The sequence below is a fragment of the Streptomyces endophytica genome (genome assembly GCF_026153355.1).
In the GTDB taxonomy this organism is placed as follows: Bacteria; Actinomycetota; Actinomycetes; order Streptomycetales; family Streptomycetaceae; genus Streptomyces; species Streptomyces endophytica.
The window spans coordinates 6492650-6723335 of sequence record NZ_CP110636.1 but is presented as its reverse complement, the minus strand read 5'-3'; the positions used below and the strand labels follow the sequence as shown (position 1 = coordinate 6723335).

The following is a 230686-nucleotide window of genomic DNA, read 5'->3' as shown; positions in this document are numbered from 1 at the left end:
GACCGGCTCGGCGGCAAGCTGCGGGCCGGTGAGATCGCGGGTGTCCCGGTCGACCTCGGTGCCGAATCGATGCTGGCCCGGCGGCCGGAGGCGGTGGAGCTCGCGCGCGCCGTCGGGATCGGCGACCGGCTCCAGCCGCCCACGACCGCCACCGCCTCGCTCTGGACCCGCGGTGCGCTGCGCCCGATGCCCAAGGGCCATGTCATGGGCGTCCCCGGGGACCTCGCCCCGCTCGCCGCCTCCGGTGTCGTCTCCCCGGAGGGCCTCGCCCGCATCGAGGAGGACGCCGAGCTGCCCCGGACCGAGATCGGCGCGGACGTCGCGGTCGGTGCGTACGTCGCCCGGCGCCTGGGCCGTGAGGTGGTCGACCGCCTGGTGGAGCCGCTGCTGGGCGGGGTCTATGCCGGCGATGCGTACCAGATCTCCATGCGGGCCGCCGTGCCGCAGCTGTTCGAGGCCGCGCGGGCCCACCGCTCGCTGCTGGAGGGCGTCCGCGGCATCCAGGCCCGGGCCGCCGCCACGATGCACCAGATCGGCCCGGCGGCCGCCGGCGGTGGCCAGGGCGCCCCGGTGTTCATGGGGATCGCGGGCGGGATCGGGACGCTGCCCGGCGCGGTCGCCGAGGCCGTGCGCGCGAAGGGCGGCGAGATCCGGACGGGCACCCCGGTCGGCGGGGTCCGGCGGTCCGCCGACGGCTGGCGGATCGAGCTCGACGGCGCGGCGCTCACCGCGGACGCGGTCGTCCTCGCCACCCCCGCACCGGACACCGCCCGGCTGCTCGCCCGGGACTGCGCGCCCGCCGCCCGCGAACTGGCCACCGTCGAATACGCCTCGATGGCCCTGGTCACCATGGCCTTCCGCCGCTCCGAGCTGGAGCGGCAGCCCACCGGCAGCGGCTTCCTCGTACCGCCCGTGGACGGCCGAAAGATCAAGGCCGCCACCTTCGCCGGCAACAAGTGGGGCTGGATCGACCGCGCCGCCCCGGACCTCTTCGTGCTGCGCACCTCCCTCGGCCGCTACGGCGACGAGGCGGACCTGGCGCGCGAGGACACCGAGCTGGCCGCCCTGGCCCGCGCCGACCTGCGCGAGGCGATCGGGCTGACCGCCGCGCCGGTCGCCGCCCGGATCACCCGCTGGGAGGACGGCCTGCCGCAGTACCCGGTCGGCCATCTGGAGCGGGTGGCCCGCATCCGGGAGGCCGTCGGGCAGCTGCCGGGCCTGCGGGTGTGCGGTGCGCTCTACGACGGCGTCGGCATCCCGGCCTGTATCGCGTCGGCCCGCAAGGCCGCCGAGGACATCCTCGGCACCCTGCGGCCGGCCGGCCTCCCCGGCGAGTGAGAATGGACGACATGACAGACGCTTCCACCCCCGCTTCCGCACCGCAGAACCCTGCGGAGCCCGACAAGGCACCGAACGCCGGCAAGAAGGCCAAGGACCTGAACGAGGTCATCCGCTACACCCTCTGGTCGGTGTTCAAGCTGCGCGACGTCCTCCCCGAGGACCGCACCGGCTACGCCGACGAGGTCGAGGAGCTGTTCGCGCAGCTCGCCGCCAAGGACGTGGTGGTCCGCGGCACCTACGACGTCTCCGGCCTGCGCGCCGACGCCGACGTCATGATCTGGTGGCACTCGGAGAGCTCGGACGCCCTCCAGGACGCCTACAACCTCTTCCGCCGCACCCGGCTCGGCCGCGCGCTCGACCCGGTGTGGTCCAACATGGCGCTGCACCGCCCCGCCGAGTTCAACAAGTCGCACATCCCGGCCTTCCTGGCCGACGAGCGGCCGCGGGCCTATGTGAGCGTCTACCCCTTCGTGCGCTCCTACGAGTGGTACCTCCTCCCCGACGAGGACCGCCGCCGGATGCTCGCCGACCACGGCAAGATGGCCCGCGGTTTCCCGGACGTCCGCGCCAACACCGTGCCGTCGTTCTCGCTCGGTGACTACGAGTGGGTGCTCGCCTTCGAGGCCGACGAGCTCTACCGCATCGTCGACCTGATGCGCCATCTGCGTGGCTCCGAGGCGCGGATGCACGTCCGCGAGGAGGTCCCGTTCTACACCGGCCGTCGCAAGGCGGTCGCCGAGCTGGTCGCCGGGCTGGCCTGACCTCCCGGCACGGACGAGCGGGCCGCCCCTGCCCCGGGGCGGCCCGCTCGTCGGTCGTGCGCGGCTACTTCCCCGGGCGCGCGTGCTGGGCCCGGGTCGTCAGCTGGCCGGGCACCGGCTCCGCGCGCGGCGCGCAGTACACCTTGTGCGCCGGGATCTTCCCGCGCAGCAGATACGCCTCGGCGTAGCGGTTCACGCAGTCGTTCTCGCCGAAGCCGATGCCGTGCGTGCCCGCGCCGTTCTCGGTGACCAGCGACGAGCCGGGCAGCCGGCGCTGCAGTTCCAGCGCGCCCCGGTACGGCGTGGCCGCGTCCCGCTCGGCCGCCAGCAGCAGCACCGGGGCAGCGCACCGGGCTCCGTGTGGACGTCGAGCGGGAGGCGCCGGCCGTGCAGCGCACCGTCCAGCTCGGTGGCGGCGGCATGGCCGGCGGCGTCCGCCAGGCCATGGCCCGACCCCTGCCCCACCCGGCGGGCCGCCGCCTCGACCCCGGCCGCCGCGGACTGCGTCCGGTCCGGCCAGAACGCGCACGGCAGGTTCATCCAGGCGTTGTCCCAGGTCTCGAACGGTGCGATCTCGGCGACGTCGGTGTTGTCCCGGTCCCAGGTCCGCCAGGACCGCGGCCACGGCGCGTCGTTGCACTCCACGGCCGTGTAGACCGCGTTGGCGTTCTCCGCGTCCTTGGCGCCGGTCTGCTGGGGCAGGGCCTGGGCGATCAGCGGCTTGGGGTCACCGTGCAGATAGCTCGCGAGCGCCTCGGCGCGCAGCGGCCAGAAGCCGTCGTTGTAGCCGGTCTTGAGGAAGGCGGACTGCAGCTCGCCGGCGCCGATCTTGCCGTCGACCGGGTGGCGGCGCAGCTTCCCGGCGACCGTGTCGTACGCCTGCTGCACGGCCTTCTTGGTCGTGCCGAGGTGGTAGTGGTCGTCGTGCCTGGCGACCCAGCCCAGCCAGTCGCCCCAGCGGCGCTCGAAGGCGACGTCCTGGTCGAGGTTGTTGCGGTACCAGATCTGCCGCGGCTCCGGGTTGACCACGCTGTCGAAGATCATCCGCCGTACGTGGCCGGGGTAGAGCGTCGCGTAGACCGCGCCGAAGTACGTCCCGTACGAGGCGCCGATGAAGGTCAGCTTCTTCTCGCCGAGAGCGGCCCGCAGCATGTCCAGGTCCCGGGCATTGTTGACCGAGTTGTAGAACGGCAGGTCCGCGCCGGCCCGCCGGGCGCAGCCGCGCGCGTACGCCATGGCCTGCGCCCGCTTCTTCCGCTTGAACGCCGCGTCGGGGTACATCCGGCTGTCGGTGGGCGCCTTGGCGAACTCCTTGGGGTCCTGGCACGACAGCGGCGCCGAACGGCCCACCCCGCGCGGCGCGTAGCCGACGAAGTCGTAGGCCCGGGCCAGCTTGCTCCATTTGGGCAGCGCGCCGTAGAGCGGGAATTCCAGGCTGGAGGCGCCGGGGCCGCCCGGGTTGAACACCAGCGAGCCCTGCCGCTCGCGGTGCGCGGTGGCGCGCGCCCGGCTGACCGTGAGCTGGATCTTCTTGCCGTCGGGGCGCGCGTAGTCCAGGGGGACGGTGAGCTTGCCGCACTCGACGGACGACGGCAGGTGTTCCACCGGCGCGCACCGGCCGAAGTCGATGCGGTGCGCGACGGGCGCGGGCGGTGCCCCGGCCGCCTGCGTGGTGCCGCCCGCCGGGGCAGTGGCGAGGGCGGTCACGATCAGCGACCCGATGGTGCCGTACAACGCAAGTGCTCTCACTGGCCGTCCCTTCGTGTGTGCATACAAAAGGGATAGTTGGGGCGGTGATTGGCGATGTAAAGCACCGGGCACCGGTGTCGGACGCTATGCCCCGGAAGAGTGGAGCGCGGCGCGAAGGGCGGGATCGGTGAGGGCGCTGGGCCGTGTAGAGCGAGGGAGATGAGGGAGGTGAGGGGTGCCAGAGGGGTGGAGGGGAGCCGTGAGCCGGGCGGGTCGGCCCTCCCCGGAAGGCGCTGTTCGCCCTCGTCGGTGGCCCAGTCCCGGTACGGGTGGAGCTCGAAGCGCGCCACGGCCAGGGTCCCGAGGCAGAGCACCAGCGGCAGCGAGAACCACCCCAGGAGCAGGGCGGTGTCCGTGCCGGGCGGCGCCATCCAGTAGGCCGCGGCGGCGGTCAGTACGACCAGGAGGGCGGCGGCCCACACCTGGCGGATCCCGCTGCGGATGCCGGGGCGGGCCGCGGCCGGCAGCGCCAGCCCGTCGGCCACCAGCTTGTCGGCCACCGCCCGCACCGCCTCGTCGGCCACCAGGGCCTCCCGCACCGCCGGTATCGGGCGCTGTCCGTCCGGGCCTATCGCGCTGAGCGTCGCCCGCTCGACCGGATCCTGTGCGACCGGCTCGACGACCGTGGCCCAGCCGGTGTGGGCGAGCAGCAGCCGCCGCTTCTGGGCCATCAGCACCAGCACCACGTCGGCGAGCCGCTGCGGCCCGCCGGACAGATAGGCCATCTCGTAGAGGGTCAGTCCGGCCGCGTGCCCGTCGTCACCGGCCGGGTCCGGGGCCGGCGCGGAGACCGGCGGCCGGGCCGGCCGTCCGGTCCGGGCCGCCGCGACCGCGGCCCGGCACACCCGCGCACAGGAGAACACCGCCGCCACCGCGGCGACGAGGAGGAAGAGGAGCCACATGGACCATTTTCTACGGGAAGGTCCATGACAATGGCCACTAATTTTCCCCTTATGTGGATCACGTCACGTACTCCCTTCCCTGATCAGGACGGGTACGGCCCGCAAACCGGACACCTTCCGGCGCAGAAGCCTTCCCGGGCGTAGCAGCCTGCCGGTCGCAGGGCCTGCCGGCCGTGGTCGGCGTGCGGAGCCGGTCCGGTCGGGGAGACGCCCGCTGCGGCGCCGTCGCTCAGCTGCTGCCGCAGCCGGAACCCCCGCCGCAGGACGAGCCGCCGCCGCACGAGGACCCGCCCCCGCAACTCGAACCGCCGCCGCAGGACGAACCGGAGCCGCAGGACGAGCCGCCGCAGGACGAACCGGAGCCGCCGTCGGACGCGCCGCACCAGAAGGAGCTGTCGCCGCCCGCGTCGCCCCCGGAGTCGTAGCCGGACGCCGTGCTGCCGGACGACGAGCCGCCGGCGGTGGCCAGTGCGGTGGTCCGCTGGGCCTCCTCGAACTGCTGGCGCAGCAGCTCGTCCGCTATCAGCGCCGTACCGCCGAGCGCCACCACCAGGCCGGCGGCCTGCCATGCGCCGCCCACGCCGGCCGCGCCGCCCTGGGCGTGGGTGGCCTGCGCGGAGCGCAGCGCGAGGGCGCCGGCCTTGGTGACGCGGTTCCGGAAGACCGTCCGGCACAGCGAGGCCACGATCAGACCGCCGATCAGCGCGGGCAGGATCGTGATCACCACCGGTGGGCCGAACCCCTCGTCGACCCCGTCGTCAGGGCCGGCGTCCGCGATCGAGAGCAGTACCCCGAGGACGAACAGCGCCACGCACACGGCCTGCTGGGCGCTCGCGAACCGGCGCCAGCCCCGGCCCCGCCGCGGATGGCGCATCAGTCCGCGGGCCGCCAGCCGGTCGCCGACGCCCTGGACCGCGGGCTGCGCATCGCCTCGGCGCGCACCGCGGCCAGCGCCCCGCCGGGCGTCCGGGCGACCGCGTCCAGGACCGCGGACTCGACCGCGTGCTGTGCGGTGGCCTGGCGGACGGTCACCACGCCCGGGCCGCCCACCGCCAGCCGGCCGTCCTCGCACATCCCGGCGAGCGCGGCGTCCACCACCCGCCCGGGACCGCCGGCGAGGAACGCCATCTCCCACACGTTGCGGGCCTGCGCCTCGCCCCGGCGGACGGACGGGGTGCCGCGCCGCACCAGGATCGTGCCGACCAGCAGCACCAGCGAGGAGGCGCCGAGGCCGACGTACACCGCTTGCGTGAAGGACATCACCGACATCACCGCCACCTTCCCTGCAGTGCCTGGCGGACGGCGTGGACGGCGCGGGCGAGCCGGGCCGCGGGTCCGGCGGACGGCGGGGTGGGGCCCGCGCGGTCCCGCCACCAGCGGGTCAGCCGCTGCCGGGCGGCGGGGTCCGCGGGGCGGCCCTGGGCCAGCAGGTGCGCCGCGAAGTCCAGTGCGTCCTGGCGGTAGCCGCCGCGCATCGGCCGGTTGCGGGCATAGCCGGCGAACGCCGGGCGGTAGTCGTCGCCGAGGATCTCGGGCAACTCGGGCGCGACCTTGGCGACCACCGCGGACCGCTTGGCGGTCAGCGCCCGGCTCTGCACGCCCAGCCGGGTGCGGTCGAAGCCCTCGGGCGCCGGGGTGCCGGCGACCAGCGCGGAGAGCAGCGCGGTCTGCGCCAGCGCCAGCCGCTGCCGCGCCGCGTCGGTGCCGGTGACGGGGACGGCGGGGGCCGAGGCGGTGGGGGCCACGGCGGAGCGGAAGCCGGCGCGCGGCTCCCGTACGGGCTCAAGCCGCCTGGACATGGCGGGCCTCCTTCAGGACGGTGCGGATCACGTCGAGCTCCCCGGCCAGCTCGCCGGCCTCGGGGAAGTCGTCATCGCGCTCCAGCAGCACACCGGGCGGGGTGATCCGGGCACACAGCTCGGCGAGCACGTCCAGCACCGGCCTGGTCACCGGATGGGCGTGGCTGTCGTGCCAGACCCCGTCGCGCTCCACGCCGCCCGCCACATGGACGTAGGCGATCGCCTCGACCGGCAGTTCGTCCAGCGCCACGGCCGGGTCCTCACCGCGGTTGACGTGGTTGGTGTGCAGGTTGGCGACGTCGATGAGCAGCCGCACCCCCGTCCGCTCGACCAGCTCGGCCAGGAACTGCCCCTCGGTGAGCTCCTCGTCCGGCCAGTTGACCAGGGCCGCGATGTTCTCCAGGGCCAGCGGCACCGGCAGGGCGTCCTGGGCGATGCGGACGTTCTCGCAGAGCACGTCCAGCGCGTCGCGGGTGCGGGGGACCGGCAGCAGATGCCCGGCCTCCATCAGCGGCGAGGCGGTCAGCGGCCCGCCGGCCCGGACGAACGCGATGTGCTCGGTGACCAGCGGGGCGCCCAGCACCTCGGCGCGCTCGGCGAGGGCGGCCAGCCGGCCGGCGTCCGGACGGTCGGCGCCGCCGAGACCGAGCGAGACTCCGTGCGGGACGACGGTCGTCCCGCGCTCGCGCAACTCCCGCAGGGCATCCGGGAGATGGCCGGGGCAGAGGTTCTCCGCCACCACCTCGACCCAGTCCACACCGGGTAGCCCGGCGATCTCCGCGGCGATTTCCGGCCGCCAGCCGATGCCCGTCCCCAGGCGCTCGATGTCCGTTCCCGGACGCTCCATGGATCCCCCTCTCGCTCCGTGGTCGGGGTACTCATGGCCACGTCATGCCGGGCCGAACCCTGCACCTGCCGAGTTCAGAGCTTCATTTGAGCTTCCCGCCGGGGCCCCCGCCGCCCCACGGGAATCCGCCGGCCGCCCCCACCGGTCAGCGGGCGGTCTCGAACCCCACCGCGGCCCCCAGCGCCAGCAGCACCCCACCGGTGGCCTGATCCAGCCGCCGCCGTATGTGCGGCCGCTGGAAGACGGCCCGCGCGCGGTGCACCGCGACGGCGATACCGCCGAGCCACAGCACGCCCAGCGCGGCATGCACGGCGACCAGCAGCAGCGTTGTCGCGAGCACCGGTGCGCCGTGCGGGATGAACTGCGGCAGCAGCGACATGTAGACCACCCCGACCTTGGGGTTGAGGACATTGGTCAACAGGCCCGTCCGCAACGCCCGCAGCGGGGTCACCGGCCGCGCCCCCCGGCCGTCACGGGACCGTCCCCGGGCCGCGGCGGGCGCCGCCCCGGCCTCCTGAGCACCGTCGGTCCGTAGGCGCCGGGCGCTGCGCAGCGCCTGTATCCCGAGCCACATCAGATACAGCGCGCCGGCCACCCGCAGGACGTCGTACGCCGTCTTCGACGCGGCGAGCATCGCGGTCAGCCCGACCGCACCGGCCAGCCCCCACACGAAGCATCCGGCGGCTATGCCCAGCGCGCTGCACAGCGCGGCGCGCCGCCCCGAGCCGAGCGCGGTCCGCAGGACCACCGCGAAGTCGGGGCCGGGCGACACGGTCAGCACCGCGGCCACCAGGGTGAAGCCGAGCAGGGACGTCAGCACGCCGGACTCACCGCCCCCGGGTCACCCACGCGGCGCGCAGCGCCGGATGGTCCGCGACGACCGTGCAGGAGCCCGGCGCGATCTCCGTGAACCCGGCATCGCGGACCACGGGCAGCCCGCTGCGGGTCAGCTCCTCCCAGCGGACGGGATCCGCGGAGCGGACGGCCAGCGGGAAGCCGGCCGTGCGCCAGGCCGCCCGCTCCTCCTCGGACAGCTCCCACCACGCCAACTGGGCGCCGTGGCCGGCCTGCGCCATCTCCTTGCCCGCCGACATCTCCAGCGCCGGGTTCAGCCACAGCACCGGCACGCCCTCGGCCGGCGGCCCGGGTGGCTCGGGGTCGTCCAGCTCCGTGCCGGAGACCTGGAGCTTCACCAGGTCCTTGGGCCAGCCGTCCAGTGGCACCGGGGGATAGACCCGCACCTCGGCCCGGCGCCCGGTGACCGTGATCCCGGGCAGCGCCTCGGCCCGCCGCCACTCCGCGCCGCGGGCCCGCCGCACCACCTTCCGGATCCGGGCGTCCTGCCAGTCCCGCACCGCCGCCGCCCACTCGCCGTCCCCGGCCGACCGCTCGTCCGACAGCAGCACCAGCACCGCCCGGGCCGCCGTTTCCAGCGCGTCCGTACGCGCCGGGGATCGGCCCGCTCCAGCCGCACGACGAGCGGCAGCACGAACTGCAGGGCCGCGTCCCGGTCGCTCTCGTCGGGCCGGAACGGGCTGGTGGAATCGTTGCCGGGCTGTCCGGCGGTCTCGGTCCTGGTCACCCGATCAGTCTGCCAGCCGCCACTGACAACGCCCCCGGCCCGGCCCGCGCAGGCCCCCTCGCCCGCGCACCCCTGACTCGCCGCCGCAGGCCCGCCCATGCCGACCCCCTCGCCCGTGCGGGCCCGCCCACGCGGACCCCGTCCGTCCGCCCGCCCCGCGTCGCCCGCCGCGTCGCCGAGCGGGCACCCCGCGGCCGGTCCCGCTACCGTCGGGGACGGCGGGCGGACCGACGCGGTGCGGCAGCGGACCGACGTGGTGCGGCAGCGACCGATGCCGTACGGCGGTGGACCGACGCCGTACGCCAACGGGCGTGCCGGCACGGGCGATCGGGGTGCTCGGGCCGGGCAGCGCGGGGACACGGGGAGGCAGCGGATGCCGGAGCGGATGCGGCTGGACGGGGTGGGGCGGCGCTACGGGGTCCGCGGCCCCTGGGTGCTGCGCGAGGTCCATCTCACGGTGCCCGAAGGCGCGTTGCTGCGCATCGAGGGGACCAACGGCACCGGGAAGTCCACCCTCCTGCGGCTGCTCGCCGGGATCGACCGGCCCAGCACCGGACGGATCACCGGCCGGCCGCGCCGCGCCTACGTCCCCGAACGCTTCCCGGCGGCCATGCCCTTCACGGCCGCCGGCTACCTCGCCCACCTCGGCCGCGTCCACGGCCTGACCGGCGCGGCGGCGGCCCGGCGGGCCGCCGAGTGGCTGGAACGCTTCGGCGCGGCCGGGCACGCCAGTACCCGGCTGGCCGAGCTGTCCAAGGGGACCAGCCAGAAGGTCGCGGTCGCGCAGGCGCTGCTCGCCGAGCCCGAACTCCTCGTCCTGGACGAGGCGTGGACCGGCCTGGACCGCGGCGCCCGTGAGGTGCTCGACCGGGCGGTCGCCGAACGGGTGGCGGACGGCGGCACGGTGGTGTTCGTCGACCACGACCCGCAGCGTTTGGCCGGCGCGGCCGACGCCCGCTACCGGGTCACCGACGGGCGGCTGCTGGCCCAGGAGGAGCGGCCCGGTAGCCCCACGGATCCGGGCGCCGCGACCGGCCCCCGGGTGACCATCGAGGCCGAGGGCCCACCGGGCGCCGCCCCGCCGGCCGGGCCGCCGGGGACGCCTCCCGGAGCCCCGCGGCTACCGGGCGGCCCGGAGATCACTCCCGGCCCGGACGGCGCGTTCCGGCTCACGGTCCCCGCCGTCCACTCCGACGCGCTGCTGCGCGCCCTGCTCACCGCCCGTCCGCCGTGGCACATCCGCGCCGTCACCACCGCCCCCGGCCCGGCCGTACCGCAGGCCCCGGCAAACCCGCCCGCCCCCGACCCCGACGAGGCCCCCTCCCGTGACCGCTCTCCTCCGCTATCAGGCGGCGCTGCTCGTCGGCTCGCACCGCTGGCTGCCGCCGGTCATCCTCTACGCGGCGTTCCTGGCCATCGGCATCCAGAGCGGCGGCCCGATCCTCGACGCGTTCGGCTACGCCGCGGTCGGTGTGCTGCCGGTCACCGTCTGGCTGACCCGGATCTGCGTCACCAACGAGCCGCCCGCCGCCCGCAGTTGCACGGCGGCCGCCGCCGGGCCCGGCCGTGCGCACCTCGCCTCCGTGCTGACCGCGGCCGGTGCCGCGTTGCTGCTCGGGCTGCTCGGTACGGCCCTGGTGGTGCTGCTGTCCGATCCGCACTCGGCCAAAGGCCGGGTGGCGGTACCCGTCCTGCCCGCGACCGGCGCCGGCCTGTTCGCCGTGCTGACCTGCCTGCTGACGGGCCTGGCGATCGGCGCGCTGTGCACCTGGCCGGTGCTGCGCGTCCCCGGCTGGGGCGTCCCGGCCGGGCTCCTCGGCTCACTGCTGCTGCTCGTCCTGGGCGGCTCGCCCGCCAACGCCGCCATGACGGGCCTGGTCACCGGCTCCCTGCACGGCACGATCAATGTCCCCTGGCTCCCGGCCGCCGTGGCCGCCCTGCTCGCGGCCGCCGCCACCGCTGCCGCCTGCGCCCTGGCGTCCCGTCGCGGCTGAACCACGGGGGAGGGCGGGCCGCCCCGGGACCGGCGGGCGTACCCTCGGCCCCATGCCGCACCCGCCCGCCGCTCCCGGTCCCGCCACCCCGGCCCCCGACGCCCCCGTAGCCGACTGCCTGCACTGCGGCCGGCCCACCGAGTACCCGGTCGACCGGCCGGGGCTCGTGCTCTGCCCGGTGTGCGAGTGGCAGGAGGCACAGCGGACCGCGTGCTCCGGCTGATCCGTGGGGCAGCCCGGCCGCGGCGGCGTCAGTGGTGCCAGGGCCCGGTCACCGCGAACGTCGTGCCGGGCGTGTAGCAGTTGACGTACATCGTGCGGTGGTCGGGCGCGAAGGTCACGCCCGCGAACTCGCCCCACTCCGGCTTCTCCGGGGTGCCGATGTTCTGCCGCCCACGGGCCATCGGGTAGACCTCGCCGCCCCGGGTGAGCCCGAAGACGTGCTGGGCACCGTCGCCGTCCTCGCAGACCATCAGGCCCCCGCTGGGCGCCAGGCAGATGTTGTCGGGGGACTCGCCGGGCAGGTACCACGCACCCGGCCGCCCGGGAACCAGGCCGACCGACGGCCCCGCCGGACCCCCCTGACGGACCTCGCCTAGCGGGCCTCGTCGGTCACCAGGGACTTCGCGTCGCGCGCCAGGGCCGTCAGCCGGGAGATCGCCCGGAAGTACTTCTTGCGGTAGCCGCCGCGCAGCATCTCGTCGCTGAACAGCTCGTCGAAGGGCTTTCCGGAGGCCAGCACCGGCACCTCGCGGTCGTAGAGCCGGTCCGCGAGGACCACCAGGCGCAGCGCGGTGGACTGGTCGGGCACCGCCTGGACGTCGGTCAGGCAGACCGCCTCGATGCCGTCGCACATCGCGCCGTACCGGCTGGGGTGCACCTTCGACAGGTGGTCCAGGAGGGAGGGGAAGTCGTCGAGCGAGGCCCCGGGCGTGCGGTACGCGGTGCGGGTGACGGTCTCGTCGTCGAACGGGGCGGGCGCCTCGGGCAGACCGCGGTGGCGGTAGTCCTCGCCGTCGATCCGCAGCGGGCGGAAGTGGGCGCTCAGGCCCTGGATCTCGCGCAGGAAGTCGACGGCGGCGAACCGGCCCTCGCCGAGCTTGCCGGGCAGCGTGTTGGAGGTGGCGGCCAGCGCCACACCGGCCTCCACCAGCTTGCCGAGCAGCGTGGAGACCAGCACCGTGTCGCCGGGGTCGTCCAGCTCGAACTCGTCGATGCACAGCAGCTTGTGCTCGCCGAGCGTGCGGACGGTCTGCTGGAAGCCGAGCGCGCCCACCAGGTTCGTCAGCTCGACGAAGGTGCCGAACGCCTTCTGTTCGGCGGGCGCCGGGGCGGCGTGCCACAGGGAGGCGAGCAGATGGGTCTTGCCGACGCCGTAGCCGCCGTCCAGATAGACGCCGCGCGGGCCCTTGGGGGCAGCCTTCTTGGGACTCCTGGCGAACCAGCGGCGCTTACCGCCGCCGGTGTCCGCCCCGCCGGCGATGGAGTCCGCGAAGTCGCTCAGGACCTGGACCGCCTCGGCCTGGCTGGGCTGATTCGGGTCCGGGATGTACGTGTCGAACCGGGCGTCCTGGAAGCGCGGCGGCGGCACCATCTCGGCGACCAGGTGGTCGGCCGGGACGTGCGGGGCGCGGGCGGTGAGCGCGGCGGGGGCCGCATCGGCCGGGTCGGCCGCGTCGGCCGGCGGTCCGGCTATCGGGTCGGGCTGCGGCGCGGAGGGCTGGGAAGGTGACACAGCCGTCCAGCCTATCTCGTTCACCCGAGGTGCCGGACCGTGTGGCGAGGCATGTCACACTGCCGCCATGCGACGCCTGTTCCCCCTCCCCGCCCCGCCCGTACCCGCTGCCGACGGGACGGCCGCCGCGCCCGCGGTGACCGGTGCCGGCGACCGTGAGTGGACGCTGGACGAGCTGGCCGACGCCTACGCCTACCCGGCGGCGGACGACCCGGCGCGCGCGGGGCGCCCCGGCTGGCTGCGCGCCAACATGGTGTCCTCCCTGGACGGCGCGGCCCACCACGAGGGGCGCTCGCAGCCGCTCTCCAGCGACGCCGACATGCGGATCTTCGGGGTGCTGCGGGCCGTCGCCGACGTCGTGGTGGTGGGGGCGGAGACGGTGCGCCAGGAGGGCTACCGGCCGGCCCGCGTCCGGGAGGCGTTCGCCGCCCGCCGGGCCGCCGCCGGGCAGACCCCGGCGCCCGCGATCGCGGTGGTCACCGCCGGGCTCGGGCTGGACTTCGGGCTGCCCCTGTTCACCGAGGCGCCGGCGCCGACCGTCGTCCTGACCGGCGCGGGCGCCCCCGCCGATCGGGTGGCCAAGGCCCGGGCGGCCGGTGTGGAGGTGCTGTTCGCCGGCGAGGGCCTGGGCGTCGACCCGGCGCGGGTGGCCGGTGTCCTGGCCGAACGCGGTCACTCCCGGCTGCTCACCGAGGGCGGGCCGATGCTGCTGGGGCAGTTCGGCGCGGCCGGTGCGCTGGACGAGATGTGTCTGACGGTCGCTCCTGTGGTAGCCGTCGGAGATGCGCCGAGGATCATGAAGGGGCCGGCCGTCGAGGTTCCCGAGCGGTTCACCCTGGCATCCGTATTGGAGGAGGCCGGGTTCCTGTTCACTCGCTACCGTCGGTCCTGACAAACAGCGGAATTATCTGTTCCGCTTAGCTTCCTTTGGGCACACTAAAAGCCAACAGGTCCCGCGTGGCGACGGGGCAGGATGGTGTCTGTCGGGCTCCGCGCAATGCGGCGCTGAAGAGAAGAAGGGCGTCCGTCGTGTTCACGAGCGTATTGATGATCGAGAAACCACTGACGCCCGCCGACGTGGAGTTCGTGACCACCCTGCACGGCGACGACCGGGTCTCCTTCGTCGTGCTCATGCAGCCCCGCGGCAAGCAGGACGTCCTGCTGCGGGCCATCGACGACGTCGCCCTCGGGGAGTTCGACGACGCCGTGCGCGAGGGGGCCGAACCGGGCGGGGCGCAGGCCGGGGCCCCTGCCGAGGTCGGGCTGTCGCAGACCCTCCAGGCACTGCGCGGGGCCGGTGCCCAGGCCGTCGGACAGGTCGTCGAGGACCATCCGCTGGACCTGCTGCGCTCCGTCGTGGACGAGACCGGGGCGGACGAGGTGATCGTGCTGACCACCCCGCACTTCGTCGAGGAGTTCTTCCACCGCGACTGGGCCTCCCGCGCCCGCCACAAGGTCGGCGTCCCGGTTCTCAAGCTCTTCTCGCACGCCGCCGACGACCAGCCCCAGGGGACGCCCGGGGGCTGACCGCGCCCCCGGGCCGGCCCCCGGCACCTCACAGCCGGGCGGCCGGGCGGGAGCGCAGCCGCCCGTCGTGCACCTCCGCGATCTCGTCCGCCACGTCCAGATGGCTGTGGTCGTGGGTGACCAGCACCGTCGCCGTCGCCCGCTGGTGGGTCAGGTCCAGCAGCAGCTCCAGCACCGCGGCGCCCCGCTCGTGGTCCAGCGCGCTGGTCGGCTCGTCCACCAGCAGTACCGCGGGGTCGTTCATCAGCGCCCGGGCGATGTTGATCCGCTGCCGCTGACCGCCCGACAGCTGGTGCGGCCGCCGGCCGGCCAGCCCCTCCAGACCGACCGCCGCCAGCAGCTCCCGCGCCCTGGCCCGGGCCTTGCGCGGCGAGCGGCCGTCCAGATGGGCCATCACCTCCAGCTGCTCGGCGGCGGTCAGGGACGGCAGCAGGTTCGGCTGCTGGAAGACCATGCCGAGGGCCGTCCGGCGCAGCGCGGTCAGCTCGGCGCGGCCGAGGCCCGTGGTGTCCGTGCCGTCGATCACCACCCGCCCGCGGTCCGGGCGGATCAGCGTCGCGGCGACCGCCAGCAGGCTGGACTTGCCCGACCCGGACGGCCCGATCACCGCGGTCAGACAGCCGGCGGGGACGGTCAGCGAGACCGCGTCCAGCGCGGTCAGCCGGTCCTCACCGTCGGGGTAGGTCAGGGTCACATCGGTCAGTTCCAGGCTCATCGGGCACTCCCCAGGGCGGTCAGCGGGTCGACGGACGTAATGCGGCGGATGGACAGCGCGGCCCCGGCGGCGCCGAGCGCGATCATGACCAGGGCCGGGACCAGCACCGTCGGCGGATCGAGCACGAACGGCACCGCGCCGCCGATCCCCGCGCCCACCCCCGCCGCCACGGCGGTGCCCAGGCCCGTTCCGATCACCAGCAGGACGACGGCCTGCCCGAGCGCGTCCCGCAGCAGATAGCGGGTCGAGGCGCCGAGCGCCTTCAGCACCGCGACGTCGCCGCTGCGCTGGATCGTCCACACCGTGAAGAACGCGCCGATCACCAGCGCGGAGATGGCGAACAGGAAGCCACGCATCAGCTGCAGCGAGCCGTTCTCGGCGGTGTACGAGCCGATGGCCTGCAGGGCGTCGTCGAGGGGCACCGTCTTCGTGTCCAGCCGCCGGTCGGCGGCGGCGAGGCCCGGCGTCCCCGCGGTGGACAGCGCCAGCACCGTAGCGCCCGGGGAGCCGCCGTTCCCGTTGCCGCCCGTCAGGCCCCGCCAGTCGGCGAGCGACGTCCAGACCACCGGGGTGTGGCTGTACATGGCTGCGCCCGACACCGCCGCCACCCGGAACGTGCGCCCGCCCAGCGACACCGAGCCGCCGGCCCGCGCCCCGAGCGAGGCCGCGGCCTTCTCCGAGAGCACCACCGTGCCGTCACCGGTCCGCCCCGGCGCCGGGGCCAGCGGCGATCCGGGGCGCACCCCGAACGCGGACACCGCGGCGGTCCGGTCGCCCGCCTCCGCCTTCGTCGTGGCGATCGCCAGCGGCTCGGCCCGCCGTACGCCGGGCACCCGCGCCCACTCCCGTACGGTCCGTTCGGTCAGCCGGGAGTCGGTGAAGGCGACCGCACGGCCCTCCAGGGGCGCCGAGAACACCAGGTGGTCGGCGGGCAGGCCGGTGATCGCCGAGGTGTTCTCCCGGCCCAGGCCCGCCGTCAGGCCCGACAGCAGACCCACCAGCACGGTGATCAGCACCACGACGGTCCCCATCAGGGCGAACCGCCCCTTGGCGAATCTCAGATCTCTCCAGGCGACGAACACGGGCTCGGCCATCCTCGGGGTCGGACGCCGGACCCACTGCCCGGCGACTGGACTCCACCGTCGCCCGCCGGAGGGGGCCGCGGCATCGCGCCGCGGAGTGGTCCGCGGAGATCGAAAGGTGCGCCCCGGCATCAACCCTTCGGTTGATGCCCACGGCCGTACCCGCCCGTAGCCTGAAGAGGCCGTGACCGAAGAAGCCGTGACCGCCCACTCCCTCACCCCCGTCCTGCGGGTCCTGCGCAGCTGCCTCCATCTGATGGTGGCCGCGCTGCTCGGGCTCGCCGCCGTCCGCGCGCTCGCCGAGCACCGTCCGCACGCGCCCGCGGTCCTCGCCACCGCCGTCGTGCTGTTCGCGCTCTACGTCGCGGGCCCCCGGCTGCCCCGGCTGCGCAGTTCCACCGGCGCCGCCGCCCTCTGGCTCACCGCCGTCGGGCTGGTCTGGCTGGTGCTGCTGGCCCTCACCCCGGACGGCGTCTGGCTGGCCTTTCCGCTGTTCTTCGTCCAGCTGCACCTCCTCCCGCTGCGCTGGGCGCTGCCCGTCGTCGCGGCCACCACCCTCGCCGCCGTCGCCGGTTTCGGGTGGCACACCCACACCCTCAGCGTCGGCACGGTCCTCGGCCCGGCCCTCGGGGCGGCGGTCGCGGTCGCCGTCGTCCTCGGCTACCAAGCCCTCTACCGCGAGAGCGAACAGCGCCGCCGCCTCATCGAGGAGCTGACCGCGGCCCGCAGCGAGCTGGCCGCCGCGGAGCACGCCGCCGGCGTGCTCGCCGAGCGGGAGCGGCTGGCCCGGGAGATCCACGACACCCTCGCCCAGGGCCTGTCCAGCATCCAGCTGCTGCTGCGCGCCGCCGAGCGCGCCCTCCCCGAGCGGCCCGGGGCGGCGCTCGGGCACGTCCGGCAGGCCCGTACGGCCGCGGTCGACAACCTCGCCGAGGCCCGCCGCTTCGTCCGCGCGCTCAGCCCGCCCGACCTGGAGACCGGATCGCTGCCCGCCGCCCTGGAGCGGCTGTGCGCCACCACGGCGCGCACCTCCGGACTGGCCGTGCACTGCCAGGTCTCCGGCGCGCCCACCCCGCTGCCCACCCCGCACGAGGTCGCCCTGCTGCGCATCGCCCAGTCCGCGCTCGCCAACACCGTCCAGCACGCCGCGGCCGGCCGGGTCGAGCTGACCCTCAGCTACATGGACACCGAGGTCGCCCTCGACGTCGTCGACGACGGCACCGGATTCGTCCCGGCCGAGGTGCCCGCACCGGGCTCCGCCGCGGCCTCCGGCACCGGATTCGGGCTCGCCGCGATGCGCGCCCGGGCCCGCGCCCTCCAGGGCACCCTCGCCGTCGAGTCCGCCCCGGGAGAGGGCACCGCCATCGCCGTCACCCTGCCCTGCCCGGCAGCGCCCGTCACCCCGGAGGCCGCCCCGTGACCAGCCCCGCGCCCCCCATCCGGCTGCTGCTCGCCGACGACCACCCCGTCGTACGGGCCGGGCTGCGCGCCGTCCTGGAGACCGAACCGGGCTTCGAGGTCGTCGCGGACGTGCCCACCGCCGAGGAGGCCGTCGAGCTCGCCGGCCGGTGCGCGGTGGACGTGGTCCTCATGGACCTCCAGTTCGGCGGGCGGATGCTGGGCTCGCAGGCCACCGCCGCGATCACTGCCCGGGCCGGCGCCCCGCGCGTCCTGGTCCTCACCACGTACGACACCGACGCCGACATCCTCGCCGCCATCGAGGCCGGCGCCACCGGCTACCTCCTCAAGGACGCCCCGCCCGAGGAGCTGGCCGCCGCGGTGCGCACCGCCGCGGCCGGGAAGTCCGCGCTCGCGCCCACCATCGCGCTGCGCCTGATGGACCGGATGCGGACGCCCGCCACCGCGCTCTCCCGCCGCGAGACCGAGGTCCTCCAGCTCGTCGCGGACGGCCTGTCGAACGCCGCGATCAGCAAACGGCTCTTCCTCAGCCAGGCGACCGTCAAATCCCACCTTGTCCATATCTACTCCAAGCTGGGGGTGGACTCGCGTACGTCCGCGGTCGCCGCGGCCACCGCGAAGGGCCTGATCCGCCGCTGACCCGCTTGCCCGCTGCCCCTGACCACCGGCTCGGGGCCCGGTGCGGCCCGGTCCGTGGTCGTCCGGGGTCCGAGCACCGCCGCTGTCGGTGCCGGGTGCGACAATCTTCGGCAGTGGGACAGCCGCGCCGGCCGCACGAGGGCCGGTACCGGCCGGCCCGCCGGCAGAACCGCACGACCGCACCACCGCTCGCGATGATCGACGATCAGGGAGACCCGCCCATGGCACCCGCCATCCCAGCCTCGATGGACCGACCGCACTTCATCGGTATCGGCGGAGCCGGCATGTCGGGCATCGCCAAGATCCTCGCCCAGCGCGGCGCCCGGGTGGCCGGCAGCGACGCCAAGGACTCCCCGACCGCCGAGGCCCTGCGCGCCCTCGGCGTCACCGTCCACCTCGGCCACGCCGCCGAGCACCTCGCCGCCGACGCGACCAGCGTCGTGGTCTCCTCCGCGATCCGCCCCGACAACCCCGAGCTGGCCGCCGCCCATGAGCGCGGCATCCCCGTCGTGCATCGCTCCGACGCCCTCGCCGCCCTCATGGACGGCCTGCGCCCGATCGCCGTGGCCGGCACGCACGGCAAGACCACGACCACCTCCATGCTCGCCGTCTCCCTCGGCGCCCTCGGCCTCAAGCCGTCCTACGCCATCGGCGGCGACCTCGACGCCCCCGGCTCCAACGCCGAGCACGGCGCCGGCGAGATCTTCGTCGCCGAGGCCGACGAGAGCGACCGCAGCTTCCACAAGTACGCCCCCGAGGTCGCCATCGTCCTCAACGTCGAGCTGGACCACCACGCCAACTACGCCTCGATGGACGAGATCTACGAGTCCTTCGAGACCTTCGTCGGCCGCATCCGCCCCGGCGGCACCCTGGTCATCGCCGCCGACCACCCGGGCGCCCGCGAGCTGACCGCCCGGGTCTCCGGCCGCGAGGACATCGAGATCGTCACCTACGGCGAGTCCAAGGACGCCGACGTCCGCATCCTCCAGGTCACCCCGCACGGCCTGACCAGCGACGTCACCGTCAGCCTCACCAGCGGCAAGATCCTCACCTTCACCGTCTCCGTCCCCGGCCGGCACTACGCCCACAACGCCGTCGCCGCCCTCGCCGCCGGGGTCGCCCTCGACCTGCCGCCGCACAACCTCTCCACCGCCCTCGGCAAGTACACCGGCGTCAAGCGCCGCCTCCAGCTCAAGGGCGAGGCGGCCGGCGTCCAGGTCATCGACTCCTACGCCCACCACCCGACGGAGATGACCGCCGACCTCGAAGCGATCCGCGGCGCCGCCGAGGACGCCCGCGTCCTGGTCGTCTTCCAGCCGCACCTCTTCTCCCGCACCCAGGAGCTCGGCACGGAAATGGGCCAGGCGCTCGCCCTCGCCGACGCCTCCGTCGTGCTGGACATCTACCCGGCCCGCGAGGACCCGATCCCGGGCGTCACCAGCGACCTGATCATCGACGCCGCGCGCGCCGCCGGCGCCGAGGTCACCGCCGAGAGCGACAAGGCCGCCGTCCCGGACGTCATCGCCGGAATGACCCGGCCCGGTGACCTTGTTCTCACCATGGGCGCGGGCGATGTGACCGACCTCGGCCCCGCCATCCTGACCCGCCTGGGCAGCTGAGCCGGAGGAGGCCCCCAGATGCCGTACGAGATCGACAAGCCCGATGAGCAGTGGCGCGCCGAGCTGACCCCCGCCGAGTACCAGGTACTCCGCCAGGCCGGCACCGAGCCCGCCTTCGTCGGCGAATACACCGACACCAAGACGTCGGGCAGCTACTCCTGCCGCGCCTGCGGCGCCGAACTCTTCCGCTCCGACACCAAGTTCGAGAGCCACTGCGGCTGGCCGTCCTTCTACGACCCCAAGGACTCCGACGCCGTGGAGCTCCTGGTGGACCGCTCGCACGGCATGGTCCGCACCGAAGTGCGCTGCGCCCGCTGCGGCTCCCACCTCGGCCACGTCTTCGAGGGCGAGGGGTACCCGACGCCTACGGATCAGCGGTACTGCATCAACAGCATCTCGCTGCGTCTGACGCCCGACGAGAGCTGACGCCGCCCGGCCGCAAGCGCGATGCCCACGAGAGCCGCGGCTCCCGTGGGCATCACGCATTCCGGACCGGAAGGGCTGTGGCTCTCACGCCGGCAGGGTGATGGCCGTGACGACCAGGCCCTCCTCGACGAGCCAGCGGCCGGTGAACTCGGTGAGTTCGGTGCCCTTGACGAGCGGGCCGGGGACGAGGAGGCGGGCGGTGAAGGTGGCGTCGGTGGGGTCGAGGGTGAGCAGGGCGTCCTCGAAGCCGAGCCAGCGGTGGGCCAGCGGGTACCACGCCTTGTAGACGCTCTCCTTGGCGCTGAAGATCAGGCGGTCCCAGGCGACCTCCGGTTCGAGGTCGGCCAGATGGCGGAGCTGGGCGCGTTCCTCGGGGAGGGTGACGAGGTCCATGACGCCCGGGTCGGAGACCGGCAGGTTGGGCTCGGCGTCCAGGCCGACGGTGAGCATGTCCCGTTGGCGGGCCACCACCACGGCGCGGTAACCGGTGCAGTGCGTCATCGCCCCGACGATGCCGTCCGGCCACTCCGGCGCCCGGTCCCGGCCGGGCAGCAGCGGCGCCGGGGCGATGCCCAGCCGGGACAGTGCGGCGCGGGCACAGACGCGCACCGTGCCGAACTCCCGTTGGCGCTTGGGCACGGCGCCCGCCACCAGCGCCCATTCCTCGGGGAACATCTCGGACAGCGGGGCGTCCTCGAAGGACTCGGCGGTCACGAGCGGCGCCGGGAGCAGCTTGTCGATCATGCCCGGGCTCCCGTGGTGCCGGAGCCGACCGCGGCCGGGGCCGGCAGGATCTGCACCGGACGGCCCGGTGTGCCGGAGCGGCGCCGCCACTCCCGGGGATAGCCGAGCGAGACCTCCTGGTGCGGTACGCCGTCGCAGATCAGCAGCCGGGGGATGTGCAGATGGCCGTAGACGACGGTGGCGGCACGGAACCGGCGCGGCCAGTCGGCGGTCGCCTCCGTACCGCACCACAGCGCGAAGTCCGGGTACCACAGCGGGTCGGTGGGCTCCCGGACCACCGGCCAGTGGTTGATCAGGATGGTCGGCAGGTCCGCCGGCAGGGCCGCGAGCCGGGCCTCGGTGGCGGCCACCCGCGCCCGGCACCAGTCCTCGCGGGTGGGATACGGGTCCGGGTGCAGATGGAACTCGTCCGTGCACACCACCCCGGCCTGCTCGGCCTGGGCGAGCGCCTCCTCCTTGGACGTCACGCCCGGCCGCCGGAAGGTGTAGTCGTAGAGCAGGAACAGCGGGGCGAGCACGACCGGGCCGCCGGCCCCCTCCCAGACCGGGTACGGGTCCTCGGGCGTCAGGACGCCCAACTCCCGGCAGATCTCCACCAGATGCTCGTACCGCGCCACGCCGCGCAGCTGCACCGGATCGTCGGCGGGGGTCCACAGCTCGTGGTTGCCCGGCACCCACACCACCTTGGCGAAGCGTTCGCTGAGCAGGCCGAGCGCCCAGCGGATGTCGGCGACGTACTCGCCCACGTCGCCGGCGACCAGCAGCCAGTCGTCGGCGGACTCCGGTCTTAACCCCTCGACGATCTCGCGGTTCTCGGCGTAGCGGACGTGCAGATCGCTGACCGCGACCAGGGTGCCGGGTCCGTGGGCCGGTGCGGGGTGCGGGGACGGGGCGGGGGCCGGGGCGGCGCTGCGGGGCTGTCGGCGCCGGGGGCCGGGGTGCGGATCTCGTAGGTCACCCTCGCAGTAAAGACGGTGCGCCAGGGAGAGTGAAGGGCGGGCCGGGGGACGGGCGGTGTGTCACCGGTCCGGGCGTGCCGGCGGCGGCGTGGCGGCGGTCCGGCCGGCGGCTCCGGGGAGGGCGTGCCGCCGCGGCGGATACGGGTGGCCAGCCACAGGTCGAAGCGGTCGTCCGGGTCGTCCAGCCGACGCCCCGTCAGATCCATGGCCTTGTCGAGGCGGTTGCGCACGGTGTGCCGGTGCACGCCGAGCCGGCGGCTGGTGGCGTCCCAGACGCCGCCGGTCTCCAGCCAGGCCGCCAGGGTGGCGATCAACTCCTCACCGTTGTCCGCGAGATCGAGCGGGCCGAGCACGGTGTCGGCGTAGCCCTGCAGCGTGCGGCGGTCCCCGAGGTCGAGGAGCAGCCGGCTGGCCTGGCTCTGCCGGGCCTCGGCCGGCTCGCCCGACGCCCGGCTGACGGCCAGCAGGCCGGCCGCCTGCCGCAGCGAGACCCGCACCGCCTCCGGAGCGGTGACCGGCCCGATACCGGCCGGCCGGTGCGGAGCGAAGCGGGCCAGTACATCCCGGATGTCCAGGTCCTCGCCGACCACCGCCTCGACGAGCCGGCCGGACGGCCCGCCCGGCGCGCGGCCCGGTGCGCGGTCCGGAGCACCGGCCGGGGTGCCGTCGGTGGCGCCGCCCACCACCCGGACCAGCCCGCCCGGCACCGCCAGGGCGAGATCGGCGGCCATCTCCTGCGCGGCGGACCCGTCGGCGGACCCGTCGGCGGTCCCGGGGGCCGCCGCACCGGAACCGGCCCCCGCCGCCCGCTTGCGCGCGTCGCCCCCGCTGCCCGCCTCCACCACCACACCGCGCACCCGCTCGGTCGTCAGCCCCACCGAGTGCAGCATGTCCCGGGCCCGGCCGGGTGCCGGATGCTCCTCGGCCAGCAGCTCCGACAGCAGCGCCGACCGGCGCCGGCGCTCCGGCTCGTCGCGCAGGTGGCGGCGCTCCAGTTCCAGCGAGAGCAGCGAGACCAGACCGGGGACCACCGACCGGGCGGCATCGTCCGGACGGCCGGTGAGCAGCAGCAGGCCGCGCAGCCGCCGCGCGCCCAGCGGCTGCACCTCCAGCTGCTGCCCGCCGGCCGTACTGGACGCGCTGCCGCGCAGCCCGCGTGCGGCGACCCGGTCGAGCAGATCGCGGGCCTGGGCCAGCGGAGGGCCCGGCTCCCGCTCGCCGGCCGCCAGCAGCCGCCCGAGCGGATCGAGCACCGCGGCGCCCACACCGGTGGCGGCCGTCCATTCCTCCAGCATCGGCCGCAGCCCGTCGCCGGCCGCGGCCGCGGTCAGTCGCCGCTGGGTGGCGAACGCCCGGTGCAGCGCGTCGCGCTGCTCGGTGGCCCGGGCGTCGAAGACCGCCTTGGTGACCGCGATGAACGGCACCTCGTCCGGCACCGTCAGCAGCGGCAGCCCGGCCTCCTCGGCCGCGGTCACCAGCGGCTCCGGCGCCTCCTGGTACGGCAGGCCCTGGCCCAGCCCGAGCGCCAGGCAGGCCGCCCCGCCCTCGGCGACATCCCGGACGTACGCCCGGCAGGCGGCCGGCTCCATGGGCAGCAGCAGGCCGATGGTCATCAGCAGTTCGCCGCCCTGCAGCCACTTGCCGGGCGACAGCAGGTCCGAGACGGTCGCGGCCTCGATCGGGCGGGCCAGCAGGTGCGGCGGCACGTCGTAGGTGACCGAGAGACGCAGGTCGGGCCGGGTCAGCAGGTCCGAGAGAGACAGCGGCATAGACATAGTGTCCACCACATATCCATCGGATGGACGATCGGGCGATCGAGCCCCGGCGGCGGGGCGCCTGGGTTCGCACCACCGCGGCATCCGCCGACCAGCAGGCCGGGGACGAAGGACAGGTCGGCGCCGCCGAGGGCCTCGGTGGCCGGCACGGACGCGCCGGCGGCCGCCGGCAGCCCCGCCTGAGCCGGCTCACGGGCCCAGGACCACCACCGACTCCGGGGGCAGGCGCAGGATGCCGTCCGCCCCGGCAGCCGGGCCGCCGGCCAGCCCGCCAGGGCCTCCAGCGCCGGCCGCCGGCCGCCGTCCCCCGCCGGCAGCGGCACCGCGGCCGTCGCCTCGGTCGAGAGGTTGACCGCCACCCGCAGCGGGCCGCGGCACAGCAGCAGCCAGCGCGCCTCCTCGTCGAAGCGGACCGAGGTGTGCCGGGGGTCCGGATCGGTCAGCGCGGGCAGTTCGCGGCGGAGCGTCAGCAGCGTGCGGTACCAGGCCAGCAGCCCGGTGTGCGGGGCCACGGCCGGCTCGGACCAGTCCAGCACGCAGCGGTCGCGGGTGACCGGATCCTGCGGGTCCGGCCACTCGGCGCTGTCGCCCGCCCAGGCGTGCTCGGCGAACTCCCGCCGCCGGCCGGCCCGTACCGCCTCCGCCAGCTCGGGATCGGTGTGGTCGGTGAAGTACTGCCAGGGCGTGCGGGCCCCCCACTCCTCGCCCATGAACAGCATCGGGGTGAACGGCGCGCACAGCACCAGCGCACCGGCGCAGGCCAGCAGGCCGGGGGAGAGGGCGGCGGCGAGCCGGTCACCGAGCGCCCGGTTGCCGATCTGGTCGTGCGTCTGGGCGTAGGCCAGCAGCCGGTACGCCGGGGTCTCCCGCAGGTCCAGCGGTGCGCCGTGCGGCCGGCCGCGGAAGCTGGAGTACGTACCGTCGTGGAAGAAACCGCCGGTCAGGGTCTTGGCGAGGGCGGCGAGCGGGGCCCGCGCGAAGTCCGCGTAATAGCCCTGGGACTCACCGGTGAGCGCGGTGTGCAGGGCGTGGTGGAAGTCGTCGTTCCACTGGGCGTGCAGGCCCTGGCCGCCGCTGTCGCGCGGCGCGGTCGTCCGCGGATCGTTCAGATCCGACTCGGCGATCAGGAACAGCGGGCGGTGCAGCCGGCCGGCCAGCGCGTCCACGGCGGCGGAGAGCTGGGCCAGGAAGTGCGGGGTCCGGTCGTCGTGCAGTGCGTGCACGGCGTCCAGCCGCAGCCCGTCGAGCCGGTAGTCGCGCAGCCAGGACAGCGCGCTCCCCAGGAAGTAGGCGCGCACCTCGTCGGAACCGGGCGCGTCGAGGTTCACCGCCGCGCCCCACGGCGTGTGGTGGGTGTCGGTGAAGTACGGGCCGAATTCCGGGAGATGGTTGCCGGACGGGCCGAGGTGGTTGTGCACCACGTCGAGCACCACGCCCAGGCCGTGACCGTGCGCCGCGTCCACGAACCGCTTCAGCCCCTCGGGCCCGCCGTACGGCTCGTGCACCGCCCAGGGCGCGATCCCGTCGTAACCCCACCCGTGGGTGCCGGGGAAGGGGCAGACCGGCATCAGCTCGATATGGGTGATGCCCAGGTCGGCCAGGTGCCGCAGGCGCGCGGCGGCGGCGTCGAAGGTGCCCTCCGGGGTGTACGTCCCGATGTGCAGCTCGTACAGGACCGCGCCGGGCAGCGGGCGGCCGGACCACGGGTGGTGCCAGCCGAACCGGTCGTGCTCGACGACCGCGGCCGGGCCGCCGGGGCCCTCCGGCAGCCGGGCGGCCCGCGGATCGGGCAGCGGCGGCCCGTCGTCGAGCCGGAACGCGTAGCGGTCGCCGTCGCGGGCCGGCGCGTCGGTGCGCCACCAGCCCGCGCGGGCGTCGTCCGGCTCCATCGGAATCTCCGGTTCCGTAGCCCGGTCGCCCGCCCACCGGAGAGCCACCCGGCCGGCGCGCGGCGCCCACACCTCGAACAGCACGGCCGTCCTCCTTCGTTCGCACCCGGTCCGGACGACCCAAGCACGCCGGCGCGCCGCCCGACAGCCCGACGTGGCGGCACGGGCCGACATCGCGCCAATGCGCGCGTCCGTTCCGGCGAGATGACGGGCCGTCGGGCACCGCCCGGAGCCGCCCGGAGCCGCGCACCGGCCTCGCCTGGACAGCGGCTCGCGGGAGCCCGACAATCACGGCATGACTTCGCTGGAGTTCCCCGCGCGTCCGGCGCGGCCGTCGGACGCCGACCGGGAACGCGCCCTTGACCTGCTGCGGGACGGCGCGGCGCAGGGGCGGCTGTCCCAGGACACCTTCCTGCGGCGGCTGGAACTCGTGCTCACCGCCCAGGAGAACTCCGAACTCGACCTGCTCACCGCCGACTTGGCGAGCCGGGGCAAGGTCCAGGGCACCCTGCTGCGGGTGGTCGGCCGGGTCTCGGCGTTCCACCTCCGGGTGCGCCGCGCCTGGCGGATGGAGCGGCTGCCCAAGCTGCTGCTGCCCGAGCCGAGCCCCCTCCCGCTGGTCATAGGGCGGGCACCGGGCGTCGGCCTGCGCCTCAACCACGAGACCGTCTCCCGCGCCCACGCCGAGCTGCGCAGCGCCGGCAAGGGCTGGCTGCTGCGCGACCTCGGCTCCACCAACGGCACCTGCGTCAACGGCCGCCGGGTGGTCGGCGAGGTCCCGGTCGGCCCCGGCGACCACATCACCTTCGGCCACGTGGACTACGTCCTGACGGAGCGCTGACCCCCCGCCTCCGGGACGTCGGAGCGCACCGGACGGTCCCCCGACGGGCTGGACGTCCACACCCCCTCGCCGTGCGTCAGCCCCGGCAACTCCCGCTGGACCGCCGGTACATGACGCGCCGCGAGAGCCCCGCTGATCAGCCAGGACCGCCGGCCGCCGGTGGTCCCCTCCAGCTCCGCGCCGAACGCCGCGAGCCGGGCGGTCACCGGCGCCAGCGCGTCCACCGGAACCTCCGCCTCGAAGGCGTGGTACGGCTCGTAGACCCGGGTACCGGCCCGTTCGAGCGCCCGCAGCAGGACGCCCGGGGTGACCGCCCGGAAGTCCCCGGCCGTGCTCAGCGGACCGATGAACCCGGACCGGGTCAGCACGACCCGGCAGTCCGTCACCGCCAGCCCGCGCGGACCGCTGCGCAGGGTGGCCAGCACGGTCTCCTCGACGGCCTGGTGGAAGCCGTGCGGCAGGGCGCCCAGTTCGGTCTCGTAGGTGAAGACCGGGCCGGAGCCGCGGGCGCCCGGCTCGACCCGCAGCCCGACCGTGGCCCAGGGCCCGGTGTGCCCGCGCCGGGCGATCTCCGCCAGCGCCTCGCCGACCCCGCGGGGACGTTCCACGCACACGATCCGGCTCGGCGCGAAGTCCACCTCGATGCCGTACTCCTGACGCAGCGTCGCCGTCAGGACCTCCTTCTGCACCTCGCCGTGCAGCAGCACCGACGTCGCGCCGTCCGGCGCCGGGCGGACCGCCAGCAGCGGGTCCTGGTCGGCCAGCGCCAGCAGCGCGGTACGCAGGGCCGCGGCACGCTCCGGGTCACGGGCGTGCACCACGGATTCCAGGGTGGGGGAGGGGAAGTGGCGGGGCCGTCCGGGGTGTCGCCGGGCGGGCCCAGCCGGTCGCCGGTCCGGACGCCGGGCAGTCCGCGGACCACCGCGATGTTGCCGGCGGTCAGCGGCCCGTCGTCCCCGGGCGGCCGCCCGACGACGTCGAGCGCGGTGATCCGCCCGGTGAGCGGCCCGCCACCGGCGCGGTGCAGCTCGATCCGCTGCCGGGCCCGCAGCTCGCCCGCGAACAACCGGAGGTACGCGGTCTGCTCGCCCTGGGGCGGCTGGTGCACCGCGAAGACCGTGCCGCGCGGCGGACCGCCCGGCGCCACCGGAGCCGGCGGGATCAGCCGGACCACGCCGTCGACCAGCGCCCGGACGCCCTGCCCGCCGAGCGCCGAACCGAAGAACAGCGGATGCAGCGAACCGTCGGCCGTCCGGGCGGACAGCGCCGCCCGCAGCTGCTCCGCGTCCGGCGGCGTCCCGTCGACGAGCCGGGCCAGCACCGACTCGTCCACCTCCGCGACGGATTCCGCGATCCGCTCGCGCACCTCGGGATCCGTCAGCGCGTACGGCACCGCGCGGGCCCGCGGGGTGCCGAGCCCGGTCACGGACGTCAGGGGCACCACGGCCGGGTCAGCAGCCGGCGGATGTCGGCCACCAGCTCCTCCCCGCGGGCGCCCCGCCGGTCGATCTTGTTGACGAAGAGCAGGGTGGGCAGGCGCAGCCGCCGCAGCGTCCGCATCAGCACCCGGGTCCTGGCCTGGACGCCCTCCACCGCGGACAGCAGCAGCACGGCGCCGTCGAGCACGCCGAGGGCCCGCTCGACCTCGGCGATGAAGTCCGAGTGGCCGGGCGTGTCGATCAGATTGACCTGGACGTCGCCGACGGTGAAGGAGGCGACCGCCGAGCGGATCGTGATGCCGCGCTGCCGCTCCAGCTCGCCGGTGTCGGTCCGGGTGTCACCGGCGTCCACGCTGCCGAGCCGGTCGATGACGCCGGTGTCGAACAGCAGCCGCTCGGTGAGGCTCGTCTTACCCGCGTCGACGTGGGCGAGAATCCCGATGTTCAGGGTGTGCGAAAGATGCATGGAAGGAGGCGTCCTCGAAGACGGTCGTCCGGATGGGGCGATGAGTCGTTCCGAGGAATCCGCGCATTCCGTTGCTCCTGTTCAGTCATCCCTGTGTACCGGGCCATGCTGACAGCCGTACGCCGGACCGCAACCGAATTACACGGTGCGGCCCGGCGCACGGCACCTGCGCTCAGTGCTGGTACAGCCCGCGCCCCGCCAGCGTCAGGAACGTCTCGCCGACCGCTTCCGACAGCGTCGGATGGGCGTGCACGAGCTGCGCCACATCGGACGGTTCGGCGTCCCAGGCCACGATCAGCTGGCTCTCCGCGATCATCTCCGAGACGTGCGGACCCACCAGATGCACGCCCAGCACCGCCCCGGTGGCCGCACCCGCCGCCCCCTCGGCCGCCGCGATCACCTTCACCAGGCCGCCCTTGCCGTGCACCATGCCCTTCGCGGTGGCGGTCAGCGGCAGGGTGTTGACCTGGACCGCCAGCCCCCGGGCGCGCGCCTCCTCCTCCGTGAGGCCGACCGAGGCGGTCTGCGGCGAGGAGTACGTCACCCGCGGCACCGTCGCGTAGTCCACCGGCCGCGACGGCACCCCGCCAGCGTCTCGGCCACCAACAGCCCCTCGGCGAACGAGGCGTGGGCCAGCCCCAGGGACGGCGGCGGCAGCAGGTCCCCCACCACATGGATGCCCGGGACCGCGGTCTCCAGCCGCGACCAGTCCGCCGGCACCACGAACCCCCGCTCGTCGGTGGCGAGTCCGGCCGCCGCCAGCCCCAGCCCGTCCGTCACCGGCGCCCGCCCCACCGCCACCAGCAGCCGCTCCGCCCCGACCACCACCTCCTCCCCCTTGGCGGTCCGTACGGTCGCCCGGACCCCGTCCGCGCGCACCTCCGTGCCGACGACCATGGAGCCCGTCCGGACCGCGATGCCGCGCTTCTTCAGCCCGCGCGCCAGATGGCGGCCCACATCGGCGTCCTCCAACGGCAACAGCCGCTCGGCCGCCTCGACGAGCGTGACCTCGGCCCCCATGGACCGGTGGAACGACGCGTACTCGACACCGATCGCGCCCCCGCCCAGCACCAGCACGGAGCCCGGAAGCTCCGCGGCGAACAACGCGTCATCGCTGGTCACGACGGTCCGCCCGTCCGCCGCCAGCCCCGGCAGCAGCCGCGGCCGGGACCCGGTGGCCAGCACGATGCCGCGCCCGGCCGTGAACTCCCCGGCGCCCTCCACCCGTACGGTCCGCGGCCCGGTCAGCCGGGCGCTCCCCCGCAGCACCCGCACCCCCGCGGTCCGCAGATGCCCCTCCACACCCTGGTGGTTGCGCGACACGATGCCGTCCCTGGTGGCGACCAGCGCCGGCCAGTCCAGCGCGTCGACACTGGCCTTGACGCCCCACCGCTCCCGGGCCTCCGCGATCCCGTCCACCAGCTCCGCGGCGTGCAGCATCGCCTTGCTGGGGATGCAACCGCGGTGCAGACAGGTGCCGCCGATCAGATCCCGCTCGGCCAGCACCACCCGCAGCCCCAGAGAAGCGGCCCGCAGCGCCGTGCTGTACCCGCCGGTGCCCCCGCCGATCACGATGACGTCGGTGAATCGATCCCTCTCAGTCATGCGCCCAGCCTCCGCCCACCTGCACTCATGAGTCCAAGGCAATGTTTTTATGGACCTGATGAGCAACCGTCATACCGACCGGGGCGCCGAGGCACCGAACCGCCACGGCGGGAGCGCCGGGGACGTACGGGCCGGAACAGTGCAGCGGAAGGCACAGCCATGAGCCTGCGGCAGATGGAATACCTGGTGGCCGTCGTCGAAGAGGAATCCTTCACCCGCGCCGCCGAGGCCCTGCACGTCACCCAGTCCGCCCTCTCCCACCAGATCAAGGCGCTGGAACGGGAGGTCGGCGGCCCGCTGCTGGAGCGGATGCCGCGCGGCGTACGGCTGACCGCGATGGGCCGGGCCTACTTCCCGCACGCCGAACTCGCCGTGCGCAGCGCCCGGCAGGCCCGCCGCGCCGCACTGGCCGCGGGCGGCGCGCGGACCGGGGAACTCCACATCGCGACGGTGCATGCGCACGCCCTCGGAGTGCTGCCGGAGGTCTGCGCCCGCTGGGCCCGGTCCCGCCCCGGCGTCCGCCTGGTGCTGCACGAATACGCCACCACCGATGAGCTGGAGGAGCAGATGGCGCGCGGGGTGGCCGACATGGCGCTGGGGCCCCGCCCCAAGGACTGGCCGGGCCGGTCACCGTCGTCGGGCGCGAGCGCATGGTGCTCGTGGTCCCGCGCGGCGATCCGCTCGCCGCCCGGCCCTCGGTGCGGCTGGCGGACCTGGCGGACCGCCCCTGGGTGCGCTGCAGCCTGGAGCCGGTGGTCGACGGCCGGCGCTGGCTGGACCTGGAGTGCGAACGGGTCGGCTTCACCCCGCGCACCGCGGTCCGCACCCAGCACACCTCGACCGCCGTCCGGATGGCCTCGGCGGGCGTCGGGGTGCTGCTCACCGCGGCCCATGAACTGACCGGCCTGGACTGCGCGTCGGTGCCCACCGACCCACCCTGGCGCCGCGACATCACGGTCTTCTCCCGGGTCCAACTGACCGGCGCGGCGGCCGAGTTCACCGAACTCCTGCGCACGGCCGGCCCCGCGACCACCGACCCGGCGGACGCTCCCTGAACCGCACCACACCGGACCTGACCGCACCGGACCAAACCGCACCGCACCGGACCTGACCGCACCGGGCCCGCCCCGACAAGGCCCCGGAAGACGACGCTCCGGCCGGCCCTCACTCCCGTACGAACAACCCCACCGGCGACCGGGACAGCAGCTCGCTCAGGCCCACCAACTCGCCGCCCGGAAGCTCCCGCCCGGTGCGCCCGGCCAGCGCATCGCGCCAGGGGCCGCCCGGCGGCATCCGCAGCCCGGTGTCCCACCAGCCGCCGGTCTCCACCAGCCGCAGCGACAGCCGGGTCACCACCGTCAGCACCCGCCCGCTACGGCAGAAGGCGACACAGTGCTCGGCCGCCGGGCCCTCCGCGTACACCGGGGTGTACGAGCCGGCCGCGCCGAACCACTCCGGACGCGCCCGCCGCAGCCGCAGTGCCGCGACGGTCAGCCGCAGCTTCTCACCGGCCAGATCGAGCGGCGCGCGCCCACCGTCCGCCCCGCCGTCCGGCTGCCCGTCCACACCGGCGTCCGCCCCGCCGTCCAGCCCGCCGTCCAGCGCGGCGAGCAGCTCCGGCCGGAAGGCGGCGGGCCGCCGGTTGTCCGGGTCGACCAGCGCGGCGTAGGTGAGTTCGGTCCCCTGGTAGAGGTCCGGTACGCCCGGCATCGTCAGATGCAGCAGGGCCGCGCCCAGGACGTTGGCGCGGATGTGCGGTGCGAGCTGCGCCGCCAGCGCGGCCAGCGGCGCGGCCGCGGGACCGCACGGCCCGGTCCGGACGAACTCCGTCACCGCCTCCTCGTACTCCGCGTTCGGCTCCGTCCACGAAGTGCGCAGCCCGGCCTCCCGCACCGCCTTGAGGACCGCCGGTGCCACCCTCCCCCAGCCGTCGCTCGGTGCTGCGCCCACCGTCGCGGGGCCGTCGGCGGGTGCGCCCAGGCCGAACGCGGTCTGCCAGGCCAGCCAGGAGACCATCGGATCGGCCGGCCCGGCACCGGGCAGCAGAGCCGCACCGGCGCCGCACACCGCGTCCTCGCCCATCCCGGCCAGCACGTCCCGCCACCGGTCCGGGCACTCCGACAGCACCGCGATCCGCGCCCGGACGTCGGCGCTGCGCTTGGTGTCGTGCGTGGAGAGCACCGTGCCGGTCGCCGGCCAGTCCCGCTGGATCCGGGCGCCGTACGCATGGAACGCCTCCGGGCCGAGCGCGGGCTCGCCGGGGTCGCCGCCCACCTCACAGGCCGACAGCAGCACCGGATAGCGGTAGAAGGCGGTGTCCTCCACGGACTTGGCGTGCAGCGCGGACGCGGTCTGGGCGAAACGGGCGGCGAAGTCGGCCCGGTCGAGACCGTCGGCCCGGTCGCCACCGTCGGCAGGGCCCGCGGCCTCGCCGGGCGCCGCGGCACCGTCCGCGCCGAGCCCCAGCGCCAGATCGTGGACCAGGTCCACGGCCCGGGCCTCCTCGGGCACCCGGAACGCGGTGCGCGCCCCGGCCGCCGCCCGGCCCAGCATCGCCGCGTCCTGCACCGCCCGCGAGGCGTCACCGGCGTACGGCCGGTAGACCGGCAGCCGGACCAGCACCTCCCGGAGCGCCTGCCGCAGCGCCCACGGCGCGTGGTCGCCGGGCCGCGGATCGCGCGCACTGATCCGGGCCGCGGTGCGCACCAGCCGCTCCACCTCGGCGGCCAGGTCATGGCTGACCACCTCGTAGGCGGCCCGGCGCACGGTCTCCTCCCAGTCGCCGCCCTCGTCGGCCAGCGGCGTGACGAAGTCCCGGTAGTGGGAGAAGAGCCTCCCGGCGCCCTGCGGGCAGACGAACAGCCCGTCGATGTGGCGCAGCGCGTCATACCCGGTGGTGCCCGCGCACGCCCAGCTGCCGGGCAGCCGCTCCTCGCCCGTGAGGATCTTCTCGACGACCGTCCAGCGCCCGCCGGTGGCCTCGCCCAGCCGCGCCAGATAGCCGGCGGGATCGGCCAGCCCGTCCGGGTGGTCGACGCGCAGCCCGTCGATGACGCCCTCGCGGATCAGCCGCAGCACCGTGCCGTGCGTCGCCTCGAAGACCTCCGGCTCCTCGACGCGCACCCCGATGAGGTCCGAAATGGTGAAGAAACGGCGGTAGTTCAGTTCGGTGCGGGCCAGCCGCCACCAGGCGAGGCGGTACCACTGCGCCTCCAGCAGGGCCTGCAGCGGCAGTTCCGCGGTACCGGGGCGCAGCGGGAAGACGTTGTCGTGATAGCGCAGCACCCCGTCCTCCGGATCGACGCGGAGGTGCCGTGCCTCGTCGCCGATCCGCCCGCCCAGCACCGGCAGCAGCAGCCGGCCGTCGTGCCCGCCGTCCCAGTCGACGTCGAACCAGCGGGCGTACGGGGACGCCGGGCCGTCCCGCAGCACCTCCCACAGCGGCGTGTTCAACGACACCGGCCCCGGCACCGCCATGTGGTTCGGCACGATGTCGACGACCAGACCGAGGCCGTGCGCCCGGGCCGTCGCCGCCAGCGCCCGCAGGCCCGGCTCGCCGCCCAGTTCGGCCCGTACCTCCGTGTGGTCGACGACGTCGTACCCGTGCGTGGACCCCGGCACGGCCTCCAGCACCGGTGACAGGTGCAGGTGGGAGACGCCCAGCGCGGCCAGATGGGGGACCACCCGCTCGGCGGCGGAGAACGGGAAGTCCGGCTGGAGCTGCAGCCGGTAGGTGGCGGTCGGCGACACACTCGAGGGCTCCGTCATGGGAACACCCGTACCCCGCCGACGGCCCGTTCTGTCATCGCTGCGCGGCATTGGCGCCGTCGTTTCCTCCAACCCGGTGCGCCGGCGCGGCAGGCGGCTTCGTACGTCCGGTGCGTACGGCCCGCGGCCCCGGGGTGGATAGCGTCGGGCGATGACCGCCGTCACCGCCTACCGCCGGGTGATCGCCCTGAGCGGGCCGCTGCTGCCCGTCGTGTCCTTCCTCGGCCGGCTCCCGACCGCCATGTGCCAGCTCGGCAGCCTGCTGCTGGCGGCCGGCACCAGCGGCTCGCTGACCACCGCGGGCCTCGTCGGCGGGGCCCTGGCGGCGGGTCAGACGGTCGGCGGCCCGCTGCTCGGCCGGCTCGCCGACCGGTACGGCCAGCGGCCGGTGGTGCTGGCCGCCTGCTGGTGCGACGCGGTCGCCGTCGCCGCCCTGGTGGCCGCCGCCCTCGCCCGGGCCGGGACCCTGCCGCTGGTGCTGCTCGCGCTGCTGGCCGGGGCCGCCGTGCCGCAGATCGGCCCGCTCGCCCGCACCCGGCTCGTGGCGCTGGCCCGCCGGGCCCGCGCCGACGACCGCACGGTCGCCACCGCGCTGTCCTTCGAGGGCACCCTGGACGAGGTGTCGTTCGTGCTCGGCCCGGCCCTGGTGGGGCTGTCCGCCACGTTCGCCCGGCCGGCCGTCGCGCTCGGCCTGGCCGCGGTGCTGCTGGCCGTCTGCGGTTCGGCGTTCGCGCTGCACCCGACGGCGGCCGCGGTCCGGCCCGCCGCACGCCAACCGGCCGCCGGCGCGCCGGCCCGCGTCCGGATGCCCCGGGCGGTCCACGGGATGCGCGTCTCGATGGCGCTGCAGGGCGTCCTCTTCGGCGCCTGCCAGGCCGGCATCACCGCCCTCACCGCCCGTCTGCACCAGCCCGGCCAGGCCGGCCTGGTCTATGCCGCGATGGGCGTGATGAGCGCCGCCGCCGGGCTCTCGCTGGCGCTGCTGCCGTCCCGGATCGGCCTGCCGGCGCGCTGGCGGGCGGCCGCCGCGGCGCTCATCGTGCTGTCCGTGCCGCTGTTGTGGGTACGGACGCTGGGGGCGCTCTATCTGGTCGTCGTGGTGCTCGGGGCGGCCATCGCCCCGCATCTGATCACCGTCTTCGGGCTGACCGAACGGCTGGTGCCGGCCACCCGGCTGGCCGAATCGATGGCCTTCCTCACCAGCGCGGTGGTCGGCGGCCAGGCGCTCTCCCTGGCCGCCTCCGGCCGGCTCGCCGAGGCGTACGGCCCGTCCGGCGCCTTCGCGGTGGCCGTCTGCGCCGCCGTACTGATCCTCGGCATCGCCCTCGCCACCCGGGGCCCGGCCCCGGCGCCCGCGGCCGCTACGCCGGCCGCCGCAGCACCAGCATGCTCCGGTCGGTGAGCGTCAGCCGGTCGCCCGCCTTGACCTTCGCCCCGCCGCCGTCCGCGACCGCCCGCGGCCGGTCGGTGTCCACCACGACCTGCCACTGCCGGCCGAGGTGCTCCGGAACCGTGAACTCCTTCTCCTGGTCGTGGGCGTTGAACATCAGCAGGAACGAGTCGTCGGTGACCGGTTCGCCGCGCGGCCCCGGCTCCGAGATCGAGCTGCCGTTGAGGAAGACCGTCAGCGACTTGGCGTGCGCCGACTGCCAGTCCCGCGGCCCCATCTCCCGGCCGCCCGCGGTGCACCAGGCGATGTCCGACAGCTCGTCGTGGGTGCCCTCGATCGGGTGACCCTGGAAGAACCGCCGGCGCCGGAAGACCGGGTGGTCGCGCCGCAGCCACACCATCTGCCGGACGAACTCCAGCAGCTCCAGCTGCTCCTTGTCGCCCCACTCCGCGGCCGCCGCCTCGTCCGCCTCCTCCTCGCCCGCCTCGTCCGCCTCGTCCGTCGCGTGGCTGTCTTCCTCCGGGCCCGAAGGCTCCGGCCAGTGCACCCACGACAGCTCGTTGTCCTGGCAGTAGGCGTTGTTGTTGCCGCCCTGGCTGCGGCCGAACTCGTCGCCGTGGCTGAGCATCGGAACGCCCTGCGACAACATCAGCGTGGCGAGGAAGTTCCGCATCTGCCGGGCCCGCAGCCGCCGCACCCCGGGGTCGTCGGCCGGCCCCTCGGCACCGCAGTTCCAGGACCGGTTGTAGCGCTCACCGTCGCGGTTGTCCTCGCCGTTGGCCTGGTTGTGCTTGTCGTTGTACGAGACCAGATCGCGCAGCGTGAAGCCGTCGTGGCAGGTCACGAAGTTGACCGAGGCCAGCGGGCGGCGCCCGTCCTCCTGGTAGAGGTCCGACGAGCCCGTCAGCCGGGACCCGAACTCCGCGAGGGTGCGGGGTTCGCCCCGCCACAGGTCCCGCACGGTGTCGCGGTACTTCCCGTTCCACTCGGTCCACAGCGGCGGGAAGTTCCCCACCTGATAGCCGCCCTCGCCGACGTCCCACGGCTCGGCGATCAGCTTCACCTGGCTGACGACCGGGTCCTGGTGCACCAGGTCGAAGAACGACGACAGCCGGTCCACCTCGTGGAACTGGCGGGCCAGCGTCGCCGCCAGATCGAAGCGGAAGCCGTCCACCCGCATCTCCTGCACCCAGTAGCGCAGCGAGTCCATCACCAGCTGGAGCACGTGCGGACTGCGCATCAGCAGGGAGTTCCCGGTGCCGGTGGTGTCCATGTAGTACTGCCGGTCGTCGCAGAGCCGGTAGTACGAGGCGTTGTCCAGCCCCCGGAACGACAGCGTCGGCCCCAGATGGCTGCCCTCGGCCGTGTGGTTGTAGACCACGTCGAGGATCACCTCGATACCGGCCTGGTGCAGCGCCCGCACCGCCGTCTTGAACTCCAGCACCTGCTGACCGCGGTCGCCCCAGGAGGCGTAGGCGTTGTGCGGGGCGAAGAAACCGATGGTGTTGTAGCCCCAGTAGTTCGTCAGCCCGGCGTCCACCAGCCGGTGGTCCTGGACGAACTGGTGCACCGGCATCAGCTCCAGGGCGGTCACCCCGAGCTTCGTCAGGTGCTCGATGATCGCCGGATGCGCCAGCGCGGCATAGGTGCCGCGCAGCTCGTCGGGGAGCTCCGGATGGCACATCGTCAGGCCCTTCACATGGGCCTCGTAGAGCACGGTCTCGTGGTACGCGGTGCGCGGCGGACGGTCGTCGCCCCAGTCGAAGTACGGATTGACCACCACGGAGGCCATGGTGTGCGGCGCCGAGTCCAGGTCGTTGCGGACCTCGGGCCGTCCGAAGTGGTAGCCGTAGACCGCCTCGTCCCAGTCGATCACCCCGCTCATGGCCCGGGCGTACGGGTCGAGCAGCAGTTTCGCGGAGTTGCAGCGGTTTCCCCGCTCCGGCTCGTAGGGACCGTGCGCCCGGAATCCGTAGCGCTGTCCCGGCATCACCCCCGGAAGATAGGCGTGCCGCACAAAGGCGTCACTCTCGCGCAGCTCGACGGCGGTCTCCGAGCCGTCGTCGTGCAGCAGACACAGTTCGATGCGGTTCGCGGCTTCGGAGAACACCGCGAAGTTGGTGCCCGCCCCGTCATAGGTGGCACCCAGCGGATACATCTGTCCCGGCCAGACCTGCATGCGTAGACTCTTCCACTTTCTCGTCGGGCGCTGCGGCGACTCCACGACACACGTCCGCGGACCGAGGGGAATTCCTTCCCCAACTTGTCGCAACTTGTCCCTCACAGAGGGATTTTCGCGAGATTCCCGCTGAATGGTGGCAACCCGTCGGGATGTCGGATCGTCCTAATGGTCGTCCTACTGGAGGACCGACGGGGGACCGCTACCGCATGTCACGGACGTGACAGCAGGGGGGAACCGTGCACCGACTCCTGCACCGCCACCTCGGGAAGGCCGTCGCCGGCGCCGCCCTGGCGCTCACCGGTACCGCCGCCATGGCCGCCGTCACCCTGCCGGCCGGCGCCGGGGCCACCGGCACGACGGCCACCCCGCCGGCCGCGGCCGGCGCCCCGGCCCCGGGACGCGATCCGGGCGCGCCGCCGCCGGGCGTCGTCGAGCCGGCCGGCACCCAGGGCGCACGCGGCCACGGGCGCGATCCGCTCACCGACGACGAGCTCCGGCGCGCCCGGGACCTGGCGCAGCCGCGCGCCCTGCGCAACGCCGCCAGGAACGTCACCGGCCGCCCGGGCCCGAACCGCTCCTCACCGATCTGGCCGAACGCCGGCCCGCGGAAGCCGGGCTGGCCGACCCGCCGCGCCGCGCCCTGGTCTCGTTCTACGACTACGCGACCGACGGCTACGTCACCACGACGGTCAACCTGACCACCTCCAGGGTGGAGGCCACCGACACCCAGCGTGGCGTCCAGCCGCCGCCCAGCGAGGCCGAGGCGGTCGAGGCGGCCCGGCTGCTGATCGCCGACCCGCTCGGCGCCGGACTGCGGCAGGACTACCGCCACGCCACCGGCCACGACCTCACCGGACCCGACCCGCTCGCGGTCACCGGCTTCGTCTACCGCGGCCGCGCCGAGGGCGACGCCCCGGGCGCCCTGGCCGCCTGCGGCCCGCACCGCTGCGTCCGCCTCTTCACCAAGGTCAAGAACGGCCCGTGGATCGACACCCGGCGCCTCGTCATCGATCTCAGCGCCCGCACCGTCGCCCGCCTCGGCTGACCGCGCCCGCCACCGCCACCCCTCTCCCGGAGCCGCCACCATGCCCGGAAGCCGCACCGCCGGCGCCCGCATCCGCCGGCGCACCACCGCGCTCGCCGCCCCGTTACTGCTCGCCGCGACCGCCCTGCTGACCGCCCCGGCCGTCCAGGCCGCCCCGAAGCCCCCGCCGCCCGCGCCGCCCCGCCCTGCTCCGCCGCGTTCCGTATCACCCGGACGCTGGACGGCGGCACCACCTGGCGGATGTGCTGGCACTACGAGGGAAACGCCGGTCTGGTCCTGGATGACGTCTCGTACCAGCCCAAGGGCGAACCCGCTCCACTCAAGGTGCTCACCAGCGCCCGCCTCGGCCAGATCCACGTCCCCTACGACGACGGCAAGAACGAGTACGACGACCTCACCGGGCAGGGCTTCGCCCAGGGACTGCAGAAACTCACTCCCGCCGAGTGCCCCGGCGGCACCGTCAAGACCGTCCGGGTGCCCGGCGCCTACGACCCCGCCCACCCCGACGTCAGCGGCCTGTGCACCACCACCCGCGCCCGCGGCCACGCCTACCGCATGGGCCCCTACCCCGGCGAGAACGCCCCGACCTACCAGCTCCAGGGCCAGGACCTGCTGGTCTACACCGTCAACAAGGTCGGCTGGTACGAGTACCTCACCGAATGGCGGTTCGCCGGCGACGGCACCATGACGTTCCAGGTCGGCGCCACCGGCACCCTCTCACCCGGCGACTACGACGCCGGCGACGGCCGCGGCATGCCGCTCGGCAAGGGCGCCAAGGACTACGCCACCAGCCACAGCCACAACGTCTTCTGGCGCCTCGACTTCGGCCTGGGCGGCTCCTCCGGCAACAAGGTCGAGCAGTTCGATTCGGCCACCACTAATCGCCCCAGGGGTAACACACCCACCATCCGCACCACCCGTACCCCCGTCACCCGGGAACTCGCCGGCGACGCCGGACCGATGCGCTGGTGGCGGGTGGTCAGCCCGAACGGCCGCAACAAGGACGGCCATCCGCGCTCGTACGAGATCGTGCCGGGCCACACCAGCAAGTACACCGGCCGCGGTTACACCCGGCACGACGTCTATTTCACGGACTACAACACCTGCGAGCGGTTCGCCAGCAACAACCTGGCCAACTGCGGCCCCCGCACCGGCCGGAGCGTGGACACCTGGGTCAACGGGCAGCCGCTGAAACACCCCATCGCGTGGGTCAACATCGGGTTCCACCACATCGCCAGGGACGAGGACCAGGAGCCGATGCCCGTGCACTGGCAGGGCTTCCAGCTGGTCCCGCGCGATGTCACGGCTATGAATCCGCTCACTCCGCCCGCCCTCGCCGGTCACAACGGGCACTATGGATAAGGGGAGTTGGTAGACGACTCGACCCATCCGGCTGCACCGCCTCCCGCACCGCAGTAGTCTGCCTTGATCGTTGGCACGGGGGTTCGGAAGGCGGTGGCAGGTGAGCGGCGGGCTGGAGTTGCCCCCTGGTGACGAGAGTCATGAGGGGCATGAAGGCGGCTCCGTCGACGCACCACCCGGCGCGGTGTCCCTGGCACGACCGCTGGAGATCGGGGCGGAACTGGACTGGGGCGCCGAGGCGTGGAGCGAGGTGCGCACCCGTGCCCGCCGGGCCGGCCGCGCCTACATCTGGCTGAATCTCGTCGAGCAGCGGCTGCGGGCCGTGGTGGCGGCCGTGCTGCGGCCCATCTACGAGCCGGTGCACGGCGACGAATGGGTGATCGCCGCGGCCGGGCCCGCCGGTCAGGAATGGGTGCAACGGGCCGTCGCGGTCCGCGAGGTCAGCCGCCGCAAGGGCTACCTCCTCGACCCCGCGGACGACAACATCGTCAGCTTCTTGACGCTGCCGCAACTCCGCGAACTGATGGTCCAGCACTGGCCCTGCTTCGAGCCGTACTTCGACGACCGCCGGGAGGTCGAACTGGCCCTCGACGAGCTGGAGGTCGCCCGCAACATCGTCTCCCGCAACCGCGCGCTCTCCGAGACCGTCCTCGCCCAGGCCGAGCGCGCCTCCGCCCGGCTGCTGGACATACTCGGCTCCGGTGCCGGCACCCGTATTTCCGGGCGACTGCCCATCGACGCCGTCGAGGACCTCGTCGGGGACCGCTACGCCGACGTCGTCGGCGTCCACCCCGACCGGGTCCGTCTCCAGCGGCAGTTGCCCGCCGAGGACCTCTTCGGCGGCGCCCGTCGCCTCGACGCCGTCGGCATAGGGCTCAACCTCCTCGTCCAGAACTACTCCGGCCGCCGTCTGGTCCGGCTCGCCGAATCCGGCTGCCGGGTCCGGCTGCTCTTCCTCAACCCGGCGAGCAGCGCGGTCCGCCGCCGGGAGCGGGAAATCGGCCTGAAGAAGGGCGAGATGAGCCGCTCCATCGAGATGAACATCCTGCACATGCGGCGGGTGCGGGCCCGGCTGCGCGACCCCGGCGCCTTCGAGATCCAGGTCTTCGACGAGACCCCGCGGTTCACCGCCTACCTCGTCGACGGCGACGGCCCGGACGGCCTGGCCGTCATCCAGCCGTACCTCCGCAAGAGCCGCGGCATGGAATCCCCGGTCTTCGTCCTGCGCGGCGGCTCCCGGGACATCGTCCGCCAGGACGCCCGGGACGGACGCGACGGCGATCACGGGCTGTTCGAGACCTACCGGGAGGAGTTCGAGGGCATCTGGGCGGACTCCCGGCCGGTTTCCTGACCCACCTCGTACGGTTGTGCGTATGCAGTTCCGCGTACTGGCCCCGCTGGACGTGCGGTCCGCCGACGGCCGCCCCGCCCCGTCCCGGAGAAGAAGGTACGGGCCCTGCTCGCCGCCCTCCTGGCGCACCACGGCCGCCCGGTCTCCGCCGGCCGGCTCATCGAGCACCTCTGGGGCCCGCGGCCGCCCGCCCACCCCACCGCGTCCCTGCAGAGCAAGGTCTCCCAGCTCCGCCGCGCCCTGGACACCGCCGAACCCGGCGCCCGCAAGCTGGTGGTCACCGCCCCGCCCGGCTACCGGCTGGACATCACCGCCGACGCCCTCGACGCCGGCCGCTTCACCGCGCTCACCACCCGGGCACGGACCGCCCGTTCCGCCGCGGAACGGGCCGGGCTGCTCACCGAGGCGCTGGACCTGTGGCAGGGCCCCGCGTTCGCCGGCTTCGCGGACGACGACCTGGTCCGCCCGGTGGCCGAGGCCCTGGAGGAGCAGCGGCTGACCGCCCTGGAGGAGCACGCCGCGGCCCGCCTGGAACTGGGCGAGCACGCCGCACTCACCGGCGAACTGGCCGCCCTCGTGGCCCGGCACCCGCTCCGGGAACGGCTGCGCGCGCTCCAGCTGACCGCCCTGTACCGGTCCGGCCGGCAGAGCGAGGCGCTGGCCGCGTACGGCGAGATCCGCACCCGGCTGGCCGAGGAACTCGGCGTCGACCCCGGCGCCGAACTGACCGCGGCCCACCAGGCGATCCTGCGCCAGGAACCCTGGCAACCCCGGCCCGCGGCCACCACGGCACCGGCGCACACCCCCGGCGCGCGGCCGGACCCCCACCCCCGGCCCCGCACCAACCTCCCCACCCCGCTCACCGAACTCCTCGGCCGCGAGGACGCGGTACGCCAGGTCGGCCAGACCCTGGCCGACCACCGCCTGGTGACGCTCACCGGCCCCGGCGGGGTGGGCAAGACCCGCCTCGCCCTGGAGACCGCCGGCCGGCTGGCCGATGATTTCCCCGACGGCATCTGGCTGGTGGAGCTGGCCGCCCTCGGCCGCCCGGACGCCCCGGACCGCGGCCGCCGCGTCAAGTGCACCGCCGCGGAGGTCGCCGAGGCGGTACTGGCCGTGCTCGGCGTCCAGGAGGGCGCGGCGGCCGGGCCGGTGGCCGAACGCCTGGTCGCGGCCGTCCGCGGCAAACGCCTGCTGCTGGTCCTGGACAACTGCGAGCACCTCGTCGACGCGGCCGCCGAGGTCACCGCCGAACTCCTCGCCGCCGCCCCGCAGTTGCGCGTCCTGGTGACCGGTCAGGAACCGCTGGGCCTGGCCGGCGAGCGGATCCGGCCGGTACCGCCGCTGGCCCCGGACGGCGCGATCGCCCTGTTCGCGGCCCGCGCGGGCGCCGCCGACCCCGGCTTCGTGCTGGACGCCGGCAGCGCCCCCGCGGTCGCCGAGATCTGCCGCCGGCTGGACGGCATCCCGCTCGCCCTGGAACTCGCGGCCACCCGCGTCCGCGCCCTGGAGGTACGGGAGTTGAGCGCCCGGCTCGACGACCGGTTCCGGCTGCCGGCCGCCGCCCGGCGCGGCGCCCCACCCCGCCAGCAGACCCTGCGCGCCATGATCGACTGGAGCTGGGAGCTGCTGCCCGGCCCCGAACGCACCGTGCTGCGCCGGCTGGCCGTGCACGCCGACGGCTGCACCCTGGAGGCCGCCGAAACGGTCTGCGCCGGCGACGGCACCGCCCGTGAGGACGTGCTGGAGCTGCTGGCCCGGCTCGTGGACCGCTCGCTGGTGACGGTCGCCCGGACGCCGTACGGGACCCGCTACCGACTCCTGGAGACCGTCGCCGCGTACTGCCTGGAACGCCTCCGGGAGGCCGGTGAGCTGTCCGCGGTACGCCGGCGCCACCAGCTCCACTACACCGAACTCGCCGAGCACGCCGCCCCGTTGCTGTACGGGGCGGCCCAGCGGGAGTGGCTGGAGCGGCTCGACCAGGAGACCGCGAACCTGCGCGCCGCCCTGGACGGCGCGGTCACGGACGGCGCCGCGGACCGTGCGCTCCGGCTGGTGAACGCCCTGGCCTGGTACTGGTTCCTGCGCGGTCGGCTCGCGGAGGCGGGCCGCTCGCTGGACGCGGCGCTGACCGCGTGCGAAGGGGACCATCGGGACGTCCCGGAGGGCCGGCGGCTGCGGGCGGCCGCCTGGCAGGTCGGCATGGCCTCACTGGCCGGTGGCGACGCCGACCCGGTGACCCGGGCGGCCGCCGTTCTCCGCCGCTACGAAGCCCACGACGACCCCGGCGAACGCGCCTGGGCCCAGTGGTTCCTCGGCTACGCCCAAGTGGGCCTCGGCGACCCGGGCAGGGCGGCGGACCGGATGGTGCGGGCGCTGACGGTGTTCCGGGCGCTCGGCGACCGCTGGGGCATCGCGGCGGCGCTGAGCAGCCGCGCCCAGGGCACCGGCGGTGAGGACCTGCCCGCCCGCCGCCGCGCCGCCGAGGAGAGCGCCGCGCTCTTCACCGAACTGGGTGACCGCTGGGGCCAGTTGCAGGCCACCGACGCCCTGGCCGCGATCGCCGAGATCACCGGCGACTACGGCCGCGCGGCCCGGCTCCACCAGGAGGGACTGCGCGGCGCCGAGGAGCTGGGCCTGCGGATCCAGGTCTCGTACAAGCTCTCCGGGCTCGGCCGGATCGCGCTGCTGACCGGCGACCTGGCGGCCGCCCGGGACCACCACGAGCGGGCGCTGCGGCTGGCCGCCGAACAGTCCCACCTGCGCGGCGAGATGTTCGCCGAGTGCGGACTCGCCCTCGGCGCCAGGAGGGAGGGCCGCCTCGACGAGGCGGAGGCGCATCTGCTGCCCTGGCTGGAGTGGTGCCGGGGCCGGGAGGGTGACCCGGGAACCGCGTTCGTCCTGGCCGAACTGGGCTTCCTCGCCGAACTCCGGGGCGACGCCGTCACCGCCCACCGGCACCACCTCGACGGGTTCGCCGCGGCCCGCGCCACCGGCGACCCCCGCGCCGTCGCCATGGCCCTGGAGGGCCTGGCCGGCGCCCGGACGCTGACCGGCCACCTCGCCTCCGCGGCCCGACTGCTCGGTGCGGCGGACGCCCTGCGCGCCGCCGCCGGCGCACCCCAGCCGGCCGCGGAACGCGCGGACGTGACGCGCAGCACGACCGCCGCGCGCGCCGGGCTGGGCACGACGGCCTTCGACGCGGCGTACGCGCACGGGGCGCAGAGGACCCCGGAGGAACTGGTGGCGGAGGAGCTCTACGGAGTCCCCGTGATCCCGCCGTCCACCCGCAGCTCGATCCCGTTGACGTAATCGGCGCGCGGGCTCGCCAGATAGGCGACCGCGGAGGCGATGTCCTCCGGGCGCCCCAGCCGCCCGGTCGGGTTCGCGGCGTACGCGGCGACGATGTCCGCCTCGTCGACGGGGCCCTCCGTCTCCGTTGCCGCCGTGGCGGCGTTCCCCTCATCCGCCGAGTCCGCCGCCCGTTCCTCGAACATCCGGTACATCGACGGGCTGACGATCACCCCGGGGCTCACGCAGTTCGCGGTGACCCCCGTCCCGGCGAGGTGCCGGGCCAGGCTCGTGGTCATGTTCACCACGGCGGCCTTGGCGGCGGAGTAGGTCACCATGTTGGGCAGCGGCGTCCGCACGGCCCGGCTGCCGATGGTGATGACCCGGCCCCAGCCGTGCGCGCGCAGGGACGGCAGCAGCGTCTGGCTGACCCGCACCGTGGGCAGCACGTTCCCCTCGAAGGCGGCCCGCCAGTCGGACGCCCGGGAGCTCTCCCAGTCGTGCTCGGCGAACGGCCCGGCGTTGTTGACGAGGATCTGGACGCCGAAGTCCCGCGCGGTCAGCGCGATCTGCTCCGCCACGCCCGGTTCCGTCAGATCCCCGAGCACCACTTCCGTCCGCACGCCGCGCGCCGCGACCCGCTCGGCGATGGCCGCCGCGGCCCCCGCGTTGCGGCCGTGGACGAGGACCTCGCACCCCTCGTCCGCCAGCGTCTCGGCGATCGTCGCCCCGATCCCCGAACTGCTGCCCGTCACCAGCGCCCCGCGCCCTGCCAGCCGTAGGTCCATGCGGCCAGCCTAGGGGGACGCCGCCCCGATCGTGCCCGGCTCGCGGTTCTCTCCGCGGGCCGCTCCGCCGGGTGGGGACGGGCGGCCGGTCGATTGTCAGTGGTGCGTGGGAGAGTGGCGGAGCAACGGGGGAAGTACCACCGAAGGAGGCCGCATGAGCGAGCGTGGCGAGCTCGGCACGGTAAGGGACGCGCGGGGCGCGTGCCGGGCAGGGCGAAGTGAGGTACCGGCATGAGCTGGCATCAGGAACTGCTGGTCGGCTTCGACCTGGAGACCACGGGCACGGACGTCGAGCAGGACCGCATCGTCACCGCCGCCCTGATCCGGCTGGAGGGGGACGGCCGGGTGGCCGGGAAGCAGACCTGGCTGCTCGACCCGGGAGTGCCGATACCCGAGGAAGCGGCGGCAATTCACGGCATTTCAACCGCATATGTCCAGATGCACGGCCGCCCGCCCGCGACCGCGATAGAGGAGATCACCGAGGCACTGGCCGAGGCCCTGCGCGCGGAGACCCCCTGGTGGTGATGAACGCCCGCTACGACCTCTCCCTCCTGGACCGCGAGTGCCGGCGCCACGGCGTACGGACCCTGACCGAGCGGCTCGGGCGCGCCCCCGCGCCGGTCATCGACCCGCTGGTGCTCGACAAGCATGTGGACCGGTTCCGCAAGGGACGCCGCGCATTGCAGGCGCTCTGCGGTCACTACGGCGTCCGGCTGGAGGGCGCACACGAGGCGGGCGCCGACGCGGCGGCCGCGGCCGGGGTGGCCCGGCGGATCGGCGAGCGGTATCCGGCCGTCGCCCTTCCGTCGCCGCGTGCGCTGCACGCCCTCCAGGAAGAGGCGGCCGCCGAGCAGGCCGCCTCCTTCCAGGCGTATCTGCGGCGCACCGACCCGGAGGCGACAGTCGAGCCGGCCTGGCCGCTGATCCCGTATCAGGCGACGAGGGTCTGATCCGGCGGTCGCCGGGCCGGGGACGGCCGGTCGTCGCGGAGCCGGGCCGGCGCGGGGCACCGCCGGTCCCCGCGACACCGGGTCAGAAGGGGTACCACCGCACCGTCGCGTCCTTCTCGCGCAGGGAGGCGATCCGGCGCCGGAATTCCTTCAGCGCCGCCGGGTTGCCGGGCGCGTGCTGGGACACCCAGGCGCAGCTCGCGGTCTCCCGCGACCCGCGCAGCACGGCACAGCCCTCCCAGTCCCGTACGTCCCAGCCGTAGACGGACACGAAGGTGTCGTAGGCGTCCGGGGCCAGGCCGTAGCGGTCCCGGCTCAGCGCCATCACGACCAGGTCGTGCTCCCGCAGGTCGAAGGAGAAGGTCTCCAGGTCGACGAGCACCGGCCCGTCGGGCCCGACATGCACGTTGCGGGTCAGCGCGTCGCCGTGGATCGGCCCGCGCGGCAGATGCGGCTCCAGCGCCGTGGCGGCTGCCGCGAACGCATCCCGGCGCCCGCGCAAGTACTCCGCGTCCGGCGCCGATACGGCGTCACCCGCCAGCCGCAGCCAGCGCTCGACACCGTCGAGCAGCTCGCGGCGGGGAAGCGCGAAGGGCGGCTCCGGCAGTGCGTGGACGCGCTTGAGCAGCGCGGCGAGATCCTCGGGACCGGCCGGCCGGACGACCTCCGGCAGCCGCTGCCAGTACGTCACGGGATGACCGTCGACGAGCGTGGCCACCGGCTCCGCGGCCCGCACGGCCGGCACGCCCTCGGCCGCCAGCCACTCGGCCACGGCCAGTTCCCGCTCGGCGCGTGCCAGGAGGTCGGCGCTGCGGCCCACCCGTACGACCGGACCGCGCTCGCCGAGGGCGAAGACGGCGTTCTCGCCGAGCGCGAGCAGCCGGGCGTCCGCCGCCGCCTCCGGGCGCCCGGCCGCGGCGAGTACGTCCCGGGCGCGCGCCTCCGTGAAGGCGGCCGGGCTCGGTTCGGTCATGGTGCTGCCTCCTGCGATGCGTACCGGCCCTCAGTGTCGCAGGTGCCCCCGGTGTCCCAGGTGGGGAGACCCTGCACGGAATCCGGCCGGGACCTTGACGGCGGCAGCCGGCCTCACGACGATGACGGCGGCCGGACAGGGGCGCGGCCACCGGGGGAGAGGCACGGGGACGGGGGACCGGACGATGGCAGCAGCGCCGACCGCGGTGACGCGGCGGTCCACCACGGCGGGCCCCGGCCGCGCCGGCCGGCCCCGGCGCGACCACGGCGTCTGGTTCCTCGTACTGCCCGCACTGCTCCCGATCCTGGTCCTGAGCGTCGGACCGCTGCTGTACGGCATCGGCCTGGCGTTCACCGACGCCCAGTCGGGCCGGACCCGGTCCACCGGATTCGTCGGACTGCTCAACTTCTCCGACCTGCTCCACGACTCCCTGTTCTGGGACTCCTTCCGGATCGGGCTGATCTGGGCGTTCGGCGTCACCGTCCCGCAGTTCCTGCTCGCCCTCGGCCTGGCCCTGCTGCTCAACCTGAACCTCCGGCTGCGCTGGCTGGCCCGGGCGCTGGCGATCATCCCGTGGGCGATGCCCGAGGTCGTCGTCGGCATCATGTGGCGGCTGATCTACCACCCCGACGCCGGTGTGCTGAACGAGACCCTGCACGGCCTCGGCCTGTCCGGAGCCGAGGGACGGGACTGGCTCAGCGGCCTGGCCACCGCGCTGCCCGCGGTCCTCGTCGTCGGCGTCTGGGCCGGGATGCCGCAGACCACGGTCACGCTGCTGGCCGGCCTGCAGAACGTGCCGCCCGAACTGCACGAGGCCGCGGCCCTCGACGGCGCGGGCGCCTGGCGCCGGTTCCGCACCGTCACCTGGCCCGCCCTCCGGCCGGTCGCCCTCGCCATCACCGCCCTGAACTTTATTTGGAACTTCAACTCCTTCGCCCTGGTCTTCGTGCTGACCGACGGCGGCCCCGGTGGCCGTACGCGACTGCCGATGCTCTTCGCGTACGAAGAGGCGTTCCGCTACGGGCAGTTCGGGTACGCCGCCGCGATGGGCCTGGCGATGGTCGCGGTGATCTCCGTCCTGCTGGCCCTCTGTCTGGCCGGCCGGCTGAAGGGGCACGAGGACCGATGACCGCACTCCGCCGCACCGCCACCCGCACCGGCCAGTACGCCGCGCTCCTCGGCTATCTCGCCTTCCTCGCCCTCCCCTTCCTCTGGCTGGTCTCCACCGCCTTCAAACCGCCGCGCGAGCTGGCCGCCGCCCACCCCACCTGGATCCCCGAGGCGCCCACCCTGGAGAACTTCCGGCAGGCCTTCGACCAGCAGCCGCTGCTGGCCGCCGCGGGCAACAGCCTGCTGGCCGCGGCGGTCTCCGCGCTGCTCGCCGTCGTGCTGGCGACCCCGATGGCGTACGTCCTCGCCCGTCACCGCACCCGCCTCGGCCGGGCGGCCACCGGCTGGGTCGTCGTCAGCCAGGCGTTCCCCCTGGTGCTGGTGATCATCCCGTTGTTCCTGATCCTCAAGGGACTTCACCTGGTCGACTCCCGGATCGGGCTGATCCTGGTCTACGTGGTCTGGGCGCTGCCGTTCGCCCTGTGGATGCTCACCGGTTACGTCCGGGCCGTCCCCCGCGAACTGGAGGAGGCGGCGGCCGTCGACGGCGCCGGCCGGCTCCGTACGCTGCGGTCCGTCACCGGCCCGCTGCTCGCCCCGGGCATCGTCGCCACCGCGCTGTTCGCCTTCCTCACCGCCTGGAACGAGTTCTTCTTCGCCCTGGTCCTGCTCAAGTCGCCCGAAAAGCAGACGCTCCCGGTGGTGCTGACCCACTTCCTCGGGGCGGAGGGCGTCGCCGATCTCGGGCCGCTGGCCGCCGCCGCACTGCTCGCCACCCTCCCCGGCCTGCTGCTGTTCGCCGTCATCCAGCGCCGGATCACCGGCGGCATGCTCGCCGGGGCGGTGAAGAGCTGATGCCCGCCGCCCGTATGCCGAGGCCCCCCGCCCGATGGAGCCGCCGGGGACTGCTGGCGGCCGCCGCCGCGCTGCCGGCCGCGGCCCTGCTCCCGGGCTGCTCCGCCGACCGCCCGCGGCGCGGCTCCGGTGGCCGGATCACCCTGCGCTTCCAGTCGCTGGCCTGGCAGCAGGACTCCGTCAAGGCCAATGAACAACTGGTCGCCGAGTGGAACAGCCGGCACCCCGCCGTCCAGGTGCGGTACGTCCAGGGGGCCTGGCCGACCGTCCACGACCAGCTGCTGACCTCCTTCGAGGGCGGCGAGGCGCCGGACATCATCCATGACGCCTCCGACGACCTCGCGGACTTCGCCTACGGTGGCGACCTGGCCGACCTCACCTCCCTCCTGCCGGCCCGCCTCAAGGCGGACATCCCCGGCCACAGCTGGGAGACCGCCACCTTCGACGGCCGTATATACGGCGTCCCGTTCCTCCAGGAGCCACGGGTACTGGTGGCCAACCGCACGAAACTCCACCGCTCCGGCGTCCGCCTCCCCACCCCCGAAGCGCCCTGGACCTGGGAGGAGTTCGCGGAGGCGGCCCAGCGGCTGACCCGCGGCACCGACCACGGTGTGGCCTGGCCGCTGAAGGAACCGGTCTCGGCCACCCTCAACCTCTCGCTGTCCACCGGCGGCCGGGTCTTCCACCGCCTCCCCGACGGCAGGGTGCAGGTCCGCTTCGACGCCGTCGACCAGGTGGTGCCGCGGGTCATCCACGACCAGGTGAACGTCGACCGCACCGCCGCCCGCACGACGCTGGGCATGGGCGGCTCCGACACCCTCCCCGGCTTCTTCGCCGGGCGCTACGCGATGGTGCCGCTCGGCTTCTCGTACCGCCAGCAGATCGCCCAGCAGGCCCCCAAGGGCTTCGACTGGACGGTGCTGCCGGCCCCCGAGGGAACGGCGCAGGACCAGGGAGTGAGCCCGCAGACCCTGTCGATCGCCGCGGACTGCCCGTACAAGGAGGAGGCGATGGCGTTCATCGACTTCTTCCTCCGGCCGCCGAACATGGTCCGACTGGCCCTGGGCGACTGGATGTTGCCGACGGGCCAGGAGGCACTACGGAACTCCGCGCTCCGGGTGCGGCGGTACGACTGGGCGACCGGCACCGCGCTCGCCGCAACCCTGCGCTCCGCCCCGGCCCAGTCCGTCCGCGGCTACCCGGAGTGGAAGGACAAGATCGCCACCCCGGGTCTGCAGGAGTACTACAGCGGCGCGATCGACCTCGACACCCTCCGCAAACGGCTTATCAGGGACGGCAATCTGGTCCTGGCGCGGTACCAGCGCTGAGGGGCTGGGGCCTTTTGTCGAATGGCCCCGAAATCGCCGCGGATTCAACGAAGTTGTGGCAGCGGCGGAGGGTGAGAGCGACTTCCGGCAAGAGGTCGTCTGTTTCCCTCCATTACACGAAAGTAAACGGAGTTGAGTCGCCTTGCTTCAAGTTGGCCGCTTGCTTTGACCAGTTCTGGGCCCCTTTGCAGTTTTACCGGGTTGTTGCCTATCTCACACGACGGGGTCTCCCTTGAAATTGGATCCACCAATCAGACAGGGTTTCGAGTCAGCCCGACGCAGATTTTCCTGTGTACAAGGGCTGTTGGCGCAACGCTTTCCCCCCACACCACGAACGAGGAGAACCCTCGCAATGGCTCACAAGCGTTCCAGCAAGAAGCGGCTCGTCACGGCGATAGCCGCCGCGGTTGCCGCGACTGGTATCGCCACCGTCACCGCGGTGACCGCGGGCGCGTCGCCCGCCCCCGCCGAAGGCAAGATCTACGGCGCCCAGGCCAAGGGCGCCGTCAACGGCAGCTACATCGTCATGCTGAAGAAGTCGGTCCGTACGGCCGAGAGCGGCGATCTCGCTTCCAAGTACGGCGGCAAGGTGAAGCGCACCTTCTCCTCCGCCATCGACGGCTTCTCGGCCAACGGCCTGAGCGCCGAGGAGGCCAAGCGCCTCGCCGCCGACCCGGCCGTCGACAAGGTCGTCCAGAACAAGAAGTTCCACATCGACGCCACCCAGGACAACCCCCCGTCGTGGGGCCTGGACCGCATCGACCAGAAGGACACCCAGGGCGACAAGAAGTACAACTACCCCGACAGCGCGGGTGACGGCGTCACCGCGTACGTCATCGACACCGGCGTCCACATCAGCCACAAGGACTTCGGTGGCCGCGCGTCGTACGGCTTCAACGCCATCGACGGCAGCAACAAGGCCGAGGACGACAACGGCCACGGCACCCACGTCTCCGGCACCATCGCCGGTGAGGCGCACGGCGTCGCCAAGAAGGCCAAGATCGTGGCCGTCAAGGTCCTGGACGGCCAGGGCTCCGGCACCACCGAGCAGGTCGTCGCCGGCATCGACTGGGTCACCAAGAACCACAAGGGCCCCTCGGTCGCCAACATGTCCCTGGGTGGCGGCGTGGACGAGGCGCTCGACACGGCCGTGAAGAAGGCCATCGACTCCGGTGTCACCTTCGGTGTCGCGGCGGGCAACGAGTCCAGCGACGCGAGCCAGAGCTCCCCGGCGCGCGTGAAGGAGGCCATCACGGTGGCCTCCAGCACCAACAAGGACGAGCAGTCCGACTTCTCCAACTTCGGTAGCGCGGTGGACATTTACGCCCCGGTTCCGACATCACGTCGGACTGGAACAGCAGCGATGACGCCACCAAGACCATCTCGGGCACGTCGATGGCGACCCCGCACGTGGTCGGCGCCGCCGCGGTCTACCTGGCGGGCCACAAGGACGCCAAGCCGGCCGACGTCGAGAAGGCGCTGACCGACGGCGCCACCGCCGACAAGATCACCAACCCGGGTCAGGGAACGCCCAACAAGCTGCTGAAGGTCGTCGAGTAAGTCCTCGACTTCCCGTTCTCCACGCCGGCCGTCGCGCTCGCCCCCACGGGGCGCGGCGGCCGGCGTCGTTGTGTCCGCCGTTCGCCCGACGCGTGTAGACACTGTCTACCAACACCTGGTAGACAGTGTCTATGCCTGCCCCTGTGAACTCCGCGAACGAGGAACCCGCCCCGGACGAGGGCCTGCGTGCCCGCCTGGTCGAGGCCGGTGTCGAGCTGGTGGCCGGCGAGGGCGTGCAAGCGCTGTCACTGCGGGAGATCGCCCGCCGGGCAGGGGTTTCGCACGGCGCCCCGCGCCGCTACTTCCCGACGCACCTCGACCTGCTCTCCGCGATCGCCCGTCGGGGCTTCGCCGACCTGGCCGCCCGGACCGCCGAGGTGCTCGACGGCAACGATGCGTCGCCCCGCGCCCGACTCACCTCGCTCGCCCGGACCTACCTCGACTTCGCGCTGTCCGAGCGCGGCATGTACGAGCTGATGTTCCGTCACGACCTGTTGGAGAGCAACCGGCTCGGCCTGCGGGACACCAGCCTCCCGCTCTTCCAAGTACTCGTGGACCTGATCGCCCGGATACGGCCGTCCGCGGACACGCCGCCCCCGGTGGTCGCGGGCGCCCTGTGGGGGAACCTGCACGGCATCGCCCAGCTGTGGGGATGGGGCAGCCTCCCGCTCGCCACCGGCTCCGACGACATCGAACCGCTGCTGCGCGCCACCCTGGACGCGCACCTCGGACGGGAGTCCCGATGACCGCCCCTCTGCGCTCCTCGACAGGGCACGGCGACAGTGGTCGCTCCTCAAGGGGCCACGGTGCTGCTGACGCCGGAAGCCATCCGCCCGCCGACCCGCGCGGCGACCACGGGCCCCGCCACCTCGCCTCCGGCCGTCACCGCCGTCTCATCCTCGCCGGGAGCATCACCGGCGCGGTGATCGTCGCCCTGGACGGCACCGTACTGACCATCGCCCAGCCGGCCCTCCAACGGGACCTGCATGCCTCGTTCGTACAGGTCCAGTGGACCAGCACCGGCTATCTCATCGCCGTGGCCGTCCTGCTCGTCCTCGCCGGCCGGCTCGGCGACCGCTACGGCCACCAACGGATCTTCGCCCTCGGCATCCTGGGCTTCGGCGCCGCATCCGCGGGGATCGGAGTGGCGCCCGGCATCGGCTGGGTGATCGCGCTGCGCATCGCGCAAGGCGTCTTCGGCGCGCTGCTGCAACCGGCCACCCTGGGCATGCTGCGCGCCACCTATCCACCGGACCGGCTCGCCATGCCCCTGGCCCTCCGCACCAGCGCCATCGGCCTCGCGGCCGCGGCCGGCCCGGTCCTCGGCGGGGCACTCTCCGCCCAGTTCGGCTGGCGGGCCGTCTTCTTCCTCAACGTGCCGCCCGCGCTGATCGTCGGCGCACTGGCCCTCGCCGCCCGCGTGCCCGCGCCACCACACCCTCACGACGCCTCGGGCGCCGCCGCCCCACCCCCGACGCCCACCTCCCCCCGGCCCGCACGCTCCCCCCTCGACCTCCCCGGAGCCGCCCTCCTCTCCCTCGCCCTCCTGTGCCTGGTCCACACCCTCGTCGCGCTTCCGCAATCCGGCTGGACCGTGGCCACCCTGCTCACCACCGTCGTGGGAACGGCCGCCTGCGGCGCCTTCGTCCGCCACGAACGCCGCACCGCGAGTCCCCTCGTCCCGCCGGCGGTCCTCACCTCGCGAGCCGTGGTCTCCGCGCTCTCCGTCCTGCTGTGCGCTTCCGCCGCCCTGTTCGGCGCGCTCTTCGTCGGCTCGTACTTCCTGCAGGACGTCCTTGGGCTGGACCCGTTCCAGAGCGGTCTGCGGGTACTGCCTCTGGCCGTCATGATGGTGCTCAGCGCGCCCGCCTCAGCCGTAATCCAGCGCCGCCACGGCCCCCGCCGGACCACCCTCACGGCCATGTCCCTCCTCGCCGCCGGCATCCTCCTCCTCTCCCAACTGACCCCCGTTTCCCCGGTGTTGATGATCGGCGGGGGTTTCGCCCTGCTCGGTGCGGGATTCGGCACGGTGATGGTCACCGCGACGGCGGTCATCGTGCGCCATGTCCCCGTGGCGCACGCGGGAGTGGCCGGCGGACTCCAGCAGACCGCGATGAACATCGGCCCGACGCTGGGGGTCGCCCTCGCGACCATGCTGACCACCCTCACCTCCGCGATGAGCGCCACGCTCCTCGCCCTGTCCGCCGTCGCCGCCATCGGCGTCCTGGCGGCATGGGGCCTCCCCCTCCGCAACGCCACGAAGGAACCCGAGAAGCAACCCGATCAGACCGGGCGTCCCCAACCCGCCCCAGCTGACTGAGAGTTATCCACAGGAGGAACCCTCCGGAATCGCGATCCGCTCCCTCCGACTACCGTCGGTGACATGCACGGAGGACTGCCGTTCATCGGCATCAGCACCATCGTCTACGGCGTCATCGGTCTGACCGGTGTCGTCATCACCGCGATCCGCACCAAGGGGGGAGCCCGTCATGCGCACCATCACCGCCATCGTTCCTGCTCATAATGAGGAGGAGGGCCTGCCGGCCACACTCGAGTCACTCGCCCGGCAAACGGTCCCGCCCGACCGCGTCCTGGTCGTGGACGACGCCTCCACGGACCGCACGGGCGAGGTGGCGGCGTCACACGGCGTCACGGTCTTACGTCCGCCCCGCAACCTCGGCAGCAAGGCCAAAGCCCAGAACTACGCCCTTCCGTACTGCACCACCGACCTCGTCCTGGCCGTCGACGCGGACACCGTCCTCGCTCCGGACTACCTCGAAACCGTCGCGCCCGTCTTCGACGACCCCACCGTCTCGGTCGCGGCCGGTACGGTCCGCACCCGCCACACCCGCACGGTCTGGGAACGCGGCCGGTCCACGGAGTACCTCTTCGGCTTCCACTGGCACCGCCCCATCCAGGCCCGCGCCAACAGCCCCATGGTCTGCTCCGGTTGCTGCTCGGTCTTCCGCCGCGACGACCTGATGTCCTTCGGCGGCTTCCCCGAACGCACCATCGTCGAGGACATGGATTACACCTGGTCCCAGCAGATCGCCGGCAGACGCGCGGTCTACGTCTCCGACGCCGTCGCCCTCGCCGCCGACCCGGAGGACCTCACCTATCTCCGTAAACAGGTCTGGCGCTGGATGGCGGGCTTCTGTCAGAACGTCCGCCTCCACCTGGGGAGTCTGATCCGCCACAAACCCCTGCTGGCCCTCTGGGTGCTCCTCGCACTCCTGGAGATCGTCACCGCACCCCTGTGGTGGGCCACCCCGTTCGTGACCGCCGCGACCACCGGGCAGCCGCTCGCCGTCACCTTCGCCTGGTGGGCCGGAGCCGAGCTGCTCCTGACCGCCCCACCCCTGATCTACGCCGCCCACCGCCGCAAACTCCCGCTCACCGGCGTCCTGTTGAACCTCCCCTGCGTCTACGCCACCAAGGCCGTCAACCTCGTCTACGCCTGGAAGGCCCTCCTCATCGAGCTCGTCCTGGTCCCCTCCACCTGGCCCGCGGCCTCACGGTGTACGAAAAGGGCCGAGCCGACACACCGAGGGGGCGGACGACGGTACGAACGGCTCCGGCCGGCGCCGGATAGCGGCGGAAGCCGGAGGCGTCGGGCATCTGCACCTGGCGGGACGCGTCCCGGCCCGCTTCACGCCCTCACCCGTCGCCGGCGGACGCGCCCCCGTGCGCTTGGTGCGCTAACGCTCCGCCGGTGGTGGTGCCGTGGTGCGGCGGGGGACGAGTTCGGTGGGGAGGATGATGTGGCGTTGGGGGTCGCCGTCGGTGTCGTCGAGGACCGAGCGGGTCAGGCGGACCGCGGTGCGGCCCAGTTCGGCGGCGGGTTGGGCGAGGGTGGTCAGGCCCATGAGGCCGGACATGACGTGGTCGTCGAAGCCCATGACGGAAACCCGGCCGGGGACCGGGATGTTGGCCTCGCGGAGGGCGGCCAGGAGGCGGAAAGCCAGGTCGTCGGTTTCGGTGAAGAGTGCGGTCGGCGGGGCCTGCAGGCTCAGCAGGCGGCCCACCGCGGCGGCCATACCGCTGCCCTTCCAGCCGGGCACGCTCATGACGAGGTCGTCGTCGTGCTCGACGCCCGCCTCGGTGAGGGCGCGCAGATGGCCGGCGAGCCGGTTCTTGCTGCTCCAGGCGAAGCCCGTCTCGTCGGCGGTCTGGAGGAAGGCGATCCGCCGGTGCCCGAGGTTGAGCAGATGGCGGGTGCCGCGCAGGGCGGCCTCCTCGTCGTCCACGTAGACGCTGGGCCGGCCGGGGGCGTGCTGGCTGACGAAGACCAGCGGCATGCCCAGGTCGTCGAGGCGGGTGCGTTCGGCGGGGGAGAGCGCGAAGCTCACCACCAGGAGGGCGTCGGCGTTGCGGCGGGCGGGCAACCGGTCGAAGAAATCGGCGCGTTCCTGGACGTCGGTCACGCTGTAGACCAGCAGTTCGAGGCCGGCGTCGCGCAGGGCCGGGGCCATTCCGGACAGGGTCGCGCTCAGGAACCACGACTCCAGGTGAGGCATCAGGACGGCCACCCGGCCGGTGCGGCCGGTGACCAGACTGGAGGCGCTGCGGGTGATGGCGAAGGAGAGCTCGCGGGCCGCCGCCTCCACCCGGGCCCGGGTGGTCTCCGACACGGTCGACAGGCCGCGCAGGGTGCGCGAGACGGTCGACACCGAAACCCCCGCCCGATGGGCCACATCGGCCATCGTGGCCTCGCTGCGAGCTGAGGACATGGCGGGACGCTAGCACAGACGGGCGATGACAGCGCTGGCAGGGAGATCATTTGGGGAATCTCCGGTGCATCGGCCGTTGACCTGACAACGAGCCCACTTCTAGCCTGCAAGCGCTGTCATGAAGACAGTCAAGACGTGAGGAGCACTCATGGCCTTGAGCCGCGGAACCCTGCTCGCGGCGGCCTCGCCGCGGGAGTCGGGCTCACCAGCGGTTGCGCAGGCAAGCCCTTGGGCAGCTTGCTGCCCCGGGCCGCCCACCCCCCCCGCGTACCCCGGCCACGCTCACCTGTCCCGCAATCTCGGACCCGCCGCCCGATCGTCTCGGGCATGACCGAAGGGGCGGTCGGGCGACGCACCGTCCCGGCCGTCGACCACCCGGTGAAACCCCGTACCGAAAGGCAGCCACGTGACCGCACAGCACCTCGGCCCGGACCCCGGAACGGCCGGCCGCAGCAGCCGCGACTGGTGGCGGCAGGCCGTCGTCTACCAGGTGTACCCGCGCAGCTTCGCCGACTCCGACGGCGACGGCATCGGCGACCTCCCCGGTGTGACCTCCCGGCTCGGCCACCTCGCCGACCTGGGGGTGGACGCCGTCTGGCTGAGCCCCTTCTACCCCTCCGAACTGGCCGACGGCGGCTACGACGTCGCCGACTACCGCGACGTCGACCCGCGGCTCGGTACCCTCGACGACTTCGACGCGATGGTCACCGAGGCGCACCGCCTCGGCCTCAGGGTGATGGTCGACATCGTGCCCAACCACTCCTCCGACCAGCACGTCTGGTTCCAGGAGGCGCTGCGGGCCGGCCCCGGATCCGCCGCGCGGGAGCGCTACGTCTTCCGGGAGGGCAAGGGCGCACACGGCGAGCAGCCGCCCACCGACTGGGTCTCCTGCTTCGGCGGCCCGGCCTGGACCCGGCTGCCCGACGGCTGGTGGTACCTCCACCTCTTCGCCCCGCAGCAGCCCGACTTCAACTGGGACAACCCCGAGGTCCGGGCGGAGTTCCGGACGACCCTGCGCTTCTGGTCCGACCGCGGCGTGGACGGCTTCCGGGTCGACGTGGCGCACGGCCTCGCCAAGGACCTGGCGGCGCCGCTCCGCGACATCGGCACCGTCGAGAGCTACCAACCGGACGACCTGCCCGAGGACGGCAGCCACCCCTTCTGGGACCGCGACGAGGTGCACGAGATCTTCCGCGACTGGCGCAAGGTCTTCAACGAGTACGACCCGCCGCGGGTCGCGGTCGCCGAGGCCTGGGTGCGCAACTCCCGGCGCACCGCCTACGCCACCCCGCAGGAGCTCGGCCAGGCGTTCAACTTCGACTTCCTCAGGGCATCGCTGCACGCCGGGGAGCTCCGGTCGTCCATCGACACCGCACTCGCCGACGCCCGGGCGGCCGGCGCGACCGCGACCTGGGTGCTCTCCAACCACGACGTGATCCGGCACGCCTCCCGGCACGGCCTCCCGGACGGCTGCGACGAGGAGTCCTGGCTGCTCGCCGACGGCCAGCGGCCGGTCGTGGACCGGGAGTTCGGCCTGCGCCGGGCGCTCGCCGCCACCCTTCTGATGCTGGCGCTGCCCGGCGCCGGCTACGTCTACCAGGGCGAGGAACTCGGCCTGCCCGAGGTCGCCGACCTGCCCCGCGAGGCCCTGCGGGACCCGGTGTGGACCCGCAGCCGCGGCCGTTCCAAGGGCAGGGACGGCTGCCGGGTGCCGCTGCCCTGGCGGCGCGGGGGAAGCTCGTACGGCTTCGGTGCCGGCGGGTCCTGGCTGCCGCAGCCGCCGGGCTGGGGCGAGCTGTCCGTCGAGGCCCAACAGGGCGATCCGGCCGCGCCCCTGGAGCTCTACCGCGCCGCGTTGCGCATCCGCCGCGGGCTGCTCGCCGACGAGGAGCTGGAGTGGATCGGCGGCCCCGAAGCGGTGGCCGGCGGGTTGCTGCACTTCCGCCGTTCCGGCGGCTGGGAGTGCCTGACCAACCTCTCGGACGCCGCCCGGCCGTTGCCCGACGGTGAACTGCTGCTGTCCTCCGCGCCGTTGCACGGCGACCGGCTGCCGCCGTGGACGACGGCCTGGGTACGGACGGCCGGCTGAGCCCGGGTGCCCGGACCGGTGGCCCACCGGGGGCCTGGGTACCCGTAGGGGAGGGGCGAACGGATCCCGTAGGGGATGCGGACGCCCCTTGCAGACCTCAACTCGACGGACGAGGGGGTATTCCCGGCACCCCCACCCCACCCCACCCCGCGACGCGAGGCCCTCAGGCGATCAGGGACGACAGATCGCCGCGGGTCCCGGCCACCACCGACTGGTCGTAGCGGCGCAGCAGCAGCCGGGCCAGCTCGGGGGCGTCGCCCAGGACCGGCGCGAGGACGTCCGCCCGGGCCTCCCGGGCGCCGGCCGCGATCCGGTCCGGCAGAAAGCCGGGGGCGATGACGTAGGGGGCGACGGCCACCCGCGCCACGCCCTCGGCCCGCAGGGCCCGCACGGCATCGGCCGTGCGGGGCAGGGATGCGGAGGCGAACGCAGGTCGCACGGCACACCAACCAGCGGTGCGCCGCCACTCCCGCGCGATTTCAGCGATCACTGCGATCGCCTCCGGGTCTGAGGAGCCCGCCGAGGCCAGTACGACCCCGGTCGAGCGACGGTCTCCGGGCCGCAGCCCGGCCTCCGCCAGCCGGCGCTCCAGCGCGGCGGTCAGAAGGGTGGACGGGCCGAGCACCTCGGCCTGACGGATGTTCAGCAGGGGCAGCCGGGCGGCCGCCTCACGCAGCACCGCCGGGATGTCGGACTTCGCGTGGAACGCCCGGGTCAGCAGCAGCGGCAGCGCCACCACTTCCTGCTCTCCCTCGGCCGCCAGCCGCTCCAGCACCCGCGGGACCCGGGGCGCGTTGAAGTCGAGGTGGCCGACCTCGACGCGCAGCCCGGGCCGCAGCGACCGGACGCGCGCGCAGAGCGCGGCGACGGTCGCCGCGTGCCGCGGGTCGCGGCTGCCGTGGGCGATGACGAGGAGAGTGGGACGTGCGCTCATGGGATCAGTTCTTGACGAGGAGACCGCGGCTGCGCAGCACCCGCCGCTCGATCGGCGCGAAGATCAGCAGCTCGATGCCGATGCCGACGACGAGGATGAGGAAGATCGCCGCGAGCACCCAGGACATGTCCTGCAGCTCCCGGCCCTGCTCCAGCAGCTGGCCCAGACCGGTGCCCAGATCGGGCGCGTTGACGATCAGCTCGGCGGCCATCAGCGAACGCCAGGAGAACGCCCAGCCCTGCTTCAGGCCCGCCAGGTAGCCCGGCAGCGCGGCCGGCAGCAGCACGTGCCGCACCCCGGCCAGCCCCGTCGCGCCGATGGTGCGGCCGGCGCGCAGGTAGAGCGGCGAGATCTGGTCGACGCCGGCCACCAGGCCGTTGGCGATGGAGGGGACGGCGCCGAGCAGCACCACCGCGTAGATCGTGGCGTCGCTCAGCCCGAACCAGATGATCGCGGCCGGCACCCAGGCCACCGACGGCAGCGACTGCAGACCGCTCAGGATCGGCCCGATCGCGGCCCGGACGGCCTTGACCTGGGCGACGATCAGCCCGAGCACCGTACCGATGGCGACCGAGGCCACGAAGCCCAGCGCACCGCGCGAGATGCTGGTCCACACGAAGCCCAGCAGCGTGCCCTCCAGCCACTTCTGCTGGAGCGAGCGCCCGACGTCGACGGGACTGGGCAGCAGGTAGTGCGGCTTGAGCTGGAAGTGGTAGGCGAGCTGCCACAGCGCCAGCACGATGGCGATCGCGACGACCGGCGGGACCGCCTTCGACACGACCGTCCGCAGCCAGGGCTGCCGGTGCACGACACTGGATTCCAGGGCGTCGAGCCCGGCCTCCAGACCTGCGAGGTCCGCGGCGTCACCGCCCTTCGCAGCGGTGCCGGAGGCGGCCGGGTCGTTGCCGGTCCGGGGGGTCGTGGACTCGGCCTGGGTCTCAGTGCTGGCCATGGCGGCGGATCTCCCCACGGAGCTGTTCGGTGATCTCGATGGACAGGTCGGCGACCGCGGCGTCCTCGATGCGCCGCGGCTGCGGGATGTCCACCTGCCATTCGCGGGCGACCCGGCCCGGACGGGAGGACAGCAGCACCACCCGCTCCGCCAGCCGCACCGCCTCGCGGACGTTGTGCGTGACGAACAGGACCGACAGCTGCGTCTCCTGCCAGACGCGGGTCAGCTCGTCGTGCAGCACGTCCCGGGTGATGGCGTCCAGCGCGGCGAACGGCTCGTCCATCAGCAGCAGTTGGCTGTCCTGGGCGAGCGCCCGGGCCATCGCCACCCGCTGGCGCATGCCGCCGGACAGCTCGTGCACCCGCTTGCCGTAGGCGCCCTTGAGGCGGACGAGTTCGAGCAGCCGCTCGGCCTCGTCGCGGCGCTCGGCCCGCGGCACCCCGCGCAGCCGCAGCGCCAGTTCGATGTTGCGGCCCGCGGTCAGCCACGGGAACAGCGCGTGTTCCTGGAACATCAGGGCCGGTCGGCCGCCCGGCGTCTCGATGCGGCCCGCGGACGGCGCGTCCAGACCGGCCACGAGGTTCAGCAGGGTGGACTTGCCGCAGCCGGACGCCCCCAGGAGGCAGACGAACTCGCCGGGTGCCACCTCGATGTCGATGTCGTCCAGCACGTGCTGCTGGGCGCCGGGCGGCCGAACGACTTCGAAACGTGATCGATGCGAGCCGCGTACGGCACGGTGGTGCCCGGGTCCGCCGTGGCGGGCTGCTGCTTGGTGAGCGTGGGTGTCGTCATCGGTGTCACCTCCTGGGGGAATGCGGTGCTACGGGCTTACTTGGTGCCGAGACCGGCGTCGTCGACCGGCTGCTTGCCCTCGGACTTGAGGACCTTGTTCAGCAGCGTGAGGTCGTAGATGCCCTTGAGGTCCGGCTTCTTCAGCAGGCCCGCCTTGACGGCGTGGTCGGCCTCCTCCTGGAGGGTGGCGGCCAGCGGGTCGTCGGTGATGTCGACGTTCTTGAAGGCCGGGTCGAGGACGTTGGCCGGCAGCGCCTTACCGGCCACGTCCGGCTCGGCGAGCTTGGCGTTGAGCGCCTTCTTCGCCTCGTCCGGGTGCGACCGGATCCAGGAGTTGGTCTTCACCGAGGCGCGCAGCACCGCCTCCACGGCCTTCGGGTGCTCCTTGAGGAACTTCTGCGAGACGATCATGTTCGTGATGACGAACTTGCCGTCCTTCCACAGCGTCTTCTCGTCCAGGATGGCCTTGCCGCCCGCCGCGACGAGCTTGGAGGCGGTCGGCTCGGGCACCCAGGCACCGTCGATCGAACCCTGCTCGAAGGCGGTCGGGGTCACCTTGTTGTCGGTGCGCTGGACGGTGACGTCACCCTTGCCGGTGGTGGCGTCGACCTTGTAGCCCTTGTCCGAGAGGAAGTTGAGCAGCGCCACGTCCTGGGTGTTGCCCAGCTGCGGGGTAGCGATCGTCTTGCCCTTGAGGTCGCCGAGGCCCTTGACCTTCTTGGGGTTGACGACGAGCGAGACACCGCCGGACGCCGAACCGGAGATGATCTTCAGGCTCTTGCCGTGCGACTTGGCGTAGCCGTTGATGGCGGGGGAGGGGCCGATCCAGCCGATGTCGATCGCGCCCGAGTTGAGCGCCTCGATCTCGGCGGGGCCCGCGTTGAAGAGGGAGGTCTTCACCTCGGTGCCGCCCAGTTCCTTCTGGAACCGGCCGTTCTGGAGGCCGATCAGGGGGGTGGCGTGAGTGGTGTTGCCGAAGAAGCCGAGCTTGATCTGATCGAGCCCGTCGGTCTTGGGCCCCTTGGGGGCGACCTGGGCGGAGGTGTCCTTCTTGGCCTCGGAACCGTAACCGCAGGCGCCCAGCGCGCCGATCAGCACGGGGACGGAGACGGCGGCCGCCAGCAGGCGGTGTCGAACGGCAGACACGGAGGTGGTTCCTCTCGGAGGGCCGGGGACTACGCGCCCTCTAGGGCGCGCCCGGCGGTGCGGTGGATCTTCGGAAAGGAGGCGTGGGGGGTACGGAGTCGAGCATCGTCAGCACACACATCGGCCGACTCCGCCCTGTCCGCTCCCCAGGGCGCCGCTGCCGATGCGGCCGCCCTCCTTGGCGAAGGTCGAGAACACGTCGTTCAGCATGTTCAGAAGTCCCATCCGTCGTCGTCCGTCGCCGCGGCCGGCGCAGCCTCGGCGGCCGCCTCCGCGAACGCGGTGCCCGCCATCCCCGCGGTCAGCGTCGTGCCGTCCGCCGGGTCGATCAGCAGGAACGAACCGGTGCGCCGGGAGTCCGCGTACGCGTCCAGGGCCAGCGCCTCGGCCGTCCGGACCACCACCCGGCCGATGTCGTTGGCGGCCAGCTCACCGGGCGCCGGGTGCTGCGAGAGGTCGTCCAGCGTCAGCCGCGACGGGATGTCCTTGACGATCGCCTTGACGGTGCGGGTGGTGTGCTTGAGCAGCACCCGCTGTCCGACGGTCAGCGGACGGTCCGCCACGTGGCACACGGTCGCCTCGATGTCCTGCGTGACGGCCGGCGCGGTCGCGGACGGGGCGATCAGATCACCGCGCGAGACGTCGATGTCGTCGGCGAGCCGCACGGTCACCGACTGCGGCGCCCAGGCGACGTCCACGGCCTCTCCGAGCGCGTCGATCCCCTCGATCGTGCTCGTACGGCCCGAGGGCAGCACGGTCACCGCATCGCCGACGCGCAGCACACCGGCGGCGATCTGGCCCGCGTAGCCGCGGTAGTCGGGGTGCTCGGCGGTCTGCGGCCGGATCACGTACTGCACCGGGAAGCGCGCCGGGTCGTCCGACGGATCGGCGACCACCGGCACGGTCTCCAGGTGCTCCAGCACCGTCGGGCCGCCGTACCAGTCCATGTTGGCCGACGGGGTCACGACGTTGTCACCGGCCAGCGCGGAGATCGGGATCGCGGTGATCTCCGGGACGCCCAGCGAGCCCGCGTAGGTCGTGAACTCCTCGGCGATCGCGGCGAAGACGGACTCCTCGTAGCCGACCAGGTCCATCTTGTTGACGGCCAGGACGACGTGCGGGACGCGCAGCAGGGCGGCGACCGCGGCGTGCCGGCGGGTCTGCTCGACCACGCCGTTGCGGGCGTCGACCAGCACCACGGCCAGCTCGGCGGTGGAGGCGCCGGTGACCATGTTGCGGGTGTACTGCACGTGCCCCGGGGTGTCCGCCAGGATGAACCGGCGGCGCGGCGTGGCGAAGTAGCGGTAGGCGACGTCGATGGTGATGCCCTGCTCGCGCTCGGCGCGCAGCCCGTCGGTCAGCAGCGCCAGGTCCGGCGTCTCCTGCCCGCGGCCCAGCGACGCGCGCTCGACGGCCTCCAGCTGGTCGGCCAGCACCGACTTGGAGTCGTGCAGCAGCCGGCCCACCAGCGTGGACTTGCCGTCGTCGACGGAACCGGCGGTGGCGAAGCGCAGCAGCGAGGTGGCGCCGGCGTCCACGACGCCGTCAACAGCATTGGTGGTGCTCATGGTTAGAAGTACCCCTCGCGCTTGCGGTCCTCCATGGCGGCCTCGGACATCTTGTCGTCGGCCCTCGTCGCGCCCCGCTCGGTCAGCCGGGACGCGGCGATCTCCGCGATCACGGCCTCGATGGTGGCGGCGTCGGAATCGACCGCACCGGTGCAGGACATGTCGCCGACGGTGCGGTAGCGCACCAGACGGGTCTCGACCGTCTCGCCGTCCTTCGGGCCGCCCCATTCGCCCGGCGCCAGCCACATGCCGCTGCGGGCGAAGACCTCGCGCTCGTGGGCGTAGTAGATGGCGGGCAGTTCGATCTTCTCGCGGGCGATGTACTGCCAGACGTCCAGCTCGGTCCAGTTGGACAGCGGGAAGACCCGGACGTGCTCACCGGGCGAGTGCCGGCCGTTGTACAGCTGCCACAGCTCCGGGCGCTGCCGGCGCGGGTCCCAGCCGCCGAACTCGTCGCGCAGCGAGAACACCCGCTCCTTGGCGCGCGCCTTCTCCTCGTCCCGGCGGCCGCCGCCGAAGACCGCGTCGAAGCGGTTCTTCTCGATGGCGTCCAGCAGCGGCACGGTCTGCAGCGGGTTGCGCGTGCCGTCGGGGCGTTCGCGCAGCTCACCGCGGTCGATGAAGTCCTGTACCGAGGCCACGTGCAGCCGCAGCCCGTGCCGCTCGACGGTGCGGTCGCGGTAGTCGAGGACCTCGGGGAAGTTGTGCCCGGTGTCGACGTGCAGCAGCGAGAAGGGCACCGCGGCCGGCGCGAACGCCTTCAGCGCCAGGTGCAGCATGACGATGGAGTCCTTGCCGCCGGAGAACAGGATCACCGGCCGCTCGAACTCGCCCGCCACCTCGCGGAAGATGTGCACCGCCTCGGACTCCAGCGCGTCCAGGTGCGACAGCGCGTACGGCGAGTCGCCCTCGTGCCCCGGGCCGGTCTCGGTGATGGAAGCAGCCGTGGTCACGCCAGTCCCCTTTCGGTGAGCAGCTCGTACAGCGCCGCGGCGGACTCCTGCACGGTCTGGGTGTGCGACTCGATGCGCAGATCGGGCGACTCGGGAGCCTCGTACGGGTCGTCGACGCCGGTCAGCCCGGAGATCTCGCCCGCCGCCTGCTTGGCGTACAGGCCCTTCACATCGCGCTCGGAGCACACCTCGACCGGGGTCGCCACGTGCACCTCCAGGTACGCGGTGCCCTCCTTCTGGTGGCGCCCGCGCACCGCCTCGCGGCTGTCCGCGTACGGCGCGATCACCGGCACCAGCGCCTTGACGCCGTTGCTGGCCAGCAGTTCGGCGACGAAGCCGATCCGCTGGACGTTGGTGTGCCGGTCCTCGCGGGTGAAGCCCAGGCCCGCGGAGAGGAACTCGCGGATCTCGTCACCGTCGAGCACCTCGACGCGGTGGCCCTCGCCGCGCAGCTTCCCGGCCAGCTCGTGCGCGAGGGTCGTCTTGCCCGCGCTCGGCAGACCGGTCAGCCAGATCGTGGCGCCCGTCATGGATATCTCCTGATGCGTCGTCATCCGTGCAGCCCGCACTCGGTCTTGTTGCTCCCGGCCCAGCGGCCGGCCCTGGCGTCCTCGCCCTCCAGCACCCGCCGGGTGCAGGGCGCGCAGCCGACGGAGGCGTAGCCGTCCATCAGCAGCGGTTGGTGAGCACACCGTGCTCGGCCACGTACGCGTCCACGTCGGCCTGCGTCCAGCGGGCGATCGGTGAGACCTTCACCTTCCGCCGCTTGGGGTCCCAGCCGACGACCGGGGTGTTCGCCCGGGTCGGCGACTCGTCCCGGCGCAGCCCGGTCGCCCAGGCGTCGTACCCGGTCAGACCCGCTTCGAGCGGCTTGACCTTGCGCAGCGCGCAGCACAGGTCCGGGTCGCGGTCGTGCAGCTTCGGCCCGTACTCGGCGTCCTGCTCGGCCACCGTCTGACGCGGCGTCAGGGTGATGACGTTGACGTCCATCACCTCGGCGACCGCGTCGCGGGTCCCGATCGTCTCGGGGAAGTGGTAGCCGGTGTCCAGGAAGACCACGTCCACGCCCGGGAAGGCCCGCGAGGCCAGGTGCGCGACGACCGCGTCCTCCATCGAGGAGGTGACGCAGAAGCGCGGACCGAAGGTCTCGGCGGCCCAGGTGAGGATCTCCAGGGCGGAGGCGTCCTCCAGGTCGCGGCCCGCCTGTTCGGCGAGCTGCTGAAGATCGGTAGCGGTGGTCACGATGTACCTCCGTCAGTGGCAGGGGAGTTGGCGGACGTCCCGGGGGCCAGCAGGCCCCGGAACGTCAGCCGGAACGCGCGGCTGCAGGACCGGCATTCCCACGACCCGTGGCCCTCCTCGGAGGGCCGCAGGTCCTCGTCCCCGCAGTACGGGCAGAAGAACGGCGCCGCTCGCTCGCTCACTGTGCCTCCCGCTCGGCCGTGTGGCGTCCGCTCACTTCAGCGCACCCTCTTCCGCCCGGGCGGCCCAGGTGGCGAAGCGCTCGCCGTCCTCGCGCTGCTCCTGGAAGTTGCGCAGCACCCGCTCGACGTAGTCGGGGAGCTCGTCGGCGGTGACCTTCAGGCCGCGGACCTTGCGGCCGAAGCCGGCCTCCAGGCCCAGGGCGCCGCCCAGGTGCACCTGGTAGCCCTCGACCTGGTTGCCGTCGTCGTCCAGGACCAGCTGGCCCTTGAGGCCGATGTCCGCGACCTGGATGCGGGCGCAGGCGTTGGGGCAGCCGTTGAGGTTGATGGTCAGCGGCTCGTCGAAGTCCGGGAGACGGCGCTCCAGTTCGTCGATCAGGGACGCGCCGCGGCCCTTGGTCTCCACGATCGCCAGCTTGCAGAACTCGATGCCGGTGCAGGCCATCGTGCCGCGGCGGAACGGCGAGGGGTTGACCTGGAAGTCCAGCGCCTCCAGGCCCGCGACCAGCGCGTCGACCTGGTCCTGCTCGACGTCGAGGATGATCATCTTCTGCTCGACGGTGGTGCGCAGGCGGTCCGAGCCGTGCGCGGCGGCGAGTTCGGCGATCTTGGTGAGGGTGGTGCCGTCGACCCGGCCGACGCGCGGCGCGAAGCCCACATAGAAGCGGCCGTCCTGCTGCCGGTGCACGCCGACGTGGTCGCGCCACTTGTGGACGGGCTCCTCGGGCGCCGGGCCGTCGATCAGCTTCCGGTTCAGGTACTCGTCCTCCAGCACCTGGCGGAACTTCTCGATTCCCCAGTCGGCCACCAGGAACTTCAGCCGGGCGCGGTTGCGCAGCCGGCGGTAGCCGTAGTCGCGGAAGATGCCGACGACGCCGGCCCAGACGTCCGCGACCTCGTCCAGCGGGACCCAGGTGCCCAGTCGCTGGGCGAGCTTGGGGTTGGTGGAGAGCCCGCCGCCGACCCACAGGTCGAAGCCCGGACCGTGCTCGGGGTGGACGACGCCGACGAACGCCACGTCGTTGATCTCGTGGACCACGTCCTGGACCGGGGAGCCGGAGATCGCGGTCTTGAACTTGCGCGGCAGGTTGGAGAACTCCTTGCTGCCGATGTAGCGCTCGTGGATCTCCTCCACGGCCGGGGTGCCGTCGATGATCTCGTCCTCGGCGATACCGGCCACCGGGGAGCCGATGATCACGCGCGGGCAGTCGCCGCAGGCCTCGGTCGTGGACAGCCCGACGCCCTCCAGCTTCTCCCAGATGGCGGGGACGTCCTCGATCCGGATCCAGTGCAGCTGGATGTTCTGCCGGTCGGTGATGTCCGCGGTGCCGCGGGCGTACTGCTCGGAGACCTCGCCGATGGCCCGGAGCTGGGCCACCGTCAGCCGGCCGCCGTCGACCCGGACCCGCAGCATGAAGTACCTGTCGTCCAGCTCCTCCGGCTCCAGGATCGCGGTCTTGCCGCCGTCGATCCCGGGCTTGCGCTGGGTGTACAGGCCCCACCAACGCATGCGCCCGCGCAGGTCGTTGGGGTCGATCGAGTCGAAACCGGCCTTGGAGTAGATCGTCTCAATGCGTGTCCGCACATTGAGACCGTCGTCGTCCTTCTTGAACTGCTCGTTTCCGTTGAGCGGCGTGAAATGACCTACGGCCCACTGGCCCTCGCCGCGGTGGCGTCCGGCCTTGCGGCGGGTCGAAGCGGCTGCGGGTCGGTCGGGGGAGGCGGCCATGGGTGTACGTCCTTCTGGGCGGGCGGGGGGATCGGGACCGGCGCCGGACGCCCAGGCTGACCTGCGCAGACACACCGAAGCGCGGCGCGTGGGCAACGCGTCGGCGACAGCTGCGGGTCAAGGGGGGGTTCCGGCGCGTCCGCGACGATGGGGACGGCGGGTGATCGGTGGTGCCGGGTGCTGTCCAGGGCCGTGGGCCCCGGCTGAAAACAGCCTCAGCCCGCCCGACAAATGGCGCTGGACATGCGGCCGAGGTCGACGTGCCGCCGACTCACCAAGGCAATTCCAGCTCTGGACATGACGGAAGCGTGGCACGCCGCTCTCCGGCCAGTCCACCGCTATCCAGGATTCGGACATCCCTGTCCCGCTTAATGAGACAGAGTGAGGTCGGTCACTTTCCGGCGGTCGGCTGCGGCAGGGGCGCGAGCGGCCCGGCGCCCGGCCAGGGGCCCGGCGCCGGCGCATCGGGCTCCTCGGTCACCGTGGTCTCGTAGACCCGGAAGCCGCGGCGCTCGTAGTTGGCCATCGCGTGCTCACCGTCCAGGCTGCAGGTGTGCACCCAGACCCGCCGCGTCGACGGGCACTCCGGCCACCGTTCGGCCAGGTCCCAGGCCCGCTCGATGCCGTACGTCAGCAGATGGCCACCGATCCGGCGGCCCCGGAAGGCCGGTATCAGGCCGAAGTAGACGATCTCGACGGAGCCGTCCGGTCCCGCGGCGAGCTCGATGAATCCCGCGGGCGTCCCGCGCTCGTACGCCACCCAGGTCTCGACCCCCGGCCGCCCGAGGTGCTCCGCCCACCGCGCGTGCGACCACGGCAGCCGGTCGGTCCAGGTGACGTCCCCGCCCACCGCCGTATAGAGGAAGCGGCTGAATTCCGGCGAAGGCACCTCGGCCCGGGCGATCCGGACGCCCTGCCCGGCCGGCGGTTCCTGCCCGGGGACAGGTCGGCGCGTGAGGTCTGTTCGAGATACCAGGTGGTGACCGAGATGCTCATGCGGCCAATACATCACACCGGGGTGGGCGCGAGGCGGGGCCGAGCAGGAGGGGTGTCCCGTGTCCCGGATCGTGAGACGGAGGTTCGCATCGTGGGGCATTCCCGGCCCGTCCGACCTTCGCGGTCGCCCACCGGGCCGCGCGTCCCCTGCGTCCTCACGCGCTCCCGGTCAGCCTGGCGAAAACCACCACATTGCCCGTGTACCCGGACCCCGCCGCGTACGGACCGCCGCAGGTCAGCACGCGCAGCTCGGGGCGTCCGGTGCTGCCGTAGACCTTACGGGCGGGGAAGTCGCGCTGGTCGAAGACCTGGACGCCGTAGACCTCGAAGACCGCGGTCCGCCCGTCCGCACGGATCACGCGGATCGTGCTGCCCTTCGCGAGGCGGCCCAGCCCGTAGAAGACCGCGGGACCGCTGTGGCTGTCGACGTGCCCGACGAGGACGGCGGTGCCCCGCTCACCCGGGGAGGGCGCGTCCGCGTACCAGCCCGCCAGATTGGGGTTCCCGTCCGGCGGGGCCTCGATCCAGCCGTCCTTGTCCAGGCCCAGCGGCAGCACCGGCGCGGACACCGCGAGCGACGGGATGTCGACCTCGGCCGGGGCCGACCGGGGCAGAGGCGCGGCCGCGGGGCCGCCCGCGCCACCGGGCACCACGGAGGTGGCGGTCCCCGGCTGCGGCGGCCCGTCCGGATCGTCCGACAGCCCCTGCCGCAGCATCCCGAACCCCACCAGACCGGCCAGCGCGAGCGCCCCCCACCGCGGCCGGCGCACGACCGCGGCGGCTTCCCCCGGGCCGCCTCCGGCGGATCCGTCGGGCTCATCGCTCACCTCCCGCACGCCGCGGCCACCACCTTCATGGCCCGGTCGGCACGCTAGGCGGTGCCCACCCCGGCGGCGACACCGGACGGCCGAACGGGTGCCGGCCCCGGCCCGGTCGCGACGGGTCCCGGCCCCGCGCCGGCCGCGCCGGTTCCCGGGCCGGCCGCGGTCACGCCGGGCCGAACACCGCGTCGGCCAGGCGCTCGACCTGGTCCGCGACCAGGACGCCTCCACGTTCCGGAACAGACCGTCCATGTGCTGCGGGGGCAGCGCGGCCCCTCCATCACGGCCGGCACGAACCCGTCGAAGAGCACCTCGGGCCCGCCGGGCCGGGCCGGCGCGGGCCCGACCGGGCCGACGTCCGCGGAGAGCGGCTCCCCGGCCCAGAGCCGCCGCAGGGTCGCCAGCTGCCCGTCGAGCCGCCGGCCGCGGCTGCGGAGGTCGACACCGGCGGCCTGGTAGTCGTCGTCCCGGCCGCCCAGACCGATACCGAGCGTGAAGCGGGACCCGGAGAGCAGATCGAGCGTGGCGGCCTGCTTGGCGAGCAGCGCCGTGCGGTGCAGCGGGGCGAGTAGCACCTCGGTCTGCAGTATTCCGGCGCGGGTTCGCGCTGCCGCTACGGCGAACCCGCCCTTCCGCATTCCGACCGGCGGCTGCCTCCCCCGTCCGGGGCGCCGTGCCGCGCGACCGGCTTCCCCCCGTCCGGGGCGCTGTGCTGCGCGACCGGCTTCCCCCCGTCCGGGGCGCTGTGCTGCGTCACCGGCTTCCCCCCGTCCGGGGCGCTGTGCTGCGTCACCGGCTTCCCCCCGTCCGGAGCGCCGTGCCGTGCCACCGGCTCAGGACATGTGCCGTCCCCGCCGGGCCGCCGCCACCGCCGGCGCCAGCGAGTGCGGCAGCAGCCGCCCGGGCCGCGCCGGGAGCCGCAGCTCCACCTCCACCCCGTCGGCGAAGCGGTACGGCCGGTGCGCCAGCACGCTCCCCAGGTGGCGGCGCAGCCGGGACAGCTCGGCGCGCACCGTCACCGTCCGGCCGGCGTCCCCGAAGAGGTCCTGGGCGAGTTCGGCCGCGGTACGCCCCTGCGGTTGCGCGGCCAGCACGAAGAGCAACTCGGCGTGGCGCGGGGACAGCTCGTGCGACCAGCTGCCGGCCGGCCCGCTGACCGTGACCGTCGAGCCGTCCCGCCGGCTGACGTCCAGGACCACCCGGCTAGGCATCGTCTCCCGCTCCGCCCGCCCGACCCGGATCAGCCAGCCGCCCGGCAACGGCTCCAGGGCGCACATGCCGTAGCGCGGTAACCACAGCGGCCCGGCCTCGGGCGCCTTCGGCAGCGCCACCCGGTCCGGCGGCGTCAGCCCCGTCACGCCCACCACCCAGCCGTTCGGATCGACCACCAGCGCCTGCCCGCCGAGCCGCGCCAGCACCGGCGCCGCGCTCGACCGCAGCCGTTCCAGGGACCGGTGGTGACGGCTGCGCAGCTCGCCCTCGGCTAGCCGGGCGACCGCGGACACCAGCGAGAGCGTGGTGGGGTGGAAGGACTGCGCCGGTCCGCTGACGTCCACGGTGCCCAGCAGCCGTCCGTCCCGCGGGTCGTGCAGCGGCGCCGCGGCACAGGTCCACTGGTGGTGGCTGCGTATGAAGTGCTCGGCGGAGTGCACCAGTACGGGGCGGCGGGCCACCAGCGCGGTGCCGATGGCGTTGGTGCCGACGACCTGCTCCGTCCAGTCGGCGCCCTTGTCGAAGCCGAGCCGGTCGGCCATCCGCCGTACCGGCGCGCTGCCCTCCCGCCACAGGACCCGGCCCTCGGCGTCGGTGACGACCATGATCTGCTGTGCGGCGTCCGCGGTCGCCAGCAGCCCCTCGTTCAGCACCGGCAGCACCGCCGCCAGCTGCGACTTCTGCCGCCGGTGCTCCAACTCCGCCACGGACAGCGGCTGTTGGGGCGGCTCGGCGTCCGGGTCGACACCGGAGTCCAGCGCCCGGCGCCACGATGCGCCGATCACCGCACGGGGGCGTCGGCCGGGCCGCCGGGCGCCCCGCCGGCGAGCGCGGCCTCGCGGACGGTGGCGAGCCGGCGGGCGGTGGCGCGGATTTCCTGGGCCGACCAGATGGCACTGTCGATCGTGCTGTCGCTCACGCTGCTCTCCGTTGTGCACTGTCCCCTGGGGGGTGTCCCCCCGATCATGCCGGGCTCACGGGTTCACGGTCGGCCCGACCGGGAGGCCCCCCGTCCCGTGCGTCCATCGTGCCGTCAACGGCCCTTTCCGGAGGCGCCATTGCCCACATCGGCGCCGGGGAGTGCAACGCACTGCAACCGTTGTGGCGTATGACGGGTAAACGGGACTCTGTCCCGAGCGGCCGATGGCATCTCGCCACCGCGGATTCGCCGGTCACCCGTCGGAGAACCCGCCGGTTGTCGCCGGGAAGTCCATCGGCCGCGCGACGTCGGTACGGTGCGGGGGAGGGGGCTCCATGGTGGCCGCTGCTCCGCGCGTCGTGGTGATCGGAGCGGGTGAGGGGGTACGCAGGGCCCGGGCCGCCCGGCTGGCCGGCCACTACACGATCCCCCTGCTGCGCGCGGTCGACGTCCTGATAAAGCGTCAGCCGCTGCCCACCGACGGCTATGTGATCGACAGCCCGCCGCAACTGCTCGACCGGGTGGCCGGTACGGGCGGTCCGCTGCCCGTACTGGCCTTCGCCGACCTCGTGGTGCTGCTGCCCGAGCCGGCAGGGTGCACCACGGAGGAGATCTCCCGCGTGCTGCGCTACTACGACGCGCGCGGGGCGCTGCTGACCGTAGGGGCGGACCTCCCCGACGACGAGATCATCCTGGTCATCGACGCGGCGCTGCGCGGGCGCGGCGACCCGGAAGGCCCGCCCCGGCCGCCCTGGCGGCCCTGAGACCGGGGAGCGGTGCCGAGTCGGCGCGGCACCGCTCCCCGACCGGCGCGGCGGCGGTTTTCCCCCTGTCCCGTCCCTTCGCGAGGCCACGGCCCGAAGCGACGGGGAACCGCCGCCGCGTCGAGCCTTCGCCGGCGGGCCCGGCACGGCGTCAGCGGCCCGCGGGCCCGGTGAGCCTCAACCGTGTGGGGAGGCCTCCCCGGGGGGAGCTGCCCTTAGGGGGCGGGCGAACGGATCCCGTAGGGGACGCGAAGGCCCCCTGCGGGGCCACAACGAGGTGGCAGGGAGGGGTATTCCCGGATGCTCGGGCAGCCCGTGGGCTTCGGGCAGCCCGTGGAACTTCGGGCAGCCGGGGGCATCGAGCAGCCGGGGGCGGGCGGCCCGTGGGGCTTCGAGCAGCCGGGGGCGGGCAGCCCGGGGCTTCGGGCAGCCGTGGGGCTTTTGGTTCAGCGTCGCCGGCCGGCCTCCTCAGGGGTCCAGCACCGGCCGGGACCGGTTCACCAGCGCTGCCAGGTCCAGGGTGTGCGGCAGCGTGCCGAAGGCCGCGCCGGCGTCGCCGCCCAGGCGGGAGGCGCAGAACGCGTCCGCGACCGCGGGCGGTGCGTGGCGTACCAGCAGCGAGCCCTGGAGCACCAGCGCCATCCGCTCCACCAGACGCCGGGCCCGGGCCTCGATGCCCTCCAGATCGGCGAGTTCGGTGAGCATCCCCTTGATCGCCCGGTCCAGCCGGTGGTCCGCGCCGCGCGCCGCACCGATCTCGGTCAAGTAGGCGTCCAGCGCCCCGGGTTCGCGGCGCAGGGCGCGCAGGACGTCCAGCGCCTGGACGTTCCCGGACCCCTCCCAGATCGAGTTCAGCGGGGCCTCGCGCAGCAGCCGCGGCAGCCCCGACTCCTCGACGTAGCCGTTGCCGCCCAGGCACTCCAGCGCCTCGGCCACCACCGGCGTGCAGCGCTTGGTCACCCAGTACTTCGCCGCCGGGACCGCCAGCCGCAGCAGCTGCCGGTCCTGTTCGGTGCCGCCGTCGTACGCGGCCGCCAGCCGCAGCGCGAGGGTGGTCGCCGCCTCCGACTCCAGCGCCAGATCGGCCAGCACGTTGCGCATCAGCGGCTGGTCGGTCAGCCGGCGGCCGAACGCCTCGCGGTACGCGGTGTGGTGCAGCGCCTGGGCCACCGCCTGCCGCATCACCGCCGCCGACGCGCTGACGCAGTCCAGCCGGGTCGCCGCGACCATCTCGATGATCGTCGCCACCCCGCGCCCCTCCTCGCCGACCCGGCGCGCCCACGTCCGCCCGTCGAACTCGACCTCCGCCGAGGCGTTCGACCGGTTGCCGAGCTTGTCCTTGAGCCGCTGGATGCGGAAGGAGTTGCGGGAGCCGTCCGGCAGCACCCGCGGCAGCAGGAAGCAGGTCAGTCCTCCCGGCGCCTGGGCCAGCACCAGGAACGCGTCGGACATCGGCGCCGAGCAGAACCACTTGTGCCCGGTCAGCGCGTACTCGCCGGGCGCCGACAGCGGCTCGGCGCGTGTGGTGTTGGCCCGTACGTCGCTGCCGCCCTGCTTCTCCGTCATGGCCATGCCCGCCAGCGCACCGGCCTTCTCGGCGGCCGGCCCCAGCTCCTGCTCGTAGATCCACGAGGTCAGCAGCGGCTCCCATTCGGCGGCCAGCTCCGGCTCGTGGCGCAGCGCGGGCACCGCCGCATGGGTCATCGACAGCGGGCAGCCGTGGCCCGCCTCGGCCTGGGTCCACACGATGAAGCCCGCGGTGCGCCGCAGATGGCCGTCCGGCCGGGACCAGGCGTCGTTCAGCCCGGCGGAGATGGCGTGGCCCAGCAGCCGGTGCCAGGCCGGGTGGAACTCCACCTCGTCGATCCGGTGGCCGTAGCGGTCGTGGGTGTGCAGCACCGGGGGATGGGCGTTGGCCTGCTCGCCCCACTGCTGGGCGTGCGCGGAGCCGGCGGCTTCGCCCAGCCGGCCCAGTTCCTGACGGACCTCGTCCAGCCGGTCGGCGGCGATGTGCCGGGTGATGCCCTCGGTGAGGGCCGGGTCGCTCGCGAACACGTCGTATCCGACCAGCGGCGGGGGCTGGTTCGTGACCGTGTGAGTGGTGGCTGCCATGCAGCTACGGTAAGGAGGTGCAGCCGGAGAACGAACCAACCGAGCGGCACGCGGGCCGTCTGACCAGGGCCCGTGTGCTCTACCGCAACGTCTCCACGCGCCGGCTGGCCTGGCTGCTGCTCAAGGACATCGTCCACTCCTGCATGACGTACCGCGTCACCGGACTGGCCGCCGAGGCGGCGTTCTGGTGCCTGCTGTCGCTGCCGCCGCTGATCCTCGGTCTCCTCGGTGTGCTCGGCTACACCCAGGCCTGGATCGGGCACGACACCCTCGACAACGTCCGGCAGCACATCCTCGGCGTGGCCGGCACGGTGCTCTCCGACAAGGGCGTGGACGAGATCGCCCGGCCGCTGCTCAACGACGTCTTCACCGGCCGCCGGCCCGACGTCATCTCGCTCGGCTTCGCCATCGCCCTGTGGTCCGGCTCCCGCGCCCTGAACGTCTTCGTCGACACCATCACGATCATGTACGGGCTCGACGGCCGCCGCGGCATCGTCAGGACGCGGCTGCTGTCGTTCGCGCTGTACCTCGCCGGGCTGTTGGTCGGCGCGGTCGCGCTGCCGCTGATGGTGGCCGGGCCGGACGCGGTGGTGAGCCTGCTGCCGGCCAGTGAGCACATCGTGCGGGCGCTGTACTGGCCGGTCGTCCTGTTGCTGTCGGTCGCCTTCCTCACCACCCTCTACCACCTCTCCGTGCCGGTCCGGTCGCCCTGGCCGGAGGACATTCCCGGGGCGGTGGTGGCGCTCGGCATCTGGGTGCTGGGCAGTTTCCTGCTGCGGCTGTACCTGGTCTCGACGGTCGAGGGGCCCACGATCTACGGCTCGTTGGCGGCGCCGGTCGCGGTGTTGCTGTGGATCGGCGTCTCGGCCTTCGCGGTGCTGGTCGGCGCCGCGATGAATGCCTCGCTGGACCGCGTCTGGCCGTCGGCGGCCACCGCCGAGGCGCGCGAGGAGATCGCCCGGCGAGTGGCGGAGAAGCGGGCCGCCGAGTCGAGGAAGCGGGACGAGGAGGGTCCGGAGGGCCAGGAGGGCCAGGAGGGCTCGGCAGGACCAGAGGGCTCGGAAGGACCGCAGGGGCCGAAGGGGCCGAAGGGGCCGGCGAACGGGTGACGAGTAACGGCCTTGCCCGTCCGAACCATTGACACCTCCCCGGACGGGCGCAGATGATCCTGCCCCACGAGCGAACGAAAGTTCACCAGGCGAACGGGGCCTCTTCCCGGAGGGATCGGTAGTCCGGCCGTTCCGGCAGTAGTCCGGTACTCCGGCACTCCGGCGGTCCGGCAGTCCGCTCGCCGCATCCCAAGACGAGGTGCCCATGCCACCCACCGCTCCGCGCCACACCTTCCGCTCCGTCGCGCCCGTCCTGGCGCTGTGCTGGCTCGCCGTCTTCTTCGAGGGGATGGACGTCAACGTCTACGGCGCCGTCATGCCGCGGATGCTCGATGACCCCGGGCTCGGCCTCGGCCCCGCCACGGCCGGCACCATCGGCAGCTGGACCACGCTCGGCATGCTGGTCGCCGCCCTCGTCATCGGCCCGGTCACCGACCGCCTCGGCCGCCGCCCGGTCCTCGCCGTCAGCGTCGCCCTCTTCTCCATCGGCTCGGCGGTCTGCGCGCTCTCCGGCACCCCCGCGCCCTTCGGCGCCGGACGGTTCCTGGCCGGCCTCGGCTTCGGCTCCCTGCTGCCCATCTGCCTGTCGATGGTGCTGGAGTTCGCTCCGCCGCGCCGGGCCGCGCTGGCCACCGGCCTGCTGATGACCTCGTACCACGTGGGCGGCATGTTCGCGACGGGGCTCGGGCTGACGCTCGCCCCCGCGTTCGGCTGGCGCTCGGTCTTCTGGGCCGGGGTACTGCCCGCGCTGATCGCCATTCCGCTGCTGCTGCGCCTGCTGCCGGAATCCCCCGGTGTGCTGCTCGCCAAGGGCCGTACCGCCGAGGCCGACGCGGTCGCCGACCGCTACGGCATGGCCCGCCCCGCCCCCGCCGACGCCCCGGCGCACGGGACCGGCGGCCGGCCGTCCGCCCTCCTGGCGCTCTTCCGCCCCGGCGCCCGCTGGGCCACGCCGCTCCTCTGGCTCGCCTCGTTCTGCGGACTGCTCCTGGTCTACGGCGTCGGCACCTGGCTGCCCCAGATGATGCGCGCCTCCGGGTACGGCCTCAGCTCCTCGGTCAGCTTCCTGCTCGTCATCAACGTCGGTGCCGTCGTGGGCATGTTCATCGCCGGCCGCACCGCCGACCGCTGCGGCCCGGTGCGGGTCTCCGCCCTCTGGTTCCTGCTCACCGCCGCGGGCGCCCTGCTCCTGAGGGCGCATCTGCCGCTCGCCCTCACCTACGCCGTGGTCGCGGTCACCGGCATCTGGCTCTTCAGCGCCCAGGTGATGGTCTACGCGGCCGCCGACCGCGTCTACCCGCCCGCCGACCGCGCCACCGGCCTGGGCTGGGTCACCGGCATCGGCCGCACCGGCGCCGTGGTCGGCCCCTGGCTGGGCGGCGTCCTCGCCGCCGGCGGCAACGCCCAACTGGGCTTCATCACCTTCGCGTTGGCGGGCCTGGTGGGTGCCGTCGCGATCGGCCTGGTGCCGGTGGCCCGCCGGCTCGGCGGCGGAGCGCCGGCTCCGGCTCCGGTGGGGGCGCAGGCGGAGGCGCAGGCGGGGGCGGAGTAGCGGGAGGTGCCCCGCACGGCGCGCTGCCGGTCGCCGGGTGCCGTTGGCCGTCGCATCGCCGGTAGCCGGGTCAGCCGGGCCGCTCCTCGATGTGCGTGAGGCCGGTCGCCGGGTTGCCGAGGAAGCTCAGGGCGCGGCGGTCGAGGCCGCATGCGGTCAGCAGCAGCTCCAGGGCGGCGTCCTCCCCGGGTGTCGCGTGGGCGAGCCACACCAGGACGACCTCCTGTCCGTCGTGCCGGGTGAACGCGAAGTCGGTGGTCCGGACGCGGAACACGGCGACCGCCATCTCGCCCAGGTCGTCCCAGCTGGATTCGAGGGTCAGGCGGAGCCGGGCGGCGAGCGCCTCCAGGGGGACCCGCAGCCCGGCCACCAGCCGGAAGTTCGCGGCCGCGTACTCCCAGGCGCTCGTCTGGAAGGCCGGGTTGTGCTTTCCGCCCTGGTAGACGGGGGCCGCCTCCCAGTCCGGTTCCGGTGGCGGGACGGAAAGCGCCGTCACAGGACCGGGATCCGTACGTACCGGCCGGCCACCGCGAGATCCGCCTCGATGGCGGTGGCCGTCTCGCGCAGGGCCGGGAGGATCGCGTCGCGGGTTCCGGCGGGGGTGGCGCGGCCCGCGTGGGTGGAGACGTTGACGGCGGCGACGACCTCGCCGGCGCGGTCGCGCACCGGCACCGCGAGCGAGCGCAGGCCCTCCTCCAGTTCCTCGTCGACCAGGGCGTATCCGTCGGCACGGACCTGTTGGACGAGGTCCAGGAGTGCTTCCTCGTCGGTGACGGTGTGCCGGGTGAACGGGCGGAGGTCGGTGAGGACAGCCGGGCGGACACCTCGGCCGGCGCCAGACCGGCCAGCAGGGCCCGGCCCATGGACGTCGCGTACGCGGGGAAACGGGTGCCCAGGGTGATGTTGACGCTCATGATGCGCACGGTGGGGACCCGGGCGACGTACTGGATGTCGTCGCCGGCGAGGATCGCCATCGAGGCGGAGTCGTGCACCCGCTCGACCAGCGCGGCCAGATGGGGCTGGGCGATGGCCGGCAGGGTCAGGCCCGAGAGGTGCGCGAAGCCCAGCTCCAGCACCTTCGGCGTGAGCCGGAAGAGCTTGCCGTCGGAGGTGAGGTAGCCGAGGTGCTCCAGGGTGATCAGGGCCCGCCGGGCGGTGGCCCGGGCCAGGCCGGTGGCCTCCGCGACGGCGGTGAGCGGGAGTGCCGCGCGGTCGGCGCCGAAGGCGGTGAGGGTGATCAGGCCGCGGGCCATCGACTCGACGAACTCGGGGCCCAGTTCCTGCTTGGAGGCCCGCATCCAGGAGGCGTGGGACCCTCCCGTGGGGGGCGCGGCGCCCGTCGGGGCCTCCGGTGGGGCGGTCAGGGCGAGTTCCATGGCCGTCACCGTGTCGCGCAGCCGGGGGAGCACCGCACCGGGCAGCTCGGCGGCGGACAGCCGGCTGGTGTGGCTGACGACGCTGACCGCGCAGACGACGCGGCCGGAGGGGTCCCGTACGGGCATCGCGACGGCGACCAGGCCCGGTTCGATGAGCTGGTCGTCCAGGGACCAGCCGGCCGCGCGAGCGGCAGCAACGCGCCGCTCGAATACGGCAGTTGAGGACTCGTCCGGATCCACCTCGTCGCCGGTGCGCGGGGGGACGGCCGGGAAGCCCGCGTCCGTCGGGTCGGCCGCGCGGCGGCGGCGCCAGCGTTCCCGGTCCGCCGCGTCCCACGCGTCCGCGAACAGCGCCCCGGGCGCGCCGCGTTCGGCGGGCAGCAGGTCGCCGATGCGGAAGGCGAGGGACATCGCGCGGCGGCGGGTGGCCTGGTGGACGAAGCGCACGCCGTCGCCGTCCGGGACGGCGAGCGAGACCGACTCGTCGAGCTCGTCGGCCAGCCGGTCGGCGAGCGGGCCCAGCCGGTCCGGGAGTCCGGACGCGGCGAGATAGGCGTTGCCCAGCTCCAGCAACCGCGGTGCGAGCACCGCGTCGCGGCCGTCGACGCGTACGTAGCCGAGCCGGGCGAGGGTGCTCAGCACCCGGTCGACGGTGGAGCGGGCCAGGCCGGTGACCCGTACCAGATCGCCCACCGCCTGACGGCCGCCGCCGGCCGACAGCTCCCGCAGCACGGTCAGGCAGCGGATCAGCGGACCCACCGCTTCCGGCGGGGCGGCCGGGGAGGACGGTGCGGCGGGGGCGGGGTGGGTCATGGCCTCTCCCTCGTGCGGTGATCTCGTGCGAACCGTACCCGGCGGACCGTTGACAGGGCCGGGGCGGGGTCCAGACTCAGAGCGTCCATTATGAACTTAAGTTCACTGGGCGAACAACCGGCGTGTTCATCCTTCGCATCCCTAGCGCCCGGATCTTCGACAGAGGCTGGAGGACAGGGCCGATATGGCCGACATCCGTTCGTTGCACGAGGCCGTCGCGGAGCTGATCCACGACGGGGACACCGTGGCGCTGGAGGGGTTCACCCACCTCATCCCGTTCGCCGCGGCGCACGAGATCATCCGCCAGGGCCGCACCGGCCTCACCCTCGCCCGGATGACCCCCGACGTGGTCTACGACCAGCTGATCGGCGCGGGCGTGGCCGCCAAGCTGGTCTTCTCCTGGGGCGGCAACCCGGGCGTCGGCTCACTGCACCGCTTCCGGGACGCGGTCGAGAACGGCTGGCCCGGCCCGCTGGAGACCGACGAGCACAGCCACGCCGGCATGGCCAACCGTTACGCCGCGGGTGCGGCCGGGCTCCCGTTCGCCGTGCTGCGCGGCTACCGCGGCAGCGACATCCCCTCCCGCACGCCCACGGTCGCCACCGTCACCTGCCCGTTCACCGGCGAGGAACTCGCCGCCGTCGCCGCCCTCAACCCGGACGTCACGGTCATCCACGCCCAGCAGGCCGACCGGGCCGGCAACGTCCAGCTGTGGGGCCTGACCGGCGTGCAGAAGGAGGCGGCGCTGGCCGCCCGGCGCGTCCTGGTGACCGTCGAGGAACTCGTCGACACCCTGGAGCCGCGCCCGGGCGGTGTCGTCCTGCCCACCTGGGTCGTCGATGCCGTCGCGGTCGTCCCCGGCGGCGCCCACCCCTCGTACGCGGCCGGGTACTCGGTCCGCGACAACGCCTTCTACCGCCGCTGGGACGGGACTTCGCGGGACCGGGCGGCGTTCGGGCGGTGGCTGGAGGGATCAGGGGCGGCGCCGGCAGCTCTCCTGCGGCGACCCTCCCCACCACCGTGCCGGACGCCCCACCCGCGCCCGAGGGGCCACCTGCGCTCGACGCCCGACCCGCGCCCGAGGCGCCACCTGCGCTCGACGCCCCACCCGCGCCCGAGGCGCCACCCGCGTCCGACGCCGCACCCCCGCCCGCCCACGCCTCGGCGCCCGCGCCGTCCCCCACCTCCACCCCGCGCCCGCCCCGACCCCGCCCTGCACCCCCGACGAGCTCATGGAGGTCAACGCGGCCCGGGCGCTGGCCGGTGCGCGGACCTGTTTCGTCGGGATCGGGCTGCCCAGTACGGCCGCCAACCTCGCCCGCCGCACCGTCAATCCGGACCTGGTGCTGGTCTACGAGTCCGGCACCATCGGCTCCAAACCGACCCGGCTGCCGCTGTCCATCGGGGACGGCGAACTGGCCGACACCGCCGACGCGGTGGTGTCCGTACCCGAGATGTTCAACTACTGGCTGCAGGGCGGCCGGATCGACGTCGGCTTCCTCGGCGCCGCGCAGGTCGACCGGTTCGCCAACATCAACACCACCGTCGTCGACCGCGGCCCCGGCAAACCGGAGGGCCGGCTGCCGGGCGCCGGCGGCGCCCCCGAGATCGCCGCCAACTGCGGGCAGGTACTGATGGTCCTGCGGCACAGCCGCCGCAACTTCGTCGGCGCGCTGGACTTCGTGACCACCCTCGGCCACGGCAGCGGCCCCCGGGACCGCGCCGCGCTCGGGCTGCCCGGCGCCGGCCCGACCGCCGTCATCACCGACCTCGGCGTGCTCCGCCCCGACCCCGGCACCGCCGAGCTCGTCCTGACCGAGCTGCACCCGGGAGTGACGGTCAAACAGGTACGGGCGGCCACCGGCTGGGACCTCAAGGAGGCCGACCGGATCGGTGTCACCGACCCGCCCACCGCCGCCGAACTCACCGCCCTGCGCGCCCTGAAGGCCGCCACGCCCCCGGTCACCCCCGCATCCGGTACGCCCGAGGCGGCCGGCGCACGGAAGGACACCGCCACCCGATGATCACCGACCGGCCCCGGGACGTGTACGTCGTCGACGCCGTCCGCACCCCCTTCGGCAAATACGGCGGCGCGCTGTCCGGCGCCCGCCCCGACGACCTCGCCGCGCATGTCGTCAAGGCCCTGGTGGACCGCGCGCCGGGACTCGATCCGGCCACGGTCGACGACGTCTGGTTCGGCAACGCCAACGGCGCGGGCGAGGAGAACCGCGATGTGGCCCGGATGGCGGTGCTGCTCGCCGGGCTGCCGGTGTCCGTACCCGGCGTCACCGTCAACCGCCTCTGCGGCTCCGGTATGGAGGCCGTCGTCCAGGCCGCCCGGGCCGTCGCGCTGGGCGACGCCTCGGTCGCCGTCGCCGGCGGCGTGGAGTCGATGAGCCGGGCGCCCTGGGTCCTGCCCAAGCCGGAGCGCGCCTTCCCGGCGGGCCCGCAGACCCTGCACTCCACCACCCTGGGCTGGCGGCTGACCAACCCCGGGATGCCCGGCGAGTGGACCGTCGCCCTGGGCGAGGGCGCCGAGCTGATCGCCGATCGCGACCGGATCACCCGCGACCGGCAGGACGCCTTCGCGCTGGCCAGTCACGAGAAGGCGGCCCGGGCCCGGAAGGACGGCGCCTTCGCCGCGGAGATCGTGCCGTACGGGGAGGTGGCCGAGGACGAAGGCATCCGTGAGGACACCTCGTTGGCGGCGCTGGGCAGGTTGCGGCCGGCCTTCCGTACGGGGAACGAAGCGGTGCGCGGGGCCACCGGGCCGTCGGCCGGCGCGGGCACCGTCACGGCCGGCAACTCCTCACCGCTCAGCGACGGTGCGGCCGCGCTGCTGCTGATGGACGAGCGGGGGCTCGGCACCTCCGGCTGCACCCCGCTCGCCCGGATCCGCAGCAGCGCGGTCACCGGCATCGAGCCGCAGTACTTCGGGCTCGGCCCGGTGGAGGCCGCCACCCGGGCACTGGAGAAGGCCGGACGCGGCTTCGACGCCCTGCACACCGTCGAGCTCAACGAGGCGTTCGCCGCCCAGGCGCTCGGCTGTCTGGCCCGCTGGCCCGAGCTCGACCCCGGCATCGTCAATCCGCGCGGCGGTGCGATCGCTCTCGGCCACCCGCTCGGCGCCTCCGGGGCCCGGCTCGTCGGCGCGGTCGCCCACCAACTGGCGGCCGCCGGCTCCGGAACGGGCCTCGCGACGCTGTGCATCGGCGTCGGGCAGGGCCTGGCGATGGTGCTCGAAAGGTAGTTACCCGCCCGGCGCCGGGAGCCGCATCCTGCAGGGGCGCCGCTCCACGGACGTGCCGTCGGGCGGCCCGTGGCCCGGTGACCGAACCACCTGAAGCCTCCGCACCGCCCCGACCACCGCACCGCCCCGACCACCCGCACGGAGAAAGCACCATGACCCTGACGCCGTTCACCCCCGCACCGCAGGCGTTCGTACCCGGCGCACCGCTTCCCGGTCCCCGGCCGCTCGTCGCGCCCGCACCGCCCCTGCCCACCCAGGCCGACATCAGCCGTGAGATCGCCGCACGGTCCGCCGCCGCCGAACGGGACCGTGCCGCCGGCGCCCCCGTCCCCGCGCACCCCGCGCGGGACTACACCCCGTACCGCAGCAGCACCCCCGCCACCCCCGGCGGCCGCCGGTCGAGATCGACCACCTGGCCGACCCGGAGGCCGTCGAGCTGACCGGCCCCGCGTTCGGCGTCACGGACGTCACCGACCTGGACGCCGACCTCACCCGGCAGCATCCGGGCGAGCCGCTCGGCGAGCGGATCACCGTCACCGGACGCGTCCTCGACCGCACCGGCCGCCCGGTGCGCGGTCAGCTCGTCGAGATCTGGCAGGCCAACGCCTCCGGCCGGTACGCCCACCAGCGCGACCAGCACCCCGCCCCGCTCGACCCGAACTTCACCGGCGTGGGCCGCTGTCTGACCGACGACCAGGGCCGCTACACCTTCACCACCATCAGGCCCGGCGCCTACCCCTGGCGCAATCACGACAACGCCTGGCGCCCGGCCCACATCCACTTCTCGCTCTTCGGTACGGCCTTCACCCAGCGGCTGATCACCCAGATGTACTTCCCCGGCGACCCGCTCTTCCCCTACGACCCGATCCTCCAGTCGGTCACCGACCCGGCAGCCCGCGCCCGCCTGGTCGCCACCTACGACCACGAACTCTCCCGCCCCGAAAGGACGTTGGGCTACCGCTGGGACATCGTCCTGGACGGCCCGTCCGCCACCTGGACCGAGGAGGGCCACTGATGCCCCGCGCCACCACAGACCCGGCCGGCACCGACCGCCCGACCGCGGCCCCCGGGCCCGACCCGGCCGCCGCCCCCGACCCGGCCGGCACCCCCGCCGCGCCGCTGCCCCCCACGCCCGCACAGACCATCGGGCCGTTCTACGGCTACGCCCTCCCGTTCCGCGGCGGCGAGCAGATCGCACCGGCCGGCCGGCCCGGCACGATCGTCCTCCACGGCCGGGTACGGGACGGGGACGGCGCCCCGGTGCCGGACGCCCTGCTGGAGTTCTGGCAGGCGGGCCCGGACGGCAGCCTCACCGGGGCGCCCGGCTCGCTGCGCCGCGACCCGGTCACCGGCGCCGTCATCGGCCGCCACGGCCTGGACTTCACGGGGTTCGGCCGGGTCCCGACCGACGCCGACGGCCGCTACGTCCTGCACACCCTGCCCGCCACCGCGCCGGCCGGCCACCCCGGCGCCGCGCCCTACCTCGCCGTCTGCGTCTTCGCCCGCGGGCTGCTGCACCACCTCTTCACCCGCGTCTACTTCCCCGAGCACGCCGAGGCCCACGCCGCCGACCCGCTGCTGTCCCGGCTCCCCGACGACCGGGCCCGCACCCTGCTCGCCCACCCGGACGGCCCGGACCGCTACCGCTTCGACGTCCAGCTACAGCAGACCGCCGACGGCACCCACGAGGAGACGGTCTTCCTTGCGTTCCGATGACCGCTTCCGCTCCGATGACCGCCCCCGCACCGACGGCCGGGGTCGCGACCACCGCCGTTCCGACCCCGCCCCGCCCCGACCCCGGCGCCGCACCGCCCCACCCCCGTACGGCGACGCCGATGTGGGACTGCTCGCGCCGTCCCGGGCCGGTTCCGCCGTGGCCGACGCGACCGGGGACGGCGCCTATCTGCGCGCCCTGCTCGACGCCGAGGCCGCGCTGACCCGTGCCCAGGCCGCCGCCGGACTCGCCCCGGAGGAGGCGGCCGCCGTGGTCACCGCCGTGGCCGCCGAGCCCGGCCGCCACGACCCCGGCACGCTCGCCCGGCGGGCCCGGGCCGCGGGCAACCCCGTCGTCCCGCTTGTCGCCGATCTGACCGCCGCGGTCGCCGCCCGTGCCCCCGCGGCCGCCGGGTACGTCCACCGCGGCGCCACCAGCCAGGACATCCTCGACACCGCCACCATGCTGGTCTGCACCCGGGCGCTGGAGCCCGTACTGGCGGACCTGGCCCGGACCGCCGAGGCGCTGCGCCGGACCGCCGCCGCGCACCGGGACACCCCGATGGCCGGCCGGACCCTCACCCAGCACGCGGTGCCGACCACCTTCGGCCTCAAGGCGGCGGGCTGGCGCAGCCTGGTGCTCGACGCCCACGCCCGGCTCACGGCCGTCCGCGCCGCGCTGCCCGTCCAACTGGGCGGCGCGGCCGGCACCTTGGCCGCCTTCCACGCGTACGCCGAGACGGAGACCGCGACCGAGACCCCAACTGAGACCGCGCCCGCAACCGCGCCCGCGCCCGCAACCGCGCCCGCGACCGTGCCCGCAACCGTGCCCGCGACCGGGGCCGCACCGGCCGCCGCGGGCCCCGACCCCGGCACCCGGCTGCTCGCCGTCTACGCCGCCGAGACCGGGCTCGCCGAACCCGCCCTGCCCTGGCACACCCTGCGCACCCCGGTCGCCGATCTCGCCGGGGCGCTCGCCTTCACCGTGGGCGCCCTCGGCAAGCTCGCCGCCGATGTCCTGACCCTCTCCCGCACCGAGATCGGCGAACTGTCGGAGGGCAGCGGCGGCGGCTCGTCCGCCATGCCGCACAAGGCCAATCCGGTGCGCGCCACGCTGATCGCGGCCGCTGCCCGCCAGGTCCCGGCGCTCGCCGCGGTGCTGTACGGCGCGCTGGCCGCGGAGGACGAGCGTCCGGCCGGCGCCTGGCACGCCGAATGGCAGCCGCTGCGGGACGCCCTGCGGCTGGTGGGCGGCGCCGCCCGGGACGCCGCGGAACTGGCCGGTGACCTCCGGGTCCATCCGGACCGCATGCGGCGCAACCTCGACGCCACCGGCGGTCTGGTCGTCACCGAACGCCTGGTCGCGGCCCTCACCGCCCGGACCGGCCGGGCCGAGGCCCGCCGCCTCCTGGACACCGCGGCCCGCCGCACCGCCGAGCAGGGCGTCCCGCTGGCCACGGCGCTGCGCGACACCCTGGGCGAAGGGCGGCTTCCGGAAGACCTCGCCCCACTGCTCGACCCGTCCGCCTACGTGGGCTCCGCCGGTGCCCTCGTGGACCGGGCGCTGGAACGTACCGTGCACACCCCGCAGGAGCCCGCATGACCCGCCCGCCCGCCGGCCCGCCGCCGCACCACACCCTCGACGGTCCGGACGGCGCCCCACCGCTCGTCCTGGGCCCCTCCCTCGGCACCGAACTCTCCGTCTGGGATCCTCAACTCGCCGCGCTGAAACGGGAGTTCCGCGTGGTGCGCTGGGACCTTCCGGGCCACGGCGGCAGCCCCTCCGTCGCCACCACCACCGTCCCGGCCCTCGCCCGCGGGGTCCTCGCGCTCGCCGACGGCCTCGGCATCGGCCGGTTCTCGTACGCCGGGATCTCGCTCGGCGGCGCGGTCGGCGCCTGGCTCGCCGCCCACCACCCCGAGCGGATCGCCTCGCTCGTGCTGATCTGCTCCTCCGCCCGGTTCGGCGCCCCGGAGGCATGGCACGAACGGGCCGCCCTGGTACGGGAGTCGGGGCTCGGTCCGGTCGCCGACACCGCCGCCGGCCGCTGGTTCACGCCGGGCTTCGCCGCCTCCCCGGAGGCCACCGCACTGCTCGGCACCCTGCGGCGGCGCATCGCCCCGGCCGGCTACGCAGCCTGCTGCGACGCCCTCGCCGGCTACGACCTGCGCGGTGACCTCGCCCGCATCACCGCCCCCACCCTCGTCGTCGCCGGCCGCACCGATCCGGTCACCCCGCCCCCGCACGCCCGTGAGCTCGTCGACGGCATCCCCGGCGCCGGCCTCCTCGAACTGCCCGGTGCCGCGCACCTCGCCAACGTCGAACGCCCGGCCGCCGTCCAGGCCGCCCTCCTCGGCCACCTCGCCGCACCGCCGGACGCCCCGGAGGCCCTCCGCGTCCCCGCCCCGCACCCCTCGGAAGGAACCGCGCCGTGACACCACCGCCCGTCCGCCGCACCACCGTCGGCATCATCGGCGGCGGCCCCGCCGGACTGCTGCTGGCCCGTCTGCTGCACCGGTCCGGCATCGACTGCGCCGTCCTGGAGAGCCGCGACCGCGGTTACGTGGAGCGGCGGCAGCGCGCCGGCATCCTCGAACAGGGCACCGTCGACGTGCTGCGCGGCTGCGGAGCCGGGGCCCGGCTGGACCGCGAGGGCCTGGTCCACGACGGCATCGAGCTGCGCTTCGCCGGGCGGTCCCACCGCGTCGACTTCCCGGCGCTGACCGACGGCCGCCGGGTGACGGTCTACGCCCAGACGGAGGTCGTCAAGGACCTCATCTCCCTGCAACTCGCCGACGGCGCACCGCTGTTGTTCGGCGCGGAGGCGCTTTCCGTCGAGGGCGCGGACGGGGACCGCCCCGCCGTCCACTACCGGTACCAAGGCCGCGTACACACCCTCGACTGCGACTACGTCGTGGGCTGCGACGGCTTCCACGGCGTGGTGCGCCGGGCGGTACCGGAGGGCGAACGCCGCACCTACGAGCGCGGCTACCCGTACTCCTGGCTCGGCGTGCTCGCCGACGTCCCGCCCTCCGCGGACGAGCTGATCTACGCCCACTCCCCGCGCGGCTTCGCCCTGTTCAGCATGCGCAGCCCGACCGTCAGCCGGCTCTACCTCCAGGTGCCCAACGGCACCGACCCGGCGGACTGGCCCGACGACCGGATCTGGGACGAACTGGAGACCCGCGCGGCCGTCGACCCGGCCACCGGCGCCGCCCCCTGGAAACTGGCGCGCGGGCCGATCACCGCCAAGTCGGTGCTGCCGATGCGCAGTTCCGTCACCGAACCGATGCGGTACGGCCGGGTGCTGCTGGCGGGCGACGCGGCGCACATCGTGCCGCCCACCGGAGCCAAGGGCCTCAACCTCGCCGCGGCCGACGTCACCGTCCTCGCGCGGGCCCTGACACATCTGCACACGACCGGCTCGACGGACCTGCTGGACGCCTACTCGGCCACCTGCCTGCGCCGGGTCTGGCGCGCCGAGCACTTCTCGGCCTTCATGACGACGACCCTGCACACCGCACCGGACCAGTCGCCGTTCGACACCCGGCTGCAGCTCGCCCAGCTCGACCGGATCGCCACCGGCCCGCACGCCGCGGCCGAACTCGCCGAGAACTACACCGGACTGCCGCTCCCCGCGGTCCCGGCGGAGTGCTCCTCGCGGTAGCGGACCAGCAGCATCGCCGCGTCGTCGTGCAGCGGGCCCTCGGCGTGGTCGACCAGGTCCTCGCGCACCGCGCGCAGGGCGGCCTCCGGATCGGCGTCCTTGAGCAGCGCCGCCCGGTCGTCGAGCGGGTAGAACCAGCCGGCCGCGTCCCGCGCCTCGCTGACCCCGTCGGTGTAGAAGAGCAGTTGGTCGCCGGGGGTGAACGGCACCTCGTAGGGCAGCGGGGTGTCGGCGACGTGCCAGGTCAGGCCGAGCGGCAGGGAGCGTTCCGGCGGGGCGGCGAACCCGACCGTGCCGGCGGGGCGGACGACCAGCGGCGCCGGATGGCCGTAGTTGAGCAGGGTGGCGTGCGGACCGTCACCGATCTCGGCGAGCACGGCCGTGACGAAGCGTTCGCCGGACAGATGGCGGTTCAGGGCCCGTTCGACCCGCTCGCCGACGGCCGGCAGATCGGGCTCGTCGTACGCCGCCTCGCGGAACGCGCCGAGCACCACCGCCGCGCTCTCCACGGCCTCCAGCCCCTTGCCCTGCACGTCCCCGACGATGATCCGGACACCGGCCGGCGAGGTCACCACCTCGTACAGGTCCCCGCCGATCCGGGCCTCGGCCACCGCCGACGTGTAGGAGACCGCGATCCGCAGCGGTCCGGCGCTGCGCGGCACCGGGCGGAGGAGCACCCGCTGGGCCACCTCGGCGATCGAGCGGACGCTGGCCAGTTCGGCCTCCCGGCGTTGCCGCATCAGGGCGGCGACCACCCCGGCCGCGGTCACCCCGGCCACCGACAGCAGCGCGGTCAGCCCCCGCCGGCTCTCGAACAGTCCGTTGTAGACGCCCAGCCCGAGGCAGAGGACGGCCGCGGTCAGTCCGGCCAGCGCGGTCCGCCGCCAGCCGCCGACCAGCCCGGCGAACGCGGGCCCCAGGGACACCAGCGGCAGGAAGCCCACACCGGGCCCCGCGGTCAGGTCGACGGCGGAGACCACGGCCATGACCGTGTAGGGGAGCACGGACAACACACGGGAGCCGGTGCAGCGCTCCCCGTTCTCCACGGCCAAGGCGTTCTCCGACGGTGTGGTGTGAGGTGATCGGGTGACGGGGGCCTCGGCCGTCGGACTGTCCGAAAACGGCCCCCAGACCCCCGACCTGAGCATATGCAACATATGCCGTATCGAAATACCTCGCCGACGCCCGTTACCGAATCGCAGTGGCGGGGGCATCCGCCGGTCACGAACGTCCGGATCTTACGGACCCATGACACGGCCGCCGCGGCGCGGGCCGTCCCGCCCCGCCGCGCTTAGCGTGATCGGCATGCGCGTACTGGTCACCGGCGGCGCCGGATTCATCGGATCGCAGGTCGTCGACGCCCTCCTGGCCGGCGGCCACGAGCCCGTCGTCCTCGACGCCCTGCTGCCCACCGCACACCGCGAGCCGCCACCGGCGCGGCCCGGCACGCACCGGATCGTCGCCGACGTCCGGGACCGGCCGGCCGTCGAGGCCGCCCTGCGCGGTATCGACGCGGTCTGCCACCAGGCCGCCATGGTCGGCCTGGGCAAGGACTTCGCCGACGCCCCCGACTACGTCGGCTGTAACGACCTGGGGACCGCCGTGTTGCTGGCGGCGATGGCCACGGCCGGGGTCCGGCGGCTGGTGCTCGCCGGGTCCATGGTGGTCTACGGCGAGGGCCGCTGCACCTGTCCCGCGCACGGGACGGTGCGCCCCGGCCCGCGCGCGGTGGCGGACCTGGACGCCGGCCGGTTCGAGCCGCGCTGCCCGCACTGCGGCTCCGAGCTGCGGCCGGGCCTGGTCGACGAGGACGCGCCGGCCGATCCCCGCAACGTCTACGCGGCCACCAAGCGCGCCCAGGAACACCTCGCCGCGTCCTGGATCGAGGAGCGCCCGGTGCCCTACCGGCCGCGCACCGGCCGTTCGAAGGTCACCGGCACCTGGCGCGGCACCTGGCAGGCGGTCCGCGACATGCGGGCCGTGCTCGGCCAGCCCCCGTCCGCCGCCCCGGCGCGGGAGACGGCCCGATGACCGGCCCCGCGGACCGTACCCCGCCCCCGAACGGCCCGACCGCGCTCCTGGTCATCGCCAAGGAACCGGTGCCCGGCCGGGTCAAGACCCGGCTGACCCCGCCCTACACCCCCGACGAAGCCGCCCAGTTGGCCGCCGCGGCCCTGTACGACACCCTCCTCGCGGTCCGTGCGATGCCCGCCCGGCGGCGGACCGTGGTGCTCGACGGACGCCCCGGGGACTGGCTGCCGGACGGCTTCGAGGTCCGGCCGCAGTGCGCCGGCGGACTCGACGAACGGCTCGCCGCGGCCTTCGCCGCCAGCCGGGGGCCCACCCTGCTCATCGGCATGGACACCCCCCAGGTGACCGCCGAACTCCTGGCTCACGCCCTGGAGTTGACCGCCTGGGAAGACCGTGACGCCTGGTTCGGCCCGGCCGAGGACGGCGGCTTCTGGGCGCTCGGCCTGGCCGCCCCCGACCCCCGGCTGCTGCGCGGCGTCCCGATGTCCACCCCGGGCACCGGCGCCGCCCAGCGCGCCCGCCTGGCCGCGGCCGGCCTCCGGATCGGTGACCTGCCGGCGCTCCGCGACGTCGACACCGCCGCCGACGCCCACCTGGTCGCCGCCCAGGCCCCCACCGGCCGCTTCGCCATCACCCTCGCCCGGCTCACCCCGGTGACCGGCCGATGAGCGCCACCGCCCCGGCCGCCCCGCCGCACCCGCCGGCCTGGGGCGCGGACGCCTACGCCGAGGCGCTGCGCCGCGGCCGCGGGCCGCTCTACCTGCGCCGTACCGACGGCTGGTTGCTGCCGCTGGACGTCGCACGCTGGTGCGCCCCGGCGGACGCCGCCGACCTCGCGGCACTGCGCCGCTGCGAGGGCAGCGTCCTGGACATCGGCTGCGGCCCCGGCCGGCTGGTCGCCGCGCTCACCGCACCGGGCAGGCGGGTACTCGGCATCGACGTCAGCCCGGCCGCGGTCGCCCGTACCGCCGCGGCCGGGGGCGCCGCACTGCGCCGCTCGGTCTTCGACCCCCTGCCGGGGGAGGGGAGTTGGGGCACCGCGCTGCTCCTCGACGGCAACATCGGCATCGGCGGCGATCCCGCGCCCTGCTCGTCCGCACCGCCGCGCTGGTGCACCGGACCGGGCTGCTCCTCGTGGAGACCGCCCCCGAGGACGTCGACGAACGGGCCCGGGTCGGCGTCGCCGGCGACCCGTACGCGGACCACCACACCGCCGTCACGTTCCCCTGGGCCCGGGTCGGGACGCCCGCACTGCTGCGGTACGCCGACGCCGCGGGCTGGACACCCGTCGAGCGGTGGACCGCCACCGGGACCGGTCAGTCACCGTCCGCCGCACGCCGCTTCGTCGCCCTGCGGCGGTGCCGCAGCCTGCCCACCGCCCGCCGGGGCTGAACCGTACGGCACAGCAACCACAGGGCGGAGACCGCGAACAGCACCGCGCTGATCAGCAGCCAGCGGCCCAGGAACACCCCGGCCGGCAGCCCGGTCGCGAGCTCGTAGTGCGCCGCCGGGGCACCGCCCGCCGCATAGGAGATCAGCGGGAACCACACCAGCAACAGCAGCCCCGACAGCGCGGCGGGGACCCGGACGAAGGCCGTCCAGGACCGACGCCGACCGGCCCCCGCCGTGCACCGGACCACCCCACGGTCGGCGAGCGCGTACAGCGGCAGCAGCACCAGATCGTGCAGCAGCGCCGCCCCCACGAACCACACCACCACCAGCGGCCACCGCCCGCCGGCCAGCAGCCGCACCCCCGCATAACCGGTGAGGGCGAACGACCCGAGCATCAGCACCAGATGCAACGGCCCCTCGCCGTACCAGCGGTGCCGGCGCAGCCGCCGCCACCCACGGACCGCGGCCGCCCGACCCGGCATCCGTACCCGTCGCACGCCGCTCACCCCTCCCCGAACGACAGCCGGGCCACCCACTTGGTGTTGAGCACCCCCGGCGCCGCCGGCACGATGATCCGCGCCGGGTAGCCGTGGTCCCGCGACAGCTCCGCGCCGCCCACCCGCAGCGCGAGCAGCGACCGCGGATCGCGCACCTGACTGCCGCTCAGCGCGGCCCGGCGGAACGCGCCGTGCAGCTGGAGCGACTCCACCAGCACGCCCGGCGGCCGGTCGCCGAGGCCCACCAGCGCGGCGAGCTCCCGCAACCGCACCCCGCTCCACAGCTGGTCGTCCGTCGACCAGCCCTCCACACAGGCGATCGGCAACGCCGCCTCGTGCTGCGGCAGCCGCAGCAGTTCGGCGCGGGTCAGCCGCACCCGGCGCCCGCCGCCCGCCACCGTCAGCCGCCAGTCGTCGCCGGTGTCCCGCGCCCGGATCCCGACCGCCGCCGCGGTCTTGTTGATCTGGAACCCGTTCGGCCCGCCGCCCGGATCCGCGCCGCCGTGCGGCGCCAGCAGCGCGGTACGCCGCCACCGGCCGCCCAGGCTCTGCCCCGCCGTCGTCACCAGCAACAGCAGCGACCCGGCGCCGACCAGTCCCAGCGCACCCCGCCGGCTCACCGTCGGCCGGTCCGGACGGACCGCCACCAGCCCGGTCTCGTCGTCCTCCGCCGCCGGATCGGTCCGCTCCCGCAGCGCCCGTACGGTCCGCGGCATCCGCAGCACCACATGGGCCACGAACGCGCCGATGAACACCCACGCGCCGTAGAAGTGCAGCCGGTAGAACGACCCGGGGAAGAGGTACGCCAGCTGGATGTTGAGCAGCCCGGTGACGAACTCGAACAGCGCCCCGCCGACCAGCAACAGCAGCGACAGCCGCTCCAGCGCATCGCCCGCCGACCGTGCCGGCGGCATCCGGAACAGCTTCGGGATCACCGACCACAGCTTCGCCAGCAGCACGGGCACCAGGACCACGCCGAGGGTGACGTGCACCCCCTGGGTCAGGCGGTAGAGCCAGCGCGGGCCGGTGGGCCAGCTGAAGAGGTAGAACCCCAGCAGGCCCTTCCCGGGCGTCTGGTCGTTGACGCCACCGGCCAGGCCGGGGTTGTACGCGGCGTACGACAGCAGCCCGGTGACGAACAGCAGGGTGATCCCGGCCAGCAGGACCACACCGAGCAGCGCGGTCAGCCGCGGGCCGCGCAGCGGACTGCGCCAGAACGACGGGGAGGTGGGCGAAACCGGACGGGATGCGGCCATGCGCCGACGGTATGCCGGGGCCGGCGCCCCGAGCGGCCCGCAACGCATGACGAAAGTCTGACGTCGGCGGAACGGCGCTGCCCCGGCACTCCCGCGGCGGCCTAGCGTGCCGGTGTGACCCACCGTGAGATCCGGCCCGGCCGGGCGACCGTCCGCCCGGAACCCGACGAGCGCGCCGAGCGCCGTGCCGATCTGCTGGCCGCCGCGGCCGGCGCCCTCCTCGTCGCGCTCGCCGCCGCCATCGGCACCGTCATCGAGCACGCCAACGGCAGCCTGCACGTGAACTGGCCGCCGCTGTACGCCTCGTGGTTTCCGCACCTGGGCCCCGGCACCCCCGCCGCGGTCACCGTCGCCGTCCTCGTGATCGCCTACGGGCCGCCGCTCGCCGCCCGGCTGCCCTGGCGGGCCCTGCTCCTCACCGGCTGGGCCGCCGCCCTCGCCTGGACGACCGCACTGGCCCTGATCGACGGCTGGCACACCGGTGTCGCCGGCCGGCTCACCACCGCCTACGAGTACCTGACCGTCATCCACCGCTTCGACGACCTCGGCCGGCACTGCACGGCTTCACCGGCCACATCCTCAACAACGCCCCGGACCACTGGCCCGCCCACGTCGCCGGGCACCCGCCGGCCGCGATCCTCACCTTCGTCGGGCTGGACCGCCTCGGCCTGGGCGGCGGCGCCTGGGCCGGCGTCTGGTGCCTGGTCACCGGCACGTCCACCGTGGCCGCGGTGCTCATCGCCCTGCGCGCGCTCACCGGCGAGCCCACCGCACGCCGGGCCGCCCCCTACCTCGTGCTGGCCCCGGCCGCCGTATGGGTGGGCACCTCCGCCGACGGCTACTTCGCCGCGGTCGCCGCCTGGTCCCTCGCCCTGCTCGCGCTCGCCGCCACCCGGCGCACCCGCCCCGCGGCCGCCGCCCTCGGCTCGGGGCTCCTCCTCGGCCTGACCTGCTACCTCTCCTACGGACTCACCCTGATCGTGCTGATCGCCGCCGCGGTCCTGCTGCTCGCCCGGAGCGCCCGCCCGCTGCCGCTCGTGGCGGCCGGGGCGGCGGCCGTCGCGGTGGCCTTCACGCTCTCCGGCTTCGACTGGTGGGAGGGGTACCGGCTGCTGGTCCAGCGCTACTACCAGGGCGCCGCGGCGGTCCGCCCGTACGCGTACTGGGTGTGGGGCAACCTGGCCTGCGCCGTGCTGATCACCGGTCTCGCCACCGCCGCCGCGCTGCGGCGCACCCTCGCGGCCGCCCCGGCCGCCGTGCGGCGCCTCCGCCCGCACCCCGCCGCGCGCACCGGCCCGCCGCCCACCCCGGCCGACCGCCTGACCGTGCTCGTGCTGGCCGCGCTGCTCGCCCTCCTGGTGGCCGATCTCTCCGGGATGAGCAAGGCGGAGACCGAGCGCATCTGGCTCCCCTTCGCGCCCTGGCTGCTGGCCGCCTGCGCGCTGCTGCCCACGTCCCACCGGCGCCGGTGGCTGACGGCCCAGGCCATGCTCCCGCTCCTGGTCAACCACCTGCTGTACACCGGCTGGTGACGACGCGGGCCGGCCCGCCGGAAGGCCCCGCGCCGCCGTCCGGCCGGCCGCGTTCCGGCCGCCGTCAGGCCAGATACGTCCGGGCGGAGTTCACCCGGCCGGGGCGCAGGATGCGGATCGGGCCGAGGTTGCAGGAGGGGCAGTCACTGCGGGTCAGCGGGGACGGAACCCGGACGCCGCGCGCGAAGTAGTCGGCCCGTCGGTGGCCCGCCAGATCCGTGGTGTGCCGGATCTCGTACTCCTCCTCCCAGCCGTGTCCGCAGTGCAGACAGACGAACGCATACGCCTCGTGAACCGTCTCGGTGTCCCGTTCCATGATCACCACGCCCTCTCCCCGGCCCCCGCCGCACGGGTGGCGGCGCCGGATGCATGCCGGACCCGGTCATGCCGTACCTCCCATTATTGCGCCGTGCAAGGAGGAGCGCGGGGCCGGATTTCCGGGCCGTCCCGGGCCGCGGCAGGGCCCGGTCCGCACCTGGCGGTACCGCCCGCGACCAGGCACGATGCCGGGGCGGGTATAAATGCGCCATGGGGAACGAGGCAGATCGCGCACGGCGGCCGGGCGGGCCGGACACGCCCGGGGACGCCCGCGCGCAGGACGGCGGCGAGGACCTCGACCAGGACGTCGAGGAGGTCATCGCCGCCGTGCTGACCGCCTCCCGGCTGCTGGTCGCGATCTCGGCCCGGGCGCTGGCCCGGATCGAGCCCTCGCTCACCCTGCCCCAGCTGCGCACCCTGGTCGTGCTCGACAGCCAGGGCCCGAGCAAGCTCGCCACCCTGGCCGCCGCGCTGGGGGTCAATCCGTCCACCGCGATGCGGATGGTCGACCGGCTCGCGGCGGCCGGCAGCGTCACCCGCAAGGCCAACCCCGGCAACCGCCGTGAGGTCGTACTGGAACTGACCGACGGGGGCCGGGAACTCGTCGCGCAGGTACTCGCCGACCGGCATTCCGAGATCGCCGCGATCGTGGCCCGGCTGCCGGCCGGCCAGCGCGCCGGCCTGGTCCACTCGCTGCGCGCCCTCGCCGACGCCGCGGACGCACCGCCGGTGCCGCCCCGGCCCGCGCCACCACCCGAACCGGCCGCTCCGTAGCGGGCCGCGGGCCTTCGGACACCGACCGCCGGACGCGGGCCGAGGCGGGCCGCCGGCCGCCGGCCGCTGTGGCGAGGGGTGTCCGCCGCGCCCGCCCCGCCCGTGCTCAGCCGCTCCGTCCCTCCAGCGCCTGGTACACCGCCTTGACCAGACCGCCGTTGCGCGGGTCGTCGCCCGCCGTCCCGCCGCCGTACTTGTTCATGGTGTACGCGTACGACAGCCGGTTCTCCGGGTCCAGGAAGGCGTACGAACCGCCGGCCCCGCCGTGCCCGAACGCCCGCGGGTTGGGCCCAGCCGGCACTGGTGGTTGAGCATGTAGCCGAGGCCCCAGCGCAGCTCGAAGCCCGGCGGGGCGAGCGCTCCTATGGCCAGATCGGGTTCCCCGGGCCGGCTCTGCGACCGGCGCATCTCCTCCAGGGTCCCGGCGCCGACCAGCCGGCCGCCCACCAGCGCCCCGTACACCGTCGCGAGCCCGTGCGCGGAGGCGTGCGCATTGCCGCCCGGGATCTCCGCCGAGCGGTAGGCCGCGCTGTTGACGTCACCGGTCGGGATGGACACCAGGGAGAGCATGATGACGGCCATCGGATGGTCGTCCAGGGACCGGAACGGCGGCCTCGGCGCACCGGGAAGCCGCTCGGCGAGCAGCGACTCGTCCAGTTGCCCGACCATGTCCGCGCAGGCGGCGTGCTCCTCGGCCGGGGTGCCGATGAACACCCTGGCCCCCAGCGGCTCCGCGATCTCGCTGCGCAGGAACGACCCCAGGGACTGCCCGGTGATCCGCCGGACGACCTCGCCGACGAGAAAGCCGAAGGTCACCGCGTGATAGCCCTGGGCCGTCCCCGGCTCCCACCAGGGCTCGGTCGCCGCCAGCACCGCGCAGACCTCGTCCCAGTCGTAGGCGCGACCGGGCGGCAGCGGCGTGCGCGGCGCGATCAGGCCGGAGCGGTGGCTGAGCAGCCAGCGGACGGGTAAGTCCGCCTTGCCGGCCTGCGCGAACTCCGGCCAGTAGCGGGCGACCGGCGCATCGAGGTCCAACTCCCCGCGGTCCACGAGCAGATGGGCGCAGAGCGCCGTCATCCCCTTGGACGTCGAGTAGACGTTGACCAGGGTGTCGCGCTCCCAGTCCCGCGTCCGTTCCGCGTCCTTGTGGCCGCCCCACAGGTCGACCACCGGCTCCCCGTCCAGGGTCACCGTGACCGCGGCCCCGACCTCTCCGTGCCGCCGGAAATTCCGCTCGAATGCCTCCTGCACGCCCGCGAACTCCGGTGCGCAGTGGCCGTTGACGTTGACGGTGGCTGGTCCCACGACTGCCTCTTCTCGCGTCGCCCGGTGCGCTCATCCCGTACGCAGGGGTGTGCGTACGTACGCCTGTACCTGCGAAACGGCGTCCCTACGGGATGATCCGCCCAGTTCGATGCCCATGGCAACCATATGGACCCGGACGGCCGAGAACCGCGTGTCAGGGGGCGGGGGAAGTGCGGGCTGGGAGGTGGGGGGCGGAGCAGCCGGGAAGGCGGGGGAGGCCGAGGCCGAGGCCGGGAGGCGGGGGCGGAGGGGCCAGGAGCCGGGTGGTGGCCGGATCAGGTCCCTGCCGGCACGGATGGGCGCGCCCCACCCGCACCATGGTCATCATGACCACCACCACCGACGAGGCCGACGCGGCGGACGCGCTCGACGCGGCAGACGAGGTCGACGAGGTCGACGAGGTCGACGAGGCTTATGCGGGCGCCAGCACCATGGGCGATGTCGATGCCCATGCCCATGCCGACGCGGACGCTGATGCGGACGCGGACGCGGGCGCGGGCGCGGGCGCGAGAGCCTTGGGCGACGCCGACGCCGACGCCGTGGCGGACGGCGGGGGCGGGGACGGGGGCGCCGGCGCGCCGGTCCGTCCCGTCGACGCGCTGATCCTCGTCGACATCCAATCGGCCTTCGTCGTGGGCGAGGACGCCGTGCCGGACGCGGCGCGGGTGCTCGACCGGAGCCGGGACCTGCTGGCCCGGGCCCGCGCCGCCGGGGCCCTCGTCGTCCACCTCCAGAACGACGGCGAGCCCGGCACCGTCGACGCACCGCACACCCCCGGCTGGGAACTCCACCTGCCCGTCGAGCCGGGGCCGCGCGAGACCGTGGTCCGCAAGACGCAGGACGACGGCTTCGACGGCACGGTGCTGGGCGACCTGCTGGAGGCGGCGGACGCCCGGGAGCTGGTGATCTGCGGGGTGCTCTCCGAGATGTGCGTCAGCGCGACCGCCCGCACGGCCCTGGCCCGCGACTACCGCGTGGTCCTGCCGCACGACGCGCACGGCACCTACGACATCCCCGCGGCCCCGGGCATCAGTGGCGTCGTCCCGGCCGCGATGAACGCCCGTGCCGCCGAATGGGCGCTGGGCGACGAGGTCGAGATCGTCGCCCGGGCCGCCGACGTCACCTTCACGGCGCCGGCCCCTGCCCGCCGGGAGCGCTGACCCGGCGGGCGGGCTGACCGGGTAGGAGCGCTGACCTGACGGGAGCCGCGGCACCCCCGGTCAGCCTCCGCGCCGCGGCACCCCGGGTCAGTTCTGGTTCTTCTCCAGTGCGGTGATGTACGCCCCCATGAAGTGGTCCCGGACGCCGTCCGACGTGGGCGCGAGCAGGTCGGCGGTGTATCCCTTGGCGTGGTCGAAGAGGCCGGTGATCACCGGCATGGTGGAGTGGATCTTTCCCGTGGAGTCGATGTAGCGCAGCGTGGAGACGTGGTGGAAGGCGGGCTCCGGGGGGAGCTGGGGCACGACGTCGTTGTTGTTGACGAAGCGGTACATGCGGTCGGTGAAGGCCGCGTCGAACTCCCGCGTCAGCAGCCGGTCGCAGGTCCGCGGCTGGCCGAAGGTGTAGACGCCGGTGGCCGTCAGATACGGCTCCTCGAAGTGCAGCCGGGCCCCGGCCAGCATCGCCAGCGCACCGCCCAGGCTGTGGCCGGTGAACCACACGGTCTGGCCGTTGTCCCGGAACTCGTGGACGGCGTTGTGGACCTGCGGCCAGACGGACTCCAGCGCCTCGGCGAAGCCGTAGTGGATGTACCCCTTGCCGCCGGGGCCCGGCCACGGCGGGGTCGTCGTGTCGGACAGCCAGTCGCGCATGTTCGCCGGCTCGGTCCCCCGGAAGGCGGTGATGATCATGTCGCGGCCGCCGAGGGTGTAGGCCTGGGTGTCCTCCAGCGGGAACGGCGGCCGGAACGTGGTGTGGTGGTGGCGCACCCGGTCGAAGCCCCATTCCCGGGCGGCTTTGTCGATGGCCGGCTCGTCCTTGTACGCGAGCTCGGCGACGCGCGCCATGCAGAGCGCATGGCGGACGCTGTAACCGGTGACCTTCTGATCGATGACGGTGCTGGTCAACGTGGGCTCCTGGAGATCGAAACGAGGGGTTCGGCGGCCGACCTGCTCGCGGACCGCTCGTGGACGTACTGCGGTGGGTTGCCGGCGGTGCGACGGGAGCAAGAGGCAGCGGGAACAAAGGGTGCGCGGCACCGGCGGCCGTGGGCGATTACAGAATGCGCGCTGTGATTACTGAGCGTAACTCTCCTGGGGTGCGCCGCGCCGTTGCGCCCGTTTAAACCACTCGTTCGAGCCTCGGGTCGCACAGAGCGGGCCGGGGGGCGAGCCTGGAAGCGTTCGGCTCCCAGCGGAAGGCCCACAGAGGAAGGCCCCACAGTGAACAGCGCGGAACAGGCGTCACACGCGGAACACGTATCGGCCGAGGTGGTGGTGGAACTGGAGAGCTGTGCGACGCAGGACGCGCATGCCGTCTTCAGCGCCCTGCGGACCGCCTTCGCCTCCGACCGGGCCGCCGACGACGTGCCCGAGGAAATGGCGGGGGCCGGGCCGACGGTGTGGACCTCGACCATCGACGTGAGCGAGCACAAGGCCGAGGCCGAGCCCCGGCGGCTGACGGCGCCGGTGCTGGTCAGCCTCCAGGGCGGCTACTGGGCGGTCGACCAGCTGTGCAAGGGCCTGGAGCCGGCGTTCACGGTGCACATCCTCGGGATGGCCGCCGGCGACCAGGAGAAGGAGGTCGAACTCCGCCTGGAATCCCGCTAGCCGGCCACCGGCCCAGGGCGGCGCCGAAAAGCCCGGGACCAGGGCGGGCGCCCGGAAGTCCGGGGGGAGACTGGCCCCAGCGACGGGGTGACAGGCCTCTTCGGTGGGGTGACCGGCCTCGACGGGGCGACCGGCCCCTTCGGCGGGGCGGACGGCTCTCCTGACCCGCCCACCCCCCGAAGGGGGGTGGGCGGCGGGGAAAAACAAATAACGCCACGGCACAACGCGGCGAGGGCGCACGCCACAGGCGTACGCCACCGAAGTACCGCAAGGTACGCCACCGGAGTACCGCAAGGTATGTCGCCGGGGTACCGCAAGGTATGCCACCGGAGTACCGCAAGGTGCGCCACCGGGGAATCCCAGGGGGAACCGGAGCGAGGAAAGGCAGAAGCGAGTGCAGCCCACCAATCAACCGGCGGACGCCGGAGGGGCGCGGGCGGCCGGCGCCGCGCGTTCCGGGACCGGTGCCGGAACGCGCGCCGGGACGGCCACCGCCGGCCCCGCCCGCTCCGCCCGGCCCGCCGAGGCGGCGGCCGAGCAGAGTTCCGCGCTGGTTCTGCACGTCAACGGAACCGCGTACGAGCTGACCCTGGATCACCGCACCACGGTCCTCGACGTGCTCCGTGAGCACCTCGGCCTCACCGGGGCCAAGAAGGGCTGCGACCACGGGCAGTGCGGCGCCTGCACGGTGCTGGTCGACGGCCGGCGCGCCAACAGCTGTCTGCTGCTGGCCGTGGCCCAGGACGGACGGCACATCACCACCATCGAGGGGCTGGCGCACGGGGAGCGGCTGCATCCGCTCCAGGAAGCGTTCGTGGAGCGGGACGCGCTGCAGTGCGGCTACTGCACCCCGGGCCAGATCTGCTCGGCCGTGGGAGTGCTCCAGGAGGCGGCTGACGGCTTCCCGTCCCACGTGACACCGGCCGACGCGCCCCAGGGCGGGCCGGTGCAGCTGACCGTCGAGGAGATCCGCGAGCGGATGAGCGGCAACCTGTGCCGCTGTGGGGCGTACCCCCGGATCGTCGAGGCGGTCCATGACGTGTCCACCGACCAGGGGATGGCGTCATGAAGCCGTTCGGATACCTGCGGGCGACGAGCGTCGAGGAGGCCGTACGGGCCGCCGAGGGACAGCCGGGAGCCCGGTTCCTCGGCGGGGGCACCAACCTCGTCGACCTGATGAAACTGGGCGTGGAGCGGCCCGGCCTGCTCATCGACGTCACCCGGCTGCCGCTGGACCACATCGAGGAGCTGCCGGACGGCGGGCTCCGCATCGGGGCGATGGTCAGCAACAGCGCCCTGGCCGCGGCGGCCCCCGTGCGCGAGCGCTACCCGGTGCTGTCGCAGGCGGTGCTGTCCGGCGCCTCGGGCCAGCTGCGCAATACGGCGACCACCGGGGGCAATCTGCTGCAGCGCACCCGCTGCCTGTATTTCCAGGACGTCTCCAAGCCCTGCAACAAGCGTGAGCCGGGGTCCGGCTGTCCGGCCCGTGAGGGCATCCACCGCGACCTCGCCGTACTGGGCCACTCCCCGCACTGCGTGGCCACCCAGCCCTCCGACATGGCGGTGGCGCTGGCCGCCCTCGACGCGACCGTCCACCTGCACGGCCCGGACGGCGACCGGAGCGTGCCGGTGACCGAGTTCCACCGGCTGCCCGGCGACCACCCCGAGCAGGACACCGTCATCCGGCCCGGCGAACTGATCACCGCCGTGCAGCTGCCGCCAGCGGACCGCGGGGCGCGGTCCCGCTACCGCAAGGCCCGCGACCGCGCGTCGTTCGCCTTCGCGCTCGCCTCCGTCGCCGCCGTGCTGGACGTCCGGGACGGTGTCGTACGGCGCGCCGCGCTGGCGTTCGGGGGGCTCGCGCACCGGCCGTGGCGGGCCCGCGCGGCCGAAGAGGTGCTGCGGGACGCCCCCGCCACCGAGGACACCTTCGCCCGCGCCGCCGAGGCCGAACTCGCCGCCGCCGAGCCGCTGCGCGACAACGGGTTCAAGGTCCCGCTGGCCCGCAACCTCGCCGTCGCCGTCCTGACCGAACTGGCGGCCCCACCCGCCCGCGGCTGACCTCCACCCACCCCAGGACCCACCAGGGTCTCCAGGAGCACCCAAGGACCCGCTCATGAGCCCCCACACCTTCCCGCTCGGCCCACCCCCGTACCCCCTGGGCGAACCGCTCGTCCGGCGGGAGGGCCGGGAGAAAGTCACCGGAGCCGCCCGTTACGCGGCCGAACACACCCCGCCCGGCTGCGCCTACGGCTGGCCGGTCGCCGCGGGCGTCCCGCGCGGCCGGGTCGCCGCCGTGGACACCGCGGAGGCGCTCGCGCTGCCCGGTGTGATCACGGTGCTCACGCACGAGAACGCGCCCCGGCTGGCCGCCGCCGAGGACCCGACCCTGTCGGTGCTCCAGGAGGACCGGGTGCCGCACCGCGGCTGGTACGTGGCGCTCGCCGTCGCCGACACCCTCGAAACGGCGCGGGCGGCCGCCGAGGCCGTCCGGGTGACGTACGAGACCGACGACGGCGCCGACGTCCTGCTGCGGGCCGACCACCCGCGGCTGTACGAGCCGGAGGAGGTCAACGGCGGTTATCCGGGGACGCGGGAACGCGGCGACTTCGAGGGGGCGTTCGCCGCCGCGCCGGTCACCGTGGACGCGACCTACCACGTGCCCCCGCTGCACAACCACCCGATGGAACCGCACGCCTCGACCGCGCACTGGAGCGAGGGGCATCTGACGGTCCACGACTCGAACCAGGGGGCCACCAAGACGTGTGAGGAACTGGCCGCCCTCTTCAAGCTCGACAAGAGCGAGATCACCGTCGTCTCGGAACACGTCGGCGGCGGCTTCGGCTCCAAGGGGACGCCGCGGCCGCAGGTCGTCCTGGCCGTGATGGCCGCGCGCCACACCGGGCGGCCGGTCAAGGTCTCCGTGCCGCGCCGGGAGATGCCCGACGTCGTCGGCCACCGCGCCCCGACGATCCAGCGGGTGCGGCTGGGCGCCGGCAGCGACGGCGTGATCACCGCGCTGTCCCACGAGAGCGCCACCCACACCTCCACCGTCACCGAGTTCGTCGAGCAGGCCGCGGTGCCGGCCCGCGTCATGTACGCCGCGCCGAACAGCCGCACCGTGCACCGCGTCGTCCCGCTCGACGTACCGACCCCCTCGTGGATGCGCGCCCCGGGCGAGTGCCCCGGCATGTACGCCCTGGAGTCCGCCATGGACGAACTCGCCGTCCGGCTGGGCATCGACCCGATCGAACTGCGGATGCGCAACGAACCGGACACCGAGCCGGACAGTGACCGGGCCTTCAGCAGCCGGCACCTCGTGGGCTGTCTGCGCGACGGTGCCGAGCGGTTCGGCTGGTCGTCGCGCGACCCGCGCCCCGGCGTGCGCCGCGAGGGCGATCTGCTGCTCGGCACCGGTGTGGCCGCGTCCACCTACCCCGTCCTGATCGTCGGTTCCGACGCCGAGGCGCACGCCGACCGCGACGGCACCTTCCGGATCCGGGTGAACGCCACCGACATCGGCACCGGCGCCCGTACCGTCCTCGCGCAGATCGCCGCCGGCGCGCTGATGGCCCCGGAGGACCGGGTCCGGGTCGAGATCGGCAACAGCGATCTGCCGCCCGCGATGCTGGCCGGCGGCTCGGCCGGCACCGGCTCGTGGGGCTGGGTGGTCCACAAGGCGTGCACGGCGCTGCGGGCCCGGCTGCGGGACCACGTCGGGCCGCTCCCGGCCGACGGCTTCACGGTCGCCGCCGACACCCGCCAGGAGACCTCCGAACGGTCCCCGTACGCCCGGCACTCGTTCGGTGCCACGTTCGCCGAGGTGCAGGTCGACACGGTCACCGGCGAGATCCGGGTGCGCCGCCTGACGGGCGTGTTCGCGACCGGCCGCATCCTGAACCCCCGTACCGCGCGCTCCCAGTTCATCGGCGGGATGACCATGGGGCTGGGCATGGCGCTCACCGAGGGCAGCGAGGTGGACCCGGAGTTCGGCGGCTTCGCCGGGTGCGATCTGGCCGGCTACCACGTGCCGGCCTGCGCCGACGCGCCGCGGATCGAGGCGTACTGGGTCGAGGAGGAGGATCCGCACCTCAACCCCATGGGCAGCAAGGGCATCGGCGAGATCGGCATCGTGGGCACCGCGGCGGCCGTCACCAACGCCGTGTGGCACGCGACTGGAGTAAGGCTGCGCGACATTCCGCTCACCCCGGACAAGGTGCTGCCCCACTTGTGAGCGGGTCGTATCAGGTGAGCGCCGAGGAGCCCGGTGGCCGCTGAGCTGTTGCGGGCCCCCGGTGGGCGGGCCAGCATGACAATGACCCATACGTACCAGATGCTCACTCTTCGTGTTCGGGGTTCGTTGGTCCAACGAGGTGAAGGACGTGAGCCTCTCGCGGTGAGGAGCCACGACATGAGACTTCCCAGCGACCGGCACTACACGGTCGAACTGCATGCTTCGGCGGAGCGCGTGCCGCAGATCCAGCGGATTCTTGCCGCGCACCTGAGGTATTGGGACCTCGAGCTCCATATCCCGCCCGTATGCCGGGGAGTCGCGGAACTCCTGACCAACGTCCATCGCCACATCGGCCCGGAGGCCCGCTGCGTCGTCGAACTCCGCTGGTCCGGCCGCAATCTGACGGCCTCCGTCGCCGACGAGGGCCCGCGGCTGCCGAAGCTGCGGAGCGCCGCCGGCGGCGGGCTCTCCCGGGTCGCCGCGCTCAGCGACAGCTGGGGCACCTGCGGCACCCCCGACGGCAAGGTCATCTGGTTCACCCGGCGCGTCGAGGCGACCCGCAAGACGCGGCTGGCCGGCCGTGTCCCGCTGCGCAGCGTGCCCGACGAGAAGGGCCGGCCGGCGGTCCCCCGGTCCTACCGGCCGAGCCGCTCGCCGAGCCCGCCCGCCTCGCCTGATACGTCCGCGACAGGACGGGGTCACGGTCACCGAACCCGGCGAGGCGTCCGCCACGGCGTGACCCGGCACGCCTCGCCCACCGGCCGATATCCGCCCCCGCGACGGCAGTTGAGCCGGACGCCGGCCGTCCGCTGCGGTTACGATCGCGGCATGGCAACGGCCCGGAGCCTCAACGGCGCGCGACGGCACCGCCCTTCGGCGGTCCCGTTCCCGCTGCTGTGGCTGGCCGCGCTGCTGCTCGGCGTGCTCGTCGCCCACGGTGCGCGGGCGGAGAGCCCCGAGGGCCATCCGGTGAGCGCCGTTCCGGTCGCGGCCTCCGCGGCCGCCGGCCCCGGCGCCTGGCTCGCCCCCGAGGACGCCGGGCCCGCGGAGCACCGGCACGACCCCGGCGGCCACCACTCCGACGAGCTCTGCCTCGCCGGCCAGCCCCAGCAGGGCGGCCCGGTGGCGCCCCCGTGTGCCCGCCCGCTGACCGGCCCGGCCCGGCCCGCGCCGGTACCGGTCCGCTGCGGCCGTCTTCCCGGCACCCCGTCCGCCCTATCGCCGCCGAGCGGCACCCCCGTCTCCGTGGTGCAGCAGGTCTAGATTCCGGCCACTTCCGGACCCAGCCCTGCCGTTCCCGCCTGCCCGCGGCCCTGAGCGCCCGCTCCGGCCGCGTCGCGGCGGCAGCCCTACGGAGGCCCCGTGCCCTGCCGCGCCCTCGTCCCGTTCCGCCTGCCGACCTCCCGCACGCGGTCCCGCACACCGTCCCCCGCACCGCCCCGCGTTCCGCTCCGGCTGACACCACTGGTGCTGCTGTGCGTCGGCCTGCTGTCGGTGCTTTTCCCCTGTGCCACCGGTGTGGGCGGGCACCACCATGCGGCCGGTCCCCGGGCGGTCGCCGCCGCGCCGGGACCGTCCGTGCCCCTGGTGGCCCGGCCGCCGGCGGAAGCGGGGGAGGGCGGCGGGCACGCGGCCGACACGTGCCTGCCGGGGCCGTCCGGTCAGGTCCCCCAGGGACGTACCGCCGCGGGCGCGCCGACGGCCGCCGCGCTGCCCGGTGTCCTCGGGAGAGCGCTGTGCGCGGCGGGCGCCCAACCGGCCACCGCGGAACGGGCGGACGCCCGGCCCGGGACGGAGCGGGGCGGCCGGGCGACCCTGCACGCCCTGTGCCGGTGCCGGAGATAGGAGCCCGTGGCCGCGCCGGCCTCCCGTGCCGGCGCGGGACGAGCGTCCCTGTCCTCCGCACACCGAACGCGAGTGAGTCATGCACCCTCTTCCCACGACCACCGGCCACGGACTCCACGGCCACCCCGAACCCGGACCCGCGGCCCGGGTCCCGATCCCCGCCCCGGCCCGCGCGTGGAGCCCGGCCGCCCCCGCCGCCGGCATCCCCGGCCTGGTGGGCAACACCCCCGTGCTGTACGTCTCCGAGCCGCTCACCCCGCCCGGCCGCGGCTTCTGGGCCAAGCTCGAAGGCCGCAACCCGGGCGGCATCAAGGACCGGCCGGGCCTGCACATGGTCGAACGCGCCCGGGCCCGCGGCGAGTTGCGGCCCGGCGCCCGGATCATCGAATCCACCAGCGGCACCCTCGGCCTCGGCCTGGCGCTCGCCGGAATGGTCCACGGCCACCCGGTCAGCCTGGTCACCGACCCCGGTCTGGAACCCTCGATGACCCGGCTGCTGACCGCCTACGGCGCACACGTCGAGCTGGTCGCCGAACCGCATCCCACCGGCGGCTGGCAGCAGGCCCGCCGCGACCGGGTCGCCCAACTGCTCGCCACCCACCCCGGCTCCTGGTGCCCCGACCAGTACCACAACCCCGACAACACCACCGCCTACCTGCCGCTCGCCCTCGAACTCGCCGGCCAGCTGGGCCACATCGACGTCCTGGTGTGCAGCGTGGGCACCGGCGGGCACTCCGCCGGCGTCTCCCGGGTCCTGCGCCAGCTCTACCCGGACCTGCGGCTGGTCGGCGTCGACACCATCGGCTCGACCATCTTCGGCCAGCCCGCCCGGCCCCGGCTGATGCGCGGGCTGGGCTCCAGCATCCACCCGCGCAACGTCGCCTACGACCAGTTCAGCGAGGTGCACTGGGTCGCACCGGGCGAGGCGGTGTGGACCTGCCGCAAGCTGGCCTCCTCGCACTACGCCACCGGCGGCTGGAGCGTCGGCGCGGTGGCGCTGGTCGCCGGCTGGCTCGCCCGGACCGAGCCGCCCGGCACCCGTATCGCGGCCGTCTTCCCGGACGGACCGCAGCGCTATCTGAGCACGGTCTACGACGACGAGTACTGCGCGGCCCACGGGCTGCTCGACGCCCCGCCGGCGGACGGGCCCCAGACGCTGCACCGGCCGGGGGAACGGGAGGTGACGGCCTGGAGCCGGTGCACCGCGGTCGTCGATCCGCTCGGCGGGCTGCCCGGGGCGCCGGAGGTGGTCCGGTGAAGGGCACGCTCGCCCAGCTGCGTTCCTACGAGCGCAGCGCCCAGCTGCTGATGGTCAATCAGTTCACCATCAACCTGGGCTTCTACATGCTGATGCCCTATCTGGCCGCGCATCTGTCCGGGACGCTCGGACTGGCCGGCTGGCTGGTCGGACTGGTGCTGGGGGTACGCAACTTCAGCCAGCAGGGGATGTTCCTGGTCGGCGGCACACTGGCCGACCGGTTCGGCTACAAGCCGCTGATCGTGGCCGGCTGCGTGCTGCGCACGCTGGGCTTCGCGACCCTCGGACTGGTGGACTCGCTGCCCGCGCTGCTCGCGGCCTCCGCGGCGACCGGGCTGGCCGGGGCGCTGTTCAACCCGGCGGTCCGGGCGTACCTGGCGGCGGCGACGGGGGACCGCAGGCTGGAGGCGTTCGCCCTCTTCAACGTCTTCTACCAGGCGGGGATCCTGCTCGGCCCGCTGGTCGGCATGGTGCTGACCGGAGCCGGCTTCCGGGTCACCTGCCTGGTGGCGGCGGGGGTCTTCGCGCTGCTGAGCGTCGTGCAGATCCGTGCGCTGCCGGCCCGCGGCGGCCGGGCGGAACGGGAGCGCGCCGCCGGCCGGCACACCGGTGTGCTCGCGCAGTGGCGGGGCGTCCTGGCCAACCGGCCGTTCCTGCTCTTCTCCGCCGCCATGACCGGCTCGTACGTGCTGTCCTTCCAGGTCTACCTGGCGCTGCCGCTGGAGGTGAAACGGCTGGGCGGCGAGGGCCCGTTCGGCACCGCGGCGGTGGCCGCGCTGTTCGCCGTCTCGGGGCTGAGCACGATCCTCGGGCAGACCCGGGTGACCCGCTGGTGCAGGGCCCGGATGCCGGCCGGCCGGGCGCTCGCGTGGGGCCTGCTCACCATGGCGCTGGCGTTCCTGCCCCTGCTGGCCGCCACCGCGCTGCCGGTCCCGGACGCCGGCCCCGGGCGCTGGGCGCTCGCGGCCGTCCCGCCGGCGCTGTCCGCGCTGCTGCTCGCGGTCGGCACGATGATCACCTACCCGTTCGAGATGGACACCATCGTCCGGCTGTCCGGTGACCGCCTCGTCGCCACCCATTACGGGCTCTACAACACCTTCTGCGGGATCGGGATAACCCTGGGCAACCTGCTGACCGGTGCCGCCCTGGACGCCTCCCGGTCGGCCGGACTGCCCGCACTGCCCTGGCTCGTCCTGCCCGCGCTGGGTCTGGCGTGCGGCGCGGCCCTCCTCGGTCTGCACCGCACCGGGCGGCTGACCCGCCACGGTGGCCCGGCGGTGGTGCCGGGCTGACCCACCCGGTGGCCGCCCGGATCCCGGTACGCGCCGGGCGGCCACCGGCCCAGGTCACCGAGCGGGCCCCGCGCCCCTCCCTCCCGACCGCTCCGACCAGGGAGTTCGCTGTTCGTACGGCGATCCGTCACACATGGGACACCCCCCCTTCCCTGACGCTCGTTCCTCTTGGAACACTCTGCTGACGCTGTCACCGCACAGCACCTCACACAACCGAACAGCACCGCCCCCATTCCCCAGCCCCCCCATATCGCGAGGTCCTCAGACTCATGGCTGAACTCAATCGGCGGCGATTCCTCCAGATCGCCGGTGCCACCGCGGGCGTTTCGGCGCTGTCCAGCAGCATCGCCCGGGCCGCCGCCATCCCCGCCACCCGCAGCTCCGGCTCCATCAAGGACATCGAGCACGTCGTGGTGCTCATGCAGGAGAACCGATCCTTCGACCACTACTTCGGCTCCCTGAAGGGCGTCCGGGGCTTCGGCGATCCGCGCCCGGTCATCCTGGAGAGCGGCAAGTCCGTGTGGCACCAGCCGGACGGCGACAAGGACGTCCTGCCGTACCAGCCCGACGCCGACAACCTCGGCATGCAGTTCATCGAGGGCCTCAACCACGACTGGGCCGGCGGCCACAAGGCCTGGAACAACGGCAAGTACGACAGCTGGATCCCCGCCAAGGGCACCGGCACGATGGCCTATCTGACCCGCAAGGACATCCCGTTCCACTACGCGCTGGCCGACGCGTTCACCATCTGCGACGCGTACCACTGCTCGATCATCGGGGCCACCGACCCCAACCGTTACTACATGTTCTCCGGCCACGTCGGCAACGACGGCTCCGGTGGCGGCCCGGTCCTGGGCAACGAAGAGCTCGGCTACAGCTGGACGACGTACCCGGAGCGGCTGGAGAAGGCCGGGATTTCCTGGAAGGTCTACCAGGACATCGGCGACGGCCTGGACGCCAACGGCAAGTGGGGCTGGATCGACGACGCCTACCGCGGCAACTACGGCGACAACTCGCTGCTCTTCTTCAACCAGTACCGCGACGCCAAGCCCGGCGACCCGCTCTACGACAAGGCCCGCACCGGCACCAACGCCAAGCAGGGCGACGGCTACTTCGACCGGCTCAAGGCCGACGTCAAGGCCGGCAAGCTGCCCCAGGTCTCCTGGATCGCCGCCCCCGAGGCGTTCTCCGAGCACCCCAACTGGCCCGCCAACTACGGCGCCTGGTACGTCTCCCAGGTCCTGGACGCGCTCACCTCCAACCCCGAGGTGTGGAGCAAGACCGCCCTGTTCATCACGTACGACGAGAACGACGGGTACTTCGACCACGTCGTCCCGCCCTACCCGCCGGCCTCCGCCGCACAGGGCCTGTCCACCGTGGACACCACGCTCGACTCCTTCTCCGGCAACGCCACCTACTCGGCCGGCCCCTACGGCCTCGGCCAGCGCGTGCCGATGCTCGTCGTCTCGCCCTGGAGCACCGGTGGTTACGTCTGCTCCGAGACGTTCGACCACACCTCCATCATCCGGTTCCTGGAGCGCCGCTTCGGGGTGCACGAGCCCAACATCTCGCCCTGGCGGCGGGCCATCTGCGGCGACCTGACCTCGGCCTTCGACTTCTCCCTGGAGAACACCAAGCCGGCCGCGCTGCCGGACACCGACGGCTACCAGCCGCCGGACCGGGACCGGCACGACAGCTACGTCCCCAAGCCGCCCGCCAACCCCGTGCTGCCCAAGCAGGAGCCCGGCTCCCGGCCGTCCCGCCCGCTGCGGTACGCGCCGCTGGTCGACGGCGCCGGCACCGCGTCCACCGGGCGCTTCACGCTCACCTTCAGCGCCGGCGCCCGGGCCGGCGCCTGCTTCACCGTCACCGCGGGCAACCGCACCGACGGCCCCTGGACGTACACCACGGAGGCCGGCAAGAAGATCTCCGACACCTGGAACACCGCCTACTCCAAGGGCGTCTACGACCTGTCCGTCTTCGGGCCGAACGGCTTCCTGCGCACCTTCAAGGGCGACGGCAAGAAGAAGGGCCCCGAGGTGACCGCCCGTCATGACGCGGCCACCGGGCGCCTGGTCCTCACGCTGACCAATCCCGGCAGCACGACCGCCCACCTCACCGTCACCAACGCCTACGGCGGTGCCGCGCAGACCTACCCGGTCCGCGCCGGCGCCACCGTCAAGCAGGAGATCGACCTGCGGGCGAGCAAGCGCTGGTACGACCTGTCGGTCACCTCCGACACCGACAAGGCCTTCCTGCGCCGGTTCGCCGGCCACGTCGAGAACGGCCAGGTCGGCGTCAGCGACCCGGCGATCATCACCGGCTGACGTAACACCCGACGGGGCGTCCGCGGCACACGCGGGCGCCCCGGCACGGCACCGCCCACCGGGGCGGCGTCCGGTGACGCGCGCGCCCGTACGCGCCGTGACTTGCCCTGAAGTGCGCTCCAGCTCCTAGCGTGACGTGCGGACCACAACCGGCCAGAGCGGACCGAAGGGAACCACGTGCGCTACACACTGTTCGGCAGGACCGGCCTGCGGGTGAGCGAGCTGAGCCTGGGAACGATGACGTTCGGCGAGGAATGGGGCTGGGGCACCCCCAAGGAGACCAGCGCCCGGATCCTGGACGCCTACGCCGACGCGGGCGGCAACTTCCTCGACACCGCCAACAACTACACCGAAGGCTCCTCCGAGCGGATGCTGGGGGAACTCCTGGCGGGCCGCCGGGACGCCTTCGTCCTGGCGAGCAAGTACACCTGCGTCACACGCAAGGGCGACGCGAACGCGGCGGGCAACCACCGCAAGAACCTGATCCGCTCGGTCGAGGCCAGCCTCGCGCGGCTGCGGACCGACCACCTCGACGTGCTGTGGGTGCACGCCCGGGACAACTTCACGCCGGTCGAGGAGGTCATGCGGGCGCTCGACGACGTGGTGCGGGCCGGCAAGGTGCTCTACGTCGGTGTCTCGGACTGGCCGGCCTGGGAGATCGCCCAGGCCAACACCCTCGCCGAACTGCGCGGCTGGACCGCCTTCGCGGGCTCGCAGCTGCGCTACAACCTGCTGGAGCGGACCCCGGAGCGGGAACTGCTGCCGCAGGCCCGCGCCTTCGACCTGGCCGTACTGGCCTGGGCGCCGCTGGCGGCCGGCAAGCTCACCGGCAAGTACCGCCGCGGTGAACAGGGCCGGCTCACCACGGTCGATGCCGAGGTCGTCCGTGACCACAACGTGGACGAGACCGTCGACGCGGTGCTGGAGATCGCCGAACAGGGCGGCTGGAGCCCGGCGCAGGTGGCGCTGGCCTGGCTGCGCGGCCGGCCCGGCAACATCATCCCGATCATCGGCGCCACCAAGGAGAGCCAGCTCGCCGACAACCTCGCCAGCGTCGGCGTCGAGCTGGACGCGGACGCCCGGGCCCGGCTCGACCGGGTGAGCGCGGTGCCGCTGGGCTTCCCGCACGACTTCCTCCGGGAGCCGGGCATCCTGGACACCGTCTACGGCGACCGCTGGCCGGACATCGAGGACCGGCGCTCGACCTACCGCCGTACGGCCGACGGGATCCGCTGACCGGGGTGCCTTCCGGCCCGGCCGGTGCCTGGGCCGGAAGGCGCGGTGTCGCTCGGGGCTACTTCAGGGCGCTCCGCTGCTGCCACTGCTGCCAGCTCTCCTGCCAGACCTCCAGGCCGTTGCCCACGTCGGTCTTGTTGGGGTTGGAGGTGCCCTTCACCTCGACCGTGGAGCCGATGCTCAGGAAGTCGTAGACCTTCTTGGCGTCCGAGGTGGTCATGCCGAAGCAGCCGTGGCTGTTGTTGACCACGCCGAGGGACTTGTTCCACGGGGCGGAGTGCAGGAAGGTCCCGGACGCGGTGAGGTGGGTGACCCACTGCGAGTCCAGCATCCACTCGCTGCCGTGGCCGATGGTGGCGGAGTCCATGGTCTCGGCGGCGTTCTTGCTGCGGACGGTGTGCACGCCGCCGCGGGTCGGGTCATCCGGGGAGCCGGCGGAGCCGGTGATGGTGCCGACGTTCTTGCCGTTCTCGTACATCGTCAGGCGGTGCGCCGGTACGTCGATGACGGCCTTGTGGTCGGCGCCGATGCTGAAGCCGAAGTTGTAGTCGCGGGCGAACCAGCCGCCGGCGTCGCCCGAGTTGATGCCGGACAGCGCGCCCTTCACCGAGACCTTGGTGCCGGTCGGCCAGTAGTCCTTGGGGCGCCAGTCGATCCGGTCCTTGCCGGAGTAGTCCTTGACCCAGCCCCAGGCGCCGGTGACCTTCGGCTGGGTGCTGACCTTCAGCGCCTTCTCGATCTCGGCGCGCCGGTCCTGGGATATCGGGTGGTCGAAGAGTATCGATATCGGCATGCCGGTGCCGACGGTCTGGCCGCCGCCCGGGGTGTTGGTGAGCTTGTTGATCTTGTCGGCCTTCTCGGTGCTGAAGGTCGAGCTGGCCGCGGCCTTGCGGCCCTGGTCGGAGGTGGTCCGGGTCCGTACGGTGTAGGTCGTCGCCGGCTTGACCTTGCCGTTGGAGGTCCATGACGTACCGTCACCGGACAGCCGGCCGTCGACCGTGCCGCCCTTGTCGTCCTTGACGTCGACCGAGGTCAGCTTGCCGCCGGTGGCGCGTACGGATATCGCCGAGCCGAGCTTGGCTTCCTTGCTGCCCGCGGCCGGTGTGACGGTCACCTTGGCCGGCGGTTCGTCGGCCTTCGTCGAGCCGGCGCCGCCGCCGCACGCGGTCAGCAGACCCGCCGCGGCGAGAACGGGTATCAACCGGGCGGGGTGGCGGCGGAGTGCGGCGTGCACGAGGTCCCTCCAAAGCAGAACGCTGACAGTGGCGGGGCCCGGCCCTGGAAAGGGGGGAACCGTCAAGGCTGCCCATGCACCCGCCGCCTATGCAGAGGGTGTGTCCGCTGTGGAGGTTGTCCGCCGTGCCGGAATTTCAGGACACGGTTCGATATCGAGCGGTGTGCGGCCGCGTCAGGTGGCCGGGGCCGGCGTCGCCCCGCCGCCGCTCGGATGGGACTCGTTGCCCGACGATCCGCCACCGGGGGTCGATCCGCCCGGTGTGGAGCCACCCGGTGTGGACCCGCCGGGCGTTTGGCCGCCCGTGGACGACTCGCCGCCGGTCGTGCCCTCACTGGGGACGCTCGGTGTCTCGGGCGGCGTCCCGCCCTCGGAGCTGGAGCCGCTGCCGGTACTGCTCCCCGGCGGTGACGAACCACCGGAGGGCGGCGTGCCGGGTTCCGTCGTCGGGGAGCCCGGTACGGTCTCGCCCGGTGAGGGCGGCCCGGACGGGCGCATCGAGGACGGCGGGCCGCTGGGCGTCTCCTTCGGCGGGGCCGACGGGTGGTCCCCGGTCACGCCGGACTCGCCCTTGGGCCGCTTGAACCACTGGCCGGTCTTCGGGTTGCGCAGGGTGAATTCCTGGATCTCGGAATTGGCGGGCGTGACGACGACCGAGTTGGTGGGCTGGTAGCCGGGCCAGGTCTGGCCGGTCGTCTTGGCGCCCTGCGCCAGCGGCTCCGGCTCGGTCAGCGGGTTGCCGCACTTGCAGCGCACCCGCGGCACCCCGTAGCTGTCCACCAGGACGGCGGTGCCGGCCTGCAGGACCGACTGGAAGCCGTAGGCCTTGCCGTCCTTGTAGCCGTGGTTGGTGACCCGGGTGTCGTAACCCAGTTGTACGGGCGTCATCGACCGCAGGTACGACGGGACGTCACCGGGCGCCTTGTCCAGCGCCCCGGCGAACGCCTGCCGCTTCGCCGGCTGGCTCTCCAGATACTTGATCTGCTTCTCGACGTCGCAGCTCGAGGTGTGCTCGGTGCCGCCGTAGAGGCCCGGCATCGAGCCGGGGATCTGGCTGTTGGTGCCCTGGGAGGGCTTCATGGGGCGGATCGAGGGAGCAGGGCTGGACTCGTTCGCCGTGGATGCGGTGACCGGGTTCTGGCCGGTCGAGCCGGCCGGTTCGGCGAACAGCTCGGCCGAGGCGGAGCCGCCGCCCGGCCGGGTGAGGACGATGGTCAGGATCACCGCCGCCACGACGGCCGCGGCCACGATGGCGACCCGGGGCGCGGAGCGCCACCAGGGACCGCCGCCCCCGGTTCCGCCGCCCCAGCCACCGCCCCGCCGCCGCCCCGGCCGCCCGGCGGCCGCGGCCCTTCCGGCCTGCTGGGTTGCGGCTGGGGGCGCCCGGGGCCGGAGCCCACCCGCGTCGGCTCGTGCGGGGGGACGGACGGCCGGCCCGAGAGCGGGCCGGTGGGCGGCCCGGTGGGGTGGCTGTCGGGCGGCGGTGGAGATGTCACGGGTCCCTCTTCCGGCACAGGGCCATCCGGCCACGCGGATGTGGTGCTTTTATTCCCCCTATAGGCAATTGTCTGCCTCAGGTCGGCGCGGTCCGCAAGCGGGACGACGAGGGTGCGCGCGTGCGGAAAGGGGCGTGCCTACGGTGGCGGGCACGTTCGACGGATGAGGTAATTGCGGCAGTTGTGGCAATTGCTGAACGCCGGGGAGGGTGAGGAGGCAGCGCGTGAGCCAGATCCGAGGCCCCGCCCCGGCCGGTCCCGGTCCGGTCCGCCCCGGCGGCGTACCGGCCGTCCTCCGGGGCTGGGCGCAGGCCCTCGGGGCGGCCGCCGCCGGTCTCGTGACCATGATCGTGGTCGCCGCGCTCGGCCTGTGGGCGGCCGGCGCCACGGACCTGCCGGGCGGGGCGTTCCCCTCCGTCGTCGCGGCCACCGTCGTGGTCGCCGCCGGCGGCTCGATCGGCCTGACCGGCGACGCCGGGATCATCGTCCAGGCGGACGCCGCGCTCGACGTCGTACCGCTCTCGGTCACGCTGGCCGGTGCGCTGGTCACCGCCGCCGTCTTCCTGCTGCCGCTGCGCCACCGGGCGGTGGCCGGCACCGCGGAACTGCTCGCCCGGGTCGCCCGGACGGCCGTGTGCTGGCTGGTCCTCCTGCTGCTGATCGCGCTCGCCGCCCGGCACAGCTTCCGGATCTCGGTGGGCAACGACCTCGCCGACGAGATCGGCGCCGAACTGGGCACCACCCCCACCGTCGGCTTCCGCCCCGACCTGGGCGCGACGCTGGGCTTCGGGCTGCTGTGGGTGCTGGCGGTGCTCGCGCTGGCCTTCCTGGTCTCCCGCCGTGCCCCGCTCTCCTCCCGGCTGCTGCACTACCAGGACTCGCTGCGGCCGCCCGCCTTCGCCATGGTGCTGACCCTGCTGGTCTACGTGGCGATCGCGCTGGTCATCGCCGTCATCCAGCTGATCACCGGCGACCACCCCACGGACACCCTCGCGGTGGTCTTCCTAGGGCTGCCCAACCTCGCCTGGATGGCGCTCGGCATCGGGACCGGCGGCGGCTGGACCGGACATGTCGACAAAGCCATCGGGCTGCCGCTGCCGCAGGTCGTGGACCGGGTGCTGCGCACCCACGAGCAGGGCACCCTCGACCTGGGCTCGCTCGCCGAACAGGACGGCCGCGCCTGGTGGCTGCCGGTGATCGCGGCGGTGGTCCTGCTGACCGCCGCGTTCCTGTCCGCGGTCCGCTCCCCGGCCCGGCGGCCGGCCTGGCGGCACGCCGTGGAGCTGGCGGTGGCCCTCGCGCTGACCCTGTTCGTCGTCGGCATGCTCACCCGGATCTACGCCCACTACGGGCTCTCCCTGATCGGCATCGGCGACCTCGGCGGCAACCTGGGCGGCCGGGTCACCCTGCAGCCCCAGCTCCTCCGGCTGGTGGGCGTGGGCGTCGCCTGGGGACTGGTCACCGGCTTCCTCGGCAGCCTCCTGGCCCGGGGCGTACGGCACCGCGGCGAGGTGGTGGACGACGGCCCGGGCCACCGCCCTCCGCGCCGCTAGTGCGTCCGGCCCCGGAACACCGGGGCCGCCCAGGGCGGCGGGGGCGGCGGTGCCGGGCTGCGCAGGCCGGACGGCTCCGGCTGAACGCCGGCCGCGGCACCCGTGGTGTCCACCCGGGTCGGCGGATGACTTTGCGGAACTGCCGGTTCCGCGGGGGGCGTGACGGTCCGCCCAGCCGCGCGCAGCGCCGCCACGAAGCCCCGGCAGGTCTCGTACCGGTCGTCCGGCGTCTTCGCCAGCGAGCGGGTGAAGACCGGGTCGACGGCCGGCGGCAGATCCGGCCGCAGCGTGGTGAGGACCGGCGGCGCGGCGTTCATGTGGGCCCACAGCAGCGCCATGTCGTCCTCCCGCCGGAACGGCGGCGCCCCGGTCAGCATCTCGAAGACCACACAGGCCAGGCTGTAGACGTCGCACCGGCCGTCCACCGGCCGGCCCGAGATCTGCTCGGGCGCCACGTAGTCCAGTGTGCCGACGAACTGCCCGACCCTGGTGAGCCCGGTCAGCGACAGCGACTTCTTCGTCAGCCCGAAGTCGGTCAGATAGGCGTGCTCGGGGCGGTCGCTGTCGGTCCCCTCGGCGATCAGGATGTTGCCCGGCTTGACGTCCCGGTGCACCAGGTCGTGCGCATGCGCCGCGTCCAGCGCGGAGGCCACCTGCAGCGCGATCCGGCACGTGGTCTCCAACGAGAGCGGTCCCTCCCGGGCCAGCAGCGCCGCCAGGTCCTTGCCCTGGACGTACCGCATCGCGATGTAGAGCATGCCCTCGGTCTCGCCGGCCTCGAAGACCGGCACGATGTGCGGATGGTCGATCGCCGCGGCCACCCGCGACTCGCGCGCGAACCGCTGCCGGAAGCTGTCGTTGCGGGCGAGCTCGGGCGCCAGCAGCTTCACCGCCACGGTCCGGCCGAGCCGCAGGTCCTCCGCCCGGTAGACCACCGCCATCCCGCCCCGGCCGATCTCGTCCTGCAGCAGGTACTCGGCGATCCGGCGCCCGCGCAGCCCGGACGAGTCGGGCGCGGTGGTGCGCGACCGGTCCTGCTCGTCCGGTGGGCCGTTCACCGGTACTCACCCGGCGGGGGAGTGGCCGACTGGGAGGTGGCCGGCGTCTCGTCCTCGCCGCTGCGCGACGACGGCCGGGACCCCACCGCGTACGTCTGCAACGACACCCCGTCGCAGTAGCACCACCGCTCGTGCCGGGCGTCGTACAGCCAGATCGCGTCGCCGTCCACGACCACCCCGATCCGGTTGCCCCGGGTCCGCTCGGCGAACGACTCCCCGTCCAGCTGACCGGCCGCCAGCTCCTCGACCAGCCGCCGGTAGCGGACCAGCGCACCCTCCGCCGCGCCCAGCAGCGGCCGCGGGTCCGCGGTCCGGGCGGCGGGCTGCGCGGCGGACGGCGGATCGCGCGGGATCGACAGCAGCAGCCGCCCGTCCACCCAGGCCGACCAGCCGTTGGAACACAGTGCCAGGGCCCAGTCGCCGCGCCGTTCCAGGACCTGGACCGGCAGCAGCGGATCGAGCGGCGCGCTCGGCAGGGTCGCGTCCGGGGCCGACCACGTCGCCATACCCTCCGGCGGGACGACATGGCTGGGGAGGAACACGGGGGCGGTCACAGGCGGCTCCTCGCTGCTACTCGCGCATGATCTCGGGTTCGTGCCGCCGCAGCAGCCGGGTGACCACGAAGCCCGCGACCAGCGAGAGCACCACCATCATGCCCATGTCGAGCAGCCAGACCCCGGCGGTGTGCCGGAACAGCGGGTCCGCGGTGCTGGGACCCGGCAGCAGCCGGTGCAGGTCGATGGTGCCCGCCATGGCGCCCAGCGCCCATCGCGAGGGCACCAGCCACGCCAGCTGCTCCAGTCCCGGTACGCCGTTCAGCCGGAGCAGCGCACCGCAGAACACGACCTGGACGATCGCGAGGAGGACCAGCAGCGGCATGGTGACCTCCTCCTTGCGCACCAGCGCGGACACCACCAGGCCAAGCATCATGGCGGTGAACGCCAACAGGGCGACGGCGAGGATGATTTCGATCAGGGCGGGCAGCAACACCCCCTTGCCGCCGGGCGCGTTCAGCTTCACCCCGGTCAGGGCAACCAGCGTCAGCACCACCGCCTGGACGACCGTGATCAGCCCGAGCACCAGCACCTTGGACATCAGGTACGCCGAGCGGGACAGGCCGACGGCTCTCTCCCGTTGGTAGATCGTCCGTTCCTTGACCAGTTCGCGCACCGCGTTGGCGGCGCCGGTCAGCACCGCCCCGACGCACAGGATCAGCAGGGCGTTGAGCGCGGTCTCCGGTGTGAGCGAGGACCCCGCCAGGGCGTGCGCCATCGCGCCCATCACGAACGGCAGCGCGACCATGATGATCAGGAAGGTCCGGTCCGCGGTCAGCGCCGCCGCGTACCGGCGCACCAGCGTGTGCAGCTGGCCGCCCCAGCTCTGCGGCTTGTGCGCGGCCACCGACCCGGCCGGTGCCTCCGGGGCGCGCGGCGGCTGGTGGGTGTCCATCGCGATGTAGCGCCGGTGCTGCGGCGAGGCCCGGTACGTGCCCGCCCAGTCCCGGCCCTGTTCGTTCTCGAAGGCCTCGAACGCCTCCGGCCACTGGGTGAACCCGAAGTACGGCAGCGCCTCGTCCGGCGGCCCGTAGTACGCGATGGTGCCGCCCGGCGCCAGGACCAGCAGCCGGTCGCAGACGTCCAGGCTGAGCACGCTGTGGGTGACGACGATGACCGTACGGCCGTCGTCCGCCAGGCCGCGCAGCATGTGCATCACCGACCGGTCCATCCCCGGGTCCAGCCCGGAGGTCGGCTCGTCGAGGAAGAGCAGCGACGGCTTGGTGAGCAGCTCCAGGGCCACGCTGACCCGCTTGCGCTGCCCGCCCGACAGGCTGTGGATCGGCTGGTTCACCCGGGCGTCCAGGCCGAGTTCGTGGATCACCTCGTCCACCCGGGCCTCCCGTTCGGCCTTCGCGGTGTCCTCGGGGAAGCGCAGCTGCGCCGCGTAGTTGAGCGCCCGGCGCACGGTCAGCTGCAGGTGCAGGATGTCGTCCTGCGGCACCAGCCCGATGCGCTGGCGCAGCTCGGCGTAGTCGCGGTAGAGGTCGCGGCCGTCGTAGAGCACCGTGCCGTCGTCCGCGGGGCGCAGCCCGGTCAGCGCGTTGAGCAGCGTCGACTTGCCCGCGCCGCTCGGGCCGACCACGGCGAGCAGCGTCTTCTCACCGACCGGGAAGGACACCCCGTCCAGCAGCGTCTTCTCCGGCCGCCGGCCGCCGTCGACCCGGACGCTCAGGTCCTGGACGTCCAGCGAGACCTCGCCGGTGTCGATGAACTCCTGCAGTTCGTCGCCGACCAGCGCGAACGCGGAGTGGCCGACGCCGACGATGTCGCCGGGGACCAGCGGGGCCCGGTCGACCGGCTGGCCGTTGAGGTAGGTGCCGTTGTGGCTGCCCAGGTCGACGATCTCGAAGCCTTCCGGGCCGGCCCGCAGCTCGGCGTGCCGGCGGGAGACCGACAGGTCGTCGACGACCAGGTCGTTGTCGGGCGCGCGGCCGATCCGGGTGGTCCGGGCGGCCGGGATCGGCCGTACGGAACTGGGGGCGCGGAAGGTGCGGGTGCCGGCGGGGTGCGAAACGGAGGACGGGCGCCCGACCGGCTCCGGGCGGGGCACCGGGGAGAGCACCGCGCACGGCCCGTCGGCGGGGTTCCCGAACCGGATCACACTGCCCGGTCCGACCCCGGATTCCTCGACCCGCCGCCCGTCCGCGAAGGTGCCGTTCGTACTGCCCTCGTCCCGCACCGTCCAGTGGCCCGCCTCGGCCTGCAGCACCGCGTGGTGCCAGGAGACCCGGGCGTCGCTCAGCACGACCTCGCTCTGCGGGTCCCGCCCCACGTGGTAGACCCGGCCGGGATTCATGACCTGGGTGCCGCCGTCGGACTCGACGACGAGCTCGGGCGCGGTGGGCGTCTCCGGCCGCTCAGCCATACCTGGATTTTACGGCGGAGGCCCGGGCCCCGCCCGTCCGCAGCCGTCCTCCCCATCGCCGCCCGCACCGACAAAGGCCCGGTAAGGCCGCCGCACAAAAGGGAAATTCATGCGGTGATCCCGCTTTATAAATGCCAAGGCAGGCTTTATGGGCGCTTTATGCGAGCGAACGCCGCCGGTTACTCGCGGGGAAGGCGGAAGGTCAACTAAGGTGAGCGATCCGATTGGCCGCCACCCGCAAATTCCATGGAAATGCCGGACATTGCCGCGCTGATCGAAGGAAGTCCTGCCGAACCAGGACGCAAGTGCAGCGCAGGGCTACGTGGTGTCGGCAACACCGGTCAACGTCGGCTTTGTAAGACCCAGCCGGCCCGTCCGTCCACCGGGACGTGACGGCGCCGGTCCTTCTTATTCACCTACCTCGTGAAGGCAAGGCAGAGATGGCACGAGTCTCCCGACAGCAATCCCCGCAGTTCCCGAGCCAGCAAACGCATCCGGTCGACGAGGTGCTCCCCGTCGGCAAACTCGCCCTCTACGGTTTCCAGCACGTCCTCGCCTTCTACGCGGCCGCGGTCATCGTCCCGATCCTGCTCGGGAACGCCCTGGAACTCTCCCACGAACAGCTCGTCTACCTGATCAACGCGGACCTGTTCACCTGCGGCATCGCCTCGGTCATCCAGGCTCTCGGCGTCTGGAAGATCGGCGCCAAGATGCCGCTGGTCCAGGGCGTCACCTTCACCGCCGTCTCCCCGATGATCGCCATCGGCCAGGGGGCGGGCGGCGGCACCGCGGGACTGCTCGTCGTCTACGGCGCGGTGATCACCGCCGGCATAGCGACCTTCCTCTTCGCGCCGTTCTTCAGCAAGTTGGTGAAGTACTTCCCGCCGGTCGTCATCGGCACGATCCTCACCATCATCGGCATGACGCTGATACCGCAGGCCCTGCAGGACGCGGCCGGCGGTGCGCAGTTGATCGGGAAGCCGGAGTACGGCGACCTGAAGAACCTCGGATACGCCCTGGGAACCCTGCTGTTCATCCTCGCCGTGGTCCGGATCGGCAAGCCGTACCTCAGCAGCCTGGCCGTGCTGCTCGGCCTGGTCGGCGGGACCGCGGTCGCCTGGGCCTTCGGCGATGTCGATTTCAGCGCGGTGCAGCACGCCGACTGGTTCGGGGTCAGCACGCCCTTCCACTACGGAATGCCGAAGTTCGAGCCGTTCCCCATCATCGCGATGGTCGTCGTCATGCTGATCACGATGGTGGAAACCACCGGTGACGTCTACGCCATCGGGGAGATCACGCGGAAGCGGGTGGACAACGACACGGTCGCCCGGGCGCTGCGCGCGGACGGCGTCGCGACGCTCCTCGGCGGTCTTTTCAATTCCTTCCCCTACGTGGCATTCGCCGAGAACATCGGTCTGGTGCGGATGTCCAGGGTCATGAGCCGGTTCGTCGTGGTCGCGGCCGGCGCCTTCATGATCGCCCTCGGTCTGCTGCCGAAGGTCGGCAGCCTGGTCGCCGCGATCCCGCACCCGGTGCTCGGCGGTGCGGCGATCTCCATGTTCGGCATGGTCGCCACCGTCGGCATCCAGATCCTCGGCAAGGTGGACCTGCGCGAGGAGCGCAATGCGCTGATCCTGGCGGTCAGCCTCGGCGCCGCGATGCTGCCGACCGCCGTGGCCCCGTTCTTCGAGCGGATGCCGGAGGGCGTCCGGGCCGTCCTCAACAGCGGGATCACGCTGGGCGGTCTGACCGCGATCCTGCTGAACCTGCTCTTCAACGTCTTCACCCGCCGCAACTCGGTGGAGATCGACTGGGACGAGATGGAGGACGACGGGGAGCCGGCGGACGACGCGGGGTACCCCTCGCCGGCCGACCAGGACCCGCTGGGCGCCGCCGACCCGCTGGGCTTCCCCGGCCCGGCCGCCGCCCCGTACGACCCGCAGGGCCCGGTCGCGCACTTCCCGCCCGACCCGGACCGGCACTTCCCGCCCGGCCCCCATCGCCCCCAGGGCCCGCAGCGCCCGCAGGGCCCCCAGGGCCCGCATTGGGGCACGCCGACGCATTGAGCGTGGCCGCGGACGCGCGGCGGGCGGGGAAGGGCCCATACCCCTCCCCGCCCGCCGCGCTCCCGGAGCCGTCTAGTGGGTGGTCACGGTGTTGAACGGCGGCGCCTCGCCGGCCTCGCCGATCAGCTCCCAGAAGTGGTCGGCCAGCCGGCGCAGGTACGCCGACCGTTCGGCCGCGACCTCCTTGAGGCGGGAGTCGTCGTTGCGCGCCACCAGGTGTCCCATGTAGCGCTCGGAGAACTCCGCGAACTCCGCGTGCATGGTGCGCAGCGCGTCGCTCACCCGGGTCTTGTTCAGCGTGGTGATCTCGATGACCGGACCGACGTGTGCCTTCCAGCGGCCCTCGATGGCCGACCGCAGGTGCCCGGCGAGTTCCTCGTCCCGTCCCATCACGCCGATCAGCTTCCGCAGCGACAGCCCGAGCGCCTCCACCAGGGCCTTGGTCTGGCGGTAGTCACCGTTCCACCCGTTCGCGGCCTCCGCCGCCCGGTAGGCCGCCGGGTCCATGCCGATCAGCTGGGCCAGCCGGTCCACCCCGATCTGACGGGCCATCCGGTGCTCGGCCAGGGTCCGCGGCTCGACGCCCATCAGCACGGTCGGCGGGCACCACAGGACGTCCGCGAGGACGAACAGCTGGGCCTCGGTGGGCGCCTGGGAGCCGTACTCCCAGGCCTCGATGAGCTCGGGCCGGACCGGTGCGCCGCAGGCCGTCATGGACTGGGCGACCTGAGCCGTGGTCAGGCCCACGCGGGCCCGCGCGGATCTGGCCTCTGCGGGCGAAAACGGAGTGCTGTACACGTACGGGACACCTCGCTGCACCCGGCGCTCGGGGGTGCTTTGGGGGGAGAGGAGATGGAGGAACATCCAGGAGCGGGCAGATTAACAGATCGTCCATAGGTACGAACCTCCATTTCCCCTTCGACTCGAAGGCGCCGGGACGGTGTGAGGGGTCGGTGCGTCAGAAGTGCACGATCTGTCCCATTTCCCTCATCAACTCGCTTACTGGGTATAGCCGATAGCCCGGTGCTTACCGGGCGGTAGCGCGCATCGAGATCGCTCGGACGGCGGGCCGTAATGAGAGCGTTACGCAGATGAGGGTGGGGCGTCACAGTGAACCCCGAGGCTGGCGTTGCCGACCGGAACGCATCGCGGACCGGCCGGCTGCACACCTGACATCCGGTCCTCCCCCACAATCCGATCAGGATGGGACCCTTCATATGCGAGCAATGCAGGAACGCCGCGATGCGTTCCGAGGCTTGGAGGCCGCGTTAGCGGCCGTGCGTCCGCGCGTCGTCGTCCGTCCCGCGGAGAGACGGACATCCAGAACGACCGCGGCGATGCGCATGTCATGCATCTGACAGCCGACTGAACCGGCTGACGGTCCGGGACCGCCGCACATACGGCGCCCGGGCCCGCTTTCGCATGTCTCCTTGCACGAAAGGACATTCCCAGGTGCTCACTTCGCACCACGACAACCACCAGGGCTCACCCACGGCCCTGCTCGACGACGCACTCGACCCGACGACGCACGTACTCGTCGTCGGCGCCCCAGGACCGCGCCTGGAGCGCCTCACCCGGACCCTGCGCGCCACCGGCCACGACGTCACCCACGCCCCGCCCGGCGAGGTCGACCGGCGGATGGGCCAGGCACACCCGGACGCCATCGTCGCCCTCGACGCCCCCGACGGGTACGCCGGTCCCGGCGGCGTCACGGACCACGACACCGGCCTGGAGGTGATCCGCGAGGTCCGCACCGCCCCCGCCGGGCGGGCGCTGCCGCTGCTCATGGTCACCGCCACCCCGGAGCCCGCCGACGTCGTCGACATGCTCCGGCAGGGCGCCGACGACTGCATACCCGAGGCCTCCGACCCGGTCGAACTCTCCGCCCGGATCGAGGCCAAGCTCCGCCGCGTCCCGGTCCCCGTCGAGAGCCTGCTGCGCGACCCGCGCACCGGCCTCTACTCCCAGCCGCACTTCCTGGACGAGCTCGACCGGGAGCTCCAGCGCCCGGAGGCCGCCCGGCACGGCGGGGTGCTCGCCGTCGTCGGGGTCGCCGAGATGACGACCCTGGAGGCCCGGCTCGGGCCGCGGGTCCGCCGGGAGGTCGCCGAGCGGCTGGCCGGGGTGGCCGAGCAGGCCGGCAGCTTCTGCGACCGGCTCGGCTGGGACGACGACGGTCATCTGCTGATGCTGCTGCCCGGCGTCGACGAGGAGACCGCCCGCCGCGGCCTGACGAAGTTCGCCGCCACCGTGGCCGGCACCCGCTTCATCGTCGCCGACGAGCACGTCCGCCTCACCCCGGCCGTCGGCTGGCTGCCGCTCACCGGCTGCGCGGCCGGCGCCGAGACCACCGCGCAGGCCCTGGACGCCGTGCAGGAAGCGCTCCGCCACCGGGACCTGCGGCCGGTCCGGTACGCGCCCTGGATGCGCGGCACGCCGCACCGGCACCGCCGGCCGCCGCTCGGCACGCTGATCCGGCCCGCCCTCTCGGCGCTCTCCCCGGTCCTGGCGCTGCTGCTCGGCGTCGCGGTGCCGTTCGCCCTCTATCAGCAGGCGTACACGCTCGGCTGGGACCTGGGCTCGGGCATGTACTGGGTGGTGGTGGGCGGACTGGTGCTCTCCGCGGTGCTGATCGTCCTGGAGTGCCTCTTCTCGCTCGACGCGACGGCCCGGCCGGAGGAACCCGGCGCGCCCTACCCGCCGGCCAGCGCGGTCATCGCGGCGTACCTGCCCAACGAGGCCGCGACCATCGTCGACACCGTGGAGTCGTTCCTCCGCCTCGACTACCCCGACGAGCTGGAGATCGTGCTGGCGTACAACACGCCGCACCCGCTGCCGGTCGAGGACACCCTCCGCGAGATCGCCGCCCGCGACCCGCGGCTGGTGCTGCTGCCGGTCGCCGGCTCGACCTCCAAGGCGCAGAACATCAACGCCGCGGTCACCCGGGTCCGCGGCGAGTTCGTCGGCATCTTCGACGCCGACCACCACCCCGCCCCGACCGCCTTCAAGGACGCCTGGCACTGGCTGTCCAACGGCCACGACGTGGTCCAGGGCCACTGCGTGATCCGCAACGGCGAGAGCTCCCGGGTCGCCGAGCTGGTGGCGGTGGAGTTCGAGGCGATCTACGCGGTCAGCCACCCGGGCCGCACCCGGCTCTACGGCTTCGGCGTCTTCGGCGGCTCGAACGGCTTCTGGCGCACCGACCTGCTCGCCCGCACCCGGATGCACGGCTCGATGCTCACCGAGGACATCGACTCGACACTGCGCGCCCTGGGCGAGGGCGCCCGGTTCGCGGTCGACCGCACCCTGATCTCCCGGGAGTTGGCGCCCACCACCCTCAAGGCGCTGTGGAACCAGCGCTCCCGCTGGGCCCAGGGCTGGCTCCAGGTCTCCCTCAAACACCTGTGGCGGGGCCTTAGGTCACCGGTGTTCACGGTCCGTCAGAAGCTCGGCCTGTTCGTGCTGCTGGGCTGGCGGGAGGTGCAGCCCTGGCTGACCCTGCAGATCCTGCCCATCCTGCTGTACTCGGCGTGGAAGGCCGGCGGCTTCACGCACCTCGACTGGGCCGTGCCGGTGTGCGTGCTGGCCGTGCTCTTCACCCTGGCGGCCGGTCCCGTACAGGCGCTCTTCGCCTGGCGGCTGGCGGTGCCCGAACTCCGGTCGCGCCGCGGGTGGTTCTGGTCGTACCTCCTCGTCTCGACCGTCTTCTACAGCCACTTCAAGAACATGGTGGCCCGGCAGGCACACCTCAAGGAGGCGCTGGGCGACCGGCAGTGGCGGGTCACCCCGCGCGCCGCCGCGAAGGCGGTGGCCCCCCGATGAGCACCCGGGCCGCCGCGCCGCCCGGCAACCGGGCCGGTGCGATCGACGGCTTCCGCGGACTGGCGGCGCTGAGCACCGTCGCCTTCCACGTCTGGCAGCAGTACTTCCGCTACGACGCCGGGGGCAGCCACCCGCCGGTCGACAACCCGCTGGTGGGCGCGGCCCTTTCGCTCGAAGTCATCGACCTGTTCTTCGTGCTGTCCGCGTACCTTCTGACGCTGTCGTACGCGCGGGCCGCGATCGACGGGCGCTCGCTGCGCCCGGCCCGGCTGTTCCTCTTCCGGCGGGCGATCCGGATCCTGCCGCTGTACGTGCTGGCGGTCCTGGTCGTCTGGGCCGGCCGCAACCCGTCCCTGCCGGGCAACTGGCGGGACCTGGTGGAACACCTCACCTTCACCCACGTCTTCGACCAGCAGCGGATCTTCTACACCCTGGGCCCCACCTGGTCGCTGTCGCTGGAGGTGCTGTTCTACGCCGTGCTGGTGGCGCTCGGCCCGCTGGCCGTACGGGCCTGCCGGCCGCTGCGGCGGCGCGGCAGCCGGGTGGCGGTGTGCGCGGCGGGCTGCGCGGTGCTGTACGCCGCGCCGCTCGCCTGGATCGCCGTCGCCCACTACGGGTTCGGGGTGCCGCACACCGACTGGGTGGTGTACTTCGGTCCGCAGGCCCGCTTCGGCGGGTTCGCGGCCGGGATGGGGCTGGCCGTCGCGACCGCCGCGCTCGGTGACCGGGGCCGGCTCGGCCCGCGCGCCGCGCTGCTGCCGGCCGGGCTCGCGCTGGCCGGACTGTTCGCGCTCTCCCTGGACTCCGGTCCGGAGAACTTCACCTTCACCTTCTACCACCCGATCGCCTCGGTGCTCTGGGTGGTGCTGATCTTCAGCACCCTCCACGTACGCCAACCCCCGCTCTGGCACCGGCTGTTGACCGCCCGCTGGCTGACCGCCGTCGGGCTGGTCAGCTACAGCCTGTTCATCTGGCACGAACCGGTGATGCTCCAGCTGCACCACGCGGGGCTGCTGCCCGGCGGCCAGGCGGGCTTCTGGCCCGCCCTGCTGATCGTGTTCCTGGCGGCACTGCCGGTGGCCGCCGCGAGCTACTGGCTCGTCGAGTACCCGGCGAGTCTGCTCGGCCGGCTCAAGGACAGCCGCGGCCGGCCGCGCGAGTTCTATCCCGAGCCCGCCGCGTCACGCTGACCGTCCTCGCCCGGACCGCCGCCGGGGACCTGCGCCGTAGGCGCCCGGTCCCCGGCGAAGATCCGTTCCAGGTGGTAGTCCAGGGTGCGCCGGACGTCCTCCAGCGTGCGGCGCCGGTGCAGTACGTCGCCGCCCAGTCCGACCGCCCCGGAGACCAGCAGATCGGCCTCGCGCCACGGGTCGAGCCCGGGGGCGGTCCGCCCCGCGTCGCGGGCCGCCCCGATCAGGTCCGCCACCAGCCGCTCCAGGGGCTGCTCGGCGGCCAGGAAGACCGCGGCGAGCGCCGGATCGGTCAGGCTCCGGGCGTAATAGGCCGCGAACACCCGTAGTGCGGTGGCCCGTTGGGTGTCCAGCGGCAGGAACTCCTCCAGGACGGCGCGCAGCACGGCACGCGGGTCGGCCGGGTCCTGGCGGAACCGGGACCGGGCGATCCGCTCGTTCTCCTCGTGCAGCAGGTGCAGCGCGTCGACCAGCAGCTGGTGCTTGCTCCGGAAGTGGTACTGGACCGCGCGCAGCGACACCCCGGCCTCCGTGGCCACCTCCCGCAGGCTCGCCGCGTGCAGCCCCCGCTCGGCGGCGATCCGCCAGAGCGCCTCGGCGATCTGCCGGCGGCGCCGGGCCTGCGCGGCGGAACCGGCCGGCGGCGCGGCCGGGGAGCCGGCGGCTGCTTGCGCCGCCGGTACGCCTTGGCCTGGCAGCTGCGGGAGCAGTACAGCGCCGGCCGCCCGCGCCCGGCCGGCACCGTCGCCGTACCGCACATACGGCACGCACGACCGGTCACCCGGTCCTTTTCGTCACGCACAATTCCCCTCCACGGCACCTGAAAATGTGTGACGGAATGCGAATTCAGCTGCAATTCCAAGGCTGAACGCCCATTTCGCAATGGTACGTTCGTAACGTCCCGCTGCGGGACGAAACTCGATGGGCCACGCATGCGAGGGGGACCTGCGCACCATGAAGTACGACATCCTGCAGATCATCGGGGCGGCCACGATGGTGGTGTTCACCCAGGGGGCGATCCGGCTGCTCGTCGACCACCAGAACACCGGACTGCTCGGCTGGCTCGGCGCCGGCTTCGGCGGCACGCTGGCCGCGCACGGCCTGCTCGTCGCGGTGGGCGTGCTGCTGGCCGGCTGGTCCCACACCCGCGCGAAGGCCGTCGGCCGCCGCAGCTGACCGTGCCGACATGCGGGACGCCCGGCCCCACGGTGCACGAGGGCCGGGCGTCAGAGGTTCCGCTGCCTGCGGGCGGCTAGCCCACGTGGACGCGCGGACGGCGGCGCGGGTCCCGCTCGGCGCGGCGCAGGACCTCGCGGGTCACCGGCGCGACCTCACCGTCACCGAAGACCAGGAACCGCAGCAGATGGCTCAGCGGGTGCCCCTCGGTCCAGTTGAAGTACGCGTGCGGCACCTGGCCGGTGCGCTCACGCAGCTGCATCAGCACCGCGGCGATCGTGTTCGCGACACCGGCGCCCTCCACCCGCAGGATCTGCGCGCCGTACTCCTCGGCGCCCCGCACGTGCAGGTTCGCGGTGAAGTCCGAGGAGTCGGTGACCGTCACCTCCAGGAACAGCACCGGCCGCCCGTCGGGTATGTGGGTCTCCTCGCGCTGGCTGTACTCCTTCTGCCGGTACTCCTGCGCGTCCCGCTCCTGCGGCTCGTTCGCGATCACCCGCAGCGGCCCGGCCGCGATCGCGGCGTCGATCAGGCGGCCCGCGGTCTCGTCGAAGTCGACCTGGACGGCGCGGAGTTCGAAGGCGCGGTGCACCCGGGACGCGAACGAGGTCAGCAGCATCCCGAGGATGAACAGCAACGCGATCTTCAGACCGTCCGGCCGCTCGATCACATTGGTGACCAGGGTGTAGCCGAAGACCAGGGTGATCGCGCCGAAGCCGATGGCGGCCGCCCGGTGCCGCCGGTGCCGGGCCGCGACGGTGGAGGCGAACGACGCCGACAGCATCAGCACCAGCACACCCGTCGCGTACGCCCCGCTCTGGTCGTCGACGCTGGCGTTGAAGACGACGGTGATGCCGAAGGCGATGGCCAGGAAGATCAGCACCAGCGGGCGCACCGCCCGGGTCCACTCCGGGGCCATGCCGTAGCGCGGCAGATAGCGCGGTACGAGATTGAGCAGACCGGCCATCGCCGAGGCGCCGGCGAACCAGAGGATGGCGATGGTGGAGACGTCGTAGACCGTGCCGAACGCTTCGCCCAGGTACTGGTGCGCCAGATAGGCCAGCGCGCGGCCGTTGGCCGAACCGCCGGCCTCGAACTCCTTCTGCGGGATCAGCAGGGTGGTGGCCAGGCTCGACAGCAGCAGGAAACCGCTCATGATCAGCGCCGCGGTGGTCAGCAGCCGGCGGGTGCCGCGGATCCGGCCGGCCGGCTTGGCCGCGGTGTCGGTGTCCTCACCGCGGATCTGCGGCATCACCGCCACCCCGGTCTCGAAGCCGGACATGCCCAGCGCCAGCTTCGGGAAGACCAGCAGCGCCACCCCGACGATCGCCAGCGGTGAGGAGTGCTCGGCGGTCATCGCGCCCCACCAGTCACCGACCACCACCGGGTGCGCCAGCACGTGCCAGGCCGCGGTGCCCAGCACGACGACGTTCAGCGCCAGGTACAGCCCGACGAGCCCGACGGCGATGCCGATCGCCTCGCGGAAGCCCTTGAGGAACACCGCGCCCAGGGCGGCCAGCAGCAGCAAGGTGATCCACAGGTTCGCACCGTGCAACGCCTGCGGCGCGAACGGGTTCTCCACCACGTGTGCCGAGGCGTCGGCGGCCGACAGCGTCATCGTGATGACGAAGTCCGTGGCGGCGAACCCCAGCAGCACCAGGACCAGCAGCTTCCCCGCCCACCAGGGCAGCAGCCGCTCCAGCATGGCGATCGAACCCTCGCCGTTCGGGCTTTCCTTGGCCACCCTGCGGTACACCGGCAGGGCACCGAGCAGGGTCAGCGCGATCAGCACCAGCGTGGCGAACGGCGAGAGCAGCCCGGCCGCCAGCGCGGCGATGCCCGGCTGGTACCCGAGCGTCGAGAAGTAGTCGACACCCGTGAGGCACATGACGCGCCACCAGTGGTGCCCCTTGTGCTCGTCCGGCGGCGTGCCGTGCGGCCCGGGGTGCCGTGCGGCCCGGCTGCTCAGTCCGTCCAGCAGCCAGCTGCGCCACCGTTGGCCGGGAACGGCCGGGGCGGCAGGCGCGGGCTCCGCCTGGGTACGCGTGCTCATGCGGATCGTCCTGTCGTTCATCGGTCGTCGGTTCGGGCAACGAGGAGCGAGTATGCATCACCGGCCACCGCCCGTTTCTGCCACCCTGGCCACTTCTGCCCGCTCCGTGCGCCAACCCGGCGTCAGGATCGCGTCAAGATGCCGCTGCGGCCCGTACACACGGCGTCAAAGCGGCCGACACGGCGGCCTCGAGCCCCCTCGGACGCGCACGCTGGCAGGAGTTCCGAGGCAGGAGGTGTTCCCGTGGTCACCCTGCATCCCCCGGCGTCCTGGGGCCGCCCGCACATCCCGCACATCCCGCAGCCCACCCGCGTCCCCCCGCGCCCCGCGGCGCCGCCCCACCCGGCGCGGGTGCACCCGGCCCCGCCGGGCCGCACCCTCGGGGCCGAACTCGCCCTGCCGCTCGGCGCCGTCGCCGCGGCGCTGCTGGTGACCCTCCTGCTGCTGAGCGGGGGCGGTACCCACCCCGCGGTGGCACTCGGCGTCTTCGCGCTGCTGACGCTGCTCGCCGCCGTGCCCGCCCGGCCGGTGCTGCGGCCGGCCGTGGCCCTGGTGTCCTGGCTGTTCTACGACGGTTTCGTGCTGAACGGCCACTCCGACCTGGCCTTCCGGTCACCGGACCGGACCGGCCTGCTGGTCCTCCTGCTCGCCGCGCTCGCGGGTGCGGGCTGCGCCGCCGCGCTACGGGTCGTACGACGGCACCCGTAGGCCGCGCCGCGGGCGGGCGGGCCGTCACCCGCTGTCCGCCACCCGCTCTCCCTCACCAGCAGCGGCACCGCACGTGCCGGCGCGCCGCCTGGCGGCCGTAGCGGTGGTGGCCGCGTCCGCACCGGTGGCCCCGCGCGGCGCGCCGCCTGCCCGGCGTGGCCAGCAACCCCAGTCCGGTCCCCAGCATCCAGACGTCCTTGGCCAGCGGGATGCCCTCCTGGGTCGGCCGCGGGCTGCCCGGCTCGTGCATCCCCGGGGTCCGCAGGTACATCCCGACCAGCCCGCCGGAGAACCCGGTCAGCGCCAGTCCGGCCAGCCGGCTGGGCACGAAGGGCGCCAGCAGTGCCCCGCCGACCGCGACCTCCGCGCACGCCAGCAGCCGGGTGAAGCGTTCGGCGGGAATCCTCCGCAGGAAGGGATACGCGGTGCAGGCCATCCCGTGCACACCCTCGGCGGTCCCCTGGTCGGCCTTCAGCATCGTCAGTCCGGCATTCAGGACGAAGGCGCCGGTGGCCAGCCGCGGGGCCACCTCACGCACGTCGGGCAACAGCACCATCGCCAGCCTCCGTGATCGGGTCGTCGGCCCCCCGCCCGAGCTTAGCCACGGCCGCACGGACGGGCATCCGGGCAGGGACCGGGCGACGGGCATCCGGGCACGGACCGGACGACGGGCGTCCGGGCACGCGGCGAGGGCGGGCGCTCGGCCCGGGTCACAGCGCCGGTACGTCGTCCCACTGGTCGAGGATGTCCTCGGCCGAGTCCGGGCCGCCCTCCTGCTGCCCGTCCTCAAGCGACTGCTCGGTCCAGATGACCTTGCCGCCGGGGTGTAGCGGGTGCCCCAGCGCTGGGCGAACTGGGCGACGAGGAACAGCCCGCGGCCGCCCTCGTCGGTGGTGGCGGCCCGGCGCAGGTGCGGCGAGGCGCTGGTCCCGTCGGAGACCTCGCAGATCAGCGTGCGGTCGTGCAGCAGCCGCACCCTGATGGGCTGGGTGCCGTACCGGATGGCGTTGGTGATCAGCTCACTGAGGATCAGTTCGGTGGTGAACTCGATCGCTGCCAGCCCCCACGACTCCAGCTGCCGCATGCAGGCGGCCCGGATCGGCGCCACGGCGGCCGGGTCGGAGGGCACGTCCCATTCGGCCACCCGGGAGGGCCCCAGCAACCGGGTACGGGCCACCAGCAGGGCGATGTCGTCGCTGGGGTGCTCGGGCAGCATCGCGTCGAGGACCGCCGCGCAGATCTCGTCCGGGTCCCGCCGCCCACCGGACGCCAGAGCGGTGTGCAGCATCGCCAGCCCCGTGTCGATGTCGCGGTCGCGGTCCTCCACCAGCCCGTCGGTGTACAGCACCAGCCGCGAACCCTCCGCCAGCGTCAGCTCCGCGGTCTCCACGGGCACGCTCGCCCCCAGCCCCAGCGGCGGGGAGACCGGCACCTCCGGGTACGTGACGGACCCGTCCGGATGCACCAGCGCCGGGCCCGGGTGCCCGGCCCGGGCCACCGTCGCCCGGCCGGACACCGGGTCGTAGATGGCGTACAGACAGGTGGCGCCGGTGATCCCGGTCGGGCTCCCGCCCGGCCGGACCCCTTCCGTATCGCTGCCGATGCCGGGCCAGGCCACCGCGTCGCCGTCCGTACCGTCGGGCCGCCGGCTCGCCGCCCGGGCCTCGTCGGTGTCGATATGGCTGACCAGCTCGTCCAGATGGTTGAGCAGCTCGTCGGGCGGCAGGTCGAGGGCGGAGAAGTTGTGCACGGCGGTGCGCAGCCGGCCCATGGTCGCGGCGGCGTGCAGCCCGTGCCCGACGACATCGCCGACGACCAGCGCGACCCGGGTGCCCGGCAGCGGGATCACGTCGAACCAGTCGCCGCCGACCCCCGCCTGCGCGGGCAGGTAGCGGTGCGCGACGTCCAGCGCGGACTGCTCGGGGAGGGCCTGCGGGAGCAGGCTGCGCTGGAGGGTGACGGCCGTGGTGTGCTCGCGGGTGTAGCGGCGGGCGTTGTCGATGGAGATCGCGGCCCGCGCGGCCAGTTCCTCGGCGAAGGTCAGGTCGTCTTCCTCGAAGTCGTCGGAATCGTCCGAGCGCCAGAAGCTGGCCACCCCCAGCACCACGCCCCGCGCCTGCAGCGGCACACTGATCAGCGAGCGGATCCGGGCGTCCAGCACCCGCTGGGTGGCCTCCAGGTCCTGCCGCCGCCACTCTTCCGACCGGCGCAGATCCGGTACGAGCACGGTCCGGCGGCCCGCCAGGCTCGTCGCCATCGGGGTACCGGGCACGAACCGCAGCACGTCCCCGACCCGGTAGATCGCCGAACGGTCCGGCACGCCCCGGACCGCCATCCGCCGCAGGTCGGTGCTGAGCGAGGCCTCCGGTTCGTCGCCGCGCAGCACCGGCTCCAGCAGCTCGACGGTGACCACGTCGGCGAACCGCGGCACCGCCACGTCGGCCAGCTCCGCCGCGGTCCGCCCGACGTCCAGCGTCGTCCCGATCCGCAGCCCCGCGTCGTAGATCAGCTTCAGCCGCTCCTGGGCCACCTCGGCCCGGCCGGCCAGCACCCGCAGTTCGGTGGTGTCCCGCAGCGTCACCGCCGACCCGGCCGGGCCGCCGAACGGAGCGGTCGGCCGGACGTTCACCGCGAGCAGCCGGTCACCCGCCAGATAGACCTCGTCGGTGGCCTCCCGGCCGGACGCCAGCAGGGCCTCGAGCCGTGGGGCCAGCCCCAGCTCCGCGACCGGCAGCCGTTCCTGGTCCGCGTGCTCGGGCAGATCGAGCAGCCGCCGCGCCTCGTCGTTGGCCAGCATCAGCCGGCCGTCGCTGCCGATGATCAGCACGCCCTCCCGTACGGCGTGCAGCACCGCGTCGTGGTGGTCGTACATCCGCCGCATCTCGGCCGGGTCCAGCCCGTGCGTCTGCCGCCGCAAACGGCGGTTGACCAGCACCGCCCCGCCGCTGACCAGCAGCAGCGCCCCCGCGGCGGACCCGAGCAGCAGCGGCAGTTGGTGCTCCACCCGCTGGTTCGCCCGCTCGGCCCGGATTCCCACGGACACCAGCCCCACCACCGATCCGCCCCGGTCCCTGACCGGCACCACGGTGGCCACGGCGGTCCCCAGGGCGGACGAGAAGGTGTCGGTCAGCGTCCGGCCCCTCAGCGCCTCCCGGAAGCTGGGCCCGAGCACCCGTTTCCCGATCAGCCGCGGATCGGGATGCGTCCAGCGGACGCCGTCGGGCCGGAACGCCACGATGTAGTCGACCCCGGTCGCCTTCCGGGTCGCCTCCGCCTGGGGCTGCAGCACCGCGCTCGGATCCGCGGACTTCATGGCGGCGAGGGTGCCCGGCGCGTGCGCGAAGCTCTCCGCCCCGACGCGCGAACGCTGCCGGGCGTCGTCCATGACCGAACTCTGTGCCTGGAAGACCAGTGCCACCACAGCGGCGACGATCAACAGCAGCACGAGGGCGAGCTGCACCACGAACACCTGGCCCGCCACGCTGTGCGCCGTGACCAGCTCCCGGAGGCGGTTCCCGGCGGACGGCGACGGGTCCTGCGACCCGTCACCGTCCCGCCGGAATTTTTCCCTCATGACCCATATTTAGCATTCTGTTCCCGTGCGGGCGCCGCCGCCGACGGCGACGGCGGCCCGTCCCGTTCGCTGGATCGGCTCAGCGGAACGGGGCAGGAGAACGGGTCAGGGCATCGGCTCAGCCGGTCCGCGGGATCTGCTGGGTGATGCAGTGCACCCCGCCGCCGCCCCAGGCGAGGGTGCGGGCGGAGACGCCGACGATCCGCTTGGTGGGGAAGAGGGACTGGAGGGTGGCCAGGGCCGCGGTGTCGGACGCCGGGATGCCCGTCGTCGGGACCACGACGCCGGTGGCCGTCGGGTAGTAGTTGGTGTAGCTGAAGGTGATCACCTCGTCCGTGCCCACGGTGAAGGTGGGCAGTTGGTTCATCTCGGTCAGGGTGAAGCGGCGGCCCTGGGCGTCCGTACCGGCCTGCAGCACTCGTTTGTTCTCCGACAGCCGCGCGTAGTTGGGGTCACCGGAATCGGACGGCAGATTGATCAGCAGGTGGGCCGGACCGGCGTAGGCGGCGACGAGGTCGACGTGGCCGTTGGTGACGGTGTCCCCGTACATCCCGTACGGCAGCCAGATCATCTTGGTCGCCTGATAGGCGTCGAGCAGCTTCGCCTCGATCTGGGCCTTGGTCAGGTCCGGGTTGCGGTTCGGGTTGAGCAGACACTCCTCGGTGCCGATGATCGTGCCCTGGCCGTCCTGGAGGAGCGCACCGCCCTCGAAGATCATGTCCACGGGCAGCCGCGGAACCCCCAGGTGGTCGCAGACGCCTATCGGGAGGTCGTCGTCCTTGTCGTGCGGGAACTTGTTGCCCCAGCCGTTGAAGCCGAAGTCGAGGCCGAGGAGCTCCCGTCCGCTGCGGTCGACGCCGAAGATCGGGCCGTTGTCGCGCGGCCAGCAGTCGTTGATGGGGTACTCGATGACGGTGACGGTCGGACCGACCTGCTGCCGCACGAAGTCGGCCGTGCCGGTGTTGGCCACCATGGTGACCGGCTCGAACTGGGCTATCGCGCGGGCCACGTTGGCGACCTCGTTCTGCACCGCCGGGAGCTTGTCCCCCCAGTTGTCACTCGCGTCCCACGGGAAGGCCATGAGACAGCCCGCGTGCGGCGCCCACTCGCCGGGGACGGTGTACGTCGTCCCGTTGTACGTGGCCGCACCGGCGCGACCGGCACCGGCACCGACGAAGGCGGCCGAGGCGGCGGCCATCGCGGAGGCGGTCATGAAGCCGCGCCGGCTGAGCGCGGACTTCCGGGGGATCCGGCGCCGGTGCCGGACGGGGAGGTGATGCCGGGGACGGGCGCGCTCGTCGCGTCCGCGCCGGACGCGGGTGCGCTGGGTTCGGTCATGCTGAACTCCTCACGGGGGCTCTGACGTGGGGGGCGGGGACTGGGGGAACGTGCGGGGAAGGCCCGCGGGGAGGGACCACCGCCGGTCGACGGCGGCTCCGGGACGGACCGGCGCCCGGGGCCGTACCTAGGACTGCGGCTGGGACTGCGGCTCCGTGGCCGGACCGGACGCGTCCGCGGCCTCGGCGTCCGCCGCGTCCGTGGGGCGCGCACCCGCCCCCGCCAGGATCTTGTCCTGCGGCCGACGGGCCATCAGATAGAGCGTGCCGGCGCCCAGGACGACCGCGACGCCGAGCGGTGCGGCCCAGATCTGGTACCAGGGGGCGCCCGGTGGGGCGAGCACCGCGCGCGGCCAGGCGACGTTGGTGACCTCGAAGCCGGTCCAGGCGACGGCGATGACGTTGAGCACCGTGCCCTTGCGGCCCTGCCGGATGTGGCCGCCGGGCACCCAGGTGCCGCGCAGCCGCGCGATCAGGGCGGCCGCGGAGACCAGGAAGAACGGCACGAACGTGGCCGCCGTGCCGAAGGCGATCAGCGAACCGATCGCGGTGGCGTTCAGGCCGAGCAGCAGCGCCACGCCCGAGACGAGGGTCGAGGCGATCAGGCCGCCGATCGGCGCCTGCTGCTTGTTGACCTTCCTGACCTGCCGGGAGAACGGGAACACGTCGTCCCGGGCGAGTGAGTACAGGCCGCGGGCCGCACCGCCCTGGGACGCCATGGCGCAGGCGAGGAAGCTGACCAGCACGACGAGCACGAACGGCTTGTCCGACCAGGAGCCGAACGACGTGACCACGGCCGTGGTCACCGGGTCGACGTCCTTGCCCGCGACGGCGGTGGCCGGGTGGGGGTACGAGACGGCGACGGCCACCGCGTTGAGGATGACCACGGCGCCGACGGAGAGCAGCGCCCACCACATCGCCCGGGGCACCTGCCGGCCGGCGTCCTTGGTCTCCTCCGCGGTCGAGACGCACGCGTCGAAGCCGATGAAGGCCCAGCCGGCGACGGCGAGCACGGTCAGCAGCGCCAGCGGCACCGAGCCGCCGGACAGCGCCTCGGCACCGAAGGTGTGCGTGAACAGCGAGAACGGGTGCTTGCGGAAGAAGAGCAGGAGGGACAGGCCGACCAGCACGGAGGCGATGGCCTCGCCGGCGATGCCCGCCGAGACGAACCACTTCAGGAGGTTGATGCCGTACGCGTTGACCAGGGCGCAGAGCAGCACGATGGCCATCGAGACGGCGACCATCGCGCCCGGCGACGGCGTCACCCCGAGGAGCGCGAACACCCAGGGCGCCGCCAGATAGGCCACGGTGGTGTTCCCGAACATCACCGCGAACTGCCAGACCCAGCCGCTCAGCCAGCCGAACCGCGGGCCGATGAGCCGCCGCCCCCACTGATAGGGACCGCCGGCCAGCGGCCACTGCGAGGTCAGTTCGGAGTAGACGTTGACCACCAGGCACTGCCCGGCCAGGACCACGGGCAGCGCCCAGATCCACGCGGGCCCGGCGATCATCGTGCCGATCATGGAGACCGCGTACAGCGCGACCACCGGGGAGACCACGGCGAAGCCCATGGCGATGTTTCCCAGGATGTTCAGGCTGCGGCGGAGTTCTTGGGTGTAGCCCAGCGATGCGAGCCGGGCGGCGTCGCCGTCCCGGGCGGCGGTGGGTTCCTGGCTGCCGGTGGGCGGCCGGTGCGGGGGCGTGGAGTGGGGCATGGCGTACCTCGCCTGGCGGTTCGATTAAAACTAACTTTGTTAGTCGGCGAAGGTAGGGACGTCAGGCCGCTCTGTGAAGCCCCTGCCGGTGAGTAACCTTGAAAAGCCAGGAATTCGAGGAAAGCGAGGGGTGTCGTGGGCCGCCCACATCAGACATTGCTGAGCAGGGCGGCCATAGCGCACGCGGCTCTGGAGCTGATCGACGACCGCGGCTACGAAGCACTCACCATGCGGGCCCTGGCCGACCGGCTCGGCGTGCGCGGCGCGTCGCTCTACAACCACATCGGCTCGAAGGACGACATCCTGGACGCCGTCAGCGAACTGCTCGACGGCGAGATCGACCACACCCCGCTGCGCCGCGACCCCTGGCCCGAGGGCATCGCCGCGTACGCCCGCGGCTACCGGCGGGTCTTCCAGCGCCACCCCAACGCCATCGCCCTGGTCGCCCGCCGCGGTGTGCACACCCAGGGCGCGCTGCGCGAGTACGACACCCTGCTCGCCACCCTGATCCGCGCGGGCTGCACCCCCGCGCTGGCCGCCGAGACCGCCGCCGCCCTGGACTTCCTGGTCATCGGCTCGGCCCTGGAGACCTACGCGGCCGGCTTCACCCAGCCGCCCGCCGCCTACCGCCCCGACTACCCCGCCCTGGCCGACTCCCTCGAAGCCGCCACCCGGGTCGACCCGTCCCCGACCGCCCTCGACGACCGCGGCTTCGAGTTCGGCCTGCGCATGATCCTCGGTGGTGTGGCGGCCCAGCTCGCGAGCCCGGCCGACGACTGAGGCCCGCGGGCCGGCCCGGCGCCGCCGAAAAAAGGTTGGCGGCGCGGAGCGGCGCTGGTTTACGGTGAGCGGGTTGTGGAGGGCGGTCCGAGGCCGCTGTCCTTGTCGGCCGTTGAGGAATCCGGGAGGTGAAGGCCGATGGCTGTCGTTGCGAAGGGCGCTGCCCGCATCCAGGAGTTCATCACTTTCACCTCCGTGGTCTCCGGCTGACACATCGTCACTTCCGTTTTCTTCCTGCTGCTGCGCACGGGTGCTCGTGCGCGCGCCGCGACGTGGGCCGGGGCCGCTTTCCTTGAAGGGTCCTTGCGTTGTTCGACTTCGATCTTTCCGCTGCGCATCCGTTGACGGCCTACGGCTGGGACGACGGGTTCGCGGAGAGTTTCACCCCCTTTGCCGGGCAGGGGTTCGTGCCCGGTCGTGTCGTCCGCGTGGATCGCGGGCGCGTGGACGCCGTCGTGCCCGACGGCGACGGCGTCCGGACCGTGCTGGCGGACACCGCGCTGGTGGCGACCGGTGATCCGATGCGGGTTCCGTGCACGGGTGACTGGGCCGTCCTCGATCTGGCGAACGGCCGGACCGGTGACCATCTGGACGGCGTGCTGCGGGCGTTGCTGCCGCGGCGTACGTCGTTCGTGCGGTCCACGTCGTCGAAGCGTTCCGAGGGGCAGATCCTGGCGGCGAACGTCGATCATGCGGTGATCGCGGTCTCGCTGGCCGATGCGCTGGACCTCGGCCGCATCGAACGGTTCGTCTCGCTGGCCTGGGAGAGCGGGGGCCAGCCGCTGGTGGTGCTGACCAAGGCCGACCTGGCCGGGGACGCGCGCGGGCTGGCCCACCTGGTGGCGGACGCGGAGTCGGCCGCTCCAGGGGTGCAGGTGCTGGCCGTCAGCTCCGAGACCGGAGAGGGGCTCGATGTGCTGGCCGCCGTACTGGCCGGGGGGACGTCCGTCCTCCTGGGGCAGTCCGGCGCGGGCAAGTCCACGCTGGCGAATGCGCTGGTGGGGGCGAGTGTGCAGACCGTACAGGCCATCCGGGACCGGGACGGCAAGGGCCGGCACACCACGACCACCCGCGATCTGCTCGCCCTGCCCGGCGGTGGCGTGCTGATCGATACGCCCGGGCTGCGCGGGGTCGGGATGTGGGACGCCGAGGGCGGGCTGTCCCGGACGTTCTCGGACGTCGAGGCGCTGGCCGAGGAGTGCCGTTTCCATGACTGCGCGCACGGGACCGAGCCGGGGTGTGCGGTCCAAGCCGCCCTGGAGAGCGGTGAGTTGGCGGTGCGCAGGCTGGAGAGCTACCGGAAGCTGCTGCGGGAGAACCAGCGCATCGTGGCCAAGACGGACGCCCGGCTGCGGGCCGAGATCCGGCGCGACTGGCGGCAGAAGCAGGCGCTCGGCCGGCACATGATGGAGCGGAAGAGGGGGTCGGGACGGTGAGCTGAGGCCCGAAACAGGGCGGGTGAGGTGAGCCGGGGGCCCGGGTGCCGGTGGCCGGGCCCCCCGACGGCGCTCCGAAACGTCATGTCCGATATCCGCCAGCCGGCGCCCGGTCGCGGGCGCAGACTGGAGGCGTGATGGACGACGAGACCAGGTACGAAGCGGTGTCCAGCCGGGACGCGCGGTTCGACGGGGAGTTCTTCTTCGCGGTGGTGACGACCGGCATCTACTGCCGGCCGAGCTGCCCCGCGGTCACTCCCAAGCGGGTGAACGTGCGGTTCTTCCCGTCGGCCGCGGCCGCGCAGGCCGCCGGATTCCGGGCCTGCCGGCGGTGCCGGCCGGACGCCGTGCCCGGCTCGGCGGAGTGGAACGTGCGCGCCGACCTGGTGGGCCGGGCCATGCGGTTCATCGGCGACGGCGTGGTCGACCGGGAGGGCGTCGCCGGGCTGGCGCAGCGGCTGGGGTACAGCGCGCGGCAGGTGCAGCGGCAGCTGACCGCGGAGCTGGGCGCCGGACCGGTCGCGCTGGCCCGGGCCCGCCGGGCGCACACCGCGCGGGTGCTGCTGCAGACCACGGCGCTCCCGGTGACCGAGCTGGCGTTCGCGGCCGGGTTCGCCAGCATCCGGCAGTTCAACGACACCATGCGGGAGATCTACGCCGGCACGCCCAGCGAGCTGCGGGCCGCGGCGGTGGGCGGGCGCGGCGGCGGCACGACCGCGCGCCCCCGGCCGCGGCCCGCCCCGGGCGGTGGCCCGGCGGGCGGCGGGATTCCGCTGCGGCTGGCCTACCGGGGCCCGTACGCGGCCGCGGAGATCTTCGACTTCCTGGCGGAGCGGGCGGTGCCGGGCGTGGAGGAGGTACGGGGCGGGCCCGGCCCGCGCACCTACCGCCGCACCCTGCGCCTCACCTACGGCAGCGGGATCGCCGAGGTCGAGGAGCCGCCCACGGGGCCCCGCGGACGGCCCCGGCCGCCGGCCGGCCGGGTGTGCCCGGCGGCCCGGGGCGGCGACGGCGGCTGGCTGGAGTGCCGGCTGCTCCTGACCGACCTGCGGGACCTGTCGACGGCCGTGCAGCGGCTGCGCCGGCTCTTCGACCTGGACGCCGACCCGTACGCCGTCGCCGAGCGGCTGGGCGCGGACCCGCTGCTCGGCCCGCTGGTGGCCGAACGCCCGGGCCTGCGCTCGCCGGGCGCGGCGGACCCGGAGGAGATGGCCGTACGGATCGTGCTCGGCGGGCCGCCGGAGCGCGCCGCCGAGCTGGTGCGGGCGTACGGGAAGCCGCTGGACGCGGCGGACGGCGGGCTGACCCACCTCTTCCCGGCGCCCGCGGAGCTGACCGGCGCGGACGTCCCCGAGCCGGTGCGCGCGCTGTGCACCGCGCTGGCCGACGGCACGGTCCTGCTGGACGCCGGCGCCGACCGGATCGCCGCCGAGCGGGCGCTGGCCGCGCTGCCCGGTGTCGGGCCGCGCACCGCCGCGTACATCAGGATGCGGGCGCTGGGGGACCCGGACGTGGGCGGCCCGGACCGGGGCGAGCCGGCCGACGGGGAGCGGGGCCCGGACCCGGACGGCGCCGACGGCCCGGAGGGGGCCTGGCGACCCTGGGGCGCGTACGCCCTGCACCATCTGTGGCGCGCCGGGCTCCTCCCGCCGGGCGAGCTACCGGCCCCCACTACGGCGGCGCTTGCCGGCTGAGGGCCGGGACCGGGCCGCGACCACCGCCCCTCGCCCGGGCCGGTTCACCCCGCGACCACCGTCCCCGCCCAGCTGCCGACCACCAGCAGGCAGGCGAGCAGTTCGATCAGCACGCTCAGGCCGAGGGTGCGCATCACCGTCCGGGTCGAGGCCCAGGCGTCGCCGTGGCCGCCGAGCCGCACGCGTTCCAGCAGGTAGAGGCCGCCGACCGCGCCCACCACGGCACCGATCACCGGCAGCACGAAGAAGCCGACGATGCCGGCCGCGCCGGCCAGGAACAGGGTGCGGTACGGCGCGCCCGCGGCCCGCAGGTCGCGCACCGGCAGCAGCCACTTCAGCGCCTGATTGACCAACAGCAGGGCGGTGGCGCCCATCAGCACCGTCCAGGCCGGGCCGGACTTCTCCGTCACCGCCCACCACAGCACGCCCGCCCACACGATCAGCGGCCCGGGGATTCCGGGTACCAGCACCCCGATCAGCCCGAGCAGCATCACCAGGCCGACCGCGACCAGCTGCCACGCGCTCATGGCCCCAGACTGCCGGACCGGCCCCGGAAGCGCTTGCCGGCCGCCCGCGACCCTGCGGGCCGGCGCCGGCCGCCGCGGACACCCGACCGGCCCCGCACCCCCGGACGGCCGACCGGGCAGACGGCGGACAGCGGAGGCGGACCGCCCTCCCGCATGGGTTCATGGGAGCAGGCCGCCCGTACCCCGGGCCCCCTCCGACCCTGGGAGCGACAGCGACATGGCGAAGCAGACCGTGGCCGAGCAGTTCGTGGACATCCTGGTGCGGGCGGGGGTACGGCGTCTCTACGGTGTCGTCGGCGACAGCCTGAACCCGGTGGTGGACGCGGTCCGCCGGAATGCCGCGATCGACTGGATCCAGGTCCGGCACGAAGAGGCCGCTGCCTTCGCCGCCGGGGCGGAGGCGCAGCTCACCGGCAAGCTCGCGGCCTGCGCCGGTTCGTGCGGACCGGGCAACCTGCACCTCATCAACGGCCTCTTCGACGCGCACCGTTCGATGGCCCCGGTCCTCGCGCTGGCCTCGCACATCCCCTCCAGCGAGATCGGCACCACGTTCTTCCAGGAGACCCACCCGGACCGGCTGTTCACCGAGTGCAGCCACTACAGCGAGCTGATCTCCAGCACCAGTCAGATGCCGCGGGTGCTGCAGACCGCCATCCAGCACGCCGTCGGCCAGAGCGGCGTCGCGGTGGTCTCGCTGCCCGGGGACATCGCCGCCGAGCAGGCCCCCGAGCGCGCCTTCCAGCACGCGCTGGTCACCACCCGGCCCCTGGCGCGGCCCGGGGACGCCGAGATCGACGCGCTGGCCCGGATGGTCGACGAGGCCCGCAAGGTCACGCTGTTCTGCGGCAGCGGCACGGCCGGCGCGCACGCCGAGGTGATGGAGTTCGCCGAGCGGGTGAAGGCCCCGGTGGGCCACGCCCTGCGCGGCAAGGAATGGATCCAGTACAACAATCCCTATGACGTCGGCATGAGCGGACTGCTCGGGTACGGCGCGGCCTACGAGGCCACCCATGAATGCGATCTGCTGCTCCTGCTCGGCACGGACTTCCCCTACAACGCGTTCCTGCCCGACGACGTCAAGATCGTCCAGGTCGACGTCCGGCCCGAACACCTCGGCCGCCGCACCAAGCTCGACCTCGCCGTCTGGGGCGACGTCCGCGAGACGCTGCGCTGCCTGATCCCCAAGGTCCGCGAGAAGACGGACCGGAAGTTCCTCGACCGGATGCTGAAGAAGCACGCGGACGCGCTGGAGGGCGTGGTCAAGGCGTACACGAGGAAGGTGGAGAAGCACGTGCCGATCCACCCCGAGTTCGTCGCCTCGGTGCTGGACGAGGAGGCCGCCGACGACGCGGTCTTCACGGTCGACACCGGCATGTGCAACGTGTGGGCGGCGCGCTACCTCACGCCCAACGGCCGCCGCCGGGTCATCGGCTCCTTCAGCCACGGTTCCATGGCCAACGCGCTGCCCCAGGCGATCGGCGCCCAGTTCCTCGACCGCCGCCGCCAGGTCGTCTCGATGTCGGGCGACGGCGGATTCGCCATGCTGATGGGCGACTTCCTCACCCTGGTCCAGTACGACCTGCCGGTGAAGGTGGTGCTGTTCAACAACTCCTCGCTGGGCATGGTCGAGCTGGAGATGATGGTCTCCGGCCTGCCGGCGTACGGCACCACCAACCACAACCCGGACTTCGCGGCGATCGCCCGCGCGGCCGGGGTGTACGGCGTCCGGGTGGAGAAGCCCAAGCAGCTGCGCGGGGCCCTGCGCGACGCCTTCCGGCACGACGGACCCGCGCTCGTCGACGTCGTCACCGACCCGCACGCGCTGTCCATCCCGCCGAAGATCAGCGCGGAGATGGTGTCCGGCTTCGCGCTGTCGGCCGGCAAGATCGTGCTGGACGGCGGGGTCGGCCGGATGCTGCAGATGGCCCGCTCCAACCTGCGGAACATCCCCCGGGTGTGAACCGCCAAGGGCGCGCGGTCAGCCGGCCGGGCGCTGCGGCCGGAGCCGGAGCGTCAGGATCTGGAACGGGCGCAGCTCCAGCGTCAGTTCCGCGGTCGGCCCCTCCTCCTCGTCGTGCAGCGGACGCTCCAACAGGTCGGTCACGGTGGCCCGTTCGACGGGGAAACCGGGCGAGAGGGTGCCGGTGACACGGCTTCCCCGGGACTCGTAGAGCCGGACCACCACGTCGCCGCTGCGGTCCTCGGCGAGCTTGACCGACTCGACGGTGAGCGCCGGGTGGTCGACGCGGATCAGCGGCGCCACCGGCGGCGCGGCCGCGGCCCGCAGGGGGAGGTTCAGGGCGAGGCCCTCGGCGACCGCGGCGCCGGTCGTGGCGCCCGGCAGCAGCGCGTAGCGGAACCGGTGGCTGCCCTGGTCGGTGGCCGGGTCGGGGCTGTGCGGGGCGCGCAGCAGGGTCAGTCGTACGGTCGTGCCCAGGCCCTCGGCGTGCGGGACGCGGGTGACGTCGTGGCCGTAGGTGGAGTCGTTGAGCAGCGCGACGCCGTATTCCGGCTCGGCCACCCGCAGCCAGCGGTGCGCACAGATCTCGAAACGCGCCGCGTCCCAGCTGGTGTTGGTGTGGGTGGGGCGGTGGACGTGCCCGAACTGGATCTCGGCGGTGGACCGTTCGGCGTGCACGTCCAGCGGGAAGGCGGCCTTGAGGACCTTCTCCGACTCGTGCCAGTCGATGTCGGTGAGCACGTCGAGGCGGTGCGCGCCGGCCCGCAGCGTCAGTTCCTGGACGACCCGGGACGCACCGAACGACCTGGTCACCCGCACGGTCGCGGTCAGCGGTCCGGAGGCGAGCAGGTCGACGGATTCCGCGGCGGTCAGATCGGTGTGCCGGTGGCGGTAGTGCCGGTCGAGGTCCCAGGCGTCGTACTTGGTGGGGTGGTCGGGGTGCAGCTGGAGCAGATTGCCCCGGGCGCCGGGTGCCAGCACCTCCCGCCCGGCGTGCAGATCGCGCACCGAGGCCAGCAGACCGTCGGTGTCGACGCGGACGCGGAGCAGCCCGTTGTCGAGGGTGACGGTGCCGTCGGTGCCGGTGGTGGCGCGTACGGGCGCGGGCGGCGGAACGGGGGAGTCCGGACCGGGCGGGCGGACGGCCGCCGCCCCCAGTGCGGGGACGTGCACGGGGACGGCCACTCCCTCGCCGTCCCCGTCTCCCGGCAGCTCGACGATCTCGTCCCGGTCGTACGGCGAGGCGTTGAACACCGTCGGCGGCGCGCCGTCCGCCGCCCGGCCCAGTGCGGCGAGCGCCTCCTCGACGATGCCGGTCAGCTCCGCCTCGACCGCCGCGTAGGTGTCCCGGGCCTCCCGGTGCACCCAGGCGATCGAAGAGCCCGGCAGGATGTCGTGGAACTGGTGCAGCAGCACGGTCTTCCAGATCCGGTCCAGCGCGTCGTACGGATACGCGTACCCGCCGTCCGCGCCGCCGGCGGCCGCAGTACGGACCGCCGCCGTCGCGGCCCACAACTCCGCCTCCCGCAGCAGGTGTTCGCTGCGCCGGTTGCCCTGTTTGGTCTTGGCCTGCGAGGTGTACGTGCCCCGGTGGTACTCCAGGTACAGCTCGCCCGACCAGACCGGCGCGGCCGCCCCGTACTCCTCGTGCGCCGCCGCGAAGAACCGGGCCGGCGGCTCGATCCCGACCCGCGGGGAGCCCTCCAGGGAGCGCAGCCGGCGGGCCCGCTCCAGCATCTCGCGGGTGGGGCCGCCCCCGCCGTCCCCCCAGCCGAACGGGACCAGGGAACGGGTGGCGCGGCCCTTCTCGGCGAAGTTCCGCTCGGCATGGGCGAGTTCGGCGCCGTGCAACCGCGAGTTGTAGGTGTCGACCGGCGGGAAGTGGGTGAAGACGCGGGTGCCGTCGATGCCCTCCCACCAGAAGGTGTGGTGCGGCATCCGGTCGGTCTGGTTCCACGACAGCTTCTGCGTCAGGAACCACCGCGCGCCGGCCAGCCGGGCCAGCTGCGGGAAGGCCGCGGTGTAGCCGAAGGAGTCCGGCAGCCAGATCTCCTCGGTCTCCACCCCCAGCTCCTCCAGGAAGAACCGCTTGCCGTGCACCAGCTGCCGGGCCAGCGCCTCGCCGCCGGGCATATTGGCGTCCGACTCCACCCACATCGAACCGACCGGCGCCCAGGTGCCGTTGCGCACCGCCTCCTTGATGCGCACCCAGATGTGCGGCTGGTGCTCCTTGACCCAGGCGTACTGCTGCGCCTGCGAGCATGCGAACACCAACTCCGGGTATTCGACGGCGAGTTGGGTCACATTGGCGAAGGTTCGGGACGCCTTGCGGACGGTCTCCCGCAGCGGCCACAGCCAGGCGGAGTCGATATGGGCGTGCCCGGTGGCCGAGAGCCGGTGGGCGCTGGCCGCGGCGGGGCGGCGGAGGACCTCGGCCAGCGCGGCCCGGCCGGCCTCCGCCGTGCCGGCGACGTCGTGCAGATCCAGCGTGTCCAGCATGTCCTCCAGCGCCCGCAGGATCTCGTGCCGGCGCGGGCGGTCGGCCGGCAGCTCCGGCATCAGCTCGGCCAGCACCTCGATGTCGAGCACGAGATGCCAGACCGTCTCGTCGAGGACGGCCAGGTCGGCCGAGGCGAAGCGGTACAGCGGGCGGTCCGGCGCGGTACGGACGTCCCCGAGACCGGTGGGGCGGAAGTCCCGCAGCACCGCCGGATTCGCGGCGGCCTCCAGCAGCAGCCGCACCTCCTCGCCACCCCGGGCCGGCGCGCCGACGGGCACGTGGCGGTTGCGCGGATGGATCCCCTTCAGCGGCACGCCCCCGGCGTCGTACACCAGGCCCTCCGCCTGGAAGCCGGGCCCGTCGCCGCTGAAGCCGGGATCGATGACGGCCTCCACCCGGCGCCCCGCCCATTCCTCGGGCACCTCACCCGCCAGCCGGAACCAGCTCGTCGACCACGGCGGCCCCCACGCTTCGCCCGCCGCGAACGGCACGTACTCGGCCCCCAGCGCCTCGGTCACCGGCCGCGGCTCGCCCGGCGCATGCCAGACGGCCAGCCGCAGCGGCACCCGCGCCGCGTACACCGCGGGCCGGATGAACTGCCCCAGCGCCCGTTCCAGGCGCCCCTCCACCAGCAGTCGGTCGTCGTGCACGGCGGCTCCTCCCGCTCGTCCGGGCCCCACCCGACAGGCATACCCAGCGCGGCCCGGCCCGCCCACCCGGCGCGCGGACGACCGCGCGCCCCGAAGCGGAAGCGGAAGGAAGCATGGCGCCTGATCCGATGGGCATGCTGACCGTGAGGCTGTTCGAGACCGGACGCCGAGTTCCGTGGGGGCGGGGGAGAGTATGCGTCAGCCTGTGCGACGCGAGGAACGGGAAAGACGACACACGACGACCGAGCACGGCCAGGGGGGCGCGGCGCGGGCGCCGGGCGTGCTGGAGCGGAAGGTGCGCCGGGCCGATCTGCGCGCGGTCGGCGAGATCCGCAGGGAGCTGCGGCAATTACTCAGCCGGTGGGCGGCACCCGGTGGCGGCGAGCTCGCGGAGGTCGCCACGCTGCTCACCAGCGAGTTGGTCACCAATGCCCTGGTCCATGCCGAGGGCGATGCGGTGGTCACGGCGAAGGTCGGCGACCGCCTGCGGGTCGAGGTGCGGGACTGCGCTCCCGGGCGTCCTGAGGTGCGTGCGGCGAGTGCGGACGGGACCTCGGGCCGGGGGCTGATGCTGGTGCGCGCCCTGGCCGACGCGTGGGGGATACGCAGCGAGGGATTCGGCAAATGCGTCTGGTTCGAGCTGGGCGGCGGACCGGCCTGACCAGGAGTCGGGGGTGTCGGTCGGCGCGGTCCGCCGCCGGTCAGCCGAATTGCCGTTCGATCTCGGCGAGTTTCTCCTCCAGGGAGTCCAGACGGGGCAGCGTCTGGGTGTCGTCCTCCGCTGTGAGGTCCACGGCCCGCCAGGACCGGGCCGCGGGATCGACGGTGTCCGTGGCGGCACCCGCGTCGGGGTCAGCGCCGGATACGGCCTTGAGGGCCGGGCGGGAGCGCAGCGGCAGCTCTACGGCGGGCAGGGGCGGCGGATCACCGGCTATGGCGGAGTCCGGACCGGCCATCTCGGCGCCGGCGGGCGTGACCGCCAGCTGCCGGCCGCCGCCCCGGCCGATCCCCCAGCCACGGTGCTGGCGGTTGATGGCCTTGATCCGGGCCCGGTCGAGTTTGCCCTGCTCGCGGCGGCGCGAGCGGTTCTGCTCCCGCTCCCGCCGGTCCTCGCGGACCTCCTCGACGGCCTCGTCCAGCGTCCGTACGCCCTCCAGCAGCATCAGCGACCAGGCCGCGAAGGTCTCGCGCGGCGCGCGCAGCCAGCGCACGATCCGGATCTGCGGCAGCGGCCGGGGCACCAGCCCCTGCTCCCGCAGCGCCGCCCGGCGGGTCTGCTTCAGCGCGCGGTCGAAGAGCACCGCGGCCGACAGCGACATCCCGGCGAAGAACTGCGGGGCGCCGGCATGGTCCAGGCCGCGCGGCGCATGCACCCAGTTGAACCACGCCGCGGCGCCCGCGAAGGTCCACACCAGCATGCGCGAGCCCAGCGCCGCGTCGCCGTGACTGGCCTCGCGCACGGCGAGGACGGAGCAGAACATCGCCGCGCCGTCGAGCCCGAACGGCACCAGGTACTCCCAGCCGTCGGTGAGGCCGAGGTTCTGGACGCCGAAGCCGACCAGTCCGTGGAAGGACAGCGCCGCGGCGACCGCGGCGCAGCAGAAGAGCAGCAGGTAGGAGGCGGAGGCGAAGACGGCCTCCTTGCGACGGCGGCGCTCCTCGCTGCGTTCCCAGGAGTCGTCGGCGCCCGCCTGCGCGGCCGCCCGGCGGCCGCGCACCACCAGCACCGCGGCGGCCATCACGGCACCCAGCGACAGGACGCCGGGAACAAGCCAATTCAGCGATATGTCGGTCGTTCTCATGGTGGGGATCCCTTGCCTCGGATACGCGATTTCGCGCGACATCCTGGCGGAATCCACTCGTCCCCCAGGGGCTTTCGGAGCAAGAGAACGCCAAGGAGGGGGAGGACCGGCAGATAGCGGACGCCACCCTCGAACTACCGTATGTACACGGCGAGTTGAGTTCGAATGAGGTGACCCGAACGGGTGGTGTGGGGGTCAGGCGGTTGCGGTGAGGCGGGTGAGGCGATCCGCGTCGCAGGTGCGCGGACAGGTGATGCAGGTGTCCTCGGGGCGCAGCGTGTAGAACATGCAGCAGCTCGCGCGGTCCCGGGTCTGCAGGGCCGCCCCGTCCGGACCGGTCAGCGTACGGAAACCGGCGCCGCCCACGTACGGGGCGGTGGCGCCCGGCAGCAGCCGCTCCAGCTCCGCCACCGCACGCGGCTCCTCACCCAGCAGGTGCCCCAGGTACCAGAGCCCCTCGACGATCTCGTCGGAGGCCATGCCCCACAGTGCCCGCGGACCGCGCCGCATCCGCCCGCGGAAGCCCTCCAGAACGGGCGCCAGATGCCCGGCCACCGCCGCCCGCACCTCCGCGCGCAGCGCCTCCTCGTCCGGCACCACCCGGGCACCGGGCAGCGTCGCCGCCGGATCGTCCGGGAGGCACCCGAACGAGCCGATGCGCACCGCCATCCGGCCCAGCTCGCGCTGGAAGCAGACGTCCTGCACGGGCAGGTACGGCACCCGGCGGTGCAGGAACCACGGGATCGTGATCAGCAGGCAGGCCGGCCAGGCGTAGCGGTGCAGCGCGAAACTGGCGACGACGTCGGGCCGGGCGGACCGCCCGTAGTCCCGCTGGATCTGCGCCTCGTCCCAGGCCAGGAAGGAGTCCAGGGCCTTCCCGCCGGCCGCGAGCCCGGCCGCGCACACCCAGCCGTCCCCGGTCGGCGGTGCCGCGTCCCACAGCGAGACCCGCAGGCCGGGGAACACCTCGGTGAGGCGCGCGTACGACTCGGCGGCGGGGTGCGTGACGGGCGGGGCGGCGAGGGCAGAAGCCATGGGGGTGACCACCGAATCGCGAGCGTTGGCAGGTAAGGCTTACCTTATCGGAAACCCTACCCGGGCCCCTCGCGAGCCAGTCCTGCACCACCTTCATGAGGGCCAGGACCGGCCGATCCGCCTCCTTCCGGATTTGAACTATCGCCAAGGCCGCCTATCGTGCTGGGAATGTCAGAAGGAGCCGCCATGGAGCAGGGCACAGCGGAGCAGCCGCCGCGCGCACGGGCCTGGGTACCCGCGCAGCCCGGTCCCGCCGCGCCCCGGCGGCACTCGGTCCGCGCCCAGGTGCTGGCCGCGCTGCGCCGGGCCCTGGTCGACGGTGAGCTGGCCCCCGGCGAGGTCTACTCCGGCCCGGCGCTCGCCGAGCGCTACGGGGTGTCCGCGACCCCGGTCCGGGAGGCCATGCAGCAGCTCGCCGGCGAGGGCGCCGTCGAGGTCGTACCCAACCGCGGCTTCCGGATCGCCGAACGCAGCTCCCGCGACCTCGCCGAGCTGGCCGAGGTCCGCACCATGCTGGAGGTGCCCGCGATCGTCCGGCTGGCCCGGGCGCTGCCCCCGGAGCGCTGGGAGGAGCTGCGCCCGCTCGCCGCCTCGGGCGTCGCGGCCGCCGCCCGCGGTGACCGGGTCGGCTACGCCGAGGCCGACCACGCCTTCCACCAGGCCGTGATGTCGCTCACCGGCAACCGCCGGCTCGCCGAGGTCACCGGCGACCTGCTCCGCCGTGCCCAGTGGTCCGCGGCCGGCGGCGCCCGCCTCCGCACCGCCGAGCTGCTGGCCGACGCCTCCGAACACACCGCGCTGCTCGACGCCCTGATCGCCCAGGAGTACACGGTCGCCGAACGCATCGCCCGCGAACACGTCTCGGTGGCCCGGCACCCGCATTGAGCGGGCCGGGTGCACGGGCCGATGGGCCGGAGGGCCCGATCGCTCGGCTCGTCCTCGGAACCGCGGGTTCCGCCGCCCGGAGCGACCGGTCAGCCGATGCCGACCGGCCGGCCCGGCCGCCCGGATCGGCCGGATCGGCCACCCGGACCCGGCCCGCGCTCAGTCCGGCAGCAGTTCGGACAGCGGTAGTGCCGCGACCTCGGCGGCCGGCCGGGACAGGTACAGATCGGCGTGGTAGAAGCCGTCGGACTCCTTGCCCGCGATGGACAGCCCGCGCCGGGCCAGCGCCTCGAACGCCGCGCGCCGCTCGTCGCCGTCGGCGAACCGCCGCTGGCGGAACGTACGGGTGGTGAGCTGCTCGGTCACCAGCCCGGCCCGGGCCAGCAGCGCGGACACCGGCCGGTAGGAGACCGTACGCAGGACGAACGCGGCGACCCAGGGCGGCCGGCTCACACAGTCGAAGAGCCGGCCGAAGGTCCGGGCGGAGATGTAGCCGACGCCGCCGGTGACGGTGATCAGATCGGTGCCGGCCAGTACGGCGCGCAACTCCGGGCTCGGCTCGTCGAGCTCCAGATTCTCCGCGAAGCCGTGGTCGAGCAGGCCGACCTCGCGCGCGTACCCCACGGCCCGATCCGCCGCGTCGATGCCGGTCACCCGGACGGCTTCGGCGCGTCGCCGGGTGGCGAAGAACGTGCGGTCCTCGTCGATCAGTTGGCCGGTCGTCGGACCGTCCGGACGGTATCCGGCATAGCGCCCGTAGAGGTCGGTCAGGGACAGCCGGTAGTTGAGCAGCGCCGCGTTGACCCCGTACGAGCAGCACAGATCCACGACGCTCAGCGGGGGGCGATCACCGCGGCACCGGCGCAGGTTCTCGGCCAGCGCGCGGAACACCGCCTGGCCGTGGTGCGGAATCTGGTACTCCAGGGGTTGCAGCGTGCTGAAGTACCGTCGCGGATCAGGGCAGTTGTAGATCGCCTCGAAATCCGCCTTGCCCCAGTCGGTTCCAGCGGTCGTCTTGGTCACTCCTGCTGCCACAGATGGCCTCCTGGTGGGCTCTGTCGATGGGAGGGGCCCCAGCTGGTCCCGGACCAGCATCCAGGCCGCGCCGCCCGCTCACAGTGCGACTTGAGGCCATTCTCGGGGCAGGCGGGGCAGGTCGCATCCCCACCGCCCGCCCGGCCGGTGCGCGTCGCCCACCTCACGGTTCGCCCCTCGCGCCGCCGCGGGCCGCCACCCGCCGACCGTCGCGCCCCGGCCGATCCGCTCCCAGGACAGACCCGTTCCGGCCAATCGCGGTGAACATGGGCATGGCTGATGACGATGCCTTGACATGTCCCGGGCGGGTGGGGGTGGGAGTGGGGGCGCGTCGGCGGGGCGGGCGAGAACCCGGGGTGACGAGCGGTCCTACGGGCCTGCGTGGGAGGGCGGGCCGCGAGCGCGGGGCGGTCGTCCCACGAGGTGGTGTGGGTGCCCCGGTGGCGCGCCGACCCTCCGGAGGGGGCGGGCCCTCCCGCGAGGGTGGTGCGGGTGCGGGTGCGGGTGCGGGTGCGGGTGCGGGTGCAGGCGCAGGCTCAGACGCGGGTGCGCGAGGGCGTGTGGTGCGGGTGCCCTCTTCCCCGCCGCCCACCCGCACCTCTTTTGGTTTTTCCCCGCCGCCCACCCCCCTTCGGGGGTGGGCGGGTGAAGTGGTGCGGTTTTCCGGCCGCCCTGTATGGAGCGCGCTGCCGGGCGTGGTCAACGGGGGCGCGCATTCTGCGGGTTGGCGCACCGGCGGATTGGCGCACCGGCGCACCGGCGGGCTGGCGGACGCACGGACGAACGAACGGGCCGCCGGACGGGCGGACGGGCGGGCTGACGGGCTGGCGGACGGCCGGGCCGGTGTACGGGGACGGAGCAGGAGGTTACGTCGCCGCCGTGGTCGTCGAAAGGTGGTCGGCGAGCCAGGTGGGGACGCCGCCCATGAGGCGGAAGAGGCGGGCGGCCTCCGCGCGGAGGCGGTCCGCGTCGTCCTCCGGGGCGGCGTCGGCCAGTGCCGCGAGCGCCGGGGCCGTGCCGACGAGGAAGCCCAGTTCCTCGCGGATCCGCAGCGATTCGGCGAATCCGTGCCGGGCCTCCGCCAACTCCCCGTCCCGCAGGGCGAGTCCGGCCAGATGGCGCCAGGTGAAGGACAGCAGCAGGCTGTCGCCCTGGGCGGTGGCACCGGCGTGGGCACGGCGGTAGGCGGCGCGGGCCGCGTCCGGGCTGTCCGCGACGTGCTCGGCCATCAGCCCGCGCCGGAAGTCCAGCAGCGGGCGGCCGGCCGCGGTCGGGGCGAGCAGCGCGGCCGCCCGGCCGAGCGCCGAACGGGCCTCGTCGGCCCGGTCCCGTACGCCCAACACCGTTGCGGCGTAGGCGAGATGACCGCGTTCGCAGGCCGCGCCGCCCCGCTCGTCGTCGTCGCCGGCCAGCGCCTCGGCGGCGCGCAGCGCGTCCTCCGCCTCGGCCCAGCCGGTGGTCGTGAACATGCAGCGCTCCACCAGGAGGGCGGCGCGCCGCAGGGCGGCCGGGGCGTGCCGGGCGGAGTGTGGTTCCAGGAGTGCGGCCGCGTCGTCCCAGCAGCCGCGGGAGCGCAGCCGCCAAACGGCACGGTCGAGGGGATCGTCCCCCTCGACCGTTCTGGCTGCCGGTACTTCCGGTGCGGGTGCCGGTGCCGGTACCGCGAGCGGTACCGGATCGGCGGAACTGACGGAATCCGCGGCATCCGCGGATCCTGACATGGCGGTATCCGCCACATTGCCCTCCCCGAGCGCGCCATTGAGCTGGAAACAGGAAGCCTGGGCGAATCTCAGCACGGATTCCGTGGTGCGGCCAAGGGGGTGGGTGAATGAATTCACAATCGCGCCGTGGCCCGTTCGGGGCAGCCGGACGGCCCTGATCGGGCCCGTCACGGGGCGGTCGCCCGGTGGCGCAGGTGGTCGGCGGCCGTACGGAGTTGGCGCGATGACGCCCGTTCGGGTTACCCCGAATGGCCGATTCCGGAACGGGCGGGGTGCGGCGGGCGGGGGCGGGCCGCCGCCCCCGCCACCGCCCCCTCAGCTCATCCGCAGGGCCAGGAAGAAGTCCAGCTTGTCCTCCAGGCGGGACAGGTCGCGGCCGGTGAGCTGCTCGATCCGGCCGACCCGGTAGCGGAGCGTGTTGACGTGCAGGTGGAGGCGGGTGGCGCAGCGGGTCCAGGAGCCGTCGCAGTCCAGGAACGCCTCCAGGGTCGGGATCAGCTCGGCGCGGTGCCGGCGGTCGTAGTCGCGGAGCGGGTCCAGCAGGCGGGCGGTGAAGGCGCGGCGGACGTCGTCGGGGACGAACGGGAGCAGCAGGACGTGCGAGGCCAGCTCCTCGTGGCCGGCGGCGCAGACCCGGCCCGGGCGGGCCGCGGCCACCCGGCGGGCGTGCCGGGCCTCCTCCAGGGCGCCGCGCAGCCCCTCCGCCGAGTGGACCGAGGCGCTCACCCCGACCGTCAGCCGCCCGTCGCCGTCCAGCCCGCGGCCCAGCGGTTCCTGGACGACGGAGAGCAGCGCATCCGCGTGCAGCCCGGCCGCCGAGCCGTCCTCGGGCTCGTCCGGGACCGGCAGCGGCACCAGGGCCACCGCCTCGTCGCCGGTGTGCGCCACCGCGATCCGGTCGGAGGGCTCCGGCCCGAAGGTGCCCGGGTCCACCAGCACCTCCTCCAGGAGGGACTGCGCCACCGGGCCGCCGGGCAGGTCGCCGCCCTCCCACTCGACCCTGGCCACCACGATCTGCCAGTGCGGCGCGGTGCCCAGGCCGGGCAGCAGCACCGGCGCCGCGACCCGCAGCCGGGCCGCGATCTCGGCGGGCGGCGCACCGGTCTGGACGAGCTCCAGCACCTCCTGCGCGAGCCGCCGGCGGACCGTACGGGCGGCGTCGCGCCGGTCCCGTTCGACGGCGATCAGCTGGGTGACGCCGTGCAGCAGGTCGAGCCGCTCCTCGGGCCAGTCGCCGGCGTCCGCCTCGACGGCCAGCAGCCAGTCGCTCAGCAGCGTCTGCCGCAGGTCACGGCTCTCGTGGCGGATCGGGAACAGCGAGTACGTGGCGCCCTCCAGGGCGATCCGGTGGGGCCCGCGCCGGCCGCTGCGGGCGGCCGCCAGATGTTCACCGGCGAGCCGGGCGGCCAGGCCGGCGGGCAGCTCGGGCCCGGAGCCGGCCAGCGTCGATCCGGCGATCTGCCGGCCGGTGGGGGAGAGCACCCAGGCCCGCAGGTCCAGGTCGGAGCCGAGCAGGTCCAGGACCACCTCCGGGCCGCCGCCCGTGGGGCCCGACGTCATCAGCCGGCGGTGGCGGTCCACCACGGCGGCCAGGTCGCCGGCCCGCTCGCTGGAGACCTGCCGCACCACGTGCTCGGTGATGGACGCGAAGGAGACCGTCTCGTCCACCGAGAAGAGCGGCAGGCGGTGCCGGGCGCAGGCCTGGACGAGATCGTCGGGGATCGCGCCCAGCTCGGCCTCGCCCGCACCGAGCCCGGCGACCCCGGCCGAGGCCAGGATCCGTACGAACCGCTCGGAGTCCTCCGGCTCGCGGCGCCAGGCCAGACCGGTCAGCACCAGCTCGCCGCCGGAGAGGTACCGGCTGGGATCCCGCAGGTCCGTGGTCATCACGCCGCGTACCGTGCGGTCCAGTTCGTCCTCGCCGCCGAGCAGCCGAAGGCCCAGGGTATGGGTGTCCAGGAGTGCGCGGAGCCGCATGACCTCGCCCGCCGTTCTTTGCTGTCTGGTGTTGCCGGTGGAATGCCGCGAGGTTTCAGAGCCTCGTCTTTCGTTCGAATCTACAAGACAGGTGGCTTGGCCAGCCAACCGCTTCATGGTTTCGGTGACTGCACCGGGTGGGTGCCGGGCGCGTTCACTGAAACCAACCGCGTGAACAAGACATGAACGGCTCGATGGCGACGGGAGCCCCGGCTCCTCACCATGAGCAGCGAACGACCCCATCTTTTCGTAGAAGAGGCCACCCATGGACTTCCTTCGCCCCGCCAGCTGGGAGGAGGCGCTCGCTGCCAAGGCCGAGCACCCCACCGCTGTGCCCATCGCGGGCGGCACGGACGTGATGGTCGAGATCAACTTCGACCACCGCCGCCCCGAGTACCTGCTCGACCTGAACCGCATCGGTGAGCTGAGCGAGTGGGAGGTGGGAGAGAAGACCGTACGCCTCGGTGCCTCCGTTCCCTACACCAGGATCATGGAGAACCTGCGGACCGAACTCCCCGGTCTGGCGCTCGCCTCCCACACCGTCGCCTCCCCGCAGATCCGCAACCGCGGCGGCGTCGGCGGCAACCTCGGCACCGCCTCCCCGGCCGGTGACGCCCACCCCGCGCTGCTCGCCTCCGGCTGCGAGGTCGAGGTCGAGTCCGTCCGCGGCAGCCGCATGATCCCGATCGACGAGTTCTACGTCGGCGTCAAGCGCAACGCCCTCGCGCCCGACGAGCTGATCCGTTCGGTGCATCTGCCGAAGGCCGACGGCCCGCAGCAGTTCTCCAAGGTCGGCACCCGCAACGCCATGGTCATCGCGGTGTGCGCCTTCGGCATCGCGCTGCACCCCGAGACCCGCACGGTCCGCACCGGCATCGGCTCCGCCGCACCCACCCCCGTACGGGCCCGCGAGGCCGAGGACTTCCTCGCCGCGGCGCTGGAGGAGGGCGGCTTCTGGGAGTCCGGCAATCCCATCCCGCCGTCCGTGGCCAAGCAGTTCGCGCAGCTCGCCTCCGGTGCCTGCAACCCGATCGACGATGTGCGCGGCAGCGCCAAGTACCGCCGGCACGCGGTCGGCATCATGGCGCGCCGCACCCTCGGCTGGACCTGGGAGTCCTACCGCGGCAATGAGAGGAGCGCACAGTGCGCGTGACATTCACCGTCAACGGCCGCCAGCAGGAGGCCGACGACGTCTGGGAAGGCGAGAGCCTGCTGTACGTCCTCCGCGAGCGGATGGGCCTCCCGGGCTCCAAGAACGCCTGTGAGCAGGGCGAATGCGGGTCTTGTACGGTCCGCCTGGACGGAGTGCCGGTGTGCTCCTGCCTGGTCGCCGCCGGCCAGGTCGAGGGCCGCGAGGTGGTGACCGTCGAGGGTCTGGCCGACTACGCCCAGCAGCGCGCCGAGCACGGCGGCTGCGCGAGCGGCGCCTGCGGCAGCTCCGGCACGAGCCTCGACGCCGCCAAGCAGTGGCAGGCGAAGCCGGGCGAGACCAGCGAACTGTCCCCGATCCAGCAGGCGTTCATCGACGCCGGCGCGGTCCAGTGCGGTTTCTGCACCCCGGGCCTGCTGGTCGCCGCCGACGAACTGCTGGAGCGCAACGACTCCCCGTCGGACGCCGACATCCGCGAGGCACTGTCGGGCAACCTGTGCCGCTGCACGGGCTACGAGAAGATCCTCGACGCGGTCCGGCTGGCGGCCGCGCGCGGCGAGTCCGCTTCCGCCGCGACCACCGGACAGGGGGCCTGATCACGATGGCTGGTGTCACCCGTACACCCACCAACCTGACCCAGGGCGGCAAGACCAAGGCCGGCATCGGCGAGTCCACGCTGCGGCCGGACGGCACCCTCAAGGTCACCGGCGAGTTCGCCTACTCCTCGGACATGTGGCACGAGGACATGCTGTGGGGCCAGACGCTGCGCTCCACCGTCGCGCACGCCGAGATCAAGTCGATCGACATCTCGGAAGCCGTGGCCATGCCGGGCGTCTACGCCGTGCTCACGTACGACGACCTGCCCACCGAGGTGAAGAACTACGGCCTGGAGATCCAGGACACCCCGGTCCTCGCGCACAAGAAGGTCCGCCACCACGGCGAGCCGGTGGCGCTGGTCGCCGCCGACCACCCGGAGACCGCCCGGCGCGCGGCCGCCAAGATCAAGATCGATTACGCCGAGCTGCCGCTGATCACCGACGAGGCCTCGGCGATCGCCCCCGACGCGGTCCTGGTCCACGAGAACCGCGACGACCACCACATCGGGCACGTCCCGCACCCCAACATCGTGCACCGCCAGCCCATCATCCGGGGCGACGCGGACGCGGCCGCCGAGCGCGCCGACGTCATCGTCAAGGGCGAGTACACCTTCGGCATGCAGGACCAGGCATTCCTCGGTCCGGAGTCCGGCCTGGCCGTACCCGCCGAGGACGGCGGCGTCGACCTCTACGTCGCCACCCAGTGGCTGCACTCGGACCTCAAGCAGATCGCCCCGGTCCTCGGCCTGCCCGAGGAGAAGGTCCGGATGACGCTCTCCGGCGTCGGCGGTGCCTTCGGCGGCCGCGAGGACATCTCGATGCAGATCCACGCCTGCCTCCTGGCGCTGCGCACCGGCAAGCCGGTCAAGATCGTCTACAACCGGTTCGAGTCCTTCTTCGGGCACGTCCACCGGCACCCGGCCAAGCTCTACTACGAGCACGGCGCCACCAAGGACGGCAAGCTCACGCACATGAAGTGCAAGATCGTCCTGGACGGCGGCGCCTACGCGTCGGCCTCCCCGGCGGTCGTCGGCAACGCCTCCTCCCTCTCCGTCGGCCCGTACGTTATCGACGACGTCGACATCGAGGCGATCGCGCTCTACTCCAACAACCCGCCCTGCGGCGCCATGCGCGGCTTCGGCGCGGTCCAGGCGTGCTTCGCGTACGAGGCGCAGATGGACAAGCTGGCCGACAAGCTGGGCATGGACCGGGTCGAGTTCCGGCAGCTCAACGCCATGGAGCAGGGGACCATCATGCCGACCGGGCAGCCGGTCGACTCCCCGGCCCCGGTCGCCGAACTGCTGCGCCGCATCAAGGCGATGCCCATGCCGCCGGAGCGCCAGTGGGAGTCCAGTGAGGGCGCCGACGTGCGCCAGCTGCCCGGCGGACTGTCCAACACCACGCACGGCGAGGGCGTCGTACGCGGCGTCGGCTACGCGGTCGGCATCAAGAACGTCGGCTTCTCCGAGGGCTTCGACGACTACTCCACCGCCAAGGTGCGCATGGAGGTCATCAACGGCGAGCCGGTCGCGACCGTGCACACCGCGATGGCGGAGGTCGGCCAGGGCGGCGTCACCGTCCACGCCCAGATCGCCCGTACCGAGCTGGGCGTCCAGCAGGTCACCATCCACCCCGCCGACACCCAGGTCGGCTCGGCCGGCTCGACCTCGGCCTCCCGCCAGACCTACGTCACCGGCGGCGCGGTCAAGAACTCCTGCGAGGCCGTGCGCGAGAAGGTCCTGGAGATCGGACGGCGCAAGTTCGGCTCGTACCACCCGGCGTGGGCCACCGCCGAACTCCTCCTGGAGGACGGCAAGGTCATCACCGACGGCGGCGAGGTCCTCGCCAACATCGTGGACGTCCTGGAGGACGAGGCCGTCGAGCTGGAGCTGGAGTGGCGCCACCGGCCCACCGAGGCCTTCGACCTGCACACCGGCCAGGGCAACGGCCACGTCCAGTACTCCTTCGCCGCGCATCGCGCGGTCGTCGAGGTGGACACCGAGCTCGGCCTGGTCAAGGTCATCGAGCTGGCCGTGGCCCAGGACGTCGGCAAGGCGCTCAACCCGCTGTCCGTCGTCGGCCAGATCCAGGGTGGCACCACCCAGGGCCTGGGCGTGGCAGTCATGGAGGAGATCATCGTCGACCCCAAGACCGCGAAGGTGCGCAACCCCTCCTTCACGGACTACCTGATCCCCACGATCCTCGACACCCCGACCATCCCGGTCGATGTGCTCGAACTCGCCGATGAGCACGCCCCCTACGGGCTGCGCGGCATCGGCGAGGCCCCGACCCTGTCGTCAACCCCGGCCGTCCTCGCGGCGATCCGGAACGCGACCGGGCTGGAGCTCAACAAGACGCCGGTGCGCCCGGAGCACCTCACCGGCACCCAGTGAGCCGTCCGGGGGCAACTCCCCCGGACCCCGGCCTCCGGGCGGTACGCGACAAGGGGTGTCCCTGTCCGTCCTCCTCCGCGCACCGCCCGGAGTCTCCCCCCTTCGCACCACCGCAGTCGCTGCTGCCTCGTACGCAGTCAGTACCCCACGTTCGTCTCGGGCCGTCCCCCGGGTCGTGCAGCCGAAGATCCATCCCAAATCTCGCCCTGCGCGAGTGCCCCTTTGAACCTTGGGAGTAAGGCACCATGACCCAGCAGTCCACTGAGCCGAGGACCACGGCGGAAGACGCGGGCAACGGCTCGCGCCAGCCCGCCGGCCGGTCCTGGCTCGACCGGTACTTCCACATATCCGAGAGAGGGTCGACGGTCGGCCGGGAGGTGCGTGGCGGCGTCACCACCTTCATGGCGATGGCGTACATCGTCCTCCTGAACCCGGTGATCCTGACCACCACGAAGGACATCACCGGAGCCACCCTCAACGCGGACCAGGTGACCACGGCGACCGCGCTGGCCGCCGCCATCACCACCATCGTCATGGGGTTCCTCGGGAACGTCCCGCTCGCCCTGGCCGCCGGCCTGAGCGTGTCCGCGGTGATGTCCTTCCAGGTCGCCCCGCAGATGTCCTGGGACAACGCCTGGGCGATGTGCATCATTTACGGTGCCGTGATCGTCCTGCTGGTCGTCACCGGCGCGCGGGAACTGATCATGAACGCGATCCCGTTGCCGCTCAAGCACGCCATCACCATGGGCATCGGCCTGTTCGTCTGCCTCATCGGCCTCGTCCAGGCGGGCTTCGTCACCTCCATGCCCGGCCCGGGCGGTCTCGCCGGTGCCAAGCCGATCCAGCTCGGCACCGCCGACATGCTCACCGGCTGGCCCGTGCTCTGCTTCGCCTTCACGGTCCTGCTGATCTTCCTGCTGCAGGTCCGCAAGGTGCCCGGCGCGATCCTCATCGGCATCGTCGGCGGCACGGTCTTCTCCGCGGTCGTCCACCAGGTCGCCGGGCTGACCGTCAAGGACTGGGGCGGCCGCAACGCGCCGGTGATCTCCGGATCCGTCGTCTCCACCCCCGACTTCGGACTGCTGGGCCACGTCTCCTTCAGCGGCCTGGGCAATGTCGGCGGCATCACCATCGGCGTCATCGTCTTCACTCTCGTCCTGGCGGGCTTCTTCGACGCCATGGGCACCATCATCGGCATCGGCCAGCAGGCCAACCTCGCCGACAAGGACGGCAAGATGCCCGGGCTGAACAAGGCCCTGGCCATCGACGGTGCGGGCGGAATCGTCGGCGGTATCGCCGGCGCCTCCGGCCAGACCGTGTTCGTCGAGTCCACCGCGGGCGTCGGTGACGGCGCACGGACCGGCTTCGCCAGCGTCATCACCGGTCTGGGCTTCGCGCTCTGCCTCTTCTTCACCCCGTTGGCCCAGGTCATCCCCACCCAGGTCGCCGCCGCCGCACTGGTGGTCATCGGCTCGATGATGCTGACCAACGCCAAGCACATCAACTGGGACGACCCGGCGACCTCCATCCCGGTGTTCCTGACGACGGTCCTCATGCCGTTCACGTACTCCATCACCGCGGGCATCGCGGCCGGCGTCCTCGCCCACGTCGCCATCAAGGCCGTGCAGGGCAAGTGGCGCGAGCCCGGCTGGCTGATGTGGGTGCTCTCCCTGGTGTTCCTGGCCTACTTCTCGCTCAACCCGATCGAGAGCTGGCTGGGCGTGCACCACTGATCCGCCCCATCCACTCATCCGTTATCCGTAAGGAGACCGACATGCTGGACATCGCCGACGAGCTGCACCGGTGGGTCGAGCAGGGCCGCGAGTTCGCGGTGGCCACCGTCGTGGCCACCAACGGCAGCGCGCCCCGCCAGCCAGGAGCCGCCCTCGCCGTGGACGGCGACGGCACGGCGATCGGTTCGGTCTCCGGCGGATGCGTGGAGGGCGCGGTCTACGAACTGTGCCAGGAGGCGCTGCGGACCGGCGAACCGGTCCTGGAGCGCTTCGGGTACAGCGACGAGGACGCCTTCGCCGTCGGCCTGACCTGCGGCGGCATCATCGACATCCTCGTCCAGCCGATACGGACGGGCGCCCCGCGCTCCGCACACGGCGGAGCCGCGGGGGAGTGGGTGGACAGCACTGCCGACACGCTCGCCGCCGGGCTGGCCGCCGCTGCCGCCGGGGAGGCGGCGGCGGTGGCCCGGATCATCGAGGGCCCCGCCGAACTCCTCGGCCGGGCCCTGCTCGTCCGCCCCGACGGCACCCACGAGGGCACCCTCGGCGGCCACCCGGCCCTCGACCGCACCGCCATCGAAGAGACCCGCGCGCTGCTCGACGCGGGCCGCACCACGACGCTCGAAATCGGTGCGGGCTTCGCATCCGAGGAAGAATCAGAGAGCGAAGGCGGAGCGCAGCGGAGCGGGTCCCAATGCGGGCAGCCGGTCGTCCTCCTCGTCGAATCCTCCGTCCCCGCCCCCCGCATGATCGTCTTCGGTGCCATCGACTTCGCGTCCGCGCTGGTCAGGGTCGGCAAATTCCTCAACTACCACGTCACGGTCTGCGACGCCCGTCCCGTCTTCGCGACCCGCACCCGCTTCCCCGACGCCGATGAGATCGTCGTCGACTGGCCGCACCGCTACCTCGACTCCCAGGAACTCGACGGCCGCACGGTGCTGTGCGTCCTCACCCACGACGCCAAGTTCGACGTGCCGCTCCTGGAGCGCGCGCTGAAGCTTCCGGTCGCCTACGTCGGCGCGATGGGCTCGCGCCGCACCCACCTGGACCGCCTCCGGCGACTGCGCGACGTCGGCCTGACCGAACTCGAACTCAACCGCCTGCGCTCGCCGATCGGCCTCGACCTCGGGGCACGCACCCCCGAGGAGACCGCCCTCTCGATCGCCGCCGAAATCGTCGCCAACCGCCGCGGCGGCACGGGCACACCGCTCACGGGGGCGCACACACCGATCCACCATGATGGGGCCGCGCGTCTCGACTTTGTGGCGTAGCCCCACGTAGTTGGCCGTCCCGCCGCGGTTGTTGCTCGCCGTTGCGCTTTGCGGCGCCTCCCACGTACCCGTCTCTCCCGCCGCGGGTGTTCTCGCCGTTGCGCCTGCGGCGGGCTGGGTTGTGGTGGGTGCGGTGACGGACCTCCGGGGCCGGTTGTGTGGACTGCTGACGCTTTACGTCCACACAACCGGCCCCTCCGGCCCGTCCCCTCCCGTTGGGGGGAAGTTAGGGCCGGTGGGGGTGCACGTAATGCTTACGTGCGCGTCCGTATCGGATTACGTCCTCACATGGGGGGATCACTTGTCCGCCGTCAGGGTGCCTGCTGTGCCCCAGCTGTCGGTCGGGACCTCCTGGATCCAGACCTGCACGGTCTCGGCGGGGATCCGGTACGCGTCCACGAACGCGTCGGTGATCTGCCGGACCAGTTCCCGCTTCAGCTCGACGCTGCGCGGACCCTGCTGGACGGTGACGATCGGCATGACGAACTCCCTTGGTATGACGGCTACTTGACCGTTCGCGGCGGCTTCGCCGGCGTGCCCTCAGTCCATCGCGTAAGGCCCGCGCGACCAAGAAGCGGATCGCGCACGCAGCGATCACCTATCGAGATGCGTCGGTCTTCAGGCGGCGGGCCACACCCCGCCGCCGCCCGCCTCCGCGCAGGCCCGCAGCAGCGGCTCCAGACCGGCCGGCGGATTGCTGCGGCGCACCGCGAGGTGGGTGGTGAGCTCCATGCCCGGGTTGCGGAACGGCAGGAAGGCCACCCGGGGTGTGTGGAGCCGGTCGGCGTGCGAGGCGTAGACGACGGTCCACAGTCCGTCCGCCGGGCCGGCGGCGCCGATCGCGGTCAGGGTGTTGTCCAGCGAGCCGTACCGCGGCCCGGGAACGGGCGCGAAACCGGCGTCATGACACGCGTTGACGACGAGGTCGACCAGGGCGCGGTTGTTGCGCCGCTCGGTCAGCAGCAGTGGCAAGGCGGCGAGTTCGGCCAGTGCGATCGTGCCGGGTGAGGCGGCGAGCGGATGCCGGGCCGGGACGACCGCCACCAGCGGGTCCTGCCACAGCGGGAGGAACCTCAGCCCCTCCCGGCCGCCGTCGTCCGGCTCACCACGGAGGAACGCCGCGGACAGCTCGCCCGACACCACCCGGTCGAGCCGCTCCGCGGCCCGCGCCGAGACCAGCTCCACCCCGATCTCCGGGGCGAGCCCGGCCAGCGCGTCCAGCACCCGGTCCAGATGGGCGCCCAGGCCCGTGCTCGTCCCCAGGCGCAGGGTGCGGGCCCGGCCGGCGGTCAGCTCGGCGACGACAGCGAGGGCGCGCTCCTCGGCCGCCAGCAGCGCCCGCGCCTCCGGCAGGAACCGCGCACCGACGGCCGTCAGCCGGACCTGGCGCGCCGAGCGGTCGAACAGCTCGGCCCCCAGCTCCCGTTCCAGCCGCCGGACCTGCTGGCTCACCGCCGACTGCACGATGTGCAGCCGCTCGGCCGCCCGCCCGAAGTGCAGCTCCTGCGCGACCGTGACGAAGTACCGCACCTGGCGCAGCTCCATGCCGTCCCCCTTCCGCCCGGTTCCCCCACCGGTCAATTTCAGTTGCCGCACCGTCCGCGGCCCGCCATCATCCCGACATGATCGACCCCACCGCACTCTCCGAGAAGCCGGTGCTCACGGGCGAACGCATCCGGCTCGTACAGCTCACGCGCCGCCACGCGGATGCCTTCCACGCCACCTTCCTCGATCCCGAGACGCGTCGGCTGACCGGCACCCACCGCGACTGGACGCTGCCCGAACTGCAGGAATGGTGCGCAGCCGCCGCCGGGCGCCCCGACCGCCTCGACCTCGTCATCGAGGACCGGGAGACCGGCGGCTACCTCGGCGAACTGGCGCTGAGCCAGATCGACAAGGACAACGCCCACGGCACCTTCCGCATTTCCCTCGCCGACGACGCCACCGGCCGCGGCATCGGCCCCGAGGCGATCCGCCTCCTCCTGGCCTACGCCTTCGACCGGGTGGGCCTGCACCGCGTGGAGCTGGAGGTCTTCCCCTTCAACCCGCGCGCCCGACGGGCCTACGAGAAATGCGGCTTCGAGGTGGAGGGCCGCTTGCGCGAAGCGCTGTACTGGGACGGCGAATGGCACGACGTCCTGATCATGGCAGCCCTGAGCGGGAGTGGTCGGGAGCGGGCCTGATCTGCCGGCTGCGCGCACGTAGGCATGACGTGCACCCCCACCACCGTTTCCTTCCCCCCTCACGGGAGGGGACGGGCCGGAGGACGAAGTCTGGAGGACCGGCACCGCACCCGACAACAACCCAGCCCGCCGCAGGCGCAACGGCGAGACGACCCGCGGCGGGACGGCGAGGTACGTGCGGGGCGCCGCAAAGCGCGCAACGGCGGGACGACCCGCGGCGGGAAAGACAACTACGTGCGGGGCGCCGCAAAGCGCGCGACGGCGGGACGACCCGCGACGGGAAAGACACCTACGTGCGGGGCGCCGCAAAGCGCAAACGGCGAGCAAGACCCACGGCGGGACAGACAGCTACGTGGGCGGCACCGCACAGCGCAGCGCCCCGCGGCGGGACAGACGTGCACGTGGGAGGGGCCGCAGGTGCAACCGCGAGCAACAACCGCGGCGGGACAGCCGGCTACGTGGGACGCTCTTCCCTCGGCAGACGTAGAACACAGGAGAGCGCACATGCGGACACCCATGACGATCGCGGACTTCCTCGACCGTGCCGAGCTGGGCTTCCGGGACAGTCCGGGGGTGGTCGACGAGCCGCAGCAGCCCGCCCCGTCGGTGCCCGTGGCGAGCTACGGGCGGTTCGCCGAACGGGTCCGTGCCTGGCAGGCGGGGCTGGACGCCCTCGGGGTCGGTGAAGGGGAGCGGGTGGCCGTGGTGAGCCACAACTCCGCGCGCCTGCTGGAGCTGTTGTTCGCGGTGCCGATGAGCGGCCGCATCTGCGTCCCGGTGAACTTCCGCCTCAAGCCGGAGGAGGTCGACTACGTGGTGGCGCAGAGCGGGGCCTCGGTCCTCCTCGTCGACCCGGAGCTCGACACCGCACTGTCCGGGGTCAAGGCGCCGCACCGCTTCGTCCTCGGCGAGCAGACCGAGGCCGGGCTGATGCGGTTCGGGGTCGAGCCGCGCCCGTGGTCGCAGCCGGACGAGGACGCCACCGCGACGATCAACTACACGTCGGGTACCACCGCCCGCCCCAAGGGCGTGCAGCTGACCCACCGCAACATCTGGGTCAACGGCATGACCTTCGGCCTGCACACCCGTGTGTGGGAAGGCGACGTGTACCTGCACACCCTGCCGATGTTCCACTGCAACGGCTGGGGCATGCCGTACGTGATGGCGGGTCTGGGCGTCAAGCAGGTGGTGCTGCGCAAGGTCGACGGCACCGAGATCCTGCGGCGCGTCGACGAGCACGGGGTCACCCTCATGTGCGGGGCGCCGGCCGTCTGGAACATGGTGCTCGACGCGGCGGCGACCTGGGAGGGCGAGATCCCGGGCCGCGACCGGGTACGGATCGTCTGCGCGGGCGCCCCGCCGCCGACCAGGACCATCCAGCGCGTGCAGGAGGAACTGGGCTGGGAGTTCACCCAGCTCTACGGCCTGACCGAGACCTCCCCGATGCTCACCTTCAACCGCACCCGGCCGGCCGATGCCGCCCTGCCCGCCGAGGAACGCGCGCGCAAGCTGTCCCGTGCGGGCCTGCCCGCGCTGGGGGTGAAGCTGAAGGTCTCGGAGTCCGGTGAGGTGCTGGCCCGCTCCAACACGGTGCTCGCCGGGTACTGGGACAAGCCGGAGGAGACGGCGGAGGCCCTGGAGGACGGCTGGTTCCACACCGGCGACGGCGGCACCCTCGACCCCGGCGACGGCCACCTCACCATCTCCGACCGGAAGAAGGACGTGATCATCACCGGCGGGGAGAACGTGTCGTCGATCGAGGTGGAGGACACCATCTTCAGCCACCCGGCGGTCGCCGAGGTCGCCGTCATCGGTGTGCCGCACGAGAAGTGGGGCGAGACCATCAAGGCCCTGGTGGTCCTCGCGGAGGGCGCGACGGCCGACGCGTCCGACATCATCGCCCACTGCAAGCAGCACATGGCCGGCTACAAGGCCCCGACGTCCGTGGAATTCCGCGAGTCCATTCCCCGTACGGCCACCGGCAAGATCCAGAAGTTCAAGCTCCGCCAGCCGTATTGGGCCGGGATCGAGCGGGGGGTCAACTGAGGGGAACGGGGCCCCGGTTGATCCTCTGTGGCTCCTGGTGGGGCGGGCGCGGCGGTTCCGGGGGAGGAACGCCCCGCGTCGCGCCGTCCCACCCGTGCCCCCCGGCGGGAACCTAGTGCCGGACCGTCACCACGATCTTGCCGATCTGGCTGTTGGACTCCAGATGGCGGTGCGCTTCGACGATCTCCTCGAAGGCGAAGGTGCGGTCGATGACCGGAGCCAGGGTGCCCGCCCGTAGGCCGGCGTCCAGGAAGTGCCAGACCCGGCGCCGTACTTCCGGGTCGCCGGTCACCTGGAGGTTGCCGTAACCGAGGATGCGCAGGGTCCAGTTGAGCGGCAGGGGCGCCGGCCGCGGGTCGAGCCAGCCGTAGACGATCAGCAGCCCGCCCGGGCGACCGCCCGCGCGACCTCCGCCAGTCCGGGGCCGGACACCGGGTCGAAGACGATCTCGGCCCCGCGCCCGCCGGTGACCTCGGCGACCTGGTCGAGCAGCCCGCCCTCGTCGAGCGCGATCACATGGGCCGCGCCGAGCTGCGCCAGCCGCTCCCGCTTCGCCGCGCTGCGGGTGACGGCCACCGGGATCGCGCCGAGGTGGCGGGCTATCTGGATCGCCGCCACGCCCACGCTGCTGGAGGCGGCGGTGATCAGCACGGTGTCGCCCGGCCGCAGCCCGCCCTCCTCCACCAGCGCGCCGTAAGCGGTGCTGTACGACAGCCAGAGGGCGGCCCGGTCGCCGCGTCCGTGTCGCCGGGGCGGCGGAGCAGGCTGTCGGCCGGCAGACGCAGGTGGTCGCCGTACACGCCGTTGGTGCTCATGCCGCCCGTGCCCGCCGTCAGCACGGGTCGCCCACCGAGAAACCGGTCACCCCTTCCCCGACCGCCAGCACCTCCCCGGCCGCCTCGTAGCCGATCCTGGACCCCGGCAGGGTGGGCTGGTAGTAGTAGCCGCCGGAACGGAACAGCGCCTCCGCCCGGTTGAGGCCGAGCGCGTCCACCCGGAGCAGCACCTCGCCCGGACCGGGCCCGCCGAGTTCCACCTCCTCGATCCGCAGCACTTCCGGGCCGCCGAGCTCGTCGAACACCACGTGTTGGGCCATCATCACCGTGAATCCATTCCTGTCATGGGGAGTGCGCACCTCACCGACGAAGCGGGAGATTTCCCGTCCGTCGTGGATGCGGATTCACCGTACGAAGAGCGCGTGCGCCGGGCCCATGCCGCAACGTCTCGTGATCATGTGCGGGCGTCTCCTCGGTACGCTCACCGGCATGGACGTACTCAGCGACGCGATCACCGCGATGCGCGCCGGGCGGCCGCACGCCTCCCGCAAGCAGCGGCACGGTGCGTGGGGCCAGCGCTTCCCGGCCACGACCGGCGTCGGTTTCCACGCCGTACTGGAGGGCTCCTGCTGGGTGCTGCCCGAGGACGGCAGCCCGCCCCTCCGGCTCACCGCCGGTGACCTCGCGTTCGTCCACGGCATCGCGCACGGCCTGGCCGACGACCCCGGCACCCCGCTGGTCGAGGTCCGGCAGAACCCGGACGGCTCGTGGCCGTCCGGCCCGGACACCCCCGACGACGGAACGCCCCGCACGCTGACGCTCTGCGGCGCCTACCGCCTGAACCGGAACCGCCCCCACCCGCTGCTGACCTGCCTGCCTGGTGTGGTCCGGCTGCCCACCCACGGCCGGCCGCTGGGCGCGGTGCTGGACCTGCTCCGCACCGAGACGGCACACCCCCGGCCCGGGGCGGAGGCCGCCGTCTGCGGTCTGCTCGACATCGCCCTGCTGTACATCCTGCGGGCCTGGTACGAGGAACACGCCAAGGCGACGAACGGCTGGGCGGTGGCGCTGCGGGACCTGGCGATCGGGCGGGCGCTGAGCGCGATCCACCACGATCCGGCCCGCCCCTGGACGGTGGAGGAACTGGGCGCGGTGGCGGGCCTGTCCCGGGCGGCCTTCGCGAAACGGTTCACCGCCCTCGTCGGCGAGCCGCCGCTCGGCTATCTGACGTGGTGGCGGCTGACGCTGGCCGGCCGGCTGCTGCGCGAGGGGGACCAGCCGCTCCGCGTCATCGCCCAACGCACCGGATACGCCTCGGAGTTCGCGTTCGCCAAGGCCTTCAAGCGGGAATACGGCACCGCCCGGGACGGTACCGGGCGGAGCCGCCGGTGCTCCTCGGCACCGCCGGCTGAGCCGTCCCGCGGCCACGTGCGCCTCAGGTGCCACGGGTGCGGATCTCGTCCGGGGTAACTTGCCGAAAAGGGGCTTCGCGCGGCCTCGTCGTGCCTTCACGATGGCGATCGTGAATGGCGATCGCCATCGTGCCATGGACCGTCGCCGAGCTCTTCGGGCCGGTCTGGCCACCCTCAGCATGCTGTCGCTCGTGTCCGCCCTACCCGCCGCCGCGCAGCCGGCCAACTCCGGTACGCCGTCGGCTCCTTCCGCCCGCCCGCTCACGACGGCCGAGGCGCGTACCGCCGCCTATCTGGAGGCCATCCGCCAGGAGCCGGACCGGCTCCGTGATTTCTTCCGGCGCCTGCCCAAGGGCGGTGACCTGCACAACCACCTGTCCGGCGCCGTCCCCACCGAGTACCTGATCGCACTCGCCGCCGAGGACGGACTGTGCATCGACGAGAAGACGATGACCGCGGTCGTGCCGCCGTGCGGCCCGGGGAAGCGGCCGGCCGCGGACGCCCGGACCGACCGGGCGTTCCATGACGCGCTGGTGCGGGCCTGGTCCATGCAGGACTTCCCGCCGGGCCGGTCGGGGCACGACCACTTCTTCGACGCCTTCGGGAAGTTCGGGGAGGTGACCTGGCGCCACCGCGGCAAGCTGCTGTCGCGGGTCGCCGACGACATCGTCGCGCAGAACCAGTTCTACCTGGAGACGCTGGTCACCCCCGCCTCCGAGGAGGCCAAGCACCTTGCCGACCAGGTCGGTTGGGACGACGACTTCGGTCGTATGCACCGGGCCCTGGTCGCCGACGGCAAGCTGGACGGTCTGGTGGCCACCGCCCGCAAGGAGGCCGACGACGCGGACGCCGAGTTCCGTGCCACCTCGCACTGCGGTACCTCCCGTCCGGCACCCGGCTGCCGGCTGACCGTGCGCTGGAACGCCCAGGTGTCCCGGGCAGCAGCCCCGAGCGGGTCTTCACGCAGATGGAGCTCGGCATGCGGCTGGCCGAGCGGGACCCGCGGTTCACCGCGGTCAACCTGGTGGCGCCCGAGGACTGGGACAGCTCGCTGCGCAACTACACCCTGCAGATGCGGATGCTCGACTTCCTGCACCGCAGGTACCCGCGCGCCCACCTCACCCTGCACGCCGGCGAGCTGTGGCCGGGCCTGGTCAAACCGGAAGACCTGAGGTTCCACATCCACCAGGCCGTCACGATCGCCCACGCCGAACGCATCGGCCACGGCGTCGACCTGGTCCACGAGGACAACTGGCAGGAGCTGGCGCGGACCATGGCGGCTCGCCAGGTGGCCGTCGAGGTTCCCTTCACCAGCAACGCGCAAATCCTCGGCGTCAAGGGCGCCGAGCACCCCTTCACGACCTACCGCGCGTACGGGGTGCCGATCGTGCTGGCCACCGACGATCCCGGCATCTCCCGTATCGACATCTCCCACGAGTACCGGTACGCCGCCACGACGTACCACCTCGGCTACGGCGATCTGAAGGACCTGGCCCGGGCCTCCCTGCAGTACGCCTTCCTGCCGGGCCGCAGCCTGTGGCGGGGCAACCCGACGCGGGACGGCTACCACGTCGTCGACGCCTGCCGCGGGCCGGCTCCCGGGCAGCGGCTCGCCGGGTGCCGCCTGCCGGCAGCTGCTCGCGTCCAGTCCCAAGGCGGCCGTCCAGTGGCGGCAGGAAGCCGGCTTCGCCTCCTTCGAGCGGCGCTTCACCACCCACCGCTGACCGCCCCCTCCCCCGGCCTCGGCGCACCCGCTCGCAGCGGGGCGCCGAGGCCGTCCGCTGTCCGGGCCCGGATGAGCTCGAACTTTTCTTCGTGGGGCGAACGGATGGGTGGTTGTGACCCCGTCCGGGCGCGCCGGACGCCATCCTGTACACGGCGCGCACCGGGTGTCCTTGGAGTGGCTCGTCCCCTCCGGCGGGCAACCTTGCGGGTGTAGTGCAGCGATGGCCGATGTCGGGCTTCTGGGAGCAGCCGATGAACGCAGTGGTGGAGGCGCCCAGGGAGGCGCCACCGGAGGGCGGAGTGACGCTTCCGCCCCTTGAACGACGGGACGCACCGGTCCCCGCCCGAGATGCCCGGAGACCATGAAGGCGCTCTCCGGGCACTCCCGTGAAGTCCTGGCCCCCTACCAGCCCATCCGGCGACCGGAGTTCGCCGACCTGCCGAAGACCGTCCCCGGCACCCTCAGCCGCAGTGAACCGCCCGCGCGCACCGCGCCGGGCGACGGCGGTGCCGCGTACTGGGAGGAGAACCACCGATGAGCCCGTCGCACCAGGAGCTGTCGTACGCCAGCGGGGCCGCCGAGCGGCCGCTGCTCGGGCACACCATCGGCGCCGACCTGGCCCGCACCATCGCCCGGTGCGGTGACCGTGAGGCGCTGGTCGAGGTGGCCAGCGGCCGCCGCTGGACCTACGCCGAACTCGGCCGGGCGGTCGACGAGGTGGCGCTCGGCCTGCTCGCCAAGGGGGTCGGCAAGGGCGACCGGGTCGGCATCTGGGCGCCCAACTGCGCCGAATGGGTGCTCGTCCAGTACGCCACCGCCAAGATCGGCGCCATCCTCGTCAACGTCAACCCGGCCTACCGGGTGCACGAGTTGGCCTACGTCCTCCAGCAGGCCGGCATCACCGTCCTGGTCTCCGTGCCCCGGCACCGGACGAGCGACTACCGCCGGATGATCGAGCAGGTCCGCGCCGAGAGCCCGGCGCTGCGCGATGTGGTCTACATCGGCGACCCCACCTGGGGCGGGCTGCTGGCCGCCGGCGCCGGTGTCCCGCACACCCGGCTCGCCGAGTGCGAGAAGGCACTCACCGCGGACGACCCGGTCAACATCCAGTACACCTCGGGCACCACCGGCTTCCCCAAGGGCGCGACCCTCTCGCACCACAACATCCTCAACAACGGCTACTGGGTGGCCGAGACGCTCGGCTACACCGAAGCGGACCGGGTCTGTCTGCCGGTGCCCTTCTACCACTGCTTCGGCATGGTCATGGGCAACCTCGGCATCACCTCGCACGGCGGCTGCATCGTCATCCCGGCCCCCGCCTTCGACGCCGGCGCCACCCTGCAGGCCGTCCAGGACGAGCGCTGCACCTCGCTCTACGGCGTGCCCACCATGTTCATCGCCGAGCTCAACCACCCGGACTTCGCCGGCTACGACCTGACCTCCCTGCGCACCGGCATCATGGCGGGCTCACCCTGCCCCGAGGAGGTCATGAAGCGGGTGGTCTCCGAGATGCACATGGCCGAGGTCTCCATCTGCTACGGCATGACCGAGACCTCGCCGGTCTCCACCCAGACCCGCCGCGACGACGACCTGGAGCACCGCACCGCGACGGTGGGACGGGTGCTGCCGCACATCGAGGTCAAGGTCGTCGACCCGGCGAGCGGGGTGACCGTGCCGCGCGGCACCCCGGGTGAGCTGTGCACCCGCGGCTACAGCGTGATGCTCGGCTACTGGGAGGACCCCGAGCGCACCGACGAGGTCATCGACCCGGCCCGCTGGATGCACACCGGGGACCTCGCGGTGATGAACGACGACGGCTACGTCCGGATCGTCGGCCGCATCAAGGACATGATCATCAGGGGCGGTGAGAACGTCTACCCGCGGGAGATCGAGGAGTTCCTCTACACCCACCCCAAGATCGCCGACGTCCAGGTGGTCGGCGTCCCCGACGAGAAGTACGGCGAGGAGATCGCGGCCTGCGTCATCCTCCGCGATCCCCAGGACCCGCTCACCCGCGACGAGTTGGCCCGCTACTGCCGCTCCCGCCTGGCCCATTACAAGGTGCCGCGCTACCTGGTGATCCTCGACGCCTTCCCGATGACCGTCAGCGGCAAGGTCCGCAAGGTCGAACTGCGCGAACGGCTGGCGGAGGAAGTCGGGAAGGCGGCGGCGAAGGAGGCGGGGCAGGTGGCGCGCTGACGCACCGTCAGCCCTGAGTGCGTCGCCCGGGGCGGGTGGGGTCGTTCGGTGATCCAGGGGCCGTCCGGTGGTCCGTAAATCGCTGGACGGCCCCACCCCTCGACGTAAATATATGTGTCATGGCGAATATTCATACATCAGTGTCCGGAGGCGAGGCCGACGCCCTCTCCTGGCCGACCGGATTCCGTGCCTACACCGGGCACGGCGGACTGCGCGACCAGGGCGATGACATCTCGGTCGTCGCCTCGGACCGCCCGGCGGTCAGTGCCGCGATGTTCACCCGCAGCCTCTTCGCCGGACCCGCCGTGGTGCTCAGCCGCGCGCACGCCGCCGGGCGGGACCTGCGTGCCGTCACCACGCTCGCGCAGAACGCGAACGTCGCGACCGGGCGCCAGGGCGAGGCCAACGCCGCCGAAGTCGTCGGGCGGGTCGCCGCCCTCCTGGGCGTCGACGACCGTCACGTGCTCATCGGCTCCACCGGAGTCATCGGGCGCCCGCTGCCGATGGACACGATCCGCGCCCACTTCGACGCCGCCGCCGACCGCGGACCCGAAGCCTTCGGGCCGGGCCGCAGGACGTGGCCCGCGCCATGATGACCACCGACACCCGCCCGAAGACCGCCGTCCGTACGGTCGGCGCCGCGCGGATCGTCGGTGTCGCCAAGGGCGTCGGCATGCTGGAGCCCGACATGGCCACGATGCTGGCCTACCTCTTCACCGACGCCGAACTGCCGGCGGACGCCCTGGACGCGGCGCTGCGCACCGCCGTGGACCGGTCCTTCCACTGCCTGAGCGTCGACACCGACACCTCCACCTCCGACACCGTCGCGGTGCTCGCCAACGGCGCGGCCGGGCCGGTCGACCCCGCGGAGTTCACCGCGGCGCTCACCGAACTGTGCCTGGACCTCACCCGACAGCTCGCGAGCGACGGGGAGGGCGCGACCAAGCTCCTGCGCGTCACGGTCGGCCGGGCGCGGGACGAGGCCCAGGCCCGGCGCATCGCCAAGAGCGTGGTGAACTCGCCCCTGGTCAAGACGGCCGTACACGGCGCCGATCCCAACTGGGGCCGGGTGGTGATGGCCATCGGCAAGAACACCGAGGACCGCGATCGCGACATCACACCGGACCGCGTCACGGTCGCGTTCGGCGGCATCGAGGTGTATCCCGGGGAGCCCACACCGCAGACCCTCGACGCGCTCACCGACGCCATGCGGCAGCCCGAGGTCTCGATCACCATCACCCTCGGCCTCGGCACCGCGGAGGCGACCGTCTACGGCTGCGACCTGTCCGCCGGCTACGTCCGGGTCAACGCGGACTACACCACCTGAGCGGGGACCGGCCCTCCGGCCGGATCAGCCGTGGGGGACGTACCCCAGGCCGACCGGGGGAGGGGTCGGGGAAGGGGCGGGAGCGGTGCCCGGGGCGTGGCCGGCGGGGTCGCGCCACGGTGCGAGGACCTCGGGCAGCTGCGGCGGCCAGAGCGGGTCGGCGGTGGCGGCCAGCTCGGCCGGGGGCCACCAGCGCCAGCCCAGGATCCGGTCGTCCGCGTGCGCGGCCGCCACGCCCTCGGCGGGCTCCCGGCGCGGGCCGTGGGCGAGGTAGATGTGCTCGTGCTGCCGTACGGGCACGCCCGCCCTGGTGAAGTCGTGCTCCCAGGTGCACAGCAGCGGACCCGGCTCCAGGTCGGTCCAGCCGGTCTCCTCGGCCAGCTCGCGCAGGGCACCGGTGCGCGGCGCCTCCCCGGCGTCCAGCCCGCCACCGGGCATCGCCCAGTGCACACCGACCTCCTCGTTGTCGTAACGGAAGAGGAAGAGCGCGCCGTCCGGGTCGAGTACGGCGATCCGCGCGGCCTGCCGGGGAGTTCGCATCGGGGCAGCATAGGCGAGGCCCGTCGGCCGGACGGCGGTGGAACCGGAACCGCGGCACCGGATTGTCAGTGGGCACCGCTACGTTGCCGGCATGACCGCATTCGTATTGGTGGCAGGGGCGTGGCTCGGATCGTGGGCGTGGGAGGTGGCGGCGGAGCTACGGGCGGCCGGCCACGGCGTCCATCCCGTGACGCTGTCCGGCGTCGCCGAGAAGCAGGGCGTACCGGCCGGACAGCAGACGCACGTCCAGGACGTCGTCGACGAGATCGCACGGCGTGATCTGCGCGAGGTCGTCCTGGTGGGGCACAGCTACGCCGGCATACCGGTCGGCCAGGCCGCCGAGCGGATCGGTGACCGGCTGGCCCGTGTGGTGTTCGTCGACTCCAACGTCCCGGTGGACGGCGGGTCGTTCGTGTCCGCCTGGCCGAGCGGCCGCGCGATGGTGGAGGCGTCCATGGCCGAGACCGGAGGTTTCTGGGCACCCCTCACCGCGGCGGACTACGCGGGCCAGGGTCTCGACGACGCGCAGATCGCGCGGATCGTGAGCGGCTCGACCCCGCACCCGGGCGCCACGCTCATCGAGCCCGCTGTCCTCGCGCGCCCGCTCGGCGACCTGCCGGCGACATACGTCAAGTGCCTGCTGGACGGCCCCGAACCGAGCGACGAGGTGGCCGAGCTGCTGACGAGCGAGCACTGGCGGCTGGTCGAGCTGGACACCGGCCACTGGCCGATGTTCTCCCGGCCGCGGGAACTGGCGCGGATTCTGCTCGACGAGTGCCGATGAGTCACCGGGGCGTGCCGTGGCAGCCGACAAAGCGCCCCTCGCGTGGGCGAGTTCGCCCCTCGCGGGGCGTTCAGCGCCGTCGCGACTCTCCCGGCCAGTCGAGCAGCAGTCGCTGGGCCCGCGGCAGCGAGGCGACCACCAGGTCGTAGGAGTCCTCGATCATGTCGCGGACGAGTTGATCGGGCAGCGCTCCGGCCAGGGAAACGGTGTTCCAGTGCCGCTTGTTGAGGTGGTAGCCGGGCACCACCTCCGGATGGGCCGCCCGCAGCCGTTCGGCCAGCTCGGGGTCGCACTTGAGGCTCACGGTGAGCGGGGTGTCGGTGAGCGTCGTCAGCGCGAAGATCTTGCCGCCGACCTTGAAGGTGCAGACGTCCTGGTGGCGCGGGAAGGGGAACTCCTCGGTCGCGCCGTTGAAGGCCAGGCAGTGGTCCCGGAGCGCATTCGCGTCGATCATGCCCTCATTATGGGCGGGTGAGGTTTCCGGCCGCCCCGAGTGGCTGACGCACCGTCAGGTCAGCCGTTCGGCCGGCCGCACGCTCGGCTCGCGGCGCATGCACACCCGCGGCCAGCGGTCCAGACCCAGCGCCGCTTCCCGCGCCCGCACCGCCCTGAGCCCGGGGTCAGTTCGGCCCCGGTGAGCACCCGGAAGCCGAGGCGGGCGTAGTACGGCGCGTTCCACGGCACCTCGGCGAAGGTGGTCAGGGTCAGCGGCGCCGAGCCGCCGTCGCGCTCCGCCCGGTCGATGAGGGCCCGCCCGATGCCCCGACGGGAGTGATCCGGGTGCACCGACACCTGCTCGATGTGGGTGCACCCGTCGACCGGCTCCCAGAGGAGATAGCCGATCGGCCGCCCACGGTCGGAAGCGGCCCGCGCCTCCCCCTCGTACGCCGCCAGGGCCCGCCCCGCCTGCCGATACCTGGTCAGTTCGGCCAGCGAAGGCGGTTCATCGTCCGCCACCGGAGCCATGTCCAGGTGGCGGAAGGGCTCGCCGGCGGCGCGTTCCAGGGCGCGCAGCAGGGGCAACTCGGCGGACGACGGGGCAGCGATGATCACTCCGCCAGTGTCGCCGGTTCCGCCGGGCGCGGCGAACGGGTTTCCGCGGCCCGCGGGACGAGGGTGTCGAGGAGGTCGACGTACGCACGGGCCACCTCGTCCGCGGGCGTGCCCTCGGCCGGGTCCAGGCCGAGACCGGCGAGGGTCTCGGCGACCCAGCCGGGGCTGACCACGTCGAGCCGCAGTCCACGGGGGAGTTCGAGGGCCGCGGCCCGTACGAAGGCGTCCAGGCCGGCGTTGACCAGTGCGCCGAACGCGCCGCCCGGTGTCGGCTCGGCGAAGGTGCCGCTGGTCAGGATGACCGCGCCGCCGTCCCGCAGATGGTGCAGCGCACGCCGGACGAGGTGGACCTGGCCGAGGAGTTTGCCGTCCAGGCCGGTGGTGAACTCCTCGTCGGAGGGGGAGTCCAGGGGCGTCAGTTGGCCGCTCGCGGCGCAGCAGATCACGGCGTCCACGCCCCGCACGGTGGCGAAGAGCGCGTCGAGGGAGACCGGATCGGCCAGGTCGACCGGGACCGGGCCGCGGCGCGCGGCCCGCACGACCTCGTGTCCGCGGGCCGTCAGATGGCGGGCGACCGCACTGCCGAGCGTGCCGGTCGCACCGATGACGATGATCTTCAGAGGCATGGGCACGATGCTGCCGCGTCGCCGCGCGGCTACCCAGCCCCCTGTCGAGGGCAGGAATGCCGTTCCTACCCCTGTCAGGTGCAGGCTGCGCTCGCCCCGGCACACTGGACGGATGGATCCCCGGCGCACTGCACGCATCGATCACGGGCCGGACTTGGGGGAGTTCCTGCGGAGCCGGCGGGCGCGGCTCGCCCCGCAGGACGTCGGACTGCCGGACCACGGCGGTCGGCGGCGGGTGCCGGGGCTGCGCCGGGAGGAGCTGGCGCGGCTCGCCGGAATCAGCCCGGGCTACTACACCCGGCTGGAGCAGGGCGCCGCGGCCGCCGGCGCCTCGGACGCCGTCCTGGACGCGCTCGCCCGGGTGCTGCGGCTGGACGGGACCGAACGGCGGCATCTGTACGGACTGGCCCGCCCCGACGGCGGTGGCGGACCCGGCGCGGAAGCGGCCGCCGGGGAGCGGCTGCGGCCGTCCGTACGGAACATGATCGCGTCGCTGGGGGACACCCCGGCGCTGGTGCTGGGCCGGTTCGTGGACGTACTCGCCTGGAACCGGGCGGGGCATGCGCTGCTGGCCGGCACCTGCCGTTCGACGCCCCGGACGCCCCCGTTGCCACCCCGGGGACCCGCGACGCCACCGCGCGTCCGAACGTCGCGCGGATGATGTTCCTCGATCCGCACACCCGGGCGCTCCATGCGGACCGGGCGGCCAAGGCCCGCGACACGGTCGGCGATCTGCGGCTGATCGCCGGGCGGTGGCCGGACGCGCCACAACTCACCGGACTCATCGCCGAACTCCGGCGGAACAGCACGGAGTTCGAGGCGCTGTGGGCGGCACACCCGGTACGCGCCTGCGCCACCCACACCCGGGACTACCGTCACCCGGTCGTCGGTCCGCTCACGCTCGCCGATGAGTTGCTGACCCTGCCGGACGACCCGGGGCAGCGGGTGGTGATCTACCACGCCGAGCCGGGATCGGCGTCCGCCGGTGCGCTGCGGCGGCTCGTCGGCGGTGGTGCGGACGGCGGGTTCACGGCTGGGACGCGCCGTACCTGATCAGCTCGTCGGCCGGGTCGTTGACCGGCTGTGGGGTGCCCGTGAGGTCCATGACGAACAGCGGGATGTGCAGTTCGTCGGCGCGCGTCCGGGCGTCCCTGGCGTAGCCGGCGAGCGAGAAGAAGACCGCGATGGCCGAGTCGTTGAGGCCGTTGAGCCAGACGCACTCGATCTCGCGGAGCTGGGTGGCGCGGGTGGTCGGGTCGACCTGGGCCACCACACCGGTGCCCCGCAGGTCCACGCCGGCGGCGGTGCGTTCCTGGGCCCGGGCGACGTCGGCGTAGCCCAGCCACTTCAAGTACTGCTGGGCGGCGGTGACGCAGTCACGGGCGGTACGGATCGTCACCGGCCGGAAGGCCGGCCGCAGGATCGCGCGCCGGGTCTCGGCGGCGGGTCGGGCCTCGGCGGCCGGCCGCCCGGGCGAGGGGAAGTTCGGCGGGGGCGGGGTGGGCGCCGGGACGACCGGGACCCGGACCACCGTGCCGCACACGCAGCCGGACTCCGGCGCCGGCCATTCGTCGTGCCGCCCGCACACGTCGCAGCGCACCTCCACCCAGGACGCCTGCCAGGTGCGGTGGAGTATCTCGACCGGCACCCCGCCGCGCAGCACGGGCATGGTCAGCGGGGCACCGCATGCGCACGGGAAGGTGGGCGGGGTGAAAGCGTTCTCGCGGCGGCACGTGGGGCACCGCACCGGCACGCTGTCGGCCATGGTCGGCTCCTGGCGGTAGGGCGGCAGGCAGTCGGGTTCTGCTGCTGCCCCCATAGTCTCCGCAAAGAAGGGTGTCCCGTGGGCCGAATTACGGCGAGAGGGCGCGGGGCGGGAAGATTCCGCGGAGGAATCCCGGCGCACGCGGCGCGCACGGCGGCGCACGGCGGCGTACACAACGGAGCGGGTCGGGGCCCGGGCACGACACAGGGCCCGGGATCCGTGACCGTACGGATGCCGGGCCCTGTGCGGTGGTTCCCGTCCGACAGTGCGAGAGTTGGGCGCGACGGGACATCGCACCGCCGGACGGAGTCTGGGGGAGGGGTGGGAAGGGGAGCAGGCGGGCTCCGCGGTGCGGGGAGGTGGCTCGCCCTTCCCTATCGGGCGAGCACTGCCACCGCACTGGACTCCCGGTGACCGCGGAGCTCGCGCTACCTCTCCGTACCGGCCGACCACCCCTCAACGGGCCGGCCGGTACGGAGTGCGCAAGGAGGCTGACCTCCCGTCAGTCCTCGCGCAGCTCGCGGACCCTGGCCTCGACGCGCTTGCCGTACTCCTGGTCGGCGGCGTGGAAGTGGGCCAGGTTCTTCTCGATCACGTCGTCGCGGCTGACCTGGGAGAGACCGCCGGCGATGTTGTCCACCAGGCGCTTCTTCTCGTCCTCGGACATCAGGCGGTAGAGCTCACCGGCCTGGAAGAAGTGGTCGTCCTTGGTGTGCAGCGGCGCCTCGTGGGTGCCGGTGTGGCCGGAGACGGCGAACGGGGCGGAGAGCGCCTCGTTCGTCTGCGCCGGGCCGTCGTAGGAGTTCGGCTCGTAGTTCTTGGCGTGCCGGCCGTAGGCGTTGGTCGCCATCAGGCCGTCCCGGCCGTAGTTGTTGGCCTTGGTCGCCTTGGGGGCGTTCACCGGCAGCTGGGTGTGGTTGACGCCCAGGCGGTAGCGGTGGGCGTCGGCGTAGGCGAACAGCCGGCCCTGGAGCATCTTGTCCGGGGACGGGCCGATTCCGGGCACGAAGTTGTTCGGCGAGAAGGCGGACTGCTCGACCTCGGCGAAGACGTTGTCGGGGTTGCGGTCCAGGACCAGCCGGCCGACCCGCTGCAGCGGGTAGTCCGCGTGCGGCCACACCTTCGTCAGGTCGAACGGGTTGAAGCGGTAGCCGGCCGCCTCGGCCGCCGGCATGATCTGCACGTAGAGCGTCCAGGAGGGGTACACGCCCCGCTCGATGGACTGCAGCAGGTCGGTCTGGTGGCTGTTGGGGTCCTTGCCGGCCAGCTCGGCGCCCTGCTCGCTGCTCAGGCAGCGGATGCCCTGGTTGGTCTTGAAGTGGTACTTGACGAAGAAGGCCTCGCCCTCGGCGTTCGTCCACTGGTAGGTGTGCGAGCCGTAGCCGTTCATGTGGCGGTAGGAGGCCGGGATGCCGCGGTCGCCCATGAGCCAGGTGATCTGGTGGGTGGCCTCGGGGGCGTGCGCCCAGAAGTCCCAGACGTTGTCCGGCTCCTGCTTGCCCGTGAAGGGGTCGCGCTTCTGCGAGTGGATGAAGTCGGGGAACTTGATCGGGTCCTTGATGAAGAACACCGGGGTGTTGTTGCCGACGAGGTCGTAGTTACCCTCCTCGGTGTAGAACTTGAGGGCGAAGCCGCGCGGGTCGCGAGCCGCGTCCGGGCCGCCGAGGCTGTCGGCGACGGTCGAGAAACGGAGGAACGTCTCGGTCCGCTTGCCGACGGTGTTCAGGAAGTCGGCCCGGGTGAAGGCCGTGACGTCGTCGGTCACCTCGAAGTAGCCGTACGCGCCGGACCCACGGGCGTGCACGACGCGCTCCGGGATGCGCTCGCGGTTGAAGCGGGCGAGCTTCTCCAGCAGGTGCTGGTCCTGGAGGATGATCGGGCCGCCGACGCCGGCGGTGGCGGAGTTCTGGTTGTCGGCGACGGGGGCGCCAGCCTCCGTAGTGAGAAAGCGCGCCGTCAGCGTGGGCTTCGACATGGTGACCTTCCGTACGAGAGCGCGGAAGTTGACTTCCGCATGTCGGAGCGTAAGAAGAGCTCCGACCAAACGTCAACAGTTTGTTGAAACAAACCTGGGTGGGTATTCCGGGCGGCGGCCGCGCCTGGGCGCGACAGGACAGGTGTCAGCGCGGCCACCGCCCGGAAGTTCGGGATCCGGGCCCTCGGCGGGGTGCCTAGGGCCCGTGGGTGTACTCGTGCACCGGCTCGACGGCCGGGCCGCCGGGAAGGCGTACCGGGGGACCGGTCCGGACGTCGACGAGGACCGGCCGCCGGGTGGAGACGGCCTCCTTGCGGGCCCACTCGACCGCCGTGCGCAGCTCCGCCGGATCGACGACGTCGCGGCCCGCGCAGCCGTACGCCTCGGCGACCTTCACGGGGTCCGCGAAGTCCTCGCCGGCCCGGTCCGCAGTGTGCAGGAGCAGCACCATCGGGGCGTCGTACCGTGCCGCGGCCGCCAGCTCCCCGGACAGGGCCGGGAAACCGTCGCCGTCGAGGACCACGACGACCTCGGCGTCCCGCTCGCCCCTGCCGTCCAGGGCCTTGCGGACCCCGATCGCGGCCGGGACCTCCCAGCCGGGCGGACCGCCGCGGCCGTAGAGGTGCTGCAGCCGGGATCCGCCCGGGCCGGCGGTGGACGGTGCGGGCAGGGGGCCGCCGACCAGGTAGGTGGCCGGCGCGGTGGCCGGGTCGTGCCCGGTCCCGAAGACCGCGGCGAGCTCCGTGAGGAACCAGGGCGGCGCCCCGCGGACGGTACCGGGGTCGGCATGCCCACCACGGTCCGCCGTCAGGCCCGCGGGCGCCGCCGCCCTGGTCGGCGGGGCGGGCCACCGGCCGCCACCGGTCGCCCGCCCCGCGTCGGATGCGATCTCCGCCACGATCAGATCGGCCGGGACGTCGATCAGCACCGGGCCGGGAGGGCCCTCCCGCGCGATCCGGAAGGCCTCACGGAAAGCCCCCGGGACGCGCGCGGGATCCTCGATCCGCTCGGCCCGCTTGGTGACCGGAGCGGCCAGCCGGAGCAGGTCCGGCGGACGGTGGGCCGCCCGGCGCGGCGGCCCGGCGGCGGTCGGCCGGCCGGTGAGGCACACCAGCGGGACCGCGTCCTGCGCCGCCGCGTACAGCCCGGTGACCAGCCGGGCCGCTCCCGGCCCCGCGGCCACCGCCACGACCCGACCCGTCCGCTCGTCCGGGCCCAGCCGTCGGCCATGTGCACGGCGGCCTCGGCATCGCGCACCGGCAGGTGGGCGATACCGCCGGTCTCCGCCATCGCCGCGTACAGCGGGAGCAGCGGGCCACCGGGGCAGCCGAAGACGAGGTCGATGCCCTCGTCCCGGAGGATCTGCACGGCCGCCCGTGCGGCGGGGATCCGCTGTGCCGCCATGGACGTCAGGCCCCGGTGGGGTGTCCGGAGAGGCGTTCGACGCCGCGGAGGAGGGCGGAGTGGTCCAGGCCTCCGTCGCCCTGGGCGCGCAGGGAGGCGACGAGTTGGGCGACGACGGAGCCGACGGGCAGGGCGGCGCCGACGGTGCGGGCGGCGTCGGTGACGATGCCCATGTCCTTGTGGTGCAGGTCGATGCGGAAGCCGGGGGCGAAGTCGCGGGTTTTGAAGTTGTCCTTCTTGCGGGTCAGGACGGTGGAGCCGGCAAGGCCCCCGTTGAGGACGTCCAGGGCGGCACTGAGGTCGACGCCGGACTTCTCCAGGAAGACCACGGCTTCGGCGCAGGCCTGGATGTTGACGGCGACGATGAGCTGGTTGGCGGCCTTGACGGTCTGGCCGGAGCCGTGCGGTCCGCACAGCACGATGGTCTTGCCCAGGGCTTCGAGGAGGGGGCGGGCGGCGTCGAAGTCGGCCTGCTCACCGCCGACCATGATCGACAGGACGGCTTCGATGGCGCCGGCCTCGCCGCCGGAGACGGGGGCGTCCAGGACCCGGATGCCCTTCTCGCCGGCCGCGCGGGCCAGGTCGATGGAGGTCTGCGGGGTGATCGAGGACATGTCGATCAGCAGCGTGCCGCGCTTGGCGTTCTCCAGGATGCCGTCGGGGCCGTAGGCGATGGCCTCGACCTGCGGGGAGGCCGGGACCATGGTGATGACCACGTCCGCATCCTTGACGGCCTCGGCGATCGAGCCGGCCGCGGTGCCGCCGGCCTGGGCCAGCCGCTGGAGCTTGTCGGCCTCCAGGGTGTAGCCGGCCACGGTGTAGCCGGCCTTGATCAGGTTCTCGGCCATGGGCGAACCCATGATGCCCAGACCGATCCACGCGATCTTGGGAAGATTGCTCATCGGAATAACCTCTTTCACACTCAAAAATCGGGGGACAGCGAGCGGCGGACCCGGTTACGGGGCGGCGCGCAGCGGGGCCGGCAGCCAGGCGAACGACGACGCACTCGGGGTGTCGCCCGGCTTGTACTCCAGGCCGATCCAGCCGTCGTAGCCGGCCTTCTTCAGGCGGTCGAGCAGGGCGTCGAAGTCCAGCTCGCCGGTGCCGGGGGCGCCGCGGCCGGGGTTGTCCGCGATCTGGACGTGTGCCGTCTTGGCGGTGTGGCGGTCGATGACCTCGTCGAGGTCCTCGCCGTTCATCGACAGGTGGTACAGGTCCATCAGGAAGCGGGCGTTGTCCAACCCGGTGGCCGCGTTGACCGCGTCGACGACCTCGATCGCCTTCGGGGCGGAGACGATCGGGCACTTCGGCGACTCGGGGGCGTTGAGGGCCTCGATCAGCAGCGTGCCGTCGACCCCGGCCACCGCACGGGCCGCGAAGGCGAGGTTCTCCAGCGCCAGCCGGTCCTGCTCCTCGGGCGAGACGCCCTCGACGCGGTTGCCGTACAGGGCGTTGAACGTGGTGCACCCCAGCGACTGGGCGAACTCGATCGCGACGGGCACGTTCGCCCGGAACTTCTCCGACTCCTCGCCCGGGACGGACAGGGCGCCGCGGTCGGGGCCGGGCAGCTGTCCGGCGTAGAAGTTCAGGCCCACCAGGCGGGTGCCGGCGTCATTGAGGGCGTCGCGCAGCGCGTCCAGCTCTGCCTGCTCGGGGACCGGGGCGTCCACCCAGGGCCACCACAGCTCCACCGCCGTGAAACCCGCCGCCCGCGCGGCCGCCGGCCGCTCCAGCAACGGAAGCTCGGTGAACAGGATCGACAGATTGACGTTGAAGCGCGTGTCCGTGAAACCCATGAGGGCCGGCGCTCCTTCCGGATAGTGGAACTGTTTTTCTGCGTACTGGAACATTGCCCGTCGCGTTCGGAGGCTGTCAAGGGGGCTCCCGAGCAATTTCTGGTGAGTCGGGCCCGCCGCGCGTAGGTTGAGCGACGTGCGATTGAGAGTTGAGTTCACGACGGAGCCGTTCGACCTGGACGAGGCGCCGGCGCATGCGGTGGTGGCCCGCGAGATCGTCACGGGCGCCGAGCTGGACGCCGTCGACGTCGGCCCGTTCGGCAACACGGCCGAGGGCGAGGCGGATCAGGTGCTCGGTGCGGTGACCGCGCTGCTGCGGGAATCCCTGCGGGCCGGGGCCACCCGGGTCTCCCTGCAGGTCAATGTGATCGGGGATGCCGGGCAGGGCGAGGGGGGAACGTCGTGACCGAGCCCGCGGACCACCCGTTCGTCCAGGCGGTCAAGCCGCTGGTGGACGCGATGGGTGGACAGATGGTGGCGCCGGACCAGGCCCGCGGCGACGACGTCGTGCTGGCCTGGGAGGGGGAGGACCGGGTGGCCGTCCGGCTCCCGCACCTCTCGGATTCGCTCGACCACATCCTCGCCGAGCTCCAGCGCCGGCACGGCATGCCGCTGGCCGAGCTGGACCGCAAGACCAAGCAATCGGTGGTCCGGATACTGGAATCCCGGGGCGCCTTCTCGGTCCGACACGGCGTCGAGACCGTGGCGGGGGCCCTTGGCGTCAGCCGTTTCACCGTCTACAACTACTTGAACAGGGAGAACGCCGCGAAGGACGCCGACTGAGGCGAAGGGGCATGCGCCCCGCCCAGGCAGCCGGAGCCGCCGTCCCGTACCGCTGGACGGCGGCTTTTGTGTCGCCGAGTTTTCAACAAAGTGTTGACGGGATGTTGCCGGGGGTCTTAGCTGTTTCCAGCCAAGCAGAGCTGTCCAGCACCAGGCCACGGAGGCTTCCCGTGTCTTCGAGTACGACCCCGGCGCTCGCCCGGTTCAACACCTCCGACGACGGTACGGCCCGGTCCGTACTGCACGAGGTGTGCGCCAGCCGGGCATGGGGGAGCAAGATCCTCGCCCAGCGCCCCTACGCCACCACCGACGCCCTGTTCGCCGCCAGCGACGCCGCCATGGCGGAGCTGACCGCGGAGGACCTGGCCGAGGCGATGGCCGGGCACCCGCCCATCGGCCGGCCGAAGCCGGGCGACCCGACCTCGAACCGCGAGCAGAGCGGGATGGCCGGCGCCTCCGACGAGCTCAAGGCGGAAATGCTCGAACTCAACCTGGCCTACCAGGAGAAGTTCGGGCACGTCTTCCTGATCTGCGCCTCCGGTCGCACCGGGGAGCAGATGCGCGACGCGCTCCGTAACCGGATCGACAACTCGCCGGAACAGGAGCGGGAGATCGTGCGTGGGGAGCTCGGCAAGATCAACCGCATTCGCCTGACCCGTATCGCGGAAACCGCGGAAGGAGACGCAGCATGAGCAGCGAGACGGCTGCACAGACGTCGGTGTCCACGCACATCCTGGACACCAGCGTGGGCCGCCCCGCGGAGGGCGTCGCCCTCACGCTCTCGGTGCGCTCCGGCGGCGACGGTGCCTGGACCGCCCACGGCGCGTCCAAGACCGACGCGGACGGGCGCTGCAAGGACCTGCCGGCACTGCCGGAAGGCACCACCCACGTACGCATCGAATTCGAGACCGAGGCGTACTTCGTTTCCCACCAGCAAGCCGAGGAACAGCAGGACGCCCCCCGCGTAAGGGACAGCGGAGCTTTCTTCCCGGAGGTGGCAATCACCTTTGCCGTCAAGCCGGGCGAGCACTACCACGTACCGCTGCTGCTCAACCCGTTCGGCTACTCCGTATACCGAGGGAGCTAGCACCGACATGCCCACGATTCTCGGCCAGAACCAGTACGGCAAGGCGGAAAACCGCGTCGTCAAGATCACCCGCGACGGCGACACGCACCACATCAAGGACCTGAACGTCTCCGTCGCGCTCTCCGGCGACCTGGAGGAGGTCCACCTCTCCGGTTCCAACGCCCACTGCCTGCCCACCGACACGACCAAGAACACCGTGTACGCCTTTGCCAAGGAGTACGGGATCGAGTCGGCCGAGCAGTTCGGCATCCACCTGGCCCGGCACTTCGTGACCAGCCAGGAGCCGATCCACCGGGCCCGGATCCGCATCGAGGAGTACGCCTGGGAGCGGATCGAGACCTCCGACGCCAACTCCAAGTTCATCGGCTCGGACGAGGTCAAGCACTCCTTCGTCCGCAAGGGCCAGGAGACCCGGGTCACCGAGATCACCTACGACGGCGAGCAGTGGCAGGTCATCTCGGGTCTGAAGGACCTCGTGGTGATGAACTCCACCAACTCGGAGTTCTGGGGCTACATCAAGGACAAGTACACGACGCTGAAGGAGGCCTACGACCGCATCCTCGCCACTCAGGTGTCCGGCCGCTGGCGGTTCAACTGGACCGACGACGAGCAGCGGATGCCCAACTGGGAGCGTTCGTACGAGCAGGTGAAGAAGCACATGCTGCACGCCTTCGCCGAGACCTACAGCCTCTCGCTCCAGCAGACCCTGTACCAAATGGGGTCGCGCATCATCAACAACCGCTCCGAGATCGACGAGGTGCGGTTCTCGCTCCCGAACAAGCACCACTTCCTGGTGGACCTGGAGCCGTTCGGGCTCAAGAACGACAACGAGGTCTACTACGCGGCGGACCGCCCGTACGGCCTGATCGAAGCCACTGTTCTGCGCGACGGTGTCGAAGCCAAGATCCCGGTGGATCTGACGAACCTCTGAGGGCTTCAGACGCAACGCCGTGCCCCGCCTCCCCTCCTCGCCCCGCAGCGGGGAGGGGGCGCGGAATCCGAGGGGAACGACCCATGGCACAGCATTCGCAAGTCCCGCACCATCCCTCGTCCCCGGTCCATCCGGTGGACGAGAAGCCGGCGGCCAGGCGGCTCCTCCCCGCCGCACTCCAGCACATCGCCGCCATGTACGCCGGCGTCGTCACCCCTCCGCTCATCATCGGCCAGGCCGTCGGCCTGGACACCGCGGGCCGGACCCGGCTGATCGCCGCCAGCCTGCTCATCGCCGGGCTCGCCACGCTCCTGCAGACGCTCGGCATCCGGAAGTTCGCCGGCAACCGGCTGCCGTTCGTCAACGCGGCCAGCTCCGCCGGCATCACCCCGATGCTCGCCATCGCCGAGACCACCGCCAAGGGCCACCAACTCCCCGCCATCTACGGCGCGGTGATGGTCGCCGGGGTGTTCTGCCTCGCGATCGGCCCGTTCTTCGGGAAGCTGCTGCGGTTCTTCCCGCCGCTGGTCACCGGCGTGGTGATCACCCTCATCGGGGTCACCCTGATGCCCGTACCGGTCGGCTGGGCCCAGGGCGGCGACAAGCACGCGGCCGACTTCGGCGACATGAAGAACCTCGCGCTCGCCGCCTTCACCCTCGTGGTGATCCTGCTGATCCAGCGCTTCACCCAGGGCTTCGTCAAGCAGATCGCGCTGCTGATCGGCCTGGTCGTCGGCACCCTCGCCGCGATCCCGTTCGGGATGGCGAGCTTCGAGGGGCTGCGTTCCGCCCCGGTCGCCGCACTGCCCACGCCGTTCTCCTTCGGCCCGCCCGAATTCCAGCCCGCCGCGATCCTCTCGCTGTGCATCGTGATGCTGGTGCTGATGACGGAGTCCTCGGCCGGCATGCTGGCCCTCGGTGAGATCTGCGACCGGCCCACCACCGGCACCACCATCACCCGCGGGCTGCGCACCGACGGCATCGCCACCCTCCTCGGGCCGATCTTCGGCGGCTTCCCGACCAGCGCCTTCGCGCAGAACGTCGGAGTGGTCTCGCTGACCCGGGTGCGCAGCCGGTACGTCGTCGCGCTGGCCGGCGCCGTGCTCCTCGTCCTCGGCGCCTTCCCCGTCCTGGGGGCCGTGGTCTCGCTGGTGCCGATGCCGGTGCTCGGCGGCGCGGGTATCGTCCTGTTCGGATCGATCGCGGTCAGTGGTATCCGTACGCTCTCCGAGGCCGGTCTCGACGACAGCTCCAACATCATCCTGGTGGCCGTGTCGCTCGGCGCGGGCATCATCCCGCTCGCCGCGCCGACCTTCTACGCGGACTTCCCCGCCTGGGCACAGACCGTGCTCGGCTCCGGGATCAGCGCCGGAGCACTGGTCGCGGTCGCGCTCAACCTGTTCTTCCACCATCTCGGCACCCGGAGCACCCCACGGGCAGCGGTACTGTCAGCCGCCTCGCCCGGCTCCGGCACTCAAATCCCCTAGGGCCATGCCGTGCCCAACCGCCATCACCGAAAGTACGAGGACAGCACCATGGCTGCATCGGCATCCCCTGACAGCGCGGTGAAGCAGCGCATCGTCATCGAGAACTGCGCCATCGCCACCGTCGACGCCGACGACACCGAGTACGCCACCGGCTATGTGGTCGTCGCCGACAACATCATCGAGTCGCTGGGCGCCGGCAAGGCCCCCGAGGGTCTGGAAAACGTCGTCCGCCGGGTCGACGGCACGGGCCACCTGGTCACCCCCGGCCTGATCAACACCCACCACCACTTCTACCAGTGGATCACCCGCGGCCTGGCCACCGACCACAACCTGTTCAACTGGCTGGTCGCGCTGTACCCGACCTGGGCCCGGATCGACGCGCAGATGCTGGCCGCGGCCACCCAGGGCTCGCTCGGCATGATGGTCAAGGGCGGCGTCACCACCGCCTCCGACCACCACTACGTCTTCCCGCACGGCTCCGGCGACCTGGTGAGCGCCGAGCTCGCCGCGGCCGCCGAGATCGGCGCCCGGATCACCCTGGCCCGCGGCTCCATGGACCGCAGCGAGAAGGACGGCGGCCTGCCGCCGGACTTCGCCGTCGAGACCACCGAGGGCGCCCTGCTGGGCACCGAGGAGGCCATCGACAAGCACCACGACGCCTCCTTCGGCTCGATGGTGCACATCGCCGCCGCCCCCTGTTCACCGTTCTCCATCTCCACCGAACTCCTGCGGGAGGGCGCCAAGTTGGCCCGCCGCAAGGGCGTACGCATGCACACCCACGGCTCGGAGACGGTGGAGGAGGAGAAGTTCTGCCACGAGCTGTTCGGCATGGGCCCGACCGACTACTTCGAGTCCACCGGATGGCTCGGTGAGGACGTGTGGATGGCGCACTGCGTCCACATGACCGACTCGGACATCGCGGCCTTCGCCCGGACGAAGACCGGTGTCGCCCACTGCCCGTCCTCCAACGCCCGTCTGGCGGCCGGTATCGCCCGGGTCCCGGACATGCTCGCGGCCGGCGTCCCGGTCGGCCTCGGCGTCGACGGCACCGCCTCCAACGAGTCCGGCGAACTCCACACCGAGCTGCGCAACGCCCTGCTGATCAACCGCCTCGGCAGCCACCGCGAGGCCGCCCTCAACGCCCGCAAGTCCCTCCGCCTGGGCACCTACGGCGGCGCGCAGGTCCTCGGCCGGACCGCCGAGATCGGCTCGCTGGAGCCCGGCAAACTCGCCGACCTGGTGCTCTGGAAGCTCGACGGACTCGGCCACTCCTCCATCGCCGACCCGGTCACCGCGCTGGTCTTCGGCGCGGCCGCACCGGTCACCCTCTCCCTCGTCAACGGCAAGCCGGTCGTCGAGGACAACCACCTCACCAACGTCGACGAGGACGCCATCGCCCGCACCGCGCGGGCCGAGGCACAGCGTCTGGCCCGGATCGCCGCCGAGGGCTGACCCCCGGCGCGGCACCCGCCGCCGACGCAACCCCCGACTCGGCCGGGAGGGACGGCTCCCGGCTGAGCTTGTGGATCCGAGCGGGATCCGCAAGCGCCGGACCCCGGGGGTGCGGGACATCTCGTACCCCCGGGCCGGTCGGCCCAGCTCGCCCGTTCCTGCGCCACAAGCGCGGTCCACCACCCACGCTCACCAGGCGACTTCTCCACCCCGCACCACATGGCAAGCCCTCCGTGACAGCCTCGCCTCGCCGGCCCCGGCGACGCAGAAATCGACAGGAGGCCCGCAGTGGCCGCAATTACCGGGCAGAAGTCGGAGGGGGACCGGAAGCATCCGGTCGACGAGACCCTCCCGCCCTTCAAGATGTTCACCAGCGGCCTGCAGCACGTGGCCGCCATGTACGCGGGCGTGGTGGCCCCGCCGATGATCGTGGGGCCGGCCTGCGGGCTGAGCGCCACCGAGACCGCGTTCCTGATGGGTGCCAGCCTCTTCACCGCGGGTATCGCCACCCTCCTCCAGACCCTCGGGTTCTGGAAGGTCGGTGCCAAGCTCCCGTTCGTCAACGGCGTCTCGTTCGCCGGCGTCACGCCGATGGTCGCCATCGGCAAGGCCCAGAGCCCGGAGCACGCCCTGCCGATCATCTTCGGCGCGGTGATCGTCGCCGGTGTGCTCGGCTTCGTCCTCGCCCCCTACTTCTCCAAGCTGGTCCGGTTCTTCCCACCGGTCGTCACCGGCACCGTCATCACCCTGATCGGCGTCTCGCTGCTCCCGGTCGCCTTCAACTGGTCGCAGGGCGGCAACGCCAAGGCACCCGACTACGGTTCGCTGACGAACATCGGGATGGCCGCGCTGACCTTCCTGATCGTGCTGGTCCTGCGCCGGGTGCTGCGCGGTTTCCTCCAGCAGATCGCCATCCTGCTCGGCCTGATAGCCGGCACCCTGATCGCCATCCCGGTGGGCATCACGCACTTCTCCGCGATCACCAAGGCGAGCCTGATCGGTTTCCCGACGCCGTTCCACTTCGGCGCCCCGGAGTTCGACATCGCCGCGATCGTCTCGATGTGCATCGTGATGCTGGTCTGCATGACCGAGTCGACGGCCGACATGCTGGCCCTCGGCCGGATCGTCGACCGCCCGGCGGACGAGCGCACCATCGAGGGCGGACTGCGTGCCGACACCCTCGGCACGGCGATCAGCCCGCTCTTCAACGGCTTCGCCAACAGCGCCTTCGCCCAGAACATCGGCCTGGTCGCGATGACGAAGGTGCGCAGCCGGTTCGTGGTGGCGACCAGCGGCCTGATCCTGATCGTGCTGGGACTGTGCCCGGTGGCCGCGTCGGTCATCTCGCTGGTGCCGCTGCCGGTCCTCGGCGGCGCCGGGATCGTGCTCTTCGGTTCGGTGGCCGCCAGCGGCATCCAGACGCTGGCCAGCGCGGCGATGGAGAAGGGCGACAACGCGCTGATCGTCGCGGCCGCCGTCGGCATCGGCCTGATCCCGATCGCCGCGCCGGACTTCTACCACAACCTGCCCAAGGACCTGCTGGTCGTGCTGGACTCCGGCATCAGCACCGGCTGTCTGGTCGCCATCGTCCTCAACCTCGCCTTCAACCACTTCGGGAGACGAGACACGGACGCGGAGGCAGCGGAGGCCGCGCAGGGCGCCGATCCACAGATCCCGCAACAGCCCGCCCGCGGCGCGGTGGACGACAGCGGGGAGCCGGCGACGACCCCGGCCCACTGACATTGGGTCCCGCGGCATTACGGAACCCCCACGGCAACGGCCCGTAGGGAAGCGGCAACCGCCGTTCTCCTACGGGCCGTCGTGGGTCTCGTGGCTCAGCCGATGTGGTAGCCGTCCCCGTAGACCTTCCAGTCCAGCGGGGTGTGCAGATCGAGGTTGCCGTTCTTCAGGAACACCCGCTGCTCGGTGTCCACCCGGCTGGTGTCGCTGTGCGCCTCTTCCTGCTTCATCGCCCAGACCCGGGCGTCGAGGAAGGCGTTGAGGTACGTCTTCTCGTCGCCGCCCTGGGCCGGCGGCTTCGCCTTGGCCAGCGCCCGCTTGCGGATGCCGGAGAAGCTCGTCGGGTCGTCGCCGTCACCGTGCATCACGATCGCGTCGTAGTACGCGAACTGGCCCAGGACGCCTATCCCGTCGGCCTTGCCCTGCTTGACCGCGGGGTTGAAGTAGACCCGGTCCCGCTCGTCGTTCTGGGCCTGCTGGAACGCCGGGTCCTGGGCGGCCTTCTTCCAGTCCTTGGTGTAGTTGGGGTCCAGGCCCTCGTGCGAGTCGCTGCCGTCCACCTTGCGCAGCGCGGGGAGGTACTTGGCGAGCACGTTGCCGGGCTTGCGCTGGGTGTAGAGCTCGACGAGTTCGAGCATGTCGTGGGTGCCGGAGCAGAAGCCGATGATGCCGCCGGTGTAGCCGCGGCCGTCGCCGATGTCCTCGATGTACTTGTACTGGGCCTTCCAGTCCAGCGAGGAGTTCTCCGCGCTGGAGACCAGCTGCATGGCGATCTCCTTCTTCGCCGGGTCGTCCAGGCCGGTCGCGGCCCGGGCGGTCCGCGCGGCGTCATGGGCGGCGGCCGGGCGGTGGTGGTCCGCGGGAGTCGCCGTGGTGGCGACGGCCGTGGCGGGGACGGCGAGGAGGGCGAGGCCGAGGGCGACCCGGACGGTGGTCCGGGAGAGCAGGGGGCGGGGCGTGCCGTTTGTCGATCGGGTGCGCATGGAGTCAGTCCTCCAGTCAGGCGAGCCGTGGGGGGTTCGGGATTCCCCAATCGTTAGGAAGCTTTCCTACCAGACTCCGTGGAGGCCGTACACCGTCCGGGCGGACCTAACTCCCGTTCGCCGGACCGCCGTTGCCCACTGTGGCGGCCCGCGCGGCCGGGCCGGGGGGTGAACGGGCCGCGCGGGCGCCGCGCCGCATCCCGCCCCTCGCCCCGTTATGGCCGATATGCTTTCTTCGCCCTGAAATGACGTCAGTACGGCAGGTGTCCCGCACCATTTCCGGTGCCATGGAGAGGGGTTCCGCGGTGAATCAGGAAGCCAACGATCCGCACGTCCGGAGCGCCGGCGCCCCGGCCCTGGAGGACACCGTCGACGCCCTGATGGACGGGGTGTGCGCCGACCTCAAGCGGCTCGCTGCCATCCCCTCGATCGCCTTCCCCGGCTTCTCGCCCGAACCGGTCCTCCAGGCCCGCGACCTCGTCGTGGCCCTCCTCAGGGACGTCGGCGTGGCCGACATCGGCGAGCTCAACCTCCCGCACACCGCGCCCGTCATCACCGGCTCCGTCCCGCCGCCCACCCCCGACGCCCCCACCGTCCTGCTCTACGGTCACTACGACGTCCAGCCGCCCGGCGACGAACGGCTCTGGTCCTCCCCGCCGTTCGAACCCACCGACATCGAGGGCGGCATCCGCGCCCGCGGCATCGCCGACGACAAGGCCAACCTCATGGTCCACATCGGTGCGCTACGGGCCTACCGCGGCCGCCCGCCGGTCGGCATCCGGATCGTCTTCGAAGGCCAGGAGGAGTACGGCAGCGTCTTCGAGGACTACCCGCCCACCGAGCCCGGCCTGTTCGCCTGCGACGCGATGATCATCGCCGACACCGGCAGCATCCGCCCCGGTACGCCCACCCTCACCACCGCCCTGCGCGGCTCGGTCGTCGTCCACGTCGAGGTCCGCACCCTCAACTCCGCCGTGCACAGCGGCGAATACGGCGGCGCCGCCCCGGACGCCCTGATCGTGCTGCTCAAGGCCCTCGCCACGCTCCACGACGTGCACGGCGACGTCGCCGTCGAGGGCCTGCGCCGCGAACCCTGGGACGGCACCACCTTCACCGACGACGAGTTCCGCGAACTGGCCGGCGTCCCGCACGGCACCCCGCTCGTCGGCTCCGGCGGCCTCGGCGAACGCCTCTGGAGCGGCCCCGCCCTCACCGTCACCGGCCTGGACGCCCCGTCCGTCGAGCGCGGCGCCTCGGCCGTCGTCCCGTACGCCCGCGCCAAGATCAACCTCCGCATCCACCCCCGGCAGGACCCGCACGAGGCCCAGGCCGCCCTCGTCCGCCACCTGGCGCGCCTGCGCCCCTTCGGCATCCCCCTCACCGTCACGCCCACCGACGCCGGCCCCGGATACGAGGCGGCCACCGACGGCCCCGCCTACCGCGCCGCCCGCACCGCCCTGCGCCGCGCCTGGGGCGCCGAACCCGTGCACACCGCCACCGGCGGCTCCATCCCGCTCGTCAACGGCCTGGCCCGGGCCGTACCGGACGCCGAGATCCTGCTCTTCGGCGCCGAGGACAACCTCTGCAACCTGCACGCCCCCGACGAGCGCGTGCTGCTCTCCGAACTCCGCGCCGCGCTGCTCGCCGAGGCGGCCTTCTTCGCCGAATACGCCGCCACCCACCGCATTTGACGGGCCCGCTCAGTCCTCGGCGTGGGCGGTGCGCCGTCGGACATCGGTCATCAGCTTCTCCAACAGCGTGATGAGGGTGTCGCGTTCGTCCGTCGACAGATCACTGACGAGGGTGGCCTCGCGGCCCAGGACGGCGTCCACGGAGCGCTCGATCAGCGCATGGCCGTCGGGCGTCAGCGACACCAGCACGGTCCGGCGGCCGGTGGTTCCCGCCCTGCGCCGGACCAGGCCGTCCCGCTCGGCCCGGGCGACGCGCTGCGAGATGGCACCGGCGGTCACCAGCGTCAGTTCGGCGATCTCGCGGGTGCTGAGGGTGTACGGCGGCCCGGAACGCCGGATGACGGACAGCAGGTCGAGCGTGGCCGCATCGATCCCCGCCTCGCGCAGTACCCGGTTGCGGTCGTTGGTGAACAGCTTCCCCAGCCACCAGAGGGGCGTGACGATCTCGATCGACTCGGTGGGGGTGCCGGGGCGTTCCCGCCGCCAGGCCGCGGCGATCCGTGCGGCGGGATAGGCGGGTACGAAGTCCCCTGCTTCTGCGGTGGGTTCAGCCACGTGTGACCCCTTGATCCGTTGCGTGTACGGTTGTGTTTAGGTCTAAACGTAGCAGCGAGGAGGAGGACCCGTGACCCGCACCGTGCTCGTCACCGGAGGAACCAGCGGCATCGGCCGCGCCATCGCCGCAAGGTTCGCCACCGACCATGCGGAGGTCCACATCACCGGACGCCATGCCGACACCGTCGCGGCGGCCGCCGAGGAACTGGGTGTGCACGGCGCGGTCTGCGACGCCACCGAACCCGGCCAGGTGGAAGAACTCACCGCCCGTTTCGGCGCGTTGGACGTCCTGATCAACGCGGCCGGCGGCCTGCCCCAGGGAGCGCCGGACGACGGATCGGCCCTGGCGGCGGTACTGGCCCAGTGGCAGGCCAACCTGGCGCAGAACCTGCTGGGCGCGGTCCTGACCACGACCGCGTTTCAGGACAAGCTCACCCCGGGCGGTGCCGTCCTCAGCATCGGCTCGATCGGGGCCGAGCGCCGGGGCGGCTCCTACGGCGCGGCCAAGGCCGCACTGGCCGCGTGGAACGCCGCACTGTCGGCAGACCTCGGCCCCCGGGGCATCACCAGCAACGTCATTTCCGCCGGCTACATCGCCGGCACCAACTTCTTCCACGGGCAGCTGACCGACGAGCGGCAGAGCGCGCTCGTCGCGGAGACGCACAACAAGCGGCCCGGCACGGTCGAGGACATCGCCGAGACGGCGTACTTCCTCGCCTCCCCGGGTGCCCGGCACATCACCGGCCAGACCCTCCACGTCAACGGAGGGGCCTTCACCACGCGGTGAGGGGCGGTCCGGGGAAGGCGGCGCCCGCCGCCGGGTCCGGTGACACGGCGGCGGGCTGCCCGTCCTCCCCTCCTACGCCTGCTGAATCGCCGTGACCAGGCCGGCGACGAGGTTCGCCCGTTCCACCATGGTGTCGACGACCAGGTATTCGTGGTCGGCGTGCGCGCCGCCGCCGACCGCTCCGAGGCCGTCGAGCGTCGGCACCCCCAGCGCGGCCGTGAAGTTGCCGTCGCTGCCGCCGCCGACCGCCCTGGCTTCGAGGCCGGGAAGCAGCTGCTGGGCCAGCGCGAAGAGCTCGGCCGATGCCGACTCGAGCATCGGCGGGCGGCCGATGCCTCCCTCCACCGTGACCTCCGCCTCCGGCAGATGCGGAGCCAGCGCCGCGAACGCGGACTCGATGCGCTCCTTCTCGTCGGCGGACTCGACCCGGACGTCGACGATGACGGTCGCCTCCGCGGGGACGACGTTGTCGAGGGTGCCCGCGGACGCGACGGTCGGGGTGACGGTCGTGCCGATCCCGGGCCGGCCGAGCGCCGCGATGTCCAGCACCTGGTGTGCCGCTTCGACCAGGGCGTTGACCCCCGCCGCGGGCTCCAGGCCGGCGTGCGACGCCCGGCCCTTGATGCGGACCCGGAACGTGCCGCAGCCCTTGCGGCCGGTCTTCAGCGCCCCGCCGTCCGCGGCGCCCTCGAAGACCAGCACCGCGCCGCAGGCAAGCGCCCGTTCCTCGATCAGCGCACGGGAGGAGCGCGAACCGACCTCCTCGTCGGCGGTCACCAGGATCTCCACGCCCGACCGGTCGTCGAGCGCCGCCAGGCCGTGCACGGCCTGCACCAGACCGCCGAGCATGTCGAAGACCCCGGGCCCGGTGGCATGCCCGTCCTCGACCCTGAACGGGCGGCGCTCCAGGGTGCCGAGCGGAAACACCGTGTCATGGTGCCCGAGGATCAGTACCTTGGGCTCGCCGCCACCTGACCAGCGGACATGCGGTCCGGCCTCGCTCTCCACCAGGACGGCCCGCCCGCCGAGGCGGTTCTCGAGGACGGCGGCGACCGTTTTCGCCGAGGCCCGCAAGGCGTCGAGATCACGCGAGGGAGACTCGATCTCGACGAGTGTCCTGAGGTCCTCGATCATCGCGTCGACACTCACGTCGACCGCCTTGCGCATCGTCACGGGGTAAGCGTACGCGGCAGGAAGCGGCCCCAGCCGGCTGCGTGCCGAAGGGCCGGTACGGCGGTCCGTACCGGCCCTTCGGCGCTGTCGCGGGGTGCTCAGCCGAGCAGTTCGTACGCGGGCAGCGTCAGGAAGTCCGCGTAGTCCGCGTCCAGGGAGACCTTCAGCAGGAGGTCGTGCGCCTGCTGCCACTTGCCGGAGGCGAAGGCGTCCTCGCCGATCTCGTCGCGGATGGCGGCGAGTTCCTCGTCGGCGATCGTGCGGACCAGATCGGCGGTCACCTTCTTGCCGTCCTCGAAGGTGACCCCGGCGTCCACCCACTGCCAGATCTGCGAGCGCGAGATCTCGGCGGTGGCGGCGTCCTCCATGAGGCCGAAGATGGCGACGGCACCCAGGCCGCGCAGCCACGCCTCGATGTAGCGGGTGCCGACCTGGACGGCGTCCACCAGGCCCTGGTAAGTGGGCTTGGCTTCCAGGGAGTCGATCGCGATGAGGTCGGCCGCCGCGACGGAGACGTCCTCGCGCAGACGGTCCTTCTGGTTCGGCTTGTCGCCGAGGACCGCGTCGAAGGACGCGCGGGCGACCGGGACCAGGTCGGGGTGGGCGACCCAGGAACCGTCGAAACCGTCCCCGGCCTCGCGGTCCTTGTCGTTCTTGACCTTGGCCAGCGCCTTCTCGTTGGCCTCCGGGTCGCGGCGGTTGGGGATGAAGGCCGCCATGCCGCCGATCGCGTGCGCACCGCGCTTGTGGCAGGTGCGGACCAGCAGTTCGGTGTAGGCGCGCATGAACGGGGCGGTCATGGTCACCGCGTTGCGGTCCGGCAGGACGAACTTCGCGCCGCCGTCACGGAAGTTCTTGACGATGGAGAAGAGGTAGTCCCAGCGGCCGGCGTTCAGGCCCGAGGCGTGGTCGCGCAGCTCGTAGAGGATCTCCTCCATCTCGTACGCCGCGGTGATGGTCTCGATGAGCACCGTGGCGCGGATGGTGCCCTGGGGGATGCCGACGTAGTCCTGCGCGAAGACGAAGATGTCGTTCCAGAGGCGCGCCTCCAGGTGGGACTCGGTCTTCGGGAGGTAGAAGTACGGGCCCTTGCCCAGGTCCAGCAGCCGCTTGGCGTTGTGGAAGAAGTACAGGCCGAAGTCGACCAGGGCGCCGGGAACCGGGCGGCCCTCGAACTGGAGGTGCCGCTCCTCCAGGTGCCAGCCGCGCGGGCGCATCACGACGGTCGCGAGCTCCTCGGCGGGCTTCAGGGCGTACGACTTACCGGACTTCGGGTCGGTGAAGTCGATCCGGCGCTCGTAGGCGTCGATCAGGTTGATCTGGCCACCGACGACGTTCTCCCAGGTGGGGGCGGAGGCGTCCTCGAAGTCGGCGAGCCAGACCTTGGCGCCCGAGTTGAGCGCGTTGATGGTCATCTTCCGGTCGGTGGGACCGGTGATCTCCACCCGCCGGTCGTTGAGCGCGGCGGGCGCCTCGGCGACCTTCCAGCTGTCGTCGGCGCGGATCTGCGCGGTCTCCGGGAGGAAGTCCAGCGTGCTGGTCCGGGCGATCTCCGCACGGCGCCCGGCGCGGCGGGCGAGCAGTTCGTCACGGCGCGGGGTGAACCGGCGGTGCAGCTCGGCGACGAAGGCGAGCGCGGCGTCGGTGAGGACCTCGTCCTGCCGTTCCGGGGTGTGGGCGGGGTCGACTTCGACGATGGCCAGCGGGGACGGCGCTGGTGCGGACATGAGCTGTCACTCCATTCAGCGGCGGTGCCTGGCGGCCGCCGGGACACGGGCGGCACGGGGTGCCGCGGGCTCCGAGATACGGTCGCGGGCGCCGTCTGGATTCAGGGCGCTTCTGACCAGTGGAGACTAGTTTCCTTATCGCGGAACTTCAATGGTTTGTTGATATCGAGATTCTCAGGGTCGACAGAAGTGGTGATCGAATGGCTCTCGGTGCCACGCCGGTCACTCTCCATTACGGTCCCTCCACGGGTGTGCGGGCCCGGTGAACCACGCCGGCCGGGCCTCACTCCAGGCGGTGCAGGTCCTCCGGGGTGTCGATGTCGTACGGCTCGGCGATGTCGCCGCACTCGACCAGCGTGAGCGCCTTCACATGCCGCTGGAGGTAGGCACGGGCGCCGCGGTCGCCCTCCGCGCTCGCGGCGATCCCGGCCCAGCGCCCGGCCGCGAAGAGGACGGGGTGACCGCGCCGGCCGTCGTACGCGGCCGCCACCAGGTCCGCGCCCGCGGCGTACGCCGCGATCAGCCGGGCCACCGCCGCGGCGCCGATGCCCGGCTGGTCGACCAGCGACACCATCACGGCGTCCGCCCCCTCGCCGGCCAGCGCGGCGAGCCCCACCCGGAGCGATGAGCCCATGCCCTGCGCCCAGTCGGGGTTGACCGAGACGCCGTACGCCGCGAGGTCGGCCCGGGCGCGTACGGCGTCGGCGGCCGCGCCGAGCACGATGTGCACCGGCCGGCAGCCGCCGTCCCGCAGGACCCGTGCCGCGTGCTCGACCAGCGGCCGTCCCCGGTGGTCGAGCAGTGCCTTCGGCCGTCCCCCCAGACGCCGGCCGCCGCCCGCGGCGAGCAGCAGACCGGCCACCCTCCCCTCGGGCCGGGGCGTCGCGGACTGCGCCTGCGGCGCCTCGAAGGCTCCGATCGCTTCCGGGGATTCGTTCGCTTCGGAGGGTTCGTTGGCTTCGGAGGCGTGGGGCGCTTCAGGGGTGTGGTGCGCTTCGGAGGTTTCGTCCGGCGATGTCGGTGCCATGGGGACTGCTTACCTCATGGCACCGCGCGTCGCGGGTCGTTGGCCGTCGTCGCCCGCGGGCTCAGGCCGCGTCGTCGACGGAGCGCTGGCGGGGGATGTTCGGCCGGAACCGGTCCCGCAGGTGGTGTGTGCCGTCCTCCACGCGCCGCCGCTCGCTCACGTAACGGTGTATGTGCTCCAGGGTGATTTCCGACGCATCGGAAAGGCCGTACGCGTGGCAGATGAGCTGGACGACGCTGATGTTGCGACGGTTCGGTCCGGTGTCGGGGCCGGTGTGGGGCTCCATGCCGTTCTCCGATTCAGTGATATGCCGGATATTTCCTCGGAGGGAAGAATGCTCCCACTTGCCCCCCTGTACGCATCGATTCGGCCACGCCCACGCCAACGGGTGGCAGGGGGAACGTATGTACACACGACGCATGACGCATGGTCAGTTCACTACGGGGAAGGGCCGCGTGACGGTGCGTCGGCGTGCCCTGGAAGCCCGCGGTCAAGCCCCGAACGCGGCCGGAGTCGCCGCGAAATGCGGTCGCGAAACCGGCGCTTCGGACAAGGCGCCCCCCTGCCGGCCGGCGATGTCACGGTGCCGCGTGCGGCCGGATAAGGTTCTGCCCCGTTGTGGGCAATCGTGGCTGTCTGCCGGTGGGGCAGACCGGGCCATTTTCTGAAGTCGGGGGACGTTCGTGGTGAACAGTGTGGGCTCGTCCGGGATCTTCCAGCCGTTGGAGGGGGACGACCCGCGGGCGATCGCGGGCTACCGCCTCACGGCCAAGCTCGGCGCCGGCGGCATGGGCAAGGTCTACCTCTCGTACACGCCCGGCGGGCGGCCGGTGGCCATCAAGGTGATCCGGCCCGAGTTCAGCGAGGACGCGGAGTTCCGCCGCCGCTTCAAGCAGGAAGTGCAGTCCGCACAGCGGGTGCAGGGCCTGTTCACCGCGCCGGTCATCGACAGCGACGCGGACGGTCCGAGCCCCTGGCTCGCCACCGCCTACGTCCCCGGTCCCTCGCTCTCCGCGGCGGTCGCCGAACACGGCCGGCTCCCGGTCCCGACGGTCCTGCTGCTGGTCGCCGGCATCGCCGAGGCCCTGCAGGTCATCCATGGTGCGGGGATCGTGCACCGCGACCTCAAGCCGTCCAACGTGCTGCTGGCCGCGGACGGCCCACGGGTGATCGACTTCGGTATCGCCCGGGCCGCCGACGCGACGTCGCTCACCAGTAGTGGCGTCACGGTCGGCACGCCCACCTTCATGGCGCCCGAACAGGCCGCTGGCAGCGCCATCAGCCCGGCCACCGACGTCTTCGCGCTGGGCCAGGTCGCGGCGTACGCGGCGATCGGCTCCCCGGCGTTCGGTGAGGGCACCTCGCACGGCGTGCTCTACCGCATCGTCCACGAGGAGCCGGATCTGACCGGACTCCCCGAGGAACTGCGGGAGTTGGTCGGCCGCTGCCTCGCCAAGGACGCCGCGGACCGGCCGTCGGTGGCCGAGGTGATCGAGCTGTGCGGGGCCGCCTCCGGGCAGACCCAGCTGCGCCGTCCCGAGGACTGGCTGCCCAGCGCCGTCGCCGCCGACATCACCACGCGGACCGCGGCCCCGGCACCCGTACAGACCCCGCCGCCCCCGCTGGAGGCACCGACCGCGGGCGCCCCGGCCCGGCCGGCGCAGCCGCCCGCGCCGCCCGCCCAGCCGCCGGTCCAGCCGGCGCCCGCCGTCCCGCCGGTGCCGACCGAGCTGAACCACCCGCAGACCCCGCCGCCGGGCTTCGGCCCCGCGGCCTACGCGCCGACCGTCGGCGCCACCGCGCAGGGGCGCCCGCCGCCACGGGCCCCACGCCCACCGCCCCGACCGCTGCCACCCCGGCCGGCCCGACGGCCACCGGCCCCACCGCCGCCTACCCGGCCGCCGCCGCGCCGGCCCCGCAGCCGCCGAAGAAGAAGCGCAAGGGCCTGGTCACGGCGCTGGTGCTGGTCTGCCTGCTGGCTTTCGCCGGTGCCGGCGGCGGGGTCGTCTACGCGCTGATGAAGGACCACGGCCAGACGAAGAAGGACCAGGCCGACGGCAGCACCAAGGCCAAGACCAGCGGCGCCTCGCCCACGCCGAGCGCGGACCCGACCGGGACGCCGGGCGGGGACGGCACGGGCACGCCGGCCGCACCCGTGCAGGACCCGACGCCGGTCGACTTCAAGGACATCAACCTGCCGGACGACTACCACCTGTCGATGGCCGACGAGTCGATGAAGCCGACGAACTCGGACAACGACACCGACGTCGACTTCTCCTACCAGGACAACAGCTACTCGGACGACCAGGTCTCCACCGACAACGGCAAGCTGGTGCTGCTGAACCCGGGTGAGCAGGGCTCGCTCGACACCTGCCGCAACGAGACCCGGTTCACCGAGAGCATCCTGACCAAGCAGCTCACCAAGGGCGCGCAGATCTGCCTGACCACGGACTACGGCCACGTCGCGCTGATCACCTTCAAGGGCTTCGCACCCAAGTCCGACCCCAGCAGCTACATGACCGTCGACGTCCGGGTCTGGCGCAACGCGGTTCAGCCGAAGCAGGACTGACCCGCACGACCCCGTCCGGCACCACCGCACCCGCACCGCCTCACCCGCCCACCCCCTCAGGGGGTGGGCGGCAGGGATGTTCGGATGTGGTGGTTTTTTCGCGCTCCGTGTGGCGCAGGCACCACACAGTGGCGTTAACTGTCCCGCATTGTGGGACGGGCAACGGCTCGGGAGGCGCCGTCGTTGTGGAACAACTGCAGGGTGACGTACGGGTGACCGGGGTCGACGGGGACCCGCGGGTGGCGGAGCTGCGCGGGGCGGTGGCCCGGCTGCGGCGCCAACTCGCCGTGCTGCCGGGGGAGTTACCGGATCGGGCGGCCGCCGACGAGGAGCTGGCCGCGCTGGATGCGATGGTCAGTCACGGGTTGCCGGAGGTGCCCCGGCTGCGCCGTTCGTTGCTGCTGATCGCGGGGGCGGTCGGTTCGGTGAGTGCGCTCTCGCCCGCGTTGAGCGAGGTGCGCGCGGGCATCGACCGCTTCGGCTCGCTGCCGGGCGGCCGGTGACCAGGACGGTCGGTGATCGACAAAGCCGGTGACCCGGAGGGTCGCGATCGACAAAGCCGGCGACCGGGACGGCCGCGATCGGCGATGCCGGTGACCGGGACGGGCGTGCCGCCCCGGCCGGGACTCCCGTGGTCGTTACGCCGGCGTCTGGTTTGCCAGGGCGACCGACAGCTGGGCCGCGACGTCCTGCAGTACCGGGACGATCTTGTCCGTCGCGGCCTCCGTCACCCGGCCGGTCGGGCCGGAGATCGAGATGGCCGCGGAGGTGGGGGAGTTGGGCACCGGCACCGCGAGGCAGCGGACGCCGATCTCCTGCTCGTTGTCGTCGACCGCGTAGCCGAGCCGGCGGACGTCGGCGAGCGCGTCCAGGAAGTTCTCCGGATCGGTGATCGTCTTCTCGGTCGCGGCGGGCATGCCCGTACGGCCGAGCAGCGCGCGGACCTCCTCGGGCGGGTGGTTGGCCAGCAGGGCCTTGCCGACGCCGGTGGAGTGCGGCAGGACGCGGCGGCCGACCTCGGTGAACATCCGGACCGCGTGCCGGGACGGGACCTGGGCGACGTAGACGATCTCGTCGCCGTCGAGCAGCGCCATGTTGGCGGTCTCGCCGGTCTCCTCGACCAGGCGGGCCAGGAACGGCCGGGCCCAGGTGCCCAGCAGGCGGGACGCGCTCTCGCCGAGCCGGATCAGCCGGGGACCGAGCGCGTACCGGCGGTTGGGCTGCTGGCGGACGTACCCGCAGGCGACGAGCGTGCGCATCAGGCGGTGGATGGTGGGGAGCGGCAGTCCGCTGCTGCCGGAGAGCTCGCTCAGGCCGACCTCGCCACCGGCATCGGCCATCCGCTCCAGCAGGTCGAAGGCGCGCTCGAGGGACTGGACACCGCCGCTGGCGCCTGCGGGCTTGGCTTCGGCGGCGGAGGTGCTGGCGCTGGACGGCGGCACGTCGCGTTCCTTTCGGGGCGGGTCAGATCGGTCTCGGCTGGGACTTGCGGGCGCCGGGCCCGACCGCGCCAGCCTACCGGTCCGCTCACGTTGACACATCGGCCTTCGCACACTCGTTCTCGCCGGTCAGGCCCTCTTTGTCCCACCGTAGGGGCTGTCGTGCAGGGCGGTAGCCGCGATCCCTTGACGGTGCCAGTGGCCGTAGCTACGTTCTGCTGCGCGAAACCTACTGTCCATTCTGTGGAATCCTCCAAATCGTTGGAGCGTCATGCGCATACTCGTCATGAACCCGAACACCACGGCTTCCATGACCGCGTCGATCCGCGCCACCGCCCTCGCGGCCGCCGCCCCGGGCACTGAAATCCTCGCCACGGAACCCCTGTGGGGACCGGTGTCGATCGAGGGACATTTCGAGGGCTACCTCAGTGCCGCGGCCGTCCTGGACCGGCTCGCCACTCTCGACACCCCCTTCGATGCCCTGGTCATGGCCGGTTTCGGGGAACCCGGCAGGGAGGGCGCCCAGGAACTCCTCGACGTCCCCGTCCTGGACATCACCGAGAGCGCCGCCCAGATGGCGATGATGCTCGGCCACGCCTACGGCATCGTCACCACCCTCGACCGCGCCGTACCGCAGATCCAGGACCGGCTGCTGACCGCCGGACTGCTCCAGCGCTGCGCCGGCGTCCGCGGCACCGGGCTCGGGGTGCTGGAGCTGGAGGAGGACCCGGAGCGCACGGTCGAGGTGATCATCCAGGCCGCCCGTGCGGTCGTCCGGGCCGGCGCCGAGGTCATCTGCCTCGGCTGCGGCGGGATGGCCGGACTGGACGAGAAGGTCGCGGCGGAGCTCGGGGTGCCGGTCGTCGACGGGGTCGCGGCGGCGGTGAAGTTCGCCGAGGCGGTCGTCGGGCTCGGGCTGACCACCAGCCGGACCCGCAGCTTCGCCCCGCCCCGGCCCAAGGCCATCGGCTCCTGGCCGCTGAGCACCCACCTCGGCCTGGGGCGCGACCGGGACTCCTCCTGTTACACAGATTTTTCCGCACAGACATCAGACATCTGACAACCACCACCCTAAGCTCCACCCAACCTGCCTGGGAGGACACGTGACCACATCCCCGCAGCACCCGCAGCCGGACCCGCGGCTCTTCAACGCCGACCTCGCGCCGGCCGCCGAGCGCACCTGGGGCACGTACAGCATCTTCGCGCTCTGGATGTCCGACACCCACGCGATCAGCAACTACGCCTTCGCCGCCAGCCTCTTCGTGCTGGGCCTGCCGGCCTGGGAGGTGTTCCTGGCCCTGCTGGTCGGCATCACGATCGTCCACTGGCTGATGAACCGCATGGGCCATGCCGGCCACCGGACCGGCGTGCCCTATCCCGTACTGGCCCGCGCGAGCTGGGGCGTCTACGGCGCCAACATCCCCGCCCTCCTCCGGGCGGTCATGGCCGTGGCCTGGTACGGCATCCAGACCTGGCTCGCCTCGACGGCCGTGGTCCTGCTGACCCTGCAGATCGCGCCGGGCCTGGAGGCGTACGACCACAACTCGGTGCTCGGCCTGTCCACCCTGGGCTGGGTCGCGTTCATGGTGATGTGGGGGCTGCAGGCCGTCCTGCTCACCCGCGGCATGGAGTTCATCCGCAAGGTCCAGGACTTCGCGACCGGGCCGGTGGTCTGGCTCGTGGTGCTGGCGCTCGCGGTCTACCTGGTGGTCAAGGCGCACGGGGAGATCTCGCTGACCCGCAGCCTCACCGGGCTCAGCGGTTCCGCGCAGCTCCACCAGAGCCTGATAGCGGTCAGCCTGACCGTCGCCACCTTCCTCACCCTGGTCCTCAACTACGCCGACTTCGCCCGCTTCACGCCCGACCACCGCTCCTACCGCCGCGGCAACCTGATCGGCCTGCCGGTGAACTTCACCGCCTTCGCGGTGGTCGCCGTACTGGTCACCGCGGGCACCATCGCGGTCTTCGGGGAGGCGATCTACGACCCGGTGAAGGTGATCCAGAAGATCGACGACCCGGTGGTCACCGTCATCGGCGCACTGGCCTTCATCGTCGCCACCATCGGCATCAACGTGGTCGCCAATTTCGTCTCGCCCGCCTACGACTTCGCGAACCTCGCGCCGAAGTACCTCGACTTCAAGCGCGGCGGCATGATCACCGCGGTGCTGGCCGTCGTCGTCATGCCCTGGAAGCTGTACTCCTCGGCGCTGGTGATCCAGTACTTCCTCGGCGCGCTGGGCGCCTTCCTCGGTCCTCTGGTGGCGATCCTGCTCGTCGACTACCACCTGGTGCGCCGGGGCCGGATCGACGTCGACGCGCTCTTCTCGGCCGATGCCGCGGGCGCGTACTTCTACCGCCGGGGCTACAACCCGAAGGCCGTGATCGCCTTCCTCCCGGCCGCCGCGGTCTCCGCCGCGCTCGCCCTGGTCCCGGTCTTCGACGCGCTTGCGCCGTTCTCCTGGATCTTCGGGATGGGGCTGTCCGGCGGGATCTACGCCGCGGTCTCCCGCCGGGACCGGGTGCCGGCCGGGACCGGTCCGATCCCGGACGCCATCATCCCCGCGCAGGTCAGCCCGGCGGCGGGGGCGCGGACGGACGAGGCCCGGGTCGCCGGCCCGGCGGTCGCGCCGGTGGCCGCGGAAGGGTCTTGACGGGCCGGGATCCGGAGTGAAGACTCATTCAACAGACTGTTGAATTCAGAATTCCGGATTCCGAATTCCGGATTCGCTAGCGCCGCCGGCGACATTCCGCCGCGCCGCCACGCGACCATGAAGACACGATATGAGGAGGGGACCGGGTGTCCGAGATCGAGCTGGTGCTGCGCTCCACGCGCGTCGTGACGCCGGAGGGCACGCGCGCCGCGTCCGTCGCCGTCAAGGACGGCAGGATCGCCGCGGTGCTGCCGCACGACGCCGAGGTACCGGCCGGGGCGCGGCTCACGGACGTCGGCGACGACGTCCTGCTGCCCGGCCTCGTCGACACCCACGTCCACGTCAACGACCCCGGCCGCACCGAGTGGGAGGGCTTCTGGACGGCCACCCGCGCGGCCGCGGCCGGCGGTATCACCACCCTCGTCGACATGCCGCTCAACAGCCTGCCGCCGACCACCACCACGGCCCACCTCGACACCAAGCGCGAGGTCGCCCGCAGCAAGGCCCACATCGACGTCGGCTTCTGGGGCGGCGCCATCCCCGGCAACGTCAAGGACCTCCGCCCGCTGCACGACGCCGGCGTCTTCGGCTTCAAGTGCTTCCTGTCGCCCTCCGGCGTGGACGAATTCCCCGAGGTCGACCAGGAGCAGCTGGCCGCCGCCCTCGGCGAGATCGCCGGCTTCGACGGCCTGCTGATCGTGCACGCCGAGGACCCCGGCCACCTCGACGAGGCCCCCCAGCCGCACGGCCCCAAGTACGCCGACTTCCTCGCCTCCCGCCCCCGCATCTCCGAGAACGACGCCATCGCCCGGCTCATCGTGCTCGCCAAGCAGCTCGACGCCCGGGTCCACGTGCTGCACCTGTCCTCCAGCGACGCGCTGCCGCTGATCGCCGCCGCCAAGCGCGAGGGCGTCAAGGTCACCGTCGAGACCTGCCCGCACTTCCTCACCCTGACCGCCGAGGAAGTCCCGGACGGCGCCACCGAGTTCAAGTGCTGCCCGCCGATCCGCGAGGCCGCCAACCAGGACGCCCTGTGGGAGGGCCTGGCCGACGGCACCATCGACTGCATCGTCTCCGACCACTCACCCTCCACCGCCGACCTCAAGACCGCCGACTTCGGCGCGGCCTGGGGCGGCATCTCCTCCCTCCAGCTCGGCCTGCCCGCCATCTGGACCGCCGCCCGCGAGCGCGGCCACAGCCTCGACGACGTCGTGCGCTGGATGTCCACCGCCCCCGCCGCCCTCGTCGGCCTCGGCCGGAAGGGCGCCATCGAGGCCGGCCGGGACGCCGACTTCGCGGTGCTCGCGCCCGACGAGACCTTCACCGTCGACCCGCAGGCCCTCCAGCACCGCAACAAGATCACCGCGTACGCCGGCCGGACCCTCTACGGCGTCGTCCGCTCCACCTGGCTGCGCGGCCGGCAGATCAACGACGGCACCACCCTCGCCGAACCCACCGGCGAGCTGCTCGAAAGGCCGCACCGCGCATGACCACCGACGGCATACCCCGCTACACCGGCGACGCCAGCCCCTACCAGGGCGGCGACCCGTACGCCGACTACCGCACCCCCGGCGCGGCCGGCTTCCCCTTCACCCACCTCCCCGACCTCGCCGACCGCCGGCTCGGCGCCGGTGTGATCGCCGCCAACGACGAGTTCTTCGCCGAGCGGGAGAACCTGCTCAAGCCCGAGGCCGCCCACTTCGACCCCGAGCTGTTCGGCCACAAGGGCAAGATCATGGACGGCTGGGAGACCCGGCGCCGCCGCGGCACCGACGGCGCGCACCCGTTCCCGGCGGACGAGGACCACGACTGGGCGCTCATCCGGCTCGGCGCGCCCGGCGTGATCCACGGCATCGTCGTCGACACCGCCCACTTCCGCGGCAACTACCCGCAGTCCGTCAGCATCGAGGGCACCTGCGCCGAGGGCACGCCCTCACTCGAGGAACTGCTCGCCGCCGACGTGACCTGGACGCCGCTCGTCCCGCGCACCGCCATCGCCGGCCACGCCGCCAACGGCTTCGCCGTGCACGCCACCGGGCGCTTCACGCACCTGCGGCTCAACCAGCACCCCGACGGCGGCATCGCCCGCCTGCGGGTGTACGGCGAGGTCGTCCCGGCACCCGAGTGGCTCGCCGCACTGGGCACCTTCGACCTCGTCGCGCTGGAGAACGGCGGCCGGGTCGAGGACGCCTCGGACCGCTTCTACTCCTCGCCCACCCACACCATCCACCCGGGCCGCTCCCGCAAGATGGACGACGGCTGGGAGACCCGGCGGCGCCGCGGCACCGGCAATGACTGGGTCCGCTACCGGCTCGTGGAGCAGTCCGTGATCCGCGCGGTGGAGATCGACACCGGCTACCTCAAGGGCAACGCGGCCGGCTGGGCGGCCCTGTCCGGCCGCGACGGCGAGGACGGCGACTGGACCGAACTCCTGCCCCGCACCCGCCTCCAGCCCGACACCGTGCACCGCTTCCTGCTCGACGGCGCGCCCGCCGTCACGCATGTCCGGCTCGACATCTACCCGGACGGGGGCATCGCGCGGCTGCGGGTGCATGGCTCCTTGACGGATGCGGGCTTCGCCCGCCTTGGGGGTGCCCCCACGTAGTCGGCTTTCCCGCCGCGGGTGTTGTTCGCCGTTGCGCGCTTTGCGGCGCCTCCCACGTACCCGTCTCTCCCGCCGCGGGGCTCGCTCGCCGTTGCGCCTGCGGCGGGCTGGGTTGTGGTGGGTGCGGTGACGGGCCTCCGGGGCCGGTTGTGTGGACTGCTGACGCTTTACGTCCACACAACCGGCCCCTCCGGCCCGTCCCCTCCCGTTGGGGGGAAGTGAAGGACGGTGGGGGTGCAGGTGATGTCCACGTGCCCGCAGGCAACGGATAGGGCCCGCCCCAATCAGCTGAGAAACTCCCACTCACGGGAGGGGCTGGACCGGAGGACGAAGTCTGGAGGGCCGGCACCGCACCCGAAAACACCACGCCCGCCGCCAGGCGCAACGGCGAACAACACCCGCGGCGGGACGGCCAACTACGTGCGGGGCGCCGCAAAGCGCAACGGCGAGCAAGCCCGACGGTGGGACAGACGGGTACGTGGGAGGACAGCCAAGCGCTAAGCGACCGCATCGCGGTCTCGACGACGGCGCACCAGCGGGTCCAGGCCGCGAAGTTGGCGGTCAGCGCGATCACCACGTCCGCCGGTTCCGCGCCGAGGGCGAGCCGCGCGGCGTAGGAGGGATAGGCCTGGCAGCCGGGCCGCGGCTGGTAGTCGTCGACGTCCCGGGCGGTCAGCCCGCACGCGTCGGTCAGGCCGGCCAGCTGGCGCAGGGCCAGTGTCTCGCCCTGCGCCAGCAGCTCGAAGAAGTCGGCCACCGGCGGATCCGCGTCCGCCCGCCGCGCCAGATGCCGGAAGCTGAGGCGGTCGGCGGTGATCACCTGGTGCTGCTCCAGGGCGAAGGTCGCGAACACCGAACGCGGCGCCTCTCCCGCCTCGATCCGTGCGACCAGCCGGTTCGCGCCGTCGTCCGGGGCGAGTGCCCGCACCGCGTGGTCGAGCACGGCGGCCGCGGCCGGGCGAGGGGCGCCGGGGGCGGGGGGGCGGGGCCTGGGGCGGTCTCCTCCGGGGTGGGCCGGGGCCCCAGGTTAGGGCGGGGGACGCGGTGGACCGGGCCAATGCGCCCGGACGCGGCGCGCCGGAGCCGGCCCGCCGCGTCCCGCGTTGCCGCGTCAGCCGGCGTGGCCGGCGAGCGCCTCGTCCACGAAGGCGTCCAGGACCTTGTCCGCCACCACCACCGGAACCCGCTTCCCCTTCAGGTCCACGTACACGAAGGACTTGGCGGTCTTCACCTGCTGTGGAATCCGCTCCCGCAGTTCCTTCGCCCGGGTCTCGTCACCGGCCTTCGTCGCCTCGATCAGTGCCAGTGCGCTGCGTCCCGCGATGCCCCAGGCGTGGGTCGCGTCCAGCCAGGGGCCGCTGTCGTCGACGAAGCCGCGGTCGGCCAGCCGGGCGCGCAGCAGCGAGGGCGCGTCGCGGAGGGTGCGCAGCACCGCGTCCAGTCGCCCGGCGTTCCCGTCCTCGCGGAACCGGTCGAGGGCGGCGGCCAGTTCGGGCGCCTGCCGGGGATTGAGCGAGGAGGCGTAGCTCGCGTCGGCGAAGGCCCGCAGGGCCCGTCGGGTCCCCGCGTCGCGGCCGGCCAGCTCGTTGAGCGCGGCGCCCCAGGACGTACGGGCGTCATAGGCCTGGTCGTTCCAGGCGTAGTCCGCCACGGTGTACAGCGCGATCTTGGACGCCGCGGGCTGGATCATCGGGTTGGCGGTGATCCCCGCCAGTTTCCCGGGCAGCCCCTTCTCCCGGCCGTTGAACGGGCCGAGCAGCAGCCGGCTGGTCACGTAGTCGTTGACCGGGTAGTTGTCCCAGGTCAGGATCGGGTGGCCGAAGACCTCCCGGGCCTGCTCGGCCTGGGTGACGGTCATGGTGGGCGCTATCACCCCGACGCCCGTCCACTCCACCACCACGTCCGTGTCCAGCTGGGTGGCGAGCGCCTTCTTGTACGGCGTGGGCTTCACGTCGTAGTACTCGGTCGGCACCATCTCCAGCGGGCGGGCACCCGGATGCCCGGCGATGAAGTCCTGGTTGACGCGGTTGAGCAGATGGGCCTGCGCCGCGCCGGCCGCCCCGCCGCCGGTGCCGAACTTCTCCTGGTCGGCCGCGCAGTTCCAGTGCGTGTAGCTGATGTCGTCCAGCGGTACGGCGAAGTCGCGCACGCCGATGTCCCACAGTGTCTGGAACTTGGCGGTCAGCGCCTTGAGGTCGGCGTCCGAGCTGTAGCAGACCGAGAGGCCGGGGGAGAGGGCGTAGGTGAAGTCCACATGGCGGGCCCGGGCCCGGTCCACCAGCTCCTTGAGCTGGGCGAGCCGGTCCGCGGGGTAGGGATCGCGCCACTTCGCCCGGAGGTAGGCGTCGTCCTTCGGCGAGTAGACGTAGGTGTTCATCTTGTGCGCGCCGTAGAAGTCGAGCTGGTCGAGCCGGGCGCGGTGCGACCAGGGCGTGCCGTAGAAGCCCTCGATGACGCCGCGCAGCGGGGTGGCCGGCCAGTCCCGTACGGCGGTGCCCGGCACCTGCCCGCCGGGGCGGTCGCGGTGCGGCAGCAGCTGCCGGAGTGACTGCGCGGCGTAGTAGGTGCCGGTGGCGTCCTTGCCCGCCAGCGCGATCCGGCCGGCGCCGACGGCCAGTGCGTAGCCCTCGGCGGGCAGCCCGTCGGTGCCCCGCGCGCCCAGGTCGCCGAGCGCCCGGGCGGCGTCCGGCCCGTCCACGTAGACCGTCAACTGCCCGTCTGCGGGCGCCCGGCGGGCCCGTACGACGCGGTCGGCGCCGGCGGCCTTGAGCGACCGCTCGACCAGCTCCAGCGCGGCGCTATCGGCCTTCGGGCCAGCGACGACGGTGGTGGTGGGGGTGATGACGGCCCGGCCGGGCAGGTGGTGCGCGGACTGCGGGACGGGGGTGATGGCGGCCGGGGGCCGGTCGCCGGCGCTCTCCCGGTCCGTACTCCGGCCGGTGCCCGGCGGTCCGGCCATGCCCGTGAGGGGCAGGGCCAGCGCCATGGCCAGCGTGGTGGCCGCCGCGGTGCGCGTACGGTGCATCCTTCGGTCCTCCTCGGTGCGACGAGGTGCGGGGACGAGGTACGGAAACGTGCTACGGGGACGAGTCTGGTGCCAGGACTGCGCGGCAGCAGGCTTCACCCGCGGGGCACACCGGGGCAATGGACTTTCGGACCGAAGGGATGGACGTTGCCTGGCGGGTCCGGCCCGGGGCCGGGGCCACGGGCCGGGGCCGCGCGGTCGGCGGTCAGCGTGACTTGGCGATGATGACGAGCAGGCTCATGAAGGCCAGCAGGACGTGCGTGGCGACGACGTAGATGAAGACCCGCACATACAGTCCGCGGGGTGGCTTGTTCTCGACGTAGCGGGTCGGGGCGGGGGCGGCGGAGGGGCCGGAGGGAAGATCGGTCGGGGGCCGGTCGGGCACGGCGTGGTCCTTTCGTTCGGGCGGCGTGGGCTCACACCCCGCGGTACCTCGCGTCGTCGCCCAGACACAGCTCGGCGGCGCCGCTCTGCAGCAGCGTGTGGACGAACAGGAGCTCCGTGCCGCCCCGGGAGTCGGCGGCGATCCGGTGCGGGGTGAGCGAGTCGAAGTGCGCCGCGTCCCCCGGGGCCAGCACGTGCGCCGCCGCACCGAGCGTCAGCCGCAGCCGTCCCTTGAGGACGTAGAGCCACTCCTCGCCGGGATGCACCCGCACCAGCTCGCCCTGCGCGCGTTGGGGCACGTGCACCCGGAGCGCCTGGAGGGCGCGGCCGGCGCCGCCCACGGTCCAGTACGTCCAGCCGCCGGCCTCCGAGGGCTCGGCGCGGTCCGCCCGGATGATCGGGTCCCGTTCCGGGGCGGTCTCGCCCAGCAGGTCGGATACCGTGGTTCCGTACGTCCGCGCGAGCGCCAGCAACATCGGCAGCGACGGCTGCCGCCGGCCGGTCTCCAGGCGGGACAGGTGCGCGGGCGACAGCCCGACCAGCCGGGCCGCCGTCTCCAGTGTGAGACCACTGCGTCGCCGCAGGTCGCGCAGGCGCGGCGCGACGGTGGGGAGCTCGGCCGGCGGGACGCCGGGAGGCTCATCGGGGAGCTCGGACATACCACCGGTATAGCGACATGCGGCCTGGTGGGCAAAAGTTTTGCCTCAGAGGCAAAAGCCCCTGAGGCGTCCCGTTCGATGTTCCGGCCCCGTCCCGGCCCGGTCCCTGGTCAGGACTGGTCGGCGTCCTCCGGGTACCACCGCAGCTCGACGGTGTTGCCGTCCGGGTCCTGTACGTAGATCGACTGGGCATCGCCGCGTGCGCCGTAGCGGCCGACCGGGCCCTCCAGGACGGTGGTGAAGACGCCGGAGTCGATGACCTCCTGCCAGTCCAGCGGATCCACGACCAGACAGATGTGGTCCACGTTGGTGGCCGGTGCCGCGCCCGGCTCGTCCTCGGGGCGGGTGATCAGGTCGATGATCGTGACGGGGTTGATCCGCACCGACGGGAACGGGGCCTCGCCGGCCCGCCACTCCTCGACCCGCACCGGCTCCAGTCCGAGCGGACCGCAGTAGAAGTCCAGTGCCCGCTCGATGTCCCGCACCTTGAGCACCAGGTGGTCGAAGTCCTTGACCCGCATGGAAAGCCCTCCCTCTCGTTGTCGCGCACGGTGCTGACGGACCGTCCGTGGCACCGCCGGTCCCGCTCACCCCTCGGTGATCGTCCGCGCGCTCATCATGCCTGGTGGGGACCGAAGGGGACATCGGGATTTTTCGGGCTTCCAGTTGGGGCGACTGTGTGAACTCCGGGGAAACATCGGCCTCTTGGGATTGACAGGGCCATGTCTACGCGCGTCATTCTGGGAGGCATGAGAATCCCCCACGGATTACCAGGATCGGCGCCGCGGGCGCCCTCGCATCGGCTCTTCTCCTCGGCGGGACCGCGGTCGCCGCCACCCCCTCCGCCACGGCCACCCCGCACGCCACGACGGCGTACGCAACGGCCGTGCACGTCAAGGACGTCGGCAGCGTCTGTTACTCCAAGCTGCCCTCGCAGGCCCATGACACCCTCGACCTGATCGCCAAGGGCGGCCCCTTCCCGTACCCGAAGGACGGGACGGTCTTCGACAACCGCGAAGGCGTCCTGCCGAAGCAGAGCACCGGCTACTACCACGAGTACACGGTCATCACCCCGGGCTCGCCCGACCGCGGTGCCCGGCGCATCGTGGCCGGTGAGAAGAAGGACGAGGACTACTACACCGCCGACCACTACTCCACGTTCGAGCTGGTCGACCGGAACTGCTGAGACCGGCTCAACCGGCGCACGGGTCGGCCGAACGACCCGGAAACCACCCGCCGCGGCGGTCGGGGTGCCTTGCGCACCCCGGCCGCCGCTTCGCCGTGCGCCCCCTCTGACCTCGCTCTTCTCGCATTTCTTGGCAGAAGGGGCGCGCGGGGCGCACCCCCCGAGAGAGGATTGTCGGTGGTTCCCGGTAGCGTTTCGGTGGAAACGAGGAGCGGGCGGGCATCGGCGGACAAGGGACCATGTGGGGTCAGCTGCTGCGGCGCGCCCGGGAAAGTGCCGTATCCGCCATGGCCGGGCGGTCCGGCATGGTGTGTCGCAGACAAGGAAGGACGGCGAACTGCCGTGTATCGCTGGGAGATCACCCGGGCCGCACTGGCGCAGCGCGTATTCGCCATCGTTCGCAGCAAGACCTACGACGAGGCGAGCGCCACCGCCGACACCTTGCTGTCGGCCGGCATCACGACCCTGGAGATATCCATGACCACCCCCTTCGCGCTGGAGGCGGTCACGACGCTGACGCGTGAGCTGGGTGAGGACGCGGTCATCGGCGCGGGCACGGTCCTTGACGCGATGTCGGCCCGGATGGCGGTCGACGCCGGGGCCCGCTTCCTGGTCTCGCCCAGCCTGGATCCCGAGGTCATCCGCACCGCCCACCGCTACGGCGTCCCGGTCTTCCCCGGCGTCTCGACGCCCACCGAAATCGTCCGCGCCCTGGAGCTCGGCGCGGACGCCCTCAAGCTCTTCCCCGCCGCGGCCCACGACCCCTCCTGGCTCCGGGAGGTCCGCGCGGCACTCCCGCAGGCGCCGCTGCTGCCGACCGGCGGGGTGACGGTCGACAGCGCGCCCGAGTGGATCGCCGCCGGCGCGGCCGCCGTCGGCATGGGCGCCGCCCTCTCCGAAGGCGACCGCGACACCGTCGCCAAGCGCGCCGCCGAGCTCCTCGCCCGTCTCGCCGAAGCCACCCAGGACAGGGCGGCGGGCGACGACGAGGACGGCCTGTACGGCGACTGATGGGCTGACGGCCGGGCGGTCGGTCCACCGGCCCGCCCTGAGGGCTGCCGGGCTCCGGCGGTCTGACGGCTGCCGGGCCTCGCCGGTCTGACGGGCCGACGGCTGAAGGGCTGACGGGTGCGCGGCTCCTACCCTCCCCGGCCGTCCGGCCGGCCGTCCCGGTCCCCGGGCAAGGGCTTCACGTCGATCACCGGCTCTGCCAGGCTGAGCGCGCGATCACCCGATGAGGCGTCAGCCCCGCGCCCCGCGGCCCAAGGAGCCCCAGGAGACCCGATGAAGCGTGCCGTCACCCTCTCCGCCCTCGCCTGTCTGCTCGCCGTCACCGCAGCCGCCCCGGCGGCGTCCGGCACCCCCGCCCCGGCACGAAGGCTCGCTCCGGCCCACGGACGGCAGGCGTCGGCGCTCGACACCGTTCCGCGGCGCGGGGTGCTGCGGGTGTGCACCACCGGCGACTACCGCCCCTTCAGTTACCGCGACCCCGGGACCGGCAGCTACCGCGGGGTGGACATCGACATGGCCCAGGACCTCGCCCGGAGCCTGGACGCCAAGCCCCGTTACGTCCCGACCACCTGGGCCGGACTGGTCGGCGATCTGTCGGCCGGGCGCTGCGACATCGCCATGGGCGGCGTCTCGATCACCCTGGCGCGGGCCCGTGCGGTCTCCTTCAGCGAGCCCACCCGCACGGACGGCAAGACCCCGATCGTGCGCTGTGCGGACAAGGACAAGTACGGCACGCTGGAGCAGATCGACCGCCGCGGCACGACCGTCATCGTCAACCCCGGTGGCACGAACGAGGAGTTCGCTCGCGCCCACATCAAGCACGCGACCCTGAAGGTCCATCCGGACAACACCACGATCTTCGACGAGATCATCGCGGGCCGCGCCGACGTGATGATGACCGATGCCAGCGAGACCCGCTATCAGGCCAAGCTCCACCCCGAACTCTGCTCGCTCCACCCGGAGAAGCCCTTCACCTTCTCCGAGAAGGCCTATGCGCTGCCCCGGGGCGACCACGACTTCACGGCCTATGTGAACCAGTGGGTGCATCTGGCCACCCACGACGGCACCTACCGGACGTACGAGAACGTCTGGATGGGGGAGTGATGACGGACACCGAGCGGGACGGCGCAGGCATCGAACCCGCCGCGGGCATCGATCCCGCCGCGGCCTTCGATCCCGCCGCGGCCTTCGATCTCGCGACGGCTCAAAAGGGCCTGGACGAGCAGCCGTTCAGCAGGTTGCTGCGGGCGCGGCTCACCGCGTTCGGGGACGGCGGGGCGACGCTGGAGCTGGACATTCGCGAGGAACTGCTGCAGCAGTACGGGTTCGTGCACGGCGGGGTGCTGTCGTACGCCGCCGACAACACCCTCACGTTCGCCGCGGCCACCGCCCTGGGCCCGGCCATCGTCACCGGTGGTTTCTCGATCCAGTACCTGCGGCCGGCGCGCGGCCGGACGCTCCGCGCCCGTGCCGAGGTCGTCCACGCCGGCCGCCGCCAGGCCGTGTGCCGGTGCGATCTGACGGTGCTCGACACGGACGGCGCCGAGCGCCTGTGCGCGGTGGCACAGGGCACGGTGCTGTCCCTCAACGGGCCGGCCGGCAACGGTCCGGCCGGCGGTGACCCGGCCGGGAACGGTCCGGCCGGCGGTGACCCGGCCGGGAACGGTCCGGCCGGCGGCGGCTGAGGAAAAGCGGGTGCGAAACGGGCATACGACGGGCAGGCTGATGGTCATGATCTTTCCGTTCGACGGCGTCCCTCGGACGTTCTCGACCCCCGCAGGCAGGCCCGCGTGACCAACTGGATCACCACCCCCGTGGAACCGCACCTCCTGCGGGGCGCCCTGGAGGTGGAGCGCACCGCGCACGGCGTGCTGCCGCACCGGCTGCCCGCGTGGGCCCGTCAGCAGTGGCCGGACGACTACCTGGCCATGGTCGAGTCCCAGCCCTCCGGCGTACGGCTGGTGTTCCGCACCCGCGCCACCGCCGTCGAGCTGGACACGCTCCCCACGAAGACGGTCTACGAGGGCGCCCCGCCGCAGCCGGACGGCGTGTACGACCTGGTCGTGGACGGCCGGTTCACCGCCCGGGCCGGTGTCGCGGCCGGCAACGTCCGCACCATCGACATGGCCACCCAGGCGATCGTCACCCGCCCCGGCCCGCCCGGCACCCTCCGGTTCACCGGTCTCGCCGCCGGCGAGAAGGACATCGAGATCTGGCTGCCGCAGACGGAGACCACCGAGCTGATCGCGCTGCGCACGGACGCCCCGGTCGAGGCCGCCCCGGACCACGGCCGCCGGGTCTGGCTGCACCACGGCAGCTCGATCAGCCACGGCTCCACCGCCGAAGGCCCCACCGCGACCTGGCCGGCGCTGGCCGCCGCCCGCGGCGGGGTGGAGCTGATCAACCTCGGCTTCGGCGGCAACGCCCTGCTGGACCCGTTCACCGCGCGCGCCATGCGGGACACCCCCGCGGACCTGATCAGCGTCAAGATCGGCATCAATCTGGTCGGCCACGACCTGATGCGGCTGCGCGCCTTCGGGCCGGCGGTCCACGGCTTCCTCGACACGATCCGCGAGGGGCACCCGACCGCGCCGCTGCTGGTCGTGTCGGCCGTCCTGTGCCCGGTCCACGAGGACACCCCCGGACCCGGCGCGCCGGACTTCAGTTCCGGGACGCTGCGTTTCACGGCCCTCGGTGACCCCAAGGACCCCGGGCGCCTCACGCTGAACCGCATCCGGGACGAGCTGGCCCGGATCACCGCCGCGCGGGCGGCCGACGACCCGAACCTGCACTACCTCGACGGCCGGGTGCTCTACGGCGAGGCGGACCACGCCGAACTGCCGCTGCCCGACGCGCTCCACCCGGACCCGGCCGGTCACCGCCGTATCGGCGAGCGGTTCGCCGAGCGGGTCTTCGGGGACGGCGGTCCGTTCGCCGTCAGGGCCGACTGACCGTGTGGCCCAGGACGTTGACGACCCGTCCGTCCGGGTCGCGGACGAAGAAGCGGCGTACGCCCCACTCCTCGTCCGCGAGGGGCCGGACGATCGTCGCGCCCGCGGCCCGCAGGGCGGCGTAGGCCGCGTCCACGTCGTCGACCTCGATGCTGAGGTCGGGGGTGACCGGAGCGGTCCGGTCCGCGGTCAGGAAGGTGAGCTGGGCGGTGGGGTTGGCCGGCGCGGCCAGCGTCATCACCCAGCCCTGGTTCATGACCTCCTCCAGGCCGAGCAGCCCGTAGAAGTCACGGTTCTCCTCCAGGGCGGTCGAGCGGAGGTCGGGGACGACCCGGCGTACGGACATGGGAACTCCTCACAGCGGACGTGCGGACGGGTGGGGTTCTCGGTCAGGGGGTGACGGGCGGTGCCGCGTGGTGCCGGACGGCGTCGAGGACGTCGCGCAGCACGGTGCGGTGGTCGTCCGGGCGGCGGACCAGCGCGAGTTGGGCGGGCGTCAGGCCGGTGACGGGGCGGGCGACGACGCCGGGACGCCGGTAGATCTCGGCGTTCCCGGCCGACAGCAGGACCACGCCGAGGCCCTCGGACACCGCCTCGAAGGTCTCGTCCGCGTTGGCGACCACTCCGCCGATGCGCACCGGCCGGCCGTCCCGTTCGTCCACCGCGAGCCAATGGTCCCGTAGGGCCCCGGCGGTCTCCGGCAGTGCCAGGAACGGTTCGTCGAGCAGCGCGGCGAACGGGATCTCGGCGGCCCCGGCGAGACGGTGGCCGGCCGGCAGCGCCACCCACCGCGGTTCGGTGGCCACGACCTGCACGGCGAACTGCTCCTGCCCGGGGAACGGCAGCCACAGCAGCGCCAGGTCCGTCTCGCCGCCGGCGAGCCCGGCGGTGGCGTCCGCCCAGTCGATCTGGCGCACCTGGAGGCGCCAGTCGGGGCGGCGCTCGGCGAGCCGTGCGCGGATCGCGGGGAGCAGCCCGCGGCCGGTGCTCGTCGAGATGCCCAGGGTCAGCACGGCGGCCTCCGCGGCGGCCGCGTCGCTGACCGCGCGCTGCGCCTCGTCCCAGAGCTGGACCAGCTCCCGCGCCCGGGGCAGCAGCGCGGCACCGGACGCGGTCAGCGTGACCGTGCGCCGGTCGCGGACGAACAGCTTCACCCGCAGCCCGTCCTCCAGCTGCCGGATCTGCTTGCTCAGCCCCGGCTGGGAGATGAACAGCCGCTCGGCGGCCCGGGTGAAGTTCAACTCCTCGGCCGTGACGACGAAGTAGCGCAGGTCCCGCAGATGAGCATCCATAGCCATGGGTTATCAGAAACGGTCTTGGACGCGCAGGAAATCGGGGACGGAAGATGGCCCCATGGACGCCGAACCTCCCACCGGACCCGTCGCCCTCGTCACCGGCGCCACCCGCGGTATCGGCCGCGAGGTGTGCCGGCAGCTGGCGGCGCGCGGGTACACGGTGCTGCTGACCGGGCGCGCGCCGGACGCCGTGCGGCGGGCGGCCGCGGAACTGCGCGGCGCTCCCGGGGCCGGCCGGGACGTCCGGCCGCTGCGCATGGACGTCACCGACGACGCCGGGGTGGCGGCGGCCGCGGCCGAGGTCGCCGAGCGCTTCGGCCGGCTGGACGTGCTGGTCAACAACGCCGCCATCGGCTACGACACCGGGCAGCGGGCCGTCACCGCCGATCTCGCCCGGGTGCGCGAGGTGGCCGAGACCAACCTCTACGGGCCGTGGCGCACCGCGATCGCGTTCGCCCCGCTGCTGCGCGCCTCGGACCACCCGCGGCTGGTCAACGTCTCCAGCGAGGCCGGCTCACTGACCAACATGGGTGGCGGCACCCCCGCGTACACCGCGTCCAAGGCGGCGCTCAACGCGCTCACCCGGATGCTGGCCGCCGAGCTGCGGGCCGACGGCGTGCTGGTCAACGCGGTCTGCCCGGGCTGGGTGGCCACCGACATGGGCGGGCCGGGCGGCCGTCCGGTCGCCGAGGGCGCGGCCGGCGTCGTCCGAGCGGCGACCCTGCCGGACGACGGCCCCACGGGCGGCTTCTTCCGGGACGGCCGCCCGCTGCCCTGGTAGCCCGCCGCGGCCGCACGGTTGCCACCCATGTCCGGACAATGTGACCTCCGGACTTCCCGTCATCTGTGCGGGCGGATACGCTCGCGAACGTGGGGAAACGCGATACGGAACAGGCCCTGGGCGCCGAGAGCCCCGTTCAGTTCAGCGTGGACCGGAGCAGTCCGGTCCCGTTGTATTTCCAGCTGTCACAGCAGCTGGAGGCGGCGATCGAGACCGGCAAACTGGCGCCCGGCAGTCTGCTCGGCAACGAGATCGAGCTGGCCGGCCGGCTAGGGCTGTCCCGGCCCACGGTCCGCCAGGCCATCCAGTCGCTGGTCGACAAGGGCCTGCTGGTGCGCCGCCGCGGCATCGGCACCCAGGTCGTGCACAGCCAGGTCAAGCGCCCGCTGGAGCTGAGCAGCCTCTACGACGACCTGGAGGCGGCCGGGCAGAAGCCGGCCACCCGGGTGCTGCTCAACACCACCATCGAGGCCGACGCCGAGGTCGCCGCCGCGCTGGGCATCGCCGAGGGCGCGGAGGTCGCGCTGGTCGAGCGGCTCCGGCTGACCCACGGCGAACCGGTCGCCCACCTGCGCAACCACCTCCCCGCCGGCCTGCTGAGGCTGGACACCGCCGAACTGGAGGAGACCGGGCTGTACCGCCTGATGCGGACGGCCGGGATCACCCTGCACAGCGCCCGCCAGGCCGTCGGCGCCCGGGCGGCGACCGCGGAGGAGGGACAGCGGCTCGACGAGCCCGAGGGCGCCCCGCTGCTCACGATGCAGCGGACGACCTTCGACGACACCGGACGCGCCGTGGAGTTCGGCTCGCACGTCTACCGGGCGTCGCGCTACGCCTTCGAGTTCCAGCTGCTCGTACGGCCGTGAGGGCGGCGGGCGGTCCGTGGGGGACCCGCCCGAGCCGGCCGCGCCGCGCGTTCGCCCGTCCATGTGCTTTCGTCAGAATGTTCTGACAAAGCATTGACGTGGCTCCGCGCGGGCCGTTACAACTCCTCCAGCCGCATTCCGGCGGCCGTGGAGAAAAGGCGGTTCCACGATGATCAGCGTGCGTACGACCGGCGTCCGGCGGCTCACCCTCCGCAGCGCCGCCGCTTTACTGACCACCGTCGCACTGGTCGCCGGGTGCAGCGCCACCGGCGGCCAGGACGCCAAGGACGAGGAGGCCGGCGGCACCCGCATGACCATCGGGATGGTCAGCCACGCCGGCGACGGCGACACCTTCTGGGACATCGTCCAGAACGGCGCCCAGCAGGCCGCCGCCAAGGACCACGTGAAGTTCCTCTACGCCCACGACAAGGAGGGCGGCCAGCAGGCCGAGCTGATCCAGTCCTACATCGACCAGAAGGTCGACGGGCTGATCGTCACCCTCGCCAAACCGCAGGCCGTCAAGGCCGCCGTCCGCAAGGCCGAGGCCGCGGGCATCCCGGTGATCACCATCAACTCCGGCGGCGAGTTCTCCCGGGCGTACGGGGCGCTCACCCACATCGGGCAGGACGAGTCGGTGGCCGGCCGCGCGGTCGGCGAGGAGCTGAACCACCGGGGTGTGAAGAAGGTCCTCTGCGTCCTGCACGAGCAGGGCAACGTCTCCCTGGAGGACCGCTGCGCGGGTGTCCGCAAGGGATTCCACGGGACCGTCGAGAACCTCAACGTCGACGGCACCAACGCCCCCGCCGCCCAGTCCTCGATCGAGGCCAAGCTGCAGTCCGACAAGTCGCTCGACGCCATCGTGACCCTCGGCGCCCCGATCGCGGCGCTCTCGGTCAAGGCCAAGCAGGACGCCGGCAGCAGCGCGCAGATCGCGACGTTCGACCTGAACGGCGCCGTGGTCAAACTGCTCAAGGCCAAGGACGTCACCTTCGCCGTCGACCAGCAGCCCTACCTCCAGGGCTATGAGGCGGTGGACCTGCTCTGGCTGCACAAGACCAACGCCGACGTCCTCGGCGGCGGGAAGCCGGTGCTCACCGGGCCCGCGCTGGTGACGCAGAAGGACGTACCCCAGCTGACCGAGTACACCGGGCGAGGCACCAGGTGAGACCAGAGGGAAGACGGGACGACCCCATGAACCGGGACAGATCACCGGTAACGGATACTTGGCCGGTTGGCCCCGGCCGGCCGGCGCCGGAGTGCGGCAGCGCACCCGCCCCGGCCGGGCGGCCCACACAGCGAATACGACCGACGCAGCCGACACGGCGAGATCAGCGGGAAGGGCGAGTCCTCGTGGCAAGGGTTCGAAGAAGGGGACGCGTCGTGAGCGCCGTGCTGGCGGCGGTGCTCGGCGCCTCCCTGGCGGGATGCAGCAGCACCGGCGGCAAGCGCGCCGAGGACGAGCGCGCCGCCAAGGTCGCCGGCGGCAAGGCCGCGGTGAACACCCCCAGGTGGACGTTTGCGATGGTCACCCACTCGGGAGACGGCGACACCTTCTGGGACATCGTGCAGAACGGCGCCCAGCAGGCCGCCGCCAAGGACAACATCAAGTTCGTCTACGGGCACGACGAGGAGGCCCAGCGGCAGAGCCAGCTGGTGCAGTCCTACATCGACCAGAAGGTCGACGGGCTGATCGTCTCCCTCGCCAAGCCCAACGCCATGAAGGACGTCGTCGAGAAGGCCGAGAAGGCCGGCATACCGGTGATCACCGTGAACTCCGGCGCCGAGGAGTCCAAGGCGTTCGGCGCGCTCACCCACATCGGGCAGGACGAGACGGTGGCCGGCGAGGCGGTCGGCGACGAGCTGAACCGGCGCGGCCGCAAGAAGGCCCTGTGCGTCCTGCACGAACAGGGCAACGTCGGCCACGAACAGCGCTGCGCGGGCGCCGCCAAGACCTTCAAGGGCAAGCTGGAGAAGCTCTACGTCGAGGGCACCAACATGCCCGACGTGCAGTCCTCCATCGAGTCCAAGCTCCAGGCCGACCCGTCCATCGACGCCGTGGTCACCCTCGGCGCACCCTTCGCACCCACCGCCGTCAAGGCCAGGGAACAGGCCGGCAGCAAGGCCGAGATCGACACCTTCGACCTCAATGCCCAGGTCGCGGCCGGCCTCAAGGACGGCACCCTCGGCTTCGCCGTCGACCAGCAGCCCTACCTCCAGGGCTACGAGGCGGTCGACCTGCTCTGGCTGTACAAGTACAACTCCGACACCCTCGGCGGCGGGAAGCCGGTGCTCACCGGGCCGCAGGTGATCACCAAGAAGGACGCCGGCGCCCTGCAGGACTACACGAAGCGGGGTACCCGATGACCACCACCCTCAAGGCACCGGTCCAGGACGAACGGCTGCTGCACCGCTCCCTGGCCCGCCGGCTGATGGGCCGCCCCGAACTGGGCTCGGTCGTCGGCGCCGCCGCGGTCTTCGTCTTCTTCTCGCTCGTCGCCGAACCGTTCCTGCGGGCCTCCAGCCTCTCCACCGTGCTCTACGCCTCCTCGACCATCGGGATCATGGCCGTACCGGTGGCGCTGCTGATGATCGGCGGGGAATTCGACCTCTCGGCCGGCGTCATGGTCGTCAGCTCGGCGCTGATCTCGTCGATGTTCAGCTACCAGATGACCGCCAACACCTGGGTCGGCGTCGGGGTGTCCCTGCTGGTCACCCTCGCCATCGGGGCGTTCAACGGCTTCCTGCTGACCCGGACGAAACTGCCCAGCTTCATCATCACGCTCGGCACGTTCTTCATGCTGACCGGCCTCAACCTCGGCTTCACCAAGCTGATCAGCGGCACCGTGTCGACGAAGTCCATCGCCGACATGGAGGGCTTCGACTCGGCCCGCACCCTCTTCGCCTCGCACCTGACCGTCGGCAGTGTCGACATCCAGGTCACCATCGTGTGGTGGATCGCCCTGGTCGCCCTGGCCACCTGGGTCCTGCTGCGCACCCGCGTCGGCAACTGGATCTTCGCGGTGGGCGGCAACGCGGACGCCGCGCGGGCGGTCGGCGTCCCGGTCACCAAGACCAAGATCGGCCTCTACACGGGCGTCGCCTTCGCCGCCTGGATCTCCGGCCAGCACCTGCTGTTCTCCTACGACGCGATCCAGTCCGGCGACGGCGTCGGCAACGAATTCCTGTACATCATCGCCGCGGCGGTCGGCGGCTGCCTGATGACCGGCGGCTTCGGCTCGGCGATCGGCGCCGCCGTCGGCGCCTTCATCTTCGGCATGGCCAGCAAGGGCATCGTCTACGCGCAGTGGAATCCGGACTGGTACAAGTTCTTCCTCGGCGCGATGCTGCTGCTCGCCACACTCCTGAACGCATGGGTCCGCAAGCGGGCGGAGGACAAGGCATGACAGCGCTGGTCGAGCTGACCGACGTCAGCAAGTACTACGGCAACGTCCGGGCACTGGAGGGCGTGTCCCTGGAGGTGCACGCGGGGGAGATCACCTGCGTGCTCGGCGACAACGGCGCCGGCAAGTCCACCCTCATCAAGATCATCGCCGGACTGCACCGGCACGACCGCGGCTCCTTCACCATCGAGGGCGAGGAGACCACCCTGGCCTCCCCGCGCGAGGCCCTCGACCGCGGGATCGCCACCGTCTACCAGGACCTCGCCGTCGTCCCCCTCATGCCGGTCTGGCGGAACTTCTTCCTCGGCTCCGAGCCCACCACCGGCATCGGCCCCTTCAAGCGCCTCGACGTCGCCACGATGCGCGAGACCACCCGCAGCGAGCTGCTGCGGATGGGCATCGACCTGCGCGACGTCGACCAGCCCATCGGCACCCTGTCGGGCGGCGAACGGCAGTGCGTGGCCATCGCCCGCGCCGTCTACTTCGGTGCCAAGGTCCTGGTCCTGGACGAGCCGACGGCGGCGCTCGGCGTCAAGCAGTCCGGCGTCGTCCTCAAGTACGTCGCGGCCGCCCGGGACGCCGGCCTCGGCGTGGTGTTGATCACGCACAACCCGCACCACGCCTACCTCGTCGGCGACCGCTTCGTCCTCCTCAAGCGCGGCACCATGGCCGGCAGCCACACCAAGCAGGAGATCGCCCTGGAGGAGCTGACCCGTCAAATGGCGGGCGGCAGCGAACTGGAACAACTCAGTCACGAGCTGGCCCGCACCGCCACCCCGGAATTCCCCGGCGGCCACCGGCCCGACTGACCAGGTCAGCAGCATGCCGCGCCCCGCACCGGCCACCCGGCCGCGCGGGGCGCGGCACTGCCGGTCGCGGTGCGCCGGACGCCGCCGGTGATGCACAATCGCACCGAACCCGCACGCCGAGGCCCCGGCCTCCCGAGACCCCCCTAGGGACGAGACGACTCTTGCGAGCACGCAGCCAACGCATGGGGGTACCACCCGCGCCGTTCAGGCAATGGGGGAGTAACGGCGAAGAGGTGGGTCGATGAGCATGTACCGGGACCGGGTGCACCGGGGATCGGCCAGAGCCACCGTGCTGCGTACGGTCGGCACCCGCGAGCGGCGCTCCCACCTGACCGCCCCGCGCGTGCCCACGGTGGGCATCGACATCGGCGGCACCAAGGTCATGGCGGGCGTGGTCGACGCGGACGGCACCATCCTGGAGAAGGTCCGCACCGAGACCCCGGACAAGTCCAAGAGCCCCAAGGTCGTCGAGGACACCATCACCGAGCTGGTGCTCGACCTCTCCGACCGGCACGACGTGCACGCGGTCGGCATCGGGGCGGCCGGCTGGGTCGACGCGGACCGCTCCAAGGTCCTCTTCGCCCCGCATCTGAACTGGCGCAACGAGCCGCTGCGCGACCGCCTCGCGGGCCGCCTCGCGGTCCCCGTCATGGTCGACAACGACGCCAACACCGCCGCCTGGGCGGAATGGCGGTTCGGCGCCGGCCGCGGCGAGGACCACCTCGTCATGATCACGCTCGGCACCGGTATCGGCGGCGCGATCCTGGAGGACGGCGCCGTCAAGCGCGGCAAATACGGGGTGGCGGGCGAATTCGGGCATATGCAGGTCGTGCCCGGCGGCCACCGCTGCCCGTGCGGCAACCGCGGCTGCTGGGAGCAGTACAGCTCCGGGAACGCCCTGGTGCGTGAGGCCCGCGAGCTGGCCGCGGCCGACTCCCCGGTCGCGTACAACATCATCGAGCGGGTCGGCGGCCGGATCGGCGACATCACGGGGCCGCTGATCACCGAGCTCGCCCGCGAGGGCGACGCGATGTGCGTCGAGCTCCTCCAGGACATCGGCCAGTGGCTCGGCGTCGGCATCGCCAACCTCGCCGCGGCCCTCGACCCGTCCTGCTTCGTCATCGGCGGCGGCGTCAGCGCCGCCGACGACCTGCTGATCGCCCCGGCCCGGGACGCCTTCCGGCGCCATCTCACCGGCCGCGGCTACCGCCCCGAAGCCACCATCGCCAAGGCCCAGTTGGGCCCCGAGGCGGGCATGGTGGGCGCCGCGGACCTCGCACGCCTGGTCGCCCGCCGCTTCCGCCGTGCCAACCGCCGCCGGGTCGAGCGCTACGAGCGCTATGAACGGGCCGGCCGCCGATGACCGAAACCGAAACCCCCACCATGCGCGACGACCACCACACCGCCCTGCCGCCCCGGGCCAAGCGCCGCCGCCCCCTGCTGACGGCGCTGATCGTCTTCCTGCTGATCGCGATCCCGGCCGGCTACATCGTCATCTCCGCCGAGCAGAGCCGCGACAGCGGCGAGGGCAAGGAGGCCGAGGCCGCCGCCACCGGCCTGACCAACGCCTTCCCCTCCAAGGTCCAGCAGCGGATCTACAACGTCCCGGTACCGATCGGCTCGACCCCGGTCTACTACTACGAGACCAACTCCTGGGAAACCAGCTCGCTGTTCGTCCAGTTCCGGACCAACGAGTGGGGCCTGGAGCACTACCTCGCCGCCGTCGGCACCAGCACCGCCGCCCTCAAGAAGGACCGCAAGACCATCCCGCCCGCCCAGGCGGCGAAGGTCGGCTGGGACTTCAGCGTGGACTGGCCCTGGGCGGGCACCACGGTCACCAGCCGCGGACCGCACCCGTCGCAGCGCATCATGGTCAGCTACGACGAGCCGGGCCACCCCGTGGTGTACACGGTGTCGACGGTCAAGTTCTGACCGACGGCCGCAGGCCTCTACTTGTGGGCGCTGAGCACGCCGCCGGCGCTCAGCACGATGTACATGTCGTTGGCGTCGAGTCCGGCGTCGGCGTCCTGCCCGGTCGTCTCCATCGTGGCCACGACCGATCCGCGGGCGACGATCTTGGCGCGGTAGTGCTGGGCGTCGAGCTGGTAGATCTCGGCCTTGCTGATACCGTCCGCCAGGGTCTGGGTGCGGACCGGGGTTCCCGTCTTGGCGCCGCCGGTGGCGTGCGTGCCGCCCGACTGCTTGTCCGCGGCGGCCGATGTGATGGCGGTCTTGGCATCGGTGCTCTGGAGTCCGGACCAGCCGGCGGCGATGCGCAGGGTGCGGCGACGGGCGGTGCGGGCGGTGGTGCTGGCGCTCATTGCAGGCCCCGGGGACAGTCGATGCCATCGTCTTCTACGTCACCCACTCTGACCGCGGCCGCTATCGCCGGGCTGATGCTCCGCTAACGACCGACTAACCCCCTGCGGTCACGTCCCGGCTCGTCGGTACCCCGGCGCGTCCCACTTCCGCGTTCCAGGCGGCTAACATTTCCCCTGGTCAGAGCCCATTTCCATGTTCCGGTGTCCCCAACTGGCCGGCTTTTGTGGCGGACCGGCCGCAGCACCCCGCAAGCTCGAGCCGTTGAAGCGCCACACCCTTTCCGCACAACCGTCAGCGCCCCAGAGCCTTCTCCACATGATGAGGATTCAAGAACGTGCCAGCCAGCACTACCGACTCGGAGGTCGAATTCAGTGCAGATCGTGGCCCGACATACAGAGCGGCGTGAGTTCGATCGATTAGTGACCTCGGCAGCCTCCGGGCGTGGTGGGGCAGTTGTGGTGGCGGGTGAGGCGGGGATCGGCAAGTCTGCCCTCATCGACGCCGAGGTGGAGGCGCTGGACGGGTTCGAGGTGCTGCGGGCCGCCGGTACGGAGTTCGAGCAAGACCTCCTCTATGCGACCCTGCACCAGCTGTGCGCCCCGGTACTCGAGCACCGTCTGACACTTCCTCCAGTGCAGCGGAGGGCACTGGAGGGAGTGTTCGGCCTCGGCGCGCAGACCTCGCCCGACCCGCTGACGGTCGGTCTTGCCGTCCTGGGGCTGCTGCGCGAGGTGGCGCGGGACAAACCGGTCTGCTGCGTGGTGGACGATGCCCAGTGGATGGATGACGCCTCGCGGCGGGCGCTGGTCTTCGTGGCCCGGCGGGTGACCACCGAGCGGATCGCGGTGGTGTTCGCCGCGCGGGACGTCGGCTCGGTGTCCGGACTCGCCGATCTGCCGCGATTGCCGCTCGCGGGTCTGGGTGACGAGGACGCCCGGGCCGTGCTGGGAGCGGCGACGCATGCCGGGCTGGATGCCGAGGTCGTCGACCGGATCCTGGCCGAGGCGCGGGGCAATCCGCTGGCGCTGCTGGAGTTCGCCCACCACGCGGAGCCGTTCGGGGTTCCCGGCCCACGGCGCTTCCGGGCCAGCGTGGTGGACGCGTTGGAGGAGCAGTTCGTCCACCGCTTCGAGCGGTTGCCGGAGGCCACGCGATCGCTGGTGGTCCTCGCCGCAGCGGAGCCGGTCGGCGATCTCGGCCTGCTGCGTCGTGCCTCGAAGGCTCTGGGGCTGGATCCCGCAGGGTTCACCGTCGCGGAGAACGCCGGACTTCTGGCCCTGGGGCCGCGGCTGCGTTTCCGGCATCCGCTCGTGCGCTCCGCGGTGTACGCATCGGCCACCCCGGGAATGCGCCGACGCGTGCACGGTGCTCTCGCGGAGTCGACCGATCCGGAGACCGACCCCGGCCGCCGGGCATGGCACCGGGCGCACGCGGCCGTCGACGCCGACGAGACCGTGGCCGCGGAGCTGGAACGGTCCGCCGATCGGGCACGTCTGCGCGGCGGATTCGCCGCGGCCGCCGCTTTCATGGAGCGGGCCGGGCAGCTGACACCGGCCTCCGACCGCCAAGCCGCGCGGCTGCTCGCCGCGGCACGGTTGCGGCTGCAGGCGGGGGCGCCGAACGCGGCCCGTGCGCTCGTCGCCCGGGCGGAGCGCCGTCCGATGGACGACGCGGGCCGCGCCGCGGCGCGCCTGCTGCGGGCACGGGTCGACTACCAGCTTTCCCACAGCCCGCAGGCCACCGCCAGACTCGTCGACGTCGTCACGGAGTTGGCTCCCGACCAGGCGAGGGAGACCTATCTGGAGGCGTTCGCGTCGTTCATGTACAACGACAACCAGCCCGGCCGTCTCAAGGAGCTCGGCGTCCGGATCCGCAAGCGGGCGGCACAGCGGGAATCCGCCCGGCCGGTCGATCTGTTGCTCGACGCCTTGCTGGATCAGACCATGCTGCCCGTCGAGCGGGCGGTGCCCGCGATGCGTGAGGCGGTGGCGGCGTGCCGTGCGGCTGCCCCCTCGTCGAGCCCTTGGCGGATGAACCTGCTCTGCCAGGTCGTCATCGACCTGCGCGATGACGAGGCGATGGAGGAGATGGCGGACCGCCAGGTGGATGTGGCGCGCCGCCAAGGTGCCCTCGCCGCGTTGCCGCAGGCGCTG

General features: G+C 73.1%; 179 protein-coding genes and 33 pseudogenes (2 of these 212 cut by a window edge). 116 read left to right on the top strand and 96 right to left on the bottom strand.

From position 1 onward, the window contains the following. Nucleotides 1–1338: the 3' portion of a protoporphyrinogen oxidase gene (gene hemG, locus OJ254_RS30010; protein WP_265364885.1), read on the top strand. Its footprint begins 138 nt before the window's first position; 1338 of the gene's 1476 nt are visible here — the last part of the coding sequence; the start codon falls outside the window, past its left edge; its stop codon occupies nucleotides 1336–1338. A gap of 11 nt (nucleotides 1339–1349) precedes the next feature. After that, nucleotides 1350–2102, top strand: coding sequence for a hydrogen peroxide-dependent heme synthase (gene hemQ / locus OJ254_RS30005; protein WP_261955142.1), 753 nt, complete (start codon nucleotides 1350–1352; stop codon nucleotides 2100–2102). 64 nt (nucleotides 2103–2166) lie between these two features. On the opposite strand, the pseudogene OJ254_RS29995 reads toward hemQ, so the two are convergent. The 7 genes and pseudogenes from OJ254_RS29995 to OJ254_RS29965 form a co-directional block, all read right to left on the bottom strand. Continuing rightward, nucleotides 2167–3851: pseudogene (locus OJ254_RS29995) on the bottom strand (alpha/beta fold hydrolase). A gap of 84 nt (nucleotides 3852–3935) precedes the next feature. Then, nucleotides 3936–4753 (bottom strand): annotated as a pseudogene (locus OJ254_RS29990) (TIGR04222 domain-containing membrane protein). 229 nt (nucleotides 4754–4982) lie between these two features. Continuing rightward, on the bottom strand, nucleotides 4983–5627 hold the full coding sequence (locus tag OJ254_RS29985) for a hypothetical protein (protein WP_265364882.1): 645 nt from the start codon (nucleotides 5625–5627) through the stop codon (nucleotides 4983–4985). Continuing rightward, nucleotides 5627–6022 (bottom strand): TIGR04222 domain-containing membrane protein, encoded by a 396-nt coding sequence (locus tag OJ254_RS29980; RefSeq protein WP_265364881.1) that lies wholly within the window; start codon nucleotides 6020–6022, stop codon nucleotides 5627–5629. Before OJ254_RS29980 ends, OJ254_RS29985 begins: the two co-directional genes overlap by 1 nt. Next, a pseudogene (locus OJ254_RS31835) lies at nucleotides 6022–7399 on the bottom strand (MbnB/TglH/ChrH family RiPP precursor modification enzyme). Before OJ254_RS31835 ends, OJ254_RS29980 begins: the two are co-directional and overlap by 1 nt. A 145-nt stretch (nucleotides 7400–7544) precedes the next feature. Further along, nucleotides 7545–8219: a LysE family translocator gene (locus OJ254_RS29970; RefSeq protein ID WP_265364880.1), complete on the bottom strand. Its 675-nt coding sequence runs from the start codon at nucleotides 8217–8219 to the stop codon at nucleotides 7545–7547. A gap of 7 nt (nucleotides 8220–8226) precedes the next feature. Then, nucleotides 8227–8981: pseudogene (locus tag OJ254_RS29965) on the bottom strand (aminoacyl-tRNA hydrolase). Nucleotides 8982–9354: 373 nt separating this feature from the next. Here OJ254_RS29965 and OJ254_RS29960 point away from each other — a divergent pair. The 3 genes and pseudogenes from OJ254_RS29960 to OJ254_RS29950 all read left to right on the top strand — a co-directional run. Further along, nucleotides 9355–10302 (top strand): annotated as a pseudogene (locus OJ254_RS29960) (ABC transporter ATP-binding protein); the annotation flags it as partial. A gap of 4 nt (nucleotides 10303–10306) precedes the next feature. After that, complete coding sequence (locus OJ254_RS29955; protein WP_265364879.1) at nucleotides 10307–10975, top strand: ABC transporter; 669 nt, start codon at nucleotides 10307–10309, stop codon at nucleotides 10973–10975. 52 nt (nucleotides 10976–11027) lie between these two features. Continuing rightward, nucleotides 11028–11198 carry a hypothetical protein gene (locus tag OJ254_RS29950; protein WP_265364878.1) on the top strand — a complete coding sequence of 57 codons (171 nt, stop codon included), beginning with the start codon at nucleotides 11028–11030 and terminating at the stop codon, nucleotides 11196–11198. 28 nt (nucleotides 11199–11226) lie between these two features. Here OJ254_RS29950 and OJ254_RS29945 read toward each other — a convergent pair. Continuing rightward, nucleotides 11227–11499, bottom strand: a pseudogene (locus OJ254_RS29945) (alkaline phosphatase PhoX); the annotation flags it as partial. A gap of 71 nt (nucleotides 11500–11570) precedes the next feature. Then, nucleotides 11571–12710 carry a cell division protein ZapE gene (gene zapE / locus OJ254_RS29940; RefSeq protein ID WP_265364877.1) on the bottom strand — a complete coding sequence of 380 codons (1140 nt, stop codon included), beginning with the start codon at nucleotides 12708–12710 and terminating at the stop codon, nucleotides 11571–11573. 67 nt (nucleotides 12711–12777) lie between these two features. Here zapE and OJ254_RS29935 point away from each other — a divergent pair, with 67 nt between their 5' ends. After that, the gene (locus OJ254_RS29935) at nucleotides 12778–13602 is read left to right on the top strand and encodes a dihydrofolate reductase family protein (protein WP_265364876.1); all 825 of its coding nucleotides are present in this window, start codon (nucleotides 12778–12780) and stop codon (nucleotides 13600–13602) included. 137 nt (nucleotides 13603–13739) lie between these two features. Continuing rightward, complete coding sequence (locus OJ254_RS29930) at nucleotides 13740–14237, top strand: indole-3-glycerol phosphate synthase (RefSeq protein WP_265364875.1); 498 nt, start codon at nucleotides 13740–13742, stop codon at nucleotides 14235–14237. Nucleotides 14238–14265: 28 nt separating this feature from the next. Here OJ254_RS29930 and OJ254_RS29925 read toward each other — a convergent pair whose 3' ends face one another. Continuing rightward, a complete protein-coding gene (locus OJ254_RS29925) occupies nucleotides 14266–14952 on the bottom strand; it encodes an ABC transporter ATP-binding protein (RefSeq protein ID WP_265364874.1) in 687 nt (228 codons plus the stop codon). Then, the gene (locus OJ254_RS29920) at nucleotides 14949–16034 is read right to left on the bottom strand and encodes an ABC transporter permease (RefSeq protein ID WP_265365373.1); all 1086 of its coding nucleotides are present in this window, start codon (nucleotides 16032–16034) and stop codon (nucleotides 14949–14951) included. Before OJ254_RS29920 ends, OJ254_RS29925 begins: the two co-directional genes overlap by 4 nt. A gap of 184 nt (nucleotides 16035–16218) precedes the next feature. On the opposite strand from OJ254_RS29920, the gene OJ254_RS29915 reads away from it, so the two are divergent. The 4 genes from OJ254_RS29915 to msrB all read left to right on the top strand — a co-directional run bounded on the left by OJ254_RS29915 (nucleotide 16219) and on the right by msrB (nucleotide 20137). Beyond that, nucleotides 16219–17454, top strand: coding sequence for a sensor histidine kinase (locus OJ254_RS29915; RefSeq protein ID WP_265364873.1), 1236 nt, complete (start codon nucleotides 16219–16221; stop codon nucleotides 17452–17454). Then, nucleotides 17451–18092, top strand: coding sequence for a response regulator (locus OJ254_RS29910; protein ID WP_265364872.1), 642 nt, complete (start codon nucleotides 17451–17453; stop codon nucleotides 18090–18092). Before OJ254_RS29915 ends, OJ254_RS29910 begins: the two co-directional genes overlap by 4 nt. A gap of 221 nt (nucleotides 18093–18313) precedes the next feature. Further along, a complete protein-coding gene (gene murC, locus OJ254_RS29905; protein ID WP_265364871.1) occupies nucleotides 18314–19711 on the top strand; it encodes a UDP-N-acetylmuramate--L-alanine ligase in 1398 nt (465 codons plus the stop codon). Between the two features lie 18 nt (nucleotides 19712–19729). Further along, a complete protein-coding gene (msrB, locus tag OJ254_RS29900) occupies nucleotides 19730–20137 on the top strand; it encodes a peptide-methionine (R)-S-oxide reductase MsrB (protein ID WP_265364870.1) in 408 nt (135 codons plus the stop codon). Between the two features lie 84 nt (nucleotides 20138–20221). On the opposite strand, the gene OJ254_RS29895 is transcribed toward msrB, so the two are convergent. The 4 genes and pseudogenes from OJ254_RS29895 to treZ form a co-directional block, all read right to left on the bottom strand. Further along, a complete protein-coding gene (locus OJ254_RS29895) occupies nucleotides 20222–20881 on the bottom strand; it encodes a 4'-phosphopantetheinyl transferase family protein (RefSeq protein ID WP_265364869.1) in 660 nt (219 codons plus the stop codon). After that, complete coding sequence (locus tag OJ254_RS29890) at nucleotides 20878–21732, bottom strand: metallophosphoesterase family protein (protein WP_265365372.1); 855 nt, start codon at nucleotides 21730–21732, stop codon at nucleotides 20878–20880. The genes OJ254_RS29895 and OJ254_RS29890 overlap by 4 nt, the downstream gene beginning before the upstream one ends. Continuing rightward, nucleotides 21669–23609: a PucR family transcriptional regulator gene (locus OJ254_RS29885; protein WP_265364868.1), complete on the bottom strand. Its 1941-nt coding sequence runs from the start codon at nucleotides 23607–23609 to the stop codon at nucleotides 21669–21671. The genes OJ254_RS29890 and OJ254_RS29885 overlap by 64 nt, the downstream gene beginning before the upstream one ends. 195 nt (nucleotides 23610–23804) lie before the next feature. Further along, a pseudogene (gene treZ, locus OJ254_RS29880) lies at nucleotides 23805–25588 on the bottom strand (malto-oligosyltrehalose trehalohydrolase). Between the two features lie 211 nt (nucleotides 25589–25799). Between treZ and OJ254_RS29875 the strand changes: the two are divergent. Continuing rightward, the gene (locus tag OJ254_RS29875) at nucleotides 25800–26345 is read left to right on the top strand and encodes a DUF1707 and FHA domain-containing protein (protein WP_265364867.1); all 546 of its coding nucleotides are present in this window, start codon (nucleotides 25800–25802) and stop codon (nucleotides 26343–26345) included. Here OJ254_RS29875 and otr(A) read toward each other — a convergent pair. Further along, a pseudogene (otr(A), locus tag OJ254_RS30765) lies at nucleotides 26324–28250 on the bottom strand (tetracycline resistance ribosomal protection protein Otr(A)). The gene OJ254_RS29875 and the pseudogene otr(A) sit on opposite strands and share 22 nt — an antisense overlap. 172 nt (nucleotides 28251–28422) lie before the next feature. Next, a pseudogene (gene lpdA, locus OJ254_RS29855) lies at nucleotides 28423–29855 on the bottom strand (dihydrolipoyl dehydrogenase). 159 nt (nucleotides 29856–30014) lie between these two features. Here lpdA and OJ254_RS29850 point away from each other — a divergent pair. Continuing rightward, nucleotides 30015–30910 (top strand): annotated as a pseudogene (locus OJ254_RS29850) (LysR family transcriptional regulator). 109 nt (nucleotides 30911–31019) lie between these two features. Here the strand turns inward: OJ254_RS29850 and treY are convergent. Next, a complete protein-coding gene (gene treY, locus OJ254_RS29845) occupies nucleotides 31020–33623 on the bottom strand; it encodes a malto-oligosyltrehalose synthase (protein ID WP_265364865.1) in 2604 nt (867 codons plus the stop codon). Nucleotides 33624–33774: 151 nt separating this feature from the next. Between treY and OJ254_RS29840 the strand changes: the two genes are divergently transcribed. After that, nucleotides 33775–35025 carry an MFS transporter gene (locus OJ254_RS29840; protein WP_265364864.1) on the top strand — a complete coding sequence of 417 codons (1251 nt, stop codon included), beginning with the start codon at nucleotides 33775–33777 and terminating at the stop codon, nucleotides 35023–35025. On the opposite strand, the gene glgX is transcribed toward OJ254_RS29840, so the two are convergent. Continuing rightward, a complete protein-coding gene (gene glgX, locus OJ254_RS29835) occupies nucleotides 34985–37192 on the bottom strand; it encodes a glycogen debranching protein GlgX (protein WP_265364863.1) in 2208 nt (735 codons plus the stop codon). The genes OJ254_RS29840 and glgX overlap by 41 nt on opposite strands. A 239-nt stretch (nucleotides 37193–37431) precedes the next feature. On the opposite strand from glgX, the gene OJ254_RS31275 reads away from it, so the two are divergent. The 6 genes and pseudogenes from OJ254_RS31275 to OJ254_RS29810 all read left to right on the top strand — a co-directional run bounded on the left by OJ254_RS31275 (nucleotide 37432) and on the right by OJ254_RS29810 (nucleotide 44265). Further along, nucleotides 37432–37893, top strand: coding sequence for a hypothetical protein (locus OJ254_RS31275; RefSeq protein ID WP_341483755.1), 462 nt, complete (start codon nucleotides 37432–37434; stop codon nucleotides 37891–37893). Between the two features lie 11 nt (nucleotides 37894–37904). Continuing rightward, nucleotides 37905–38240, top strand: coding sequence for a hypothetical protein (locus OJ254_RS31270; RefSeq protein WP_341483754.1), 336 nt, complete (start codon nucleotides 37905–37907; stop codon nucleotides 38238–38240). Nucleotides 38241–38280: 40 nt separating this feature from the next. Then, nucleotides 38281–39602: pseudogene (locus OJ254_RS29825) on the top strand (copper amine oxidase). Between the two features lie 100 nt (nucleotides 39603–39702). Continuing rightward, on the top strand, nucleotides 39703–40953 hold the full coding sequence (locus OJ254_RS29820; protein ID WP_265364862.1) for an SAV2148 family HEPN domain-containing protein: 1251 nt from the start codon (nucleotides 39703–39705) through the stop codon (nucleotides 40951–40953). 105 nt (nucleotides 40954–41058) lie between these two features. Continuing rightward, nucleotides 41059–41196: pseudogene (locus OJ254_RS31935) on the top strand (AfsR/SARP family transcriptional regulator); the annotation flags it as partial. 30 nt (nucleotides 41197–41226) lie between these two features. Continuing rightward, nucleotides 41227–44265, top strand: coding sequence for an ATP-binding protein (locus OJ254_RS29810; RefSeq protein WP_265364861.1), 3039 nt, complete (start codon nucleotides 41227–41229; stop codon nucleotides 44263–44265). Here OJ254_RS29810 and OJ254_RS29805 read toward each other — a convergent pair. Continuing rightward, nucleotides 44211–45032 (bottom strand): SDR family NAD(P)-dependent oxidoreductase, encoded by an 822-nt coding sequence (locus tag OJ254_RS29805; protein ID WP_265364860.1) that lies wholly within the window; start codon nucleotides 45030–45032, stop codon nucleotides 44211–44213. The genes OJ254_RS29810 and OJ254_RS29805 overlap by 55 nt on opposite strands. Before the next feature lie 231 nt (nucleotides 45033–45263). Here OJ254_RS29805 and OJ254_RS29800 point away from each other — a divergent pair. Beyond that, nucleotides 45264–45982, top strand: a pseudogene (locus OJ254_RS29800) (exonuclease domain-containing protein). Between the two features lie 82 nt (nucleotides 45983–46064). On the opposite strand, the gene OJ254_RS29795 reads toward OJ254_RS29800, so the two are convergent. Beyond that, nucleotides 46065–46955 carry an aminoglycoside phosphotransferase family protein gene (locus OJ254_RS29795; protein ID WP_265364859.1) on the bottom strand — a complete coding sequence of 297 codons (891 nt, stop codon included), beginning with the start codon at nucleotides 46953–46955 and terminating at the stop codon, nucleotides 46065–46067. 184 nt (nucleotides 46956–47139) lie between these two features. Here OJ254_RS29795 and OJ254_RS29790 point away from each other — a divergent pair, with 184 nt between their 5' ends. The 8 genes and pseudogenes from OJ254_RS29790 to OJ254_RS29755 form a co-directional block, all read left to right on the top strand. Then, complete coding sequence (locus OJ254_RS29790; RefSeq protein WP_265364858.1) at nucleotides 47140–48084, top strand: carbohydrate ABC transporter permease; 945 nt, start codon at nucleotides 47140–47142, stop codon at nucleotides 48082–48084. Continuing rightward, nucleotides 48081–48920: a carbohydrate ABC transporter permease gene (locus OJ254_RS29785; protein ID WP_265364857.1), complete on the top strand. Its 840-nt coding sequence runs from the start codon at nucleotides 48081–48083 to the stop codon at nucleotides 48918–48920. The genes OJ254_RS29790 and OJ254_RS29785 overlap by 4 nt, the downstream gene beginning before the upstream one ends. A gap of 14 nt (nucleotides 48921–48934) precedes the next feature. After that, on the top strand, nucleotides 48935–50248 hold the full coding sequence (locus OJ254_RS29780; RefSeq protein ID WP_423836048.1) for an ABC transporter substrate-binding protein: 1314 nt from the start codon (nucleotides 48935–48937) through the stop codon (nucleotides 50246–50248). Between the two features lie 352 nt (nucleotides 50249–50600). Next, a pseudogene (locus tag OJ254_RS29775) lies at nucleotides 50601–51808 on the top strand (S8 family peptidase). A gap of 131 nt (nucleotides 51809–51939) precedes the next feature. Further along, complete coding sequence (locus OJ254_RS29770) at nucleotides 51940–52554, top strand: TetR/AcrR family transcriptional regulator (protein ID WP_265364855.1); 615 nt, start codon at nucleotides 51940–51942, stop codon at nucleotides 52552–52554. Beyond that, nucleotides 52551–54128, top strand: coding sequence for an MFS transporter (locus OJ254_RS29765; RefSeq protein ID WP_265364854.1), 1578 nt, complete (start codon nucleotides 52551–52553; stop codon nucleotides 54126–54128). Before OJ254_RS29770 ends, OJ254_RS29765 begins: the two co-directional genes overlap by 4 nt. A 63-nt stretch (nucleotides 54129–54191) precedes the next feature. Beyond that, nucleotides 54192–54332 carry a hypothetical protein gene (locus OJ254_RS29760; protein ID WP_158744977.1) on the top strand — a complete coding sequence of 47 codons (141 nt, stop codon included), beginning with the start codon at nucleotides 54192–54194 and terminating at the stop codon, nucleotides 54330–54332. Beyond that, nucleotides 54298–55035 (top strand): annotated as a pseudogene (locus tag OJ254_RS29755) (glycosyltransferase family 2 protein); the annotation flags it as partial. The gene OJ254_RS29760 and the pseudogene OJ254_RS29755, both read left to right, overlap by 35 nt. Before the next feature lie 471 nt (nucleotides 55036–55506). On the opposite strand, the gene OJ254_RS29750 reads toward OJ254_RS29755, so the two are convergent. Beyond that, a complete protein-coding gene (locus OJ254_RS29750) occupies nucleotides 55507–56538 on the bottom strand; it encodes a LacI family DNA-binding transcriptional regulator (RefSeq protein WP_265364853.1) in 1032 nt (343 codons plus the stop codon). A gap of 406 nt (nucleotides 56539–56944) precedes the next feature. Between OJ254_RS29750 and OJ254_RS29745 the strand changes: the two genes are divergently transcribed. Next, a complete protein-coding gene (locus OJ254_RS29745; RefSeq protein ID WP_265364852.1) occupies nucleotides 56945–58627 on the top strand; it encodes a glycoside hydrolase family 13 protein in 1683 nt (560 codons plus the stop codon). 163 nt (nucleotides 58628–58790) lie between these two features. Here OJ254_RS29745 and OJ254_RS29740 read toward each other — a convergent pair whose 3' ends face one another. From OJ254_RS29740 to OJ254_RS29670, 16 genes and pseudogenes are all read right to left on the bottom strand, one after another. After that, complete coding sequence (locus tag OJ254_RS29740; RefSeq protein WP_265364851.1) at nucleotides 58791–59561, bottom strand: sirohydrochlorin chelatase; 771 nt, start codon at nucleotides 59559–59561, stop codon at nucleotides 58791–58793. A gap of 4 nt (nucleotides 59562–59565) precedes the next feature. Then, nucleotides 59566–60513, bottom strand: coding sequence for an ABC transporter permease (locus tag OJ254_RS29735; protein ID WP_265364850.1), 948 nt, complete (start codon nucleotides 60511–60513; stop codon nucleotides 59566–59568). Then, nucleotides 60500–61305, bottom strand: a pseudogene (locus tag OJ254_RS29730) (ABC transporter ATP-binding protein). The gene OJ254_RS29735 and the pseudogene OJ254_RS29730 overlap by 14 nt, the downstream one beginning before the upstream one ends. Before the next feature lie 36 nt (nucleotides 61306–61341). Then, a complete protein-coding gene (locus OJ254_RS29725) occupies nucleotides 61342–62451 on the bottom strand; it encodes an aliphatic sulfonate ABC transporter substrate-binding protein (protein ID WP_265364849.1) in 1110 nt (369 codons plus the stop codon). A 212-nt stretch (nucleotides 62452–62663) separates the two neighbouring features. Then, nucleotides 62664–64019, bottom strand: coding sequence for a sulfate adenylyltransferase subunit 1 (locus OJ254_RS29720; protein ID WP_265364848.1), 1356 nt, complete (start codon nucleotides 64017–64019; stop codon nucleotides 62664–62666). 2 nt (nucleotides 64020–64021) lie between these two features. Continuing rightward, nucleotides 64022–64972, bottom strand: coding sequence for a sulfate adenylyltransferase subunit CysD (gene cysD, locus OJ254_RS29715; RefSeq protein WP_261955089.1), 951 nt, complete (start codon nucleotides 64970–64972; stop codon nucleotides 64022–64024). Beyond that, nucleotides 64969–65502 carry an adenylyl-sulfate kinase gene (gene cysC / locus OJ254_RS29710; RefSeq protein ID WP_261955088.1) on the bottom strand — a complete coding sequence of 178 codons (534 nt, stop codon included), beginning with the start codon at nucleotides 65500–65502 and terminating at the stop codon, nucleotides 64969–64971. The genes cysD and cysC overlap by 4 nt, the downstream gene beginning before the upstream one ends. Nucleotides 65503–65522: 20 nt before the next feature. Next, nucleotides 65523–66214 (bottom strand): annotated as a pseudogene (locus OJ254_RS29705) (phosphoadenylyl-sulfate reductase). After that, the gene (locus tag OJ254_RS29700) at nucleotides 66211–66396 is read right to left on the bottom strand and encodes an eL43 family ribosomal protein (RefSeq protein ID WP_261955086.1); all 186 of its coding nucleotides are present in this window, start codon (nucleotides 66394–66396) and stop codon (nucleotides 66211–66213) included. Before OJ254_RS29700 ends, OJ254_RS29705 begins: the two are co-directional and overlap by 4 nt. 31 nt (nucleotides 66397–66427) lie before the next feature. Further along, nucleotides 66428–68125: a nitrite/sulfite reductase gene (locus OJ254_RS29695; RefSeq protein WP_265364847.1), complete on the bottom strand. Its 1698-nt coding sequence runs from the start codon at nucleotides 68123–68125 to the stop codon at nucleotides 66428–66430. A gap of 215 nt (nucleotides 68126–68340) precedes the next feature. Then, nucleotides 68341–68424, bottom strand: coding sequence for a putative leader peptide (locus tag OJ254_RS31830; RefSeq protein WP_350257049.1), 84 nt, complete (start codon nucleotides 68422–68424; stop codon nucleotides 68341–68343). Nucleotides 68425–68516: 92 nt separating this feature from the next. Next, nucleotides 68517–69121: pseudogene (locus OJ254_RS29690) on the bottom strand (GNAT family N-acetyltransferase). 155 nt (nucleotides 69122–69276) lie between these two features. After that, nucleotides 69277–69837 carry a class F sortase gene (locus OJ254_RS29685; protein WP_265365370.1) on the bottom strand — a complete coding sequence of 187 codons (561 nt, stop codon included), beginning with the start codon at nucleotides 69835–69837 and terminating at the stop codon, nucleotides 69277–69279. A 315-nt stretch (nucleotides 69838–70152) separates the two neighbouring features. After that, nucleotides 70153–70562: pseudogene (locus OJ254_RS29680) on the bottom strand (LLM class flavin-dependent oxidoreductase); the annotation flags it as partial. A gap of 213 nt (nucleotides 70563–70775) precedes the next feature. Further along, complete coding sequence (locus tag OJ254_RS29675) at nucleotides 70776–71939, bottom strand: helix-turn-helix domain-containing protein (protein WP_265364846.1); 1164 nt, start codon at nucleotides 71937–71939, stop codon at nucleotides 70776–70778. Next, nucleotides 71936–72073 carry a hypothetical protein gene (locus OJ254_RS29670; protein ID WP_265364845.1) on the bottom strand — a complete coding sequence of 46 codons (138 nt, stop codon included), beginning with the start codon at nucleotides 72071–72073 and terminating at the stop codon, nucleotides 71936–71938. The genes OJ254_RS29675 and OJ254_RS29670 overlap by 4 nt, the downstream gene beginning before the upstream one ends. Nucleotides 72074–72408: 335 nt before the next feature. Here OJ254_RS29670 and OJ254_RS29665 point away from each other — a divergent pair, with 335 nt between their 5' ends. Then, nucleotides 72409–72837, top strand: a complete 429-nt coding sequence (locus OJ254_RS29665; protein ID WP_265364844.1) for a hypothetical protein — start codon at nucleotides 72409–72411, stop codon at nucleotides 72835–72837. 468 nt (nucleotides 72838–73305) lie between these two features. Here the strand turns inward: OJ254_RS29665 and OJ254_RS29660 are convergent, their stop codons facing one another. Then, nucleotides 73306–74949 (bottom strand): acyl-CoA dehydrogenase family protein, encoded by a 1644-nt coding sequence (locus OJ254_RS29660; protein ID WP_265364843.1) that lies wholly within the window; start codon nucleotides 74947–74949, stop codon nucleotides 73306–73308. A gap of 17 nt (nucleotides 74950–74966) precedes the next feature. Here OJ254_RS29660 and OJ254_RS29655 point away from each other — a divergent pair, with 17 nt between their 5' ends. Both OJ254_RS29655 and OJ254_RS29650 read left to right on the top strand, forming a co-directional pair. Further along, nucleotides 74967–76058: a YihY/virulence factor BrkB family protein gene (locus OJ254_RS29655; protein WP_265364842.1), complete on the top strand. Its 1092-nt coding sequence runs from the start codon at nucleotides 74967–74969 to the stop codon at nucleotides 76056–76058. Between the two features lie 205 nt (nucleotides 76059–76263). After that, nucleotides 76264–77610: an MFS transporter gene (locus OJ254_RS29650; protein WP_265364841.1), complete on the top strand. Its 1347-nt coding sequence runs from the start codon at nucleotides 76264–76266 to the stop codon at nucleotides 77608–77610. Nucleotides 77611–77680: 70 nt separating this feature from the next. On the opposite strand, the gene OJ254_RS29645 is transcribed toward OJ254_RS29650, so the two are convergent. After that, the gene (locus tag OJ254_RS29645; protein WP_265364840.1) at nucleotides 77681–78106 is read right to left on the bottom strand and encodes a hypothetical protein; all 426 of its coding nucleotides are present in this window, start codon (nucleotides 78104–78106) and stop codon (nucleotides 77681–77683) included. Further along, a pseudogene (locus tag OJ254_RS29640) lies at nucleotides 78103–79799 on the bottom strand (IclR family transcriptional regulator domain-containing protein). Before OJ254_RS29640 ends, OJ254_RS29645 begins: the two are co-directional and overlap by 4 nt. Before the next feature lie 184 nt (nucleotides 79800–79983). Between OJ254_RS29640 and OJ254_RS29635 the strand changes: the two are divergent. The 8 genes and pseudogenes from OJ254_RS29635 to OJ254_RS29600 all read left to right on the top strand — a co-directional run. Then, nucleotides 79984–80769, top strand: a pseudogene (locus OJ254_RS29635) (CoA transferase subunit A); the annotation flags it as partial. 262 nt (nucleotides 80770–81031) lie between these two features. Further along, the gene (locus OJ254_RS29630; protein WP_265365369.1) at nucleotides 81032–81823 is read left to right on the top strand and encodes a CoA-transferase subunit beta; all 792 of its coding nucleotides are present in this window, start codon (nucleotides 81032–81034) and stop codon (nucleotides 81821–81823) included. Continuing rightward, nucleotides 81820–83049, top strand: a complete 1230-nt coding sequence (locus OJ254_RS29625) for a thiolase family protein (RefSeq protein ID WP_265365368.1) — start codon at nucleotides 81820–81822, stop codon at nucleotides 83047–83049. Before OJ254_RS29630 ends, OJ254_RS29625 begins: the two co-directional genes overlap by 4 nt. A 152-nt stretch (nucleotides 83050–83201) precedes the next feature. Next, nucleotides 83202–84064: pseudogene (gene pcaH, locus OJ254_RS29620) on the top strand (protocatechuate 3,4-dioxygenase subunit beta). Next, the gene (gene pcaG / locus OJ254_RS29615) at nucleotides 84064–84765 is read left to right on the top strand and encodes a protocatechuate 3,4-dioxygenase subunit alpha (RefSeq protein WP_265364839.1); all 702 of its coding nucleotides are present in this window, start codon (nucleotides 84064–84066) and stop codon (nucleotides 84763–84765) included. The pseudogene pcaH and the gene pcaG overlap by 1 nt, the downstream one beginning before the upstream one ends. Before the next feature lie 121 nt (nucleotides 84766–84886). Further along, nucleotides 84887–86365, top strand: coding sequence for a lyase family protein (locus tag OJ254_RS29610; RefSeq protein WP_265365367.1), 1479 nt, complete (start codon nucleotides 84887–84889; stop codon nucleotides 86363–86365). Beyond that, nucleotides 86362–87198 carry a 3-oxoadipate enol-lactonase gene (gene pcaD / locus OJ254_RS29605; protein WP_265364838.1) on the top strand — a complete coding sequence of 279 codons (837 nt, stop codon included), beginning with the start codon at nucleotides 86362–86364 and terminating at the stop codon, nucleotides 87196–87198. The genes OJ254_RS29610 and pcaD overlap by 4 nt, the downstream gene beginning before the upstream one ends. Continuing rightward, nucleotides 87195–88430 carry a 4-hydroxybenzoate 3-monooxygenase gene (locus OJ254_RS29600; protein ID WP_265364837.1) on the top strand — a complete coding sequence of 412 codons (1236 nt, stop codon included), beginning with the start codon at nucleotides 87195–87197 and terminating at the stop codon, nucleotides 88428–88430. Before pcaD ends, OJ254_RS29600 begins: the two co-directional genes overlap by 4 nt. On the opposite strand, the gene OJ254_RS29595 is transcribed toward OJ254_RS29600, so the two are convergent. Further along, a complete protein-coding gene (locus OJ254_RS29595) occupies nucleotides 88379–89416 on the bottom strand; it encodes a PP2C family protein-serine/threonine phosphatase (protein WP_279352073.1) in 1038 nt (345 codons plus the stop codon). The genes OJ254_RS29600 and OJ254_RS29595 overlap by 52 nt on opposite strands. Nucleotides 89417–89735: 319 nt before the next feature. Between OJ254_RS29595 and OJ254_RS29590 the strand changes: the two are divergent. The 4 genes and pseudogenes from OJ254_RS29590 to OJ254_RS31260 form a co-directional block, all read left to right on the top strand. After that, nucleotides 89736–90311 (top strand): annotated as a pseudogene (locus OJ254_RS29590) (NAD-dependent epimerase/dehydratase family protein); the annotation flags it as partial. 146 nt (nucleotides 90312–90457) lie between these two features. Beyond that, the gene (locus tag OJ254_RS29585; RefSeq protein WP_265364835.1) at nucleotides 90458–91129 is read left to right on the top strand and encodes a TIGR04282 family arsenosugar biosynthesis glycosyltransferase; all 672 of its coding nucleotides are present in this window, start codon (nucleotides 90458–90460) and stop codon (nucleotides 91127–91129) included. Continuing rightward, nucleotides 91126–91386 (top strand): annotated as a pseudogene (locus OJ254_RS31265) (class I SAM-dependent methyltransferase); the annotation flags it as partial. The gene OJ254_RS29585 and the pseudogene OJ254_RS31265, both read left to right, overlap by 4 nt. Before the next feature lie 185 nt (nucleotides 91387–91571). After that, on the top strand, nucleotides 91572–91853 hold the full coding sequence (locus OJ254_RS31260) for a hypothetical protein (RefSeq protein ID WP_341483794.1): 282 nt from the start codon (nucleotides 91572–91574) through the stop codon (nucleotides 91851–91853). On the opposite strand, the gene OJ254_RS29575 is transcribed toward OJ254_RS31260, so the two are convergent. After that, a complete protein-coding gene (locus OJ254_RS29575) occupies nucleotides 91778–92335 on the bottom strand; it encodes a hypothetical protein (protein ID WP_423836047.1) in 558 nt (185 codons plus the stop codon). The two genes, OJ254_RS31260 and OJ254_RS29575, sit on opposite strands and share 76 nt — an antisense overlap. A gap of 20 nt (nucleotides 92336–92355) precedes the next feature. After that, nucleotides 92356–93606: a molybdopterin-dependent oxidoreductase gene (locus OJ254_RS29570; protein WP_265364834.1), complete on the bottom strand. Its 1251-nt coding sequence runs from the start codon at nucleotides 93604–93606 to the stop codon at nucleotides 92356–92358. A gap of 162 nt (nucleotides 93607–93768) precedes the next feature. On the opposite strand from OJ254_RS29570, the pseudogene OJ254_RS29565 reads away from it, so the two are divergent. Beyond that, nucleotides 93769–95138, top strand: a pseudogene (locus OJ254_RS29565) (hypothetical protein); the annotation flags it as partial. A 64-nt stretch (nucleotides 95139–95202) separates the two neighbouring features. Here the strand turns inward: OJ254_RS29565 and OJ254_RS29560 are convergent. Continuing rightward, a complete protein-coding gene (locus OJ254_RS29560) occupies nucleotides 95203–95454 on the bottom strand; it encodes a hypothetical protein (protein ID WP_265365365.1) in 252 nt (83 codons plus the stop codon). Nucleotides 95455–95666: 212 nt separating this feature from the next. On the opposite strand from OJ254_RS29560, the gene OJ254_RS29555 reads away from it, so the two are divergent. After that, nucleotides 95667–96230 (top strand): MarR family winged helix-turn-helix transcriptional regulator, encoded by a 564-nt coding sequence (locus OJ254_RS29555; RefSeq protein ID WP_265364833.1) that lies wholly within the window; start codon nucleotides 95667–95669, stop codon nucleotides 96228–96230. Between the two features lie 220 nt (nucleotides 96231–96450). On the opposite strand, the pseudogene OJ254_RS29550 reads toward OJ254_RS29555, so the two are convergent. Continuing rightward, nucleotides 96451–97421 (bottom strand): annotated as a pseudogene (locus OJ254_RS29550) (serine hydrolase domain-containing protein); the annotation flags it as partial. A gap of 653 nt (nucleotides 97422–98074) precedes the next feature. Here OJ254_RS29550 and OJ254_RS29545 point away from each other — a divergent pair. Further along, a complete protein-coding gene (locus OJ254_RS29545; RefSeq protein WP_265365364.1) occupies nucleotides 98075–98695 on the top strand; it encodes an isochorismatase family protein in 621 nt (206 codons plus the stop codon). An 87-nt stretch (nucleotides 98696–98782) separates the two neighbouring features. Here OJ254_RS29545 and OJ254_RS29540 read toward each other — a convergent pair whose 3' ends face one another. Next, nucleotides 98783–99601, bottom strand: coding sequence for a lipase family protein (locus OJ254_RS29540; protein WP_265364832.1), 819 nt, complete (start codon nucleotides 99599–99601; stop codon nucleotides 98783–98785). Between the two features lie 315 nt (nucleotides 99602–99916). On the opposite strand from OJ254_RS29540, the gene OJ254_RS29535 reads away from it, so the two are divergent. The 10 genes from OJ254_RS29535 to OJ254_RS29490 all read left to right on the top strand — a co-directional run bounded on the left by OJ254_RS29535 (nucleotide 99917) and on the right by OJ254_RS29490 (nucleotide 112495). Beyond that, nucleotides 99917–100303: a hypothetical protein gene (locus OJ254_RS29535; RefSeq protein WP_030413195.1), complete on the top strand. Its 387-nt coding sequence runs from the start codon at nucleotides 99917–99919 to the stop codon at nucleotides 100301–100303. Nucleotides 100304–100697: 394 nt separating this feature from the next. Further along, nucleotides 100698–101372 carry a 2Fe-2S iron-sulfur cluster-binding protein gene (locus OJ254_RS29530; RefSeq protein ID WP_265364831.1) on the top strand — a complete coding sequence of 225 codons (675 nt, stop codon included), beginning with the start codon at nucleotides 100698–100700 and terminating at the stop codon, nucleotides 101370–101372. Next, nucleotides 101369–102364 carry an FAD binding domain-containing protein gene (locus OJ254_RS29525; protein WP_265364830.1) on the top strand — a complete coding sequence of 332 codons (996 nt, stop codon included), beginning with the start codon at nucleotides 101369–101371 and terminating at the stop codon, nucleotides 102362–102364. Before OJ254_RS29530 ends, OJ254_RS29525 begins: the two co-directional genes overlap by 4 nt. Before the next feature lie 55 nt (nucleotides 102365–102419). Next, nucleotides 102420–104537 (top strand): xanthine dehydrogenase family protein molybdopterin-binding subunit, encoded by a 2118-nt coding sequence (locus tag OJ254_RS29520; protein WP_265364829.1) that lies wholly within the window; start codon nucleotides 102420–102422, stop codon nucleotides 104535–104537. Between the two features lie 177 nt (nucleotides 104538–104714). Continuing rightward, nucleotides 104715–105800, top strand: coding sequence for an ATP-binding protein (locus OJ254_RS31825; RefSeq protein WP_423835984.1), 1086 nt, complete (start codon nucleotides 104715–104717; stop codon nucleotides 105798–105800). Between the two features lie 99 nt (nucleotides 105801–105899). Further along, complete coding sequence (locus OJ254_RS29510; protein WP_265364828.1) at nucleotides 105900–106382, top strand: hypothetical protein; 483 nt, start codon at nucleotides 105900–105902, stop codon at nucleotides 106380–106382. Nucleotides 106383–106461: 79 nt separating this feature from the next. Further along, nucleotides 106462–107640, top strand: a complete 1179-nt coding sequence (locus tag OJ254_RS29505) for a PLP-dependent cysteine synthase family protein (RefSeq protein WP_265364827.1) — start codon at nucleotides 106462–106464, stop codon at nucleotides 107638–107640. Next, nucleotides 107637–108932: an MFS transporter gene (locus OJ254_RS29500; RefSeq protein ID WP_265364826.1), complete on the top strand. Its 1296-nt coding sequence runs from the start codon at nucleotides 107637–107639 to the stop codon at nucleotides 108930–108932. The genes OJ254_RS29505 and OJ254_RS29500 overlap by 4 nt, the downstream gene beginning before the upstream one ends. A gap of 269 nt (nucleotides 108933–109201) precedes the next feature. Then, nucleotides 109202–111259 (top strand): phosphocholine-specific phospholipase C, encoded by a 2058-nt coding sequence (locus OJ254_RS29495; RefSeq protein WP_265364825.1) that lies wholly within the window; start codon nucleotides 109202–109204, stop codon nucleotides 111257–111259. A 177-nt stretch (nucleotides 111260–111436) separates the two neighbouring features. Further along, nucleotides 111437–112495: an aldo/keto reductase gene (locus tag OJ254_RS29490; RefSeq protein ID WP_265364824.1), complete on the top strand. Its 1059-nt coding sequence runs from the start codon at nucleotides 111437–111439 to the stop codon at nucleotides 112493–112495. Between the two features lie 58 nt (nucleotides 112496–112553). Here OJ254_RS29490 and OJ254_RS29485 read toward each other — a convergent pair whose 3' ends face one another. Further along, nucleotides 112554–113729, bottom strand: coding sequence for a L,D-transpeptidase (locus OJ254_RS29485; protein ID WP_265364823.1), 1176 nt, complete (start codon nucleotides 113727–113729; stop codon nucleotides 112554–112556). A gap of 174 nt (nucleotides 113730–113903) precedes the next feature. Further along, nucleotides 113904–114977, bottom strand: coding sequence for a DUF6777 domain-containing protein (locus OJ254_RS29480; protein ID WP_265364822.1), 1074 nt, complete (start codon nucleotides 114975–114977; stop codon nucleotides 113904–113906). A 472-nt stretch (nucleotides 114978–115449) separates the two neighbouring features. Between OJ254_RS29480 and OJ254_RS29475 the strand changes: the two genes are divergently transcribed. Continuing rightward, the gene (locus tag OJ254_RS29475; protein ID WP_265364821.1) at nucleotides 115450–116778 is read left to right on the top strand and encodes a streptophobe family protein; all 1329 of its coding nucleotides are present in this window, start codon (nucleotides 115450–115452) and stop codon (nucleotides 116776–116778) included. On the opposite strand, the gene OJ254_RS29470 is transcribed toward OJ254_RS29475, so the two are convergent. Genes OJ254_RS29470 through OJ254_RS29460 form a run of 3 tightly spaced genes read right to left on the bottom strand, consistent with a single transcriptional unit; the run spans nucleotide 116775 to nucleotide 120758 of the window. Beyond that, entirely contained in the window at nucleotides 116775–117836 is a 1062-nt protein-coding gene (locus OJ254_RS29470) for a serine/threonine-protein kinase (protein ID WP_423835983.1), read from the bottom strand. The two genes, OJ254_RS29475 and OJ254_RS29470, sit on opposite strands and share 4 nt — an antisense overlap. After that, nucleotides 117833–118390: a hypothetical protein gene (locus OJ254_RS29465; RefSeq protein ID WP_341483753.1), complete on the bottom strand. Its 558-nt coding sequence runs from the start codon at nucleotides 118388–118390 to the stop codon at nucleotides 117833–117835. Before OJ254_RS29465 ends, OJ254_RS29470 begins: the two co-directional genes overlap by 4 nt. A 16-nt stretch (nucleotides 118391–118406) precedes the next feature. Further along, nucleotides 118407–120758, bottom strand: coding sequence for an ABC transporter ATP-binding protein/permease (locus OJ254_RS29460; RefSeq protein ID WP_265364820.1), 2352 nt, complete (start codon nucleotides 120756–120758; stop codon nucleotides 118407–118409). A gap of 440 nt (nucleotides 120759–121198) precedes the next feature. Between OJ254_RS29460 and OJ254_RS29455 the strand changes: the two genes are divergently transcribed. Then, nucleotides 121199–122824 (top strand): solute carrier family 23 protein, encoded by a 1626-nt coding sequence (locus tag OJ254_RS29455; protein WP_265364819.1) that lies wholly within the window; start codon nucleotides 121199–121201, stop codon nucleotides 122822–122824. 72 nt (nucleotides 122825–122896) lie between these two features. Here the strand turns inward: OJ254_RS29455 and OJ254_RS29450 are convergent, their stop codons facing one another. Continuing rightward, entirely contained in the window at nucleotides 122897–123538 is a 642-nt protein-coding gene (locus tag OJ254_RS29450) for a transcriptional regulator (RefSeq protein WP_265365362.1), read from the bottom strand. Nucleotides 123539–124276: 738 nt separating this feature from the next. On the opposite strand from OJ254_RS29450, the gene OJ254_RS29445 reads away from it, so the two are divergent. Next, nucleotides 124277–126646 carry a glycosyltransferase gene (locus tag OJ254_RS29445; RefSeq protein ID WP_265364818.1) on the top strand — a complete coding sequence of 790 codons (2370 nt, stop codon included), beginning with the start codon at nucleotides 124277–124279 and terminating at the stop codon, nucleotides 126644–126646. Beyond that, the gene (locus OJ254_RS29440) at nucleotides 126643–127836 is read left to right on the top strand and encodes an acyltransferase family protein (RefSeq protein ID WP_265364817.1); all 1194 of its coding nucleotides are present in this window, start codon (nucleotides 126643–126645) and stop codon (nucleotides 127834–127836) included. The genes OJ254_RS29445 and OJ254_RS29440 overlap by 4 nt, the downstream gene beginning before the upstream one ends. Here the strand turns inward: OJ254_RS29440 and OJ254_RS29435 are convergent. Continuing rightward, on the bottom strand, nucleotides 127809–128603 hold the full coding sequence (locus OJ254_RS29435; protein ID WP_265364816.1) for a TetR/AcrR family transcriptional regulator: 795 nt from the start codon (nucleotides 128601–128603) through the stop codon (nucleotides 127809–127811). The genes OJ254_RS29440 and OJ254_RS29435 overlap by 28 nt on opposite strands. A 154-nt stretch (nucleotides 128604–128757) precedes the next feature. Between OJ254_RS29435 and OJ254_RS29430 the strand changes: the two genes are divergently transcribed. Continuing rightward, complete coding sequence (locus OJ254_RS29430) at nucleotides 128758–129012, top strand: hypothetical protein (RefSeq protein WP_265364815.1); 255 nt, start codon at nucleotides 128758–128760, stop codon at nucleotides 129010–129012. 76 nt (nucleotides 129013–129088) lie between these two features. On the opposite strand, the gene OJ254_RS29425 is transcribed toward OJ254_RS29430, so the two are convergent. Continuing rightward, nucleotides 129089–131065 (bottom strand): APC family permease, encoded by a 1977-nt coding sequence (locus OJ254_RS29425; protein WP_265364814.1) that lies wholly within the window; start codon nucleotides 131063–131065, stop codon nucleotides 129089–129091. A 243-nt stretch (nucleotides 131066–131308) separates the two neighbouring features. Between OJ254_RS29425 and OJ254_RS29420 the strand changes: the two genes are divergently transcribed. After that, the gene (locus OJ254_RS29420) at nucleotides 131309–131773 is read left to right on the top strand and encodes a DUF4118 domain-containing protein (protein WP_265364813.1); all 465 of its coding nucleotides are present in this window, start codon (nucleotides 131309–131311) and stop codon (nucleotides 131771–131773) included. A 52-nt stretch (nucleotides 131774–131825) separates the two neighbouring features. Here the strand turns inward: OJ254_RS29420 and OJ254_RS29415 are convergent, their stop codons facing one another. From OJ254_RS29415 to OJ254_RS29400, 4 genes and pseudogenes are all read right to left on the bottom strand, one after another. Beyond that, nucleotides 131826–132329: a hypothetical protein gene (locus OJ254_RS29415; RefSeq protein ID WP_265364812.1), complete on the bottom strand. Its 504-nt coding sequence runs from the start codon at nucleotides 132327–132329 to the stop codon at nucleotides 131826–131828. Nucleotides 132330–132483: 154 nt separating this feature from the next. Then, nucleotides 132484–135347: pseudogene (locus tag OJ254_RS29410) on the bottom strand (SpoIIE family protein phosphatase). Between the two features lie 118 nt (nucleotides 135348–135465). Beyond that, nucleotides 135466–136560, bottom strand: a complete 1095-nt coding sequence (locus OJ254_RS29405; protein WP_265364811.1) for an agmatine deiminase family protein — start codon at nucleotides 136558–136560, stop codon at nucleotides 135466–135468. 252 nt (nucleotides 136561–136812) lie between these two features. Next, nucleotides 136813–138399, bottom strand: a complete 1587-nt coding sequence (locus OJ254_RS29400) for an APC family permease (protein WP_265364810.1) — start codon at nucleotides 138397–138399, stop codon at nucleotides 136813–136815. A gap of 156 nt (nucleotides 138400–138555) precedes the next feature. Between OJ254_RS29400 and OJ254_RS29395 the strand changes: the two genes are divergently transcribed. From OJ254_RS29395 to OJ254_RS29385, 3 genes are all read left to right on the top strand, one after another. Further along, nucleotides 138556–139179 (top strand): TetR/AcrR family transcriptional regulator, encoded by a 624-nt coding sequence (locus OJ254_RS29395; RefSeq protein ID WP_265364809.1) that lies wholly within the window; start codon nucleotides 138556–138558, stop codon nucleotides 139177–139179. A gap of 308 nt (nucleotides 139180–139487) precedes the next feature. Continuing rightward, nucleotides 139488–140615 carry a ribosome small subunit-dependent GTPase A gene (gene rsgA, locus OJ254_RS29390; protein ID WP_265364808.1) on the top strand — a complete coding sequence of 376 codons (1128 nt, stop codon included), beginning with the start codon at nucleotides 139488–139490 and terminating at the stop codon, nucleotides 140613–140615. 137 nt (nucleotides 140616–140752) lie between these two features. Then, on the top strand, nucleotides 140753–142309 hold the full coding sequence (locus OJ254_RS29385; protein ID WP_265365361.1) for a DNA-3-methyladenine glycosylase 2 family protein: 1557 nt from the start codon (nucleotides 140753–140755) through the stop codon (nucleotides 142307–142309). A gap of 44 nt (nucleotides 142310–142353) precedes the next feature. On the opposite strand, the gene OJ254_RS29380 is transcribed toward OJ254_RS29385, so the two are convergent. After that, on the bottom strand, nucleotides 142354–142836 hold the full coding sequence (locus OJ254_RS29380; protein ID WP_265364807.1) for a DUF456 domain-containing protein: 483 nt from the start codon (nucleotides 142834–142836) through the stop codon (nucleotides 142354–142356). Between the two features lie 217 nt (nucleotides 142837–143053). Between OJ254_RS29380 and OJ254_RS29375 the strand changes: the two genes are divergently transcribed. Further along, complete coding sequence (locus tag OJ254_RS29375) at nucleotides 143054–144796, top strand: pyruvate dehydrogenase (protein WP_265364806.1); 1743 nt, start codon at nucleotides 143054–143056, stop codon at nucleotides 144794–144796. Between the two features lie 18 nt (nucleotides 144797–144814). Here OJ254_RS29375 and OJ254_RS29370 read toward each other — a convergent pair whose 3' ends face one another. After that, the gene (locus OJ254_RS29370) at nucleotides 144815–147946 is read right to left on the bottom strand and encodes an alpha-mannosidase (protein ID WP_265364805.1); all 3132 of its coding nucleotides are present in this window, start codon (nucleotides 147944–147946) and stop codon (nucleotides 144815–144817) included. A gap of 280 nt (nucleotides 147947–148226) precedes the next feature. On the opposite strand from OJ254_RS29370, the gene OJ254_RS29365 reads away from it, so the two are divergent. Next, on the top strand, nucleotides 148227–148607 hold the full coding sequence (locus tag OJ254_RS29365; protein WP_423836046.1) for an ATP-binding protein: 381 nt from the start codon (nucleotides 148227–148229) through the stop codon (nucleotides 148605–148607). 40 nt (nucleotides 148608–148647) lie between these two features. On the opposite strand, the gene OJ254_RS29360 is transcribed toward OJ254_RS29365, so the two are convergent. Together OJ254_RS29360 and OJ254_RS29355 are read right to left on the bottom strand one after the other, a co-directional pair. Next, the gene (locus OJ254_RS29360; RefSeq protein ID WP_265364803.1) at nucleotides 148648–149748 is read right to left on the bottom strand and encodes a DUF2637 domain-containing protein; all 1101 of its coding nucleotides are present in this window, start codon (nucleotides 149746–149748) and stop codon (nucleotides 148648–148650) included. Nucleotides 149749–149943: 195 nt separating this feature from the next. After that, complete coding sequence (locus tag OJ254_RS29355) at nucleotides 149944–150783, bottom strand: (2Fe-2S)-binding protein (protein WP_265364802.1); 840 nt, start codon at nucleotides 150781–150783, stop codon at nucleotides 149944–149946. Between the two features lie 186 nt (nucleotides 150784–150969). On the opposite strand from OJ254_RS29355, the gene OJ254_RS29350 reads away from it, so the two are divergent. Further along, nucleotides 150970–151668 carry a GntR family transcriptional regulator gene (locus OJ254_RS29350; RefSeq protein WP_265364801.1) on the top strand — a complete coding sequence of 233 codons (699 nt, stop codon included), beginning with the start codon at nucleotides 150970–150972 and terminating at the stop codon, nucleotides 151666–151668. Nucleotides 151669–151827: 159 nt separating this feature from the next. Here OJ254_RS29350 and OJ254_RS29345 read toward each other — a convergent pair whose 3' ends face one another. From OJ254_RS29345 to OJ254_RS29335, 3 genes are all read right to left on the bottom strand, one after another. Further along, nucleotides 151828–152691, bottom strand: coding sequence for a hypothetical protein (locus OJ254_RS29345; RefSeq protein ID WP_265365360.1), 864 nt, complete (start codon nucleotides 152689–152691; stop codon nucleotides 151828–151830). 878 nt (nucleotides 152692–153569) lie between these two features. Then, nucleotides 153570–154424, bottom strand: coding sequence for a hypothetical protein (locus OJ254_RS29340; RefSeq protein ID WP_265364800.1), 855 nt, complete (start codon nucleotides 154422–154424; stop codon nucleotides 153570–153572). Nucleotides 154425–154739: 315 nt separating this feature from the next. Beyond that, nucleotides 154740–156401: a PucR family transcriptional regulator gene (locus OJ254_RS29335; RefSeq protein WP_265364799.1), complete on the bottom strand. Its 1662-nt coding sequence runs from the start codon at nucleotides 156399–156401 to the stop codon at nucleotides 154740–154742. 265 nt (nucleotides 156402–156666) lie between these two features. On the opposite strand from OJ254_RS29335, the gene OJ254_RS29330 reads away from it, so the two are divergent. The 5 genes from OJ254_RS29330 (at nucleotide 156667) to OJ254_RS29310 (ending at nucleotide 163544) form a co-directional block, all read left to right on the top strand. Beyond that, the gene (locus tag OJ254_RS29330; RefSeq protein WP_261955023.1) at nucleotides 156667–157554 is read left to right on the top strand and encodes an FAD binding domain-containing protein; all 888 of its coding nucleotides are present in this window, start codon (nucleotides 156667–156669) and stop codon (nucleotides 157552–157554) included. Continuing rightward, a complete protein-coding gene (locus OJ254_RS29325; protein ID WP_265364798.1) occupies nucleotides 157545–158147 on the top strand; it encodes a (2Fe-2S)-binding protein in 603 nt (200 codons plus the stop codon). The genes OJ254_RS29330 and OJ254_RS29325 overlap by 10 nt, the downstream gene beginning before the upstream one ends. Nucleotides 158148–158152: 5 nt before the next feature. After that, a complete protein-coding gene (locus OJ254_RS29320; protein ID WP_265364797.1) occupies nucleotides 158153–160540 on the top strand; it encodes a xanthine dehydrogenase family protein molybdopterin-binding subunit in 2388 nt (795 codons plus the stop codon). 245 nt (nucleotides 160541–160785) lie between these two features. Continuing rightward, nucleotides 160786–162273 carry an NCS2 family permease gene (locus OJ254_RS29315; RefSeq protein ID WP_265364796.1) on the top strand — a complete coding sequence of 496 codons (1488 nt, stop codon included), beginning with the start codon at nucleotides 160786–160788 and terminating at the stop codon, nucleotides 162271–162273. Between the two features lie 41 nt (nucleotides 162274–162314). Next, nucleotides 162315–163544, top strand: a complete 1230-nt coding sequence (locus tag OJ254_RS29310; protein ID WP_265364795.1) for an XdhC family protein — start codon at nucleotides 162315–162317, stop codon at nucleotides 163542–163544. 297 nt (nucleotides 163545–163841) lie between these two features. Here OJ254_RS29310 and dmpI read toward each other — a convergent pair whose 3' ends face one another. Next, a complete protein-coding gene (dmpI, locus tag OJ254_RS29305) occupies nucleotides 163842–164042 on the bottom strand; it encodes a 4-oxalocrotonate tautomerase DmpI (protein ID WP_265365359.1) in 201 nt (66 codons plus the stop codon). Between the two features lie 120 nt (nucleotides 164043–164162). Further along, complete coding sequence (locus OJ254_RS29300) at nucleotides 164163–165089, bottom strand: LysR family transcriptional regulator (RefSeq protein ID WP_265364794.1); 927 nt, start codon at nucleotides 165087–165089, stop codon at nucleotides 164163–164165. Nucleotides 165090–165166: 77 nt separating this feature from the next. On the opposite strand from OJ254_RS29300, the gene OJ254_RS29295 reads away from it, so the two are divergent. Both OJ254_RS29295 and OJ254_RS29290 read left to right on the top strand, forming a co-directional pair. Next, nucleotides 165167–165727 carry a GNAT family N-acetyltransferase gene (locus tag OJ254_RS29295; RefSeq protein WP_265364793.1) on the top strand — a complete coding sequence of 187 codons (561 nt, stop codon included), beginning with the start codon at nucleotides 165167–165169 and terminating at the stop codon, nucleotides 165725–165727. Nucleotides 165728–166231: 504 nt separating this feature from the next. After that, nucleotides 166232–167773 carry an AMP-binding protein gene (locus OJ254_RS29290; protein WP_265364792.1) on the top strand — a complete coding sequence of 514 codons (1542 nt, stop codon included), beginning with the start codon at nucleotides 166232–166234 and terminating at the stop codon, nucleotides 167771–167773. Nucleotides 167774–167885: 112 nt separating this feature from the next. Here the strand turns inward: OJ254_RS29290 and OJ254_RS31255 are convergent, their stop codons facing one another. The 3 genes from OJ254_RS31255 to OJ254_RS31245 all read right to left on the bottom strand — a co-directional run bounded on the left by OJ254_RS31255 (nucleotide 167886) and on the right by OJ254_RS31245 (nucleotide 168872). Further along, nucleotides 167886–168149, bottom strand: coding sequence for a zinc-binding dehydrogenase (locus tag OJ254_RS31255; protein ID WP_341483789.1), 264 nt, complete (start codon nucleotides 168147–168149; stop codon nucleotides 167886–167888). After that, nucleotides 168149–168457 carry a zinc-binding dehydrogenase gene (locus OJ254_RS31250; protein WP_341483752.1) on the bottom strand — a complete coding sequence of 103 codons (309 nt, stop codon included), beginning with the start codon at nucleotides 168455–168457 and terminating at the stop codon, nucleotides 168149–168151. The genes OJ254_RS31255 and OJ254_RS31250 overlap by 1 nt, the downstream gene beginning before the upstream one ends. 148 nt (nucleotides 168458–168605) lie before the next feature. Then, entirely contained in the window at nucleotides 168606–168872 is a 267-nt protein-coding gene (locus OJ254_RS31245) for an alcohol dehydrogenase catalytic domain-containing protein (RefSeq protein WP_341483751.1), read from the bottom strand. A 166-nt stretch (nucleotides 168873–169038) separates the two neighbouring features. Here OJ254_RS31245 and OJ254_RS29280 point away from each other — a divergent pair, with 166 nt between their 5' ends. The 5 genes and pseudogenes from OJ254_RS29280 (at nucleotide 169039) to argJ (ending at nucleotide 175213) form a co-directional block, all read left to right on the top strand. Further along, on the top strand, nucleotides 169039–170019 hold the full coding sequence (locus tag OJ254_RS29280) for an AraC family transcriptional regulator (protein ID WP_265364791.1): 981 nt from the start codon (nucleotides 169039–169041) through the stop codon (nucleotides 170017–170019). Nucleotides 170020–170095: 76 nt separating this feature from the next. Continuing rightward, nucleotides 170096–171685 (top strand): annotated as a pseudogene (locus tag OJ254_RS29275) (adenosine deaminase family protein). A 363-nt stretch (nucleotides 171686–172048) separates the two neighbouring features. Continuing rightward, nucleotides 172049–172225: a hypothetical protein gene (locus OJ254_RS29270; protein WP_265364790.1), complete on the top strand. Its 177-nt coding sequence runs from the start codon at nucleotides 172049–172051 to the stop codon at nucleotides 172223–172225. Then, complete coding sequence (locus OJ254_RS29265; RefSeq protein WP_265364789.1) at nucleotides 172222–173886, top strand: AMP-binding protein; 1665 nt, start codon at nucleotides 172222–172224, stop codon at nucleotides 173884–173886. The genes OJ254_RS29270 and OJ254_RS29265 overlap by 4 nt, the downstream gene beginning before the upstream one ends. Before the next feature lie 119 nt (nucleotides 173887–174005). Next, a pseudogene (argJ, locus tag OJ254_RS29260) lies at nucleotides 174006–175213 on the top strand (bifunctional glutamate N-acetyltransferase/amino-acid acetyltransferase ArgJ). Nucleotides 175214–175237: 24 nt separating this feature from the next. On the opposite strand, the gene OJ254_RS29255 reads toward argJ, so the two are convergent. Continuing rightward, a complete protein-coding gene (locus tag OJ254_RS29255) occupies nucleotides 175238–175753 on the bottom strand; it encodes an NUDIX hydrolase (protein WP_265364788.1) in 516 nt (171 codons plus the stop codon). A gap of 91 nt (nucleotides 175754–175844) precedes the next feature. On the opposite strand from OJ254_RS29255, the gene OJ254_RS29250 reads away from it, so the two are divergent. Continuing rightward, a complete protein-coding gene (locus OJ254_RS29250) occupies nucleotides 175845–176537 on the top strand; it encodes an alpha/beta fold hydrolase (protein WP_265364787.1) in 693 nt (230 codons plus the stop codon). Nucleotides 176538–176607: 70 nt separating this feature from the next. Here OJ254_RS29250 and OJ254_RS29245 read toward each other — a convergent pair whose 3' ends face one another. The 3 genes and pseudogenes from OJ254_RS29245 to OJ254_RS29235 all read right to left on the bottom strand — a co-directional run bounded on the left by OJ254_RS29245 (nucleotide 176608) and on the right by OJ254_RS29235 (nucleotide 178210). After that, on the bottom strand, nucleotides 176608–176991 hold the full coding sequence (locus OJ254_RS29245) for an MmcQ/YjbR family DNA-binding protein (protein ID WP_261955008.1): 384 nt from the start codon (nucleotides 176989–176991) through the stop codon (nucleotides 176608–176610). Nucleotides 176992–177045: 54 nt separating this feature from the next. Then, nucleotides 177046–177590, bottom strand: a pseudogene (locus OJ254_RS29240) (GNAT family N-acetyltransferase). Beyond that, a complete protein-coding gene (locus OJ254_RS29235; protein WP_265365358.1) occupies nucleotides 177587–178210 on the bottom strand; it encodes a short chain dehydrogenase in 624 nt (207 codons plus the stop codon). Before OJ254_RS29235 ends, OJ254_RS29240 begins: the two are co-directional and overlap by 4 nt. Before the next feature lie 118 nt (nucleotides 178211–178328). Here OJ254_RS29235 and OJ254_RS31240 point away from each other — a divergent pair, with 118 nt between their 5' ends. Both OJ254_RS31240 and OJ254_RS31235 read left to right on the top strand, forming a co-directional pair. Next, the gene (locus OJ254_RS31240) at nucleotides 178329–178877 is read left to right on the top strand and encodes a helix-turn-helix domain-containing protein (RefSeq protein ID WP_341483750.1); all 549 of its coding nucleotides are present in this window, start codon (nucleotides 178329–178331) and stop codon (nucleotides 178875–178877) included. Then, the gene (locus OJ254_RS31235; RefSeq protein ID WP_341483749.1) at nucleotides 178874–179269 is read left to right on the top strand and encodes an MmyB family transcriptional regulator; all 396 of its coding nucleotides are present in this window, start codon (nucleotides 178874–178876) and stop codon (nucleotides 179267–179269) included. The genes OJ254_RS31240 and OJ254_RS31235 overlap by 4 nt, the downstream gene beginning before the upstream one ends. Here the strand turns inward: OJ254_RS31235 and OJ254_RS29225 are convergent. The 6 genes and pseudogenes from OJ254_RS29225 to OJ254_RS29200 all read right to left on the bottom strand — a co-directional run bounded on the left by OJ254_RS29225 (nucleotide 179244) and on the right by OJ254_RS29200 (nucleotide 185156). Beyond that, nucleotides 179244–179981: a hypothetical protein gene (locus OJ254_RS29225; protein WP_265364786.1), complete on the bottom strand. Its 738-nt coding sequence runs from the start codon at nucleotides 179979–179981 to the stop codon at nucleotides 179244–179246. The genes OJ254_RS31235 and OJ254_RS29225 overlap by 26 nt on opposite strands. A 502-nt stretch (nucleotides 179982–180483) precedes the next feature. Next, complete coding sequence (locus OJ254_RS29220; protein ID WP_265365357.1) at nucleotides 180484–181941, bottom strand: catalase; 1458 nt, start codon at nucleotides 181939–181941, stop codon at nucleotides 180484–180486. A 211-nt stretch (nucleotides 181942–182152) separates the two neighbouring features. Beyond that, the gene (locus tag OJ254_RS29215) at nucleotides 182153–182854 is read right to left on the bottom strand and encodes a thiamine pyrophosphate-dependent enzyme (RefSeq protein WP_265365356.1); all 702 of its coding nucleotides are present in this window, start codon (nucleotides 182852–182854) and stop codon (nucleotides 182153–182155) included. A 228-nt stretch (nucleotides 182855–183082) separates the two neighbouring features. Further along, a pseudogene (locus OJ254_RS31230) lies at nucleotides 183083–183360 on the bottom strand (thiamine pyrophosphate-binding protein); the annotation flags it as partial. Nucleotides 183361–183365: 5 nt separating this feature from the next. Beyond that, a complete protein-coding gene (locus tag OJ254_RS29205; protein ID WP_265364785.1) occupies nucleotides 183366–184262 on the bottom strand; it encodes a 2-hydroxy-3-oxopropionate reductase in 897 nt (298 codons plus the stop codon). Nucleotides 184263–184316: 54 nt separating this feature from the next. Then, a complete protein-coding gene (locus OJ254_RS29200) occupies nucleotides 184317–185156 on the bottom strand; it encodes a TIM barrel protein (RefSeq protein ID WP_265364784.1) in 840 nt (279 codons plus the stop codon). Nucleotides 185157–185292: 136 nt separating this feature from the next. Between OJ254_RS29200 and OJ254_RS29195 the strand changes: the two genes are divergently transcribed. The 8 genes from OJ254_RS29195 (at nucleotide 185293) to OJ254_RS29160 (ending at nucleotide 192636) form a co-directional block, all read left to right on the top strand. After that, complete coding sequence (locus tag OJ254_RS29195; RefSeq protein WP_261955000.1) at nucleotides 185293–185562, top strand: YkoF family thiamine-binding protein; 270 nt, start codon at nucleotides 185293–185295, stop codon at nucleotides 185560–185562. Then, nucleotides 185559–185939 (top strand): helix-turn-helix domain-containing protein, encoded by a 381-nt coding sequence (locus OJ254_RS29190; RefSeq protein WP_261954999.1) that lies wholly within the window; start codon nucleotides 185559–185561, stop codon nucleotides 185937–185939. Before OJ254_RS29195 ends, OJ254_RS29190 begins: the two co-directional genes overlap by 4 nt. A gap of 170 nt (nucleotides 185940–186109) precedes the next feature. Continuing rightward, nucleotides 186110–186631, top strand: coding sequence for a 2-oxo-4-hydroxy-4-carboxy-5-ureidoimidazoline decarboxylase (gene uraD / locus OJ254_RS29185; RefSeq protein ID WP_265364783.1), 522 nt, complete (start codon nucleotides 186110–186112; stop codon nucleotides 186629–186631). After that, entirely contained in the window at nucleotides 186628–187026 is a 399-nt protein-coding gene (gene uraH, locus OJ254_RS29180; RefSeq protein ID WP_030415156.1) for a hydroxyisourate hydrolase, read from the top strand. The genes uraD and uraH overlap by 4 nt, the downstream gene beginning before the upstream one ends. Before the next feature lie 7 nt (nucleotides 187027–187033). Beyond that, nucleotides 187034–187957, top strand: coding sequence for a factor-independent urate hydroxylase (gene pucL / locus OJ254_RS29175; RefSeq protein WP_030814061.1), 924 nt, complete (start codon nucleotides 187034–187036; stop codon nucleotides 187955–187957). An 83-nt stretch (nucleotides 187958–188040) separates the two neighbouring features. Then, nucleotides 188041–189444 (top strand): nucleobase:cation symporter-2 family protein, encoded by a 1404-nt coding sequence (locus OJ254_RS29170; protein WP_265364782.1) that lies wholly within the window; start codon nucleotides 188041–188043, stop codon nucleotides 189442–189444. A 48-nt stretch (nucleotides 189445–189492) separates the two neighbouring features. Next, nucleotides 189493–190896, top strand: a complete 1404-nt coding sequence (locus OJ254_RS29165; protein ID WP_265364781.1) for an 8-oxoguanine deaminase — start codon at nucleotides 189493–189495, stop codon at nucleotides 190894–190896. 288 nt (nucleotides 190897–191184) lie between these two features. Continuing rightward, complete coding sequence (locus OJ254_RS29160) at nucleotides 191185–192636, top strand: nucleobase:cation symporter-2 family protein (protein WP_265364780.1); 1452 nt, start codon at nucleotides 191185–191187, stop codon at nucleotides 192634–192636. Between the two features lie 95 nt (nucleotides 192637–192731). On the opposite strand, the gene OJ254_RS29155 is transcribed toward OJ254_RS29160, so the two are convergent. Next, a complete protein-coding gene (locus OJ254_RS29155) occupies nucleotides 192732–193619 on the bottom strand; it encodes a chitosanase (protein WP_265364779.1) in 888 nt (295 codons plus the stop codon). Nucleotides 193620–193924: 305 nt separating this feature from the next. On the opposite strand from OJ254_RS29155, the gene OJ254_RS29150 reads away from it, so the two are divergent. Beyond that, a complete protein-coding gene (locus OJ254_RS29150) occupies nucleotides 193925–195310 on the top strand; it encodes a M20/M25/M40 family metallo-hydrolase (RefSeq protein WP_265364778.1) in 1386 nt (461 codons plus the stop codon). A gap of 9 nt (nucleotides 195311–195319) precedes the next feature. Here OJ254_RS29150 and OJ254_RS29145 read toward each other — a convergent pair whose 3' ends face one another. After that, the gene (locus OJ254_RS29145; protein WP_265364777.1) at nucleotides 195320–195865 is read right to left on the bottom strand and encodes a MarR family winged helix-turn-helix transcriptional regulator; all 546 of its coding nucleotides are present in this window, start codon (nucleotides 195863–195865) and stop codon (nucleotides 195320–195322) included. 70 nt (nucleotides 195866–195935) lie between these two features. On the opposite strand from OJ254_RS29145, the gene OJ254_RS29140 reads away from it, so the two are divergent. Next, nucleotides 195936–196652, top strand: a complete 717-nt coding sequence (locus OJ254_RS29140) for an SDR family NAD(P)-dependent oxidoreductase (protein ID WP_265364776.1) — start codon at nucleotides 195936–195938, stop codon at nucleotides 196650–196652. A 72-nt stretch (nucleotides 196653–196724) separates the two neighbouring features. Here the strand turns inward: OJ254_RS29140 and OJ254_RS29135 are convergent, their stop codons facing one another. From OJ254_RS29135 to OJ254_RS29120, 4 genes are all read right to left on the bottom strand, one after another. Then, nucleotides 196725–197819 (bottom strand): M20 family metallopeptidase, encoded by a 1095-nt coding sequence (locus tag OJ254_RS29135; RefSeq protein WP_265365355.1) that lies wholly within the window; start codon nucleotides 197817–197819, stop codon nucleotides 196725–196727. Nucleotides 197820–197923: 104 nt separating this feature from the next. Next, on the bottom strand, nucleotides 197924–199552 hold the full coding sequence (gene aceB / locus OJ254_RS29130) for a malate synthase A (protein WP_265364775.1): 1629 nt from the start codon (nucleotides 199550–199552) through the stop codon (nucleotides 197924–197926). Nucleotides 199553–199835: 283 nt separating this feature from the next. Continuing rightward, nucleotides 199836–200414, bottom strand: a complete 579-nt coding sequence (locus tag OJ254_RS29125; RefSeq protein WP_265365354.1) for a nucleotidyltransferase family protein — start codon at nucleotides 200412–200414, stop codon at nucleotides 199836–199838. Nucleotides 200415–200640: 226 nt separating this feature from the next. Continuing rightward, the gene (locus OJ254_RS29120) at nucleotides 200641–200865 is read right to left on the bottom strand and encodes a hypothetical protein (protein ID WP_265364774.1); all 225 of its coding nucleotides are present in this window, start codon (nucleotides 200863–200865) and stop codon (nucleotides 200641–200643) included. Nucleotides 200866–201262: 397 nt separating this feature from the next. Between OJ254_RS29120 and OJ254_RS29115 the strand changes: the two genes are divergently transcribed. From OJ254_RS29115 to OJ254_RS29105, 3 genes are all read left to right on the top strand, one after another. Next, nucleotides 201263–202597: a serine/threonine-protein kinase gene (locus tag OJ254_RS29115; protein ID WP_265364773.1), complete on the top strand. Its 1335-nt coding sequence runs from the start codon at nucleotides 201263–201265 to the stop codon at nucleotides 202595–202597. Further along, nucleotides 202540–203148, top strand: coding sequence for a hypothetical protein (locus tag OJ254_RS29110; RefSeq protein ID WP_265364772.1), 609 nt, complete (start codon nucleotides 202540–202542; stop codon nucleotides 203146–203148). Before OJ254_RS29115 ends, OJ254_RS29110 begins: the two co-directional genes overlap by 58 nt. Before the next feature lie 212 nt (nucleotides 203149–203360). Continuing rightward, a complete protein-coding gene (locus OJ254_RS29105) occupies nucleotides 203361–203651 on the top strand; it encodes a DUF5955 family protein (RefSeq protein ID WP_265365353.1) in 291 nt (96 codons plus the stop codon). A 135-nt stretch (nucleotides 203652–203786) separates the two neighbouring features. Here the strand turns inward: OJ254_RS29105 and OJ254_RS29100 are convergent, their stop codons facing one another. Then, complete coding sequence (locus OJ254_RS29100; RefSeq protein WP_265364771.1) at nucleotides 203787–204590, bottom strand: IclR family transcriptional regulator; 804 nt, start codon at nucleotides 204588–204590, stop codon at nucleotides 203787–203789. 268 nt (nucleotides 204591–204858) lie between these two features. On the opposite strand from OJ254_RS29100, the gene OJ254_RS29095 reads away from it, so the two are divergent. The 4 genes from OJ254_RS29095 (at nucleotide 204859) to alc (ending at nucleotide 209843) form a co-directional block, all read left to right on the top strand. Then, nucleotides 204859–205647: an aspartate/glutamate racemase family protein gene (locus OJ254_RS29095; protein ID WP_265364770.1), complete on the top strand. Its 789-nt coding sequence runs from the start codon at nucleotides 204859–204861 to the stop codon at nucleotides 205645–205647. A 43-nt stretch (nucleotides 205648–205690) separates the two neighbouring features. Next, nucleotides 205691–207238, top strand: a complete 1548-nt coding sequence (locus tag OJ254_RS29090; protein WP_265364769.1) for an NCS1 family nucleobase:cation symporter-1 — start codon at nucleotides 205691–205693, stop codon at nucleotides 207236–207238. Nucleotides 207239–207384: 146 nt separating this feature from the next. Continuing rightward, the gene (gene allB / locus OJ254_RS29085) at nucleotides 207385–208728 is read left to right on the top strand and encodes an allantoinase AllB (protein ID WP_265364768.1); all 1344 of its coding nucleotides are present in this window, start codon (nucleotides 207385–207387) and stop codon (nucleotides 208726–208728) included. Then, nucleotides 208725–209843: an allantoicase gene (gene alc / locus OJ254_RS29080; RefSeq protein ID WP_265364767.1), complete on the top strand. Its 1119-nt coding sequence runs from the start codon at nucleotides 208725–208727 to the stop codon at nucleotides 209841–209843. Before allB ends, alc begins: the two co-directional genes overlap by 4 nt. Here the strand turns inward: alc and OJ254_RS29075 are convergent. From OJ254_RS29075 to OJ254_RS29055, 5 genes and pseudogenes are all read right to left on the bottom strand, one after another. Further along, a complete protein-coding gene (locus OJ254_RS29075; RefSeq protein ID WP_265365352.1) occupies nucleotides 209734–210771 on the bottom strand; it encodes a thiaminase II/PqqC family protein in 1038 nt (345 codons plus the stop codon). The genes alc and OJ254_RS29075 overlap by 110 nt on opposite strands. Before the next feature lie 192 nt (nucleotides 210772–210963). Then, a pseudogene (locus tag OJ254_RS29070) lies at nucleotides 210964–212868 on the bottom strand (glycoside hydrolase family 84 protein); the annotation flags it as partial. Nucleotides 212869–213073: 205 nt separating this feature from the next. Then, nucleotides 213074–213253 carry a DUF6126 family protein gene (locus OJ254_RS29065; protein WP_265364766.1) on the bottom strand — a complete coding sequence of 60 codons (180 nt, stop codon included), beginning with the start codon at nucleotides 213251–213253 and terminating at the stop codon, nucleotides 213074–213076. Nucleotides 213254–213284: 31 nt separating this feature from the next. Then, complete coding sequence (locus OJ254_RS29060; protein ID WP_261954982.1) at nucleotides 213285–213911, bottom strand: helix-turn-helix domain-containing protein; 627 nt, start codon at nucleotides 213909–213911, stop codon at nucleotides 213285–213287. Nucleotides 213912–214021: 110 nt separating this feature from the next. After that, nucleotides 214022–214432 carry a VOC family protein gene (locus OJ254_RS29055; RefSeq protein WP_265364765.1) on the bottom strand — a complete coding sequence of 137 codons (411 nt, stop codon included), beginning with the start codon at nucleotides 214430–214432 and terminating at the stop codon, nucleotides 214022–214024. Nucleotides 214433–214677: 245 nt separating this feature from the next. On the opposite strand from OJ254_RS29055, the gene OJ254_RS29050 reads away from it, so the two are divergent. The 5 genes and pseudogenes from OJ254_RS29050 to OJ254_RS29030 all read left to right on the top strand — a co-directional run bounded on the left by OJ254_RS29050 (nucleotide 214678) and on the right by OJ254_RS29030 (nucleotide 219059). Beyond that, complete coding sequence (locus OJ254_RS29050; RefSeq protein ID WP_265365351.1) at nucleotides 214678–215097, top strand: ribonuclease; 420 nt, start codon at nucleotides 214678–214680, stop codon at nucleotides 215095–215097. A gap of 342 nt (nucleotides 215098–215439) precedes the next feature. Continuing rightward, nucleotides 215440–216108 (top strand): bifunctional 4-hydroxy-2-oxoglutarate aldolase/2-dehydro-3-deoxy-phosphogluconate aldolase, encoded by a 669-nt coding sequence (locus OJ254_RS29045; protein ID WP_265364764.1) that lies wholly within the window; start codon nucleotides 215440–215442, stop codon nucleotides 216106–216108. 273 nt (nucleotides 216109–216381) lie between these two features. Next, complete coding sequence (locus OJ254_RS29040; protein ID WP_265364763.1) at nucleotides 216382–217212, top strand: transporter substrate-binding domain-containing protein; 831 nt, start codon at nucleotides 216382–216384, stop codon at nucleotides 217210–217212. After that, a pseudogene (locus OJ254_RS29035) lies at nucleotides 217212–217691 on the top strand (PaaI family thioesterase); the annotation flags it as partial. The gene OJ254_RS29040 and the pseudogene OJ254_RS29035, both read left to right, overlap by 1 nt. Before the next feature lie 207 nt (nucleotides 217692–217898). Continuing rightward, the gene (locus OJ254_RS29030; protein WP_265364762.1) at nucleotides 217899–219059 is read left to right on the top strand and encodes a GDSL-type esterase/lipase family protein; all 1161 of its coding nucleotides are present in this window, start codon (nucleotides 217899–217901) and stop codon (nucleotides 219057–219059) included. Here the strand turns inward: OJ254_RS29030 and OJ254_RS29025 are convergent. Both OJ254_RS29025 and OJ254_RS29020 read right to left on the bottom strand, forming a co-directional pair. Next, on the bottom strand, nucleotides 219046–219405 hold the full coding sequence (locus OJ254_RS29025) for a VOC family protein (protein ID WP_265364761.1): 360 nt from the start codon (nucleotides 219403–219405) through the stop codon (nucleotides 219046–219048). The genes OJ254_RS29030 and OJ254_RS29025 overlap by 14 nt on opposite strands. A 43-nt stretch (nucleotides 219406–219448) precedes the next feature. Beyond that, complete coding sequence (locus tag OJ254_RS29020; RefSeq protein ID WP_265364760.1) at nucleotides 219449–220351, bottom strand: LysR family transcriptional regulator; 903 nt, start codon at nucleotides 220349–220351, stop codon at nucleotides 219449–219451. A gap of 61 nt (nucleotides 220352–220412) precedes the next feature. On the opposite strand from OJ254_RS29020, the gene OJ254_RS29015 reads away from it, so the two are divergent. The 8 genes from OJ254_RS29015 (at nucleotide 220413) to OJ254_RS28980 (ending at nucleotide 228143) form a co-directional block, all read left to right on the top strand. Next, complete coding sequence (locus OJ254_RS29015) at nucleotides 220413–221135, top strand: SDR family oxidoreductase (protein WP_265364759.1); 723 nt, start codon at nucleotides 220413–220415, stop codon at nucleotides 221133–221135. Nucleotides 221136–221224: 89 nt separating this feature from the next. Next, complete coding sequence (locus OJ254_RS29010; protein ID WP_279351984.1) at nucleotides 221225–222001, top strand: GntR family transcriptional regulator; 777 nt, start codon at nucleotides 221225–221227, stop codon at nucleotides 221999–222001. Between the two features lie 169 nt (nucleotides 222002–222170). Beyond that, entirely contained in the window at nucleotides 222171–223166 is a 996-nt protein-coding gene (locus tag OJ254_RS29005; protein WP_265364758.1) for a sugar ABC transporter substrate-binding protein, read from the top strand. A 185-nt stretch (nucleotides 223167–223351) separates the two neighbouring features. After that, a complete protein-coding gene (locus OJ254_RS29000) occupies nucleotides 223352–224365 on the top strand; it encodes a sugar ABC transporter substrate-binding protein (protein WP_481005427.1) in 1014 nt (337 codons plus the stop codon). Beyond that, a complete protein-coding gene (locus tag OJ254_RS28995; protein WP_265364757.1) occupies nucleotides 224362–225405 on the top strand; it encodes an ABC transporter permease in 1044 nt (347 codons plus the stop codon). The genes OJ254_RS29000 and OJ254_RS28995 overlap by 4 nt, the downstream gene beginning before the upstream one ends. Next, nucleotides 225402–226211, top strand: coding sequence for an ATP-binding cassette domain-containing protein (locus tag OJ254_RS28990; protein ID WP_265364756.1), 810 nt, complete (start codon nucleotides 225402–225404; stop codon nucleotides 226209–226211). The genes OJ254_RS28995 and OJ254_RS28990 overlap by 4 nt, the downstream gene beginning before the upstream one ends. Nucleotides 226212–226452: 241 nt before the next feature. Further along, nucleotides 226453–227574, top strand: coding sequence for an ROK family glucokinase (locus OJ254_RS28985; protein ID WP_261954969.1), 1122 nt, complete (start codon nucleotides 226453–226455; stop codon nucleotides 227572–227574). Then, the gene (locus tag OJ254_RS28980; protein WP_265364755.1) at nucleotides 227571–228143 is read left to right on the top strand and encodes a hypothetical protein; all 573 of its coding nucleotides are present in this window, start codon (nucleotides 227571–227573) and stop codon (nucleotides 228141–228143) included. The genes OJ254_RS28985 and OJ254_RS28980 overlap by 4 nt, the downstream gene beginning before the upstream one ends. Before the next feature lie 17 nt (nucleotides 228144–228160). On the opposite strand, the gene OJ254_RS28975 is transcribed toward OJ254_RS28980, so the two are convergent. After that, on the bottom strand, nucleotides 228161–228532 hold the full coding sequence (locus OJ254_RS28975; RefSeq protein ID WP_265364754.1) for a hypothetical protein: 372 nt from the start codon (nucleotides 228530–228532) through the stop codon (nucleotides 228161–228163). A 201-nt stretch (nucleotides 228533–228733) separates the two neighbouring features. On the opposite strand from OJ254_RS28975, the gene OJ254_RS28970 reads away from it, so the two are divergent. Next, nucleotides 228734–230686, top strand: partial view of a helix-turn-helix transcriptional regulator gene (locus tag OJ254_RS28970; protein WP_341483748.1) — the 5' portion only. The gene runs 909 nt beyond the window's last position; only the first 1953 of its 2862 coding nucleotides appear in the window; it begins with the start codon at nucleotides 228734–228736; the stop codon falls past the right edge of the window.

Coding starts and splice junctions, on each gene's coding strand:
- OJ254_RS29375 (WP_265364806.1), top strand. CDS start 143,054: ATGGCGAAGCAGACCGTGGCCGAGCAGTTCGTGGACATCCTGGTGCGG.
- OJ254_RS29425 (WP_265364814.1), bottom strand. CDS start 131,065: ATGAGCACGCGTACCCAGGCGGAGCCCGCGCCTGCCGCCCCGGCCGTT.
- OJ254_RS29170 (WP_265364782.1), top strand. CDS start 188,041: ATGGCACAGCATTCGCAAGTCCCGCACCATCCCTCGTCCCCGGTCCAT.
- OJ254_RS29650 (WP_265364841.1), top strand. CDS start 76,264: ATGCCACCCACCGCTCCGCGCCACACCTTCCGCTCCGTCGCGCCCGTC.
- OJ254_RS29735 (WP_265364850.1), bottom strand. CDS start 60,513: ATGGCCAGCACTGAGACCCAGGCCGAGTCCACGACCCCCCGGACCGGC.
- OJ254_RS29430 (WP_265364815.1), top strand. CDS start 128,758: ATGGGCCACGCATGCGAGGGGGACCTGCGCACCATGAAGTACGACATC.
- OJ254_RS29005 (WP_265364758.1), top strand. CDS start 222,171: ATGATCAGCGTGCGTACGACCGGCGTCCGGCGGCTCACCCTCCGCAGC.
- aceB (WP_265364775.1), bottom strand. CDS start 199,552: ATGTCCGCACCAGCGCCGTCCCCGCTGGCCATCGTCGAAGTCGACCCC.
- OJ254_RS29040 (WP_265364763.1), top strand. CDS start 216,382: ATGAAGCGTGCCGTCACCCTCTCCGCCCTCGCCTGTCTGCTCGCCGTC.
- OJ254_RS29625 (WP_265365368.1), top strand. CDS start 81,820: ATGATCACCGACCGGCCCCGGGACGTGTACGTCGTCGACGCCGTCCGC.
- OJ254_RS31240 (WP_341483750.1), top strand. CDS start 178,329: ATGGATCCCCGGCGCACTGCACGCATCGATCACGGGCCGGACTTGGGG.
- OJ254_RS29660 (WP_265364843.1), bottom strand. CDS start 74,949: ATGGCAGCCACCACTCACACGGTCACGAACCAGCCCCCGCCGCTGGTC.
- OJ254_RS29785 (WP_265364857.1), top strand. CDS start 48,081: ATGACCGCACTCCGCCGCACCGCCACCCGCACCGGCCAGTACGCCGCG.
- OJ254_RS28975 (WP_265364754.1), bottom strand. CDS start 228,532: ATGAGCGCCAGCACCACCGCCCGCACCGCCCGTCGCCGCACCCTGCGC.
- OJ254_RS29595 (WP_279352073.1), bottom strand. CDS start 89,416: ATGGCCGTGGTCTCCGCCGTCGACCTGACCGCGGGGCCCGGTGTGGGC.
- OJ254_RS29925 (WP_265364874.1), bottom strand. CDS start 14,952: ATGAGCCTGGAACTGACCGATGTGACCCTGACCTACCCCGACGGTGAG.
- pcaG (WP_265364839.1), top strand. CDS start 84,064: ATGCCCCGCGCCACCACAGACCCGGCCGGCACCGACCGCCCGACCGCG.
- OJ254_RS29225 (WP_265364786.1), bottom strand. CDS start 179,981: ATGGCCGACAGCGTGCCGGTGCGGTGCCCCACGTGCCGCCGCGAGAAC.
- OJ254_RS29055 (WP_265364765.1), bottom strand. CDS start 214,432: ATGCGGGTCAAGGACTTCGACCACCTGGTGCTCAAGGTGCGGGACATC.
- OJ254_RS29300 (WP_265364794.1), bottom strand. CDS start 165,089: ATGGAGCTGCGCCAGGTGCGGTACTTCGTCACGGTCGCGCAGGAGCTG.
- OJ254_RS29330 (WP_261955023.1), top strand. CDS start 156,667: ATGGACTTCCTTCGCCCCGCCAGCTGGGAGGAGGCGCTCGCTGCCAAG.
- OJ254_RS29020 (WP_265364760.1), bottom strand. CDS start 220,351: ATGGATGCTCATCTGCGGGACCTGCGCTACTTCGTCGTCACGGCCGAG.
- alc (WP_265364767.1), top strand. CDS start 208,725: ATGACCACCGACGGCATACCCCGCTACACCGGCGACGCCAGCCCCTAC.
- OJ254_RS29980 (WP_265364881.1), bottom strand. CDS start 6,022: ATGTCGGTGATGTCCTTCACGCAAGCGGTGTACGTCGGCCTCGGCGCC.
- OJ254_RS28985 (WP_261954969.1), top strand. CDS start 226,453: ATGAGCATGTACCGGGACCGGGTGCACCGGGGATCGGCCAGAGCCACC.
- OJ254_RS29765 (WP_265364854.1), top strand. CDS start 52,551: ATGACCGCCCCTCTGCGCTCCTCGACAGGGCACGGCGACAGTGGTCGC.
- OJ254_RS29575 (WP_423836047.1), bottom strand. CDS start 92,335: ATGCCGGGTCGGGCGGCCGCGGTCCGTGGGTGGCGGCGGCTGCGCCGG.
- OJ254_RS28990 (WP_265364756.1), top strand. CDS start 225,402: ATGACAGCGCTGGTCGAGCTGACCGACGTCAGCAAGTACTACGGCAAC.
- OJ254_RS29120 (WP_265364774.1), bottom strand. CDS start 200,865: ATGGAGCCCCACACCGGCCCCGACACCGGACCGAACCGTCGCAACATC.
- OJ254_RS29340 (WP_265364800.1), bottom strand. CDS start 154,424: ATGTCAGGATCCGCGGATGCCGCGGATTCCGTCAGTTCCGCCGATCCG.
- OJ254_RS29280 (WP_265364791.1), top strand. CDS start 169,039: ATGGACGTACTCAGCGACGCGATCACCGCGATGCGCGCCGGGCGGCCG.
- OJ254_RS29385 (WP_265365361.1), top strand. CDS start 140,753: ATGGACGACGAGACCAGGTACGAAGCGGTGTCCAGCCGGGACGCGCGG.
- OJ254_RS29720 (WP_265364848.1), bottom strand. CDS start 64,019: ATGAGCACCACCAATGCTGTTGACGGCGTCGTGGACGCCGGCGCCACC.
- msrB (WP_265364870.1), top strand. CDS start 19,730: ATGCCGTACGAGATCGACAAGCCCGATGAGCAGTGGCGCGCCGAGCTG.
- OJ254_RS29555 (WP_265364833.1), top strand. CDS start 95,667: ATGGGGAACGAGGCAGATCGCGCACGGCGGCCGGGCGGGCCGGACACG.
- OJ254_RS29255 (WP_265364788.1), bottom strand. CDS start 175,753: ATGCGAACTCCCCGGCAGGCCGCGCGGATCGCCGTACTCGACCCGGAC.
- cysC (WP_261955088.1), bottom strand. CDS start 65,502: ATGACGGGCGCCACGATCTGGCTGACCGGTCTGCCGAGCGCGGGCAAG.
- OJ254_RS29250 (WP_265364787.1), top strand. CDS start 175,845: ATGACCGCATTCGTATTGGTGGCAGGGGCGTGGCTCGGATCGTGGGCG.
- OJ254_RS29245 (WP_261955008.1), bottom strand. CDS start 176,991: ATGATCGACGCGAATGCGCTCCGGGACCACTGCCTGGCCTTCAACGGC.
- pcaD (WP_265364838.1), top strand. CDS start 86,362: ATGACCCGCCCGCCCGCCGGCCCGCCGCCGCACCACACCCTCGACGGT.
- OJ254_RS29205 (WP_265364785.1), bottom strand. CDS start 184,262: ATGAGCAATCTTCCCAAGATCGCGTGGATCGGTCTGGGCATCATGGGT.
- OJ254_RS28980 (WP_265364755.1), top strand. CDS start 227,571: ATGACCGAAACCGAAACCCCCACCATGCGCGACGACCACCACACCGCC.
- OJ254_RS29560 (WP_265365365.1), bottom strand. CDS start 95,454: ATGGAACGGGACACCGAGACGGTTCACGAGGCGTATGCGTTCGTCTGT.
- OJ254_RS29360 (WP_265364803.1), bottom strand. CDS start 149,748: ATGAGAACGACCGACATATCGCTGAATTGGCTTGTTCCCGGCGTCCTG.
- OJ254_RS31245 (WP_341483751.1), bottom strand. CDS start 168,872: ATGATGGCCCAACACGTGGTGTTCGACGAGCTCGGCGGCCCGGAAGTG.
- OJ254_RS31830 (WP_350257049.1), bottom strand. CDS start 68,424: ATGTCCAGAGCTGGAATTGCCTTGGTGAGTCGGCGGCACGTCGACCTC.
- pucL (WP_030814061.1), top strand. CDS start 187,034: ATGCCCACGATTCTCGGCCAGAACCAGTACGGCAAGGCGGAAAACCGC.
- OJ254_RS29155 (WP_265364779.1), bottom strand. CDS start 193,619: ATGCGCACCCGATCGACAAACGGCACGCCCCGCCCCCTGCTCTCCCGG.
- OJ254_RS29805 (WP_265364860.1), bottom strand. CDS start 45,032: ATGGACCTACGGCTGGCAGGGCGCGGGGCGCTGGTGACGGGCAGCAGT.
- OJ254_RS29750 (WP_265364853.1), bottom strand. CDS start 56,538: ATGTCCTCAGCTCGCAGCGAGGCCACGATGGCCGATGTGGCCCATCGG.
- OJ254_RS29760 (WP_158744977.1), top strand. CDS start 54,192: ATGCACGGAGGACTGCCGTTCATCGGCATCAGCACCATCGTCTACGGC.
- OJ254_RS29740 (WP_265364851.1), bottom strand. CDS start 59,561: ATGAGCGCACGTCCCACTCTCCTCGTCATCGCCCACGGCAGCCGCGAC.
- uraH (WP_030415156.1), top strand. CDS start 186,628: ATGAGCAGCGAGACGGCTGCACAGACGTCGGTGTCCACGCACATCCTG.
- hemQ (WP_261955142.1), top strand. CDS start 1,350: ATGACAGACGCTTCCACCCCCGCTTCCGCACCGCAGAACCCTGCGGAG.
- OJ254_RS29335 (WP_265364799.1), bottom strand. CDS start 156,401: ATGCGGCTCCGCGCACTCCTGGACACCCATACCCTGGGCCTTCGGCTG.
- OJ254_RS29950 (WP_265364878.1), top strand. CDS start 11,028: ATGCCGCACCCGCCCGCCGCTCCCGGTCCCGCCACCCCGGCCCCCGAC.
- OJ254_RS29795 (WP_265364859.1), bottom strand. CDS start 46,955: ATGACCGAACCGAGCCCGGCCGCCTTCACGGAGGCGCGCGCCCGGGAC.
- OJ254_RS29685 (WP_265365370.1), bottom strand. CDS start 69,837: ATGCTGCGGCAGGGGCTGTCGGACGATCCGGACGGGCCGCCGCAGCCG.
- OJ254_RS29460 (WP_265364820.1), bottom strand. CDS start 120,758: ATGGCTGAGCGGCCGGAGACGCCCACCGCGCCCGAGCTCGTCGTCGAG.
- OJ254_RS31235 (WP_341483749.1), top strand. CDS start 178,874: ATGATGTTCCTCGATCCGCACACCCGGGCGCTCCATGCGGACCGGGCG.
- OJ254_RS29780 (WP_423836048.1), top strand. CDS start 48,935: ATGCCGAGGCCCCCCGCCCGATGGAGCCGCCGGGGACTGCTGGCGGCC.
- OJ254_RS29310 (WP_265364795.1), top strand. CDS start 162,315: ATGCTGGACATCGCCGACGAGCTGCACCGGTGGGTCGAGCAGGGCCGC.
- OJ254_RS29570 (WP_265364834.1), bottom strand. CDS start 93,606: ATGGCCGCATCCCGTCCGGTTTCGCCCACCTCCCCGTCGTTCTGGCGC.
- treY (WP_265364865.1), bottom strand. CDS start 33,623: ATGACGGAGCCCTCGAGTGTGTCGCCGACCGCCACCTACCGGCTGCAG.
- OJ254_RS29770 (WP_265364855.1), top strand. CDS start 51,940: ATGCCTGCCCCTGTGAACTCCGCGAACGAGGAACCCGCCCCGGACGAG.
- OJ254_RS29165 (WP_265364781.1), top strand. CDS start 189,493: ATGGCTGCATCGGCATCCCCTGACAGCGCGGTGAAGCAGCGCATCGTC.
- OJ254_RS29265 (WP_265364789.1), top strand. CDS start 172,222: ATGAGCCCGTCGCACCAGGAGCTGTCGTACGCCAGCGGGGCCGCCGAG.
- OJ254_RS29060 (WP_261954982.1), bottom strand. CDS start 213,911: ATGTCCGAGCTCCCCGATGAGCCTCCCGGCGTCCCGCCGGCCGAGCTC.
- OJ254_RS29380 (WP_265364807.1), bottom strand. CDS start 142,836: ATGAGCGCGTGGCAGCTGGTCGCGGTCGGCCTGGTGATGCTGCTCGGG.
- murC (WP_265364871.1), top strand. CDS start 18,314: ATGGCACCCGCCATCCCAGCCTCGATGGACCGACCGCACTTCATCGGT.
- OJ254_RS29840 (WP_265364864.1), top strand. CDS start 33,775: ATGACCGCCGTCACCGCCTACCGCCGGGTGATCGCCCTGAGCGGGCCG.
- OJ254_RS29505 (WP_265364827.1), top strand. CDS start 106,462: ATGCACCCTCTTCCCACGACCACCGGCCACGGACTCCACGGCCACCCC.
- OJ254_RS29790 (WP_265364858.1), top strand. CDS start 47,140: ATGGCAGCAGCGCCGACCGCGGTGACGCGGCGGTCCACCACGGCGGGC.
- OJ254_RS29875 (WP_265364867.1), top strand. CDS start 25,800: ATGACTTCGCTGGAGTTCCCCGCGCGTCCGGCGCGGCCGTCGGACGCC.
- OJ254_RS29895 (WP_265364869.1), bottom strand. CDS start 20,881: ATGATCGACAAGCTGCTCCCGGCGCCGCTCGTGACCGCCGAGTCCTTC.
- OJ254_RS29095 (WP_265364770.1), top strand. CDS start 204,859: ATGCGCATACTCGTCATGAACCCGAACACCACGGCTTCCATGACCGCG.
- OJ254_RS29315 (WP_265364796.1), top strand. CDS start 160,786: ATGACCCAGCAGTCCACTGAGCCGAGGACCACGGCGGAAGACGCGGGC.
- OJ254_RS29455 (WP_265364819.1), top strand. CDS start 121,199: ATGGCACGAGTCTCCCGACAGCAATCCCCGCAGTTCCCGAGCCAGCAA.
- OJ254_RS29355 (WP_265364802.1), bottom strand. CDS start 150,783: ATGGCTTCTGCCCTCGCCGCCCCGCCCGTCACGCACCCCGCCGCCGAG.
- OJ254_RS28995 (WP_265364757.1), top strand. CDS start 224,362: ATGACCACCACCCTCAAGGCACCGGTCCAGGACGAACGGCTGCTGCAC.
- OJ254_RS29015 (WP_265364759.1), top strand. CDS start 220,413: ATGGACGCCGAACCTCCCACCGGACCCGTCGCCCTCGTCACCGGCGCC.
- OJ254_RS29935 (WP_265364876.1), top strand. CDS start 12,778: ATGCGACGCCTGTTCCCCCTCCCCGCCCCGCCCGTACCCGCTGCCGAC.
- OJ254_RS29290 (WP_265364792.1), top strand. CDS start 166,232: ATGCGGACACCCATGACGATCGCGGACTTCCTCGACCGTGCCGAGCTG.
- OJ254_RS29400 (WP_265364810.1), bottom strand. CDS start 138,399: ATGCCCCACTCCACGCCCCCGCACCGGCCGCCCACCGGCAGCCAGGAA.
- OJ254_RS29135 (WP_265365355.1), bottom strand. CDS start 197,819: ATGCGCAAGGCGGTCGACGTGAGTGTCGACGCGATGATCGAGGACCTC.
- OJ254_RS29415 (WP_265364812.1), bottom strand. CDS start 132,329: ATGGTGCTGTTGCCCGACGTGCGTGAGGTGGCCCCGCGGCTGGCCACC.
- OJ254_RS29985 (WP_265364882.1), bottom strand. CDS start 5,627: ATGCGCCATCCGCGGCGGGGCCGGGGCTGGCGCCGGTTCGCGAGCGCC.
- OJ254_RS29440 (WP_265364817.1), top strand. CDS start 126,643: ATGAGCACCCGGGCCGCCGCGCCGCCCGGCAACCGGGCCGGTGCGATC.
- OJ254_RS29270 (WP_265364790.1), top strand. CDS start 172,049: ATGAAGGCGCTCTCCGGGCACTCCCGTGAAGTCCTGGCCCCCTACCAG.
- OJ254_RS29695 (WP_265364847.1), bottom strand. CDS start 68,125: ATGGCCGCCTCCCCCGACCGACCCGCAGCCGCTTCGACCCGCCGCAAG.
- OJ254_RS29405 (WP_265364811.1), bottom strand. CDS start 136,560: ATGACCGCCTCCGCGATGGCCGCCGCCTCGGCCGCCTTCGTCGGTGCC.
- OJ254_RS29665 (WP_265364844.1), top strand. CDS start 72,409: ATGGTGGCCGCTGCTCCGCGCGTCGTGGTGATCGGAGCGGGTGAGGGG.
- OJ254_RS29320 (WP_265364797.1), top strand. CDS start 158,153: ATGGCTGGTGTCACCCGTACACCCACCAACCTGACCCAGGGCGGCAAG.
- OJ254_RS29350 (WP_265364801.1), top strand. CDS start 150,970: ATGGAGCAGGGCACAGCGGAGCAGCCGCCGCGCGCACGGGCCTGGGTA.
- OJ254_RS29450 (WP_265365362.1), bottom strand. CDS start 123,538: ATGACGGCCTGCGGCGCACCGGTCCGGCCCGAGCTCATCGAGGCCTGG.
- glgX (WP_265364863.1), bottom strand. CDS start 37,192: ATGCAGGTCTGGCCGGGACAGATGTATCCGCTGGGTGCCACCTATGAC.
- OJ254_RS29885 (WP_265364868.1), bottom strand. CDS start 23,609: ATGCCGCTGTCTCTCTCGGACCTGCTGACCCGGCCCGACCTGCGTCTC.
- OJ254_RS31825 (WP_423835984.1), top strand. CDS start 104,715: ATGAGACTTCCCAGCGACCGGCACTACACGGTCGAACTGCATGCTTCG.
- OJ254_RS29520 (WP_265364829.1), top strand. CDS start 102,420: ATGAGCCCCCACACCTTCCCGCTCGGCCCACCCCCGTACCCCCTGGGC.
- OJ254_RS29630 (WP_265365369.1), top strand. CDS start 81,032: ATGGAGGTCAACGCGGCCCGGGCGCTGGCCGGTGCGCGGACCTGTTTC.
- OJ254_RS29495 (WP_265364825.1), top strand. CDS start 109,202: ATGGCTGAACTCAATCGGCGGCGATTCCTCCAGATCGCCGGTGCCACC.
- OJ254_RS29025 (WP_265364761.1), bottom strand. CDS start 219,405: ATGTCCGTACGCCGGGTCGTCCCCGACCTCCGCTCGACCGCCCTGGAG.
- OJ254_RS29200 (WP_265364784.1), bottom strand. CDS start 185,156: ATGGGTTTCACGGACACGCGCTTCAACGTCAATCTGTCGATCCTGTTC.
- OJ254_RS29525 (WP_265364830.1), top strand. CDS start 101,369: ATGAAGCCGTTCGGATACCTGCGGGCGACGAGCGTCGAGGAGGCCGTA.
- OJ254_RS29295 (WP_265364793.1), top strand. CDS start 165,167: ATGATCGACCCCACCGCACTCTCCGAGAAGCCGGTGCTCACGGGCGAA.
- OJ254_RS29585 (WP_265364835.1), top strand. CDS start 90,458: ATGACCGGCCCCGCGGACCGTACCCCGCCCCCGAACGGCCCGACCGCG.